This is a genomic window from Herbaspirillum sp. GW103, from assembly GCF_000261365.1.
Taxonomy (GTDB): domain Bacteria; phylum Pseudomonadota; class Gammaproteobacteria; order Burkholderiales; family Burkholderiaceae_D; genus Herbaspirillum.
In genome coordinates, this window is sequence record NZ_AJVC01000004.1 from 863731 (window position 1) to 1094416 (window position 230686).

General features: G+C 60.6%; 214 protein-coding genes, 2 tRNA genes and 3 pseudogenes (1 of these 219 cut by a window edge). 104 read left to right on the forward strand and 115 right to left on the reverse strand.

Going from position 1 to position 230686, the window contains the following annotated elements:
• Window positions 1–130: 130 nt before the first annotated feature.
• Window positions 131–1000 carry a LysR substrate-binding domain-containing protein gene (locus tag GWL_RS15985; RefSeq protein WP_008332067.1) on the reverse strand — a complete coding sequence of 290 codons (870 nt, stop codon included), beginning with the start codon at window positions 998–1000 and terminating at the stop codon, window positions 131–133.
• A gap of 132 nt (window positions 1001–1132) precedes the next feature.
• On the opposite strand from GWL_RS15985, the gene GWL_RS15990 reads away from it, so the two are divergent.
• Window positions 1133–2356, forward strand: a complete 1224-nt coding sequence (locus tag GWL_RS15990) for a YbfB/YjiJ family MFS transporter (RefSeq protein ID WP_034351005.1) — start codon at window positions 1133–1135, stop codon at window positions 2354–2356.
• A gap of 90 nt (window positions 2357–2446) precedes the next feature.
• Here the strand turns inward: GWL_RS15990 and GWL_RS15995 are convergent, their stop codons facing one another.
• Window positions 2447–3949: an AMP nucleosidase gene (locus tag GWL_RS15995; protein WP_034351263.1), complete on the reverse strand. Its 1503-nt coding sequence runs from the start codon at window positions 3947–3949 to the stop codon at window positions 2447–2449.
• Between the two features lie 173 nt (window positions 3950–4122).
• Between GWL_RS15995 and GWL_RS23440 the strand changes: the two genes are divergently transcribed.
• The 5 genes from GWL_RS23440 to GWL_RS16015 all read left to right on the forward strand — a co-directional run bounded on the left by GWL_RS23440 (window position 4123) and on the right by GWL_RS16015 (window position 8045).
• The gene (locus tag GWL_RS23440; protein ID WP_157174259.1) at window positions 4123–4458 is read left to right on the forward strand and encodes a hypothetical protein; all 336 of its coding nucleotides are present in this window, start codon (window positions 4123–4125) and stop codon (window positions 4456–4458) included.
• Between the two features lie 67 nt (window positions 4459–4525).
• Window positions 4526–5593: a type II asparaginase gene (locus tag GWL_RS16000; protein WP_008332076.1), complete on the forward strand. Its 1068-nt coding sequence runs from the start codon at window positions 4526–4528 to the stop codon at window positions 5591–5593.
• 178 nt (window positions 5594–5771) lie between these two features.
• Entirely contained in the window at window positions 5772–7400 is a 1629-nt protein-coding gene (locus tag GWL_RS16005; RefSeq protein WP_008332077.1) for a glucan biosynthesis protein, read from the forward strand.
• 82 nt (window positions 7401–7482) lie between these two features.
• A tRNA-Arg gene (locus tag GWL_RS16010) sits at window positions 7483–7559 on the forward strand.
• 228 nt (window positions 7560–7787) lie between these two features.
• On the forward strand, window positions 7788–8045 hold the full coding sequence (locus tag GWL_RS16015) for a hypothetical protein (protein WP_008332078.1): 258 nt from the start codon (window positions 7788–7790) through the stop codon (window positions 8043–8045).
• Here the strand turns inward: GWL_RS16015 and GWL_RS16020 are convergent.
• From GWL_RS16020 to GWL_RS23445, 18 genes are all read right to left on the reverse strand, one after another.
• The gene (locus GWL_RS16020; RefSeq protein ID WP_008332080.1) at window positions 8042–8686 is read right to left on the reverse strand and encodes a cytochrome b; all 645 of its coding nucleotides are present in this window, start codon (window positions 8684–8686) and stop codon (window positions 8042–8044) included. The genes GWL_RS16015 and GWL_RS16020 overlap by 4 nt on opposite strands.
• Before the next feature lie 36 nt (window positions 8687–8722).
• Window positions 8723–9331, reverse strand: a complete 609-nt coding sequence (locus GWL_RS16025) for an FMN-dependent NADH-azoreductase (RefSeq protein ID WP_008332082.1) — start codon at window positions 9329–9331, stop codon at window positions 8723–8725.
• A 69-nt stretch (window positions 9332–9400) separates the two neighbouring features.
• A complete protein-coding gene (locus GWL_RS16030) occupies window positions 9401–10405 on the reverse strand; it encodes a YCF48-related protein (protein ID WP_237713583.1) in 1005 nt (334 codons plus the stop codon).
• 31 nt (window positions 10406–10436) lie between these two features.
• Entirely contained in the window at window positions 10437–12806 is a 2370-nt protein-coding gene (locus tag GWL_RS16035; RefSeq protein ID WP_008332085.1) for an RND family transporter, read from the reverse strand.
• A 76-nt stretch (window positions 12807–12882) separates the two neighbouring features.
• The gene (locus tag GWL_RS16040) at window positions 12883–14622 is read right to left on the reverse strand and encodes a DUF1302 domain-containing protein (RefSeq protein ID WP_008332086.1); all 1740 of its coding nucleotides are present in this window, start codon (window positions 14620–14622) and stop codon (window positions 12883–12885) included.
• A 44-nt stretch (window positions 14623–14666) separates the two neighbouring features.
• On the reverse strand, window positions 14667–16031 hold the full coding sequence (locus GWL_RS16045) for a DUF1329 domain-containing protein (protein ID WP_034351011.1): 1365 nt from the start codon (window positions 16029–16031) through the stop codon (window positions 14667–14669).
• Window positions 16032–16122: 91 nt separating this feature from the next.
• On the reverse strand, window positions 16123–17493 hold the full coding sequence (locus tag GWL_RS16050; RefSeq protein WP_008332088.1) for an aspartate aminotransferase family protein: 1371 nt from the start codon (window positions 17491–17493) through the stop codon (window positions 16123–16125).
• Between the two features lie 372 nt (window positions 17494–17865).
• Window positions 17866–19473 (reverse strand): methyl-accepting chemotaxis protein, encoded by a 1608-nt coding sequence (locus GWL_RS16055; protein WP_008332089.1) that lies wholly within the window; start codon window positions 19471–19473, stop codon window positions 17866–17868.
• Between the two features lie 27 nt (window positions 19474–19500).
• Entirely contained in the window at window positions 19501–20943 is a 1443-nt protein-coding gene (locus GWL_RS16060) for an NAD-dependent succinate-semialdehyde dehydrogenase (protein WP_008332090.1), read from the reverse strand.
• A 73-nt stretch (window positions 20944–21016) separates the two neighbouring features.
• Window positions 21017–22627, reverse strand: a complete 1611-nt coding sequence (locus GWL_RS16065) for a bifunctional 3-(3-hydroxy-phenyl)propionate/3-hydroxycinnamic acid hydroxylase (RefSeq protein WP_008332091.1) — start codon at window positions 22625–22627, stop codon at window positions 21017–21019.
• A complete protein-coding gene (locus GWL_RS16070) occupies window positions 22624–22947 on the reverse strand; it encodes an NIPSNAP family protein (protein WP_008332092.1) in 324 nt (107 codons plus the stop codon). Before GWL_RS16070 ends, GWL_RS16065 begins: the two co-directional genes overlap by 4 nt.
• Window positions 22944–23813, reverse strand: a complete 870-nt coding sequence (locus GWL_RS16075; protein WP_008332094.1) for an alpha/beta fold hydrolase — start codon at window positions 23811–23813, stop codon at window positions 22944–22946. The genes GWL_RS16070 and GWL_RS16075 overlap by 4 nt, the downstream gene beginning before the upstream one ends.
• A gap of 32 nt (window positions 23814–23845) precedes the next feature.
• Window positions 23846–24448, reverse strand: coding sequence for an amino acid synthesis family protein (locus GWL_RS16080; RefSeq protein WP_008332095.1), 603 nt, complete (start codon window positions 24446–24448; stop codon window positions 23846–23848).
• A gap of 67 nt (window positions 24449–24515) precedes the next feature.
• A complete protein-coding gene (locus tag GWL_RS16085; protein WP_008332096.1) occupies window positions 24516–25019 on the reverse strand; it encodes a VOC family protein in 504 nt (167 codons plus the stop codon).
• Between the two features lie 15 nt (window positions 25020–25034).
• Window positions 25035–26072 (reverse strand): glycosyl hydrolase, encoded by a 1038-nt coding sequence (locus GWL_RS16090; protein ID WP_008332097.1) that lies wholly within the window; start codon window positions 26070–26072, stop codon window positions 25035–25037.
• A gap of 32 nt (window positions 26073–26104) precedes the next feature.
• A complete protein-coding gene (locus GWL_RS16095; RefSeq protein ID WP_008332098.1) occupies window positions 26105–26899 on the reverse strand; it encodes an SDR family NAD(P)-dependent oxidoreductase in 795 nt (264 codons plus the stop codon).
• A 53-nt stretch (window positions 26900–26952) separates the two neighbouring features.
• The gene (locus tag GWL_RS16100; RefSeq protein WP_008332099.1) at window positions 26953–28509 is read right to left on the reverse strand and encodes an acetolactate synthase large subunit; all 1557 of its coding nucleotides are present in this window, start codon (window positions 28507–28509) and stop codon (window positions 26953–26955) included.
• Window positions 28506–28796, reverse strand: a complete 291-nt coding sequence (locus GWL_RS23445) for a hypothetical protein (protein ID WP_157174260.1) — start codon at window positions 28794–28796, stop codon at window positions 28506–28508. The genes GWL_RS16100 and GWL_RS23445 overlap by 4 nt, the downstream gene beginning before the upstream one ends.
• A 31-nt stretch (window positions 28797–28827) precedes the next feature.
• Here GWL_RS23445 and GWL_RS16110 point away from each other — a divergent pair, with 31 nt between their 5' ends.
• Window positions 28828–29562 carry an IclR family transcriptional regulator gene (locus GWL_RS16110; protein ID WP_008332100.1) on the forward strand — a complete coding sequence of 245 codons (735 nt, stop codon included), beginning with the start codon at window positions 28828–28830 and terminating at the stop codon, window positions 29560–29562.
• Between the two features lie 196 nt (window positions 29563–29758).
• Here GWL_RS16110 and GWL_RS16115 read toward each other — a convergent pair whose 3' ends face one another.
• The gene (locus tag GWL_RS16115; RefSeq protein WP_008332102.1) at window positions 29759–30736 is read right to left on the reverse strand and encodes a helix-turn-helix domain-containing protein; all 978 of its coding nucleotides are present in this window, start codon (window positions 30734–30736) and stop codon (window positions 29759–29761) included.
• A gap of 535 nt (window positions 30737–31271) precedes the next feature.
• Here GWL_RS16115 and GWL_RS16125 point away from each other — a divergent pair.
• Window positions 31272–32726 (forward strand): aldehyde dehydrogenase, encoded by a 1455-nt coding sequence (locus GWL_RS16125; RefSeq protein WP_034351269.1) that lies wholly within the window; start codon window positions 31272–31274, stop codon window positions 32724–32726.
• A gap of 208 nt (window positions 32727–32934) precedes the next feature.
• Here the strand turns inward: GWL_RS16125 and GWL_RS16130 are convergent, their stop codons facing one another.
• Window positions 32935–34392 carry an APC family permease gene (locus tag GWL_RS16130; RefSeq protein ID WP_008332106.1) on the reverse strand — a complete coding sequence of 486 codons (1458 nt, stop codon included), beginning with the start codon at window positions 34390–34392 and terminating at the stop codon, window positions 32935–32937.
• Between the two features lie 382 nt (window positions 34393–34774).
• Window positions 34775–37885, reverse strand: a complete 3111-nt coding sequence (locus tag GWL_RS16135) for a multidrug efflux RND transporter permease subunit (RefSeq protein ID WP_008332108.1) — start codon at window positions 37883–37885, stop codon at window positions 34775–34777.
• 169 nt (window positions 37886–38054) lie between these two features.
• On the opposite strand from GWL_RS16135, the gene GWL_RS16140 reads away from it, so the two are divergent.
• Together GWL_RS16140 and GWL_RS16145 are read left to right on the forward strand one after the other, a co-directional pair.
• Window positions 38055–38795 (forward strand): response regulator, encoded by a 741-nt coding sequence (locus GWL_RS16140; protein WP_050978128.1) that lies wholly within the window; start codon window positions 38055–38057, stop codon window positions 38793–38795.
• A gap of 23 nt (window positions 38796–38818) precedes the next feature.
• Entirely contained in the window at window positions 38819–39907 is a 1089-nt protein-coding gene (locus GWL_RS16145) for an ATP-binding protein (RefSeq protein ID WP_008332111.1), read from the forward strand.
• A gap of 141 nt (window positions 39908–40048) precedes the next feature.
• Here the strand turns inward: GWL_RS16145 and GWL_RS16150 are convergent, their stop codons facing one another.
• Window positions 40049–41755, reverse strand: a complete 1707-nt coding sequence (locus GWL_RS16150; RefSeq protein ID WP_008332113.1) for a methyl-accepting chemotaxis protein — start codon at window positions 41753–41755, stop codon at window positions 40049–40051.
• Between the two features lie 457 nt (window positions 41756–42212).
• Between GWL_RS16150 and GWL_RS16155 the strand changes: the two genes are divergently transcribed.
• Entirely contained in the window at window positions 42213–43343 is a 1131-nt protein-coding gene (locus GWL_RS16155) for a branched-chain amino acid ABC transporter substrate-binding protein (RefSeq protein WP_008332117.1), read from the forward strand.
• A 79-nt stretch (window positions 43344–43422) separates the two neighbouring features.
• Here the strand turns inward: GWL_RS16155 and ssb are convergent, their stop codons facing one another.
• Both ssb and GWL_RS16165 read right to left on the reverse strand, forming a co-directional pair.
• Window positions 43423–43944 carry a single-stranded DNA-binding protein gene (gene ssb, locus GWL_RS16160; protein ID WP_008332119.1) on the reverse strand — a complete coding sequence of 174 codons (522 nt, stop codon included), beginning with the start codon at window positions 43942–43944 and terminating at the stop codon, window positions 43423–43425.
• Between the two features lie 18 nt (window positions 43945–43962).
• A complete protein-coding gene (locus GWL_RS16165) occupies window positions 43963–45204 on the reverse strand; it encodes an MFS transporter (protein WP_008332129.1) in 1242 nt (413 codons plus the stop codon).
• A 389-nt stretch (window positions 45205–45593) separates the two neighbouring features.
• Between GWL_RS16165 and uvrA the strand changes: the two genes are divergently transcribed.
• On the forward strand, window positions 45594–48452 hold the full coding sequence (gene uvrA / locus GWL_RS16170; RefSeq protein ID WP_008332131.1) for an excinuclease ABC subunit UvrA: 2859 nt from the start codon (window positions 45594–45596) through the stop codon (window positions 48450–48452).
• A 170-nt stretch (window positions 48453–48622) separates the two neighbouring features.
• A complete protein-coding gene (locus tag GWL_RS16175; protein WP_008332133.1) occupies window positions 48623–49390 on the forward strand; it encodes a phytanoyl-CoA dioxygenase family protein in 768 nt (255 codons plus the stop codon).
• A gap of 85 nt (window positions 49391–49475) precedes the next feature.
• Here GWL_RS16175 and GWL_RS16180 read toward each other — a convergent pair whose 3' ends face one another.
• Both GWL_RS16180 and GWL_RS16185 read right to left on the reverse strand, forming a co-directional pair.
• Window positions 49476–51131 carry a methyl-accepting chemotaxis protein gene (locus tag GWL_RS16180; RefSeq protein ID WP_008332134.1) on the reverse strand — a complete coding sequence of 552 codons (1656 nt, stop codon included), beginning with the start codon at window positions 51129–51131 and terminating at the stop codon, window positions 49476–49478.
• 216 nt (window positions 51132–51347) lie between these two features.
• Window positions 51348–53339 carry a cation:proton antiporter gene (locus GWL_RS16185; RefSeq protein WP_008332135.1) on the reverse strand — a complete coding sequence of 664 codons (1992 nt, stop codon included), beginning with the start codon at window positions 53337–53339 and terminating at the stop codon, window positions 51348–51350.
• Window positions 53340–53701: 362 nt separating this feature from the next.
• On the opposite strand from GWL_RS16185, the gene GWL_RS16190 reads away from it, so the two are divergent.
• The 9 genes from GWL_RS16190 (at window position 53702) to GWL_RS16230 (ending at window position 60715) form a co-directional block, all read left to right on the forward strand.
• Complete coding sequence (locus GWL_RS16190) at window positions 53702–54730, forward strand: SIS domain-containing protein (RefSeq protein WP_008332137.1); 1029 nt, start codon at window positions 53702–53704, stop codon at window positions 54728–54730.
• Window positions 54730–55284 carry an HAD family hydrolase gene (locus GWL_RS16195; protein WP_008332138.1) on the forward strand — a complete coding sequence of 185 codons (555 nt, stop codon included), beginning with the start codon at window positions 54730–54732 and terminating at the stop codon, window positions 55282–55284. Before GWL_RS16190 ends, GWL_RS16195 begins: the two co-directional genes overlap by 1 nt.
• The gene (gene lptC / locus GWL_RS16200) at window positions 55281–55889 is read left to right on the forward strand and encodes an LPS export ABC transporter periplasmic protein LptC (protein WP_008332140.1); all 609 of its coding nucleotides are present in this window, start codon (window positions 55281–55283) and stop codon (window positions 55887–55889) included. The genes GWL_RS16195 and lptC overlap by 4 nt, the downstream gene beginning before the upstream one ends.
• Window positions 55890–55940: 51 nt before the next feature.
• Window positions 55941–56549 carry a lipopolysaccharide transport periplasmic protein LptA gene (gene lptA / locus GWL_RS16205; protein ID WP_008332141.1) on the forward strand — a complete coding sequence of 203 codons (609 nt, stop codon included), beginning with the start codon at window positions 55941–55943 and terminating at the stop codon, window positions 56547–56549.
• Window positions 56550–56551: 2 nt separating this feature from the next.
• Window positions 56552–57295 (forward strand): LPS export ABC transporter ATP-binding protein, encoded by a 744-nt coding sequence (lptB, locus tag GWL_RS16210; RefSeq protein WP_008332143.1) that lies wholly within the window; start codon window positions 56552–56554, stop codon window positions 57293–57295.
• A gap of 99 nt (window positions 57296–57394) precedes the next feature.
• Window positions 57395–58885: an RNA polymerase factor sigma-54 gene (locus GWL_RS16215; RefSeq protein WP_008332145.1), complete on the forward strand. Its 1491-nt coding sequence runs from the start codon at window positions 57395–57397 to the stop codon at window positions 58883–58885.
• 153 nt (window positions 58886–59038) lie between these two features.
• Window positions 59039–59401, forward strand: coding sequence for a ribosome hibernation-promoting factor, HPF/YfiA family (hpf, locus tag GWL_RS16220; protein WP_008332148.1), 363 nt, complete (start codon window positions 59039–59041; stop codon window positions 59399–59401).
• Between the two features lie 374 nt (window positions 59402–59775).
• Window positions 59776–60087: a Grx4 family monothiol glutaredoxin gene (grxD, locus tag GWL_RS16225; RefSeq protein ID WP_008332149.1), complete on the forward strand. Its 312-nt coding sequence runs from the start codon at window positions 59776–59778 to the stop codon at window positions 60085–60087.
• Between the two features lie 25 nt (window positions 60088–60112).
• Window positions 60113–60715, forward strand: coding sequence for a UbiX family flavin prenyltransferase (locus GWL_RS16230; protein WP_008332151.1), 603 nt, complete (start codon window positions 60113–60115; stop codon window positions 60713–60715).
• Between the two features lie 170 nt (window positions 60716–60885).
• Here GWL_RS16230 and GWL_RS16235 read toward each other — a convergent pair whose 3' ends face one another.
• Together GWL_RS16235 and mdeB are read right to left on the reverse strand one after the other, a co-directional pair.
• Window positions 60886–61644 carry an SDR family oxidoreductase gene (locus tag GWL_RS16235; protein WP_008332152.1) on the reverse strand — a complete coding sequence of 253 codons (759 nt, stop codon included), beginning with the start codon at window positions 61642–61644 and terminating at the stop codon, window positions 60886–60888.
• A gap of 165 nt (window positions 61645–61809) precedes the next feature.
• Window positions 61810–64491, reverse strand: coding sequence for an alpha-ketoglutarate dehydrogenase (gene mdeB, locus GWL_RS16240; RefSeq protein WP_034351020.1), 2682 nt, complete (start codon window positions 64489–64491; stop codon window positions 61810–61812).
• A gap of 274 nt (window positions 64492–64765) precedes the next feature.
• On the opposite strand from mdeB, the gene GWL_RS16245 reads away from it, so the two are divergent.
• Window positions 64766–65245, forward strand: a complete 480-nt coding sequence (locus GWL_RS16245; protein ID WP_006461679.1) for an Lrp/AsnC family transcriptional regulator — start codon at window positions 64766–64768, stop codon at window positions 65243–65245.
• Between the two features lie 90 nt (window positions 65246–65335).
• On the opposite strand, the gene GWL_RS16250 is transcribed toward GWL_RS16245, so the two are convergent.
• Window positions 65336–65857, reverse strand: coding sequence for a response regulator (locus tag GWL_RS16250; protein WP_008332160.1), 522 nt, complete (start codon window positions 65855–65857; stop codon window positions 65336–65338).
• A gap of 232 nt (window positions 65858–66089) precedes the next feature.
• Here GWL_RS16250 and GWL_RS16255 point away from each other — a divergent pair, with 232 nt between their 5' ends.
• A complete protein-coding gene (locus GWL_RS16255) occupies window positions 66090–66521 on the forward strand; it encodes a hypothetical protein (RefSeq protein WP_008332162.1) in 432 nt (143 codons plus the stop codon).
• Window positions 66522–66555: 34 nt separating this feature from the next.
• Here GWL_RS16255 and GWL_RS16260 read toward each other — a convergent pair whose 3' ends face one another.
• Window positions 66556–67434 (reverse strand): GyrI-like domain-containing protein, encoded by an 879-nt coding sequence (locus GWL_RS16260; protein ID WP_008332164.1) that lies wholly within the window; start codon window positions 67432–67434, stop codon window positions 66556–66558.
• A gap of 149 nt (window positions 67435–67583) precedes the next feature.
• Here GWL_RS16260 and GWL_RS16265 point away from each other — a divergent pair, with 149 nt between their 5' ends.
• Entirely contained in the window at window positions 67584–68444 is an 861-nt protein-coding gene (locus GWL_RS16265) for a CPBP family intramembrane glutamic endopeptidase (protein ID WP_157174261.1), read from the forward strand.
• Between the two features lie 12 nt (window positions 68445–68456).
• Here the strand turns inward: GWL_RS16265 and GWL_RS16270 are convergent, their stop codons facing one another.
• A complete protein-coding gene (locus tag GWL_RS16270) occupies window positions 68457–69023 on the reverse strand; it encodes a pyridoxamine 5'-phosphate oxidase family protein (protein ID WP_008332166.1) in 567 nt (188 codons plus the stop codon).
• Between the two features lie 128 nt (window positions 69024–69151).
• Window positions 69152–70318 (reverse strand): 4-hydroxybenzoate 3-monooxygenase, encoded by a 1167-nt coding sequence (locus GWL_RS16275; RefSeq protein ID WP_008332167.1) that lies wholly within the window; start codon window positions 70316–70318, stop codon window positions 69152–69154.
• Window positions 70319–70538: 220 nt separating this feature from the next.
• On the opposite strand from GWL_RS16275, the gene GWL_RS16280 reads away from it, so the two are divergent.
• Complete coding sequence (locus tag GWL_RS16280) at window positions 70539–71450, forward strand: helix-turn-helix domain-containing protein (protein ID WP_008332168.1); 912 nt, start codon at window positions 70539–70541, stop codon at window positions 71448–71450.
• Between the two features lie 74 nt (window positions 71451–71524).
• Here the strand turns inward: GWL_RS16280 and GWL_RS16285 are convergent, their stop codons facing one another.
• A complete protein-coding gene (locus GWL_RS16285) occupies window positions 71525–72325 on the reverse strand; it encodes an IclR family transcriptional regulator C-terminal domain-containing protein (protein ID WP_008332169.1) in 801 nt (266 codons plus the stop codon).
• 253 nt (window positions 72326–72578) lie between these two features.
• Between GWL_RS16285 and pcaH the strand changes: the two genes are divergently transcribed.
• The 4 genes from pcaH to pcaD all read left to right on the forward strand — a co-directional run bounded on the left by pcaH (window position 72579) and on the right by pcaD (window position 76586).
• On the forward strand, window positions 72579–73271 hold the full coding sequence (pcaH, locus tag GWL_RS16290) for a protocatechuate 3,4-dioxygenase subunit beta (protein WP_008332170.1): 693 nt from the start codon (window positions 72579–72581) through the stop codon (window positions 73269–73271).
• A gap of 19 nt (window positions 73272–73290) precedes the next feature.
• Window positions 73291–73803 (forward strand): protocatechuate 3,4-dioxygenase, encoded by a 513-nt coding sequence (locus tag GWL_RS16295; RefSeq protein ID WP_008332171.1) that lies wholly within the window; start codon window positions 73291–73293, stop codon window positions 73801–73803.
• 100 nt (window positions 73804–73903) lie between these two features.
• Entirely contained in the window at window positions 73904–75271 is a 1368-nt protein-coding gene (gene pcaB / locus GWL_RS16300; RefSeq protein ID WP_008332173.1) for a 3-carboxy-cis,cis-muconate cycloisomerase, read from the forward strand.
• Between the two features lie 52 nt (window positions 75272–75323).
• Window positions 75324–76586, forward strand: coding sequence for a 3-oxoadipate enol-lactonase (pcaD, locus tag GWL_RS16305; protein ID WP_008332174.1), 1263 nt, complete (start codon window positions 75324–75326; stop codon window positions 76584–76586).
• A gap of 852 nt (window positions 76587–77438) precedes the next feature.
• Here the strand turns inward: pcaD and GWL_RS16310 are convergent.
• From GWL_RS16310 to GWL_RS16320, 3 genes are read right to left on the reverse strand one after another with little or no spacing between them, the layout of a single operon-like run.
• Window positions 77439–78626, reverse strand: a complete 1188-nt coding sequence (locus GWL_RS16310; RefSeq protein ID WP_034351023.1) for an ABC transporter substrate-binding protein — start codon at window positions 78624–78626, stop codon at window positions 77439–77441.
• Window positions 78627–78682: 56 nt separating this feature from the next.
• Window positions 78683–79639 carry a PDR/VanB family oxidoreductase gene (locus tag GWL_RS16315; protein ID WP_034351276.1) on the reverse strand — a complete coding sequence of 319 codons (957 nt, stop codon included), beginning with the start codon at window positions 79637–79639 and terminating at the stop codon, window positions 78683–78685.
• 9 nt (window positions 79640–79648) lie between these two features.
• Window positions 79649–80698: an aromatic ring-hydroxylating dioxygenase subunit alpha gene (locus GWL_RS16320; protein WP_008332177.1), complete on the reverse strand. Its 1050-nt coding sequence runs from the start codon at window positions 80696–80698 to the stop codon at window positions 79649–79651.
• Window positions 80699–81025: 327 nt separating this feature from the next.
• Here GWL_RS16320 and GWL_RS16325 point away from each other — a divergent pair, with 327 nt between their 5' ends.
• Window positions 81026–81535 carry a MarR family winged helix-turn-helix transcriptional regulator gene (locus tag GWL_RS16325; RefSeq protein ID WP_008332178.1) on the forward strand — a complete coding sequence of 170 codons (510 nt, stop codon included), beginning with the start codon at window positions 81026–81028 and terminating at the stop codon, window positions 81533–81535.
• Between the two features lie 3 nt (window positions 81536–81538).
• Here the strand turns inward: GWL_RS16325 and GWL_RS16330 are convergent, their stop codons facing one another.
• The 7 genes from GWL_RS16330 to GWL_RS16360 all read right to left on the reverse strand — a co-directional run bounded on the left by GWL_RS16330 (window position 81539) and on the right by GWL_RS16360 (window position 87637).
• Entirely contained in the window at window positions 81539–82240 is a 702-nt protein-coding gene (locus tag GWL_RS16330) for an ABC transporter ATP-binding protein (RefSeq protein WP_008332179.1), read from the reverse strand.
• The gene (locus tag GWL_RS16335) at window positions 82233–83000 is read right to left on the reverse strand and encodes an ABC transporter ATP-binding protein (protein WP_008332180.1); all 768 of its coding nucleotides are present in this window, start codon (window positions 82998–83000) and stop codon (window positions 82233–82235) included. Before GWL_RS16335 ends, GWL_RS16330 begins: the two co-directional genes overlap by 8 nt.
• Window positions 82997–84004, reverse strand: coding sequence for a branched-chain amino acid ABC transporter permease (locus GWL_RS16340; RefSeq protein ID WP_008332182.1), 1008 nt, complete (start codon window positions 84002–84004; stop codon window positions 82997–82999). Before GWL_RS16340 ends, GWL_RS16335 begins: the two co-directional genes overlap by 4 nt.
• On the reverse strand, window positions 84001–84867 hold the full coding sequence (locus GWL_RS16345; protein ID WP_008332196.1) for a branched-chain amino acid ABC transporter permease: 867 nt from the start codon (window positions 84865–84867) through the stop codon (window positions 84001–84003). The genes GWL_RS16340 and GWL_RS16345 overlap by 4 nt, the downstream gene beginning before the upstream one ends.
• Before the next feature lie 215 nt (window positions 84868–85082).
• The gene (gene pcaF / locus GWL_RS16350; RefSeq protein WP_008332198.1) at window positions 85083–86285 is read right to left on the reverse strand and encodes a 3-oxoadipyl-CoA thiolase; all 1203 of its coding nucleotides are present in this window, start codon (window positions 86283–86285) and stop codon (window positions 85083–85085) included.
• A gap of 39 nt (window positions 86286–86324) precedes the next feature.
• Entirely contained in the window at window positions 86325–86966 is a 642-nt protein-coding gene (locus GWL_RS16355; protein ID WP_008332199.1) for a CoA transferase subunit B, read from the reverse strand.
• Window positions 86963–87637 (reverse strand): 3-oxoacid CoA-transferase subunit A, encoded by a 675-nt coding sequence (locus GWL_RS16360; RefSeq protein WP_008332201.1) that lies wholly within the window; start codon window positions 87635–87637, stop codon window positions 86963–86965. The genes GWL_RS16355 and GWL_RS16360 overlap by 4 nt, the downstream gene beginning before the upstream one ends.
• A 360-nt stretch (window positions 87638–87997) precedes the next feature.
• Between GWL_RS16360 and GWL_RS16365 the strand changes: the two genes are divergently transcribed.
• Window positions 87998–88939, forward strand: coding sequence for an IclR family transcriptional regulator C-terminal domain-containing protein (locus GWL_RS16365; protein WP_008332205.1), 942 nt, complete (start codon window positions 87998–88000; stop codon window positions 88937–88939).
• Window positions 88940–89107: 168 nt separating this feature from the next.
• Here the strand turns inward: GWL_RS16365 and GWL_RS16370 are convergent, their stop codons facing one another.
• Window positions 89108–90223, reverse strand: coding sequence for a porin (locus GWL_RS16370; protein WP_034351027.1), 1116 nt, complete (start codon window positions 90221–90223; stop codon window positions 89108–89110).
• Between the two features lie 553 nt (window positions 90224–90776).
• Between GWL_RS16370 and GWL_RS16375 the strand changes: the two genes are divergently transcribed.
• From GWL_RS16375 to GWL_RS16430, 12 genes and pseudogenes are all read left to right on the forward strand, one after another.
• Window positions 90777–91952, forward strand: a complete 1176-nt coding sequence (locus GWL_RS16375; protein ID WP_008332209.1) for an ABC transporter substrate-binding protein — start codon at window positions 90777–90779, stop codon at window positions 91950–91952.
• 304 nt (window positions 91953–92256) lie between these two features.
• Window positions 92257–93036, forward strand: coding sequence for a crotonase/enoyl-CoA hydratase family protein (locus tag GWL_RS16380; RefSeq protein ID WP_008332210.1), 780 nt, complete (start codon window positions 92257–92259; stop codon window positions 93034–93036).
• Window positions 93037–93194: 158 nt separating this feature from the next.
• Window positions 93195–95057 (forward strand): feruloyl-CoA synthase, encoded by a 1863-nt coding sequence (locus tag GWL_RS16385; protein ID WP_008332212.1) that lies wholly within the window; start codon window positions 93195–93197, stop codon window positions 95055–95057.
• Between the two features lie 13 nt (window positions 95058–95070).
• Window positions 95071–96324: a thiolase family protein gene (locus GWL_RS16390; protein ID WP_008332213.1), complete on the forward strand. Its 1254-nt coding sequence runs from the start codon at window positions 95071–95073 to the stop codon at window positions 96322–96324.
• Window positions 96325–96351: 27 nt separating this feature from the next.
• On the forward strand, window positions 96352–97116 hold the full coding sequence (locus GWL_RS16395; RefSeq protein ID WP_008332214.1) for an SDR family NAD(P)-dependent oxidoreductase: 765 nt from the start codon (window positions 96352–96354) through the stop codon (window positions 97114–97116).
• Between the two features lie 16 nt (window positions 97117–97132).
• Entirely contained in the window at window positions 97133–97552 is a 420-nt protein-coding gene (locus GWL_RS16400) for a thioesterase family protein (RefSeq protein WP_008332216.1), read from the forward strand.
• Between the two features lie 84 nt (window positions 97553–97636).
• Window positions 97637–98781, forward strand: a pseudogene (locus GWL_RS16405) (ABC transporter substrate-binding protein).
• Window positions 98782–98870: 89 nt separating this feature from the next.
• The gene (locus GWL_RS16410) at window positions 98871–99911 is read left to right on the forward strand and encodes a branched-chain amino acid ABC transporter permease (RefSeq protein WP_008332223.1); all 1041 of its coding nucleotides are present in this window, start codon (window positions 98871–98873) and stop codon (window positions 99909–99911) included.
• Complete coding sequence (locus GWL_RS16415) at window positions 99908–101701, forward strand: ATP-binding cassette domain-containing protein (RefSeq protein ID WP_008332225.1); 1794 nt, start codon at window positions 99908–99910, stop codon at window positions 101699–101701. Before GWL_RS16410 ends, GWL_RS16415 begins: the two co-directional genes overlap by 4 nt.
• Window positions 101698–102453 (forward strand): ABC transporter ATP-binding protein, encoded by a 756-nt coding sequence (locus GWL_RS16420; protein ID WP_008332226.1) that lies wholly within the window; start codon window positions 101698–101700, stop codon window positions 102451–102453. Before GWL_RS16415 ends, GWL_RS16420 begins: the two co-directional genes overlap by 4 nt.
• 63 nt (window positions 102454–102516) lie before the next feature.
• Complete coding sequence (locus tag GWL_RS16425) at window positions 102517–104292, forward strand: acyl-CoA dehydrogenase (RefSeq protein WP_034351029.1); 1776 nt, start codon at window positions 102517–102519, stop codon at window positions 104290–104292.
• Window positions 104270–104755 (forward strand): MarR family winged helix-turn-helix transcriptional regulator, encoded by a 486-nt coding sequence (locus GWL_RS16430; RefSeq protein WP_008332229.1) that lies wholly within the window; start codon window positions 104270–104272, stop codon window positions 104753–104755. Before GWL_RS16425 ends, GWL_RS16430 begins: the two co-directional genes overlap by 23 nt.
• 21 nt (window positions 104756–104776) lie before the next feature.
• On the opposite strand, the gene GWL_RS16435 is transcribed toward GWL_RS16430, so the two are convergent.
• Complete coding sequence (locus tag GWL_RS16435) at window positions 104777–105037, reverse strand: hypothetical protein (protein WP_008332230.1); 261 nt, start codon at window positions 105035–105037, stop codon at window positions 104777–104779.
• Window positions 105038–105324: 287 nt separating this feature from the next.
• Between GWL_RS16435 and GWL_RS16440 the strand changes: the two genes are divergently transcribed.
• On the forward strand, window positions 105325–106848 hold the full coding sequence (locus GWL_RS16440; RefSeq protein WP_008332231.1) for a methyl-accepting chemotaxis protein: 1524 nt from the start codon (window positions 105325–105327) through the stop codon (window positions 106846–106848).
• Here the strand turns inward: GWL_RS16440 and GWL_RS23450 are convergent.
• From GWL_RS23450 to GWL_RS16490, 10 genes are all read right to left on the reverse strand, one after another.
• Complete coding sequence (locus GWL_RS23450) at window positions 106778–107497, reverse strand: DUF2235 domain-containing protein (protein ID WP_157174262.1); 720 nt, start codon at window positions 107495–107497, stop codon at window positions 106778–106780. The two genes, GWL_RS16440 and GWL_RS23450, sit on opposite strands and share 71 nt — an antisense overlap.
• Before the next feature lie 16 nt (window positions 107498–107513).
• A complete protein-coding gene (locus GWL_RS23075; protein ID WP_081486084.1) occupies window positions 107514–108005 on the reverse strand; it encodes a DUF3304 domain-containing protein in 492 nt (163 codons plus the stop codon).
• Between the two features lie 74 nt (window positions 108006–108079).
• Window positions 108080–108529, reverse strand: a complete 450-nt coding sequence (locus tag GWL_RS16455) for a hypothetical protein (RefSeq protein WP_008332233.1) — start codon at window positions 108527–108529, stop codon at window positions 108080–108082.
• A complete protein-coding gene (locus GWL_RS16460; RefSeq protein ID WP_008332235.1) occupies window positions 108519–109448 on the reverse strand; it encodes a DUF4123 domain-containing protein in 930 nt (309 codons plus the stop codon). The genes GWL_RS16455 and GWL_RS16460 overlap by 11 nt, the downstream gene beginning before the upstream one ends.
• 18 nt (window positions 109449–109466) lie before the next feature.
• On the reverse strand, window positions 109467–111707 hold the full coding sequence (locus GWL_RS16465; protein ID WP_034351033.1) for a DUF2235 domain-containing protein: 2241 nt from the start codon (window positions 111705–111707) through the stop codon (window positions 109467–109469).
• On the reverse strand, window positions 111704–112498 hold the full coding sequence (locus tag GWL_RS16470) for a DUF3304 domain-containing protein (RefSeq protein ID WP_050978130.1): 795 nt from the start codon (window positions 112496–112498) through the stop codon (window positions 111704–111706). Before GWL_RS16470 ends, GWL_RS16465 begins: the two co-directional genes overlap by 4 nt.
• A gap of 80 nt (window positions 112499–112578) precedes the next feature.
• Entirely contained in the window at window positions 112579–113346 is a 768-nt protein-coding gene (locus tag GWL_RS16475) for a DUF3304 domain-containing protein (RefSeq protein WP_034351036.1), read from the reverse strand.
• Window positions 113343–114293 (reverse strand): DUF4123 domain-containing protein, encoded by a 951-nt coding sequence (locus GWL_RS16480; protein WP_008332245.1) that lies wholly within the window; start codon window positions 114291–114293, stop codon window positions 113343–113345. Before GWL_RS16480 ends, GWL_RS16475 begins: the two co-directional genes overlap by 4 nt.
• Window positions 114290–117235, reverse strand: coding sequence for a type VI secretion system Vgr family protein (locus GWL_RS16485; RefSeq protein ID WP_008332246.1), 2946 nt, complete (start codon window positions 117233–117235; stop codon window positions 114290–114292). Before GWL_RS16485 ends, GWL_RS16480 begins: the two co-directional genes overlap by 4 nt.
• A 78-nt stretch (window positions 117236–117313) precedes the next feature.
• On the reverse strand, window positions 117314–118201 hold the full coding sequence (locus tag GWL_RS16490) for a hypothetical protein (protein ID WP_008332247.1): 888 nt from the start codon (window positions 118199–118201) through the stop codon (window positions 117314–117316).
• 223 nt (window positions 118202–118424) lie between these two features.
• On the opposite strand from GWL_RS16490, the gene GWL_RS16495 reads away from it, so the two are divergent.
• The 6 genes from GWL_RS16495 to GWL_RS16520 all read left to right on the forward strand — a co-directional run bounded on the left by GWL_RS16495 (window position 118425) and on the right by GWL_RS16520 (window position 126849).
• A complete protein-coding gene (locus GWL_RS16495; RefSeq protein ID WP_034351038.1) occupies window positions 118425–119264 on the forward strand; it encodes a M15 family metallopeptidase in 840 nt (279 codons plus the stop codon).
• A 68-nt stretch (window positions 119265–119332) separates the two neighbouring features.
• Window positions 119333–119590 (forward strand): PAAR domain-containing protein, encoded by a 258-nt coding sequence (locus tag GWL_RS16500; RefSeq protein ID WP_008332251.1) that lies wholly within the window; start codon window positions 119333–119335, stop codon window positions 119588–119590.
• A gap of 67 nt (window positions 119591–119657) precedes the next feature.
• Entirely contained in the window at window positions 119658–121205 is a 1548-nt protein-coding gene (locus GWL_RS16505) for a hypothetical protein (RefSeq protein WP_034351040.1), read from the forward strand.
• Window positions 121206–121234: 29 nt separating this feature from the next.
• Entirely contained in the window at window positions 121235–125056 is a 3822-nt protein-coding gene (gene tssM / locus GWL_RS16510; protein ID WP_008332254.1) for a type VI secretion system membrane subunit TssM, read from the forward strand.
• Entirely contained in the window at window positions 125053–126039 is a 987-nt protein-coding gene (gene tagF, locus GWL_RS16515) for a type VI secretion system-associated protein TagF (RefSeq protein WP_008332256.1), read from the forward strand. Before tssM ends, tagF begins: the two co-directional genes overlap by 4 nt.
• Before the next feature lie 3 nt (window positions 126040–126042).
• Window positions 126043–126849: an OmpA family protein gene (locus GWL_RS16520; RefSeq protein WP_034351042.1), complete on the forward strand. Its 807-nt coding sequence runs from the start codon at window positions 126043–126045 to the stop codon at window positions 126847–126849.
• An 82-nt stretch (window positions 126850–126931) separates the two neighbouring features.
• Here GWL_RS16520 and tssA read toward each other — a convergent pair whose 3' ends face one another.
• The 18 genes from tssA to GWL_RS16610 form a co-directional block, all read right to left on the reverse strand.
• Complete coding sequence (gene tssA / locus GWL_RS16525) at window positions 126932–128059, reverse strand: type VI secretion system protein TssA (RefSeq protein ID WP_008332258.1); 1128 nt, start codon at window positions 128057–128059, stop codon at window positions 126932–126934.
• A gap of 349 nt (window positions 128060–128408) precedes the next feature.
• Entirely contained in the window at window positions 128409–129143 is a 735-nt protein-coding gene (locus GWL_RS16530) for a hypothetical protein (RefSeq protein WP_034351043.1), read from the reverse strand.
• A gap of 59 nt (window positions 129144–129202) precedes the next feature.
• Window positions 129203–129928 (reverse strand): hypothetical protein, encoded by a 726-nt coding sequence (locus GWL_RS16535; RefSeq protein ID WP_034351045.1) that lies wholly within the window; start codon window positions 129926–129928, stop codon window positions 129203–129205.
• Window positions 129929–130001: 73 nt separating this feature from the next.
• Window positions 130002–130739 (reverse strand): hypothetical protein, encoded by a 738-nt coding sequence (locus GWL_RS16540; RefSeq protein WP_008332261.1) that lies wholly within the window; start codon window positions 130737–130739, stop codon window positions 130002–130004.
• A gap of 59 nt (window positions 130740–130798) precedes the next feature.
• Window positions 130799–131539, reverse strand: coding sequence for a hypothetical protein (locus GWL_RS16545; protein ID WP_008332262.1), 741 nt, complete (start codon window positions 131537–131539; stop codon window positions 130799–130801).
• 726 nt (window positions 131540–132265) lie between these two features.
• The gene (locus tag GWL_RS23935) at window positions 132266–133081 is read right to left on the reverse strand and encodes a DUF6708 domain-containing protein (RefSeq protein WP_237713585.1); all 816 of its coding nucleotides are present in this window, start codon (window positions 133079–133081) and stop codon (window positions 132266–132268) included.
• A gap of 87 nt (window positions 133082–133168) precedes the next feature.
• Window positions 133169–134116, reverse strand: coding sequence for a DUF6708 domain-containing protein (locus tag GWL_RS16555; protein ID WP_008332265.1), 948 nt, complete (start codon window positions 134114–134116; stop codon window positions 133169–133171).
• Window positions 134117–137341: a T6SS effector BTH_I2691 family protein gene (locus GWL_RS16560; protein ID WP_008332266.1), complete on the reverse strand. Its 3225-nt coding sequence runs from the start codon at window positions 137339–137341 to the stop codon at window positions 134117–134119.
• Window positions 137331–138296: a hypothetical protein gene (locus GWL_RS16565; protein ID WP_050978131.1), complete on the reverse strand. Its 966-nt coding sequence runs from the start codon at window positions 138294–138296 to the stop codon at window positions 137331–137333. Before GWL_RS16565 ends, GWL_RS16560 begins: the two co-directional genes overlap by 11 nt.
• Before the next feature lie 41 nt (window positions 138297–138337).
• On the reverse strand, window positions 138338–141205 hold the full coding sequence (locus GWL_RS16570; RefSeq protein WP_008332268.1) for a type VI secretion system Vgr family protein: 2868 nt from the start codon (window positions 141203–141205) through the stop codon (window positions 138338–138340).
• Window positions 141206–141300: 95 nt separating this feature from the next.
• Window positions 141301–143976, reverse strand: coding sequence for a type VI secretion system ATPase TssH (tssH, locus tag GWL_RS16575; protein ID WP_008332269.1), 2676 nt, complete (start codon window positions 143974–143976; stop codon window positions 141301–141303).
• A 72-nt stretch (window positions 143977–144048) separates the two neighbouring features.
• Window positions 144049–145137 (reverse strand): type VI secretion system baseplate subunit TssG, encoded by a 1089-nt coding sequence (gene tssG, locus GWL_RS16580; RefSeq protein WP_008332271.1) that lies wholly within the window; start codon window positions 145135–145137, stop codon window positions 144049–144051.
• Complete coding sequence (gene tssF / locus GWL_RS16585) at window positions 145101–146945, reverse strand: type VI secretion system baseplate subunit TssF (protein WP_008332272.1); 1845 nt, start codon at window positions 146943–146945, stop codon at window positions 145101–145103. The genes tssG and tssF overlap by 37 nt, the downstream gene beginning before the upstream one ends.
• Entirely contained in the window at window positions 146946–147434 is a 489-nt protein-coding gene (gene tssE, locus GWL_RS16590) for a type VI secretion system baseplate subunit TssE (protein WP_008332273.1), read from the reverse strand.
• A gap of 179 nt (window positions 147435–147613) precedes the next feature.
• Window positions 147614–148105: a type VI secretion system tube protein Hcp gene (locus tag GWL_RS16595; protein WP_008332274.1), complete on the reverse strand. Its 492-nt coding sequence runs from the start codon at window positions 148103–148105 to the stop codon at window positions 147614–147616.
• 35 nt (window positions 148106–148140) lie between these two features.
• Window positions 148141–149634, reverse strand: coding sequence for a type VI secretion system contractile sheath large subunit (gene tssC / locus GWL_RS16600; protein ID WP_008332275.1), 1494 nt, complete (start codon window positions 149632–149634; stop codon window positions 148141–148143).
• Window positions 149635–149645: 11 nt separating this feature from the next.
• Window positions 149646–150146 carry a type VI secretion system contractile sheath small subunit gene (gene tssB / locus GWL_RS16605; RefSeq protein WP_008332276.1) on the reverse strand — a complete coding sequence of 167 codons (501 nt, stop codon included), beginning with the start codon at window positions 150144–150146 and terminating at the stop codon, window positions 149646–149648.
• A gap of 88 nt (window positions 150147–150234) precedes the next feature.
• Window positions 150235–150849, reverse strand: coding sequence for a tetratricopeptide repeat protein (locus tag GWL_RS16610; protein WP_008332278.1), 615 nt, complete (start codon window positions 150847–150849; stop codon window positions 150235–150237).
• Between the two features lie 367 nt (window positions 150850–151216).
• On the opposite strand from GWL_RS16610, the gene tssJ reads away from it, so the two are divergent.
• From tssJ to GWL_RS16665, 12 genes are all read left to right on the forward strand, one after another.
• Window positions 151217–151846 (forward strand): type VI secretion system lipoprotein TssJ, encoded by a 630-nt coding sequence (tssJ, locus tag GWL_RS16615; RefSeq protein WP_034351050.1) that lies wholly within the window; start codon window positions 151217–151219, stop codon window positions 151844–151846.
• Window positions 151847–151907: 61 nt separating this feature from the next.
• Entirely contained in the window at window positions 151908–153260 is a 1353-nt protein-coding gene (gene tssK, locus GWL_RS16620) for a type VI secretion system baseplate subunit TssK (RefSeq protein ID WP_008332282.1), read from the forward strand.
• Entirely contained in the window at window positions 153257–154036 is a 780-nt protein-coding gene (icmH, locus tag GWL_RS16625; protein WP_008332283.1) for a type IVB secretion system protein IcmH/DotU, read from the forward strand. The genes tssK and icmH overlap by 4 nt, the downstream gene beginning before the upstream one ends.
• Before the next feature lie 39 nt (window positions 154037–154075).
• Window positions 154076–156586 (forward strand): type VI secretion system Vgr family protein, encoded by a 2511-nt coding sequence (locus tag GWL_RS16630; RefSeq protein WP_008332292.1) that lies wholly within the window; start codon window positions 154076–154078, stop codon window positions 156584–156586.
• Window positions 156538–157116, forward strand: a complete 579-nt coding sequence (locus tag GWL_RS24050; protein WP_081486086.1) for a DUF2345 domain-containing protein — start codon at window positions 156538–156540, stop codon at window positions 157114–157116. The genes GWL_RS16630 and GWL_RS24050 overlap by 49 nt, the downstream gene beginning before the upstream one ends.
• Before the next feature lie 37 nt (window positions 157117–157153).
• Window positions 157154–158695 carry a hypothetical protein gene (locus GWL_RS16635; protein WP_008332294.1) on the forward strand — a complete coding sequence of 514 codons (1542 nt, stop codon included), beginning with the start codon at window positions 157154–157156 and terminating at the stop codon, window positions 158693–158695.
• On the forward strand, window positions 158692–159777 hold the full coding sequence (locus GWL_RS16640; RefSeq protein ID WP_034351052.1) for an Imm71 family immunity protein: 1086 nt from the start codon (window positions 158692–158694) through the stop codon (window positions 159775–159777). Before GWL_RS16635 ends, GWL_RS16640 begins: the two co-directional genes overlap by 4 nt.
• A 295-nt stretch (window positions 159778–160072) precedes the next feature.
• Window positions 160073–161722 carry a type VI secretion system Vgr family protein gene (locus tag GWL_RS16645; protein WP_008332297.1) on the forward strand — a complete coding sequence of 550 codons (1650 nt, stop codon included), beginning with the start codon at window positions 160073–160075 and terminating at the stop codon, window positions 161720–161722.
• Between the two features lie 134 nt (window positions 161723–161856).
• A complete protein-coding gene (locus GWL_RS16650) occupies window positions 161857–162759 on the forward strand; it encodes a hypothetical protein (RefSeq protein ID WP_237713586.1) in 903 nt (300 codons plus the stop codon).
• 132 nt (window positions 162760–162891) lie between these two features.
• Complete coding sequence (locus GWL_RS16655) at window positions 162892–163659, forward strand: hypothetical protein (RefSeq protein ID WP_034351290.1); 768 nt, start codon at window positions 162892–162894, stop codon at window positions 163657–163659.
• 212 nt (window positions 163660–163871) lie between these two features.
• On the forward strand, window positions 163872–164639 hold the full coding sequence (locus GWL_RS16660; RefSeq protein ID WP_008332300.1) for a hypothetical protein: 768 nt from the start codon (window positions 163872–163874) through the stop codon (window positions 164637–164639).
• Window positions 164640–165023: 384 nt separating this feature from the next.
• Window positions 165024–165617, forward strand: a complete 594-nt coding sequence (locus GWL_RS16665) for a hypothetical protein (RefSeq protein WP_008332301.1) — start codon at window positions 165024–165026, stop codon at window positions 165615–165617.
• A 118-nt stretch (window positions 165618–165735) separates the two neighbouring features.
• Here GWL_RS16665 and GWL_RS24055 read toward each other — a convergent pair.
• Window positions 165736–165981: pseudogene (locus GWL_RS24055) on the reverse strand (OsmC domain/YcaO domain-containing protein); the annotation flags it as partial.
• Window positions 165982–166338: 357 nt separating this feature from the next.
• Between GWL_RS24055 and GWL_RS16675 the strand changes: the two are divergent.
• Window positions 166339–167439 carry an Imm71 family immunity protein gene (locus GWL_RS16675; RefSeq protein WP_034351058.1) on the forward strand — a complete coding sequence of 367 codons (1101 nt, stop codon included), beginning with the start codon at window positions 166339–166341 and terminating at the stop codon, window positions 167437–167439.
• Window positions 167440–167545: 106 nt separating this feature from the next.
• Window positions 167546–168490 carry a hypothetical protein gene (locus GWL_RS16680; protein WP_034351061.1) on the forward strand — a complete coding sequence of 315 codons (945 nt, stop codon included), beginning with the start codon at window positions 167546–167548 and terminating at the stop codon, window positions 168488–168490.
• Between the two features lie 196 nt (window positions 168491–168686).
• Here GWL_RS16680 and GWL_RS16685 read toward each other — a convergent pair whose 3' ends face one another.
• The 7 genes from GWL_RS16685 to GWL_RS16720 all read right to left on the reverse strand — a co-directional run bounded on the left by GWL_RS16685 (window position 168687) and on the right by GWL_RS16720 (window position 178316).
• Window positions 168687–170894 (reverse strand): OsmC domain/YcaO domain-containing protein, encoded by a 2208-nt coding sequence (locus GWL_RS16685; RefSeq protein ID WP_008332306.1) that lies wholly within the window; start codon window positions 170892–170894, stop codon window positions 168687–168689.
• A gap of 541 nt (window positions 170895–171435) precedes the next feature.
• On the reverse strand, window positions 171436–171711 hold the full coding sequence (locus GWL_RS16690; RefSeq protein WP_034351063.1) for a hypothetical protein: 276 nt from the start codon (window positions 171709–171711) through the stop codon (window positions 171436–171438).
• A 27-nt stretch (window positions 171712–171738) separates the two neighbouring features.
• On the reverse strand, window positions 171739–171951 hold the full coding sequence (locus tag GWL_RS16695) for a hypothetical protein (RefSeq protein ID WP_008332308.1): 213 nt from the start codon (window positions 171949–171951) through the stop codon (window positions 171739–171741).
• Between the two features lie 66 nt (window positions 171952–172017).
• Window positions 172018–173562: a methyl-accepting chemotaxis protein gene (locus GWL_RS16700; RefSeq protein ID WP_034351066.1), complete on the reverse strand. Its 1545-nt coding sequence runs from the start codon at window positions 173560–173562 to the stop codon at window positions 172018–172020.
• Window positions 173563–174264: 702 nt separating this feature from the next.
• The gene (locus GWL_RS16705) at window positions 174265–174612 is read right to left on the reverse strand and encodes a hypothetical protein (RefSeq protein ID WP_034351069.1); all 348 of its coding nucleotides are present in this window, start codon (window positions 174610–174612) and stop codon (window positions 174265–174267) included.
• Between the two features lie 873 nt (window positions 174613–175485).
• Window positions 175486–176535, reverse strand: coding sequence for a phage portal protein (locus GWL_RS16715; protein WP_008332321.1), 1050 nt, complete (start codon window positions 176533–176535; stop codon window positions 175486–175488).
• Window positions 176535–178316: a terminase ATPase subunit family protein gene (locus GWL_RS16720; RefSeq protein WP_008332323.1), complete on the reverse strand. Its 1782-nt coding sequence runs from the start codon at window positions 178314–178316 to the stop codon at window positions 176535–176537. The genes GWL_RS16715 and GWL_RS16720 overlap by 1 nt, the downstream gene beginning before the upstream one ends.
• Window positions 178317–178459: 143 nt before the next feature.
• On the opposite strand from GWL_RS16720, the gene GWL_RS16725 reads away from it, so the two are divergent.
• The 27 genes from GWL_RS16725 to GWL_RS16855 all read left to right on the forward strand — a co-directional run bounded on the left by GWL_RS16725 (window position 178460) and on the right by GWL_RS16855 (window position 199847).
• Window positions 178460–179302 (forward strand): GPO family capsid scaffolding protein, encoded by an 843-nt coding sequence (locus GWL_RS16725; RefSeq protein ID WP_008332325.1) that lies wholly within the window; start codon window positions 178460–178462, stop codon window positions 179300–179302.
• Between the two features lie 51 nt (window positions 179303–179353).
• Entirely contained in the window at window positions 179354–180397 is a 1044-nt protein-coding gene (locus GWL_RS16730) for a phage major capsid protein, P2 family (RefSeq protein ID WP_008332327.1), read from the forward strand.
• Window positions 180397–181116 carry a phage terminase small subunit gene (gene gpM / locus GWL_RS16735; protein WP_008332329.1) on the forward strand — a complete coding sequence of 240 codons (720 nt, stop codon included), beginning with the start codon at window positions 180397–180399 and terminating at the stop codon, window positions 181114–181116. Before GWL_RS16730 ends, gpM begins: the two co-directional genes overlap by 1 nt.
• 90 nt (window positions 181117–181206) lie before the next feature.
• Entirely contained in the window at window positions 181207–181698 is a 492-nt protein-coding gene (locus GWL_RS16740) for a head completion/stabilization protein (protein ID WP_008332332.1), read from the forward strand.
• The gene (locus GWL_RS16745) at window positions 181698–181907 is read left to right on the forward strand and encodes a tail protein X (protein ID WP_008332334.1); all 210 of its coding nucleotides are present in this window, start codon (window positions 181698–181700) and stop codon (window positions 181905–181907) included. Before GWL_RS16740 ends, GWL_RS16745 begins: the two co-directional genes overlap by 1 nt.
• 4 nt (window positions 181908–181911) lie before the next feature.
• Window positions 181912–182322 (forward strand): hypothetical protein, encoded by a 411-nt coding sequence (locus tag GWL_RS16750; protein ID WP_237713587.1) that lies wholly within the window; start codon window positions 181912–181914, stop codon window positions 182320–182322.
• Window positions 182319–182849, forward strand: coding sequence for a glycoside hydrolase family 104 protein (locus GWL_RS16755; protein WP_008332338.1), 531 nt, complete (start codon window positions 182319–182321; stop codon window positions 182847–182849). Before GWL_RS16750 ends, GWL_RS16755 begins: the two co-directional genes overlap by 4 nt.
• Window positions 182846–183415: a lysis system i-spanin subunit Rz gene (locus GWL_RS16760; RefSeq protein WP_008332340.1), complete on the forward strand. Its 570-nt coding sequence runs from the start codon at window positions 182846–182848 to the stop codon at window positions 183413–183415. The genes GWL_RS16755 and GWL_RS16760 overlap by 4 nt, the downstream gene beginning before the upstream one ends.
• On the forward strand, window positions 183369–183854 hold the full coding sequence (locus GWL_RS16765; RefSeq protein ID WP_008332343.1) for a phage tail protein: 486 nt from the start codon (window positions 183369–183371) through the stop codon (window positions 183852–183854). Before GWL_RS16760 ends, GWL_RS16765 begins: the two co-directional genes overlap by 47 nt.
• A complete protein-coding gene (locus GWL_RS16770) occupies window positions 183851–184318 on the forward strand; it encodes a phage virion morphogenesis protein (protein WP_034351074.1) in 468 nt (155 codons plus the stop codon). The genes GWL_RS16765 and GWL_RS16770 overlap by 4 nt, the downstream gene beginning before the upstream one ends.
• A gap of 149 nt (window positions 184319–184467) precedes the next feature.
• Window positions 184468–186180 (forward strand): methyl-accepting chemotaxis protein, encoded by a 1713-nt coding sequence (locus GWL_RS16775; protein WP_008332366.1) that lies wholly within the window; start codon window positions 184468–184470, stop codon window positions 186178–186180.
• A 107-nt stretch (window positions 186181–186287) separates the two neighbouring features.
• A complete protein-coding gene (locus GWL_RS16780; RefSeq protein WP_008332367.1) occupies window positions 186288–186932 on the forward strand; it encodes a phage baseplate assembly protein V in 645 nt (214 codons plus the stop codon).
• Window positions 186929–187273, forward strand: coding sequence for a GPW/gp25 family protein (locus tag GWL_RS16785; protein ID WP_034351076.1), 345 nt, complete (start codon window positions 186929–186931; stop codon window positions 187271–187273). The genes GWL_RS16780 and GWL_RS16785 overlap by 4 nt, the downstream gene beginning before the upstream one ends.
• Window positions 187270–188193, forward strand: a complete 924-nt coding sequence (locus GWL_RS16790; RefSeq protein ID WP_008332369.1) for a baseplate J/gp47 family protein — start codon at window positions 187270–187272, stop codon at window positions 188191–188193. The genes GWL_RS16785 and GWL_RS16790 overlap by 4 nt, the downstream gene beginning before the upstream one ends.
• Window positions 188186–188815 carry a phage tail protein I gene (locus GWL_RS16795; RefSeq protein ID WP_008332370.1) on the forward strand — a complete coding sequence of 210 codons (630 nt, stop codon included), beginning with the start codon at window positions 188186–188188 and terminating at the stop codon, window positions 188813–188815. The genes GWL_RS16790 and GWL_RS16795 overlap by 8 nt, the downstream gene beginning before the upstream one ends.
• Window positions 188816–188822: 7 nt before the next feature.
• On the forward strand, window positions 188823–190601 hold the full coding sequence (locus GWL_RS16800) for a phage tail protein (protein ID WP_008332372.1): 1779 nt from the start codon (window positions 188823–188825) through the stop codon (window positions 190599–190601).
• Between the two features lie 5 nt (window positions 190602–190606).
• Window positions 190607–191137: a hypothetical protein gene (locus tag GWL_RS16805; protein WP_008332375.1), complete on the forward strand. Its 531-nt coding sequence runs from the start codon at window positions 190607–190609 to the stop codon at window positions 191135–191137.
• 5 nt (window positions 191138–191142) lie between these two features.
• The gene (locus GWL_RS16810) at window positions 191143–191742 is read left to right on the forward strand and encodes a hypothetical protein (protein ID WP_008332378.1); all 600 of its coding nucleotides are present in this window, start codon (window positions 191143–191145) and stop codon (window positions 191740–191742) included.
• Window positions 191743–191837: 95 nt separating this feature from the next.
• Window positions 191838–192023, forward strand: a complete 186-nt coding sequence (locus GWL_RS16815; protein ID WP_008332381.1) for a hypothetical protein — start codon at window positions 191838–191840, stop codon at window positions 192021–192023.
• Between the two features lie 25 nt (window positions 192024–192048).
• Entirely contained in the window at window positions 192049–193224 is a 1176-nt protein-coding gene (locus GWL_RS16820) for a phage tail sheath protein (protein WP_008332383.1), read from the forward strand.
• A gap of 56 nt (window positions 193225–193280) precedes the next feature.
• Window positions 193281–193790: a phage major tail tube protein gene (locus GWL_RS16825; RefSeq protein ID WP_008332385.1), complete on the forward strand. Its 510-nt coding sequence runs from the start codon at window positions 193281–193283 to the stop codon at window positions 193788–193790.
• A 59-nt stretch (window positions 193791–193849) separates the two neighbouring features.
• Window positions 193850–194167, forward strand: coding sequence for a phage tail assembly protein (locus tag GWL_RS16830; protein WP_008332386.1), 318 nt, complete (start codon window positions 193850–193852; stop codon window positions 194165–194167).
• Between the two features lie 8 nt (window positions 194168–194175).
• Window positions 194176–194289, forward strand: coding sequence for a GpE family phage tail protein (locus GWL_RS23095; RefSeq protein ID WP_008332387.1), 114 nt, complete (start codon window positions 194176–194178; stop codon window positions 194287–194289).
• Window positions 194290–196914, forward strand: a complete 2625-nt coding sequence (locus GWL_RS16840) for a phage tail tape measure protein (RefSeq protein WP_034351078.1) — start codon at window positions 194290–194292, stop codon at window positions 196912–196914.
• 11 nt (window positions 196915–196925) lie between these two features.
• A complete protein-coding gene (locus tag GWL_RS16845) occupies window positions 196926–197477 on the forward strand; it encodes a phage tail protein (RefSeq protein ID WP_008332389.1) in 552 nt (183 codons plus the stop codon).
• The gene (locus GWL_RS16850; protein WP_008332392.1) at window positions 197474–198703 is read left to right on the forward strand and encodes a contractile injection system protein, VgrG/Pvc8 family; all 1230 of its coding nucleotides are present in this window, start codon (window positions 197474–197476) and stop codon (window positions 198701–198703) included. The genes GWL_RS16845 and GWL_RS16850 overlap by 4 nt, the downstream gene beginning before the upstream one ends.
• A 223-nt stretch (window positions 198704–198926) precedes the next feature.
• Window positions 198927–199847: a GGDEF domain-containing protein gene (locus tag GWL_RS16855; protein ID WP_034351079.1), complete on the forward strand. Its 921-nt coding sequence runs from the start codon at window positions 198927–198929 to the stop codon at window positions 199845–199847.
• Window positions 199848–199905: 58 nt separating this feature from the next.
• Here the strand turns inward: GWL_RS16855 and GWL_RS23455 are convergent, their stop codons facing one another.
• Together GWL_RS23455 and GWL_RS16860 are read right to left on the reverse strand one after the other, a co-directional pair.
• Window positions 199906–200691: a hypothetical protein gene (locus GWL_RS23455; RefSeq protein ID WP_157174265.1), complete on the reverse strand. Its 786-nt coding sequence runs from the start codon at window positions 200689–200691 to the stop codon at window positions 199906–199908.
• A gap of 3 nt (window positions 200692–200694) precedes the next feature.
• Window positions 200695–201153 (reverse strand): helix-turn-helix domain-containing protein, encoded by a 459-nt coding sequence (locus GWL_RS16860; protein ID WP_034351082.1) that lies wholly within the window; start codon window positions 201151–201153, stop codon window positions 200695–200697.
• Window positions 201154–201469: 316 nt separating this feature from the next.
• On the opposite strand from GWL_RS16860, the gene GWL_RS16865 reads away from it, so the two are divergent.
• The 9 genes from GWL_RS16865 to GWL_RS16905 all read left to right on the forward strand — a co-directional run bounded on the left by GWL_RS16865 (window position 201470) and on the right by GWL_RS16905 (window position 206771).
• The gene (locus GWL_RS16865) at window positions 201470–201712 is read left to right on the forward strand and encodes a hypothetical protein (protein WP_008332397.1); all 243 of its coding nucleotides are present in this window, start codon (window positions 201470–201472) and stop codon (window positions 201710–201712) included.
• Complete coding sequence (locus tag GWL_RS16870; protein ID WP_034351084.1) at window positions 201705–201902, forward strand: hypothetical protein; 198 nt, start codon at window positions 201705–201707, stop codon at window positions 201900–201902. The genes GWL_RS16865 and GWL_RS16870 overlap by 8 nt, the downstream gene beginning before the upstream one ends.
• The gene (locus GWL_RS16875; RefSeq protein ID WP_081486087.1) at window positions 201893–202153 is read left to right on the forward strand and encodes an ogr/Delta-like zinc finger family protein; all 261 of its coding nucleotides are present in this window, start codon (window positions 201893–201895) and stop codon (window positions 202151–202153) included. Before GWL_RS16870 ends, GWL_RS16875 begins: the two co-directional genes overlap by 10 nt.
• A gap of 79 nt (window positions 202154–202232) precedes the next feature.
• Window positions 202233–202460: a hypothetical protein gene (locus GWL_RS23460; protein WP_034351087.1), complete on the forward strand. Its 228-nt coding sequence runs from the start codon at window positions 202233–202235 to the stop codon at window positions 202458–202460.
• Between the two features lie 88 nt (window positions 202461–202548).
• Window positions 202549–202902, forward strand: coding sequence for a hypothetical protein (locus tag GWL_RS16885; RefSeq protein ID WP_034351089.1), 354 nt, complete (start codon window positions 202549–202551; stop codon window positions 202900–202902).
• Window positions 202892–204943 (forward strand): replication endonuclease, encoded by a 2052-nt coding sequence (locus tag GWL_RS16890; protein WP_008332408.1) that lies wholly within the window; start codon window positions 202892–202894, stop codon window positions 204941–204943. Before GWL_RS16885 ends, GWL_RS16890 begins: the two co-directional genes overlap by 11 nt.
• The gene (locus GWL_RS23700; RefSeq protein ID WP_008332410.1) at window positions 204940–205083 is read left to right on the forward strand and encodes a hypothetical protein; all 144 of its coding nucleotides are present in this window, start codon (window positions 204940–204942) and stop codon (window positions 205081–205083) included. Before GWL_RS16890 ends, GWL_RS23700 begins: the two co-directional genes overlap by 4 nt.
• Window positions 205083–205445, forward strand: a complete 363-nt coding sequence (locus tag GWL_RS16895; RefSeq protein WP_008332413.1) for a hypothetical protein — start codon at window positions 205083–205085, stop codon at window positions 205443–205445. The genes GWL_RS23700 and GWL_RS16895 overlap by 1 nt, the downstream gene beginning before the upstream one ends.
• A gap of 282 nt (window positions 205446–205727) precedes the next feature.
• Window positions 205728–206771 carry a tyrosine-type recombinase/integrase gene (locus GWL_RS16905; RefSeq protein WP_008332415.1) on the forward strand — a complete coding sequence of 348 codons (1044 nt, stop codon included), beginning with the start codon at window positions 205728–205730 and terminating at the stop codon, window positions 206769–206771.
• 26 nt (window positions 206772–206797) lie between these two features.
• Here GWL_RS16905 and GWL_RS23465 read toward each other — a convergent pair whose 3' ends face one another.
• The 7 genes from GWL_RS23465 to petA form a co-directional block, all read right to left on the reverse strand.
• Window positions 206798–207049, reverse strand: coding sequence for a hypothetical protein (locus GWL_RS23465; RefSeq protein ID WP_157174266.1), 252 nt, complete (start codon window positions 207047–207049; stop codon window positions 206798–206800).
• Window positions 207050–207184: 135 nt separating this feature from the next.
• A tRNA-Thr gene (locus tag GWL_RS16915) sits at window positions 207185–207260 on the reverse strand.
• Between the two features lie 24 nt (window positions 207261–207284).
• Window positions 207285–207773, reverse strand: coding sequence for a ClpXP protease specificity-enhancing factor (locus GWL_RS16920; protein WP_008332418.1), 489 nt, complete (start codon window positions 207771–207773; stop codon window positions 207285–207287).
• 120 nt (window positions 207774–207893) lie between these two features.
• Window positions 207894–208505 carry a glutathione S-transferase N-terminal domain-containing protein gene (locus GWL_RS16925; RefSeq protein WP_017453790.1) on the reverse strand — a complete coding sequence of 204 codons (612 nt, stop codon included), beginning with the start codon at window positions 208503–208505 and terminating at the stop codon, window positions 207894–207896.
• A gap of 97 nt (window positions 208506–208602) precedes the next feature.
• Complete coding sequence (locus GWL_RS16930) at window positions 208603–209367, reverse strand: cytochrome c1 (RefSeq protein ID WP_008332420.1); 765 nt, start codon at window positions 209365–209367, stop codon at window positions 208603–208605.
• A gap of 23 nt (window positions 209368–209390) precedes the next feature.
• On the reverse strand, window positions 209391–210797 hold the full coding sequence (locus GWL_RS16935; protein WP_008332421.1) for a cytochrome bc complex cytochrome b subunit: 1407 nt from the start codon (window positions 210795–210797) through the stop codon (window positions 209391–209393).
• 2 nt (window positions 210798–210799) lie between these two features.
• A complete protein-coding gene (petA, locus tag GWL_RS16940; RefSeq protein ID WP_034351097.1) occupies window positions 210800–211408 on the reverse strand; it encodes a ubiquinol-cytochrome c reductase iron-sulfur subunit in 609 nt (202 codons plus the stop codon).
• 292 nt (window positions 211409–211700) lie between these two features.
• Here petA and mscL point away from each other — a divergent pair, with 292 nt between their 5' ends.
• Complete coding sequence (gene mscL / locus GWL_RS16945; protein ID WP_008332423.1) at window positions 211701–212138, forward strand: large conductance mechanosensitive channel protein MscL; 438 nt, start codon at window positions 211701–211703, stop codon at window positions 212136–212138.
• 77 nt (window positions 212139–212215) lie between these two features.
• Here the strand turns inward: mscL and GWL_RS16950 are convergent, their stop codons facing one another.
• Window positions 212216–212980, reverse strand: a complete 765-nt coding sequence (locus GWL_RS16950; protein WP_034351099.1) for a Nif3-like dinuclear metal center hexameric protein — start codon at window positions 212978–212980, stop codon at window positions 212216–212218.
• A 43-nt stretch (window positions 212981–213023) separates the two neighbouring features.
• Here GWL_RS16950 and GWL_RS16955 point away from each other — a divergent pair, with 43 nt between their 5' ends.
• Window positions 213024–214205: a Do family serine endopeptidase gene (locus tag GWL_RS16955; RefSeq protein WP_034351100.1), complete on the forward strand. Its 1182-nt coding sequence runs from the start codon at window positions 213024–213026 to the stop codon at window positions 214203–214205.
• An 18-nt stretch (window positions 214206–214223) separates the two neighbouring features.
• The gene (locus GWL_RS16960; RefSeq protein WP_008332426.1) at window positions 214224–214913 is read left to right on the forward strand and encodes a DUF2461 domain-containing protein; all 690 of its coding nucleotides are present in this window, start codon (window positions 214224–214226) and stop codon (window positions 214911–214913) included.
• A 78-nt stretch (window positions 214914–214991) separates the two neighbouring features.
• Here the strand turns inward: GWL_RS16960 and tatC are convergent, their stop codons facing one another.
• The 22 genes and pseudogenes from tatC to mlaD all read right to left on the reverse strand — a co-directional run.
• Window positions 214992–215765 carry a twin-arginine translocase subunit TatC gene (gene tatC / locus GWL_RS16965; protein WP_008332428.1) on the reverse strand — a complete coding sequence of 258 codons (774 nt, stop codon included), beginning with the start codon at window positions 215763–215765 and terminating at the stop codon, window positions 214992–214994.
• Window positions 215766–215805: 40 nt separating this feature from the next.
• Window positions 215806–216330 (reverse strand): Sec-independent protein translocase protein TatB, encoded by a 525-nt coding sequence (tatB, locus tag GWL_RS16970; protein ID WP_008332430.1) that lies wholly within the window; start codon window positions 216328–216330, stop codon window positions 215806–215808.
• A 121-nt stretch (window positions 216331–216451) separates the two neighbouring features.
• The gene (tatA, locus tag GWL_RS16975) at window positions 216452–216655 is read right to left on the reverse strand and encodes a Sec-independent protein translocase subunit TatA (RefSeq protein WP_008332431.1); all 204 of its coding nucleotides are present in this window, start codon (window positions 216653–216655) and stop codon (window positions 216452–216454) included.
• A gap of 71 nt (window positions 216656–216726) precedes the next feature.
• The gene (locus tag GWL_RS16980; protein WP_008332434.1) at window positions 216727–217107 is read right to left on the reverse strand and encodes a histidine triad nucleotide-binding protein; all 381 of its coding nucleotides are present in this window, start codon (window positions 217105–217107) and stop codon (window positions 216727–216729) included.
• Between the two features lie 52 nt (window positions 217108–217159).
• Window positions 217160–217498, reverse strand: a complete 339-nt coding sequence (locus GWL_RS16985) for a phosphoribosyl-ATP diphosphatase (RefSeq protein WP_008332436.1) — start codon at window positions 217496–217498, stop codon at window positions 217160–217162.
• A 116-nt stretch (window positions 217499–217614) separates the two neighbouring features.
• Window positions 217615–217998: pseudogene (gene hisI, locus GWL_RS16990) on the reverse strand (phosphoribosyl-AMP cyclohydrolase); the annotation flags it as partial.
• Window positions 217995–218759 (reverse strand): imidazole glycerol phosphate synthase subunit HisF, encoded by a 765-nt coding sequence (gene hisF / locus GWL_RS16995; RefSeq protein ID WP_008332445.1) that lies wholly within the window; start codon window positions 218757–218759, stop codon window positions 217995–217997. The pseudogene hisI and the gene hisF, both read right to left, overlap by 4 nt.
• 1 nt (window position 218760) lies before the next feature.
• The gene (gene hisA, locus GWL_RS17000) at window positions 218761–219558 is read right to left on the reverse strand and encodes a 1-(5-phosphoribosyl)-5-[(5-phosphoribosylamino)methylideneamino]imidazole-4-carboxamide isomerase (RefSeq protein WP_008332447.1); all 798 of its coding nucleotides are present in this window, start codon (window positions 219556–219558) and stop codon (window positions 218761–218763) included.
• 78 nt (window positions 219559–219636) lie between these two features.
• The gene (gene hisH, locus GWL_RS17005; protein ID WP_008332450.1) at window positions 219637–220275 is read right to left on the reverse strand and encodes an imidazole glycerol phosphate synthase subunit HisH; all 639 of its coding nucleotides are present in this window, start codon (window positions 220273–220275) and stop codon (window positions 219637–219639) included.
• A 63-nt stretch (window positions 220276–220338) separates the two neighbouring features.
• A complete protein-coding gene (hisB, locus tag GWL_RS17010; protein ID WP_008332457.1) occupies window positions 220339–220935 on the reverse strand; it encodes an imidazoleglycerol-phosphate dehydratase HisB in 597 nt (198 codons plus the stop codon).
• Window positions 220936–221008: 73 nt separating this feature from the next.
• Window positions 221009–222115 (reverse strand): histidinol-phosphate transaminase, encoded by a 1107-nt coding sequence (hisC, locus tag GWL_RS17015; RefSeq protein WP_034351295.1) that lies wholly within the window; start codon window positions 222113–222115, stop codon window positions 221009–221011.
• Entirely contained in the window at window positions 222096–222932 is an 837-nt protein-coding gene (locus tag GWL_RS17020) for a site-specific DNA-methyltransferase (RefSeq protein WP_008332466.1), read from the reverse strand. Before GWL_RS17020 ends, hisC begins: the two co-directional genes overlap by 20 nt.
• A 1-nt stretch (window position 222933) precedes the next feature.
• Entirely contained in the window at window positions 222934–224250 is a 1317-nt protein-coding gene (hisD, locus tag GWL_RS17025; protein ID WP_008332467.1) for a histidinol dehydrogenase, read from the reverse strand.
• A gap of 40 nt (window positions 224251–224290) precedes the next feature.
• Window positions 224291–224941 carry an ATP phosphoribosyltransferase gene (gene hisG, locus GWL_RS17030; RefSeq protein WP_008332468.1) on the reverse strand — a complete coding sequence of 217 codons (651 nt, stop codon included), beginning with the start codon at window positions 224939–224941 and terminating at the stop codon, window positions 224291–224293.
• Between the two features lie 25 nt (window positions 224942–224966).
• Window positions 224967–226223: a UDP-N-acetylglucosamine 1-carboxyvinyltransferase gene (murA, locus tag GWL_RS17035; RefSeq protein WP_008332469.1), complete on the reverse strand. Its 1257-nt coding sequence runs from the start codon at window positions 226221–226223 to the stop codon at window positions 224967–224969.
• A gap of 9 nt (window positions 226224–226232) precedes the next feature.
• Complete coding sequence (locus GWL_RS17040) at window positions 226233–226469, reverse strand: BolA family protein (RefSeq protein ID WP_008332475.1); 237 nt, start codon at window positions 226467–226469, stop codon at window positions 226233–226235.
• 47 nt (window positions 226470–226516) lie between these two features.
• Window positions 226517–227281, reverse strand: coding sequence for an ABC transporter permease (locus tag GWL_RS17045; protein WP_008332476.1), 765 nt, complete (start codon window positions 227279–227281; stop codon window positions 226517–226519).
• Window positions 227278–228189: an ABC transporter ATP-binding protein gene (locus tag GWL_RS17050; protein ID WP_008332478.1), complete on the reverse strand. Its 912-nt coding sequence runs from the start codon at window positions 228187–228189 to the stop codon at window positions 227278–227280. The genes GWL_RS17045 and GWL_RS17050 overlap by 4 nt, the downstream gene beginning before the upstream one ends.
• A 341-nt stretch (window positions 228190–228530) precedes the next feature.
• Entirely contained in the window at window positions 228531–228824 is a 294-nt protein-coding gene (locus tag GWL_RS17055; RefSeq protein ID WP_008332479.1) for an STAS domain-containing protein, read from the reverse strand.
• Between the two features lie 57 nt (window positions 228825–228881).
• Window positions 228882–229517 carry a phospholipid-binding protein MlaC gene (locus GWL_RS17060; RefSeq protein ID WP_008332480.1) on the reverse strand — a complete coding sequence of 212 codons (636 nt, stop codon included), beginning with the start codon at window positions 229515–229517 and terminating at the stop codon, window positions 228882–228884.
• Between the two features lie 267 nt (window positions 229518–229784).
• The gene (locus GWL_RS17065; RefSeq protein WP_034351103.1) at window positions 229785–230522 is read right to left on the reverse strand and encodes a VacJ family lipoprotein; all 738 of its coding nucleotides are present in this window, start codon (window positions 230520–230522) and stop codon (window positions 229785–229787) included.
• A gap of 5 nt (window positions 230523–230527) precedes the next feature.
• Window positions 230528–230686: the 3' end of an outer membrane lipid asymmetry maintenance protein MlaD gene (gene mlaD / locus GWL_RS17070; RefSeq protein ID WP_034351105.1), read on the reverse strand. The gene runs 318 nt beyond the window's last position; only the last 159 of its 477 coding nucleotides appear in the window; its start codon lies off the right edge, out of view — the gene reads right to left on this strand; its stop codon occupies window positions 230528–230530.

Genomic DNA, 230686 nt, shown 5'->3' on the forward strand with positions numbered 1-230686 from the left:
AATATAGGGAAATAGCCCAGCCGTCGCAGCCGTTTTTACAAATCGTTACACCCTCTTCATATGCTGCATCAGCGAACATATTTGGTGCTAGGAACTACATGTTAGATCAATGCGGCATGAATCCAATATATCAAACACTTGCCGCAAGTAAAGCCCGCAAGGCCAGAAAGGCGGCAGAGCCGCGTTCCCGCCGACTGACCAGGTAAGTGGTGACGCGACCATCGCGGCCCAGCGAATGCGTGGCAAAACCGTGCGGCTCCATCTGCATGGCGATCACCGAGCGCGGCACCACGGCCACCCCGGCGCCTGCCGCCACGCAGGCCAGAATGGCGTGATAGGACGCCAGTTCCAGCGTGCGCACCGGTGCCAGATCACGGCTGCGGCCATGGCTGGCGAACCAGGTTTCGGCATGGCGGCGGTAGGCGCAGCCTTGCTCGAAGACGATGAGGGTATCGAGCATCACATCCTCTGGCGAGCGCACCCGCCGATGGCTGCGCGGCGTCACCAGCAGCAGTTCTTCCTTGTAGAGCGGGGTGGCCGAGAAGGCCGGATCATCGATGGGCCCGGCCACCAGCGCGGCATCGAGCTTGCAGGCGCGCACCCCGGCGATGAGCACGTCGGTCGGACCGGTGGAGAGCTCCAGCCGCACCTCCGGCCAGCGCTGGTGGAACTCGGCCAGGGGTGCCGGCAGGCGGCTGGCCGCCGTGCTTTCCATGGAACCGATGCGCAGGCGTCCGCGCGGATTCTGGGGCGCTACCACCTCGCGCGCCTCCTGCACCAGGTCCAGGATGCGTTCGGCGTAGTCCAGCAATGCTTCCCCGGCCGCCGTGAGCACCAGGCGGCGGCGGTCCCGCACGAACAGCGGCACCCCGACGGACTCTTCCAGCTGCTTGATGCGCGTGGTGACATTGGATTGCACGCGATTGAGCCGCTCGGCGGCACGGGTCACGCCGCCCTCGGCGACGACGGTGCGAAAGATTTCCAGTTCGGCCAGTTCCATGGGATGCTCCGGGCGAGGTTCTCGATGGATGTTCTTGAATCAAGATGAAGTCATCCCGATTATTCATTTTTTGGAATGACCGAAAGACGATAGCATAGACCCCTGTTCACCTCCATGTCTTTGCACCTGCCCATGACCCAGCCCGCCGCCACCCGCCCCTCCACCTCCCTCCATGCGCTGGCCTGGAAAGTCTGCCTGTCCGGCATGGTGGCGCTATCGGTGGCGATGGGCATCGGCCGCTTCGCCTTCACGCCCCTGCTGCCGATGATGCTGCATGAGGGCAGTCTTTCGCTGCAGATGGGCGGCTGGCTGGCCACGGCCAACTATCTGGGCTACTTCGCCGGTGCCATGCTATGCGCCTTCCATCGCAGCAAGCGCGGCGTGGCCATGCTGCGTGCCGGTCTGGTGGTGACCATCCTGCTCACGCTGGGCATGGGTGTGCTGCATCAGGACTGGGCCTGGCTGTGGATGCGTTTTCTCTCGGGCGTGGCCAGCGCCTATGTGTTCGTCTACACCGCCGGCTGGTGCCTGCAACAGCTCACGCAACTGGGCCGCCCCGAACTGGGCGGCGTGATCTTCTGCGGCCCCGGCCTGGGCATTGCACTGACCGGCCTGCTCTCGGGCCCGATGATCGCTGCCGGCTGGCTGGCCGCCGGTGGCTGGATCGCCTTCGGCGTAATCGCGCTGGGTCTCACGGCACTGGTGTGGAAGTCCTTCAGCTTCGATGCCGGGCATGGTCTCAATGTGCATCCTCATGACGGCCCTGCGGCCCATGCGTCGGCGCCCGAATCGCCCAGCCAGAAGCGTGAAGTGCTGATCCAGGTGATTGCCTACGGCATCGCCGGATTCGGCTACATCATCACCGCGACCTTCCTGCCGGTGATCGCGCGCCACGCGCTGCCGGGCTCGGTGTGGCCGGATTACTTCTGGCCCATCTTCGGGCTGTCGGTCGCCGCCGGGGCCTTCAGCGCCACCCGGCTATCGGTGCAGGGTGACCAGCGCCTGCTGCTGACCGGAGCCTACCTGATGCAGGCCGCAGGGGTACTGGTCTCCATCCTCTTCCCCAGCGCACCCGGCTTTGCGCTGAGCTGCCTGCTGCTGGGCCTGCCCTTCACGGCCATCACGCTGTTCGGCATGCGCGAGGCACGCCGCCTGCGCCGCGAGCAGGCCAGCAGCCTGATGGCCCTGATGACCGCCGCCTATGGCATCGGCCAGATCGCAGGTCCGCCGCTGGCTACGGCCCTGGTGCACGGCAGCGGCTCCTTCACGCCCTCGCTGTGCGTGGCGGCGCTGACCCTGCTGATCGGCGCCGGACTCTACTATCGCCTGACGATCACGCATCGGCTGCCGCGCTGATCGTCCTGTACCGCCAGGCAAAAACGCCCGCGACATCTTCTGTCGCGGGCGTTGTCGCTGGTAACGCAAGCGCTGGCGACGGCGTGGCGATCAGCGGAACGCCGGCTCCGCAAAACTGCGCAGCTTGCGGCTATGCAGCTGTTCGATGCCGTTGTTGCGCAAGAGCTCCAGTGCCCGTATGCCGATCTGCAAGTGCTGCGCCACCCGCTGCTCGTAGAAGGTATTGGCCATGCCGGGCAACTTGATTTCGCCATGCAGCGGCTTGTCGGAGACGCACAGCAGCGTGCCATAGGGCACCCGGAAGCGGAAGCCGTTGGCCGCCACCGTGGCGCTTTCCATGTCCAGCGCGATGGCGCGGCTCTGCGAGAAGCGCAGCAGCGGCATGCGATGGTCGCGCAGCTCCCAGTTGCGGTCATCGACCGAAGCCACCGTCCCGGTGCGCATGATGCGCTTCAACTCATAGCCATCCAGCCGCGTGATGCTGGCTACCGCATCCTGCAAGGCCAGCTGCACTTCGGCCAGGGCGGGGATGGGCACCCACAGCGGCAGGTCATCATCGAGCACGTGATCATCGCGCACATAGGCATGGGCCAGCACGTAATCGCCCATGCGCTGCGAAGCCGACAGCCCGGCGCAGTGACCCAGCATCAGCCAGCCATGCGGACGCAGCACCGCCACGTGGTCGGTAACCGTCTTGGCATTGGACGGACCCACGCCGATGTTGACCAGGGTGATGCCGCTGCCATCGGCGCGCTGCAGGTGATAGGCCGGCATCTGCGGCTGCCGTGCCGGTGCCACCCCGGAAACTGGCCTGGTCACTGTACCGGTCTGGTTGGCACTCCAGGTGGTGACATTACCGGGCTCGACGAAGGCAGTGTACTGGCGGCGATAGGCCAGCTCGTCCGGATCGTCGGTCGGCTCCATCAGGCGCCGGCCCAGGCGCACGAATTCATCGACATAGAAGGCATAGTTGGTGAAGAGCACGTAGCGCTGGAACTGATCCGGCGAGGTCGCCGTATAGTGGCGCAGGCGATGCAGCGAGTAATCGATGCGCGGACCGGTGAACAGCGCCAGCGGATGCGGTCCTTCGCGCCAGGCGCCGTTGTCCACTTCATAGGTGCCATTGGCGATGCGGTCATCCATGGTTGCCAGATCGGGCAGATCGAACCAGTCGGGCAGCGTGCGCAGATGTTCCGGATCGAGACTGCCCTCCACGTGGATCCCCTCGGGGAAGGCAAAGTGCACCGGGATCGGCAGCTCGCTTACGCCCACTTCCAGCGGTACGTCATGGTTCTGCAGCACCAGCTTGAACTGCGCGAGCAGGTACTGATGAAACAGCTGGGGGCGCGTGAGCGTGGTCTCGTAACAGCCGGGGCCGGCCACGAAACCGAAGGACTGGCGGGTATCGGTGTGGGTGGATTTCTCGGTGGTGATGCGCACGAAGGGATAACAGGCACGGACCCGCTGCGGCATTGCCTGGCCGCTGGAAAACTGGCGGAAGGCATCGCGCAGGATGGCCGTGTTGTGCTCGTAGATTGCCAGCACGCGCGCATAGGCGGCTTCGGGGTTGGTGAATTTTTCTGTGGCAAACATCATGATTCTCCATCATTGCCGCGCGCCGCAACGGTCTGAAAGCCAATGCGCGGCAGCGGCGCGGCCGGTTGGGCCGGTCATTCATCGAAATGGGTTCTGCTTGTGCGCAGCACCATCTTACCTGAGAGCGCAGGGTTCCATGCGGTCTTCCCATCCCGGGATCAGGCAGGACAATGTCGCGCTTGTCCGGCTTTGCCGCTCGCGGATTCGGTGATATCGTCCAGCTTCTTCCGCGCGATTTACTTATTTTTTCCTCTGCACTGGCCGCCCCTCGCGCCTGCTTCCCGCGCCGCCCCGGCGGGGGTGTCAGCGCGCCGTCAGTTGCGAGTCGATTTTCTTCTTTCGCTTGCTGTCAAGTCATAAAAACGCACCAAATGTGCGTAAAACACTGCCGCAAAGCCGCTAGCCATGCGGCTTTCTCATCCGATAAAAAAACCTTTGATTGCCACGCGAGCTGGTGCTATCGTGTCGGCGCTTTTGCGGGGATGACATCGCGCGGCAAGACGTGAGACATCTTTTCAGGGCATCCCATAAAACTAATAAAAAAATAATTCAACTACTCGTTCAGAGGCACACATGTTCATCAAAAAAATCTTCCAGCAAATGCTGGTCCTGCTCTGCCTGGCCGCAGCCGCTGCCGCGCAAGCACAACAACTCCCCAACGTCGTCATCCTGGCCACCGGCGGCACCATCGCCGGCACTGGCGCCACCAGCACCACTACCGTCGGCTACACCGCGGCCAAGGTCGGCGTGGATGCGCTCATCGCCGCCGTTCCCGAACTGAAGAAGGTCGCCAATGTGCGCGGCGAGCAGGTCATGCAGATCGCCAGCGAGAACATGAACAACGACGCCTGGCTCAAGCTGGCCAAGCGCGTCAACACCCTGCTGGCGCAGAGTGACGTGGACGGCATCGTCATCACCCACGGCACCGACACCATCGAAGAGACCGCCTACTTCCTGGACCTGGTGGTCAAGAGCCGTAAGCCGGTGGTGATCGTGGGCGCGATGCGTCCCTCCACCGCCATCAGCGCTGACGGCCCGATCAACCTGTACAACGCCGTGCTGCTGGCCGGCTCCAAGGAAGCCGTCGGCAAGGGCGTGCTGGTGACCCTGAACGACCAGATCAACGCTGGCCGTGAAGTGACCAAGACCAACACCTCCACCACGGACACCTTCAAGACGCCGGAACTGGGCTTCCTGGGCTACATCCAGGGCAGCAAGCCTTACTTCTATCGCCAGTCCACCCGCAAGAACACGGTCGACACGCCCTTCGACATCATGAACCTGGACAAGCTGCCGCAAGTGGACATCGTCTACGGCTACGCCAACATGAATCCGATCGCGCTCAACGCCTTCGTGGCCGCTGGCGCACAGGGCATCATCCACGCCGGCGTGGGTGACGGCAGCCTGAACAACACCGTGGTGCCGTCGCTGACCGAAGCCCGCAAGAAGGGCGTGGTGATCGTACGTTCCAGCCGCGTCGGCCAGGGCATCGTGGCGCGCAACGGCGAAGCCGACGACGACAAGCTGGACTTCGTGGTCTCCGACACGCTCAACCCGCAGAAGGCGCGCATCCTGCTGATGCTGGCCCTGACCAAGACCACCGACACCAAGGAAATCCAGAAGATGTTCTGGGAATACTGATCGGCGCGGACGGGCAGATCCTGCCCGCCGCAATTCGTATCCCTGTATTCCTGTATCCCTGTATCCCTTCAAGCCCGCTGCACCTGCAGCGGGCTTTTTCATGGGCGGAACCAAGCCGGTTCGCACCGACTCTGTAGAGTTCGCCCCACCCCGCGAGCGCCTCACAGGAGAACACCGCATGCCCAGCCGCCGTCATTTCCTCGCCGCCGCCAGTGCCGCCTCGGCGCTGGCCGCCCTCGGCCTCTCACCGCGCGCGCTGGCGGCGCAGGGCTTGCGCCTGGGTCGCGCGCAGCCGTTTTCCTTCGACACGCTCATCGCCCGCGCACGCGACATGGCCCGCACCCCCTATCAGGCCCCGCCCGCCGCACCGGCTGCGGTGCTGGACCGCATTGACTACGAGGCGCATGGCCAGATCCGTTTCAAGACCGCAGATGCGCTCTTCGCCCAGGGGCCCGGCGCGTTTCCGGTGACCTTCTTCCATCTCGGCAAGTTCTTCCGTGTACCGGTACGGATGTTCATCCTTGCTGGTCAGGGCGATGGCACTGTACCGGTCCAGTCCCGTGAAGTGTCTTACCGCGATGACTACTTCGACATGCCCGCCGACAGCCCCGCCCACCAGTTGCCGCCCGACAGCGGCTTTGCCGGTTTCCGTTTCCAGGAGAGTCGCCTGGCCGACCAGCAGCTCAAGGACTGGCGCAGCAATGACTGGGTGGCCTTCCTCGGCGCCTCTTATTTCCGTGCCATCGGGGATCTGTACCAGTACGGTCTGTCGGCGCGCGGCATCGCCATCGATGTGGCCCAGGCTGACCGGCCCGAGCAATTTCCCGACTTCACGCAATTCTTCTTTGAGCCCGGCACCGCCGGCAGTGATACGGTGGTGGTGTACGCCCTGCTCGATGGCCCCAGCATCACCGGCGCCTATCGCTTCGCCATGCAGCGCAAGCAGGGCGGCGGCGTGAACATGGAGATCGACAAGTCCCTGTTCCTGCGCCGCGACGTAGCGCGACTGGGCCTGGCACCGGCCACCTCGATGTACTGGTTTTCGGAGACCGTGAAGGGTACCGGCGCGGACTGGCGGCCGGAGGTGCATGACTCGGACGGACTGGCGATCTGGAATGGCGCGGGCGAACACCTGTGGCGACCGCTCAACAATCCGCCGCGCACGGTGTCATCGGCCTTCAGCGACCGGCACCTGCGCGGCTTCGGCCTGCTGCAGCGGGACCGCGACTTTGATCATTACCTCGACGGCGTGCACTACGAACGCCGCCCCAGCCTGTGGGTGGAACCCCTGGGCGACTGGGGCGAGGGCGAAGTCCAGTTGATCGAGCTGCGCACCGATGACGAAATCCACGACAACATCGTCGCCATGTGGGTGCCCAAGGCACCGGCGCGGGCGGGGGACGCGTATCGCCTGCGCTATCGTCTCTACTGGCAGCACGACGAACCCTTCCCGACCCCGCTGGCGCGCTGCGTAGCCACGCGCCTGGGGCGCGGCGGCCAGCCGGGCCAACCGCGCCCGCCGCAGGTACGCAAGTTCATGGTCGAGTTCAAGGGCCCGCCGCTGGCTGCCCTGCCCTTTGGGGTGAAGCCGGAAGCGGTCATCACGGCCTCGCGCGGCAGCATTTCCTATGTCTATACCGAAGCCCTGCCCAATGGCGTGCCCGGCCACTGGCGCGCGCAGTTCGATCTTGCGGCCAGCGGCGAGGAGCCGGTCGAACTGCGCCTGTTCCTGCGCCATCAGGGCCAGGCGCTGAGTGAAACCTGGTTGTTCCAATACCATCCGTTTGCCGCACGGGAAGTCTATTGAAGTGCGGCGGAAAAGATTTTTTGCAGGGCGAGGAAAAAATGTTTGTACTTTTTTGAAAAGCTCCTTATAATCTCGTTCTTTCGCGGCTGTAGCTCAGCTGGATAGAGTACTTGGCTACGAACCAAGGGGTCGTGGGTTCGATTCCTGCCAGCCGCACCATATGTAGTAAAAAAGGGTCCATCGCAAGATGGGCCCTTTTTTGTTTTCTGCTGTCGGAAACGGAGCGAGCAACGCGGACCGGCTCCGCAGCTCATCCAAAAAAATCCACCTCTGGCCGACGCACGCTTGCGCCATCGTCTGACAGGCCCCTGCTGTGCGCACGGGGATAATCAAGGTTCGCAGGACTCGATGCCCTCCGAGTCTCTCTCCCCACCCACAGGAGCCGCAATGAAAAAGATATCCTTGCTCATGCTGGCTGCCGGTTCGCTGGCCATGCTGGCTGCTGCCAAACCGGTATTGCGCCGCTACGATGATCTGACCCGCCGCAACGCCGACAGTACGCGCAGTGCCGACACCGACACCTCCTCCGGGCATCCTGCCGTGATCGCGGCGGAAGACATGCAGCCGGTCGCCCAGGAAAGCAGCGCGGCAGCCGATGACGCGCAACATCACGAGCCAGCCGCCGCCGCTCGGCGCCTGACCTAGCGACGCTCATTCTCCTGCTTACGGCTCCAGGAGGTCGGCAGCATGCGGGTAAGCGTGGCGTCCTTGCGCACATGGTGATGGAAGAAGGCCGCCGCCGCATGCAGCAGGACCACCACCCACACCACCCAGTCACCCAGGAACTTGTGAACGGCAAAGATGGGCGTTTCCACCTGCTCGGCGGTGATCTGCCAGGTGGAAGCGATCCACTGGAACAAGGTGGTCTCGCGGAAGGCCGGTATCACGAAGAGACCAAAGTGAGTCGGATCATAGGTATTGAGATAGCCCGTGAGCGGCATCAAGATCATGAACAGATACAGCGCCCAGTGCGCCAGCCTGGCCAGGACATGCTCCAGCGCACTGCCCGGCACCTGGGTCGGTTCCTCATTGACCAGACGCCACACCAGGCGCGGGATCACCAAGATACCGATACTGACGCCAAGCACCCAATGGATGTTGAGGATGGGAACGACCAGCGCGCCATTGGGTTCGATGCCGAACAGGGCCGGCTTGATGCTGGTCTCGGGATCGATGAACCAAATCACGTAATACACCACGATGTAAGCCAGGATGAAGGCCGCCGCCATGGTCCAGTGGAAGCATTTGGCGACCGCACCGAAGCGCTCCGCAGTATTTTTCAGCATGGAGTCCCCTGCACAAGAAAATGGTGCGACAGTGTATTACACGCGCAAAAAACCGATACGCGCCGTCGCGTCGGCCAGTGCCTGTGCCTTCTCGGCCTCCCCCATGGCAACACCCTCGGCGCGGATCACGGTGACATCAACGATCCCCAGGAAGCCCAACAGATCCTGCAGATAGCGCTCCTGATGGTCCAGCGCCGCCTCGGGCGTCCCTTCCGCATACTGGCCGCCGCGCACGGAGGCGATATATGCCTTGCGTCCCTTGAGTAGCCCTTCCGGCCCCGTATTGCCATAGGTGAAGGTCGTGCCTGCCACCGCCACGCGGTCTATCCACGCTTTCAGAGAGGAAGGCAGCGAAAAGTTGTACATCGGTGCGCCAATCACCAGCAGATCGGCTTGCAGCAATTCATCCAGGCAGGTCTGACCCAGGGCGATATCGGCATGCAGCGCCGGGTCGGTGACCTCGGCACCATTGAAGGCCGCCAAATGTTGCGGAGACAGGTGCGCGGGGGCAACGCTGGCCAGGTCGCGACGGAATATCTCCAGCGCAGGATACAGCTGACGCAGACGCGCGACGATATCGGCCGAGAGCTGGCGGCTCACGGAATGCTCGCCCAAGATGCTGGCATCGAGATGCAGGAGTTTCATTGTCATTTCTCAATACAAATAATTTATATAATTAAATCCGAAAAGAACACAAGGGAGCGCTGCCTCGGATCAGGGCTTTCCCTTGCCGGGTTCCACCGCCTTGAGCACCCCTTCCTTGGAAAACATCAGCACCTGCCCGAGCCGGTTCACCAGCAAGGCGGTCAGGGCTTGCGGCGCGGCGGCCACCACCTTCCAGGTCATGCCCTCATCGCGGCTTTGCAGCAGCTTGCCCTCCAGCGAAGAGGCCGTCAGCAGCCCAGGCGTGGCCTGCAGGGCCGTGATGGAACCGGTGGTGGGAATGGCCATAGCCTGCCAGCTTGCGCCCTCATCGGTGCTGCGCAAGAGCTTGCCGCCAAGTCCCGCCACGATGAGCACACCCGAAGGCTGAGCCACGGTTCCGCTCCACAGGGAGGCCTTGCTGCCGGTACTCTTCAGGTCCCAGTGCTGGCCGCCGTCGTGTGAACGGAACACCATGCCCTGCTCTGCCGCCAGGTAGAGTGCATCACCCTGGCCCGCAAAGAGATGCAGCAGGTTCAGGTCGCTGCGCTTGCTGCCGGGCGCCACCGGCAGGCGCAACGACGTCCAGGTCTTGCCGCCGTCCTCGGTCTGCACCAGCAGCGACCACAATCCGGCGGCCCAGCCGTGCAAACGGTCACGGAAGTAGACCGTAAACAGAGGCTGATCGACATCGGTAGCACTGCGTTGCAGTTGCCAGGTCTGGCCGCCATCAACGGTGTGGATCACCACGCCGCCATGGCCGACCGCCCATCCCTCCTTGTCATCCACGAAACTCACTGCCGTGAGCGTGAAATCTACCGGCACCTCGCGCGCTTGGCGCCAGTGCTGCCCGCCGTCATCGGAGAGAATGACGTTGCCGCGTGCGCCCACCGCAACCACACGCTCACCGGCCAGGGCGGCCGCCAGTATCATGGAACGCTCGGCGTGGGCGTCCGGCAAGGCGGCCTGCACCGGCACCGGTGTCATGCCCTGGGCGTCGGCATGGTTGGTGGACAGCGCACAGAGCACCATCATCATCGAGGACAGCCACCACTTGACTGGCTTGCTCACATCCATTCTCCCTTGCATCACATTCTCTCCCGCGCGCTCAATGGTTCATCATGCCGTTGACCCGAATCTTGCCCTTGCGCGGGAACAGCCGTTCCAGCACCACCGCAAAGGCCGGCAAGGCGGTCATGGCCATGATCAGGTTGACGATGAACATGAAGGCCAGCAGCTTGCCCATGTCGGCCTGGAACTTGAGTTGCGAGAAGGACCAGGTGGCCACGCCGATGGCCAGCGTGATGGCGGTGAAGATGGTCGCCACGCCGATTTCCTGTATCGATTTCTCCAGCGCCACGTCAATCGCTTCGCCTGCGGCCAGGTGCATCTGCAGGCGGCTGTAGATGTAGAACGCATAGTCCACGCCAATGCCCACGGCCAGCACCATTACCGGCAAGGTCGCCACCGTCAGGCCGATCTGCAACTGCTTCATGAAGGCATAGCCGATGAAAGTAGCCACCGTCAGCGGCAGGCAGCACGCCACCACTGCGCGCAGGTCACGATAGACAGCAAACACCAGCACCACGATGGCGGCATAGACGTAGAGCATCATCGGCAGCTCCGACTTCTCCACCTCCTCGTTGACGGCGGCGATCACCCCGGCGTTGCCGGCGGCCAGGCGGATGGTCAGCCCCGCCAGGTGATGCACGTTGCGGTACCGCTTCACGGCAGCGATCACGCCATTGATGGTGGATGCCTTGTGATCGGTCAGGTAGAGATGGGTGGCCAGCATGCTGCAATCCTTGGAAAGGAAGCCGCGCACCCGTCCAATCTCCACCGCCAGCGCGGCGTAGTTGGCCGGGTCCAGGGGTACCGAATACATGGCAGGGTTGCCCTCGTTGTAGCCTTCGTTGTAGGTCTTCATCTGCTGCGCGAAGGAACTCACCGACATCACGCCCGGCACCTCTGCCATGGCAGCATCGAACTGGTCCTGGTAGCGCCCGAAGGCCACCTGATCACAGGAATTGGGGGGCGTGGCCAGAATCACGGAGAGCCAGTCCAGACCGGTGTCATAGTTTTCCGAGATCGACCTGGCATCCAGGTTGTAACGCGAATCTGCACGCAGCTCGGGCGCCCCGGCCTGGAGCGTTCCGACCAGTCGATCGCTGCTGTACCACACCGAGGCGGCGAACAGCGCCAGCGTCACCAGCACGATCACCCTGGCGTTGCGCGGGTGGGCTGCCCTCGCGAAGACCTGCAGCCAGCGCGCGCGCTTCTGCTGGGCGCGCATGGCCGTATCCGCATAGGCCTTGTTGACCTTGAGCAGAGATGCGGCCAGCGGCAGCATGACCAGATTGGTGATGATCTTGTAGCCCACACCGATGGAGGCGGTAATGGCAAGCTCCTTGACCATGGGAATCGGAATGAGGGTCAGCGTGATGAAGGAGACGAAGGCCGTCACCAGCGCCAGTACGCCCGGCACCAGCAGGCCACGGAAGCTGGCGCGCGCCGCTTCGTCACAGCCCATGCCGGATGCGACGCCACGCACGATGTAGTTGATCTGCTGCACCCCGTGCGAAACACCGATGGCAAACACCAGAAAGGGTACCAGCACTGCCAGCGGGTCCAGTCCATAGCCCAGCAGATGTAGGGTGCCGAACTGCCACACCAGCGACACCAGGGAACAAACGATGGGCAGAATCGTAAACGGCAAAGAACGGCAATACCAGTACACCGCCAGTGCCGTCAGCAGCAAGGCCATGGCACAGAACTTGAGCACCCCTTGCGCACCATCGGCAACGTCACCTATCTGCTTGGCAAAGCCGATGATCTGCACCTCGAAATCGGCGTTCTCATACTTGGCGCGCAAGTCGTTCAAAAGCTTGTTGTAAGCCAGGTAGTCGACCTTCTTGCCATTGGCGTCGAATTCATTGATCTCGGCGATGATCATCGCGCTATCCTGGTTCCGCGAAACCAGGGTACCGACGAAGCCACCATTGTTGGCGCTGTCGCGGATACTGGCGATGATCTCTGGGGTCAGATTGTCGGGCGTGACGGTACCGGCAATGACGGGATCGGCGCGGAAGCCTTCTTCGGTGATTTCGTTGACGAAGGTGTTGGGAGTCCACAGCGACTGTACACCCAGCCGGTTGATGTTGGGCAGGAACATGACGGCCTGGGTCATGGCGTTCAGGCGCGTGAGACCCTCCTTGGTCCAGATGCTGCCGTGGCGTGCACGCAGAACGATATTGAGACGATTGGCCCCGAACAGATCATCACGATACTGATGCAGGGTGGCCACGTATTCATGGTCGGTCGGAATCTGTTTCTCGAAGCCGGCATCCATGCGCAGCTGCAGCGAGAACACGGCCATCAGCGCCGTGAAGCCCAACAGCGCCAACAGAATGGGCAGCCGCACACGAAACGCCAGCGCCTCCAGGCGCGCCAGGCTGAGAAAGCCGTTGAGAAAACGCATAGTGATCTGAGTCCAGCATGAAAGGCACAGCATGACCGGAACGGACTACGCCCGCCAGGGCGCAGTCCGACCGGGATCAGAAGTTGTAGGTCGCGGTGGCGCCGACGAAATTGCGACCCCGCAGCGGCTGGTCGAAGATCGTGTCGCCGCCCCAGAACATGGCGTAGTTGAGCGAGAACTGCCACTTGGCCGGATTCTGGATGAAGCTGACGATGAAGTTGGCCGACTTGGCCCCCTGCATGAAGGTCCCCGCGAAGTTGGGGGTACGTCCGTGCAAGGCCTGGAAGTAGAACACCTCCGGCACCACCTGCCAGCCCGGGATCAGAGAACCGTCATACACCCAGCTGAAGTCGAGGTTGTAGCCATACGAGAGCGCCGTGCCCACGCTGGGCGGTGTACCCGACCCGGTGGCGATGGCATTGGCGGTAGTGTCGTAACCCCAGCCCCAGTTGCCGGCCGCCACCGGGATACCCTGGTAGGAGCGCTTCATGTTGGGATAGTAGATGCCCACGGCCTCGGCCATCAACGTCGCCGTATCGGCGCCGCCCAGCATCTTGAGGATGGTGGGATTGTCGCTCGGCGTCATGCTCAAGAGACCGGTTACAGCCAACTGGTACTTGGCAGTCTCGACGTAGCAGTTACCGTTGGCCAGGCAACCGCTGCCATTGGTGGTGGGGCTATTGCCGGCAGTGGAGGTGTTGAGCGTGATCGGATCCTTGGGGCGATACGACAGCTCGGTGCCCACCGCCCAGTTGCCCAGCGGGAAGTTCATGCTGGCGCCGATCATCTTGCGGTCTTGCAGATAGGAATAGCCGAAGCCCGAAACGGAACTGGTGGAGGTCGACATCACCGGGGACTTGTCGTGGTAGTTCATCACGTACAAGCCGAAGTTCATCTCGGTGTCCTTCGGGCTGTAGCGCAAGGCCACTCCATACTGCCCGCTGGAACGCGGTGTGCTGGTGGTGGGCACGCCCAGTTCGGGCGCACCGTTGCCGATGGTGCCGATAGACCAGTAGCTGCCCACCGGCGGGAAGTAGTTACGCTGCCAGCCCTGCTGCACATAGGTCTCGATGCTCAGGCCATGACCCAGTCCGGTGGCGAGGTTGACCATCGGCGCCGGCAGTACGGCTTCCTTCATCTGCGTGCCCGGTTGCGACAGGCGCATCAGATCCAGTGCATTGGTCTGGTTGATGCCGCCGGGAATGAACAGGCTCTCGCCCCAGTTGACCACCTGGTTACCCACGCGCAGACGGGCACGCTGGTCACCAATGGAAAACTCCTTGCTCACCCACAGATCCAGCAGCCGCGTCTTGTTGCGCAGCTGGCTGGCCGCATTGCCGGGGAAGGAACTGCCGCCGCCAGCGCTGACATAGCCGGTGGCACTGTCGGCCGAAAAGTCGCGCAGCCAGCTCACGCGCCCGAAGAATTTCAGGTCCGAGGGCAGCTTGAGCATCAGCTCGTGCGTGCCTTTGATGTAGGTCGTGAAGGCGCTGCCCCGGTCATAGTTCAGATTGCCCTGGTCATTGTATTGCGAGAGCGAATCGGCACAGCCAGCCGGCGCGCCCGCCCCGGTCGGCCCCGCGGGTTGTCCGCCGTTGAGCGAACCGATGATGCCGGCACAGGCCGGCTTGCTGGCGCGGATACCGACCCCCACCGTGACAGTTGAATCAAAGTTGCCCGAGACCGATTCACCCTCGAAGGTGAAGGCATGGGCGTTCCCCGTGTACAAGCAGGCGCCCACCAGCGGTACGACAATGGGCAACATCCGTGGCAGCACCGATCCGGCACGCCGTGTCTTGCGCGTTTGCATCTTCATGGTTTTCCCTTCCCCGTCAAAGTCTTGTCAGAGTGCCACCGGTGTCAGCGATCGCTGATGGCGCGCAGGTTGTCGGCGCTGTAGAAACTGTCGCGCAGGCGTGGGTTGTCCTTGACATCGGTCTCCCAGCGGATGTCCTTGCCCGTGCCGGCCGAGTGCGAATCCATCAGGTAGCGCCCCTCGGCCAGGTTGTACTGAGCAAAGCCGGAGAGATCGCAGGCACCGGTTTCATAGACCGGGATGATGTAGCCCTCGCGGTGTTTCCACAGCTTGTTCTGGGCGTCGTAGTCATCGGCCAGCACCAGATTCCAGCTGTCCTCATCCACGTAGTAGGTACGCTTGGGCGCGAGGTGGCGTACCCCCGGCTTGACCGTGGCTTCCACCACCCAGACCCGGTGCAGCTCATAGCGGCGCGCATTCTCGGCCACGAAGTCAGGCTTGGCGATATCTTCGAAATTGGCCTTGAAGTTGTTGGCCCCGAAACTGTTGTAGGCGATGTAGATTTCCTTCTTGCCGACCAGCTTCCAGTCGAAGCGATCCAGAGTACCGTTGAAGACGGTCGGCTCATCCATGGTGTACTGGTTTTCCATACCGATCTGCGGCGCATCGTAGGCGTAGGACGGCATGCGGCGCACGCGGCGCTGGCCGGGGAAGTAGTAGAAGGTCTCCGCACCCGGACGATTCAGATAGGTCGTCACCGTCAACGCTTGCCCGGCCAGTGCGGTGGGCGAGGAATAGGCGACGTAGGTGTAGAACTCGACTCCGCCCAGCGTGGAGAGCTTGGTACTGCCCTTGACGCTGGAGGGATAGAACAACGTGAGCTGCTGGCTGGCCTTGATCCACTCATTGCTGCCCTTGCGCGGAGAGACAGCGGTGATGGTATTGGGGAAATCCACCCCCACTCCGCGATAGCGCATCTTGCTGTTGTACATCACCTCCAGGCCGGTCTTGGGCAGCGGAAAGGGGATGCCGGGCACGTCGGCTTCGGCCAGGCTCCAGCCATCAGCGCCGATCTTGCCATCGGCCACGTTCTTCCTGGTATTCTCGACTACGAAGTCTGGCGCGGAACAATAGCGATGGGTGGGATAGATATCCATCTTGTAGCCCTTGACCTGCTTGATCAGGGCCACCTGTCCCGGCGTCAGATGATCGGCGTACTTGTCCACGTTGGAGGCGTCGATGACCTCGGTGGGCTTTTCATCCTTGTACTTGAAATAGTCCTTGCGCAGCTTGCCGTAGGACCAGCCGGGCAACTCCACATTTTCCGCCTTCCATTCCGGCACGCCCTGACCGGCGGCCTTGTCGCCGCCAAGCGGTGTGAGGGTGGTGCCCAGATCCTGCACCGAGGCCGCGTGTACCAGCGTCGCGCCCATTGCCAGCAGGGACAAACCGAGGATCGTTCTCTTCATGACCACTTTCTCCAATTGACTCAAGCCTGTTGCGATTGATGAGGAATAAGGCAGGGTGCCGGGATGTGCCCCGGCACCCTGGCTGTCCTGTTCAGAGGGAGGCCAGACCGGCGCCGAAGATGTCCAGTCCCTTGAACATCAGCGAGCGCGGGATGGTCAGCGAGGGCATCACGCGCATGACGTTGGTGTAACGACCGCAAGGAATCATCAGCACACCGTGACCGACTACGTAATCCATCAGCTTGCCCAGCTTCTCGCGCGAAAGTGGCTCGCGGGTTTCGCGGTTCTCGACCAGCTCGATGCCGATCATCAGGCCACGTCCACGCACCTCGCCCACCCACGGGCTGTTGAAGCTGCGGATGCGTTCCTGTGCTTCCAGGCCCAGCGTGTGGGCACGGTTGACCAGGTCCAGACGCGGATCCTGCAGGATGCTGATGTTGGTCAGCGCCACTGCAGCCGAGATCGAGTTGGCCGCGAAGGTATTGGGCTGCGAACCATCGGGAATCTTGGCGGCCAGGTCCGAGCGCATGACCAGGCCGGCCATGGGCATGTCGCCGCCGATACCCTTGCCGAAGGTCAGCATGTCGGGCTTGACGCCCGAGTGCTCCACCGCCCACATCTTGCCGGTGCGACCGGCCCCGGCCTGCACTTCATCAACGATGAGCAGCGCGCCGCTGCGGTCGCAGGCTTTGCGCAGAAGTTGCAGGAACTCCGGCGAGGGCGGCACATAGCCGCCCTCACCCTGCACCGGTTCGACGATTACGGCGGCCACGTCATCGGCTGCGGTATAGGGGGTGTTGAGCAGGTAGTCGACGTACTCACCGGCAATCTGCTCGGCGCTCTTGTGGCTGGTATCGAAGGGGAAGCGATAAGCGTAGGGATACGGCGCATGGATCACGCCGCCCATGAAGGGACCAAAGCCCTTGCGGTACGCTGTGCCGGTGGTGAGCGCGTTGGAAGCATTCCAGATACCGTGATAGCCACCGTGGAAGGCGATGATCTGGTGCCGGCCAGTGACGCGCCTGGCGAACTTGACGGCCGCTTCCAGTGCATCGCTGCCGCCCTGGGTGAAGAAGGTGATGCAATCACCGCGCAATCCCTCGGGCATGATCTCCGACATCTTGGCGGCCAGCTCGGTGCGCCTGGAGCTGTTGACTTCCATGGAGTGCATCAGCGATTCGGACTGCTTGCGGATGGCCTCGACTACTCGCGGATTGCAGCGTCCCACGCTGCTCACGCCCACGCCGGCGGAAAGATCGATGAAGGTATTGCCGTCCGGGTCCTTGAAGGTCACGCCGAATGCTTGGTCCATCGCAATGGGCATGCGGCCACCGCCACGCGCCATCGATTCGGTCCGCGCCGAGAGTTCCAGTGCGGCCGCCGTCTTGGGGCCAGGATAGGTGGAAGACACCATCTTGGGAGCGTCAGCAAAGTTGAGCGACTCCAGTTCTGCTTCAATCATAAACTTACCTTTCTAGACCGTTTTCAAGAGAGTGTTCGCCTGCGCCAGCGGCAGGCGAGAAACCAGGAACAGCGCCGCCCGACACGCCGCTGTGGCGCCCTTTCGGCATGACACGATTAAAACCCTTGCAGCGGGCAAGCCATTAGCCCAAATGAGCAAGTCATTGCGCGGTGCGCAGCGGGGAAGGAAATAATTTGCACAGACGCACCCCCGCCTTGCGGGAGGCTGACGAGCGACTAAAAAAATGGCGGCCGAAGCCGCCATCAAGGGTGCTGCCAGGCACCGGAACACACAACGATGTGCAGGAAGACGTAACGAATCGCGCACCGGAAAACGTACAGAGACTACGCCCGAAAAAAGAAAGAGAAATCGCTACCTCAGCGGCAAGGCCAGCGACGGAGGTGATTGCGATGGCAGATGCAGCTGTGCGCCCTCCGCAATCCTGAACGTCGACACCGTCTCCAGCAGGTTGCCCGCCTGCTGGCGCAGACTCTCGCTGGCTGCGGCGCTCTGCTCGACCAGGGCCGCATTCTGTTGCAGGGCATCGTCCAGTTGCCGGATGGCGCCCTCGACTTCGGCGATGTCGCCACTCTGGGCCAGGCTGGCCTGGCTGATCTGGACCACGATGTCCGAGACGCTGCGCACCGCCTGCACGATCTCTTCCATGGTCTGACCGGCGCGGTCCACCAGACGGGCGCCGGTCTGGATGCGCGCTACCGATTCATGGATCAGGGCATTGGTCTCACGCGCGGCTAGTGAACTGCGCTGGGCCAGCGCGCGCACCTCGGTAGCCACCACCGCAAAGCCCCGGCCCTGTTCACCGGCGCGCGCCGCCTCCACCGCCGCATTGAGGGCCAGAATATTGGTCTGGAAGGCGATGCCGTCGATCGTGCCGACGATCTCCGAAATACGCTGCGAGCTGTCCTCGATGCCACGCATGGTCTGCACCACCTCCCGCACCGCCTGCCCGCCCTGCATCGCCACCGTACTGGCCTGCTGCGCGGTGCTGCTGGCCTGGCTTGCGTCTTCGGCATTCTTCTGCACCGTGGCACTGAGCTCATTCATGGTGGCCGCCGTCTCCTCCAGCGCCGCGGCCTGGGCCTCTGTACGAGTCGAGAGATCGGCATTGCCGGCAGCGATCTGCACGCTGGCCGTGGCCACATGCTCGGCCTCGCGCCGCACCCCGGCCACGATGTTCACCAGGGCCTGCTGCATACGCTGCATCGCCAGCAGCAACTGGCTGATCTCGTCACGGCCACTGACGGTGATCGCCTGATCAAGCGCTCCCTCGGCAATGCGGTGCGCCGCCTCTACTGCATGCCGCAGCGGTCCGGCGATGCCCCCGATCAACAGCCGTGCCAGCAGGAGGGTACCCAGCAGAGCTGCCACGCTCACCGTCAGCAACGCGTGGCGGGCAGAGATGAAGGCATGCTGGCCATCGATGACCGAGACTGCCGATTCCTGCGCCACCGAATCGCTGATGAACTTGAGGATGCCAGCCATCTTCTCATAGGGGGCCGCACTGTCTGCGGCCAGCATCAAGGCCTCGGCTGACTGGCCGGCGGCGGCCAGCGCCACCGCCTTCTCGGCCAGGGCACGATAGGCTTGCCAGTTGGTCAGCAGCTGGCGGCTGGTAGCACGCTCGTCGTCATTGCTGGAAAAATCGACCAGTATCTTCAGGTACTTCTCGGCATAGGCCAGTCCTTCGCGGCGTGCCCGGGCGGCCGCCTTACCGCCGCTGCCGTCATCGGCCAGCAGCGACAGTGTCACGCCCATGCGGTACTGCGCCATCCCGATGCGGATGCCCGAGACCGATTCCATGGCCGGCACGTTGATGTTGCCCAACTGCTCGACCTGGCGGTTGATCTGACTCATGCGACCGTACGCAAACAGGGCCATGCCAACCAGCATCAGCAACAACAGCATGAAGGCCAGCCGCAGCCGGGCCGCGATGCTCAATCCAGCGAGCGCCTGCCTCATCGTTACTCCCCCTTTGGTGGTGGATCTTCAGCCGGGTACGTGGCTGATCTGGCTGATCATCTTGGTGACCAGGAAGCTGTCGAAACCCTCGGTGCCGCCTTCGCTGCCGAAGCCGCTTTCGCCGACGCCACCGAAGGGCAGTTCAGGGTGCGCCATGCCGGAATGGTTGATGTTGACCATGCCTGCCTGCAGTGCACTGGCCACCTCGTGCGCCGTGGCCAGCGACTGCGTGAACACATAGGAGGCCAGGCCCAGCGGCAGGGCATTGGCCATGGCAATGGCTTGCGCGGTCTGCTCGAAGGGTGTGACGGCTGCCACCGGACCAAACGGCTCCTCCTGCATCACCCTGGCTGTCGGCGACACGTCAGCGATCAGCGTGGGGGCATAGAAATGGCCGCGCTGGCCGATGCGTGCGCCGCCCGTCACAAGTTGCGCGCCCCGGACCATGGCGTCCTCTATCAGGTCATGCACCGCCTCGAAGCGGCGACCATGAATCAACGGGCCCATTTGTACGCCGACCTCCAGCCCGGAACCGACCTTGACCTGCTGCAAGGCATCAGCCAGCGCCACCACGAAGCGGTCGTAGATGCGCTTGTGAACGAAAAAGCGCGACGGCGAGACGCACACCTGACCGGCGTTACGAATCTTCATTCGCGCCAGCAGACGCGCCGCCGCATCCACCTCGGCATCGTCGAACACCAGTACCGGCGCATGCCCGCCCAGCTCCATGCTCATGCGCTTCATATGCAGTGCCGCCTGGGCGGCCAACTGGCTGCCCACGGGAATGGAGCCTGTGAAGGAGATGGTACGCACCAGAGGCGAGGCAATGAGCTGCTCCGAGATCTCCGAGGACACGCCCCAGACGATATTGAAGACGCCCGCCGGCAACCCGGCATCATGGAACAGCCGGGCCATCAGTACGATGGCCGCCGGTGACTCCGACGGTCCCTTCAGGACCACAGTGCAACCTGCCGCCATGGCCGCCGCCACCTTCTTCATAGCCTGGCCGAACGGGAAATTCCACGGGCTGATGGCAGCACACACGCCCACCGGCTCTCGCACCACCATCTGCCGCACCTCCGGATGGCGTGCGCCGACCACGCGGCCATACAGGCGGCGGCCTTCCTCGGCGTGCCAGTCCAGGTGTTCGGCGGCATTGAGGATCTCGGCCACGGCGTCGGCCAGGGGCTTGCCATTATCCATGGTAATGGCCGGTGCCATCGCCTGGGCGCGTTCACGCGCCAGCGTGGCGGCGCGGCGCAAAATGTCGGAACGTTCCAGCGGCGACACCTGGCGCCATTGGCCGAAGGCCGCGTGGGCCGCTTGAATGGCGTCCTCGATATCAACTGCCTCGGCCCAGGGCAATCGCCCCAGCACCTCGCCGGTGGCAGGGTCGCGCACCTCCTGGTAGCGGCGGCCGTCGAGGCCATGGAAACGTCCGTTGATGTAGAGCTGCAGATCGGGATACATGGATCACCTTGAAGAGGAAAAGACCGATACGCACAGGACGTACCGGCAAATACACAGGCAGGAAGCAATGGCGTCAGCTGGCCACGCGATCGAGGAAAAGGCGCATCACCGCAGGCGCATCGTCGGCCCGGCCGGCAGCGGCGATGAAGCGGTCGGGACGCAGCAGGACCCAGTCCACGCCCTTTTCCTTGAACCAGGCGTTGAGTTTGTTTTCATGGTCCTGGATCACCACGCCGGAACTGCACGGCGGTGCACCGCGTGCCCCGCTGCGCGAGCGTACGCCCTGCAGGTAATTGCAGCCGAACGCTTCCATGCGGCGACGCAGACCGGCATCCAAGGTCGGCCCGGCCAGCACATCGCAGCGCCAGCTCAAGAGCGTGAAGCGACTACCGCAGATGTCATCCAGACGCAGCACTTCGCCGCTGCCGGTTTCCACCAGCGACTGCAGGAACATGCGTCCAACCAGGTCCTCACGATTGCGGGCGTCGCCCTGCATCACGGCCTGACTGCTGAAGCTGGGCATGGGCTTGAATTTCATCTGCAGCACGTAGTCGCGTACGCGCGGGATATCCTTGATAGCGAGGAAGAAGCGGTCACGGCACCAGGCTAGCAGACGATTCTTCTGCGACAGCACGGCACCGAACAAGTCGGCCAGATCGATCATGGCCTTGACGTGGGCATGGCGCTCGTCGTGGTAGCTGGCCAGCAGTTCCGGCTTCATCCGCCCCTCCAGTACCCAGGCCAGTTTCCAGGCCAGGTTGAAGGCGTCGCGCAGTCCTGCATTCAAGCCCTGCCCGATCCAGGGCGGCGTGATATGGGCGGCGTCACCGGCCAGGCAGATCCGGCCGCAGACCAGCGAAGCGGCTACCCGCGAGTTATGCGTGTAAACACGCGCGCGAATGATATTGAGCGCATCGACATCGGCCACGTGCTCGCGCAACAGTTCGCGCACCTTGGTCGGCGCCAGCATCTGCTCGCCATCCTCGCCGGGAAACAGCATGAACTCCCAGCGCCGCACGCCGTAGGGCAGCGCCAGGCATACGTAGGGACGCTGCGGCTCGCAATGCAGGGCAGTATAGGGCGCATCCAGAGGATCGCTGTCGCACTCGATCACCACCCATTTGGCGGGATGAGTCTTGCCCTCGTAGGGCAGCTTGAGAATCTTTTCACGCACCGTGCTGCGCCCGCCATCGCAACCCACTGCGTACTGCGCGAGCAGCTGGCTCTGCACACCCTGGGCATCGAGGAGAGTGGCCAGCACGCCCTGCTCGTGCTGCACCAGATCCAGCAGTTCCACCCCGGAGCGCAGCGCCACATGCGGGAACCGCAGCAAGCCCTGGCGCAGCGTGGCCTCGCCCAGTGGTTGCGAGAACAGGTTGCGGCGATACCAGCCGAATTCCCGCGTACTAGGCTGGATCTCGGCGAAGCAGCGGCGCCGGGCGGTGTACATGCGCATGGGGACGTTCTGGATCACGTCGCGCACGATGGCGTCGGCCATGCCAGCGGACTGGAAGGTGCGCAGCGCTTCATCATCGATGCCCACCGCACGCGGATAGTCGAGCACGTCAAGGTTGCGTTCGATGACGAGCGTGGAGATGCCATAGGTGCCCAGCAGATTGGCCAGCGTCACACCGACCGGCCCGGCGCCGATGATGAGCACCTGGGTCTGTGGCGCAGCGCTCATGCGGCACTCCCGACAGCCGGTTCCGGCGCACTGATGAGCAGGCGGCTCTCCTGCTGCACCAGCAGGCCGCGCACCTGCTTGCGGAATTCGGCAAAGGCAGGATCGGCCAACAGTGCCGTGCGGCGACGGGCGCGCTCCTCCAGGCTGTCGAAGGCCCAGTGGTACACCAGTTGGTTGAGGTCGCCGCTCTCGGGAATCATCATCGCCACCAGATGCCCCAAGAGGCGCACCTGATGGACGCGGCCACATTCGTTGTAGATGCGCACGTACTCGCGCACGCCGCCCGGCACCATGGTGTAGGTGCGCAGTTCATGGATCATGGTGTCCTCTCCGCCCTGGTCGTTCTTTCTTCCAGCAGGAAGGGCCGTACCGCGTCGGCGAAGGCTTCCGGCTGGTCGTCGTGGATGTAGTGGCCGGCATCGGCAATGGTGCAGGTGCGGATGCGCGGATTGAGCTGGCGCATCTCGGCGGCGATCTCGGCGGACAGGTAGTCCGAGCGTTCGCCGCGCACCACCAGCGTGGGGCAGCTCAGCGCCATAATGTGCGGACGCAGGTCGACCACGCGGGCGATGTCGGGCATCAGGCGCGTGGCGCTGATGCCGACATGGTCGTAGCGCCACGTATAGCCGCCCTCTGCTGTGGGCTTGAGCATGTTGTCCAGGCGCTGCTGGCGCGCTTCTTCGGTCACGCTGGGACGCAGCGCGCGCATGAAATCGCTAGCCTCCTCCCAGTTGGCGAAATGGCTGGGCGTGGTGGCCAGTTCACGGCGGATGCGGGTGGCACCGGCGCTGCTCTCGAAGGCGCCGGGACCGGCATCCTCGATGATGAGACGACGTACACGTCCCCGGTGCCGCGCGGCATAGACGATGGCATTGATGCCGCCCATGGAGTGCCCGAGCAGGTCGAAGCGGTGCAGTCCCAGCCGCGCCACCAGCGCTTCAATATCGGCCACGTAGGCATCGGTGTAGTAGTTGCAGCCCGGGTCCCAGTCGCTCTGGCCGCGCCCGCGCTGGTCCAATGCGATGCAGCGGTAGCCGACCGGCAGACGCTGCACCAGGTCGGCAAATGTCTCTCCATAGCCGCGGATGCCGTGCAGGAGCAGTAGAGGGAAATCCTGTGCATCGCCCCATTCGGTCACGTGGAACTGCAAACCCGAGAGGGTCAGCCAATAGTCTCTGTGCTGCATGATGGTCTCCGTGATCTCTGCGTGGCACAACCTCAGACCAGGCCGTCGAGCCCCTTGACCTCGGATGCCTTGAGGCCACCCAGGCGGGCATTGAGGCGGCCACGCGTAGCGAAGGCCCAGATCAGCACCACTTCATCGCGGTTGGGACCATCGTTGAACTGGGCGCTGACGGTGTCGTAATGGGACCGCACATACAGTGCATCCTTGTGCGCCAGCGGTATATCGATGATGGTGCCGGGTCCGCCGCGCTTGCCGGTCGAAGGGACCCAGGACTTGCCACCGCCGATACCGTCGCGTACGGGATTGGCAGCCGGGTTGGTCAGCAACGCATTACCGTGTTCGTATTCACCATCCACCCCCACCAGGCAAGCCTTGCCATAGCTCTCGATGGGCTGGCCCTGGGCCGCATCGCGGATGCGGCGCGCGAATTCCTGGCCCAGCAGCGGCGAAGGTTCGATCCAAGCGGACAGGTCCTCGACATACTTGCCAGCGAAAGGATTGTGGAGGCAGGCGGCAATGACGATCTTGCGCAGCGGTGCGCCATCGGCCTCCTGGCCGGTCTCACCGGCCAGGATGTCTTCGATTTGGAGGAACCACTTGCGGATATGGAAGTTGGCGAAATTGGGAGTCTTCATGGAACGTCCTTGGAAGGAGGCAATACGGTGCAAGGGAATAAAGGAAATAAAGGAGACTCGCGCCGCCTTACAGCGGATCGAGATGGAAGCTGTCGCTGGGGGCGTTGTACTGGCCCAGCAGGCGCTTGCCTTCCTCGTCATCGTGCGCGGTCTCGAAGAAGAATTCGAAGCGGTGACCGTCGGGGTCATGGAAATAGATGCCATAGCCGACTTTGTGATCGGTGATCTTGAAGATCTCGATGCCCTTGGCCAGCAACATGCCGTAGAGGCGACGGAATTCCTCCATGTCGCCCTCCACCTCCAGGCCGTAGTGCTGCATGTTGACCTCGCCACGTACGGCCTGACCGGGTTCGTCCACGCGGATGAGCGCGATGTCGTGGTGCTTCTTGCCGAAGGACAGGAAGACCCAGCGCTCGGCGCGGGCCGTGACCGTCATGCCCAGCACGTCTTCATACCAGGGTGCCGAAGCGTGCGGGTCCCTGACGAACAGGGCCAGGTGAGTGCGGCGGATGCGCGGCCTGATCGCCGCAGCGGTGTGCGCAGCAGCGGCGGTGGTGGCGGTTGCGGACATGAGACCCTCCTGTGTCTAGTCGATCGATTGCGGATGGGCATGCACCGGGGCCACGAAGGGCGTCCACGCCACCGAGGTGATTTCGCTGAAGTCGCGCCATTCCTTGTACCAACTGCGTCCGCCATCGGTGGAGCGCAAGAGATAACCATACTTGGTGCCGGCAAAGAGCAGTTGCGGGTCCGATGGATGGCCACCGAACGCCCACACCGTGGAATTGGGTGCGGTGTGCAGCACACTGAGTTGCCAGCTCTGGCCGCGATCCTCGGAGCGATAGATGCGGGTGCGTGTACCGGGCGTACCATCGCCGATGGCCAGCAGCAGTTGATTGCCCTGCGGATCCAGCGCCTGGATGGTGCGGGTGTAGTACATGCCGTCGAAGCGCTCCTTGGAGGCCTTGGCAGTGAAGCTGGCGGCATCATCACTGCTCTCGCAGACCGAATTGACGGTCACCACCACATGCTTGACCGGTGCATCGGCGGTGGCCGGCAGCACGGTGATGGCATGGATGTCGGAATTGTTGATGCCACGGCCCGGTGTGTCGATGCGGGTCCAACTATCGCCTTCGTCATTGCTGCGCCAGGCACCGCCCTCTTCCACACCGAACCAGACTTCCTGCGGTGCATCGGCGCGCACGAAGATGGTCAGGATGCGCGGCTTGTGCACGCCCGAGCAGAATTCCGGCAGCTCCACATCCAGTTGTTGCCACGACAGGCCACCGTCGCGTGAACGGAACATGCAAGCGCGCGACGGTGCGCCGGTACCGGCAAAGACCAGTTTGGGGTTGCTGGGGCTGAAGGCGATTGACCAGACGGTCTGATCATCGGCGGGCGAGGCAATGCGCTTGAAGTGCGCACCGCCATCGGTGCTCAGGCAGATGCCGACATCGGCACCGGCCAGTACCCGTGCGGGGTCCGACGGATCGACAGCCAGGCTACGTACCACGCCGTCGAATTCGATGGCTTCCTTCAGGCCCAGGCGGTGCCAGGTCGCACCATTGTCGACACTGCGCACGATGCCTTGGCCGGCGGTGCCGACCAGGATGGTTCCTTGCATGATGAGTTCCTCTTCAGTCTCTCGGGTTCGAGTCAGATGTAGATGCCACGGGTGATGCCGCCATCCACCGCAATGGATTCGCCGGTGATGGCCGCCGCACGCGGGGAAGCCAGGAACAGTACGACGTCGGCGATCTCCTCCACCTGCAGCACGCGCCGGATCGGCGTGGCCTTGGCATAGTTCTGCTCGACCTGCTCGGGAGTCAGGCCCTGCAGCTTGGCTTCCTTCTCGTACAGCTCGTGGATGTGCGGGGTCTCCACCACGCCGGGATGGATCACGTTGACAGTGATGCCGTCCGGTCCGAGCTGATCCGACAGGGTCTTCGTCAGATGGCAGATAGCCACGTTGCGCATGCCGGACAACTGCTTGCTGCCACGGCCGGTAAGCCCGCCGATATTGATGATGCGACCGTACCCACCGCTGCGCATGTGTGCACAAGCGGCTTTGGCAAAGCGCATGTAGCCGACCACCTTGATGTTGATGTCTTCCAGCAGTCCCTCGGCACTGGCGTGCTGGATTTCCGAACGCACCAGGCCACCCGGATGGGCCGCGCCATTGACCAGGATATCGATACGGCCGAAGTGCCGGGCAGCGTGCGCCACGGCAGCCTCCACCTGGACGGTATTGCTCACGTCGGCGGCCACGGCGATGACTTCGGCGCCGGTGCTCTGGCTCAGCTCGCTGGCCACTTCTTCCAGCTTGTCCTTGCTGCGCGCCACGATGGCCACGCGCACCCCTTCGCGCGCCAGCGCTTCGGCTACCGCCCGTCCGATGCCCAGGCTGCCGCCGGTGACGATGGCGGCCTTGCCTTGCAGATTCAGTTCCATGCTTGCTCCTTGTTCAGTGCCGTGTATGACATTACGTCGCTAGGGAAAATGATTTACAGCGCCATCTCGATGAGGGTCGGTCCATTAGCAGCGAAGGCAGTCTGCAACTGCTGCTGCAATTGCTGCGCAGTTTCGGCACGTACGGCCGGCACGCCATAGGACTGCGCCAACCCGACCCAGTCGATGCGCGGGTGATCCAGCGCGGTCATCTGCGCGGCGCGCTCGCCCAGGGAAGCGCCATCGCGGCGCAGTTCGTTGCGCAGGATGGCGTACTGGTGATTGGCGGCGATCAGCACCACCACCCTGGCGTTCTCATGGGCCAGCGACCACAGGGTCTGGATGGTGTACTGCGTGCTGCCGTCCGAGAGCAGGCCGACCACGGTGCGCTCGGGGCAGGCCACCGCCGCGCCCAGCGCCACCGGCAGGCCCTGGCCGATGGCGCCGCCGGTATTGGTGAGCACCGTATGCGCACGGGCCGCATCGGAGACCGCATAGAAGGGATAGCCGCAGGTACCGCCCTCGACTGAGACAATGGCTTGCTCCGGCAGCTCGCGCGCCAGGACGGAGGCAATCTTCTGCGGCGTCAACTCGCCCTCCGGCAGCGGCGGCAAGACATGCTGCGGCATCACGTAGGCGGGCGCACCGAGCGCATCGGCCAGTTTCTCCACGCGCACAGCCGCAGGACGGCCAGGCAGGCTGATGGTCAGCAGGCGCTCCGGTGTCACCAGCGCGCTGGGATGGCCGACATAGCCAAAGTAGGTGATCGGTGGGAGCGCGCCTACCAGCACTACCAGGTCTGCCTCGTCGAGGATCTTGCGGGCCGGTTCGGGGAAATACGGCAAGCGATCAAAGGAGGGCAAACCCTGGCCGCGCTCGGCGCGGGCCGGGAAGGTTTCAGCGTAGACGCCGCATCCAATGTGCGCCGCGATGCGCGCCACGGCACGCTGGGCGCGAGATCCCAGGCCGCTGTCCTCACCTCCCCCGCCCAGCAGGAACACCACGCGCTGCGCACGTTGGAGAAGCGCCAGCGCCTGGGCGGGCTGGTAGTCATCGGCGGGTCCGGTGTCGTCTTCGGTGGCAGCAGCCGGAGGGGCCGCCTCCATGGCGGCGAACTGGAAATCCGCCGGGAAGATCAGCGTGCTGCCCTGCCCGCCCGCCGCCAGGCTCTGACGTACGGAGGCGGCGGCGGCGGGGGCGATGTCCTCGGTGCCGGTGATGCGGTGGACCCAGCCCGAGACCGGATGTGCCAGCGATTCGATATCCGAGGTCAGCGGTGCGTCATAAGGCAGGTGCCAGCTGGTGTGGTCACCGATGATGTTGACAATGGGCGTGCGGGCGCGGCGGGCATTGTGCAGGTTGGCGATGCCATTGGCAAAGCCCGGTCCCAGGTGCAGCAGCGTGCTGGCCGGACGACCCAGCATGCGACCATAGCCATCTGCGGCGCCGGTGCAGACGTTTTCCTGCAGCGCTACCACACAACGCAGCTTGGGGAAACTTTCCAGTCCTCGGACCAGGTCCAGTTCGGTGGTACCGGGATTGGCGAAACAGGTGTCCACGCCTTGGTCCAGCAGACCGGCCCATAAGGCCTGCGCTCCAGTGTATCGGGTCATTTCTTTTCCTTTGCCGCCAGCGGCCAGCGCCGCGCTCGGGCGCTTCTAAAGAATCGGGCAGACCAGCCGGGCCACGGCAGCAGGCTGGTTTGCGGCATCGCAATCAAGTCAAAGAAAATCGTGTATTCTCGTATAGACGAAATATGTACATAATTATTCTCACCAGATCGATTATTTATTGCTTGATTTTGAATATAAGAGATTTGTGCAATATATTTGAGCCCAAATCGGCAATTGATGACCGCGGCGCGTTCCCGGCGCGCGAGTGGACGTACAATGCCTGCCACCGGGCCGCCATTGCCCTTACTGCCCTAGACCATGAATAGCCTGAGCCGCATGCTGGACGTCCTGACCCTGTTCAAGCCCAGTCAACCCGTGATCGACATCGACATCATCTGTGCCCAGTTGGGCTATACCCCGGCCAGCGCCTATCGGTATGTGCGCGAGCTGGGCCATGCCGGCCTGCTGGTAAAGATGCCGCGAGGTTATGCCGTAGGACCGAAGGTGATCGAACTGGATCGCCACATGACGCAGTTCGATCCCCTGCTCTCAGCCAGCCGCGACATCGTCGGTGACCTGGTGACGCAGACCGGGCTGGAACTGTTGATCAGTGAGCTGGTTGGATCGACCGTGATCAACATCCTGCAGGAGTCGGGCAACAATGATGCGCGTCTGAACTATGGGCGCGGGACCCCCATGGATCTGTTCCATAGCGCTACGGCGCGGGTGATCCTGGCTTATCTGCTGCCGCGCCAGTTGCGCAAGCATTTCGATGGAGCCAGTGCCGAGGAACTGCAGCTGGTGGGGAGCAACTGGAAGGAATTCTCGAAGGTGATGCTGAAGATTCGCAAGGACGGCTATTGCATCAGCGAAGGTGAATTGGACCCCGGCAAGACTGGCATCGCAGCACCCATCTTCGACGAGAGGCAGCGCATCCTGGGCAGCATCACGCTGGCCGGCAATACCGAGCGGGTCAATGCCTTCAACCGTGACTTCCTCTCGGGACTGATCACCGATGCGGCGCGCAAGATCACGGCGCGGATTGCGGGCTGAACAGTTTGCCCCAAAAGCGAGCTGCGAATCGAAAAATTTCGCTCTACGACAATTGGGAACGATGGATAGGTGAATGGAGTTCAGACCGCGCGTGGATATTGCAGGAAGGCCTGAGTGTAGACGATCTCCCACAGCCCCCTCACCGCAAAGGCGCCAAATCAGGGCTGACGGACCACATCCATCAACCCCGCATCAATTACTGAAACACCTTCTGCCCCACCCTGCGCGCCGTCTGCGACGGCAACTCCCCAAAAAGCTCCTGGTAATCCTCTGCAAAGTGGCTCAGATGGAAGAAGCCCCAGCGCGACGCGATGTCGCCGATCGAGGATTCCTGGTTGGTGGTGGACAAAAGTTCGCGCCGCACGCCGTTCAGCCGCACGCACCGCAGGTAATTCAAGGGCGTGGTCTCGGCCACCGTCTGGAAACTGTTCTGCACCGTGCGGCGGCTCACCTGCAGGCGCTGGCACACCTCGAAGATGCTCGGCACATTGGCCGCATCCACGATGGCCTGGCGATGCAGCTTCTCCACAATGTAACTGCGAGTGGTACTCATCTGGCGGACGGGATCGCAATCCGGTGCCGACAACAAACCCAGCAACTCACCCAGCAATGAGGACTCCAGCGCCTGCTCACGTTGCTGCGCGTGTGCATCGGCCTGCCATTGTCCGTCATCAATCTGCAGCATCGAATGCGAGAAGATGTTGAGCAGCCGTTCGCGGCAAGCGCGCAATCCCTTGGGAGGTACCTTGATGACCGGCTGCCGGAGCAAGGCACTGATGCGATCGGGATCTGGCATCTGGTGCAGGTGCTCCTCAAACAGGTCACGATCAAAGGTCAGCGACAAGAGATCGGTGTCCATCGGCATGTGGAACATGAATTCCTCGCCGCCCTGCAAAAACAAGATGCTCTTGTCATCCGCTTCACGCCCCTGCACGTGCGCCGCGCCCGGTGCAGCAATCGGGAAGGCAAAGCAGATCTGGTCCCGCGGCGCCTCGCCATGCTGAACCACACGCTTGTTGATGCGCTCGCGAAAAGCGTGGCAGCGCCGCGTCGATAACTGCATCAGCGAGCTCTCCAGCTTGCCGGCGGAAATCTGTGCATACGTCTGCTTCCACGCGCCAATGGCGGCAGCGTGCACATGCACATCCTGAAAACGGTGAATGCTTTGCAACATGGTCTCTCTCCAAGTGAGCCGCGATTGCTCCCGCGAACGTGGCTCTGTCTCCATGCATTTAACGTGCCTGCATTTTTGATTTTTTGATTTTTTTGATCAAAGTCTGCAACGGTAACGAGGACTGCTCCGAAAGCGGGTCCAGGGGCCGTGCGGCATCGGGCTTATTTACTTCTTTTTTTGCAAATTTATCTTAATGCGAGAAATTAGCAAATACTTTTACAAATTTCAAAGATTTGATGATGCTCTTTTCAAAATAGTGCAACTTTAGTTTTTCATGCACAACATCAATGCAAGCCGGGCGACAACGGGGCAGTCAAATTTCCTATGCGGCAACGCTACCTTGCGCAAGGCGCCTGGCCCTACCGCGCGCAAAGCCTTCCGAAGCGGTCCCGACTTGCTCATTTGGGCTAACTGCGGCGCCCTGCTCTCTATACATTCTGGCTCCATGCGGGCCCGTTTGCGTAACTTCCAGCCAGCGCATGGTGCAAGTGGCCGCATCCCGTATCCCTCGACAACCATCACAACGAGAATGAGCATGTCTCTCCATCTTCAGCACTTTATTGCAGGCCAGGCCGCCGAGGCCTCCGATGGCCAGCGCATGAATCTGGTCAATCCCATCAACGAGGAAATCTATGCCAGTGCCGCGCAAGGCACTGCCGAGGACGTGGCACGCGCCGTGGCGGCAGCCAAGGCACAGCTAGAAGGCGGCGCCTGGAGCAAGCTGTCGGGCCTGCAACGCGGTCAGTTGCTGCACAAGCTGGCCGCGCTGGTGGAGCGCGATACCGATCTGCTGGCCGACATGGATGCGCGCGCCATCGGCCGCTCGCCCATGGAACCACGCATGATGGACCTGCCCAATGCCATCAGCCATCTGCGCGCCGCCGCAGGCTGGGCCAACCAGATGGAAGGTCGCACCATCCCCACCGCCGGTTACATGGGCAAGCCCACGCTGTCCTATACGGTGCGCGAACCGATCGGCGTGGTCGGCGCCATCCTGCCGTGGAATGCGCCCCTGATGATCACCAGCTGGAAGGTCGCAGCCTTGCTGGCAGCCGGCTGCACGGTGGTGATCAAGCCGGCCGAGGAGACCCCGCAATCGGCACTGCACCTGGCACGCCTGGCACAGGAAGCAGGCTTCCCGGATGGCGTCGTCAACGTCGTGACCGGTGATGGCAATCGCGTCGGCAAGGCCTTGTGCGAACACCCCGACGTGGCCAAGATCAGCTTCACCGGCAGCCCCGAAGCCGGCCGCGCCATCCTGCGCATCGCCGGTGAACAGTTCAAGCGCGTGACACTGGAACTGGGCGGCAAGAGCCCGCAGATCGTGTTCGACGATGCGCCCTTCGAGGATGCGCTGTTCGGTTGCACCCTGGGCCTGTTCGTCAACCAGGGCCAGGTGTGCGCAGCCGGTTCGCGCATCCTGGTTCAGCGCAGTCTCGCGCAGCGTTTTGCCAAGGCGCTGGCCGAGGCGGCCGCCGGCATCACCGTGGGTGACCCCAGCCAGCCCGGCGTGCGCATGGGCCCGGTGGCCAAGAAGACGCAGTTCGAACGCGTGAACCGCTACATCCAGCAAGGCCTGGAGGAGGGCGCCACGCTGCTGGCCGGTGGCGTTTCGCGCCCTGAGCGCGGCTGGTTCGTGCAGCCCACCATCTTTGCCGATGCCAACAACGGCATGAGCATCGCCCGCGAAGAAATCTTCGGGCCGGTGGGCACCATCATCAGCTTCGATACCGAAGAAGAGGCCATCGCCCTGGCCAACGATTCGCGCTATGGCCTTGCTGCAACCGTCTGGACCGGCAACCTGGCACGCGCCCATCGGGTCGCCGCCGGGGTCAAGGTCGGCGCCATCGGCGTGAACTGCTGGAGCCCGCTGGATGCGAATCTGCCCTGGGGCGGCATCAAGGACAGCGGAATGGGTCGCGAAGGCGGCCTGGCCGGTGCGCTGGCCTATACCGAAGAGAAGACCGTGACAGTGCTACTGGCCTCCTGAGGCCGCGGCAACAAGGCAGCTTTCCGCAGAAGAAATACGCGGCGCAGCGCTCGCTGTGTCGCGTTTTTTACGTCTGAATTAACGTCTGAATTGCGATACGGTAAATTGAGACGTGTTTTTCCGTATCGACAAGCGCGAGCGAAAATGAAACCGGACCTCGCAAAGCGAGGCCCGTTGAGCATCGAGCCCTTGCCGGCGACCCAGTACGCTACAGCTTGTGACTGCCCAGTGCAGCAAAACGCAACGGTGCACAGCGGCGCAGGCGGGTCGCCAGCATCATGCCGATGACGATGGCCAGAGGAATCATTGAACACAGCGCATAGGACATGGACTTGCTGGCCCCGGTAAGTACATCGAAATGGAGGATGGCCGTACACAGGATATAGAGCAAGGCCACCAGGGAAAACGCCGGCAGGATGCGAACGCGCCAGGCGCTGGCACAGGCATCAGGATGCCGACGGAAGTAGCAGATCACCGCCGCCGAGGTCATGATCATCAGCAGCATCAAGCACAGTGCTGCGAGGCTGGAAAACCAGGCGAACAGATGCAGGATGGGATTGGCGTCCAAGACCGCAAAGAGCGTCACCACCAGCGCCGCAATGGCACTCTGCAGGGCCGATCCCATGTGCGGGCTCTGGTGGGTCTTGTGAGTGGTCCCCAACAGCCGGTGCAGCAGGCCATCACGGCCAACAGCATAGAAGTAGCGCGCCGCCGAACTGTGGAAGGCCAGCAGGCCGGCATAGATGCTGATGACGAAGAGGATGCGGATGATTGCCGTGAGACCGGCTCCGGCATAGTGGTCCGACATGACGTAGATGAAGGCGGTCGGGTCCTGCATATGCTCCAGCAGCTTGACCACCTTGTCGCTGCCAGCGCCGATGATTAGCGCCCACAGCGAGATGCCATAGAAGGCACCGATCAGCAGTACCGAGGTATAAGTGGCGATGGGGATGGCACGCTTGGGATTCCTGGCTTCCTCACCGTAGATGGTCGTGGCTTCGAAACCAATGAAGGCGGCAAAGGCGAACAACAGGCCGATGGAAGGCGTGCCGCTCATGACATTGCCAGGCGCGAAGGAGTCGAGGTTGACGCCGTGGTCACCTCCTGCACGCAGGATACAGAAGTCCAGTACCAGCACCGCCAGGTACTCGGCCACCACCACTACCGCCAGCAGGCGTGCCGACAAGTCGATGTTGCGATAACCAAGCACGGCCACGCTCAGCATGGCCATGGCAGCATAAACCCACCATGCCAGTTGCAGACCGAAGACGTCGAACACGGTCGCCGACATCACCCCGCCGAACATGCCGTACAGGCCGATCTGCAGGATGTTGTAGGCGAACATGGCCAGCACCCCGGCCACGCCACCGGCCATGCCGCCCAGGCCGGCGCTGGAAAAGGCATAGAAGCCGCCGGCATTGGTGACATGGCGCGCCATGGTGGTATAACCCACCGAAAATGCCAGCAGCAGCAACAGGATCAGAAGCAGCAAGGCAGGCGTACCGGGGCCGTTGCCGAGCATGATGCCGATGGGAAATCCACCTGCGATCACGCTCAGTGGACTAGCGGCGGACACCACGAAGAAGATGATGAAACCGACGCCCAGGGCGTTTTTCCTCAAGGTGTTTTCTTCCTTGTCTTGCTTGCTGCAATCGAGCTGGCTCATCGTACCCTTACCTTTTCTGAAAACACGTGTGTCTCGTCATCGCCGGGGCGGCGGACACGTTCCGGTCCTTGCGCAGCGGCATCTTCCGTGCCCGGTGGGCAGCGTGAGGGGTGATGGCATTCTAGAGAAGTGCGGCGTTTTTCTTTAACCCAAATTGGCAGTCAGGCTGGCGCCGGACGGTACGATGACCTTGCCCTCTCCTGATGGATTGTAGGGGCCAGGAATGTGGGAAGGCTTGCAAAGGTGGGAGGAAATACGGCGACGCGACCTGCACTGTGGCAAGCCGGCCGCATTTGCTGACGAAGCGCTGACGGTGCGCTCCCGGGGGCAGAGAATCAGCCTGCCAGGCGGCGTTCGATGATCTCGTAGGCGCGCGCGTACATCATGCCTCCCCTGCGTGCAGATCGCTACGGCGGCGCCCCGCCCCCGCCACCAGCACGAACAGCAAGGGCACGAACAGCACCGCCAGCAGCGTGGCGCTGATCATGCCGCCGAAGACGCCCGTGCCGATGGCACGCTGCGTCTCGGCGCTGGCGCCGGAGGCCAACATCAGCGGTACCACGCCCAGGGCAAAAGCCAGCGAGGTCATGAGGATGGGACGCAGCCGCAGCACCGCAGCCTTGACCGCCGCCTCCACCAGGCCGGCGCCTTCGACATGCAGCTGGCGCGCGAACTCGACGATCAGGATGGCATTCTTCGCCGAGAGCCCGATGACGGTAATCATGCCGACCTTGAAGAAGACGTCATCGGGCATCTCCCGCAACATCACGGCCGCCACCGCGCCGACCAGGCCCAGCGGCACCGCCAGCATGACCGACAGGGGAATGCGCCAGCTCTCATACAAGGCCGCCAGCACCAGAAACACCACCAGCATCGACAAGGCCATGAGCATCGGCGCCTGCGCCGCCGACAGGCGTTCCTGCAGCGACTGCCCGGTCCATGCCACGGCAAAGCCGGGCGGCAACTGGCGGGCCAGATGCTCCATCTCGGCCATGGCATCGCCACTGGCCACGCCCGCTGCGGCACTGCCGGAAATGCGCACCGCCGGGAAGCCCTGGTAGCGCTGCAATTGCGTAGGCACCACCTGCCAGGACGCCTGCACCAGCTCGGACAGCGGCACCATGCCGCCGCTCTGGTTGCGCACATGCAGCTTCATCACGTCCTCGATCTGCATACGGGAACGGGCCTGGGCCTGGATGATGACCTGCTGCATGCGACCGTCATTGGGGAAATCATTTACATAAAGAGAACCCACCGCCGCCGAGAGCGTGTCGCTGATGCTGGCGAACGACACCCCGAGTGCGGCCGCCTTCTGGCGATCCACCTCAAGATGCAGGCTGGCGCCCGAAGGCAGGCCATCCGAATAGACGCCGGTGAGCTTGTCGCTGTTTGCAGCCAGCGCCAGCAGTTGCGCCTCGGCCGCCTTGAGCGCGACATATCCCTGATTGGCACGATCCTGCAGACGCATGGCAAAGCCGGAAGAATTGCCCAGTTCCTCGATGGCCGGTGGCAGCAGGCTCATCACCATGCCGTCCACGCCCTGCTCCATGGCCGCCTGCGCATGCTGGGCCTCGATCGCTGCGGTGGAACCCTTGCGCGCCTTCCAGTCCTTCAGTTCGGTGAAGGCCATCGCCGCATTGGGACCGGAACCGGAGAAACCGAAACCCAGCACTGACAGGTTGGCACCGATATCCTGGCGCGTTTTCAGATAGCGCTCGAACTGATCCACTGCGCGCGCGGTGCGCTCGGTGGTGGCATCGGCCGGCAGTTGGAAGCTGGTCATGAAATAGCCCTGATCTTCCTCCGGCAGGAAAGCCGAGGGCAGCGCCCGCAAACCCAGCACCAGCAACAGCGACAGCGCCCCATAGAGCAGCATCATGCGCAGCCCGCGCGCGATCACGCGGCCCAGCAGCGATTCATAGCGGCGCGTCAGGCGTGCAAAGGCACGGTTGAAGGCTCCGAAGAAGCCGCGCTTGTCGTGATGGCCGGGGGCGACCGGTTTCAACAGCGTGGCGCAAAGGGCCGGTGTCAGGCTCAGCGCCAGGAAAGCCGAGAACAGGATCGATACCGCCATGGCCAGCGAGAACTGCCGGTAGATCACGCCCACCGATCCCCCGGCCAGCGCCATGGGAATGAAGACGGCGGTCAGCACCAGCGTGATGCCGATGATGGCACCGGTGATCTCCCCCATCGCCTTGATGGTGGCCTCGCGCGGACCCAGGCCCTCCTCGACCATGATGCGCTCGACGTTTTCCACCACCACGATGGCGTCATCGACGATGATGCCGATGGCCAGCACCATTCCGAACATGGTCAGCACGTTGACCGAGTAGCCGGCCACCAGCATCACGGCCAGCGTGCCCAATAGCGCGATGGGCGCGACGATGGCCGGGATGACGGTATAGCGCACGTTCTGCAGGAACAGGTACATCACCAGGAACACCAGCACCATGGCCTCGATCAGGGTCTGCACCACTTTCTGGATCGAGATCTTGACGAAGGGGGCCGTGTTGTAAGGCAACGAGAACTGCATGCCCTGCGGCAGGCTGGGGCGCAGTTCTTCCATGCGTGCCTGGATCGCCGCGGCCGTTCGTACCGCGTTGGCACCGGGCGAGAGCTGTACGGCGGCCACGCCCGCAGGCTTGCCGTCTTCACGGTTGGCGAAGGCATAGGATTGCGCCCCAAGTTCGACCCGGGCCACATCGCCCAGCAGCACGCGCGAACCATCGGGCTTGGCCTTGAGCACGATGGCAGCGAACTGGTCCGGTGACTGCAACTGTCCTTGTACTGTCAGGGGAACGGAGATCTGCTGGCCCGGTACAGTTGGTGTATCGCCCAGGCGTCCGGGAGCGATCTGTGCGTTCTGCTGGCTGATCGCTGTACTGATATCTGTTACGGACAGTCCGTAGGCATTGAGCTTGAAGGGATCGATCCAGATGCGCATGGCCTGCTCGGCACCGAACAGTTGCACACGCCCCACGCCATCCACGCGGCGCAGTTCTTCGACGATGTTGCGGGCCAGATAATCGTTGAGACGAATTTCATCATAGCGGCCATCCGTCGAGGTCAGGCTGACCATGAGCAGAAAGCCCGAGGCCGCCGACTCCACGCTCACGCCGTTCTGCCGCACCGCCTGTGGCAGGCGGGCTTCGATGGCCTTGAGCTTGTTCTGTACGTCGACCTGGGCCAGTTCCGGATCGGTACCCGGCTTGAAGGTCACGGTGATCTGGGCACTGCCCGAGGTGTCGGCCGAGGATTCGAAATAGAGCAGGTTCTTCACGCCCGAGAGCTCGCGCTCGATCAGGCTGATGACGCCGTCGTTCATGGTCTGCGGCGTGGCGCCCGGATAGGTGGCATTGATTGTCACGCTGGGCGGGGCCACGGAGGGATAGCGGGCAATGGGCAACTGGCTCATGGCGATGACGCCGAAGAGCACGATGAACAGCGCGACCACCCAGGCAAAGACGGGGCGGTCGATAAAGAAGCGAGGCATGCAGGAACTCCATCGGGGGAAACACGCGAAGGACAGCACCTGTCGGTCACCCCTGGCATTTTTGCCGCGCGGGCTGCCCGACAGTACAATCGCGAGCGAAGGCGGAGTCTGGGCCATGCGCGTGAGGTTTGCGCGGTACAACGATGGAGTTTTGATGGAGAAGGCAAGAATGGCGGCAATCCAACCGAAAGCCAGCGAGGCCGCACCGGCCACGGGCGCGCTGATCCTCATCGCCGAGGACGCACCCGAGATCGCCGACATCCTCGCCGCCTACCTGGCCCGCAGCGGCATGCGCAGCGTGCATGCCGCCGATGGCACGCGGGCGCTGGAACTGCATCTTTCGCTCAAGCCGGACCTGGTGCTGCTGGATATCCAGATGCCGCAGGTCAACGGCTGGCAGGTGCTGGCGCAGATCCGGCAGCGCGACAACACGCCGGTCATCCTGCTCACCGCGCTCGACCAGGACGTGGACAAGCTCACCGGCCTGCGCATCGGCGCCGATGATTACGTGGTCAAGCCCTTCAATCCGGCCGAGGTGGTGGCGCGCGTGGAAGCGGTGCTGCGACGCAGCCTGCCGCGCGAGGAAAGGGAAGACCGGCGCATCCTGCGGGTGCCGCCGTTCGTGATCGACTTCGAACAGCACGAGGTGGTGGCCGAGATCGATGGTGTGCGCCACACGCTGGTGCTGACGCTGACCGAATTCAAGCTGCTGGCGCAACTGGCGCGCGCCCCGCGCCGCGTGTTCAGCCGCGCTGAACTGCTGGCCACCTGCCTGCCCGAGGGCGATACCCTGGAACGCACCGTGGACAGCCATGTCAGCAAGTTGCGCAAGAAACTGGAAGACCTGAACATTGGCGGCATTCCGGTGAGCATTCGCGGGGTCGGCTACCGCTTCCAGCAGGGCAGTTGAGTGACATCGCAACGAGGCCAGCCATGAAACCCGGCATCGATCTCCTGACGCTCTGGCGCGGCAAGGGCCTGGCGCGCCAGATCATCAGCTCCATCGCCATCCTGGCGCTGAGCATCATGCTCATGGTGCTGCTGGGCTCCTACGCCTTCTATTCGACTCTGTTCATCTTCCTGCCCACGGCGGCTTCGGCGCCGGATAGCTGGCTGCCCTCGCCGGTCGAATGGGGCTGGATCGTGGTGACCACGCTCATCGGCGTGGCCATCGCAGTGTGGGTAGCGATGCGCCTGTCGCGCCGTATCCTCACGCCCCTGAACTCGGTGGCCACCAGTCTGCGCCGGGTGGCGCAGGGCGACCTGGCCGCGCGCGCGGCGGCGGACCGGCAACCGCTGGATGAAGCCTCGCAACTCATCAGCGACTTCAATGCCATGGCCGAACGCCTGGAGCGGGTACAGCAGGAACGCATCTTCTGGAACGCCGCCATCGCGCACGAGCTGCGCACCCCGGTGACGATTCTGCGCGGTCGTCTGCAGGGCCTGGCCGATGGCGTGTTCCAGCCCGATCCGGCACTCTTTGCCAGCCTGCTGGTGCAGGTGGAAGGACTGGGCCGGCTCATCGAGGACCTGCGCATCGTCGGTCTGGCCGAGAGCGGTCACCTGCGCATCCAGTTGCAGCAGACCGATCTGCGCCAGGAAATCATGACGGTACTCAAGGCCTGCGAGTCGGCACTGCAAGAAAAGGGCTTCACCCTCACCCTCGACCTCCGTGCGCACGCCTCGCTCTGCGACCCGGTGCGCATTCGCCAGGCGCTGCTGGCGTTGCTGGAAAACGCCCTGCAACATGCCACCCCTGGCCCCCTGCGCATCACCACCTCGGATCTGGATGGCCAGCACTGCCTGCAGGTGGAAGACAGCGGGCCGGGGCTGGCAGCCGCCGATGCCCAGCGCATCTTCGATGCCTTCCAGCGCGGGCCGCGCGAGGACCAGGTCGCCGCCAAAGGCAGCGGGCTGGGACTGGCGGTGGTCCGCGCCATTGCCAGCGCACATGGCGGCACGGCCGATTGCCTGGCCTCCTCCCTGGGCGGTGCCTGCTTCCGGTTGCGCTGGCCGAGATGAAACGAGCGGTCGCGGAAAATCGCCAGAAGCTTCATCCTCGCGCAGACCGGGCGCCTGACCTGCCCGCATTGTCGGCACCTGCCTGAACGCTGCTTCATATCGCCCTCCAGCCCCCTCCCGGTGGGCACGGGCGCGGCCCCGCTAGTACGTCGCCAGCGCGCCTGGGACCGCCCTGGTCTTGAACGCCCCGACCAGTTCGCTGAGCTTGTGCGCCTGCCCCTGCATCGACTCGGCGGCGGCCGAGGCCTGCTCCACCAGGGCGGCATTCTGCTGGGTCACGTCATCCATCTGGCTGATCGCCTGCTGCACCTGCTCCACGCCGGCAGACTGCTCCTGGCTGGCCGAACTGATGTCGGCAATGATCTCGTTGACCCGCTGCACGCTGCTGACCACTTCGTCCATGGTGCTGCCGGCCTGGTTGACCAGGGTGCTGCCGGCATCGACCTTGCTGACCGAGTTGTCGATGAGTTCCTTGATTTCCTTGGCGGCCGCCGCCGAGCGTTGCGCCAGGCTGCGCACCTCGCTGGCCACCACCGCAAAGCCGCGCCCCTGCTCGCCGGCACGGGCCGCTTCGACGGCCGCGTTCAGGGCCAGGATGTTGGTCTGGAAGGCGATGCCATCGATCACGCCGATGATGTCGACGATCTTCCTCGACGAGGCATTGATGGCCCCCATCGTCTCCACCACCTGGGAAACCACGACCCCGCCGCGCTGTGCCACCGCTGAGGCGGCGCTGGCCAGTTCACTGGCCAGCCGGGCATTGCCGGCGTTTTGCTTGACGGTGGAGGTGATCTCTTCCATCGAGGAGGCGGTCTCTTCCAGCGAACTGGCTTGCTGCTCGGTGCGGGTGGACAGGTCCAGCGTGCCGGCAGCGATCTCGGTGGCCGAATTGTCGATGCGGTAGGCGCCGTCGCGCACATCGGTGACGATGGTCTGCAGGCCGGCCTGCATGCTGCGCAGCGCGTCCAGCAATTCGCCGGTCTCGCCCCGGATGTTGTCCTGGATCTCGGCGGTCAGGTCGCCCTGCGCCACCTGACGCGCCACCATGGCGGCATGCGCCAGCGGATCCCGGATGGCCTTGTAGACCAGCATGAGCGTACAGGCCAGCACCACCAGCGCCACGCCGATGAGGGTGTAGAAGATCATGGCCATCTTTGCCGAATGGGCTTGGGCCTGCTCGACCTGCGCCAGGGTGCGTGCATCGAGCATGGCAAAGAACTGGTCGACCGGGCGCATGATCCTGGCCTTGTTGACGTGATAGGCATGGTCGTGCATGAGCTGGCGCGCCTGTGCCAGGTCGGGTTCAGCGCGCCTGGTGAAGTTGCCCTGCGCATCTTCGTAGAGGCCCTTGACCATGTTCATGGCCACGGTCTCGGTCTTGACCAGGGCGTCCGAATTGGCCTTGGCCTCGGCCAGCTTTGCCAGCTCGGCCTCGGAGAAGCCGGCCTGGCGCATCAGGTCCAGCAAGGCCACGCTACGGCTACTGTCGGGGCGCGGCGGCTTGCCGTCGGCTGCCACAAAATCCCAATAGATGCGGCCATAGTGTTCGGGACGGGGCCGGGTGCCGTTGCGAATGGCCAGGATCGCTTCGTATTGCTTTTCATAGGACGGATCGCCAGTGACGACATAGGTCCGCGCCAGGCGGGTCAGGTCGTCCGAACTCTGGCGCAGTTCGGTGGCCAGCTGGAAGGATGCGTAGCGGCTTTCATTGGCCGCATTGAGCTTGGCGTCACTGCGCTCCAGCGCCATGGCCACGAGCGCGATGGCCAGCATGAGGGCGCTGATGACGGCGGTGAGCAGGATGAAGATCTGGCGGATGGTGAAGCGGCCTATGAGAGAAATGTTCATGAAAGCTCCGTAGAAAAGTGTGAGCGCAATCGGAACGGGACAGCCACCAGCGTTCCGAATTGATCTTGCCGAGATTTATTGCATATTTACCTAAATCAATTAATTTGATTAAAAATGACAATAAAATGACTAAATCGGTTTTTTAAATATATTTAGCGACTCAGAAAAATTCAATGATGAGCTCGGCGTTTTTTGCTTGAAAAGAACAAGGATTTTCCTGATTGACGCCGCTGTGACGGGACGCCACAAAGCCGGGCGGCCGGCCTGCCAGAGAAGGCGCGGAGGGGAATAGTGGAAGGAAGCTGTGCTGGCGCATGGTTCAAGTGCACAGGGATGTGTATATTTTTGATCTCGTACCTGCGCAGGCAGGCAAGAACACCACAAGAACACGGGGCGCTACCGGTCCAGCCGGACCAAGGGGGATGAGATGTGGAGAAACATCGTGAGGAGGGCGGCCTTGCTCGTCTTCCTGCTGCCGCGGACGATTGCGCCCGCTGGCGCCGAAGAGCTCAGGCCGGTGACGCTGGGATTGAGTGCCTGGCTGACGCAACCCATTGTGCAGAGTGCCTGGCATGGGGCTGAGCTGGCCATCGAGGATGCCAATGCCCTGGCGGCCAGGAAGAAATCTTCCTATCGTTTCCGCCTGCTGGCCCAGGATGATCAGGGGACCGCCAATTTCGGAGTCAACGTCGCCCGTTACTTCATCAAGGAAAAAGTCGCCGGCGTCATCGGCCCATGGAGCAGCGATGCGGCCATGGCTGCGGCCGAACTCTACGAGGCGGCCCGCGTCCCGCAGATCGGCTTTACGGCCGGCACCAGCCAGTGGACCAGCCAGGGCCACCGCATGCCGTTCCGGGTGGTCGGCGGTACCGCCGACGTGGGCGCGACGATGGCCGAGGTGGTGGTCAACACGCTGAAAGGGAAACGGATCTTCGTGATCCACAACGATTCGGCCTACAGCAATGCACTTACCGATGAACTGACGACCCGCCTGGTCAACCAGCCTGCACTGACGACCACCCGCTATCTGGTCGGGCGCCGCAGCACCGACTTCAACGCCGCCATCAAGGCGGCCAGCCAGTTTCAGGCCGATGTGATCGTGTTCCTGGCACTGTTTCCGCAGGCGTCGGCTTTTGTGGAGGAGGTCCGGCGCGCCGGGCTGCAGGCCCGGATGCTGCTGGTGGGCGGCGCATCCACGCTGTCATTCGGCCAGGCCGCCCTGCCACAGGCGTATGTATTGGAATATGAACTGGCGCCCGAACATTGCCCGCGCTGGAAACGCTTTACCCAGGCGTATGTGAATCGGTTCAGGGAGGCGCCCAGTCCCTACTCCTACTATGCCTATGACGCCGCCAGCATGCTGGCCGCAGCCATCCTGCAGAACAACTCGACCGATGGCGAACGGATCGCCGCCAGCTTGCGCGGCATGCGCCATGCGGGCCTGAGCGGGCCGATCAGTTTTACGGCCAGCGGCGCCAAGGCGGCGCCGCGCTTCCGGCTGTATCGGTATGAGTATCAGAACAAGGGACAGTGGCACCAGGTGAGCGTATTTCCACACCGGGCGGGGCTCAACGAGAAATGTCAGTGAGCGGGACCTGCAAAGTAAAAGGCCCGCTCCCAAGGGGAGCGAGCCTGTCGACTGTCGGGTGCCAGAAAACGAGGTCCGTTCAGAACGGGATATCGTCATCCATATCCGAGAAGTTCGCTGCCGGGCGCTGGGCCGGCTGCTGGCGCGGTGCGCCGCCAGCTGCTGCACCACCGCCGGCGCTCTGGCGCGGCGCAGCGCCGCCGTAGCTGCCGCCACCGCCGCCATAACCACCTTCATCCATGCCGCCACCGCCGCCGCCGGCACCCTGACGGCCGCCCAGCATCTGCATGGTGTCCGCGATGATTTCGGTGGTATAGCGCTCCACGCCTTCCTTGTCCTGCCACTTGCGGGTCTGCAGGCGGCCTTCGACGTAGATCTGCGAACCTTTCTTCAGGTACTGGCCGGCGATTTCAGCCAGCTTGCGGTAGAAGGTGATGCGGTGCCATTCGGTGAGCTCCTTCTTTTCGCCGGTGTTCTTGTCCTTCCAGCTTTCGGTCGTGGCGACGGCGATGTTGGTGACGGCTTCGCCGTTGGGCATGTAGCGCGTTTCCGGATCGCGCCCGAGATTGCCGACGATGATGACTTTGTTGACCGATGCCATTGTTTCTCCTGAATACGTTTAGGCTGTTGCACCCGCCGCCTGCGCAGCGCGGCGCGGCAGGTTTTTCATGTTAGCCGCGATTATAAGCCAGGTCAGCGTGAGGGCGGCTGAGAGAAGGAATACGGCGGAATTCCCCACATTTTGTTTGAGCCAGCCGCCCAGCGCCCCGCCACAGGACAGCCCCAGCGCCTGCAAGGTGTTGTAGACGCCCAGCGCCGCGCCCTTGGCTGCCGGCGGCGCAATGCGCGACACCAGCGAAGGCTGGGCCGCCTCCAGAATATTGAAGGCCACGAAGAACAGGAACAGCAGCGCCACCAGCATCCACACCCGCGCCAGGGGATGCGAGAGCACCGCCCAGAAGCCCAGCTGCACCAGCAGCATCAGGCTGATGGCGCCGACGAAAACTGGCTTCATGCGGCCATATTTCTCGGCCACGATGATGGGGGGCAGCATCAGCACGAAGGAGGCCAGGACCACCGGCAGATAGATCTTCCAGTGTTCCCCCAGCGGTATGCCGGCCAGTTGCACCAGGGCCGCCGGCACCACCATGAACATGGCGACCTGGGTCAGGTGCAGCGTGAAGACGCCGAAATTGAGCCGCAGCAGTTCGGCATGGCGCAAGACCTCGGCAAGGGGAACGCGGCGCGCCTGCACCATCGGCGCGGCCGGGACCACCCAGATCACCACGGCAATGGCGATGAGCGAAAGCACGCCCGTCAGGCCGAAGATGCCGCCCATGCCGATGGACTTGTAGAGCAGCGGCGAGGCCACCATCGAGACGGCAAAGGTCACCCCGATGGAAGCGCCCACCATGGCCATGGCCTTGGTGCGATGTTCCTCCCGGGTGGAATCGGCGATGAAGGCAGTGATGGCCGCCGAAATCGCCCCCGAGCCCTGCAACGCACGGCCAATCAGCAACCACAGCACATTGTGCGCACCAGCGGCCACGAAGGACCCCAGGGCGAACAGCAGCAGGCCGATGACGATGATGCGCTTGCGTCCGTAGCGGTCGGAGGCGATGCCGTAGGGAATCTGCCCGCAGGCCTGGGCCAGGCCATAGATGCCCAGGGCGATGCCGACCAGGGTGTCGCTGTCGCCGCCGGGCAGGCTGTGTGCGTGCACCGCAAACACCGGAAGGACCAGGAACAGGCCAAGCATGCGCAAGGAAAAAATGGAGGCAAGAGAAACGCTGGCGCGCACCTCGGCGCGCGACATGCCGGATTTTTCGGGCTGTGCGGTGGAACGGGTGTGGTGGGACATACGGTTCGTGGCTGGCGTTGGCGGCGCCCGGCTCGACATGGGAGCCGGACTGCGAGGCAAAAGCATTATGGTAACAGGATAGTCCCGCCCACCGGCAGCAGCGCAAGGCCGATTCATTCCCGTCTGGCGGGATTGATGTGCTTTCATGTCCTGCATCCATCGCCGAAAACCTGCCGCTTGCGATTTCCTGCGGCATTGGCGCTACACGTCCGGGCTTGTTGCACTGTCGCGCTTTGAATCTGCCGATCCATGCCCACATGCGTTTTCTGCCGCTGCAGCCCTGCCTGCCGGCCCTTCGCAGTCCTGTTATAGTTACATGTTGTCCCATCGCTGCTCCGCACAAGGCGTCATCGCATGCGGGGGCAGGCAACCCCTAGCTGAAGGCATCCATGGAAGAAATTCGCATTCGCGGCGCGCGCACGCACAATCTCAAGAATATCAACCTAGACCTCCCCCGCAACAAGCTCATCGTCATCACCGGTCTGTCCGGTTCGGGCAAGTCCTCGCTGGCCTTCGATACGCTGTATGCCGAGGGGCAACGCCGCTACGTGGAGTCGCTGTCAGCCTATGCGCGCCAGTTCCTGCAGCTGATGGAAAAACCCGATGTGGACATGATCGAAGGTCTGTCCCCGGCCATCTCCATCGAACAGAAGGCGACCTCGCACAACCCGCGCTCCACCGTGGGCACCGTCACCGAGATCCACGATTACCTGCGCCTGCTGTACGCCCGCGTCGGTACGCCCTACTGCCCCGACCACCCCGAGCATCCCCTGGAGGCGCAGTCGGTCTCGCAGATGGTCGATGCCGTGCTGGCCCTGCCGGAAGACACCAAGCTGATGATCATGGCCCCCGTGGTGGCCAACCGCAAGGGCGAGCATGCCGACCTGTTCGAGGAGATGCAGGCCCAGGGCTTCGTGCGCTTCCGCATCCAGAGCGGCACCGGCACGGCCAAGGTCTATGAAGTCGACGAGCTGCCCAAGCTGAAGAAGACCGAGAAGCACACCATCGACGTCGTCATCGACCGCGTCAAGGTCAAGGCGGAGATCAAGCAGCGCCTGGCCGAAAGCTTCGAAACCGCGCTGCGCCTGGCCGATGGCCGGGCCATTGCGCTGGAAATGGACAGCGGCAAGGAACACCTGTATTCCAACAAGTTCGCCTGCCCCATCTGCGGCTATTCGCTGCAGGAGCTGGAGCCGCGCCTGTTCTCCTTCAACAACCCGATGGGCGCCTGCCCCGAATGCGATGGCCTGGGCCATATCGAGTTCTTCGATCCCAAGCGCATCGTCGCCTTCCCCAACCTGTCGCTGGCCTCGGGCGCCATCAAGGGCTGGGACCGCCGCAACCAGTTCTACTTCCAGATGCTCACCAGCATCGCCGCCTTCTATGATTTCGACCTCGATGTGCCCTTCGAGCAGCTCGACGACAAGGCACAGCAAGTGGTGCTGTACGGCTCGGGCCGCCAGACCATTCCGTTCGCCTACGTCAACGAGCGTGGTCGCACCGTGGTCAAGGAGCATACCTTCGAAGGCGTGGTCAACAACCTGCAGCGTCGCTATCGCGAAACCGATTCGATGGCGGTCAAGGAAGAGCTGGCCAAGTTCATCAACGAGAAGCAGTGCCCGTCCTGCCACGGCGCGCGCCTGCGGGTGGAAGCGCGCTATGTGAAGGTGGGCAGCGGCAAGCAGCAGCGCGCCATCTATGAAGTCGCCGCCACGCCGCTGCGCGAGACCCTGTCCTTCTTCGAGACCCTGAAGCTGACCGGCGCCAAGAAGGAAATCGCCGATCGCATCATCAAGGAAATCGTCTCGCGCCTGACCTTCCTCAACAACGTCGGTCTCGATTACCTCTCGCTGGAACGCAGCGCCGACACGCTCTCGGGCGGCGAAGCCCAGCGTATCCGCCTGGCCTCGCAGATCGGCTCGGGCCTGACCGGCGTGATGTATGTGCTCGATGAACCCTCCATCGGCCTGCACCAGCGCGACAATGATCGCTTGATCGAAACCCTCAAGCACCTGCGCGACATCGGCAATACCGTGCTGGTGGTGGAGCATGACGAAGACGCCATCCGCACCGCCGACTACGTGGTCGACATGGGCATCGGCGCGGGCGTGCACGGCGGCGACGTGATCGCCCATGGTTCACTGCCGGACATCCTCAAGAACAAGAAGTCGCTGACCGCCAAGTACCTCAACGGCTCGCTGGAAATCGCCGTGCCCAAGAAGCGCACGCCCTGCGATGAATCGCGTATGCTGACCATCACCGGTGCCACCGGCAACAACCTCAAGAATGTCGATCTGGAACTGCCGGTGGGTCTCTTGACCTGCGTGACCGGGGTATCCGGTTCAGGCAAGTCGACGCTGGTCAATGACACGCTGTACCTGTCGGCAGCACGCCACCTGTACGGTTCGCAGACCGAACCGGCCGAGCACGAAGCCATCGGCGGACTGGAACACTTCGACAAGGTGATCGCGGTGGACCAGGCACCCATCGGTCGCACCCCGCGCTCCAACCCGGCCACCTACACGGGCCTGTTCACGCCGATCCGCGACCTGTTCGCCACCGTGCCGATGGCCAAGGAACGCGGCTACAGCGCCGGGCGCTTCTCCTTCAACGTCAAGGGTGGCCGCTGCGAAGCCTGCCAGGGCGATGGCGTGATCAAGGTGGAAATGCACTTCCTGCCGGACGTGTACGTGCCCTGCGATGTCTGCCACGGCAAGCGCTACAACCGCGAAACACTGGAAGTGCAATACAAGGGCAAGAACATCACCGAGATCCTCGACATGACGGTGGAAGACGCGCACGAATTCTTCAAACCCGTGCCGCTGATCGCCCGCAAACTGCAGACCCTGCTCGATGTGGGCCTGGGCTACATCAAGCTGGGCCAGAGCGCGACCACCCTCTCGGGGGGCGAGGCGCAGCGCGTGAAGCTGTCGCTGGAACTGTCCAAGCGTGATACCGGCCGCACGCTCTACATCCTGGATGAACCGACCACCGGCCTGCACTTCCACGATATCGACCTGCTGCTCAAGGTGATCCATCGCCTGCGCGACCAGGGCAATACGGTGACCATCATCGAGCACAATCTGGACGTCATCAAGACCGCCGACTGGATCATCGACCTCGGTCCCGAAGGGGGGGCCGGCGGTGGCCGCATCGTCGCCGCAGGCACGCCTGAGGACGTGGCCAAGAATCCTGCCAGCGTCACCGGCAAGTACCTGGGCCCGCTGCTGAAGAAGAAGTCGAAGTAAAAAAGAAGTCCGGAATTGCGCCCGCGCAAACGATACAGAAATGGCGCGCATCTGTATCTTGCGCTGCGCCGGCCATGGCATACAGTCATGCACCTGGTCGCCATCCGGCGCACAATGAAGGCTGGCCCGTCCGTCATGGACGGGCGGCCGTGCAACCCCGAAAGTCCATCATGTCGAACCCGCTGTCACCCGCCCAGGTCGCCTTCTTCCGCGAACAGGGCTATCTCCTGCTCAAGGGCATGGTCCCTGACGCCCTGCGCGAGCGCCTGCTCGCCGTCACCCAGGATCATCTGCAACGTGCCGTCGCCCCGCTGGAGTATGAGGCCGAGGTCGGCTACGAAGGCGCTCCCGTTTCGCTGGAAGCCGAAGGAGGCCGTACCGCCCGCCGTCTGCGCGCAGCCTGGCAGCGGGATCCGGTGTACCGCGAATGGGCTGCCGATGCGCAACTGGTGGCCATGCTGCATCAACTGTTCGAGGAACCGGTGTGCCTCACCCTGGCGCATCACAACTGCATCATGACCAAGCATCCGGCCTTCGGCACCGCCACCGGCTGGCATCGCGACATCCGCTACTGGTCCTTCCCGCGCAATGACCTGATTTCGGTGTGGCTGGCGCTAGGCGCGGAAACACCGGAAAACGGCGCACTCAAGTTCATCCCCGGTTCACACAAGCTCAAGCTGCAGCCGCAACAGATGGACGAACTCGATTTCCTGCGCCCGGACGTGCCGGCCAACCAGGCCCTGTTTGCACAAGGGATCGCGCTGTCACTGGAGCCCGGTGACGTCGTGCTGTTCCATAGCGGCCTGTTCCATGCCGCCGGGCGCAACGATAGCGAACAGGTCAAGTGTTCGGCCGTGTTCGCCTATCACGGCAAGAGCAACCCGCCCTTGCCGGGCACCCGTTCGGCGGCGTCCGAGGATGTGGCCCTGGACAGTTGATACGACTGTACTGGTTGGAAATTGATCACTGTACCGGCAAGGTCGGAAAACCTTGCCGGTACGGTAAGACGCTGTAACAGGTCTGTCAGCGAAGCAGCAAGCCACCCGTACCCGGCAAGGCGACCGCTGCCGGTGCCGCCCCCGTGACAGCCGTGCGTGATGCCAGCGCCGGCGATGCCGCTGCGCCGGTCACCACCGCACCTCCCAAGCGGAACACGCTGACCGCCTCGGTCAGCCGTGCCGCCTGTTCCTGCATCGACTGGGCCGCCGCTGCGGCCTGCTCCACCAAGGCGGCGTTCTGCTGCGTGGTCTCATCCATCTGGGTGATGGCGTTGTTGACTTCCTCGATGCCCTGGCTCTGCTCCTGTCCGGCCGCACTGATGTCGGTGACCACTTCGCTCACGCGCTGCACGCTCCTGACGACCTCATCGATGGTCTGGCCGGCCTGCGCCACCAGCGCGCTGCCACTGCCCACGCGGGTCACCGAATCATCGATCAAGACCTTGATCTCCTTGGCGGCCGCTGCCGAACGCTGGGCCAGCGAGCGCACTTCCGAGGCCACTACCGCAAACCCGCGCCCCTGCTCACCGGCGCGCGCCGCTTCCACGGCGGCATTCAAGGCCAGGATGTTGGTCTGGAAGGCGATGCCATCGATCACGCTGATGATGTCGACGATCTTGCTGGACGAGTGGTTGATGGAACTCATGGTATCGACCACCTGACGCACCACTTCCCCGCCGCGCACCGCCACTGCGGAGGCGGACTGCGCCAGTTCCTTGGCCTGTTGGGCGTTGTCGGCGTTGTGGCGCACGGTGGAGGTCAGCTGCTCCATGGCGGAGGCGGTTTCTTCCAGCGCACCAGCCTGCTGCTCGGTGCGCGAGGAGAGGTCGAGGTTGCCCTGTGCGATCTCGCTGGAGGCCGTGGCGATGGTGTCCGTACTCAGACGCACCTGGCCCACGATGCCCTGCAGGTTTTCGTTCATCTGCCGCAGCGCCTGCATCAGCTGGCCTGTTTCATCCTGGCTGTGTACCTCGATCTGCTGGGTGAGATCGCCCGCTGCCACCGCCTGCGCCACCTTCACAGCCCGCTGCAGGGGACGTGAAATGGCCCGTACCAGCAGTACGCCCATGAGCAGTGCCACGATCAGACCGGCGCCCATGGTCACGCCCATCACGACCAGCAAGGTCTGGTAGCGCTGCTGTGCCTGTTCATGCAGCTCGCGGCCCACGGTGCGCTGCAAGTCCATCAGTTGTGCCAGTGTGGCGTGCGCATCGGTATAGAGCTTGAGCATGGCGCCACCAGACAGTTCGATGGCCCCCTGGAAATCGCGGTTGCGCAAGGCATCGGCGGCAGCCTTGACGCCATCGGTGGCGAACTTCCGACGTTGGGGTATGAGCTTCTCCAGCAGTGCGCGCTCATCACTGTTGAGCTGGGTGTCTTGATATTGCTTGAGGACGGCGTCGTTGGCCTTGAGGGCTTTCTCGATCTTGTCCATGTTGGCGTCAATGTCGCCGGAGTCGCCCGCGATGGAGGTGGAGATGCCGTTGCGCGCCGCATCCAGTGCGGCCGACATGCGCTCCAGTTGAGAGAAGGCGACCAGTCGGTCTTCATAGAGCGAGCGCATCTGGGCATTGGTCGAGCGCAGACCGACCAGGCCCACTACGCCCGAGGCGACCAGCAGCAGCGCCAGAAAACCGATGACGAAAATCAGGCGTGCCCTGATGGTGAGTTTGCTGAACATGTTCCTCCCGGACTTCACTTTTGTTTTCTCTACAACGGATTCATTGTGTGGACCCGTAGTCCTGATGCGTGCAGGGAAGCGATATGGTCGCTTCCCTGCCGCCCGGAAACACTAGCATTTCCCGTACCAGGGGAACAGGTGTGCGAAGGCGCAAGTGAATATTTATTTTTGGCAGGCTGGAATGATGAGCTGACCTGCTGAAGTCCGCCGGATCGGCTATTTGCTGAGCAGGCGCTTTTCGGCCCGCAGGATGCTTTCGGAACTGCCGCGCAGCACCACGATGTCGCCCGCCATCAGAACGGTATTCTCGGCGGATTCCAGGCGTTGCTTTCCGCGCCGCAACATGGCGACTTCGGCACCGCATTGGGTGGGCAGGTCGATCTCGGCCAGGGTATGACCGACTGCACTGGCACCGCCGATCAGCGTCACCGATTGCAGACGCACGTTCATGCCCACGCCATCGGCCTCGGCGTCCGACATGCCGTGGAAATAACCACGCAGCGAGGCGTAACGTTCATCGCGCGCATCCTGCACCCGGTGCACCACCCGGCGCAGCGGAACACCCAGCATCACCAGTGCGTGCGAGGCCAGCATGAGGCTGCCTTCCAGTGCTTCCGGCACGACTTCGGTGGCCCCCGCGGCCAGCAGTTTTTCCAGGTCGGCATCGTCGTGGCTGCGCACGATGACGGGCAACTCGGGTTCCAGTTCGTGGGCGTGATGCAGGACCTTCAGCGCCGAGGGCGTGCTGGCATAGGTCACCACCAGCGCCGCCGCGCGGTGGATGCCGGCGGCGACCAGGCTCTCGCGCCGTGCCGCATCGCCGTAGGAGACATTGGCCCCCCCGTTGCGGGCGTCCTGCACCAGTTCCGGGTCCATCTCCAGCGCATGATAGGCGATACCCTCCTCTTCCAGCAGGCGCGCCAGGCTCTGGCCACTGCGGCCGAAGCCGGCGATGATCACGTGCTTCTGCACGCCCATGGTGCGGGTCGCCAGTTGCGTCAGGGCCAGCGATTGCAACATCCATTCATTGGCGGAGAACTTCATGACGATGGCATCGGACTTGGCCAGGATGAAGGGCGTGGCCAGCATCGACAGCACCATCGCCGCCAGGATCACCTGAATGAGCATGGGATCGACCAGCTTGAGACCACCGGCCTGGCTCAACAGCACGAAGCCGAATTCCCCCGCCTGCGCCAGGCCCAGGCCTACGCGCAGCGCCACGCCGGTGGTCGAACCGAACAGGCGCGCCAGTCCGGCGATGAGGGCGAACTTGAGCAGCACCGGTCCGGTCAGCAGGAGCAGCACCAGGAACCAGTGATCGACCAGCGTACGCACATTGAGCAGCATGCCGATGGTGATGAAGAACAAGCCCAGCAGCACATCGCGGAAGGACTTGATGTCTTCTTCCACCTGGTGCTTGAACTCGGTCTCGGAAATGAGCATGCCGGCGATGAAGGCGCCCAGGGCCAGCGACAGGCCGGCCTTCTCGGTGATCCATGCCGCACCCAGCGTAATCAACAGCAGGTTGAGCATGAACAATTCCTGCGAGCGCCGCTTGACCACGATGCGGAACCAGCCGCGCATGAGCTTGCTGCCGAAGAACAGCAGCAGCGCCAGCACCACCAGCGCCTTGCCCACCGCCCAGCCCAGCGTGACCATGATGTTGCCGGAATTGTTGGCCAGCGCCGGGACCACGATGAGCAACGGCACCAGCGCCAGGTCCTGGAACAGCAGCACGCCGAGGATGCGGCGACCGTGTTCGGTTTCCAGTTCCAGCCGTTCGGTCAGCAGCTTGGAGACGATGGCCGTGGAGGACATGGTCAGCGCCCCGCCCAGCGCGAAGGCCGCCTGCCAGCTCACGTTGGCGAACTGCGGCAACACCATCGCCGCCCCCCAGGCCAGCAGCATGGTGGCGGCGATGGTCGCAGCCACCTGCGCCACGCCCAGGCCGAAGACGATGTGGCGCATGGCCGAGAGCTTGGAGAGCGAAAACTCCAGCCCGATGGAAAACATCAGAAATACCACGCCGAATTCGGCCAGGGCATGGGTGGTTTCATTGTCCTCGGCAAAGGCCAGACCGTGCGGGCCGATGATGATGCCCACGACCAGGTAGCCCAGCATGGGCGGCAGCTGCATCATGCGGAAGGCGACCACGCCGAGCACCGCCGCAGCCAGAAGGAAAAGGGTCAGTTCCAGTCCGGAAAACATTGCTGTTGGGTTTCTTGTCAAAAGCCGCCGCAGACGGCGGGTTCGATGTGAATAAATTGGCAACGCACCAGCAAATTGCAGTTCATCCAGCCAGCGTGCAGAGTGAAGGAAAATACCGGGCGGCGACCAGAAGAAACGCCGTAGAATTCATACGTGTAGCACCACAACAGCAGAGTTATTCACCACCGCAGAGTACCCTCAGCCCCTGTTGCGATGCCATTCGCCATCCCCGTCCTGGCCGGGAATCCCCCGTGGCAGCGGTGCTGCGGTGCGACGCAACGCGGCGCTTGGCATCCAATGCCGGCAGCATTCCCTTACATCTGGCAAGTTTTTTGCTTTGCTAATTCGTTTATACTTCGGTTATGAGTGTAACCGATGACAAAACCACGCCTGCATCTTTTTCGGCCGGGGCTGCCCGTCGCGCCATCGACCTGGCACGCCAGACCCTGCAGATCGAAGCCGATGCCATCCTGGCACTGAAAGACCGCCTGCGCGACGACAGCGCCGAGCCATTGGCGCGGGCCGTGCAGGCCGTGCTGCAATGCGAAGGCCGCGCCGTCGTCTCGGGGATCGGCAAATCCGGCCACATCGGCCGCAAGATGGCCGCCACGCTGGCCTCTACCGGTACCCCCGCGCTCTTCATGCACCCGGCCGAGGCCGCGCATGGTGACCTGGGCATGGTGACGGCCCGTGATGTCTTCATCGCCATTTCCAATTCCGGCGAAACGGCCGAGCTGCTGGCCATCGTTCCCATCATCAAGCGCATGGGCACGGTGATCATCGCCATGACCGGCAACGACGACTCCTCCCTGGCCAGGCTGGCCGCCGTGCACCTCAACGTCGGCGTGGCCAAGGAAGCCTGTACCCTCAACCTGGCCCCGACGGCCAGCACCACGGCTACCCTGGCCATGGGCGATGCGCTGGCGGTGTCGCTGCTGGACGCACGCGGTTTCGTCGAGGAGGATTTTGCCCGCTCCCACCCCGGTGGTGCACTGGGCCGGCGCCTGCTGACCCACGTGCGCGACGTCATGCGCAGCGGCGAAGCGATTCCCGCCGTGCGTCCGGATGTGTCGCTCTCGGCCGCGCTGATGGAAATCACGCGCAAGGGCATGGCCATGACCGCCGTGGTCGATGAGCAATTCCGGCCTATCGGCGTGTTCACCGATGGCGACCTGCGCCGTCTGCTGGAGCGCGGTACGGACTTCACCAGGTTCCGTATCGCCGATGTCATGCACGCCCATCCGCAGACCGTCCAGCAGGACCAACTGGCGGTGGACGCGGTGCAGCTCATGGAACAGTTCCGCATCAACCAGCTGCTGGTCACCGATGCGGACGGCGTGCTCACGGGCGCGCTGCACATCCACGACCTGACTCGCGCCAAGGTGATCTGATGAACGCGCCAGCCTTCGCCAGCACCCTGCCCGCTGCAGCACTCGCCAAGGCGGCCGCGATCCGCCTGATGATCTTCGACGTCGACGGGGTACTGACCGATGCCGGTCTGTACTACGGCGACGAGGGGGAAGTCTTCAAGCGCTTCAACGCCCTCGACGGCCACGGCATCAAGATGATGCAGCAGTACGGTACTGCCGCCGCCATCATCACCGCGCGCCAGTCTCCCTACGTGTTGCGCCGCGCGCGCGACCTGGGCATTGCCCATGTGTTCCAGGGCATCCATGACAAGCGCCAGGCCTTCGAACAATTGCTGCAGCAAGTACAGCTCACCCCGCAGGAGTGCGGCTACCTGGGTGACGACATCATCGACCTGCCGGTGCTGACCCGCGTGGGTTTCAAGGCCTGCGTGGCCAACGGTCATCGTGAGGTGAAATCGCGCAGCGACTATGTCACGCAGGCCGCCGGCGGCCATGGCGCGGTGCGCGAGATCTGCGACCTGGTGCTGGCCGCACAAGGCAACTACGAGGCGGCGCTGGCGCCGTACCTGACATGAGCGGGCGCAGCGGCGAACGCCAGGCCGAACGCATCCGCCTGGCGGTGATCCTGGTGATCCTGATCGCGGCGGCCCTGGGCAGCTTCTGGGTCATGCAGGTCATGCGCGCCTCCGGCGACCAGCAGCCGGCGCAGCGTCCGCGCGGCAAACCCGACTACTATCTGGAAAACTTCAGCTACGTGAAGATGGGTCCGACCGGCCTGCCGCGCTATGACGTTTCCGGCGTCAAGATGGTGCACTTCCCCAGCGATGACTCCTTCGAGATCACCAAGCCGGTGGTGCACAACCTGGACCAGAATCAGGCGCCCATGCAGCTCTATTCGGATACCGCACGGGTCACCGACGACCAGACCCAGATCCACATGTACGGCAATGCCAATGCAATCCGCGCGCCCTACAAGGGCCGCGAAGAAATGCACCTGGTCTCGCAATACCTGCTGCTGTTACCCGATGATGAAATCGTCAAGACCGACAAGCCGGTCGCCATGACCATGGGGACCACGCGCCTCAATGGGGTGGGCATGGTGGCCAACAATGCGACGCAGGTGGTGCAGCTGCTCGGCAATGTACGCGGCTATTACGAGCCCGCACCGAAGAAACGCTAAGCCGGTTCAGTCCCGGACAAGAACGCCAAGAATCGAACAGACAGGAAACCAATGAAACGCTCACTCTTACTGCCGATGCTGATGCTGGCTGCCGTGTGCGGTGTGGCCAACGCCGAGAAGGCGGACTCCACCAAGCCCACCAACATCGAGGCAGACCAGATGGTCTATGACGACGTGCGCCAGGTGAAAACCTTCACCGGCAACGTCGTGATGACACGTGGCACCCTGATCATCAAGGCCGGCCGCGTGGTATTGACGACCGATCAGTACGGTTATGAAAATGCGGTGCTGTATGCCGCGCCTGGTGCGCTGGCAACCTTCCGCCAGAAGCGTGACGGCGGCCCCAATCTGTGGATCGAAGGCCAGGCCGAGCGCATCGAGTATTCGGAGCAGACGGAAGTGTCCAAGCTGTTCCAGCGCGCCCACATCCAGCGCATGGACGGCGACCGCATCACCGATGAAGTCAACGGCGAATTCATTTCCTATGACAGCCGCGCCGAATTCTATTCGGTCAACAACACTGCCAGCGGCCAGAGCAAGCCGGGTGCGGGCCGCATCACGGCCGTGATCCAGCCCAAGAACCCGCCGCCGGCCACGGACGCCCAGCCCGCAGCACCGGCCCAGCCGGCAGCGCGTCGTCAGAACGGAAAGGACCAGTAAGGATGGTAGCCAGTTCGCTGGTCGTTCGCGGCCTGAAGAAAAGTTACGGCGCGCGCCAGGTGGTGCGCGATGTCTCGATGGAAGTGCGCAGCGGCGAAGTGGTCGGCCTGCTCGGCCCCAATGGCGCCGGCAAGACCACCTCGTTCTACATGATCGTGGGGCTGGTACCCTCCGATGGCGGCGAGATCGACCTGGATGGCGCGCCCATTTCGCGCATGCCCATTCACAAGCGCGCCACCATGGGCCTGTCCTACCTGCCGCAGGAAGCCTCGGTGTTTCGCAAGCTGACGGTGGAAGACAACATCCGCGCCGTGCTGGAGCTGCGCCAGGAAGACGGCAAGCCGCTCTCGCGCGATGAAATCGAGGGCCGCCTCAACAACCTGCTGCACGAACTGCAGATCGAAAAGCTGCGCGAAAGCCAGGCCCTGTCACTGTCGGGCGGTGAGCGCCGACGCGTCGAGATCGCTCGCGCGCTGGCCACCGATCCGCGCTTCGTGCTGCTCGATGAACCGTTTGCCGGTATCGACCCGATTGCGGTGATCGAGATCCAGCGTATCGTGCGCTTCCTCAAGGAGCGCGGCATCGGCGTGCTCATCACCGACCACAACGTGCGCGAGACGCTGGGCATCTGCGATCGCGCCTACATCATCAACCAGGGCACGGTGCTGGCCAGCGGCAATCCGGAAGAGATCATTGCCAACGAGTCGGTACGCCGCGTCTATCTGGGCGAGCACTTCCGCATGTAAGCAGCACAGTCGCCCTACGTATCGAGCATCACCGACACCCAGGCATCACGCAACGACAGGCACAGCAACCCGCGGGCCACGCCGCTTTCAGAAAGACAGATGAAACAGTCGCTCCAGTTACGTACCTCGCAGCACCTCGCATTGACGCCGCAACTGCAGCAGTCGATCAGGCTGCTGCAACTGTCGACGCTGGAACTGCACCAGGAACTGGAACAGATCCTCTCCGACAATCCCCTGCTGGAGCGTCTCGATGACGCTCTCGACAATTCGGTGCGTCTGCTGGCCGACGGTGCCGTCTCCAGTTCGCCTTCCAGTGGCGTGGCCGACACCCCTCATGAAAACAGCGGCGAAGCGACGCCCGCTGCCAGCGATGGCGATTCCAGCTTCGAGTACCAGGACAACAATCCGGACACCGGTGTCACCGGTGATGCCGACTGGAGCTTCGATGACGTCGCCCGCAGCGGCAAGTCACCCGATGACGACGATGCCCGCCCGCAGCTGGAAGCCCATGAACTGACCCTGCGCGAACACCTGCTGGAACAGATCCGCGTGACTGCGCGCACCCTGCGCGATCGTGCGCTGCTGGAACTGCTCACCGATGCGCTCGACGAGAGCGGCTATCTGGAAGAACCGCTGGAAGACATCCTCGCGCGCCTGCCTGAAGAGCTGGGTATCGACATGGAAGAGCTGTCGATTTCGCTCAAGCTGCTGCAGAGCCTGGACCCGGCCGGCGTGGGCGCGCGCAGTGCCGGCGAATGCCTGGCCTTGCAGATCCGCCGCCTGCCCAAGATCCCCTTTGTCACGCGCAAGCTGGCGCTGAGGATCGTTGAGGATTACCTGCCGCTGTTCGCCCAGCGCGACTTCAACAAGATCAAGAAGGCTCTCGATTGTGATGACGAAGACCTGCGTGAAGCCCAGGCCGTGATCCGCCAGTGCCGTCCGCATCCGGGTGCCGAATTCGCGCGTGACGCCTCGGACTACGTGGTGCCGGACGTGATTGTCAAGCAGACAAAGAACGGCTGGCAGGTCATGCTCAACCATGAGGTCATGCCCAAGCTGCGCGTCAATGCGATGTACGCCAGTGCCTTGAAGCAGGCCAAGGGCGAAGGTTCGCTGTCCTCGCAGTTGCAGGAAGCCAAGTGGCTCATCAAGAACATGCGGCAACGTTTCGATACGATTTTGCGCGTCGCGCAGGCTATTGTGGAACGTCAAAGAAACTTCTTTTCCCATGGTGCAGTGGCCATGCGCCCCCTTGTGCTGCGTGAAATTGCTGATACACTGGGTCTACACGAGAGCACCATCTCTCGCGTGACGACTCAGAAATACATGCTCACTCCGCATGGAATGTTTGAGTTGAAATACTTCTTCGGTAGCCACGTCGCGACTGAAACCGGAGGCGAAGCTTCCTCCACCGCGATACGGGCGCTGATCAAACAGTTGATAGGAGCCGAAAACCCGCAGACCCCATTATCCGATAGCAAGATTGCGGATATGCTGGCAGAACAAGGCATGGTGGTCGCGCGACGCACAGTCGCCAAATACCGCGAAGTGTTGAAGATTCCGCCAGTCAATCTCCGCAAGTCCCTCTGAGTTTTTCCTCAGTTTTTCTGCAGTACCGTTGCTGTGTTCAGGCAAGCATCCTGACTGATGCCCACGCCATCCGACACGAAGACCGTGCCCGTGGTACAGCTGCAGCAGGATCGATTGCACGAACCTCCAGTGACTTCACGATAGGAGTCTTGTATGAATCTGACCATCAGTGGACACCACCTCGAACTGACCCCCGCCATCCGGGAATACGTGCAAAGCAAGCTCTCGCGTATCAAGCGCCATTTCGACAACGTGATCGACGTCAGCGTGATCCTGAGCGTAGATAAACTCACAGAAAAGGAAAAGCGCCAAAAAGCGGAAATCAACGTCCACATCAAGGGGAAGGATCTACATGCGGAAAGCATCGCACACGACCTCTACGCTGCCATTGACACCCTGATCGACAAGCTCGATCGCCAGGTCATCAAGCACAAGGACAAGTTGCAGGAGCATCACTCCATTGCCAAGCGCCTGCCGGACGACACGCCCGAGGATGCGGTAGCCGGAGCGGCATAAGCCAGGACACCAACGGCAAGCCACCTCGCAGCCTGCAGGGCTGCTGAGAAAGCCAGCCGGATTTCACGAGGAAGGGGCGCGCAAGCGCCCTTTTTCATTGGGGCCACAGCATCGGCGATGCCTGTGAAAAACATATAAATCATTACGCCGGGCAACTTCCCGGCAAAACCGCAGTGAACATTGTTCATCGCTCTGCTTGAATGTCTTGCGCAGCACCCTCATCTGCTGCCCAGAAGAAACTGCATACGATATAAATCATTTCCCTGATGCAATTTCCCGCCGGCTCAGACGGACGAATGGCGTGCTGCCGATTTCAACGCGCCTGCCGGCTTTTCCCTATAATGTCGGGCAATCCCATTTTTAAAGGCACAGCCATGAGCGACGTCCAATCCTGGATCAAAGAAACCGTGACCCAAAACCCTGTGGTGCTGTTCATGAAGGGCACCGCGCAGTTCCCGCAATGCGGCTTTTCCGGCAAGGCCATCCAGCTGCTCAAGGCCAGCGGCGCCGAGAACATCGTCACTGTCAACGTGCTGGAAAGCCCCGACGTGCGCCAGGGCATCAAGGAATACTCGAACTGGCCGACCATTCCCCAGCTGTACGTGAAGGGCGAATTCGTCGGTGGCTCCGACATCATGAGCGAGATGTACGCCTCGGGCGAGCTGCAGACCCTGATCAAGGGCTGAGTCTGCCCTGCCCCGTAGAGCGCGCATGAGTGCTTCTTCCAGTCAGCCCCGCCAGCGCCTGATCGTTGCGATCACCGGGGCCACCGGGGCCATCTATGGTGTCCGGCTGCTGGAACACCTGCGCAAGCATGGTCAGGTGGAGACGCATCTGATGGTCTCCGAAGCCGGCGTGCTCAATCTGCACCAGGAACTGGACATGCGGCGCAAGGATGTGGAAGCGCTGGCCGATGTGGTGCACAACGTGCGCGATGTCGGCGCGTGCATCGCCAGTGGCTCGTTCGCCTCTGCCGGCATGGTGGTGGCGCCCTGTTCGATGAAGACCCTGGCCGCCGTGGCGCATGGCCTCTCCGACAATCTCATCACCCGTGCAGCCGATGTGGTGCTCAAGGAACGCCGCCGACTGGTGCTGATGGTGCGCGAGACCCCGTTCAATCTGGCCCATCTGCGCAACATGACCTCAGTCACGGAAATGGGCGGCGTGATCTTCCCGCCCCTGCCGGGCTTCTACCAGCGCCCTGCGTCCATGGAAGAAATGGTGGATCACACGCTGGGGCGCGTGCTGGACATGTTCGGGATTGCCATGCAGTTGACGCCGGAGTGGCAGGGCATGAAGGGTAATCCGGGCTGACGTTCTTCGTGTCCCGCAACATCTCTTCCGACGCCGGATTGCAAATATCTCAGATTGGCGTGGGTCCTGCGCTGATCATCGGCTAGAGGATCAAGCCTTTCAGCGCTTCAGAAAAATGGCCGCAGCTCATCACTGCGGCCATTTCTTCATTTCGGAACAAACAAGCGCCATCAACCCCGCCCGATATAGGGCATCTTGGTCGCCATCACGGTCATGAACTGCACATTGGCCTCCAGCGGCAGGCTGTCCATGTAGAGGATGGCCCGGGCCACGTGTTCGGCATCCATGGTCGGCTCGACCTTGGTGGAGCCGTCGGCCTGCAGCGTTCCCTTCTTCATCAGGGTGGTCATGTCGGTGGAGGCATTGCCGATATCGATCTGGCCGCAGGCGATGTCATAGGCGCGGCCATCCAGCGAGGTGGCCTTGGTCAGACCCGTGATGGCGTGCTTGGTCGCGGTATAGGATGCCGAGAACGGACGCGGCGCATGCGCCGAAATCGAACCGTTGTTGATGATGCGGCCACCGCGCGGCGACTGCTCCTTCATGATGCGGAAGGCTTCCTGGGTGCAGAGGAAAACCCCGGTCAGGTTGATGTCCACCGCCGCCTTCCACTGCTCCACGCTCAGTTCTTCCAGCGACACCGGCGGGGCGAAGATGCCGGCATTGTTGAACAGCATGTCCAGCCGCCCGAAGCGTTCGCGCGTCCTGGCGAAGAGCTGCTTCACCGACGCCGGATCAGTCACGTCGGCCGCCACCACCAGCGCATGGGCAGCGTGTTCAGCGGCCAGCCTGACCGTCTCTTCCAGCACCTCCTGGCGACGTCCGGCCAGCGTCACGCCATAGCCTTCGCGCAGCAGCGCCAGGGTGATCTGCCGGCCGATGCCGGAACCTGCGCCGGTCACCAGCGCAATACGTTTGGGTGCAGCCATCGTGTGTACTCCTCACTCACGGTATGTCATGGACGATGCGCATCACGGCGCAATAAAAAACCGCCCGTGATGCACGGGCGGTTTTCACTATAGCAAACACGGGGTCGCGCCAGATGAGAGATTTTCAATCCGGCGGCCCGGCATTCATCTGTTGCCTCTCACGCTTCATACCGTGGAAGACAGGGGCTTGCCGGTATCGATACCCAAGGTCCGCGCCGCGTCTTCCAAGCGCGCACGATCCTCCCCCCACACTTCACACAAGGCCGTATACGCAATCCAGCGCGCATCGATCTCGAAGAAGTCACGCAGATTCACCCGCGTATCGCTGCGACCAAACCCGTCCGTACCCAAGGTCACATACGGCGCCGGCACGAACGCGCGGATGCTCTCGGGCAAGCTGCGGATGTAATCGCTCACCGCGATCACCGGCGCTGCGCTGCCTTGCAATTGCGCCGTTACATAGGGCTGGGCCGGGCTGGCCGACAGGCGCTGTGCACGTTGCGCCGCCACGCCATCACGTGCCAGCTCGGTATAGCTGGTCACGCTCCACACCTCGGCCTCGATCTGCCAGTGCTGCTGCAGCAGCGCCGCTGCGGCCACGGCCTCCTTGAGAATGGGGCCCGAGCCCAGCAAGCGCACCTGCGCACCCGCCTTGCTACCCAGGCAGTAAAAACCGCGCAGGATCCCCTCCTGCACGCCGTCCGGCAGACTGGGCTGAGCCTCGTTCTCGTTGGTGACAGTGATGTAGTAGAACACGTCATCACCGCGTTCCATCATGCGGCGCATGCCCTCATCCAGGATCACCGCCAGCTCATACGCATAGGCCGGGTCGTACGAAACACAGTTGGGAATCGACGCTGCCGTCACCAGGCTGTTGCCATCCTGATGCTGCAGGCCCTCGCCGCCCAGTGTGGTGCGCCCCGAGGTAGCCCCGATCAGGAAGCCGCGCGCCCGCTGGTCTGCAGCGGCCCAGATCAGATCGCCGATGCGCTGGAAACCGAACATCGAGTAGTAGATGTAGAAGGGCAGCATCGGCGTGCCATGCACCGAGTAGGCAGTGGCCGCTGCGGTCCAGGAAGAAATCGCGCCGGCCTCGGTGATGCCCTCCTCCAGAATCTGTCCATCTTTCGCTTCGCGATAGTAGAGGATGGACCCGATATCCTCCGGCTCATACAACTGCCCTTGCGACGAATAGATGCCGACCTGACGGAACAGGTTGGCCATGCCGAAGGTGCGCGCCTCATCGGCCACGATGGGCACGACATACTGGCCGAAATCCTTGTCCTTCAACAGATTGCCGAGCTGACGCACCAGCGCCATGGTGGAGGACATCTCCTTGCCGTCGGCCTCCAGCGCGAACCGGGCGTGCGCCTCCAGCGGCGGCACCGCGCGCCCTGCCTGCCCGGCCTGGCGGCGCGGCAGATACCCGCCGAGCGCGGCGCGACGGGCATGCAGGTGCTTCATCTCCGGACTGTCATCGGCCGGCTTGTAGAAGGCCAGCTCACGGCATTGATCATCAGTGAGCGGCAGCTTGAAGCGGTCGCGGAACTGCAGCAGGCTTTCTTCATCCAGCTTCTTCTGCTGGTGTGTGGTCATCTTGCCTTCGCCCGCCGCGCCCATGCCGTAGCCCTTCTTGGTCTGCGCCAGAATCACCGTGGGCTGGCCACGATGGCTGGCCGCCGCCTGGTAGGCCGAGAAGATCTTCTTCATGTCATGGCCACCGCGACGCAGGCGATTGATTTCCTCATCGGTGAGCGTGGCGCCGATGGCGCGCGTGCCCGGCGTCTGGCCGAAGAAATGCTGGCGATTGAAAGCACCATCATTGGCGGCGAAGGTCTGCAACTGCCCGTCCACCGTACGATTCAAGGCATCGACCAGTTCGCCGTCCCGGTCACGCGCAAACAACCCATCCCAGTCCGAGCCCCACAAGAGCTTGATGACGTTCCAGCCGGCACCGGCAAAGAGCGTCTCCAGTTCATCGACGATATGACCATTGCCGCGCACCGGCCCATCGAGCCGCTGCAGGTTGCAGTTGACCACGAAGATCAGATTGTCCAGCTTCTCGCGCGAGGCCAGCGAGAGCGCGGCCAGCGATTCGGGCTCGTCCATCTCGCCATCGCCGAAGACGCCCCACACCTTGCGCCCCTGGTCCTGCAACAGGCCGCGATGCTCCATGTAGCGCAAGAAGCGCGCCTGGTAGATGGCATTGATGGGACCGATGCCCATGGAACCGGTCGGGAACTGCCAGAACTGCGGCATCAGCCAGGGATGCGGATAGGACGACAAACCCTGGCGCCCCACCCGCTTGGCCTCGATCTCGCGCCGGTAGTAGGCCAGATCCTCTTCGGCGAGGGCGCCTTCGAGGAAGGCCCGCGCATAGATGCCGGGCGCGGAGTGCGGCTGGAAGTAGACGACATCGCCCGCGAATTGCGCATCGCGGGCGCGGAAGAAGTGGTTGAAGCCGACCTCGAAGAGGTCCGCCGCCGAGGCATAGCTGGCGATATGCCCGCCCAGTTCGCCATAGGCGCGGTTGGCGCGCACCACCATGGCCAGCGCGTTCCAGCGCATGATGCTGGCAATGCGCTCCTCAATGGCCTGGGCATCGGAGCCACCAGGGAAGGGCGGCTCCTGTTCCGGGCGGATCGTGTTGACGTAAGGGGTATTGCGCGCATCGCGCCAGTTCACGCCCCATTGCTGAGCCGCTGCCGACAGCCGCGAAAGCAGGAAGCGCGCGCGTTCCGGACCGGCCTCGGCCAGCACGCTGTGCAGCGCTTGCAGCCACTCCTGGGTTTCCTGGGTATCGAGGTCGATATCGCGGGCAATATCGCTGTCGCTGGGGCGGGACATGTCCACTTCCTGTTCTCCTGTCTGGGTGCGCCGGGCCGGGTGCATCACTGCTCTATGCAAAGAGACGAAAAGCCGGTAAAACACAGGCCGCGCCATCCGTCTCCGAGCACCCGACGCCTTTTTGGCCTTGTTGTCGTTGAGGGCTACTGTGATCGAAGCACCGGACTACGATACGCCCTATGCCCCGGCATGAGTCACTTAAGATGGGAAGTTGCCGTACAATATTCAGCATCCAGTGCTGCGAAACTGAAACTGACAGAATTAAATTTCGATAATGGAACTCGACACCACCGATTTGCGCATCCTGAACATCCTGCAGGAGAACAGTTCGATCAGCAATCTGGAGCTGGCCAGCCGCATCAACCTCTCCCCCTCGCCGACTTTGGCCCGTGTGAAGCGTCTGGAGACCGAAGGCATCATCTCCCGCTATGTAGCGCTGGCCGATCCGCACCTGCTGGGCCTGAAGGTGAACGTTTTTGTCAAAGTCATCCTGGAGCGCCAGGGTGCCGAAGCGCTGGCCCAGTTCGAGACGGCGGTGAGTGCCTTCGATGAGGTCATGGAAGTCTATCTGATGACCGGCGACGAGGATTACCTGCTGCGCATCGTGGTGCCCGACCTGCTGACGCTGGAGCATTTCATCGTCGATCACCTGACCAAGATCCCCGGCATCAAGAACATCCGCTCCAGCTTCGCCCTCAAGCAGATCAAGTACAAGACCGCCCTGCCCACGCCCAAGATCAAGACGCGGCGATAGGCGCTACGGCGCACATGAAAAAAGGGCCTTGCGGCCCTTTGCTGTTTGATGTTTGCTGTTTGCTGTTTGCTGCGCCCCACCTTGCCTCACTCAGTGCGACCGTCCGCCGCGCGGCAAGCCATCCTCCTGGCGCCGCTGCGGATGCGCGGGCTCACCCGCCAGCGCATCCTGCACCACGGCCTCGGCCAGCGGTGCGGCTGCCTCGCTGACATCGCACCAGCGCTCCACCATCGCTACCACGCAACGCGCATAGTGTTCTCCATCGACCGGCTTGGGCAGGTATTCGGTCGCACCGGCCTCCAGTGCCGCACGCTCGCCCTCGGTCTCGTGGGAAGGAAAGACCACCACCGGGGCAGCAGCCAGATGCTTGCTCGCGCGCAACTCGCGCAAAAGCTGCAGGCCGTCGCCGCACTCCATCTCGGACTCCAGCAGAATCAGGCTGGGCGCGCCGCCATCGCTCTGGCGGCGCCCCTGCAGCAGGCAGCGACGCGCCGTCGCCAGGTCCGGGCAGGACCGGAAGAGGCAATGCAGTCCCGCACGCCACAAGGCGAAGCGCGCCAGCTCGGCGGCCTCCTGGCTGGGGTCGATCATGATGATGCTGGGGAAATTCATGCTGCGAGAGAACATCCTGTCAGAGTACACAAGCCGACAATGGCTACAGCACACGTTTTACAGGACTGGCGCGGCGCCCGGCATCGGGAAATTCCTGACTGCGCCAGACAAGAGGGAGACAGACGGTCAGGATTTCCCCGATCGCCGACAGTAGCAAGAATGACTACAGTGACAAGCTCGATGATCCGCTCCAGCAGGATCTGCCCATCTGTACAGCCAGGAAGCCCCGCCGATGTTGCCGTTTGCCAAAGTCCGAGTCCCCGTCCCCACCGCCTTGCTGGGCATGGTCGAGCTGTATGTCAGCGCATGCACCCGCAGCACCGGCCAGCGCGCCGATGCCCTGCACGACTGGGCCAGCCTGCAGGCCACGCCGCGCAAGGTGCTGGAATGGTTTGCCAGCTCCGGCTTTGCGCCCGGTGGAGAAAAGAGCGCGCTGGCCCGCTTCCAGCCCTGTCCCGAGCGCCTGGTCTGCCTCGACCAGCTCAAGCACCGGGTACCGCCGCCGCTGGCGATACCACGCTTCTGGCAGCTCGACGACAGCAACTACGGCTTCGATACCAGCCCGCACCTGCCCTATTGGCTCGCCATGAACAATGCTTCCTTCGTGCCGCTGCTGGTGCCCGCGCACCAGATGGCGCACTTCTCGCGCGCCCTGGTGGCGTGAAGTCTTCTTCCCGTTTTCCCCCTCGCCACAGCGCTTACTTCAAGGGCAGGTAGATATCCGTGAGCAACTCGCCCGGTGGTGTATCGGGCAAGAGATTGAGATAGTGGAAGTACAGCGGGAAATCGCGCAACTCCTCACCACTCTCCGGCAGCCACTGGCGATACAGCGGATAGATGCTCTCTCCCAGGCGTTCATGCGCGCCCGCATGACGCACGCGCGCGCAGCGCCCGCCCGGGATCAGGGAACTCACCACGGCTTGCGCATTGCCCGGCACCTGTGCGTCCACTTCACCGCAGATGCCGAAGCGGAATTGCTCCGGGGGCGTGGTGTCGGGATTATCCCAGGCCAGACCGAAGGTACGGCAGCGCTCCACCGGCGACAGGCCGGACGCCTTGCGCCATTCGATGAAGCGCGCCACGGTGGCGTTGAGCTGGTTGACGGGGCCGCGATGCGCCAGCAGGGCGATACGGATGGGTTCGACGTCGACGATTTCTACTTGCACTTGCACTTTCCTTTCAGGGATGCGGAAGACGAAACGCTCGTTCCATGAAGGCCAGTCCGGTGCGCGCCGAAACTGCGAAGGCGACTGGCCGAAGGCACTTCTGAAAGCGCGCGTGAAGGATTCCGGATTTTCGAAACCGGCTTCGAGGGCGATGTCGATGATGCGCCGCTTTGGCTGAAAGGCCAGTTGATGGCTGGCATGCTTCAGACGCATCAGCAGGATGTAGCGCGCCACCCCGACGCCGGTAAAGTCAGCAAACTGCCGCTGGAAATGGAACCGTGAAAAATGGGCGACAGCCGCCAGCTGCTCCATCTCCAGCGGGCCATGGAGATGCGCCTCGATATGATCGAGCACACGTTCGAAGCGGGCTTGATAGCGGGCCTGGCTGGTCTTTTGGCGGTCGTCGTTCATCGGGTCCTCGGTTCACGGGACATACTGTGCAAGAAAGAGCGGAACAAATCCTGACCGAAATTGCGCATCGTGAACAGACCTCAAGCTCTGGCCCTCTGACGGGTCGCCATGTTAAAACACTGGCTTCGTCGCACTCTGCCTTTTTCTCCATGCCTTCCGCTGTTCTCTTGATGCTCGCCATCTGCAGCGTCTGGCTGCCCTCCCTGAGGCTGCCGGGCCGCTGGACCCTTGCACCCTGGCTGCCGCTGCTGACACTGGCCGTGGCCATGGGCCTGCAGGATGGCCGACTCGATGCCGGCGCCGCCACAGGCATCGTCCTGCTGGGCGTCACCGCCCTGGGAACGACCCATGCGTCCAACGCATGGCAACGCCGCAGTCTGCTGGCGCTGAGTTTGCTGCTGGCCCTGCTGCTGGCACTGCATCGCTGGCCGGGTTTCCACAATGTGCTGGTGCTCCCGTCAGCGGCCATGACTGCCGATGCGCGGCCCTTCATGCTCTTTGCCAATCTCGACAAAGGAAGCGCCGGACTGCTGTTGCTGGCACTGCTGGCGCCACGCTGCCATGCGTGGCGGGAATGGCGGGAGATGCTCTGCAAGACGCTGCTGCCGGGTGCCGTGACGATCGCGCTCGTGATGGGCGCGGCTTGTGTGGCGGGCCTGGTCAGGCCCGCACTGAAGTGGCCGGACTTTACCGTGGAGTTCCTGGCCATCAATCTGCTGTTGACGGTGGTGGCAGAGGAAGCCTTCTTCCGCGGCGTCATCCAGCATCGGCTGCAAAGCGTCTTGCAGCACATCCGCGGCGGGACAGGGCTGGCAATGACGGCCTCCGCGCTGCTCTTCGGTGCAGCCCATGTTGGCGGCGGCCTGAGCTATGCGGTCATGGCCGGGATGGCCGGCCTCGGTTATGCGTGGGTCTTCCGGCGCACCGGACGTCTGGAGGCGCCGATCCTGCTGCACTTCATGCTCAATGCCGTGCATTTCCTCGGATTCACCTATCCCACACTGGCCTGATGCGCGCCACCCTCAGGGCGCAATCCACTGCCCTTGCCATGGCACCTGCCCACGTTCAAAACGCGCGCGGCGATGCTGGTTCGGTGTGAGGTCCAGCCATTCGATGCGCTCCAGCCGCACTTCCACCAGGGCAAAATTTTCGAAGCCATCGCCCCTGTCCTGCTCCCGCACATGCCCCTCTTCGGGCTGAGCAATCGGTGTGCCGGGTGCATGCGGGGTCTTGTACAGGATCAGCGTATGCGGCCTGGACCCGGTCCACATGCCACGAATGCGCGTGGCATCCTGCACTACCTGCGCCACGCCGTTCAGGCGCAGTTGCAGATGACGATCCAGGTCAACCGCCAGCATCGCCACGCGACCATCGGCACGGATCTCGGCCAGCTTCGGTGAACGCAGATCGGTGTGAAAGCACAGCGTCCCGGCGGAGATATTGGCCTCGCGCAAGACGATGGAACGCAACTGGGGCGCACCGTCCAGGCCCACAGTGGCCAGTTGCCAGATGGTAAACGGGGAACGTGCGGGACTGGCACCGCGGCACAATTCGTCCCAGATCAGGGTGTGGAGTTCGGGCAGGTTCATGCCGCCATTGTAGAACCCCGCGCGCAGGCGGGTGCATGCTGCGGATGCCGTCGGGACCATGCTCCGGCAATGACGACGCCCGCTTGCGCGGGCGTTCCGGATTGTGGCTGCAACGGGGCGCCAACGCTTCAGAATGCGCCGACGTAATTCTCCGCCAGTGCCGTCGACAGTGCGCGCGAATTGACCACGTTCTCCAGCTCGGCGCGCTGGATCTGGCGCTGGAAGGGCGAGGCATCCTCGAAGGTATGCAGCATGCTGGTCATCCACCAGGAGAAATACTCGGCGCGCCAGATGCGTTTCAAGGCCTGCTCGGTATAGGACGAGAGCCCGTGCTCGCTGTTGGTGCGATAGAACTCCTCGATGCCCTGGGCCAGGCGCCTGACGTCGCCCACGGCCAGATTCAGCCCCTTGGCTCCGGTGGGCGGCACGATGTGGGCCGCATCACCAGCCAGGAACAAGCGGCCATGCTGCATCGGCGTGGAGACGAAACTGCGCATGCCGATGATGCCCTTCTGGAAGATCTTGCCCTCCTTGACACGCCAGCCATCGCCGTTTTCCAGGCGGGTATGGAATTCATTCCAGATGCGGTCATCGCTCCAGTTGTCTACGCTGTCCTTGGGATCGCACTGAAAATACAGACGCTGTACCGTCGGCGAGCGTGTGCTGACGAGCACGAAACCACGATCGTGCTGCGCATAGATCAGCTCATCCGAAGAGGGTGGTGCTTCCACCAGCACACCGAACCAGCCGAAGGGATAGATGCGCTGGTAGTCCTGGCGTTTGCCCTCGGGAATGGCCGGGCGCGAGACACCATGGAAGCCGTCGCAACCGGCCACGAAATCGGCCTCCAGCGTATGCTGCTCACCCGCGTGCATGAAGCGTACGCGCGGCTTGCTGGTCTCGATGCCTTCGATGCTGGTGCCGCTCACACCGAACAGCAACTGCCCCTGCGCAGCCAGGCGGGCGGCCACCAGGTCCTTGATGACTTCATGCTGGGCATAGACGGTAATGGCCTGGCCGGTCAGCTCGGTAAGGTCAATGCGGTGGCGACGCCCTCCAAAGGCCAGCTCGATACCGTGATGCAGCGCGCCTTCGCGCTTCATGCGCTCGCCCACGCCGGTCTCGGTGAGGATATCCATCGTGCCTTGTTCCAGCACGCCGGCACGGATGGTGGATTCGATGTCTTCGCGGCTGCGCGTTTCCAGCACGACTGATTCGATGCCCTTCAGATGCAGCAGATGGGACAGCAACAAACCGGCCGGGCCGGCGCCGATGATGGCGACTTGGGTACGCATGGTGGAGGTCTCCGTGTAAAGGTCAGGCACCGTTTTCGTTGCAGGCGCACCGTGGCGCGCGCCCGAAGCGGGTGGCATGTCATCTGTTCTTGTTCTTGATGTGAGAGCGATCTTAGACGGCGGTGGACGAATAAAAAATGGATGATCCCGCCAATTACTTGTACTATTTTTACAGAGCACAATCACAACGCTTGATCGCGACGTAGAAGATGGAGACCCTATGCCCTTGCCCCGAAGCAAACCCCGCACCGCCGACGTACCGCAATTTTCCTTGTATGGCGAGGCTTCCCGGCAGGAGGACGCAGAGTCTGTCCATATCGAACTGATCGAGACACGCAGCCGTGTGCATGACTGGCATATTGCACCGCACACGCATGCCGGGCTTTTTCAGGTACTTTTTTTAATGTCCGGTCATGTCAGCGCGCTGATGGAAGAGGAAGTCTGGGAGGCCGACGGACCGGTGGTCATTACCATTCATCCCTCGCTGGTACACGGTTTCGATTTTTCGGAACAGGCGATCGGCTTCGTACTCACGGTCGATCCGCACGTCGTGTTTTCGGCCGGCGGCAGCGAGGCGCATGGAGAATTGTTCTCGCCCTTGTTCCTGCGACCGATGGCCATCGAACTGGCGCGTGTGCCGGAGCTGCGAGAACGCATGGAAACCCTGCTGCGCCTGCTCATCGCCGAGTCCGCTGCGCCCCGCACCGGTCACACGCTGATGCTGGAATGGCTGGCGCGCAGCGTCATGCTGCTGCTGGTGCGACTGGAAGCGGATCATCGCTCGGCGGAGTTGTCCGGACGCGGCGACTTTGAATTGTTCACGCGCTTTCGTGCGTTGGTGGAGCAGCATTTCAAGCAGCAGTGGCAGGTGGCGGTGTATGCCGACAAGTTGCGCATCACCCCCAGCCGGCTCAATCGCCTGTGCCTGAAGCTGGCCGGGCATTCAGCCTTCGACCTGGCGCAGCAGCGCTTGATTCTGGAGGCTTGTCGCAAGCTGACCTATGTGCCTTCGGGGATTTCGACGATTGCCTATGAACTGGGCTTTCAGGATCCGGCGTATTTCAGCCGGCTCTTCAAACGGCACATGGGCGTGACGCCCAAGCAATATCGGCGTACGCACGTGGAGCAATGAGTATTTCGCATGCCGTTTCCGGCAATGGCGCAAAAACAAAAACCGGTGCGCCATCTTTGAAATTCAGCCACGCCTCACAGCAGCGCCCCCAGCTCCACCTGTATCTTCAACATGGCCGGCAAGCAGCGCTCCACCATGTCTTCCAGCTTCATGCGAGCCGCATGCACGCTGATATTCATCGCCGCCACCACCTCACCGCGGAAGTTGCGCACCGGTACGGCCATGGTGCGCAGACCCAGTTCCAGTTCCTGGTCCACCAGCGCATAACCCTGCGCGCGGGCGCGGGCGATTTCCAGTCCCAATCGTTCGACATCGGTGATGGTATGGGCGGTGATGGCCTCCGGCTGGGCACGCGCGAGGATGGCATCGAGCTGCGCCGGGGCCAGGTTGGCCAGCAGGATGCGGCCATTGGCGGTGCAGTAGGCCGGCACCCGCGTACCGGGCTGCAGGGTGGTCGAGACCAGTTGCCCGGCGCTGACCGCGGCCACGCACACCAGCTGGTCATGATCGAGCACCCCGCAGGAAGCCGCCTCGCCCAGCGAATAGGCCAGCCGGTACAGCAGCGGCTGCACGATGCGCGGCAGCCGCGCCGAATGCAGATAGGACTGTCCCAGCCGCAGCACCATCGGCGTGAGCGAGAACGTCTTGTTGTCGTGCCGCATGTAGCCCAGGTGCGTAAGCGTGATCAGATAGCGACGGGAGGCGGCGCGGGTCAGGCCGGTCAGTTGCGCCACCTCGGCGATGGTCAGGCGCGAACGCTCCTGGTCGAAGGCTTCGATGACCTGCAAGCCTTTTTCCAGCCCTGCCACCAGGTCACGCTTGAGGGGGCCGTCTTCGCTCGCCTCCGGCTCGTCATCGATTGGCTGTTGCTGCATGGGTTCCCCGCCCTGTGGATAAAACAAGCTGATCTCTACCGTTTTCCCGTGGATGCAGAAAATCGGCCATTTGTGCGATTCTCGCACAAAGCGGGCGCATGGCGAATATGCTGCGCTGCGTTGGCCTTGAGAGCGGTGTCGGGCTTGCCTACTATCTGTCCACACCCAAGCACGGCGCGCCAATCGCCCATTCCGGCAGGCAAGGAATCCGAGGACGACGCCGCATTCATCCCCGTCGACCTGAGGAGACCTCATGCAATTCGATGCCATCGAACCCGGAGTCTATCCGGAACTGATCTATCCCCCCTACAAGTCCACCGTCAAGCGCGGCCCTACGCAAGCACCGCTGCGCGTGCGCGACGAGACCGCCACCGGCACCAATCTGTTCGCCTCGCCCCGGCTGATCCTGCCGCACGACATGGACCTGACCGCGCAGGGCAAGGGCGAGCCGCTGGGCGAGAAGATCGTCGTCACCGGTCGCGTGCTGGACGAAGATGGCAAGCCGGTGCGCAACTCCCTGCTGGAAGTCTGGCAATGCAATGCAGCCGGGCGCTACTTCCACAAGAAGGACCAGCACGATGCGCCGCTGGATCCCAACTTCACCGGTTTTGGAAAGATGCTCACCGATGACAATGGCCGCTATCGTTTCGTCACCATCAAGCCCGGTCCGTATCCCTGGGGCAATCACCACAAGGCCTGGCGTCCGGCGCACATCCACTTCTCGCTGTTCGGCAACATCTATGCGCAGCGTCTGGTGACGCAGATGTATTTTCCCAGCGATCCGCTGTTCGCCTACGATCCGATCTTCCAGAGCATCCCTGATGAGGCTGCCCGCCAGCGCCTGATCTCGCGCTTCTCGCTGGAGGAGACGGTCGATGACAAGATGCTGGGCTATGAATTCGACATCGTCCTGCGCGGCCGCAACGCCACGCCCATGGGCATCTGAACACAAGGCAGGAGACCACATGAGCAACATCACCACTTCGCAAACCATCGGCCCCTTCCCGCACGAAGCCTGGGCCTGGGCCGTGGAACTGACCTCCCGCGTGGAGAGCAGTGCACCGCAGGTCAAGATCAGCGGCGCCATTCTCGATGGCGATGGCGTTCCCATCAATGACGCCTGGGCCGAAGCCTGGCTGCCGGGCAGCGCTGCGTCAGAAACTTCACACGCCATTCCCGGATATCGCCGCGTGCCCACCAATGAGGAGGGCGGGTTCACATTTTCGATTTCGCAGCCCCAGGCGCCGGCCGGTAAGCCGGTCGCTTACGTGACCGTGTTTGCGCGCGGCCTGGTCAAGCACCAGTTCACGGCCGTCTTCCTGGAGGACGACCCGGCGCTGGCGCAATCGGCCCTGCTGGAGCAGGTCCCGGCCGACCGTCGTGACACCCTGATTGCCCGCAAGCAGCCTGACGGCAGCTACCTGTGGAATATCCACATGCAGGGTGCGCGCGAGACGGTATTCTTCGACTACATCTGAACGCCCTCTTCGGCGTGACGAGCTTGGGGATCCGCAAGCATTTGCTTGCCGGATCCCGCTTGCGTTGGATCGCGCCGCAAGGGCAAGCACTGGAGACTTCATGAGCGTTTCGATCTTCGACAGCTTCCTCACCACTTCGGACATGATTGCGGTGTTCGACGACCAGGCGGTGGTACAAGCCATGCTGCGCTTCGAACAGGTTCTGGCCGAGGCCGAAGCCGCCGAGGGCATCATCCCCGAGGCCGCCGCGCGTGCCATTGCCAGCGTCTGCCGCGCACCGCTCTACGACATCAACGCCCTCATCGTGGCCGGTCGGCGCGCCGGTGCGCTGGCCATTCCGCTGGTCAAGGAATTGCAACGCACGGTCGCCCTCTACAGCGAAGAAGCCGCCACCCACGTGCACTGGGGCAGCACCAGCCAGGATGTGCTGGATACGGCCATGGTGCTGGTCACGCGTGAAGCCTTGCGGCTGGTCGATGGCGAACTGGATCAGCTGGCGCGCCGCCTGCTGGACTTGTCGCAATCCCATCTGGATACACCGGTGCTGGCGCGCACGCTGATGCAGCCGGCGCAGGTGACCAGTCTGGGCTTCAAGTTCTGCAACTGGGCCGCGCCCCTGTTGCGTTCGCGCGCGCAATTGCAGGCGCTGGCCGGGCGCGCCTTGCAACTGCAACTGGGCGGTGCGGTCGGTACGCTGGCGGTGCTGGGTGACAAAGGGCCAGCGGTGGCGGCACGCATGGCTGCGGCCCTCGATTTGAAGACCCCCGAGGCGGCCTGGCATACCCAGCGTGACGAGTGGATACGCCTGGGTACCGAGATGGCGGTGCTGGCGGGCAGCCTGGGCAAGATCGCCACCGACCTGTCACTGATGGCACAGGGCGAGATTGCCGAACTGGCCGAGCCCTCCGGCAATGGTCGTGGCGGGTCGTCGGCGATGCCGCACAAGCGCAATCCGGTGTCGTCCATGATCGCCCTGGCCGCGGCTACCCGAGCGCCACAGCAAGCCGCTGCGCTGCTGGGTGCGATGTCGCAGCAGCATGAACGCGGGCTGGGCAACTGGCAGGCCGAACTGGCCGAATGGCCGGGGCTTTTCCTTGGTGTGCACGGTGCACTGCGCGCGCTCAATGATGCCTTTGCCGGGCTGGTCATTGATGAGGCGCGCATGCTGCGCAACATCGATGCCTTGCAGGGTCTGGTGTTTGCCGAGTCGGCCTCGATTGCGCTGGCTGGCGTCATCGGTCGCCCACGGGCACATAGTCTGCTGGAACAACTCACGCGCAAGGCTGTAGCCGATGGCGCGCAGCTGGTTGACGTGCTGGTCGATGCCGTAGAGGGCGATGCGCAGTTGCGCCAGGAAATCGACCTGGGCATGTTGCGTGGCCTGTTCGATCCGGTGCAAGCCACCCGCCCTGCGCGCCGCATTGCCGAAGGGCGGCTTGAACACTTGCGCGCCCAGCTGGCGCACTGACCTGCTGAATTCTCCACCTCCACCCATCACACCGAGACAAAGAGAGCACCACATGAGCTACGATCCGCTGGACCATGATTTCGAGCGCGGCATGCGCAATCGCCGCAGTGTATTGGGCGACCAATGGGTTGACCGTTCGGTGGCCAATGCCACCAATTTCAACGCCGACTTTCAGAACCTGATCACGCGTTTTGCGTGGAACGAGATCTGGGGTCGTCCCGGGCTGGACCACAAGACACGCCGCATCATCGTGCTGGCCATCACCATTGCGCTGGGGCGCTGGGAAGAATTCGAACTGCACGTACGCGCCGGGCTGACCGGTGATGCGACCACGCGGCTCAGCCCGGACGAGATGAAGGAAGTCATGATCCAGGCGGCGGTCTATGCGGGTGTGCCGGCGGGCAATACGGCTTTCACGCATGCGCAGAAAATCCTGCGTGAAGTGGGTGAGCAGATCGGTTATGCCGTGGTACCGCAGGCGCCTGCTGGCAGCGTGCATCCGGGTGTGGGGCACGAGGGCCGCACCGTTTCGTCACCGGCCTTGCATTACACCTTGCGCGAACCCCGCAATGGCAAGGCGCCGCGTCATACGGTGGTGCTCTCGCATGCGCTGGGTACCGACCTGATGATGTGGGACGGGCTGGCCAATCTGCTGGCGGCCGATTGTCGGGTGATTGCTTACGATCATCGTGGGCATGGCAGTTCGGAGAAGATCGATGGGCTCTACAGCATGGCGGATCTGGCCGATGATGCGGCCCGTTTGTTGCGCGAGCTGGATACAGGGCCGGTGGTGTGGGTCGGTTTGTCCATGGGCGGCATGGTCGGGCAGGAGCTGGCCTTGCGGCATCCGGGGCTGGTGCGATCGCTGGTGTTGGCCAATACCACGTCTGCCTATCCTGAGGCGGCACGCGAGGTTTGGCAGCAGCGGATTGCTACCGTGCGGGCTCAAGGGATCGAAGTGATTGCCGATGCGGTCATGGGGCGGTATTTCCACGAGGGCTTCCGTGCTGCACAAGCGGCCACTGTTGCGCGCTATCGGCATCGACTGGTCACGACCGATGCGGTGGGGTATGTGGGGTGCTGTCATGCTGTCGGGACTGTCGATACTTCTTCCCGCTTGGGGGCCATTCACGTGCCTGCCCTCGTGATTGCGGGGGAACTGGATCAGGGGACACCGGTGGCCATGGCGCAGGCGCTGGTGGATGGGATTGCTGGTGCACGGCTGGAGGTCATTACAGAAGCCTCGCATGTCAGTGCTGTTGAGCAGCCGGCTGTGTTCGCTGAATTGGTTTGTGGGTTTATTGATGGGCTTTGATGCTGTTTTGCTGTTTTTCTGTTTTGCTGTTTTGATGATTTACGGTTTTGGGTAGTCTGCACGGGCTGCTTTCCTGCGCTCTAGCTTAATGCTTATCTTTCTCCGGTCGGGAGAACGCGCCGGGGGCGGCCCGGCAGCCGCTCACTTTTCTTGTCTCGCCAAGAAAAGTAAGCAAAAGAAGGCGACCGCAACTGCACCGCCCTCCTTCGGAGGGTCCCCGCTTCAGAAGCCAACAAAACGGGAAAAATAGAGTCGCTTCGCTCCGACTATTTTTCTGATCCGTTTTGTTGGCTTCTGAACCGGCGGCGCAGATGCGGACGACCTAAACGCCTCGCCTTCGGCATCGTGAGGCATCCCACTCGCCGTCGGCTTTGCGTTGGCGTTCTTGCGCCTTCGATACGTCGCTGCGCGACTACTCAGGACGAAAGAACATAAATAATTTAAACAATAAAAACCAAAACAGGAAATTGATCGAAGAAAAAATCGATGCCACAGGCGAGCCAACACAAAGCCGAAGGCGAGTCGGAGACCCGGCGAGGCCGCAGGCGAGCCCGAGTGGACTCTCCCCATAGAGCCAGCCGCCGCAGCGGAGCGAAAAGTGGATCAGAAGGATAGTCGGAGCGAAGCGACTCTATCCTTCCCACTTTTCGCTCCGCTGCGGCGGGGACCCTCCGCAGGAGGGCTGGCTCTTTGGGGTCGCCTTCTTTTGCTTACTTTTCTTGGCGAGACAAGAAAAGTGAGCGGCTGCCGGGCCGCTCCCGGCGCGTTCTCCCGACCGGAGAAAGATAAGCATTAAGCTAGAGCGCAGGAAAGCAGCCCGTGCAGACTACCCTCCCCCCAAAAATACAAAAATCAAACCCCAGGATCCCGCACCTTCTCCACCTGATCAAACTCCACGTTATAAAACTCAGACCCGAGCAACTCAGCCTTGCGCATATAAACCGTCTGCACGATATCGCGAGTAGCAGGATCGATAGAAACAGGCCCGCGCACGCTCTCCCAGCTCATCCCCTTCATGGCAGCCAGCAGTTTTTCACCATTCGCATCGCCGGAGGTTTTCTTGAGGGATTCATAGAGCAGGTGCATACCATCGTAGGCACCGACAGAATGGAAGTTGGCCCGCATCCCCTTGTTAGCCTTGGCCATCGCGTCCACATATTCCTTGTTGGCCGCCGAAGGATGCGCAGCAGAATAATGATGACTGCTCACCACATCCTTGGCGGCCGCACCGATACCCGCCATCAGGTCATCATCGAGCACATCGCCGGTACAGATCAGGCGAATTCCCGCCGCCGCCAATCCCCGCTCGGTGAACTGCTTCAACACGGCAGCTCCTTCACCGGAAGGTACAAAAACGAACAAAGCCTGCGGCCTGGCATCCTTGACCCGCTGCAAGAACGGCGCATAGTCCGGATTGCGCAAAGGCACCCGCACACTCTCCATCACCTTGCCACCGGCTTCAGAGAAAGTCTTCACAAACACCTTCTCTGCATCCAGCCCCGGCCCGTAATCGGAAACAAAGGTCACCACACTCTTGATGCCATTCTTCGCCGCCCAGGACGCCAGTGGCGAGGTCACCTGCGCCAGCGTAAACCCGGTACGCACGATATAGGGTGAACGCTGGACAATGATGGAAGTCGCCGCCGCCGTCACGATCATCGGCACCCTGGCCTGCGTGGCAATGGGTGCAGCCGCCAGCGCCAAGGGCGTCAGCCCGAAGCCCATCAGCACCTGCGCCTTCTCACGCGCCACCAGCTCCTGCGCCAGACGCTTGGTCACATCGGGCGAGACCCCGCCGTCATCCTTCAACAAGATCTCCACCTTGCGTCCGGCCACACTGTCACCGAACTTCTGCTGATACAACTTGACCGCCGCCTCGATCTGCCGCCCGGTCGAGGCAAACGGCCCCGACATCGGCACGATCAGCCCCACCTTCAACGTCTCTGCCGCTTGCGCCACCAGCGGCGCACCAACGGCGGCCAATGCCGTCCCGGCCAACATCAGGTGGCGGCGTCGGGTATTGATCATCTCGCTCATCATGTCTCCTCACGTTTTAATTGGTATAAATGATTTACGGCCAGTTGCTTCGTATTACGCTACAAATCCAGCACCAGCAAGGGACTCCGTGCCCGTGAACAACACGGCGTGAACTGGTCATTGGCCGCGCGTTCCTCATCGGTCAGATATTGATCACGATGATCCGGTTCACCCTCCAGCACGCGCGTAAGACAGGTGCCGCAGATCCCCTGCTCGCAGGACACCGGCACATCCACACCGTGCTCGCACAAGACCTGGATCACCGTGCGGTCCTCCGGAATGCGGTAGACCTGCCCGCTGCTGGCCAGCCTGACCTCAAAGCTGCCATTGCCGTCAGCCTGCACCGGCGCCGCACCAAAGTATTCGAAATGGACTTGCGCCCCCGGCCAGCCACGCGCACGGGCAGTCTCCACCACATGCGTGATGAAACCGGCAGGGCCGCAGACGTAAAGATGGGTGGCCGGATCGGCCTGTGACAGCAAGGCATCGAGGTCGAGCTTCTGTGCAACATCACCATCGTCATAGTGATGCACCACGCGCCGAGCGAATCCCGACGCCGCGATGCGCTCGCGAAACGCCTGGCGGGCGGGCGAACGGGCGCAATAGTGCATCTCGAAAGAAGCCCCGCAAGCCGCCAGCGCCTCGGCCATGCACAGAATGGGCGTCACCCCGATACCACCCGCCAGCAGCAGACTGTGCGGCGCCGACACCAACGCGAACTGGTTGCGCGGCACCCCGATGGTGAGCAGGTCGCCCACCTTCAACACCTCATGCACCGCCACGGAACCGCCCCGCGAATGGGCATCACGCAATACACCGATCTGATAGCGATGCTGCTCATGCGGCGCGTTGCACAGCGAATACTGACGCAGCAAGCCGCCCGGCAGATGCACATCGATGTGTGCCCCCGCAGTAAAGGCCGGCAAGGCACTGCCATCCGGCGACACCAGTTCCAGCCCGATGATGCCGTCGGCTTCCTCGCGGCGCGCCGCGATCCTGACCTGCAATGTCGTCATCATCCCCCCTCAGGCTGCAGCAGCCTTGCCGGCATCGGCTTCGCGCGCCAGCCACTTGTCCAGCACCTTGCGCGACTGCACGCCACCGGCATCGATGTTCAGCGCCAGCAGGCGACGCTCCGGATACTTGAGCAGATTGGCCTGCTGCAGCTCCAGCATCGCACGGTCCTCACCGAAGATCTTGCCCTGGCCCTCGCGGATGGTGTCGGTGAGCTCCTTGTCCTCGGGACGGAAGTGGCGCGCCATGCCCCAGAAATACCAGTGCGAAGTCTCGGTCTCGGGCGTGATGAAATCCACCACGATGGACGACGCCTTGTGCTCCGGCGCAGCGTCGTAACCACCCTGCCCGGCATGCGCCACGCCCACTTCGATCATCACGTGACTGGGCGGCGAAAAGCGGCAGATCTGCCAGCGGTCCACCGGGACGTCGTCGGCCAGACCGTTGCCTCGCAGGGCCATGCGCCAGAACGGCGGCGGCATGATGTTTTCCATGAAGCGACTGGTGATGACCCGCTCACCCTCAACGCGCGTGTTGACCGGGGCTTCATCAATCTCCTTCTGGCCGATGCTGGAGGCGTGCACGTAGGTCTCGTGGGTGAGGTCCATCAGATTGTCGATCATCAGACGGTAGTCGCAGTTGATGTGATACAAGCCGCCACCATAGGCCCATTCAGGGTTCTCGGCCCACTCCAGGTGATGGATCTGCGCCGGATCGGCCTGCTCCTTCTCACCCGGCCAGACCCAGATGAAACCGTAGCGCTCCACCACCGGGAAGCTGCGGATACAAGGGAAGCCACGCACGCGCTGACCGGGCATGCTGCGGGTGTGGCCGTCACAGCCCATCTCCAGACCGTGATACCCGCAAACCAGCTGTCCATCGCGCACGAAACCCAGAGACAGGGGCGCACCACGATGCGGACAGAAATCCTCGACGGCGGCCACCTTGCCCTCGGCACCACGATAGAACACGATCTTCTCGCCACAGATCTGACGGCCCAGGGGCTTGCTTTCGATTTCGTCGGGGGTACAGGCAACGTACCAGGCATTCTTGGGGAACATGACTGTCTCCTTGGGTAAATTCCTCAACCGGCACCGGCCTCGCGCGGCCAGTGCCCTCCTTGATGGACTGCACCAACTTGTTCTTTTCCGCAGGTGGCTTGATCCAGATCCTGTCGGGTCTCGCATTTTTCTGATTTAATATTCAGTACACTGAATGTTAGGAAAAGTATCCGCCAATCCGCTGCGCAAGTAAACGCGCCGGCGGACTTTTTTCATTGCGCATCGCATCAATTGATTGAGGGAAAACGTCGCGGACCTTACACTGCCGCATCGCTGCATACTGATTGCAGCTCATCCATTGCCTGACCGAACCTGAGCGAATCCGCCATGCCAGAGACCACAACGCCCAAGGACGAAAGCCAGCTCATCGATCTCTACGAGCACCCCGGCCACCTGTTGCGGCGCGCGCAGCAGATTTCGGTATCGATCTTCCATGACGAAACCGGCGGCATCATTACCCCGGTGCAATACGCCATCCTGCGCATGCTGTCGAATCATCCCGGCATCGACCAGGTGAGCTTGTCGGGGCTGGTCGCCATCGACACCTCCACCGGCGCCACGGTCTGCGCCCGCCTCGAAGAAAAGGGCTTGCTGGTGCGGGAAGTCATTCCGCACAACCGCCGCCAGCGCGCATTGCGCATCACGCAAGCGGGCGAAGCCCTGCTGGAAGAACTGATCCCCGGCCTGCAGCGCCTGCGCAAGCGCATCCTGGCGCCCCTTGATGACGCCGAGCAGGAGCAGTTCATGCGGCTGCTGGACAAGCTGGTGCACGAGAACAATCCACAAAGCCGCGCACCGCTGGCACGCTTGCGCGACCAGGATTGCCAGGAGGACTGAGCCTCAGGCGACCGCTACCAGTCGATCCAATTTTTCGCCATCGTCCAGCAGGCTTTGGCTATCCGAGGCATGCACGATGCGGCCACGATCAAGCACGATGGCCCGTTGCGTCAGCGACAGCGCCATGCGTGCATGCTGCTCCACCACGATCACCGACATCCCTTCGTCGCTGACCAGGCGGCGGATCACCTTCAACAGTTCCTGCACGATGATGGGCGCCAGCCCTTCCATCGGTTCATCCAGCAAGAGGATGCTGGGACTGACCATCAGGGCGCGCGCAATGGCCAGCATCTGCTGCTCGCCACCGGAGAGCTGATTGCCCATGTTGTGGCGGCGCTCATGCAGGCGGGGAAAAATCGAATAAATCTTCTGCAAGTTCCATTTTCCGCCACGCTCCACCACCGTCAGGTGTTCCTCCACCGACAGCGAAGGAAACATGAAACGCTCCTGCGGTACCCAGCCCAGCCCGGCATGCGCGCGCTTGTGGGTCGGCACGCGGGCGATGTTGCTGCCGCGCCAGTGGATGCTGCCGCCATGCAGGCGAGTCAGTCCCATCAGGGTAATCAACAGACTGGTCTTGCCCACGCCATTGCGCCCCAGCAGGGCCAGGCTCTCACCTTCCTGCATGGAGAAGGACACCTCCTCCAGGACGATGGAATCGCCATAACCGGCGCTCACCTTGTCCAGTGCCAGCAGTTCAGGCATGTTCGGCCTCCCCCAGATAGACTTCCTTGACGCGCTGATCCGCCGCAATCTCGGCCGGTGTGCCTTCCACCAGCACCTTGCCGCCGACCAGTACGGTGATGCGTTCGGCAAAGCGGAACACCAGTCCCATATCGTGTTCGATGAAGACGATCGTCACCTCGCGGGGCAGTTGCGCAATCACTTCAAACAATTCGCGGCTTTCCGCCGACGGAATGCCTGCGGCAGGTTCATCCAGCAACAGCACCTTGGGTTGCGTGGCCAGCGCCAGCGCAATTTCCACCAGCCGCTGCTTGCCGTAGGCCAGGCTGCGCGTGATGCTGTTGGCCTCCTGCGCCAGCTTGAGCGAGGCCAGCAGCGCCATGGCTTCGTCCACCACGTCGGTCTGACGGGCCACGGTCTGGTACCACTTGTATTGCAGGCCGCGCCTCTCCTGGATCGCCAGCACCACCGACTCCAGTACGGTCAGTCCGGCAAAGAGCGTATTGATCTGGAAGGTACGCGTCATGCCGCGCTTGACGCGCTCGTGCTGGGCCAGCGCGGTAATGTCCTCGCCACCGAACCATACCTTGCCACTGCTGGGTGCAAAGCCACCCGTGAGCAAGTTGATGAAGGTGGTCTTGCCTGCGCCATTGGGGCCGATCAAGGCGTGGCGCGCGCCGGGCGTGAAGGTCAGCGAGATGTCGCTGTTGGCCACGAAGCTGCCCCAGCGCTTGCTCAGCGCTTCGGTGCGCAAGGTGGTATCGGCCGGATGCGAGCTCATGCGCGCCCTCCCTTGAAGAACTTGTCACGCAGCACGGCCAGTCCACCCAACAGACCACCGCGTGCGAAGAGAACGATGACGATCAGCAGCAGGCCGATCCAGAACTGCCAGTAGGCCGGATCGAGTCCGGAGAGGGTGTCCTGCGCCAGCATGTAGACCAGCGCGCCCACCAGTGCACCATAGAGCCGACCGGTGCCGCCCAGCACCAGGATGATGAGCAACTCGGCCGAACGCGGGAAGCCCAGCACATCGAGCCCGACAAACTGCGTGGTCTGGGCCAGCAAGGCACCGGCCACCCCGGCAACCGCAGCGGCGATGGTGAAGATCACCACCAGCCGGCGATTGACGTCGGCCCCGATGGCCGGCATGCGGCGACCTCCTTCGCGGATACCCCGCAAGCCCAGGCCGAAGGGCGAACTCACCAAGCGTCGCAAGACCACGAACAGCAACAACAGCACCGCGAAGCTGTAGCAAAAGGCGACGCGGCCGTTGAGATCGAATTCGAAGACCCCGAAGATCTTGCCCATCACCATGCCGGACAGACCATCCACGCCGCCCGTGATGAAGGCTGCCTTGTTGGCCGCCTCGAAGAGCATCAGTCCGATGCCCAGCGTCACCATGAGGCGGGTGAGGTCCGTCCCGCGCACGACCAGGAAACTCACCAGGAATCCGGCAACGGCTGCCACGATGGCGGCCAGCAGCAGTCCGGTGATAGGCTCGCCCCAGCCATGCACGGCCAGCAGGCCGGCAGTGTAGGCACCGAGGCCGAAGAAAGCCGCATGCCCCAGCGAGACGATGCCGGCATAGCCCAGGATCAGGTCCAGCGAGACGGCGAACAGACCCACAATCATGATCTGGCTGATCAGCACCAGATAATCCGGGAAGAGGAAATAGGCCGCCACCGGCAAGAGCCAGAAGATCAGCTCCAAGGGCGTCCAGCGGTCATTGGGCAGATGCAGTACAGGTTTCGTCGTGGACCGGCTTGTCGTATTCAGGCTGCTCATCCGCGCCTCCGCATCAGGCCGGCCGGGAACAGGATCAGCAACACCACCATCAGGCCGTAGATGACGAAGGCGCCGGTCTCCGGCACGTAGTATTTGCCGGCGACGTCGAACACGCCCAGGAGCAGCGCGGCCAGCAACGGGCCCTTGATGGTGCCGGCACCACCGACGGCCACCACCAGCAGGAAATAGACCATGTACTTGACCGGGAAAGTCGGATCCAGTCCCAGCACGTCGATGCCCAACCCGCCACCGAGTCCGGCCAGGCCCGAACCGAGCGCGAAGGTCAGGCTGAAGACACGGCTGACGTTGATGCCCAGTCCGGCTGCTGCAACCTGGTTATCGACCGCGGCACGAATCTGCGCACCGAAGCGGGTACGCTCGATCAACAGGCCCAGCGCAATGGTCACCAGCACCACCACACCGATGAGGAAGACACGATAGGCACCGACGTCCAGTCCCAGCAGCGAGACCTGACCGCGCAGCCAGTCCGGCAGCACGACTGGTTGCTGGGTCGGCCCCCACTGCCAGGTGGCAGCGGCCACGGCCATGAAGGTCAGGCCGATGGAAAACAGCACCTGATCCAGATGGCTGGCCTTGTAGAGACGACGATAGAGAGAGCGCTCAAGGACCAGTCCCACCGCCGCCGCAGCGATGAAGGCCAGCGGCAGGGTCGCGAGGAAGGGAACGCCGATGCCGTTGAGCAGCGTCACGCAGACATAGCCACCCAGCATGGCAAAGGCACCGTGTGCCAGGTTGATGAAGTTCATCATGCCCATCGTCACCGACAGGCCCACGCTGATGAGAAACAGAAGGCTGCCGTAGGCAATGCCGTCAAAGAGTACGCCGAGGAAGTTGCCTAGCATGGCATACCTCCCTGGCCGGAACGGGCGCGCGCAGCAGGACGCGGCGCACAGTCATGATGCAGATACATGATGCGATTTGTCTCCTTCTGTCCTGCGGCTCTTTTTTATGGGTGACCGCTCGGAAATCAATATGAATTTTTTTCTATTGTGCTGCGCCTGCCTCAACTCATGCTTGATCAATTTTCACGAAGACCCTTGCGATCTTCATGAACTCATCACACGCGCTCGATCACCATCGCGATGCCCTGCCCCACGCCGATGCACATGGTGCACAGCGCATAGCGACCGCCGGTGCGCTCCAGCTGGTACATCGCCGTGGTCACCAGGCGCGCACCGCTCATGCCCAGCGGATGGCCCAGCGCAATGGCGCCGCCGTTCGGATTGACGCGCGCATCGTCATCGGCCACGCCCAGCTCGCGCAACACGGCCAGCCCCTGCGAGGCGAAGGCTTCGTTGAGTTCGATCACGTCCATCTGATCGATACTCATGCCCAGTTGCGCCAGCACTTTCTTGCTGGCCGGCGCCGGGCCCATGCCCATGATGCGCGGCGCCACCCCGGCCGTGGCCATGCCGAGGATGCGTGCGCGCGGCTTGAGCTGGTATTTCTCGACAGCGTCAGCACTGGCCAGCAAGAGCGCGCAGGCACCATCGTTGACGCCCGAGGCATTGCCGGCGGTAACGCTACCATCGGGCCTGACCACGCCCTTCAGTCGAGCCAGCGCTTCCATGCTGGTGGCACGGGGATGTTCATCCTGGCTCACGGTGATGGGGTCGCCCTTCTTCTGCGGGATCACCACCGGCACGATTTCCTGAGCCAGGTTGCCATTGGCCTGGGCCGCAGCAGCCTTGGCCTGGCTGCGCACGGCAAACCGGTCCTGGTCTTCGCGGCTGACCTTGAAGTCGACGGCCACGTTCTCGGCCGTCTCGGGCATGGCATCGACTCCGTATTTCTGCTTCATCAGCGCATTGACGAAACGCCAGCCGATGGTGGTGTCCTGGATGGCAGCCTGACGCGAGAAGGCGCTGTCGGCCTTGCCCATCACGAAGGGAGCACGGGTCATCGACTCGACGCCACCGGCGATCATCAGCTGCGTCTCGCCAGACTTGATGGCGCGCGCGGCCGTGCCCAGCGCATCCATGCCGGAGCCGCACAGGCGGTTGATGGTGCTGCCCGGCACTTCCTGCGGCAGACCCGCCAGCAGCAGCGACATGCGCGCCACGTTGCGGTTGTCTTCACCAGCCTGGTTGGCGCAGCCATAGATGACGTCATCGACAGCCTTCCAGTCCACCTGCGGGTTGCGCTCCATCAGTGCGCGCAGCGGCACGGCCCCGAGGTCGTCGGCACGCACGTCCTTGAGCGCGCCACCGTAGCGGCCGATGGGGGTGCGAATGGCGTCACAGATCAATACGTCTTTCATGTCTTCCTCACAGCGATATCAACGATGGATTGGGCCGGATCAGGCCGCCGGATGCAGCGGTGCGCCTGTCATCTCTTGCAATTGCGCGAACGAAAGACCTTCGACGATCTCGCGCACCTGCAGTCCTTGCGGGGTCACGTCGATGACGGCCAGGTCGGTGTAGATGCGGTTGACGCAAGCGATGCCGGTCAGCGGATAGGAGCAGGCCTCCACCAGCTTGCTCTCGCCGGTCTTGGTCTGGTGGTCCATCATCACGAACACCTGCTTGGCACCGATGGCCAGGTCCATCGCACCGCCCACGGCGGGGATGGCATCGGGCGCGCCGGTGTGCCAGTTGGCCAGGTCACCCTTGGCCGAGACCTGGAAGGCGCCCAGCACACAGATGTCGAGATGACCGCCGCGCATCATCGAGAACGAATCGGCGTGATGAAAATAGGAACCGCCGGTCAGCAGCGTCACCGGCTGCTTGCCGGCATTGATGAGGTCTTCGTCTTCCTCACCGGGGGCCGGGGCCGGGCCCATGCCCAGCACGCCGTTTTCGCTGTGCAGGAAAATTTCCTTGTCAGCCGGCAGATAGTTGGCCACCTTGGTGGGCAGGCCGATGCCCAGGTTCACGTAGGCGCCCTCGGGGATGTCCTGCGCCACGCGGGCGGCGATCTCTTCACGGGTAAAGCGCTTCATTGCTGTGCCTCCTTGGTTTGCACGATCCGTTGCACGAAGATGCCGGGCGTGATGATGTTTTCCGGATCGAGCTGGCCCAGTTCCACCACCTCGGTGACTTGCGCGATGGTGACCTTGGCGGCCATGGCCATGATGGGACCGAAGTTGCGCGCCGTCTTGCGATACACCAGGTTGCCCCAGCGGTCGCCGCGCAGCGCCTTGATGAGCGCGAAGTCGGCGTGAATGGGCGACTCCAGCACGTAGTGCTTGCCATCGATGAGACGGGTTTCCTTGCCTTCGGCCAGCATGGTGCCGTAGCCGGTCGGGCTGAAGAAACCGCCGATGCCGGCACCTGCGGCACGAATGCGCTCGGCCAGGTTGCCTTGCGGGGTCAGTTCCAGCTCGATTTCACCGGCGCGATAGAGCGCATCGAAGACGTGGGAATCGGTCTGGCGCGGGAAGGAACAGATGATCTTCCTGACGCGCTTGGTCTTGAGCAATGCGGCCAGGCCCGTATCGCCATTGCCGGCATTGTTGTTGACGATGGTCAGGTCGCGCGCGCCCTGGGCGATGAGCGCATCGATCAGGGCCGAGGGCATGCCGGCATTGCCGAAGCCGCCGATCATGATGGTGGCGCCATCATGGATGTCGGCCACCGCCTGCTCCAGGGAGTCAGAAATTTTATTGATCACGTTGCTCTCACTATAGATGCGGCGCCTGCAACTGCGCCGGCTGGATGCCTTGCCACACGTTTGCTTGCGGTGCGACCAGGCGGGTTGGGACTCGTCTCTGCCGGTGTGGACGGGCATTGCGGCGCGGTCAGCTGCGTGACGTTTTTTGCACCGCAATGTTCGATCACCGAACTAATGTTTGATTTTCGCACAAAAAGAGTTTAGCGATCCGGCTTGACGGACGTCAAGAAAAACCAGCAGGATGTGTTCGCTTGCCGCACAAAACGTTAAAATTCCGACGCACTCCTGCACGGCGGCAACGCCGGGCGGCCACACCGACGATCCGTCCTGACCATCCGACCAGAGAGCCCATTCGCGCCCATGTCCACCGCACCCGCTGCCAAGACCCGCAAAACCGTTGCCAAGAGCGTCCCTGCCGCCAAGGACAGCAAGGCACCGAAGTCCGCCCCCGTCGCCAAAGGCCGCGGCAAGGCCAGGCAAGCCGAGGCCTCCGGCGGCGCTGCCGAGACCGAACGCGAGCTGACCATCGCCGAGGAAATCGACGCGCTCACCGACCCCAGCTTCATGACCTCGCTGGCGCGCGGCCTGGCGGTCATCCGCGCCTTCAGTGATTCGCGCCGCAGCCTGACCATCGCCCAGATCAGCCAGAAGACCGGTATCCCCCGTGCTGCCGTACGGCGCTGCCTGCATACCCTGAAGCAACTCGGCTATGCCGATTCGGACGTCAACAACTTCTCGCTGCGTCCCAAGATCCTGACGTTGGGATACTCCTATCTGTCTTCCACTCCGTTGACCGTTTCTGCACAGCCCTACCTGAACAACATCAGCCGTACCCTGGGCGAATCCTGCTCGCTGGCGGTGCTCGATGACAATGAAGTGCTCTACGTCGCGCGCTCGGCGACATCGCGCGTGATGTCGGTGGCGCTCAATACCGGCAGCCGCCTGCCGGCCTATTGCACCTCGCTGGGCCGGGCCATGCTGGCACACCTGCCCGATGAGCAGTTGAAAGCCTACTTCGAGAAGGTCAAGCTGCGCGCCCTGACCGACAAGACGGTGGTGTCGCAGAAGCGTCTGCGCGACATCCTGGCCGGCGTGCGCGAACAGGGTTACGCGGTCATCGATGAAGAACTCGAGGTTGGCCTGCGTTCGATTGCCGTCCCGGTGCGCGGGGCCTCCGGCAACGTACTGGCGGCACTGAACGTGGGGGCACAGGCCGCGCGCGTCTCGGTCGCACAGATGGAAGAGGAAATCCTGCCGGTGCTGCTGCGTGGCGCACAGGAATTGTCGGTGCTGCTGCCATAAAAAACAGGTCCGCACTCCCCGATTCGGGGAGGCGGACCGAAGACAAAAACAGACCCTGCCTTTGCCATGCTGCGGATGTCGGCGCACCCTTCGCAACTGCGGGTGCGCCATCCTCCTCAAGACTGCTTGCCGCTATTTGCCGCTATTAGCCACTGTTTGCCGCCACCATCAGAAGGTGTGACGGATGCCTGTCATCACGCCCAACTGGTTCTTGCCCGCGCCCACCGAGCCACCGGCATCGACGGCCACGGCAGCGGTACCGCCGTTCTTGATGTAACCCAGCGAGGTATAGAGGGCGGTGCGCTTGGACAGGTTGTAGGTCAGGCGCGCCACCGACAGGGTGACATCGTTGGGGCTGTTCTTGACGGCCAGGCGCGAGAGCTGCGCATCCAGCACCAGGGTGGTGGTCAGCGGATAGCTCACGCCCAGGTAGTAGAGATCGGAATCGGTATTGGTATTGGCCGCTGCACGGGTGCGGCGATCCACCACACCGCCGCCGACCTTGACGTCACCGAGCATGAAGTATCCGTTCAGGGTGATGCGCTGATCGCTGTTGCTGCTGCTGGTCAGGCCGCCGGAGGCGCCGGTGTTGCCATAGAGGATGTCGTAGGATGAGGTCATCCCCCAGCCCTTGCCGTCATAGCCCAGCAGACCCGTGACCTGGCGGCAGGCCTTGCTGTTGCCGGCCACCTCGCCCGGACAGTTGGTAGCGGCAGGACCGCCGGTGGCCGATGCGTCGCGACCGAAGCTGTAGGTCGCACCGACGGTAAAGCCGCTGAAGCTGCCGAGGTAACCGATGGCGTTGTCGCTGCGGGCATTGGGCAGATAGGAATCAATGCTGCCGATGGCGAAGATGTTGGGACCCATCACGTCCGTCTTGAGCTGCGAAATATAGGTCATGTTGATCTGCCGACCCAGCATGACCTGACCCCAGCCCCCCTTGAGCCCCACATACGACTGGCGACCGAAGATGCGGTTGCCCTGGCCCATGGCACCGGTATCGGGTGCGAAGCCGCTTTCCAGCACGAACATCGCCTGCAGTCCGCCGCCCAGGTCTTCGGTACCGCGGAAACCGATGCGCGAAGGGAAGCTGCCCGTCAGCGATGGCATCTTGAAGACCGAATTGCCATTGGCGTTGGCATTGGTGGTATAGACCACGCCGGTATCGATGATCCCGTAAATCGTTACCGAACTCTGTGCCATGGCCGAGCCGGATACACCTGCAGTCATCGCACATGCGGCAGCGGCCAGAGCCACTGCACGCAGGGTGATTTTTCTTGTCATTGCCATCTCCTCCTGATTTCATTGAATGGTGAATGGCCGGTCCGCTGCCGGCGCGCACCCTCCTCCAGGCACACGCCAACGATTCGCTGCTCGCCGGCCAGGTGACTTCCAGTGATGTCAGTCCCTGGTGTTTACTGCGACTACCTGTTGCGAATTGCTGCTGCCGCCCGGCAATGATCCGGAGCGCGGACGCAAAACCGCCCCCTGCCCCATGGTCAGTGCCATCGGCATGCTTGCTGCAAGGACGCCTGCGGCGTCCATTCAAGAATGCGAGTTGTTCGATGCCGCCAGGCGGGCATCGCAGAAAGAAGCGTCTCTTTGCTTATTTTTTATAACTTTTATTCTCCGTTCGGTAGCCGCACATCAGTTTGTTTACCGAACGGATGGTGCGATACTATTGTCGGCACCTCCGCTTTGTCAACAAGGCGAGCCAAGGAAGGGAAAGCGATACGTCGTCCGTCTGCAACAGTCGGACCGGCGATGCGACAATGAGGACGGCAGCAGAACCGCCCGCACATCGCCACTCATCACAATCACAAAGGAGACTGAAAAAATGAGGTTCAAGAAACTTGCAATGCTGGCCGTCATGGCCGCCGCCAGCACCGCGCTGGCATCGCTGGCGCAGGCCCAGGAAACCATCAAGGTCGGACTGATCGCCGCCTTCTCCGGTCCCTTCGCCGACTACGGCAAGCAGATGGAAGGCGGCATCAGAGCCTACATGGCGCAGCATGGCGACCAGGTCGCAGGCAAGAAGATCCAGATCATCATCAAGGACACCACCGGCCCTTCGCCCGAGATCGCCAAGCGCCTGGCGCAGGAACTGGTGGTGCGCGACAAGGTGGACTTCCTGGCCGGATTCGGACTCACGCCGGAGGCCCTGGCGGTGGCGCCCATTGCCGAGCAGGCCAAGAAACCGATGATCATCATGAACGCGGCCACCTCCATCATCACCACCAAATCCAACTACATCACACGCTTTTCGATGACCCTGCCGCAGGTCTCGGGCCCCATGGCCACCTGGGCGTTGAAGAACGGCATCAAGCGCGTGGTCACGCTGGTGGCCGATTACGGGCCGGGCATCGATGCCGAGACCGCGTTCAAGACGAATCTGCTGGGCGGCGGTGGCCAGGTGGTCGAATCGATTCGCGTGCCGCTGCGCAATCCGGAATTCGCGCCCTACATCCAGCGCATCAAGGATGCCAAACCGGAGGCAGTCTTCATCTTCGTCCCGGCCGGGGAACAGGGCATCGCCTTCATGAAGGGCTATCGTGAACGCGGCCTGGCCGAAGCCGGCATCAAGGTCATCGCCACCGGCGACCTGACCGACGACCACGTACTGCCCGCCATGGGCGATAGCACCCTGGGCGTGATCACCACCTTCCATTATTCGGCCGCACATGATTCACCCGAGAACAAGGCTTTCCTCAAGAGCTTTGCGGCGGCCAACCCCGGAGCGGGCCGCCCCAACTTCATGGCCGTGGCCGCCTATGACGGCATGAACGCCATCTACGAGGTCAGCAGGAAACTCAACGGCAAGATCGACGGCGACCGTGCCATGGCCATCCTCAAGACCATGAAGTTCACCAGCCCGCGCGGCCCCATCGCCATCGATCCGGCCACGCGCGATATCGTGCAGACCGTCTACGTGCGCAAGGTCGAGAAAGTCGGCAACGAACTCTACAACGTCGAATTCGACAAGTTCGAGAACATGAAGGACACCGGCAAATAAACGCCTGTCCGTGCTTCGAGGAAACGCCGGTGATGCAGTGCACACCGGCGTTTTTCTTTGCCCCTCCAGCAAGCACGCTGCCTGGCGGCATCCCGGTCATGAGCACCTCATGATTGCGACGCGGCGCAGCAATTCCATGCCGCATGATGCCTTCATTTTTCGTTCGTTAATCGCCCGCTTTTACGTTGTTCGCACAAGGCGACACGCTGATGGGACTTGCGTTTACCTCCACTTTACTTATACTGAATAAACGTTATAACTTATAACTAATTCAAACGCCGACCACGGCATGACCAGAGACAGCATGAACCAGCACAGCGACCTCCTCGACATCCAAGTTCACGGCGCCATCGCCGAGATCGCGCTCAACCGCGCCGCCAAACGCAACGCCCTCAACGATCCGCTGGTGCGTGCCATCCGCGACTGTTTCCAGGATCTGCCGGAGGGCGTGAAGGTGGCCATCATCCACGGCATCGGTGAACACTTCTGCGCCGGCCTGGACCTGTCCGAACTGCGCGAACGCGACACCACCGAATCCCTGCATCACTCGCGCATGTGGCATGCGGCCTTCGAGCAGATCGCCTTTGGCCGGGTCCCCGTGATCGCGGTGCTGCATGGCGCGGTCATTGGTGGCGGACTGGAACTGGCATCGGCGGCGCACATCCGCGTGGCCGAACCGAGCGCCTTCTACGGTCTGCCGGAAGGACAGCGTGGTCTGTTCGTCGGTGGTGGCGGCTCGGTGCGCATCTCGCGCCTGATCGGCGTGGCGCGCATGGCCGACATGATGCTCACCGGCCGCGTGCTGACCGCCGAGGAGGGCCACCAGGCCGGTATCTCGCAATACAGCGTGGCCGCCGGCGCCGGACTGGACAAGGCGCGTGAGCTGGCCGAACGCATCGCCCGCAATGCACCGATGACCAACTACGGGATCATGCACGTGCTGCCGCGCATCCATGATCAGTCCATCCAGGACGGCCTGATGACGGAGTCGCTCATGGCCGCCGTCGCTGGCAGCGATCCCGATACCAAGGGACGTCTGGCGGCCTTTCTCGATCACAAGCAGAACAAGGTCAAGCCGACCTGATACCCGCAGCACGATCCGCAGCACGACCGGCGGTAACAACGGCAAACCAGTGCCCGCATAGAGCCACACCAGCGGCCAGCAAGTCAGTAATACAGCGCACGACCACAACAACACACCCGCCCGGCCATGACCGCACGGGTGACACAACAGAGACATGTATGAACACTCCACCTCGCTATCGCAGCTTCAGGTTCGGCATCGGCGGCGTTGACGTCGTGCCGGGCGCCAACGGCATCGCCCTGGTCAAGACCCGTCAGCCGCTGGAAGCCTATCCGGCGCGTCTGACCGACAGACTGATCCACTGGGCCACGGTCGATCCGGACCGCACCTACATGGCACGCCGCGACAAAGATGGCCAATGGCGCCGCATCAGTTACGGGCAGGCGCTGCAAAGCGCACGACGTATCGGCCAGGCACTGCTGCAACGCGGCCTGTCGGCCGAACGGCCGCTGCTGATCCTGTCCGAAAACGACCTCGAACACGCCATGCTGGTGCTGGGTTGCCACTATGCGGGCGTCCCCTATGCGCCGGTGTCTTCGGCCTATTCGCTGCTGTCCAGGGATTACGCCAAGCTGCGCCATGCGGTGCAGTTGCTCACCCCCGGCCTGATCTTCGCATCACATGGCGAGAAGTTCGCCGCCGCCGTCAATGCGGTGGCCCCCGATATCGAATTCGTGGTGACCGAGGCGCCGCCTGCCGGTCGCCAATGCACGCTGTATGCGGAACTGGAAGCCACCCGTGCCGGTGATGAGGTCGAGCGCGCCTATGCCGCCACCGGTCCGGACACCATCGTCAAGTTCCTCTTCACCTCGGGCTCGACCAAGATGCCCAAGGCGGTCATCAATACCCAGCGCATGATGTGCAGCAACCTGCAGATGATCGTACAGACCTTCCCCTTCCTGGCCGAAGAGCCGCCCATCCTGATCGACTGGCTGCCCTGGAACCACACCTTCGGCGCCAATCACAACGTAGGCATCGTGCTCTACAACGGCGGCACCATGTACATCGACGAAGGCAAGCCTACGCCGCAGGGCCTGGCCACCACCCTGGCCAACCTGCATGAAATCTCTCCGACCGTGTATTTCAACGTGCCGGTCGGTTGGGAAGGCATCGCCCACGCGCTGGAGAAGGACCAGGTCCTGCGCGAAAAATTCTACAGTCGCCTGCGCATGCAGTTCTACGCCGGTGCCGCGCTGGCACAACCCGTGTGGGACAAGCTGCACGCCACGGCAGAAGCCACCTGCGGCGAACGCATCGTGATGTGCTGCGGCCTGGGCATGACCGAGACCTCCCCGTCCGCACTCTTCGTGGCGGACCTGGAAGTGCAGGCCGGACAGATCGGCATCCCCACTCCGGGCATGGAAATCAAGCTGGTCCCCAATGGCGACAAGATCGAGATCCGCTATCGCGGCCCCAACGTGACGCCCGGTTACTGGCGCGCCCCGGAGCAAACCGCCGAAGCCTTCGATGAAGAGGCTTACTTCCGCTCGGGCGATGCGGTGCGCTGGCTGGACCCGGCCCATCCGGATCGCGGCTTCATGTTCGATGGCCGGGTGGCCGAAGACTTCAAGCTCTATACCGGCACCTGGGTCAGCGTGGGCCCGCTGCGCGCTCTGATCGCACATGAAGGCGCCCCCTACCTGCAGGATGCCGTCATCACCGGTCAGGACCGCAGCGAAGTGGGCATGCTCATCGTCCCCAACATCGAACGCTGCCGCCAGCTGGCGCATCTGCCGGCAGAGGCCTCGCGCGCTGAGGTGCTCAATGCGGCGCCGGTACGCGCCTTCTTCCAGGGCATGCTGGATCGCTTGCAAACCCATGCGACCGGCAGCTCCAACCGGGTCACCCGGGCGCTGGTGCTGATCGATCCGCCCTCGTTTGATCGTGGCGAAATCACCGACAAGGGTTCCATCAACCAACGCGCGGTACTGACCCATCGCGCCGCGCTGGTGGAGGCACTCTACGCCGGCACCGATCCGGCCGTGCTGAGCGCACAGGCCGCGCTCTCCCCCGCTCACTGAGAAAGCAACAGACATGGCACAAGCAGCGTTCTATTCCAGCTTCAAGGACATCTGGCTCGTCGGCGGCGTGCGTACGCCCATGGTGGATTACTGCACCAGTTTCAGCCAGCTCTCGCCCACCGACATGGGCATCAAGGTGGCGCGCGAGGTACTGGCCCGCACCGGCATCGCCGCCACCGACATCGGCTCGGTCGTAGCCGGCAACATGGCGCCCGGTGACGCCTACCAGTACATGCTGCCACGTCACATCGGCCTGTATGCAGGGGTGCCGGTGACGACGCCGGCCATCATGGTCCAGCGCATCTGCGGCACCGGTTTTGAACTGATCCGCCAGGCCGGGGACCAGATCGAACGCGGCTATACCGAGACTGCGCTGATCGTGGGCAGCGAATCGATGACGCGCAATCCCATTGCGGCCTTCGGCCATCGCAGCGGCTTCAGGTTGGGCGCGCCGGTGGAATTCCAGGACTACATGTGGGAAGCGCTGGTGGATCCGGCCCCCGGCATCACCATGCCCCAGACCGCCGAAAACCTGGCGAAGATGTATGGCATCACCCGCGCCGAGGTCGATGAATACGCCGCGTATTCCTTCGAACGCGCCCTCAAGGCGCAGGCCGCCGGTTTCCACGCGGGCGAGATCGTGCCGGTGGTCAACGAGACCTTCCGCCTGGATGGCTACAACGACCGTCACATCAAGCTGCAGGGCAAAGTCAGCGAAGCAGCGGCCGATACGCATCCACGCCCCTCGCCGGTGGAAGTGCTGGCCAAGCTGCGCACGCTCTATCCGGATGGCGTACAGACCGGCGGCAACAGCTCGGCACTGGTCGATGCGGCAGCGGCCACCATCGTGGCCTCGGGCGATTACGTCCGGCGCCACGACAAGGCGCCGCTGGCGCGCGTGCTCGCTGCCGCTGTCGCGGGCGTGCCACCGGAGATCATGGGCATCGGCCCGGTGCCGGCCATCCGCACCCTGCTGGAACGCAACGGGCTGACGGTGGCCGACATCGGCTGCTTCGAGATCAACGAGGCGCAAGGCGCGCAGATCGTGGCGGTGGAACGTGAGCTGGGGATCGACCGCGAGCGCCTCAACGTCAACGGCGGCGCCATCGCCCTGGGCCATCCTCTGGCGGCGACCGGGGTACGCCTGTCGATCACGGCGGCACGCGAGATGAATCGCCGCGGCGCGCGCTACTGCGTGGCCTCGGCCTGCATCGGCGGCGGCCAGGGTATTGCCCTGCTGCTGGAAAACCCGTCGGCCTCCCACTGAACCATTCATTCGAGAAGGACATTCTTCATGCAGCTGCAAGGACAAGCCGCCCTGGTGACGGGCGGAGCTTCAGGACTCGGTGCCGAGACCGTGCGCCAACTGGTGCAGGCCGGCGCCCGCGTCTGCATCCTGGACGTCAACATGGATGCGGCCCGGGCCCTGGCCGATGAACTGCGTTGCCACGCGGTACGCTGCGACATCACCGACAGCGCCTCGGTGGAAGCGGCCCTCGATGCCGCGCAAGAGGCCAACGGGGCAGCGCGCATCCTCATCAACTGCGCCGGCATCGGTGGCGCCAAACGCATGGTCGGCAAGGATGGCAGCCCGATGCCGCTGGAAGACTTCAGCCGCATCGTCAACGTCAACCTGATCGGCACCTTCAACGTGATCCGTCTGGCCGCTGCCCGCATGGCGGCGGCTGAAGCACTGGCCGAGGGCGAGCGCGGCGTGATCGTTGCGACCGCCTCGGTAGCCGCCTTCGACGGTCAGGTTGGACAAGCGGGTTACGCCGCCTCCAAGGGCGGCATCACCGCCATGACCCTGCCACTGGCGCGTGATCTGGCGCAACACGGCATCCGCGTGGTGACCATCGCGCCCGGCCTGTTCCTCACGCCCCTGCTCTACAAGCTGCCGGAAGAGGTACAGCAGTCGCTGGCCTCGTCCATCCCCTTCCCCAAGCGTCTGGGCAAGGCGGAGGAATATGCGCAGCTGGCCCTGCATATCGTCACCAATCTTTCGCTCAACGGCGAAGTGATCCGGCTCGATGGCGCGCTGCGCCTGGCGCCGCGTTGAGCATCGAGGAGCATCCATGAGCAAGACCATCATTCATCCGGTGCGCGTGGAATTCGGTGACTGCGATCCGGCCGGCATCGTCTATTTCCCCAACTTCTTCCGCTGGTATGACGCGGCTTCGCGCAACTTCTTTCACGAATGCGGCCTGCCCCCCTGGCGTGATACCGAGAAGACGCGCGGCATCATCGGTACGCCCGTGGTGGACATCAGTTCGCGCTTCGTGCGCCCGGCCACCTATGGCGACCGCATCGAAGTGCATTCCACCATCGTCGAATGGAATGACAAGACCTTCGTGATGAAGCACGAGATCAGACGCGATGGCGAACTGCTGTGCGAAGGACGCGACGTGCGCGTCTTCGCCACTCGCCATCCGGACGATCCGACGCGCATCAAGGCCATTCCCATTCCGGCAGATATCAGGGAGATGTGCAGTTAGGCAATACGGCAGCAAGCGAGACGCGGTAACAAGCCGCATCCGCCCACATCGAGCATTCGAACCAAAAATACAAAGGAGACGGAAATGAACACGAAACTGGCAATCAAGACAGGCGTACTGGCAGCAATGCTGGCCTGTGCAGGGCTGGCCCATGCCGAACTGACCATTGGCGTGGTGATGTCGCTGACCGGTCCCGGCTCGGGTCTGGGCATCCCGGCCAAGAACGGCTTTGCGCTGTGGCCAGAGACCATCGGCGGCGAGAAGGTCAAGATGATCATCCTCGACGACGCCACCGATCCGACCCAAGCCAGCAAGAATGCGCGCCGCCTGGTGGCCGAGGACAAGGTCGACCTGCTGATCGGCTCGGCGGCCGTGCCGCCCACGCTGGCGGTAGCCGACGTGGCGCTGGAATCGCAGACGGTGCAGCTGGCCATCTCGCCTATCGAGACTGCTGAAGGAAAAGACGCCTGGACCTTCCGCCTGCCGCAATCCACGGCTGTCATGGCCGGGGCGTGGTGGAGCAGATGAAGAAAATGGGCGTCAAGACCATCGGCTTCCTGGGCTACTCGGATTCCTATGGTGAAAACTGGCTCAAGGAAATGCAGCGTCTGGCCACTGCCGCCGGCATGAAGATGGGCACGGTGGAGCGCTTCTCGCGCGCCGACACCAGCGTGACCGCACAAGCCCTGCGGGTGGTCAGCTCCCATCCGGATGCGGTGCTGGTGGTAGCCTCCGGCAGCGGCGCGGCCATGCCGCACAAGGCCCTGATCGAGCGCGGCTACAAGGGCAAGATCTTCCAGACCCATAGCGCCGCCTCGCGCGACCTGATCCGACTGGGCGGCAAGGATGTCGAAGGTTCCTACGTCATCTCCGGGCCGGCCGTGGTGCCCGAGGCGCTGCCGGACAGCAATCCCTCCAAGAAGCTGGCGATGGATTTCGTCACGCGCTACGAGAAGCAGTTCGGCGCCGGTACCCGCAACCTCTTCGCGGCCCATACCTATGATGCGCAGCTGGTGTTGCAGAAGGTCGTGCCGATGGCGTTGAAGAAGGCCAAACCCGGCACCCCTGCCTTCCGCGCCGCCTTGAAGGAAGCGCTGGAGACGGCCGGGCCGATTCAGATCTCGCAGGGTACGCTGAACTATTCGCCCAAGGATCACTTCGGCCTGGGGGATGATGCGCGCATCATGCTGACCATCCAGAACGGCAACTGGAAGGCGGTCAATCCGTAATCCGCACTGCCCTGCCGTCGCGGCGGCGCAAGGACTCCAGCTTGCGCCGTCACCTTCCTGCCTGATGTCTTTCGCTCCACATCCGATACATGGACTCCTCCATTGCCGCCATCCTCACCCTGGATGGCCTGACCAACGGCATCGTCTATGGCTTGATCGCCATTGCACTGGTGCTGGTCTTCACGGTCACCCGCATCCTCTTCATTCCGCAGGGGGAATTCGTCGCCTATGGCGCGCTCACCCTGGCCATGCTGCAACAGGGCCAGCGTCCCGGCCCGCTGTGGCTGCTGCTGGTGCTGGCCGTCTGCGCGGCCGCCATGCAGAGCGCGGCATTGCTGCGTGCCGGCCAGCTTGCCCTGTTGCCGCGCGCCTTGCTCGGCACCCTGGGTGTGCCGCTGGCCGTTGCCGCCCTGGTGTGGTGGGCAGCGCCCCATCAGTTCTCACTACCGGTGCAGGTCCTGCTGACATTGCTGCTCATTACCGCACTCGGACCGCTGATGTACCAGGTGGTCTATGAATCGATGGCCGATGCCAGCGTGCTGCAACTGCTGATCGTCTCGGTCGGCATCCACCTGGCCATGACCGGGCTGGGGCTGGTGTTCTTCGGCGCCGAGGGCTTCCGCACCCCGGCCTTCTGGGATGAACGCTGGGACCTCGCTGCGCTCACCCTCAACGCCCAGACCGTGGTGGTCGTGGCGGCTGCGGCGGCCTTGCTGGTGGCGCTGTGGCTGTTCTCCGGATACACGCTGTATGGCAAGGCCCTGCGTGCCACGGCGGTGAACCGCCTGGGCGCGCGGCTCATGGGAATCTCCACGACGCTGGCCGGCAAATTGTCCTTTGCCGTGGCAGCGTTTATCGGTGCGCTGTCGGGTGTGCTGATCGGTCCGATGAGCACCATTTTTTACGACTCGGGTTTCCTGATCGGCCTGAAGGGCTTCGTCGCCGCCACCATCGGTGCACTGGCGAGTTTCCCGGCGGCGGCAGGCGGCGCGCTGCTGGTGGGCTTGCTGGAATCCTTCAGTTCCTTCTGGGCCAGTGATTTCAAGGAGGTCATCGTGTTCCTGGCGCTGCTACCCATCCTGCTGTGGCGCTCGCTGGTCACGCCCGCGCATGACGAGGACGAGGAATGAGCATGAACAAACGACTCCCTCTCTACGCCCTGCTGGTGGCACTGGCGCTGTTCCCCATCCTGCCCACGCCGCAGTTCTGGGTGATCCAGGCCAACTACATCGGACTGTACGCGCTGGTGGCCATCGGCCTGGTACTGCTGACCGGTATCGGCGGCATGACTTCCTTCGGCCAGGCAGCCTTCGTCGGCATGGGTGCCTACACCACGTCCTATCTGACCACGGCGCACGGGATCTCACCCTGGCTGACACTGCCGGTGGGTCTGTTCATCACCGGCGTATCGGCCTATGTGCTGGGGCGCATCACGCTGCGCATGTCCGGTCACTACCTGCCGCTGGCCACCATCGCCTGGGGGATCAGCCTGTACTTCCTGTTCGGCAAGGTGGATTTTCTGGGCAAGTATGACGGCATCTCCGGCATCCCCCCGCTGCAACTGGCGGGGCTGGACCTGTCCAAGGATCGGCACATGTACTACCTGATCTGGGCCATCGTGCTGGCGGCGGCCTGGGTCTCGCTGAACCTGCTGGATTCACGCGCGGGCCGCGCCATCCGCGCCCTCAAGGGGGGCCGCTCGATGGCCGAGGCCATGGGGGTGGATACGGGACGCTACAAGATCCTCATCTTCGTCTTTGCCGCGCTGCTGGCTGCTGTGTCGGGGTGGCTGTTCGCGCACATGCAGCGTACCGTCAATCCGTCTCCCTTCAGCCTGGCCATGGGTATCGAGTATCTGTTCATCGTGGTGGTCGGCGGCATCGCCCATATCTGGGGAGCGCTGCTGGGTGCCGGGGTACTCAAGCTGCTGTCGGACCAGTTGCAGGTGCTGCTGCCGGCACTGCTGGGTGATGGTGGCAGTTACGAGAGCATCGTCTTCGGCCTGATCCTGATCCTTTTGCTGAAGTATGCACGCGGCGGCCTGTGGCCCTGGGTGCGCGCGCTGTGGCTGCGCGCCTTCCCGCCCGCCCCCCTGGCGCTGCGCGTGGCCGCCGCCGCCCCGCTGGACAAGCGCAACGGTCCGGCGCGCGGAGCGCCGCTGCTGGAGGTAGACCAGATCAACAAGCGCTTTGGCGGACTGGTGGCGGTCAATGATGTGTCCTTCAAGGTCAAGGCGGGCGAAATCGTCGGCCTGATCGGTCCCAACGGTGCAGGCAAGTCCACGACCTTCAATCTGGTCACGGGTCTGCTGCATGCCAGCGGTGGTCGTGTCAGCTTCAATGGCCGCGACATCGCCGGACAGCCCGCGCGCGCCATCGCCAGGCTCGGCATCGCCCGTACCTTCCAGCACGTACGACTGTTGCCGGGCATGACGGTACTGGAGAACGTTGCCCTGGGCGCACACATGCGCAGCCAGCAAGGCTTCCTGCGCAATACGATCAACGCCATGCTGCATCTGGAACGCGCCGAGGAAAAGGCCCTGCTGGACGAAGCCGCACGCGCCCTGCATCGCGTCGGCCTGCAGCATCTGATGCACGAGCAGGCCGGCAATCTGGCGCTGGGGCAGCAACGCATCCTGGAGATCGCGCGCGCCCTGTGCTGCGATCCGCTGCTGCTATTGCTCGATGAACCGGCGGCGGGCCTGCGCCATCTGGAAAAGCAGGCGCTTTCCCGGGTGTTGCAGGAACTGCGCGCCGACGGCATGAGCATCCTGCTGGTGGAACATGACATGGAGTTCGTCATGGAACTGACCGACCACATCGTGGTGATGGAATTCGGCGCCAAGATCGCCGAAGGCACACCGCAAGAGATACAAAGGCATCCCGCCGTGATCGAAGCCTACCTGGGTGGAATCGAATGAGCGAACTGGTCCTCGACGTCGCGCAATTGCGCGCAAGCTATGGCAAGGTGCAGGCCCTGCATGACATCAACCTCAGGCTGGAGCGCGGCAGCATTGCCACCGTGATCGGGCCCAATGGTGCGGGCAAGTCCACCTTGCTCAACGCCATCATGGGCGTGATGCCCGCGCAAGGCGCGGTGCATTACCAGGGCCAGGCCGTGCAACGCTGGAGCCTGGAGCAACGCGTGATGGCCGGTATCGCCCTGGTGCCGGAGCGACGTGAACTGTTTTCCACCATGAGCGTGGAAGACAACCTGCTGCTGGGCGGCTTTCGCCGCGTACGCTTGCGACAGGCTCAACCGCTGGATCAGCTGGCCACTGTCTTCGACCTGTTCCCGCGACTGAAGGAACGCCGCACCCAGCAGGCCGGTACGCTCTCGGGCGGTGAGCGCCAGATGCTGGCCATCGGACGCGCCATGATGGCCAAGCCGGCACTGCTGATGCTGGATGAACCCAGCCTCGGCCTGGCACCGCGCATCGTCAAGGAGATTCTGCATATCGTTTCCGAACTGCGCACGGCCGGCATCTCGGTACTGCTGGTGGAACAGAATGCGCGCGCGGCCTTGCAGACGGCCGACTATGGCTATGTGCTGGAACTGGGCAAGGTCACCATGCAGGGCGAGTCCGCGAAACTGGCGGGAGATCCGCAAGTGATCCAGGCCTACCTGGGATTTGGCAAGAAGGCGGAAACCGAGGTGGCGACAGCCTCCTGAGACCTGGCGTTTTCTGCACCACAGTATGCAAAAACAACATAAGAAAGAAGCGCGACGAAAGGAATGACGATGAGCTATGCCCCACCCCTGCGCGACTTCGCCTTCGTCCTTGATGAAGTGCTGCAGGCTCCGCAGCTCTTGCGCGCCCTGCCGGCCCACGCCGAATTCGATGGCGAACTGATGATGCAGGTACTGGAAGAAGCCGGACGCTTTGCCGCCAATGTGGTGGCTCCCTTGAACGGTATTGGCGATCGGGAGGGTTGCCGTTTCGAGAATGGAGCGGTGACCACACCGCCCGGATTCGAGCGCGCCTATGCGCAATTCTGCGCGGGTGGCTGGCCGGCCCTGGCCTGTGCTCCGGAACATGGCGGCCAGGGCTTGCCGCATGTGCTGGATTGCGCCCTCCATGAAATGCTGAGCGCAGCCAATCATGGCTGGACCATGTATCCCGGCTTGCTGCATGGGGCCTATGCCTGCCTGGCGGCGCATGGCTCGCCTGCGTTGCAGGCACGCTATCTGGAGAAGATCGCCAGCGGCGAATGGCTGGCCACCATGTGCCTGACCGAAGCCCAGGCTGGCAGCGACCTGGGCCAATTGCGCACACGTGCCGTGCCGCAAGAAGATGGCAGCTATCGCCTCACCGGCGACAAGATTTTCATCTCGGGAGGCGAACACGACCTGACGCCCAACATCTTGCATCTGGTACTGGCCCGATTGCCGGATGCGCTGCCAGGCAGCAAGGGCCTGTCGCTGTTGCTGGCACCGCGTGTGCTGGACGATGGCCGGCGCAACGGCGTGCACTGTACCGGCATCGAACACAAGATGGGTATTCACGGTAGCGCCACCTGCAGCCTGCGCTTCGAGCAGGCGCAGGCATGGCTGGTCGGTGAGCCCGGACGCGGGCTGGCTGCGATGTTCGTGATGATGAATGCGGCGCGCCTGCATGTGGGCGCACAAGGGCTGGGTCTGGCCGAGGCAGCCTGGCAGCGCGCCAGCGCCTATGCGCGCGAGCGTCGCCAGTCGCGTACGCCGGGTTCTTCCGGCAATGATCTGATCGTGCGCCATCCCGCCGTGCAGAAGCTGCTGATGGAGCAGCGCTGCCGCATCGAAGGCGCGCGCATGCTGACCTGCTGGGCCGGGCTGCTGCTGGATCTGGCCGCACATGACTCCGATGCGGTGCAGCGTCGTCGTCATCACGAGCGACTGGAATTCATCACGCCGGTCATCAAGGCTTTTCTCACCGATCAGGGATTCCAGTGCACCAGTCGCGCGCTGCAGGTCTTCGGGGGACATGGTTATGTGGTGGAGACCGGCATCGAACAGTTCATGCGCGATGCCCGCATCACCATGATCTATGAGGGGACCAACGAGATCCAGGCGATCGATTTCCTGATGCGCAAGGTGCTGGGTGATGAGGGCCGACGGCTGGATGATTTCCTCACGCTGGTGCGCGCGGACATCGACGATGGCAAGGTGCTGGGTGATCAGGCCGGATTGCTCGCAAGCGCTGTGGATAAATTAACAGGATTCGCTACCCGTATCGCCTCGGCGGCAGTGCAATCGCCTTCCCTGCCCTATTACGTGGCCGATGAAATGCTGCGCCTGACCGGCCATGTGGCACTGGGCTGGATGTGGCTGCGCGCCGGGCGACGGGCGATATCGGCCATGGCGTCGGACCCGGCCTGGTACGGCGGCAAGCGGGATGCCGCGTGCTATCATTTCGCCTTTGTGTTTGCGGAAGTCCACCAGTTGTCCAGCGTGATCGAAGGCTGCCTGGCGACCGGGCTGCCGCCTCTTCCCACCGACCTGGACCACCATGCTGCCCAAGAAGCCGGCTGATTTCGATTCCGACGAAGATGCAGCGCCAAGCGCGCCGCTGGACCAGCAACTGCTGTTGAGCCTGGTCGGCTACAACTGCCGCCGTGCCTACATCACCATCATGCCGTTATTCGAAAAACGGATGGCCAAGTTCGCATTGCGGCCAGTGGATTTCACGGTGCTCAGCCTCTTGAAGGCCAATCCCGACATCAACCAGAAGCGCCTCTCCAAGGCCATCAACGTCTCCCCGCCCAATCTGGCGACCTTGCTGGACAAGCTGGAGCAGCGCGGGCTGGTGCTGCGCCAGCGCAATCCTCAGGATCGCCGTTCACAGGTACTGGCATTGACGCCGGCGGGCATGCGCATGTGTAGCAAGGCCGAGCAGACCGCCATCGAACTGGAACTCAAGGCCACCGAGATGTTGTCCGATGCCGAGCGCGCCCAGCTCATCGGCTTGCTGCAGAAGATGTTCCTGCCGCAATAAGCGGCCTTTTTCATCCCATTCTCAACGCAGGAAGACCAGCTCGGCATAGCTGGGGTTGGCGTGCGCGCGCTGGTATTGCTTGAAGTCTTCGATGACCTGTGCGCGGGTCAGTCCTTGCTGTGGTTGCTGATCGGCAGCCGCAGTACGCGTTTGTTGCGCCGGGATGCTGGTGGTCGAGGTGGGCCCGGCCTTGACCGGTTCGGCTGCATAGGCTGCCTGCACTGCGATGCTGGCCACCGAAAGCGTGGCGGCGAGGACGAGTTGGCGTGTGATCTTGTTCATGTTCTGCTCCCTGGAATGCAAGCGGATGCTGCACGGTGCGTATCGCTTATGAGTGCTTCATTCCCATGGAAGAATCTTATTATTTCCTTTCTTCAGGAAAAACCTGTGATCCGGTAATGCTCTGTTGCGGCTCCAGAAAGAATGCCGCCAGGCATCTTCTCCCTTTGCTGGCAGCTGGTATGACAAATGATGAGTTGCAAGGCTTTTACCTGCCTTCATTGGCTTTGCGTCAGGGTCAGCAGGCGTCAGAATCGCTAAATCTTATAAATAATTTTCAGGGAACAGGCATGAAAATCGGTACCCGTCTTGGCGGCTCCTTCCTGCTCGTCACGCTGCTGGCGTGCGTGCTCATTGCAGCGTCCATCGTGACACTGACCCGGATCGGGCGTCAGTGGACCGGTTTTTACAGCACCGTACTCGGCAAGCAGGCTTACGCTACCCAAGGCTACATCAAGGTGGGTGATGGCGTGCACAACTTCAAGGACTATGTAATACGCGGCAAGGACTATGACAAGCGCTTCCTGGCCGATATGGATGACATTGCGCGTCTGACCGGGGAGTATCGCAAGCTGGGGATTGCGCAGCCCAAGGAAGAGGAGCTGCTGGAGAAGATTGGCGCCGGAGAACGCCAGTACCGCGAAGCACTGGCCAAGGCCCAGGCCATGAAAGCGTCCGGCGCGTCGGTAGCCGAAGTCGATGCCGCCATCAGTGGCGCGGACAAGGCACTGGGGGCGGGCTTTGCAGGCTTGTTGGCAATTGCGCGGGAAAACGCCAACAATACCGGCGAAGAAATCTCCGGTGCCATCCACGACGGTCAATCCATCGAGCTGGGGGTAGGTGCAATGGTGGTGGTGCTGGCGGCGCTGCTGGCCACCTTGGCCACGCGTTCCATCACACGGCCCATTGGCGAGGCGGTGACCATCGCCAAGACGGTTGCCGCAGGCGACCTGGGCAGCCGCATCGAGGTTACGCGCAAGGATGAGACCGGTGAACTGTTGCAGGCCCTCAAGGACATGAACGGCAGCCTGCAACGAGTAGTGGGTGGCGTGCGCATCGGCAGCGATACCATCGTCACGGCCTCTACCCAGATCGCCGGGGGCAATCTGGATCTGTCGGCCCGCACGGAACAGCAGGCCAGCTCGCTGGAAGAAACAGCTGCGGCCATGGAACAGATCACCTCCACCGTGCGCCGCAATGCCGATCATGCGCGCCAGGCCAATGCGATGGCGGGATCGGTGTCTGAAGTCGCTTCGCGCAGCGGGCTGGTGGTGTCGGATGTGGTGAGCACCATGGACGAGATCCAGGGCTCGGCCCGTGAGATTGCCGAGATCATCAGCGTGATCGATGGTATCGCGTTCCAGACCAATATCCTTGCCCTCAATGCGGCGGTGGAGGCGGCCCGGGCGGGCGAGCAGGGGCGCGGCTTTGCGGTGGTTGCCTCGGAAGTACGCAGCCTGGCACAGCGTTCGGCGACCGCGGCCAAGGAGATCAAGGACCTGATCGGCAACTCGGTGCAGAAGGTGGAAGCGGGCAGTCAACTGGTCAGGAATGCGGGTGCGACCATCGAGGAACTGGTGGTGAGCGTGCGCAGTGTGACGCAGATCATGAGCGAGATTTCCGCCGCCAGCGGCGAACAGGAAGCCGGCATCGAACAGGTCAATCAGGCCATTGCACAGATGGATACGGTGACGCAGCAGAATGCGGCGCTGGTGGAAGAAGCAGCGGCAGCCACGGAGGCGCTCAAGGAACAGGCGCGCAGGCTGGCGGAGTCGGTGAGCGTGTTTCGGCTGGGGGTGGGGAAGATGGCTTGAAGAGAGAACGATGCGCCGTGCAACTAACGCTGGGCAATCTGGCGCGGCGCATCTGCTCCGGCGCGTTCAGCAGATAGCCGGGCACATTCCACTGTCCGACTTTCATGTCCGCCGTTGCTGCATAGGCGTTGCCACCCGCCAGCATGGAAGAACTCATGAAGTTGACGAGTTGGCGTCGTTGCAGGAGGTCACCAAAAAGACCCGCTCCTGTCAGATAAGTGTAGACGGCATCGAGCAAAAAGGTGATGCCCCAGTTGATGCGATCCGCTCCCATGAAGCCAAACGCATTTCCGCCGATGTCGGTTCCCAATTTGCTGTTGTCACCAATCTCTGCAAAGGGTGTTCCCACACCCTGCATGTAGGATTTAAAGAATCCGTTTTTTGGCTCATCGAGATAGGCATCGTATAGTCGCGCGACATTGCTATGCTTGTTCCGCTGCCGCTGTGTCGCCGTCTGTTTTTCCTCTACCCACTTGTCATTGTTGCCGGTTCCATCAAAGAACATGCCGACGAAGATCTGCCCCTTGCATTCAGTACTTCCCCGAGACCGCAGACAAGCCAGCGCCTTGGCACGCTGCGCGGCCTCCTTGGCAGAAAATTTTCGATGCCCATTGCTTGGTACCGGACGCCCCGTGTAAAGCATACTCATGCTCATACTCCCGCAACTAGTTTGATCCTGGCTTCAATTCAGCCTCTGGTCCTTTCAACGGATAGTCAGGGTGCCAGAGCGCGAGGTTCGTAGCGAATACTTTCACCTGCCCATCCCGCAAGAAATGTACCGAGAGGTGACCCGCCTGTTCCGATGTATATTGCGGCACAGGCACTGACCAGGAACGCTCAACCGGCTCCCCCGCACCATTCACGGTGCGGACATTGACGTTCGCCATCAGTCCCGCACGCCAGTTCTTTGGGACACTGATACAGCAGATATAGCCTCCGCCACCCTGTCCGGCTGCGATGTAGCCACCCGCAGCGCGCTTTCCCGGTATGACGGTGACATCAAAGTCCGATATACCAAAGGCAGTATGGTTATAGCCGACCAGTTCCATCCCCAGCTCGGGCGCTTCCTTCTCTTCACATCCGCCCAACATGATGAGTAGAGACAGCAGCAACATGTGGAGCAGGGACTTTCCGGACATCTTGATGATGTATTCCATGGATATATTTCAAAGTAACGAAAACTCTATCGGACGATACGAGGCTCTATGCTCTGGCAGCGTTCATCGAAGGGCTAACGACTGCTGCCATTGACCGCGTTCTCCCACAACGGCTGCCCGCTATCGTACACACGTTGCGGAAGGCCGATGAGGGCATCACTGAATTGGTCCGAAGAAGCCGGCGGATGCGCCATCACCTGCTTGAACTCGGGCTGCTCGAGACCCTTGCCCGAGGTGTACAAGGCCAGCAGCACGTAGGCGGTCTGACGATCGATATCCTTCAGGCCTGCGGAAACCGCCCGCTTCTGGTACTGCGCGACGAAGCGCTCCAGTTTTTGTGGTTCAACCAGGGCCGTTTCGTCGGGAATCACGAACTTGAGATGCGCCACCAGGGCCTTCAGATCATCATTCGTCTGGGCATGCGCGCGTGGACAAGACATGGCCAGCAGCACCACCATTCCCAGTACCAATACCAGTACCCATTGCGGAAAAATAATTTTTTTCTGCCAGTGTTCATGCGACATGCTCGTTCTCCCAAAGAGGTGGCCCTGCTTCCCAGACTTCACCAGGCATTTCCTGCAGGGCATCGAAATAGGCTGCCAGTGAATCAGGCGGATCCTGCATCAAGGCCTTGACCGCAAGATGCTCAACACCAATGCCGCTGGTGTAGAGTGCCAGCAACACGTACTGCGTCTGCCGATCGATATCATCCACGCCAGCGTCGCGCGCACGCTGCTGATAGGTGGCGACGAATTCCACCAACGTGCGTGTGGGCAAGGCATTCGTCTCATCAGGGATCACGAAGCGCAAATGCGTGAGCAGGGCATCGAGATCCCCGGCGTCCACCAGAAGACCGAACTGACGGTCATCCAGCCTCACCAACGGTACATCCAACGGCAAAGCTTGGCTGGGCGGATGGATCTGCGCGCTTTGGTAGAGCGTCCGTGCTTCGCCGAAACGGTCCACGAAAGCCAGGCTGAGCATGCCGCCCGTGAATAGCGCCAGTTGATCCTTGGACAAAGCCTGTATCCAGATCGGCAGGATGCGCGTGTCATACCAGCGCATCATCATGACTTGCCCATCGCTGAGACTCACGTGGTGGAAGTTGCGCAGATGTGCTGCAAAGTCATGCAGGCCGAGCGAGCTCTCATACCAGCTCAGGCAAGGCGCGCCAAAGCCGAGCTGAGAGATCCAGCGCACGAGCCTCAATGCACGCTGCTCATCCAGTCCCGAGAGGGGAAGCAGAAGAGGCGCAATTTCAGGCAAGGCTTCTTCGCGCTTTCCCTCGAACAGCGAGGTATAAGGAACGTGCATGGACTGCAGCTTGAGATGGCTCGCCTCGGCCTGCGCCGTATCGAGCAGAAGGAAGGCTTGGTGGCCGCGTTCACGACATGCCTGCGCCCAATGCAACAGCGCCAACGGATCGTCATGCACATCACTCATGGCATCAGTCCCGGTGTTCTAGTTCGGGAGAACAAGCGCATTGCCCTGCAACCGCCGCACCGCTGCGGCATTCATGTCGTCGCTCTTCCTGGTCTCCTCTTCCTTCTTGGCATCGGTCTTGCCGAAGGTATCGATGGCGCGTGTCTGGAAATACAAGGTGGCAGAGAGAACATGGTCGTGCCAGCTGGTGAGCATGGTGTCATGCACCAGCAGATCGAACAGGGCCATCACTTTGTCCGGCAGCGGGTTCTTGCCATTGGTGGCATTGATCCAGGCATCGGCCAGCGTGAGCTCCCCGGGCGACATCAAAGGACGTGCCGGTTTGTAGGTCGGTTTCTGGCCCGAGGGGTCCACGAAAATGGCCGCATGCTCGTCAACGTACTTCTGCCATTTCATCTTGCGTCGGGGTTCGTCGTCCTGCTGTTTCTGATAGCGGGCCCGCTGCGCAATGACCTCCTGAGCTTCCTTGTCCAGGCGCTCCCATACGCTGACAAAGGGACGGTGCACTTCCAGGATGGTGTCTGGCATGTTGCGGGTTTCATCATCCTGAGCCGCGAACAACTCGGCCATCGCCCGGCCATAGCCTTCGCGGTCGGTCGATGCCGTGCGGCGCGCCTCTGCGAACGCCTTCTCCGCACGCTCACGCCGTTCGCGCCGTTGATCCTGGGCGGCGCGCACCGCGTCTGCATGGGTGGTCACGGATTCGCGAAATTCCTTTGACTGGTAGCGTACGGCCAGCCAGGAAATGAAGACGCTCATGTGCTTGAGAAAATCCAGGCCTGGCGCGCGCGGGACGACGGCGCGATAGGCGTTGACCAGTTCCATCATGCGGTAGCTGGATTTGTCGTCGACGATGGGGGCCGCCAGGGAGAACTTTTGAAATGTCTCAGTCTTGTAAATCGCAAGATCCTCCATGCGGTCCATCATGACGCCCGAAATCAGCGCCTCATGGAGCATGTCCCGCAGAGGAACTCGTTGCAATTCCCCACGGAAGTTGAGCGTTCCATCCGGGGAACCACCTGTGACGTCTTCGCTGGTACCCGGATAAAGATATTGTTCTCCGCGAGTTTTTTCCAAGCTGTCGAGGCGTTGATAGAAACGTAGTTCATGAGCCGCCGCGAAATGTACGCAACGCTGTACAGCCGGCGGTATTGCCAAAGCACGATCGCCGTAGTTTTGCTTGATCACACCGACCAGAGGCAGAAAACCGATGAGCTTGTTTTCCTCCATGATCGAAGCGACACTATCCAGCAACCCGACGAACTTGATTTCGATCAGGCTACCGTCGATGGCCAAGTCCTGCTCATTGGCGCGCTTGTAGATACGAGCGAGTTCATTGACGAATGTTCGCGCGATGACACATCCCCGGTCGGCACCAAAGACACTGACCTGCATGCGCTGAACCTTGGGAATCTTGCCCTTGGCATCCGCGTAGGCGGCCTTGAACTGGTCCAAGGCCGCACTGAGCCTCACGTCAACGCCGGTTCCAAAGAGACTGGCACTGGCGGCACTGTCGCGGACCATGGGAATGGAATCGGCCACCACATCGGCCATCAATACCTTGGCGGCAGACCAACTGGCTTTCAAGGGATTTTTCTTGAGGTCATACAGGAAACCTCGCAATGATGCCTTGCCACGCATGACCCAACGATCACCGCTGGCCATGGTCAGCATTCGCCGCGCATTACCGGGCAAGGCCTTGGTTTCCTTGATTACGTCCTTGTAAGCCTTGACCACTGGACGGAAAGACATCTCAGTCAACGAGTCCTTCAATACCTTGCCGCCCAGCTTCATCGGATCAGTAACACCAGTTACTGTCTTTACGGACTTTTCCACACGATCGTAGCCTGCAATCTTGCTCGCCGCAGACAGGGCGACGCCCCCGGCATTCTTCGCAATCTTGGTAGCGGCGCGGACAAGATCACGATTAGCTGCGTCCTTATTGAGAGGCGTCCCTAATCCTGAGTAATAGAAGCTATACCAGAACTGATTGTCTGGCCGACGAACATCTTCGTTATCTCTGTGCGCTTCCCACAGACGGCAGATATTCGAATAACGGGATGTCTGTGGATCATCCATATCTCGATTTCTGCCGAAGCCATCAAAAAAGAATCCGACGTGTATATCAGCTTGGCAAGCAAGTTTCTCTGCCTCTTTCTGCTTGGCCCTCGCGCCTGCCATCTTTATAGCAAGGTCCGGCGGGGAACGATCTTCCTGAGCTATTCTGGAAGGATCTCTTTCTCCGGTAGTACGAGTCATGGTTGCTGCTCCTTGCCACTGACAGAAAAAGTCTTGATTTGATCTACAGCGGCCTCTGGCAGGTTCTTCATTTCTCTGCCGAAATCACCCGATTTTCCCTTTGTGTCTTTTAGAATCTCCTGCACCTGCGGAAATCGGTCAAATCCGGGGTTAACCAATAAATAGAACCTAACAAACTGCACCAAATCCTCGGAGTCCGTAAGACGATATTTTTTCCATGCTTCACTGGCAATCCGTGCCGTCCGCCTGAACAATTCTGCTTCATTCAGTTTTCCTGCCGGATCAATTTTTTCCCCATATTGCTCCAGAAGCGTTCGATGGACGGTTCGATAACTGATCCGCGAAGCTCCCAAGTCACTCCTGAATTCAGGCTCGACATGAGCATCTGGGTAAAAATGTAATCCTAATATTCTGGTACCGGCGTTTCCTTCCAACTTGGTCGGAGGAAGATGGATATCTTCTTTAAAGCTAATATATTGAATTGGCTTGTAAAGGTCCTTGGAGGCGACGTCTGCGTCATACATCTTCCACTCAACACTAAATTCCGTGCCTTGCAATTGATAGCAACAGCTAAGTCTGCCCGCACCAGAACCCGGCATCAAATCTCCGCCGCCGCTGGCCTGATTTCCATACTTGTCGGTAATAACAAATCTGGACAGGTTATAAGGCGTGTAATTGAAGGCCTCAATACTCAAGCCGCTATAAGTCGGTTCGGAGGAAAGTCCATCACATCCTACCAACGCCACTACCATCGCAACCGCACTGAACAGGGCGCCGCCAATTTTTTTCATCCCATCTCCTGTTATCTCAATTTCGTGTTCACGCGGTTTCAGCGAAAACCTTCATGATCAATCCGGCCTCCAATTTCCCGCTAGGGGATCTGGCGTATCTCGGCAATAGTCGAAGCGGGCAATTGTTTCATCGCCGCCGCAAAAGCGCCCGGCTTTCCCTGTGTTTCTTGCAAGATCTTCTTCACTTGCGGATGTTCATCAAAGTTCTTGTTTACCAACAGATTGAAATACACATACTGCTCCAGGTCCGCATCATCAATCAGGCGAAGCTTGATCCAGCCCTGCCCTGCGATACGGGCCGTGCGCCTGAAAACTTCAAAGAGGTTCAGCTGACCATCGGGATTCATCTGATTGCCGTACTTCGTCACCAAGCGTTGATCAATTGCGCCAAAGTTGAAGCGAGATCCGCCGAGGTCATTCCTGAATTCAGGCTCGATGTGACCGTCCGGATAAAAATGCAAACCCAGAATCCTGGCACCTGATCCTCGGCTGATATTGGTCGGAGAAATATGTACCTTTGCAGTCGACTTGATCATCTTGATCGGTGCGTAAATATCACGTGAGGCGATATCAGCATCATACGCATCCCACTCCACTTCGAACTCGGTCCCCTTTAGTTCATGGCAGCAGGACAAGCTCCCTTCCCCCGAACCAGGTGGCAAATCACCACCACCTGAACCTTTGTTTCCGTATTTGTCTTTGATCACAAAGCGGTCAAGGTTGTAAGGCGTGTAGTTGAACGCCTCAAGACTCAAGCCACTATAGGTCGGTTCGGAAGAGAATCGATCACATCCCGCCAGCACTACCAGCAGCGCTCCAACAGCAATTTTCATTATTACTACGCTCATGCAGCCGCATCCTCTCTGCCGACAAGCTCTTCCTTATCCCACAAGGGAAGATCAACCGCATAGATCTCATCGGGAAGCGCCTGAATCGCCGCAGCGAAGGCCTCGAACCCGGCAGGCGGAGCTTGCAGCAAGGAGGCGAAGGCAGGATGCAGCCAGGCGGCACCCGAGGTGTACAAGGCCGGCAAGAGACACTGAAGCTGACGCTCGGCATCGTCTATCCCCGCAGCACAGAGCTGGTCGACATGTGCCTGCAAAAACGCAGCCAAGCGTCCGCGCGCCACACGAGCGAGCTCCGGGGCAATCAGCGACTGCAGACGATTGATCAGGATATCGACTTGGGAGGACTGCATCAGCTGCGCCAACTGCCGGTCATCGAGTTGCACCAATGATCTGCCCAACGCAGGTTCGGACAGGGGCGCAATATGCTCTGCCTGGTGGTCCTGGAAAAATGTCTGCACACGCGCCGTTCGGTCCAGGCAGGACAGGCTGACCAGCGGTGCGCAGAACTGCGCATGTTGCTGTGGCGTCAGGCAACCCAGCCATTGCGGAAGAATGCGGGTATCGTACCAACGCAACAGCATGGTTTGTCCCTCACTCAGATCCACCGTGTGGAACAGCCGCAGATGGGCTGCCAGCGCATCAAGCGGCAACGGTGATGCCATCCAGGACAGGCAAGGATGCTCAAGACCCATCGACCATAGCCATTCACACAGACGCTGCAAGCTGCTGTCCTGCGCGCTGTCCAGATCGATCAGCAAGGGGGCGATCTCGGGCAGGACGGCTTCCTGTCGTCCTTCAAACAATGAGGAAAAACGCTGGCCCTGCAGGGGCCGCTGTCGGAACGCGCCTTCCACCGGTGCACTGTCGAGCAGAGCAAAGCGATGAAGCCGAGCTTGCGCAGGCGCTCTGCACCAGTCCAGCAGAGGCTGACAAGGGTTATCGGTCATACCAGTACTCCCGGCGCACCCTGCTTCATCGCGGCCAGAATGCAGTCCTTGCAAACGCTGTTGGGCAAGACAGGCATCGGAACCTCCTGCCGCACCGGCCCCTGGAACAGCTTCTGTGCAGCATGAATGGTGAGCTTCCCCGGACACTGCACCGTAATATTGCCACCCTCGATGGTGATGTTGGCCCCGCCCGCCGTGGATAGCGTGATCTTCTTGGCCGCCGCCCAATCCACACTGGTCTTGGCACTCACCACGCTCACCTGATCGCGCGCCTGTACCGCCAGCGTATCGGCTTGCGCCTGCACATCGATATTCTGCTGTGCGGCGATCATCTGCAAACCCTGTCCGCCCTCGCCCGCTGCAACGGCCCCGGCCAGCACGCCCAGGGCCTGCCCGCTGCGCATGCGCAGCTGGTTGCCGCTCACATGCTGGCTGTCGTGGCCGGACATCAGGCTCACCGTCTCGCCATTGGCCAGTTGCAGATGCTGGCCCGCGACCACGCCCAGGCCTTCCCTGGCAGCGATGCCGATCAGGGCTGCGGTGCTCTGCGGGAGCTTGCCCTCACCCGTCTGCGTGTTGGCGGCCGCCACGTCCTCGCCGCTCTTGTCGGGCACGCCATCGACCATGCCGGCTGCTGCCGTGCGAATGGCTTCGAGCGGCGCGGCACTGTCGTTGATGACGCTGGCATTGGCCTGCGCCGGGCCGACATGGCCGGCCAGCGCGACGGTCTTGTGGGTCACCGCCGCTTCATTGAAGGTCTTGCCCAGCAGCGTGGCCTGCTTCAACAGGGCCATGCCGCCGGCATTGTCACCGGCCGGGTCGCGGCTGGAGGCGCCATGTTGGATCTGGTAGCTGGAGAACAGAATACCGCTGCCCGCGCGGATCGCCCCATAGGCATCGGTGCGCAGTTCCGCACCGGTACCGCGGAAACTGCCGCGATAGTTGTCCGCCGTGTGGACAAGATGACCGAGGTTGAGTTCGGACGCCGCCTGCGAAGTCTTGAGCTGGATGCGGCTCTGGGCATCGGTATCGTCGAACAGCAACTGGTTGTAGCCGGCCCCGCCAAATTCCTTGGAACGAATGCCCCACTGCGCAGCAGCGTTGCGATGCCCGTCGCCATCCTGACTGCCGCCGTGCCATGTCGGCGCATTGCCGCCGGCCAGATTGCCCTGGCCACTGGGAGAAAGATCGCTGGCACTCGTGAAGACCTTGTTGCGCTCCTGCTCGCCACCCTGCGCTGCTTCGCCTCCCGGCGTGGGTGAGGCGGAACCTTCACCCTGGCCGTTGTAGAGCGCGCCCAGGATGACCGGGCGATCGATGTCGTCTTCCAGAAACTGCACCAGGACCTCCTGTCCGATACGCGGCAGGAACTGCATGCCATTACCGCCACCGGCCGCGCGCTGCGCCACGCGGACCCAGCAAGTGGCTGTCGCATCGTTGTTGCGGCCCTGCCAGTGGAAACGGATGCGGACCCGACCCAGGCGGTCGCAATGAATCTCATCGCCGCCGTTGGCCGTACTCTGTCCATCGGGACCCACTACGATGGCACTCTGGCTGCCCCGGGCGGTGGCCCCCGCGTGGCGATACAGGCCAGTGCCATCTGCCAGCACCGGACGCCATACGACGTCCGCGCGTATCGCCTCGAAAGCGTTGGCGTAACCGAGCTTGCGCGCCTGGGAGATGACTGCGTCGAAATCGGCGCGCTCGCTCATGGCGGCAGCATCAGGATGCTGGCTGCCTTGCGCAATCTGGTGCTGCGACTGGCATGCGACCAGGCATTCTTCCAGCAGTGGGGGCAGTGGACCGAACAGTTCGGCCAAGCCTTCCTGCGCATCTTTGGGTAAATTATTTATACCCACACTCGCGACCGACAATACCGCGTATTCGGGGGACTTTCCGGTTGCTGCGGAAAGGCCCAGCGGGCCTTGGGCCAGCGTGAAGCGAGTGCCCGGACGCAGGGTACGCACGGTGCTGCGCGCCTGCCACAGCTTGTTGCGCGCCTCGCTGGCTTCCAGGTGCAGCCGCGCGTAGCGGTCGGCCTCGGCAGCACTGCGATAGGCGTAGAGTCCGGGGCTATCGTAGCTTTCCAGGCGCGGCGCATCCTGGTGGCCGAACTCATGGCAGGTCGGCATGCTGGTGGCGACCGCCTGCTTGCTCTTGTAGTCATAGGAAAGCAAGGTGAAGGATGCCGGCTGCAAGGTCCGGCGCGCAGCCAGGGCCTGGATGCTGTCCTGTTCCTCGCGGGCAGTACCGGCATGGAAGCGGATGCCCTGCCCGCCCAGCTCGGCAGCACTGCTGGCATCCTCGGGGAAGACGGTGGCCCGGGAAGAATCGGCAAACAATACCAGCCGGTGCCCGGCACTGGCCTCGGCGAATTCCTCGACACGCCAGGACAAGCCCTCGGCCGCCAACAGGCGGCTGACGAAATCGAGATCGCACTCACGGTATTGCACCGTATAGCTACGCGGCGCCAGGTCCTGCAGAAAGGACATCACTTCGTCCGACCACTGCCAGGCCGCATGCGGGGCATAGCCGCCGAACACGTCCTCGACGATCTCGACGACGCTTTTGTCCTGCCACACGCGGCTGTTGCGTGATTGGCTCAGCAACCAGATCCAGTGGACCAGGCGCAGCCGGTAACGGGCCAGCCCTCCCTCACTGGCGAGCTTGGCGGCTTCGTTGACCAGCCCCGAGAAGCTGGCACTGGAACCGTCGGCAAGGCTCACCTGCAAGCTGGCCCGTTGGCCGATCAGCGTGTTGAGCGACAAGCCGGCGTCCAGGCTGAGGGCGATCACCTCGCGCACGCCGACGGCATGCAGACCTTCGGAGGCGGCGAAGGCTTCCACCAGCAGATCGCCGGTAGCGACACGCTCTCCCAGGGAGAGCCGATAGAGACGGGTCGCGCTGGTGAATTGCACCAGCTGGTTGAGCAGCTCAGACATCGGTCACCGATTGTGCAGAAGAAGAAACAAGATTGAGCTCAGAATTCTCTGCAGACTGCCCGGGTCGGGCAATCTGCATCAATTGTTCGTATTGGCCACCTTGCAGGCGGGATCGCTGTCCCAGCGTCCCGAGCAGATGCGCCAACGGCAGAATTCACCTTCAACGAAACCCAGCGCATGACAGCGTTGCAGCAGTGAGGCGGTACTCTCGCCGTTCTTGCGCTCCACCACATCGACATTGCGGGCATCCTTCTGCCGGGAGGGCCCAGGATGCGCCTGCGAAGACTTCGCAGGGGCGCCTTGCCCGCTCGCAGCATCGCCACCGTTTGCATTGCTGGCGCCCTCGGGGCTGCGTTTCTTCTCGACCTCGCCGGAGCGGGCGACCAGGGCCTTGATCAGATCGACATCGCTGTCGTTGCGATTCTCGGCCTTGGCTGCCTTCCTCTTTTTTTCCTCATGCTGGGCTGTCGACCTGGGGGGCTTCACGGTTTTTTCCGGCTTGGCTTCGAGGGCGTTCTTCAGCGTCGCCGGCGGTGGCTTGACGCCTTCCTCCAGCGCCGAAGTCAACTGGTCCGGGCCACGGGCGGGGTTGGAGTCCGCCGCCGGGTCTGGTGCCGGGGCACTGGTATCGTTGATGACCGCTGTATCGGTCGCGGCCGAAGCGACGCCTGAAGCTGGCCCGGTGTCGGTGGTCGATGCAGGTGCAGCGGCTGCCGGTGGCGGCCTGGATGGGGTTGCAGAGGCTTGCACGGAAGTGCTTCCACCATCATGACCGTGCAGACGCAAGGCTGCCAGCGTGATGCCGCCGGCGACCAGCAACAGCAGCAGCACGATGAACAGCACACGACGCGGCTTGTGTGTTCCTGCGCCATTGCCACTGCCATTGCTGCGGGCTTTTTTCTTTCCGTCCGAAATCGAATTGAGGATGCGAACTTCATCCGCAGACGAAGTGTCCGATGCAGGCATCAAGCTTGGTCTTCTGGATCCAGGTTTTTCTTGGTTCGGAGGCTGCAAGGCCGTACTCCTGAGTTATCCAACTTGAAACAAGTTGTTTGATTTTTATTAATTTTCCGTTGACTGCCAGTCCGGCTCGATCACTTGCCAATGAGCCGGATCAATTCCAGAAACGTGTCGGCGTCCGCACCTTCAGTGCCACCCAGCGTCGACCAGAATAAAAAGGGGATTCGTCGTGCTGTTCCTTCTCATTGCCACCTATCTGCTGGTCACCGGCTTCGCGATGTGGCTGCTGCTGTTTCCGTCCGGCAGAGGACTGACGTTACGCTTCCTGCACGCCCGGCTTGCAGGTCTGCGCTCACGATGGGAACGCTGGAACAGAAGAAGCGACGAGGTGATTGCAGGGACCACATCCAGCGTACGGAGTTCCCTGACAGCGAGTGTCGACTACGTGCGCAATAATTACGTAATTGTGTCAACGATCGCAGTATTGCTGATAGGTCCAGCCATCGTTGCATTTCTGTTAAGCGGCAAGTCGATGCTGCAGGGTTTTGACGACACCCAGCGCGTAACCAATTCTCAAATTGCGGAACTTTTAAAAGGCGAGCAACTCGTACCACCGCCGCCCTTGCCGCCGGACATGTTTACCACTGCGGAAGTGGTCCAGGTCCGTCCGATGCTGGTCAACGCCAGCCGCAACTGGCAACTGCTCAATCCAGAATACGCCCAACGCCTGCTGCTGGTCTTCAAGATCATGAAGGAAAAGCATGGTTACGAGATGGCGCTCATCGAGGGTTACCGCAGTCCGGAGCGCCAGAACATGCTGGCCGGGATGGGGGGCAACGTCACCAATGCAGCCGCGTTCCAGAGCTACCACCAGTACGGCCTTGCGGGCGACTGCGCCTTTGTCCGGAACGGCAAGCTGGTCATCAGCGAAAAGGATCCATGGGCCATGGAAGGCTATCGTCTCTATGGCGAGGTCGCCGAGTCGGTGGGACTGACCTGGGGCGGCCGCTGGAAACTGATGGATTTCGGTCACACGGAATACCGCATGCCGGGCGTGATGAAGAAATGAAGCTGGAGGCGGCCCCTTGCCCGGCCGCCCGCATAAAGACAGACCATAGAAATACAAGGGGATACACCATGAGCAAGCCGATCATCGTCCTCGGCGACAAGACTTCGCACGGTGGCAGCGTCATCGAAGGTTCCGGTCAGACTCTGGTCGGCAACAAGCCGGTGGCGCGCATCGGCGACAAGGTCAGTTGCCCGCACCACGGCACCACCACCATCGTCAGCGGCGACCCCACCATGGTGGTGGATGGCGCGCCGGTAGCGCGCGATGGCGACAAGACCGCCTGCGGCGCGGTACTCATTGCCGGTCAGGCGACCACGACGCTCTGAGCGAACCCAACCATCATGACAGGGGCAGGGCCGACTACAACAATAAGAATCCAGAAAGCGAACGCTGATGAGCACATGGATAAAGCGGGGTCTGTTGACCGTCGCAGTTTTCTTGGTGACCTGGGTGATGTTCATCACCTACTGGTCAGGCGCCAACCACATGCCCGATGGCGGCGATGTCATCGTCTATCTGCTGGTGTTGCCGGCCGCCTTTCTGCTGCTGGTGTGGGGCGTGAGCAAGGCCAGGAGCGCGCTGGTCGCGGCAGCCGCCGCCAAGGCCGCCGCCGCGGCTGCCGCACCTGCCCCGACGGCTGCACCCAGCGAACCGGGACATCCTCCCGAGCGCAGGTGGACGCTGGCCATCGTGGCCACTGCATTGCGCTCACCCTTCGGTGCCGACGCCAGCAGCCTGCTGGAACAGATCAAGTCGCAATCCCTGCGCCTGCCCCTGGATGGCGAATTGGTGAACGATCAGGACATGCCCATCCTCGCCGGGCGCATCGGCGACCTCCAAAGTGAAGAAACACGCGAAATCTACCAGACCTGGCATCAGCAACATTTCCCCGGGCAGGATCCGATGCTGATGGGCGATGCTCACTGGCGCAGCCTGACGCTGGCCGCCGATATCGCGCGGGAGCTGGGAGGGCGGCTGCAGTGGCATCCCCTGCTGGAGGAGTATCGCGAGGCTGCGCGTCACCGTCAGGAGGAAGTCGGTTTGCCGCATCTGCATCTGCTGGTCCTGCTGCCCACCCACTGGGGAAGCGAAACCCGCATGCAGGCTGCACGCTGGCTGGGTGAGCAGGTATGCCTGGCCGGCTGGCCGGCCGAGAAGCTCAACGTGCTTCCCGCCGCGGCCGGCGAAAACGCACACCCGCTGCAGCACCTGGACCGATTGGTCGCCACCAGTCGCGATGCGCGCACGCAGCAGCCCTCCCCTTATCTGGCCTCGTCCTACCTGGCCATGGTCATTGCAGCCGAGTGCAACCTGGATCCGGAGATCGTAAAGGCCTGGCAGCAGGACAAGCAATTGCTGCAAGGGTCGCAGAACATCGGCAAAGCGCCGGCAGAAGCTGCCGCCGGTCTGATCCTGGCTGACGCCACCCAGGCGCTGGCCATGGGGACGGCCGATCCGGTCCTGCTGCACCGGGCCAGCGTGGGCCGTCATGAGCAATCGGTCGACCAGGCTCGCCGCGTATCGGGCGAACTGCTGATCCAGCTGGCGCAGGCTGCGCTGCGCGATGCCGCGATTGCCCCCGATCAGTTGGCCCTGCTGGTAAGCGATGGTGACTACCGCGCCAGCCGTACCGATGAAATCATGAAACTGGGCTACGCCGCCCTGCCCGAACTGGACCTGGGGAGCCAATGCGTCAAGCTCGGCGCCACCTGCGGCTCGGCCGGCCAGGCCACGGCGCTGTCGGCGCTGGTACTGGCACACACTGCCACCTCCGAGAGCGGCGAACCGACCCTGTGCGTCTGCAACGAAGACGCACACCGGCGCGCCGTGGTGGCCCTCAGCCTCGCTCCCGTCATTGCGGCAGGAGCCGCGCCGGATTCCGATCCCGCAGCATCCTCGACATCCACGGCATCTCACGCCCCTGCTTCAGCGACCGTATAACAAGAACTCCACACCAAAGCGCTCACATCATGCAACGACTCTGGCATATCCTCAGCGACACGCGTGTCCTCATCCTCCTGGGCTTCGCCGCCTTGGCGGCCTTTCTCTTCATCGGCGCCGATCAGCTCGAAGTGGCGCTGATCTGGGCCGTTGCCCTGCTCGGCCTGCTGTTGCTGGTCTGGCTGGGGTTCTGGCTCTACAAGCGCTGGAAAGCCCGGCGTGCCGCCGGCAAGCTGGAAAACGTGCTGGAGCAGCAAGCCGCCCAGGCTGCCCCCACCAGCAGCGACGGCGCGCGCCGCGACGACGTGAACGCCCTGCGCCAGCGCATGCTGGAAGCCATCAATACCATCAAGACCTCCAAGCTGGGGCAGAAGTCGGGCGCTGCCGCGCTGTACGAATTGCCCTGGTACATGGTCATCGGCAACCCGGCAGCGGGCAAGAGTACTGCCATCGCCAATTCGGGCCTGCAATTCCCGTTCGCCGACAAGGGGGGCAAGATCGTCCATGGGGTGGGGGGTACACGCAATTGTGACTGGTTCTTCACCACCGAGGGTATCCTGCTCGATACCGCCGGGCGCTATTCGGTGTACGAAGATGACCGAAATGAATGGTTCAGCTTTCTGGGCCTGCTCAAGCGCTATCGCAAGCAGGCGCCGATCAACGGCATCATCATTGCGGTGAGCATCGCCGAGCTGACCGGCAATCGTCCCGAATTCGCCATCAATCTGGCCAAGAATCTGCGCCAGCGCGTACAGGAACTGACCGAAAAGCTGGAAGTCTTTGCGCCCGTCTATGTGGTCTTCACCAAGGCTGACCTGATCACCGGTTTCAACGAATTCTTCCTCGACACCGAACGCAGTGAACGCGACCGCGTCTGGGGCGCCACCCTCGCCTACGACCGCAAGCGCAGCGGACAGGAGGTCAGCAGCTTCTTTGATGAGCGCTTCGACGAACTGTACGCTGGCCTCAAGGAAATGAGCCTGGTCAACATGTCGGTCAAGCGCGGCGAAAACCTGGCGCCGGGCGTACTGACCTTCCCGCTGGAGTTTTCCTCCATCAAGGGCGTGCTGCGTTCCTTCGTGACCACCTTGTTCGAGGAGAATCCCTTCCAGTTCAAGCCGGTCTTCCGAGGCTTCTACTTCACCAGTGCCTTGCAGGAAGGCGCGACCGTGAGCGCCTCCTCGCAGCGCATCGCCGACCGCTTCGGCCTGACGCTGGAACACAAGCCGCAGCGCGATATCTCCTCCCAGCACGGCTTCTTCCTGCACAACCTGTTCAAGCAGGTGATCTTTGCGGACAAGCAGCTGGTGGCGCAGTACACCAGCCGCCACAAGCTCCGCATGCGCTACATCACCTTCTTCGCGGCGGTGACCGTACTGGGGGCGCTGCTGGGTGGATGGAGCTGGTCCTACATGGGCAACCGCCAGTTGGTGGCCAACGTCCAGGCCGACATGGACAAGGCCGTCAAACTGCAGGAAAAGCGCCTGGACCTGCAATCGCGCTTCGAAGCACTGGAGATCCTGCAGGACCGTATCGAACAACTGGACCGCTATCGCTCCAGCCGCCCGATTTCGGTCGGACTCGGGCTCTATCAGGGCGACCTGCTGGAACGCAAGCTGCGCGAGGAATACTTCGCCGGCATCAAGGAAATCATGTTGAAACCGGTGGCCTCCAACATCGAGACCTACCTGATGGAAGTCAACGCCAATTCCGGCAAGCTGGAACCGATGTCCAAGCCGCCCCAAGCCGGCGGCATCACGCCGGTGGCCGACAATGGCGCGCAGGCCGGCAACGCCCTGCGCACCTACAAGGACAGCTCGGCCACCAGTGTGGAAGATGCCTACAACGCCTTGAAGACCTATCTGATGCTGGCCGACAAGTCACGTGCCGAATCGAGTCACCTGAGCGACCAGATCACCCGCTTCTGGCGCGGCTGGCTGGAGACCAACCGGGGCACCATGCCGCGCGAACAGATGATCCGCAGTGCCGAGCGACTCATCAGCTTCTCGCTGGAACAGATCAATGATCCCTCCTGGCCGACCGTGGAAAACAAGCTGACCCTGGTCGACCAGACCCGCGAAAACCTGCGTCGTGTGGTTCGTGGCATGCCGGCGCGCGAGCGCGTATATGCCGACGTGAAGGCACGTGCCGCGACCCGCTTCGCGTCCATGACGGTCGCCCGCATCGTCGGCGACAAGGACAAGGAACTGGTGATGGGCAGCTACGCCATCCCCGGCACCTTCACTCGCGATGCCTGGGAGAAGTTCGTGGAGGATGCCTTCAAGGAGGCCGCCAACAAGGAACTGCAAAGCGCCGACTGGGTGCTCAAGACCTCCACCAAGGACGACCTGACACTGGAGGGTAGCCCCGAGCAGATCCAGAAGGCCCTGGTATCGCAGTACAAGACCGAATATGCGCGTGAGTGGCAGAAATTCCTGCAGGGCGTGAGCATCGTCGAACTGCACAACCTGGACGAGGCCACCAATGCCATGAACCGTCTGGGCGACCCGCTGACCTCACCGCTGAACAAGGTGATCAATACGGTCTACGACGAAACCTCGTGGGACAACCCCTCGCTGGTCGATGCCGGCCTGGCCAACGCCAGCAAGGGCTTCATGGGCTGGTTCAAGGAAACCATCCTGCGTCGCTCGCCGGCCCCGGTACCGGCGCCGACCCAGCTCAATACCGATGGCAGCACCGCTATCCCGATGGGTCCGGTCGGCCGCGAATTCGCCGGCGTGGCGCGCCTGGTGGTGAGCAAAGACAAGGGCAATTCGCTCATGCGCGGCTACATGGAAAATCTCTCCAAGCTGCGTACCCGCTTGAACACCATCAAGAACCAGGGAGACACCGGCCCCGGTGCCAAGCAGCTGATGCAGCAGACGCTGGAAGGCAGCGGCTCGGAACTGTCGGATTCGCTCAAGTTCGTCGATGAGGAGATGCTGCCCGGCCTGAACGACCAGCAGAAGACCACCCTGCGGCCGCTACTGGTGCGGCCGCTGGTACAGGGCTTCAATGCGCTGGTGCGTCCGACCGAAGGCGAGGTCAACAAGATCTGGCGTGCCCAGGTATACGAGCCGTTCCAGAACAATCTGGCGGCCAAGTATCCGTTCTCGCCCAACTCGAAGATCGAGGCCAATAGTGGCGAGATTGGTACCGTGTTTGGCGAGAATGGCGCGATCTCCAAGTTCGTGACCGCGGCCATGGGTCCGCTGGTGGTACGCCGGGGCGATACGCTGTCGCCACGCAAGTGGGCCGACATGGGCATCACCCTGTCGCCGACCATCACCACCAGCTTCGCCGACTGGATCAGCACCCCGGGCGGTGCTGGTGCAGGCGGCGGTGGCGGTGCTGCAGATGCGCAGACGGTGTTCCAGATCCAGCCCCAGCCAGCGCCGGGTGCGCTGGAATACACCATCGAGATCGATGGTCAGCAGCTACGCTACCGCAATACCCAAGCCCAGTGGAGCAACTTCGTCTGGCCCAATCCGCAGGGTGCGCCGGGTGCCCGGGTGACTGCCGTCACCTATGACGGTCGTACGGTGGAAGTGGCCAACCAGCCCGGACGCTTCGGTCTGGAACGCCTGATCAACACGGCCCAGCGCAAGCGCAAGGACAACGGGGTCTTCGAGCTGTCGTGGACCAATGACGGGGTGACGGTGGTGGTGAACCTGAAGATCATCAGCAGCGCCGAAGTCTCCGGCAACAGCAATGGTGCCGCACGCGGCACGGCGGCTCTGCGTGGCCTGAAGCTGCCGGAAACCATCGCTGGCGGCGCGCCGCCAGCGCCTGCACCGGCGTCGCCGGTGCAATCGCAAACTCAATCCATGACTACAGGGGCCAAGCAATGAGTGCATCCGGCACCCCCATCAGAATCGGCTATTTCGGCAAGATTCCGGCACGCGGGGATTTCATCAAGGCCACCGACAACGCCGCGCTGATCACGCTGCTGGACAACTGGCTGGCGCAGACCATGGAGCTGCTCTCGCGCGATGCGCGCTGGAAGATCATCTATGACGGCGTCAAGCCCCTGCATTTCGTGGTCATGGGTCCGCGCAGCCGGCGTGCCGTGGCGGGCCACCTGCGTGCCAGCGGCGACCAGTCGCAGCGCCGCTTCCCGTTCATCTCGATGAGTGCCTTCGATATCGAAGATCCGGTGGCCTTCGTCAGCAACAGTCCTCTGATCCTCTCGCGACTGTGGACGCGCCTGGAGTCGCTCACACAGGGGGTACTGAGCGCGCCCGATCCTGGCCAGCCACTGCAGACACTGGCTTCGACCACGCTGGAACTGGACATCAACAGCGCCGGCTACCGCGCCGCCTTCGCTGACTTCCTTGATCTGCAGACGACCGGTTCGCTGCAACAGATGCTGACCGAGGCAGGCTTCGCCGGCAATCTGCGTCAGCTGCTGCTGGCACTGGGCCTGCTGCTGCAACCTGTCATGGCCAGCACCTCCAGCCGTCTCGACAAGAACCTGATCCTGCCACTACCGCGCGACCCGATGTATCGCAGCCTGGTAGCCAGCTTCTGGATGCACCTGATTACGCCCTTCCTCACGCGGGCCGATTTCGAGCTGGTGCTGTTGCTGACCAGAATGGATGAACAACCGGTCATGTTCCTTGGCTTCTCCGGAGCTTCACCGCGCACCCTGCATTCGGTGATGGATGTCCAGGCCGGTGCCGAGCACAACATTCCCTTCGACGATGCCGACTGGGTGGAAGAACACGTGAGCGGTGACTACGGCATCCAGAAACTGTCCAGCTACCTGGCCCATCCAGACCTCTCGCTGACCTCGGCCCTGGCCTCGTTCCGCGAAGCTTTCATCGGAGCCTGAATCTTGAAGACGAACCTTCTTTCCCAAACCCGTCGGCTGGCGCTGTTGAGCATCGCCTCGCTTGCCTGCTCAATCGGCCTGGCGCAGAACGTTGCGCCGCCTGTTGCCACTCCCGCGCCGGGCCAGGTCCTGGTCACCGGAACGGTACCGGACGAAGCCAGCAAGGCCGCGGCCCTGGCGCGTCTGCGTGAAGTCTACGGCGCCGATCGTGTAGTCGACCAGATTGCGGTGGGCCAGGTGGTATTACCGGCCAACTGGAACAGTCACGTGCAGAAACTGATTTCGCCCAATCTCAAGGCGGTCAGCCGAGGTCAGCTGAAGATCGACGGCACCAGCGTCAGCATTTCCGGCGAAGTGGCCAATGAAGCACAGCGACAACAAATCGCCAGCGACATGGCCAGCAGCCTGAATTCTTCCTATACCGTCAACAATGGCTTGCGGGTTTCCACCTCGGAACAGGGCTTGCTGGACAATGTACTGGCCAACCGCGTGGTGTCCTTCGAGAGCGGGCAGGCCACCTTGACGCCTGAAGGCAAGCGCATCCTCGATGAGATCGCTGCCACCATGTTGAGACTCAAAGGACGGCATGTGGAGATCATCGGCAATACCGACAATGAAGGTCTGCGCGCCAGCAACATTTCGCTATCGCTGGCGCGGGCCGATGCGGTCAAAGCCTACCTGAGTGCAAAGGGCGTCGATGAGAGCCTGCTGACTACCTCTGGTCAGGGCCCTGACCGACCGGTCGCCTCCAACAGCACGGCGGAAGGACGCGCCAAGAATCGCCGCATCGAATTCCGCATCGCCAAGTAAGGGCTGGGCGAATCTCGTAAAAGAAAAAAGGAACCGTTTTTTGGCGGTTCCTTTTTGCATTTGAGCTGAGGCCGCTACGGGCTCAATCCTGCGGAGGCGGTTGCAATCCCAGCAGTTCCTCGACATGGGACAGCGCGGCATTGTCCTTGATGACAGTCTTGAGCCAGGCATGCAAGGGCATTTCGCCCCACTGCGCTGCCTTGTCCGCCAGGTGGGCGACCGGGCTGTGCGGCTCGGTGCGTCGGAAGAATTCCGCCACCGCACGCAATTGGGCGATGGCTTCGGCACGGGTACGGATGGGCCCTTGATGCTGGACCTGCGCCGCAACTGCGCTTCCGGGCTCGGTAAATTGGGCGGCCAGGGCGGCGGTGTTCTCGTCTGCGACGACGATTTCCGCGGGTGCCACTGAACGCAGGCCGGTGTCGGCAGCGAAACGCGCGATGGTGTCATGCACCAGCGTGATCGCCTCACGTGCGGCAGAGAAGCCGGGGCCGTCGACGCCCAAACGCTGGTCCACCGACTTTTCGAATTGTTCCAGGCATTGCAGGCAGTATTGGGTATCGGCGAGCATGGCTTCGTAGAAGGCATGTGAGCTGCGTTTGCGTGCCGATTCCATCACTGCCAGCTTGACGCCCTCCTCTGGCTGCCCGCCCTCGTTGGCGATGCGCTCGGCATTGGCGGCGCGCGTGCGTGCACCATCGAAGTCGAGCAGCGAGAAAGCACTGCCACGTCCTTCGGTCAGCGGGATCTCGCGTGACATCTGCACCGAGCGCGACAGCAGCCAGGTGAGGTTGCCGACGCGGCGGTCGTGGTCGCCCTCTTCAGACAGGGGGTAGAGGTGATCCCAGAACTGGTCGAACAGGCCGGCCACCAACAGGAAGCCATCACCCAGCCCGCGCAGCCCGCGCGTCTTGCAGGCGGCTTCGCTGTACCAGACGGCCAGGCGCAGGTCCTTGCTGCGGGTTTCGATGAGCTGGGCACAGCGTTGCTCGACGAAGATCCAGTCGGCTTCCTTGATGTCGGTGACCCATTCGCCCTGGTCCAGGGTCGGATCGTCGAAGCGACGGGCCTCGGCGATGGCGTCCAGATCGGCGGTGAAGGAGAGGTCTTCGCCGCCGGGGTGATTGTCATTGATGGGCTTGAGCAGCGGGTCCACGGCGGAGGTGGGTGGCTTGACGCCGAGCAAGGATTTCAGGGTAGGCAGTTTCATGGTCGATGCGATCCCGATCAGTTATTTTCTTGTCATGATGATCCCCGCTGGTCCTGCGTTTGCTTGCTGGAACTGGCGGGCCTTGGAGCGGGTTGGACAAGGGTTAGGGGCGGGTGTTCGCGGTGGCAGATGAATAAGCGGGAAATTATGAGCCGATTCTCGACCTCGTATGTGGCTCGTACTCTCCAAGCTGATCAGTGTGAGTGGTGCCGTGTGATATCTGTGCAGCGGCAATAATTGAGAATTTGCGAATGCTGCCGCCACGGGAGGCAGACTTCATATGATTGCGGTACTAATTTCAAGGACATGATCGCTGTAATCTCGTTGGGGAAAGCGATCATTCCATCGACTATTGATCTTCTGGGAATAGCTCATGTGGAATGATGTCTTCAGATAACCACTCCCAAGTCACTTCCCTATCGAATGAGCGTGGCATGGGCGCCCCTGCTTCAACATATTCTTTATCGTCGACCAAATCCGCAATTAACCAATAACCAGTTTGCGGACACGTCACTCCTGACTTGATGCGAATCCGACTGGTATCAACATCAGCTATTTTTTCTGCGGATATACACATCCCAGATATCTTTTCAATTCCGTTCTTCAGGCTGACAAAAAAATCCCACGAGGCTAGATTTCTATCGGTGAACGGAGTGAAGTCGGCGAGATAGAGCTGCAGATAATAATTTGAATTGTAGGTAATCGCATGAAGCAAGCCCCCATCCTCGTCTCGCAAAAACATGGTTGAGTATCCGGGCACAAGACTGCCGTCATTCTTTTGCGCCGGGACCAGATCCAATTGCAGGCCGTCTCGCAAATCCTCAAACAGGGCTCCAGCCAGATGGCGGAAAAGTGCAAATTTCTTGTTGTCCGGCGTGACAAACATCAATACACGATCTGCTGTCCAATAGGCGTAGAAGCGCTTTCCTTCTACTTCAATGTACGAACCCCTTATGGGTAGTGCGAAGTGAGCAATGAGATCCGTGTCACTGCCTCTCCATGCAGTATCAACGTACCGCCACAGTCCGGTAGTCGGTTCAAAATCAATGACGTCGCTGCTGGTGTGGTGCTGGCAAATCAACATAAGTATGAACTTGGGTCACTGCGCTCGATCCTGTCGCGGCTACAATCAGACGTGACAGGTTATAAGAAGAATTCTGGAGGAACAATATCAACCGATAGCCATTCCCACACCACATCCCGCCCGAGCGAGCTCGGCATCGGCTTTCCTTCTTCAATTCTTTTCTTGTCGTCGAATAAGTCCGCGACAAGCCAAAATCCTGTCTTGGGGCAGGTTGCTCCTGTGGGTACACGGATACGATCCAGGTCCGGACCGATCAGCTCAGGATTTTCTACGCACTTGCTGGCGATTTCTTCTACGCCACGCATCAATCCCACGAAGAAGTCCCATGTTCCGAGATCGCGATCAACTGATGCAGTGAAATCTCCGAGATAGAGATCAACGAAGAACTGAGCGTGATAGGAGACCTCATGCAATATCTCGTCACGGCTGTTGAGCAGGCGAAAGGTCGAATAGCCTGGAACTGCAGATCCATCCTTCTTTTCGGTGGGGACCAACTCCATATGCAGTCCATCCCTTAGATCTTCAAAAAGAGCCTTTTTCAAGTAACGAAAGAGCTTGTATTCCTTATTCTCGGGTGTGACAAATTTCAAAATTCGATCTGCTGACCAATAAAGGTAATAGCGTTTTCCATCCACCTCGGTGTAGCTACCACGGATTGGCTCGACCACGAATCCCATAATCGACGTATCTGTACCGCCTCGAGATGTCTCTGCGTAATGCCATAGGTAGGTGCCGGGAGCCAGCTCAATCACATCGCCAGCGGTATGGTGGAGGTACAGCAGCATGATTCAGTTCTCTTTGCCTTCCGGACGTGTTTGACCATGAAACAGGATCTCACGATCCGATGGATGTTTGCGGCTATCCTTCGTCCTCGTCCAGGAAAAGTTCTCGAGGAACGATATCCTGAGATATCCATTCCCATGCCACATCACGTCCCATCGATAGAGGCATGATGTCTCCTTGCTCGCACTCGATTTTGTCATCGACAAGATCTGCGACAAGCCAGAAGCCGCTTTTCGGGCAAATTTGGCCAGACTTTGACCTGATGCGTACGACATCCGTTATTGTCTCTGGACACGGTACGCACTTCTTCCTGATTTTTTCCACGCCGTCCTTGAGCGCCACAAAAAAATCCCAAGTCGATAGAGTCCGGTCGGTGAATGGGGTCAGGTCGCTCATGTATAGCTCCAGATAGTACCGTGAGTTATACGATACTTCGTGGAGGATACGGCCATCCTTGTCTGATAGACGAACCGTAGAGTAACCTTGCTTCTCGCTCCCATCATTGTTCTGCGTAGGTGCGATGGCGATCTGCAAGCCATTGCTCAAATCTTCGAAGAGCGCTTCTTTGAGATGTCGAAACAATGGATATGTCTTGTTGTCAGGCGTTATCAAATTCAATATGCGATCTGCCGTCCAATAGAGGTAGTAGCGTTTTTCATTTACCTCGGTGTAGCTTCCTCGAACGGGCAGCGAAAATCGGCCCAGAATTTCCAGGTCGGACGTTCGTTGCTCTTCTTCCAGGTATCGCCAGTGCCCATTTTCCGGATCAAAGTCGATAATTTCGCTACCTGTGTAGTGCTGATAAACAAGCATTGCTATTTTCCTCAACGATCCGCAGGTGCGCTGTGCCGTGGGAGATATCTCGATTTGTTCTAGTCGGTGAAAAGAGCCGCAGGAATCAGTTCACGAGAAATCCATTCCCAATTCACATTGCGACCCTGACTGGAGGGCATCAGCTCGCCTTGTTTGGCCTCTATCCGATAATCCACGGAATCGGCTACCAACCAAAAACCATCTAGGGGACAGCGCTCTCCAGTTCTCGCCCGGATTCTGGATGCAAGCGGACTTTCGTTCTGCTCGCTTGAGCATTTCTTACTTATTTTTTCGACAGCATCTTTGAGCGCAACAAAGAAATCCCATGTTCCAAGATCTCTATCGGTAAAGGGTGTGATATCCATCATGTAGAGCTGAAGATACCGTTGCGAAAAATAAGAAACTTCGTGCAATAACGTACCGGTTTTGTCGTGCATTCGCACTGTTGAATATCCGGGAATAGCACTGCCATCTCTTCTCTCCGCCGGGACAATCTCGAATTTCAGCCCGTCGCGCAGATCTTCAAAACGTGCATCTGAAAGGTGGCGGAACAACGTATATTCGGTCCCATCCGGAAGTCTGAAGAGCAAGATCCGGTCCGCTGTCCAATAAAGGTAATAACGCTTGCCATCGACTTCAGTAAAGCTTCCTCTCACCGGGAGGGTAAACCTTGCCATGATCTCAAGCTCAGGCGTCACTCTCGGCTTTTCTGGATAACGCCATAGCCCGGTCGCTGGGTCGAAATCGATAATGTCGTCTCCGGTCACATGATCAAAGATCAGCATCTTCATTTCCTTCATCTGCTCATCCGGGTTTGCGGTGCCCTTCGCAGTTTTTGAGAGAGCGTACCTCGTTGAGGAAAGCGATCATTCCATCGACTCGCGGCCTACCCGGCCAAACTTGCTGCTGCCGAGGCGACCGCGATTGCCCCTGCTCACGCACCGAGCGCACGGCACGCTCTCGCACCTCAGAGGAAAACTTACTTGATTTCTTGTTCATGGCTCTATTCTCTCAAGAGTTAGAGGAAGCGTAGCGCGACATAATTGCCGCCTGCCCCGTCAGACTGGTCGCCGAATACGCGACGGCAAGCACCCCCATTCTTGTTTGATCTGACTCCGCAAATACAAAGCTCGCACTTAATCTCTCCTTCTGATACGAACTTATCTTCCCGGTCAGTTTTAGTAGTGAACTTTTCGTTTGAATTGATCTACGTAATCTGTCACGGGTAATCCCATAGCAGCTAGCTGTCGCTGATCGCATGGATGTCGGCAAGCGTAGGAAAATCAAAATCGCGACTGACGTCTGCCTGATGGTCGGGTAAATCCTCGTACCAATGTTGATTGGACGGATTAAAACGGGACCGGGTGCTGCTCAGCTATAACTCCTCATGGACAACTGTTCCTGTTAGCCATGACGTTTCTTCGCCATCGAGCCGGTCAATCAGGACTCTTCAGATTCAAAAACGGGCATCTACTGAACCTCAGTTGTCCAAAGAGCGATGTCTCAATTTTTCTCCAACGGCTCCATCAATCCAAGCCTTCAGGCCAGCTTGGCTGTGGAGCACATTTCATTGCAACGTAGTAGCACAGCCCTAACGGCAGCCAGATCCAGAAGAACCAGATCATCAGAAACGCAAGAATCAACTCTACCGCGCCCATATGGCGACGATAGCTCCGCCCTTCTTCTCCCGGAGCGAGATAGGGCATGTAGAAGAACAGGCTATTCAACAAGGAAATCCGTGGCTCACGTACATGTAGGGTCGGCAGATTGGATGGGCCTTGCTCCATGTACCTTCGCACATAGGACCAGATAGTCTGCAAGCCTTGGGTTGCAATGTCGTTGCCTCTGAGGGTGATCCGCTCAAGCACCTCCGTGGTTCCTGGTCGGCAAACTACCAACACCAAGGCGTATCTCACCATATAGACCTTGCCATTGAATCCGGCATGCTTGGTCAACTCGGCCTCGATGTCCGTCCAGTCGAAAGTCTTCAGCAGAAGCTTTCGGCGTGCGAAAGGATTGAGACTGAGGCTGAAATCCTGTACATGAATCTTTCCAGCACGACGGTCAAAACGTACAGGAAGATCACGTGGAATTCGACAGTCCAGCCAGATCAGGAACAGGCTGTAACCGGCCAGTGCAAGATTCTGAATCGTCAAGATCGTTATCACCAATACAGATCTCGGGGGTGTAAAGATAGACGTGAAGACATGTGGCGCGAACCAGCACAGTATCAGCAAGACCACCAGTCCGATAAAAATGAAACCGCCTCGCAGAATGGAGGATGTGTGAGAAATATCCAGTTTATCTTGATCGACACCGATCACATCCTCTTGCAAAGCCATGACAGAAACTTCTTCCTCCGCCATCGCCGCTCGGGGCCGGGAGGTCCTCATACCAGAGGGAATTCGGTGGATTAAACCGCGATGTACTCATGAAAGAATTTTCTTTTTCCCCCGCCGACTCTCTTCATCCACTTCTGCAGGCCAACGCGGCTCTGGAGCACACTTCATTGCAACGTAATGGCAAAGCCCAAGAGGCAGCCAGATCCAGAAAAACCACATCATGACCAGCGCCAGCAGCCAGTCGACTGCACCCATGCGGTTGCGAAACTGGGCGCCTTCCGTCGACGGGTCGAAATAGGGCATATAGGAAAACAAGCTGCGACGCAGAGTTACACCTTGGTGCCGCGGCTGCACTTTCGGTAAATTGACGGTCCCCTCGGCCATATAGCGACGAATGTAACTCCAAAGCACCTCCAAGCCGCGCACGGTCATGTCGTTCCCTTTTAGCGTGAGGCGATCAACCACTTGATCGGTGCCGGGTTGACAGATCACAAGAACCAGCGCATAGCGGACGACATAGGCTTTTCCGTTGTAACCGGACTGCTTGGTAATCTCGGCCTGCACGTCTTGCCAGGAAAATATCTTTAGTTTCGACCGACGGGGTGGAAACGGCATCAGACGAATTGGATAATCATAGGCATAGACCTTGCATTTATCGCGGTCGAAACGCACTGGCATATCACGCGGAATGCTGCAGTCCAGAATCATACCGAAAATGGCGCATATCATCCCCAAAGCAAGCAAACTCCAACTAATGATAGGAAAGATCAGCGCGTCATCTGGCCCGATGCTCGCCGCTACCAGGTGCATCACTACCCAAGAGAAGAACACAAGCATTACGGTGCCCACCATCAGCAAACCGCCCCGGATCACATTGCCCGCGCGCGACACTTCCAGATAGCTTTCGCTGATTGCATTGATATCGTCAGCGAGCGTAGGGGACTCTATATCGCGACCGAAGTCTGCCTGATGGTCGGGTAAATCCTCGTACCAATGTTGATTGGGCGGATTAAAACGGGACCGGGTGCGGCTCATCTACAATTCCTCGTTGACAACTGTTCCTGTTAGGCATGACGGTTCTCCACTGTCCGGCCAGTAATTAACCTGTAGGCTGGTTTCCTCAAATTCCGCCGTATCAATGTTAGCGTAGCCCAGTTGCACTGCCGCCGCGACACTCCCTTTATCATCGAAGGTCAGTGTTGGCTGGTAAAGATCTACGCTCTGCAAAGTTTTAAGATTGCTCTTGTTGAGATTCCCAGCCGCCACGCTGGCAAGCTTCCACGGCGTAGATCCATATTTCCCGCTTGCGATAAGTACTGTGCCGTACTTTTTGTGCCTGGCGTACCAGGCCCATTCATAGGCCGACTTTTCTATGTCAAACATTCCAAAGCTAATCTTCAGTTTGACATTATCATCCGAGTGCCCGTCAAAATCGACCATGCCACCCCATGTGCGTGTAATGAAACTGCGAGAGCCTAGCTCTACACGTAGGCCAATGACAATGGAGTTTAGTTCAGCCACCTCGATGGAGAATTCGGCGTCGCTCCATTTTCCCCTTTTGTTCCGATTGATTCCAAAGTAACAGCGGTCGGCCCACATTTCCGCCTGTGTTGATTCCGCGTTCATCGCATACCAGATCGATCCTATACCCAGACCAACTAGCAGTAGCGCAAGACCGATCGGACCCAGTAGCGCGCTGGAACCGATTGCTACTGCATAGCTGCTGACAAAAGCACTCACACCGAACAAGACGGCCGCAGCATAGTATGCGTTGCGGGCGTTCGAGTCACCGCGCGATCCAGCCCGATTTCCCGCAAATACCGACTGAATGGCATCAACAAGGCAAGAAGCGGCCCCGATGAATCCAGCGAGCTTAGCGAGCGCCTTGCCCACCAATTCCTTTCCCACCGTCTTGAACAATACACCTACCGTTTCAATGGTTGCCGCCACGAGGCCCAAACCCGCCGACAACAACGCCAGTTGCGCCTCCTGACCATCCGCGCCAAGTTTTTCCTTCACATCCTTGACGGAGGACTTGAAGGCCCAAGCTTGGAAGAACATCGCCCCTACTCCTAGCAGAGGCTCTCCAATCTCAGCGATCTTCAAGTTCTTGCTCAGCATGTCGCGCACAAGATTCTTTGCCTGCATTGCATTGAGCTCCAGCTTCTGACCCAGGCTGCGCAGTTCCTGATTGGCGGTGTTGCTGATGATGATGCTGGAGATCGACAAGGCCCGTGCCGCACCTAGTGTGCCCTCCTTACCTTCGAGCATTGCCTTAGCCAATGTCGACTTGACGGTCGCTGCCCTGTCAAAAGACCAGATGATGATATCGATGGTCTTGTCCCTGACCGCCGGATTACTAATGTTGAGCAGCCCGCCGAATACCAGCGAACCAACGTCCTTACGTAACTTGTTACCTAGTTTAAAAGCAACTTCTGATATCAAACGCTGATACTCGCCGACGGTAAGGGAAACTTTGATGAAGATGGGTTCAACATCTTCATATAAGGTCATGGCGGCTTGTATGGCACGATGGGCGATGAGCGCGGCCTGTGCGGTAATCTGGACCTCCAACCGGCTGATCGATGCTGACAGAGCGAGAGCCACCTGGGCCAGATCATCCTTGGCGGAAAGCGTGAGCTCCTTCACCCGTTTTTTAACTTCACCACTCTCTTCCGAGGCGACGATATTCTTGGCAAAGTCGTACAACTTGTCGCCTTTGTTCAGTTCCCCGTCAGCTGGTACAAGATAAGCAAGGATATCCTTACGATTGCCGAACAGAACCGGATATACAGGCAAGCTAGGATCGTCCACCCTTCCCACCAGCCAGGTCTTCCAAACCGCCTGCGTGTACTGTTCTTCGCCACAACCGCCCGCCAGGCACGGCGCATAGTTCTGCACCAAAGCACGGTAGTCACTACCAAAGCTCGTGCGATAGTCCCTAAGATGATTGGTCCAGGCACTGTCCTGTGCCCATGCGGCCCAATCCGCTGATTGCAGTTCAATCTGCTCATTGAACAGCTTCATGCCAGCTTCGTACCGCTTATCGAAGTCGGCGCGATTCGGTTCACTGTAGCGCTCGGCGATACGTCGCCAAGCGACCTGAGCATCTTGGCTCGCCCTTTCCTTTCGAGTGGTGGTAATGGTAGATGTGCCGCCCAAACCCAGCATAGGATCGGAATAGCCTATCGTTTCGGTCTGCTGGTCAGGCAGGTTCTTTTTCTTCTCATCCATAGTCCTCACGACTAGTGCGGTCCTCTCGAAGTAGTCCTTCAAGCCGAGAATAGATTTCGAAATGAGCAACGGACGCATCACTTTATCGGTGAAATTCTGGCGGGCCTTGATGAAATACAGACGTGTCGTATTGAGCTCTTGTACCATCCCTACAGGATCGGCCAAGGCGACGGCTGCGATCTTGCGTGTTGCGCCAAACTGCTTTGACGTCTTCTGCGAATAGGCTTTAACGTGGCTGCCGAGTGCAGTCAGGTGCCCGGCACGCGAAAAGTTCCCATGTAGGCTTTCCCACAGAAACTGTTGTTTCACCGTTTTCTCTGCTGACAACACCTCAGCGAAATAGGTACGCCGTAGTTTGTATTCCTTGTCATCCAGTGCATACTCTTCCGTAAAGTTATGTAGTTCGATCGCCGTTTCACTGAGCTCCAAAGCATGCTCGTGCTGCCCCGGATTAGCCGCCAAAGCGCTGCAGTCTACCCGCTGCATACGTGCGTCTGGCTTGGCCTCGAAAGCCTCACGCACCTCTTTCCGCCACACAATGTCGGCAAACCCGATCCATACTTTTTTATAACGTTCTGGGATATTGATGAAACTCGCGGGGATATTGTGGCCGTCCCGCTTGCACGCCTCAGTCAAGGGACGATCGGCCTTTGCGTCCGGATCATCCGGATTCTTCATCAAACGCAGATAGCCGTCCTCAGTCACCGCATACGTTTGCCAGTGGCCTTTCACTCCTAGGTAAACATGAACATACCCTTTGCGTAGCACCCGCAGGGTGTATCGGTTTCCTTTGAGCGGTTGCGCAGAGAACTTTTCCATCTGCGGCAATGAAAGCAGATTCGTGTTCAATGTAGTGACATAGGCCGGCTTGACCGCATAGCGTAATGGGAGAATCGGATAGCCAGTGCGCTGGCAGAAACTGCACTGACCGTTGCTGCCGAGAGCGCATTTCTGGGCGCTATCGGCATTGGCGCGCATCTTAGCTGCGCCGGTGGCTGATTTAACTTGCGTGACATCAGTGTCCATCAGAATCTCCAAATAGCGTTGGCCCGGCCTCGCGTGTGGCAGCGATCTCTTCCAGTGTGTCGTCAGTCAGCCTGCACATCAGTTCACTCAAGGTCTGTTCTCCTTGCAGCGCCTGCCTGATAGCAGTCGCTGCGGCGGGATGGCTTGACCAAGCGCGTGAAAATGAAAAATCATTGAGCGCGAAGAACACCAGATCTTCTGTGCGCTGCAATCCCAGCGCAGCGGCCCGCTGCAGGGATGAGTCGATGGTAGTTTCGGGGTAGACAGGCAACATGTGACCAGCATCCGCCATCGCCACGGCGACCACTCGTGCATTCGCTACCCGCTGCTGCGCCTGCCAGTGGCGCTGGCTGAGGTGATCCTTGCCTGGGACACCATCGGCCAAATCACTGGCAGCGAGACTCCGGAGGTCTCCTTTCATATCGAGCCACATCCAGTGACTGACCGGCCCGATCCAGTGCCGCAGGAAACTTTCACGTCCTGCATCAGCAATCAGCGAAAGACGATGAGGCTCAAACAACGGCAGCACGCGACGACATCCACGCGTCACGTCGAATAACTCGCACGCGGGAGCCAGATGTTTGGCGACTTGATGAGCAGGACTTTCCGACACCAGCCATCCACAGACATAACTGCCGTTGATACTATCGCGCCGGTACCAAGCATGAGCGATGCTCAAATCCAGCAGCGCCTCGTCGGGGTACCCCCGATCACCAGGGGAATACAAGGTCACCAAGGCGGGGCAAATCGCTGGGTCGTGAGCAAAGTCGGCACGCGGCACCAGAACGGCCTCTGCAGGGATATCGCGTTTTTTCAGTCGCGTGATATGCAATTCATCGTCGTCAGCGCAAGGGTGATTCCCATCAAGGAGCAAGTGGACATAGCTCCCCGGATTGACTTCGCGCAATTGAAACAAGACGGCACGCAGTTGTTCATTGATTTGTAATTGGCCCATGATGAGATTCTTCTTCCACCATTCATCGGATTCGAGTTCCGTCAGACACCAGTCTTGTACTCACAGTCTGCTAACGGTCCAGGTACAGGCAAACTAGCACTGGAGCCAGAGCTTGCCGGCCCCGTCAACTCCTTTGCACTCGCCTTGAACTCCATCGCCCCCGGCCCATGCACCTCGATATTGCCGCCCTCCAGTTTCAGCCACGCACCCTGCGCACTGAACTGCACATGCTGCTTTCCCGTGATCTGCACATCCTGCCCCACGCTGGCCACCGTCACCTGCTTCGCCGCCGTCATGAGCGTCTTGCCAGCCTGGCTCTGCACGATGACCTTGCCCGACGCCGCATGCAGGGCCATGCCGACATCCTGAACCGGCTTGCTGGCATCACTGGCCTTGCCATAGGTGAAGAGACTGATGCCCGATTTGGCCAGATGATGCAGATTGCCTTGCGCAATCTGGTTGATGTCCTTGCCGGCCGTGACGCTGCTGGTCACACCCGCAGCCAGGATAGCGCTGGCCGGAGTGGCCGCAGCGATACCGGCCGGACTGGAGAGCTGCAACTGCGGTGCGCTGAAAGCCGTCGCGGCACTTGAGCCTGCTTCACCGCCATCGTCACCACCACTGCTGCCTGCCGAAGCCGTGGCACTCGCCTTGAGCACCTCGACGGACTCCGCCAAGGACTCCACGGCGGGCAATTTTCCCGCTTCGGTCTCGCCCTCGAATTTGGCATTGTGTTTCTGCGCGGTCTCGGCCAGTTGCTTCTGCTTCTCGACACTGTCGGACAGCTGCGAGAGCGCCCCCCGTACATCCAGCTGCGCCCCCGAACCCTTCTCCGTAGAGAGCAACAATCCCTGCCCTCCACGTACGGCTACACTGTAGCGAGTCTTCAGCTCGAAGCCCTGACCGGTGGTGGCCAGCCGCTGATTGTCGGTCTGCTGGCGCAGCAAGCCCAGGTTCAGTTCGCTGGCCCCGTCATGGCTATCCGCGTGCTGTTGCAGCGAGGCGCGCGACTGACCGGGAGTATCGTCAAACACCAACTGGTTGTACGCGCCACCTCCACTCTGGCTGGTACCCAATGCCTGGGTCTTGATACCGGAGAGCACCGCCGCATGCTGATGTCCTTCGGCGTCACCTGGGAACCATGCGGGCGCATTGCCGGTGGCTGCTCCCGCACCCTGCCCGGCCTGGTTGCCCTGGGCATTGTCCTGGCCACGGCCGTTGTACAAGGTACCAATGACCACGGGGCGGTCGATGTCACCTTCGATAAAGTCGATCAGCACTTCCTGCCCCACACGCGGTACTGCCTGACCGCCCCAATTGGCACCCGCCGTGGGAGCAATGCCCGCCAGCACGCGTACCCAGGTGCCGGATTGTTCATTGGCAGGCGCGCCGACGTGACCATCCGGCGCCGGCGAGCTCAGGCCGCTATGGCTACGTTCGCCGCGCTGCCAGTGGAATTGCACGCGGATGCGGTTGTCGCGATCAGTGTGCACCGCTTGTCCCTGGGCCCCGACGACCACCGCTGTCTGCTGGCCGCTGGCCACCGGCTTTGGATGGAGGAGCTTGCCATCGGCATCGGTTACCAAGGGGCGATACGGTACCTTGCTGCGGATCGCCTCGAAACGGTTGCGGTAGACCGGCCGAGCTTCCCCGCGAGCAGGCTGCAAGGCCGCATCCAGCAGGGAACTCGTGACTGCGTCCTGGTCGAGCGTGGCTTCGCCCAGCAAGCGCATGGCCTCTGCCTTGAGATCGGCGTTCAGGTTGTTGTGCGCCTGATGGACCACACGCAGGAGCACGAAGTGATCCTCCGCGCCGCCAACATGGTCGTAATGACCGGTGAGCGTGAACGTTGTCGCAGGAGTCAGGCTGCGCACGGTGCCCGTACCGGTGAAGATTTCATTGCGCGCTTCGATGGCCTGTAGCTGGTTGCGTGCCTGGCGCTCAGCCTGCGCGCGATTCTCGTTGGCGTAGACGCCGGGCGCATCGCGCAGGGTCAGTAACAGCCCGCCCGGCGTTTCGCCCTGGCTGCCGTTGGCGTGGTCGCCGCCACTGCTCGTGCTGCTGGCCTCCCTGACTGCGGCCTGGCGATAATCCCAGGTGAGGATTTCAACTGCATTGCTCTGCCAGCGGCGCACGCTGCGCCAGCGATCGATGCTGTCCTGCGGCATCACCGCGCCCGGCTGGCTGAAGGCGATCCGTTCGCGTGCATTGGGCTTGAAGCTGCCGTTGTGGTCGGCAATCACCACGGTATGCGTACCCAGGCTGGCGCTGCTTGCATCGCCCTTGTGCTCGATGGTGTAGAACAGGCCTTCCTCGGCCAGCAGCCGGTTGACGAAGGCCAAGTCGGTTTCCTGGTACTGCGTCGCCAGACTGCGCCTGGCGTAGACCGAGGCATCCTGCAAGTCCAGTCGCCAGGCCGGTTGCAGCCTGCCTTGGCCCTGATAGTCGCGAAAGACGGAGTCAATGATCTCCGGCACCGTCATGTCCTGGAATACCGCACTGTCGCGGCGATGCCGCAGGAAGGCCAGCCAGGGTTCGATGGTGAGCACGTATCGGGCCATGCCGCCGTTGGCGCCCTCCATCCTGCAATCGGTGACATGGCCATGGAAGGCGCGCGGTGCGCCATCGGTGTCCAGTTCGACAAGCACCGCCTGCCCCAGCAGCTTGCGCAGGGAAATTCCGGCGTTCAGGCTGAGGCAAGACAACTGCAGGCGATAACCGGCAATGGCCCGGTCAACCTCGGGGATGTCATTTCCGTCGTGGAAGGCACTGATTTCTTCGACGGCCTGCAGCTTCTCGGCCATCAGCGTATCTGCGCCCAGGTCCGCACCCGCTGGCAGGTGCAGCCGCATCACACGCGTGGATTGATTCCACGCACCGGCCAGGGCGGCGCTAGCTGAGGCGATCATGGCTGCCTCACGTCTGGCCGGATTGCGTCACTGGCGGAACTGGCTGCATGAAGGAATGGAGATGAACACGGCATGGTCTTGGTCACTTCGCGAGCTTACTGGATGGTGTACTTGAAATCGCCCTTCTTGCTGGCCGATACCTTGATGCGGGCGATGCCCTGGCCTTCGGCCATGCGCGCCAGCACGCTTTCGGCGATCTCCGGCAACAGGCTGCCGTTGAGGATGTTGTCCACATTGCGAGCGCCGGAGTCGACCTCGGTACAGCGTGCCAGTACGGCCTCGACCAGGGCCTTGTCGTAGCTGAACTCGGCCTTGTGGTTCTCGGCGATCCGCTTGGCAATGCGGGCCAGTTTGAGCTTGATGATTTCCACCAGCACTTCGTCGGCGATCGGGTAATAGGGAATCACCTTGAGGCGTCCCAGGAAAGCGGGCTTGAAGGCCTTCACCAATTGTGGACGGATCAGCGCGTCGAGTTCATCGGGGGTCGGCAATTCTTCAACCGTCTTGTTCAGGCAAGCCTGCATCATCTGGGAGGAGGCGACATTGCTGGTGAGGATGATGATGGTGTTCTTGAAGTCGATCTCGCGCCCTTCGCCATCATCCATGACTCCCTTGTCGAAGACCTGGAAGAACAGCTCCAGTACATCCGGGTGAGCCTTCTCGACCTCGTCGAGCAAGACCACGCTATACGGATTGCGCCGCACCGCCTCGGTCAGCACGCCCCCTTCACCATAGCCGACATAGCCCGGCGGCGAGCCCTTGAGGCCGGAGACAGTGTGGGCCTCCTGGTACTCGCTCATGTTGATGGTGATGAGCTTGCGCTCGCCACCGTAGAGCACGTCGGCCAGGGCGAGCGCCGTCTCGGTCTTGCCGACACCGGACGGCCCCACGAACAGGAACACCCCCTTGGGCTTGCCGGGATCATCCAGGTTGGCCCGCGAGGTGCGCACGCGCTGCGCCACGGCGGAAGTTGCCTGCGGCTGCCCCAGCACGCGTTCGCGCAGCAGGGCATCCAGGCCCAGCACGGTCTTGATCTCGTCCTTGACCATCTTGCCCAGCGGGATGCCGGTCCAGCCGGCCACGATCTCGGCGACCACATGGCCATCCACCTGGACAGGGACCATCGGCGTTTCGCCCTGATGCTGCTTCAACTCTTCCAGCAACTGCTTCAGTTCGGCATGTGCAGCGTCGGCCTTGCCGGCGGCACTGCCTTCCTTGTTGGCATCTTCGAGTGCGGCGCGCACCTGCTGGATGCTTTCATTCAAGCCGCGCTCGTGCTCCCAGCGTGTTTGTAGTTCGCCCTGTTCAGCCAGGGCACTGGCGTGCTGCGCCTGCAGGTCGACCAGCCGCGCCTGGTGTTCCGAGCCGCTGGCAGTTTCGCGCTGGAGCGCGGCAATCTCCGCATCCAGCCGCTCAAGCCGCCGCGTGACGCCCTCCAGCAGCGCGGGCGTGGCGTTCTGTCCCAACGCCACTTTGGCACAAGCCGTATCCAGCACGCTGATGGCCTTGTCCGGCAGCTGGCGGCCGCTGATGTAGCGGTGCGAGAGCCGGACAGCCTCGGTGATGGCTTCGTCATAGACGCGTACGCCAAAATGCTTTTCCATGAGCGGTGCCATGGCGCGCAGCATGGCGCACGCCACTTCCTCAGTCGGTTCCTCGACCTTGATCACCTGGAATCGCCGGGCCAGCGCAGCATCTTTCTCGAAATACTTCTTGTATTCACTCCATGTGGTAGCGGCGATGGTACGCAACTCACCACGCGCCAGGGCGGGCTTGAGCAGATTGGCGGCATCGTTCTGTCCGGCCTGGCCACCGGCACCGATCATGGTGTGCGCCTCATCGATGAAGAGGATGATGGGGTGCGGACTTTTCTTGACTTCGTCGATCACGTTCTTGAGGCGACTCTCGAACTCGCCCTTGACGCTGGCGCCGGCCTGTAGCAAGCCCATGTCCAGCGTATGAATCTCCACGCCCTGCAAGGGTTGCGGCACATCCCCCTGGACAATGCGCAGGGCCAGGCCCTCGACCACGGCAGTCTTGCCGACGCCGGCCTCGCCGGTCAGGATGGGATTGTTCTGGCGACGGCGTAGCAGGATATCGACGGCCTGGCGGATTTCCGCATCGCGCCCGATGACCGGATCGATCTTGCCGTCGCGGGCGCGTTGGGTCAACTGGGTGGTGTACTGGTCCAGCGCCGGCGTTTTGCTGGCGCCGCGCTGCTTGAGTTCTCCCACGGGGTCGCCGCCAGTCATCTCGTCATCGCCAACCTCACCACCGGTGTCTGCCGTCGCCGGGGCCTCCACCGATCCTTCGGTGAGCCTGTGCAAATCATGCTTGAGTTCATCGACCTTGAATCTGGCAAAGAGCTTGGAGCCGCGATAGGCCAGTTGCGACAACTCGCTCTGGGTCAGCAACGCCAGCAGCAGATGGCCACTGCGGATGGCGGAATTGCCGCCGTCCAGCGAAGCGATCAGCCAGCCATGCTCGAACAGCGTCTGCAGATGGGGAGACAGCACAGGTGTGCGCGTGTTGCCATTCTTGAAGGTGCCGATCTCGCGTTCCAGATCGGCTTGCAGGCTGTCGACGCTGATGCCGCTGTGACGTGCAAGAAGGCTGAAGTCGGATTGTGGCTGTTCCAGCAGGGCCAGGAACAGGTGTTCCAGATCCACTTCATACTGGCCGCGGGACATGCACAGCGTGGCCGCACGCTCGGTGGCCAGGCGCGCGGTGTCGTTGAGCTTGCTGATCAGGGATTTGAGGTTGATGCCCATGCTGCGTTTCCTTCCTGCTGGTAGTGGCGACGGTCGTGGCGGCCGTCTCGGTTTTTGTGGTTTTTCTTCACATCACTGAACTGCAATTTCGTAACGGATATCGGCACGGTCCCGTGTTTCGGGCACGGTAGCGATGAAGGTGTCCCAGCCCAGGCGTCCTCCTTCACTTGTGCCTGCAAGCGCCATCCCATGGACGTCCTGCGCACGCAGCACCAGCTGCACTTCATATTCCAGGGTGGCTCCGGTGAACATGCCCAACATGCGCGCCAGTGCCAGAGAGGCCTTCTTGCCAGGCAAAAACTGTTCGAAGTCCTTCATCGCCAGCGGGCCGATACGCAGCCGCATGCGCAGGTCGCGCTGCCAGACACGTTCACCAGCCATGGCCGTGCCCAGAGCGGAATTGGTCGAGCCCAACATGGTCTGGTGTTCGCGCGGCACCTTGTACCAGTAGCCGACGAACTGCTCGATCTGCAGCGGTACCGAAAAATATTCGCCCAACACCTTCTGCATGTAGGGTGCCGAGGCCGGACGGTGGCGGAAGGCACCGGCGAAATGCGCCAGCGACTCGTCACGTACGCCGTTGCCATGACGATCCTGCAGGCGCTCGCGCAAGGAACGGAAGCCAAGCCCCGAGAGGGCCAACAGCAAAGGCAGGAAGGCGTCACGCCGACCCGCCTCATATTGAAAGGCCAGGCGATACTTGGTCCACGCCTGGTAGAACAAGGCCAGCGACCTGGTGGAGAAGGCATCCAGAAAGGCCCTCGGGCCTTCATCGCGCTGCTCGATCTGATGACGCGCGATGCGCTCGGTGTAATGGGCCGGAAGAGAACCACTGCCGCCCAGAAAGCCCATGAAGGTAGGCGTCAGCCGGACATACTTCATCTGGCCGCTGCGTAGCGCCTGCTCCATGTCGCTGACCGAGACCGATGCCTCCTGGCGCGGTGGGTAGGTGTCGATGCCCTCGATTTCGCTGGCAGGAAATCCTAGTACCGTGCGATTGGCAAAGCGAAGGAAATCGCTGACCGCACGTTCATGCGGAACGCCGTTGCGCTTGAACCAGAGTTCAATCATGCGCACGGCCTGGAAAAACTGGAAGCGGTGAGGAGCGGCAAACAGCCGCTCGATCACGCTAGGTTCAAATCTCCGCTGCGTGGCCTGCATTTGAGCAGTTCCTCCCCGGTTCTTTTGGATATCACGATCAACTGCGAGAAGCTGTTGGCGTGGACGTACAAGCCCATGAAGCGATCGATCACGCTGGCGAAGGCGTGCAGTCCGCTGCCCACAAAGCCCTCCTCGTCAACGGTCAATCTGACCTCGATGCCCCGCACCAGGCTGGCGAAGGGATTACCCGGCAACCACGCCGTAGTGGCTTTGTGCTCGATGGCGGCGATAGCACTGATCTGGCGTTGAGAAATGGGTGAATTGGATTGGTCGTAGAGCGTCAGCATCTCCTGGAAGGCTTCCAGCCCGCCGCGCATGAGGGACAGATGGTTCAGCGAAAGATGCGAGATCAAACGCCATTGCGCTCCGCGCCCTCGCTCGAAGCGCGAAGGCAGGGTCGGCTTGCGCAACAGAGCGGCCGTGCGGGTGACGCCACCACCCTCCATGCTGAGGTCGCCACCGGGCAGCCCGTAGGTGAGCAGCGCCGGAAGATCGCGGTTGGTGCAGGTCAGGTCAATGCTCAGGGTATCGGTTTCGACCTTGGCCGGATTGAAATCGATATCGACGATGGAGATTTCGGTTTCATAGCCCGGACTCTTCAGGGCGACCAGTTCATCGCGACGCATTGCCCAGTAATGGCCATCCGTTTCGGGGGCCTGTCCATGGCGCAGCGAATAGAAGGGACGGAACTGCGTGACTGACTCCCCCTGGGGCGTCTGCCGCACCAGCTGTACCGAATCGATCGAATAGACTTCGTATCCGAAGGCGCGCCGCCCGTCAGGGAGTACCGGATAGGTGGCACCCGCGTGCGTGAGGCGGATCGGATCACCGCGCTGACTGAACAAGTTGATGACCGGTGTGCAGCCCAAGAGCAGATTGGCCGCACTGACACCACCGAGCTGGCGGGCGATGTGCGAATCGGCACGCAGGCCGGACAGGCCCAGGTGCAAGGTGAAGCTTTTGGCCCCCGCAGGCAGGATGGCGAGGATGGCCGACAGATCGATATCGAAGAAATTGAATTTCTCCGGGAAGGCAAAATACTCCGTCAGCAAGCGATAGGCTGGATGCGACTGCGAGGGGAAATCGATCAGTGCATCCTCTTCGGCAAACCCGACCTCGGCCAGAGGCAGCTTGCGCAGGGCAGTCCAACGGCCACTGCGCGGCAATTCGACCCAGGCCGCCGTGCTGCGGATGAAGAGACTGTCACGCAGGGCCGCGCAGAATGAAGCCTCGCCATCGATGAAGACCCGCAGTGAAGCAAGACCCAGCTTGGCCAGCGCCAGCGACTCCGCCGTCGTCTCGATGGTGATGGACAGCGATGAGCTCACCGAAGTCGGCAATACCACGGCCTCGGGCGCATCGATGATGGGCGAGAAGACTGCCTGCGACAGACGGATCGGAGCGACCGGAATATCGTAGGCCGTCTGGAAGCGGCAGACCACGCCCTTGACGGGGCGGGTGGCCAGCGACGTGCCACGCGGGATCACGGTGGCATTGGTCAGCTGCGCGGCCGACGCCGCGTAATCCATGTGCGCGATCGAGCAGGAGGGAAAAGGACGCAGGTAATGCGGATAAAGGACCTCGAACAAGGCCTCGGTGAATTCGGGATAGTCATCATCGAGCCGCTTGGACACGCGCGCATTGAGCAACGCATAGGACTGGATCATGCGCTCGATGTGCGGATCCTCGCAGATCTCGCCGGCCATCAGCAGGCTGCCCGCGATCTTGGGATAGCGCTCGGAGAACTCGCGGGAATAGCGCCGCAGGAAGCTCAGCTCGCGCTCGTAATAAGGTAGCAGCTCTTGCACTTAAACTCCTATGCGGGTCGTTCGCGACTTGCTGATGGAATATTGCAGGGTCGACGGCTGCAGTACGGCATCGAAATTGACAGTCTCGCGCGCAGCGTTGACCACCAGCAATGCGCTGATGGCAAAGTTGAGACGGTTGATCGAACCCTCCTGGATTTCCAGCGTGGCTTTCACATTGCGCAGCCGCGGCTCGTGCCGAGAGATCGCTTCTTCCAGGGAGTGACAGATCGCGGTACGGTCATCGAGACTGGCCAGACTCATCCCGGCGAAATCATTGAGGCCGTAGGCGATGATGGAGTTGCTGCACTCCGGATATTGCTGGAGCAATTCCTCAGACACCACCGAGCGCGTGTTGAGCATCGCCTCCAGGTCCCGTGCCACCACATCCTTGAGCTCTTCTATCGACAGACGGCTGACGACAGGACTGACGGCGGAACGGGGTCCGTCATTCATCAGCTTGTCAAACAGGCTGGGCGCGAAGCCTTTCATCTGCGTTTCCCCCGTCTGGTGATCGGATGATCGAATGGTTATTGCTTGGATCGCACGACATTGAAGTCGGCATAACAGGCGTTGAAAGCGGAAGTCCGCCGGAAGACCGGCGGACGTCGTACAGCTTCATGAATGTCTGTTCTTTTGACGACAGCTCATCCGTTCAGTACAAGGTTCCCTTAGATGACTTTGTTGGTGGACAGATCCCAGCCGCCCGAGGTATTGCCGGCGGTACCGCCATCCTTCTTCTGCTGGGTGTACTTCCACTTCACGGTGGAGTACTTCAGGCCGACCGTTTCGTTCAGGATCTCGCCCGACTCGATGGTCGGCTTGACGCTGCTGATCATGACGTTGGTCAGTTCGATCTCGAAGTAGCGGACGCGCTCGCCCTTGCCATCGGCGCGCATGAATTCGAACTTGGCCTTCGGAATGGTCTTGCCCGAGGAGGAGTTTTGCAGCAGCAGGGGCGAGGCCAGGTCGGCCACCTTGGTGAACACGATGTCCTTGTGCTCGCAGCGCTCGGCGGTGTGACCACCACCGGTCGATGCGGTTGCCGACTTCGGCTGCAGGACTTCCCAGTCAACGGTCTTGCACTCGATCCAATCCTTGTGCAGGTCATCAGTGGATTCACCCTTGATGCCGTCGATTTGCAGATAGACGTCAATTGCCATAACTTATCCTGTAAACATGAGGGAGGAAAAAATAGTTAGGATTTACCTGCCTGCGGCAGCTCCGCAACCAGCCGGAGCGACACCGACAGTTCATCCAACTGAAAATGCGGACGCAAGAACGACACGGCGCGATAAACGCCTGGCCGTCCCGGCACTTCCGACACCTGTACCGAAGCTTCGCGCAGCGGGAATTGCGCTTTTGCTTCCTGCGTGGCGTTGTCGTCCAGCAGCACGTATTGCGCGATCCAGCGATTGAGGAAGTCTTCGACGTTCGAAGCGGCAGCAAAGCTGCCGATCTTGTCCCGCATCATCGACTTCATGTAGTGAGCGATGCGCGAGACGGCAAAGATGTATTGCAACTGCGAGGACAGGACCGCATTGGCATTGGCGGCGTCCGTGTTGTACTTCTTGGGTTTCTGGGCAGACTGTGCGCCGAAGAAGGCGGCATAGTCGGTATTCTTGCAGTGGACCAGGGAAATGAAGCCCAGATCCGACAGCTCCTTCTCGCGGCGATCGGTGATGGCAATCTCGGTGGGGCACTTGAGGGCAACTTCGCCTTCATCCGTCTTGAAGGTGTGGGTGGGCAGGTCCTCGACCAGCCCGCCGCCCTCCACACCACGGATGGCCGCGCACCAGCCGAAGTCCTCGAAGGCCTTGGTCAGCTTGCTGCCAAAGGCATAGGCGGCGTTGCACCACAGGTATCTGGAATGATCGGTGCCATCGACATCCTCGACGAAGTTGAAGCCTTCGACCGTCGTCCCGTCTTTGGGATTGAAGGGCAGACGACCCAGGAAGCGTGGCAGGGTCAGGCCGACATAACGTGAATCTTCGGATTCACGGAAAGACTTCCACTTGGCGTATTCAACCGTATCGAAGACCTTGGACAGGTCACGCGGCTTGCCCAGGTCGGAGAAGCTCTCCAGGCCGAACAGCTCGGGCGAGGCCGCCGTGATGAAGGGCGCATGGGAGGCTGCGGCGATACGCGACATCTGCTCGATGAAGTACATATCTTCAGGCTGGCGCGTGATCTCGAAATCGCCCAGCAAGGCACCGAAAGGCGCGCCACCGAAGGTACCGAATTCTTCTTCATATACCTTCTTGAACATGGCACTCTGGTCGAATTCCAGTGCCGAGTTGAAGTCCTTGACCAGTTCCTTCTTGGTGGCGTTGAGGATCTTGATCTTCTGGTTCTCGCCAACGGTGGTGTTGCGGACCAGGTAGTTCAAGCCGGTCCAGCTGCCTTCCAGCTTCTGGAACTCGGGCGCGTGCATGATCGCACTGACCTGGCTGGAGATCAGATGATCCAGTTCCGCGATGCGCGCATCCAGGGTGGCCGACAGGTTTTCCGAGACGACTACCGTGCCTTCCATTACCTGGCTGACCAGTTCGGAAATCAGATCCTTGGCACGATCATGTTCGGAAGAGGACTTGGCGACCTTGCTTTGTTCGACGATGTCATCCAGAAGAGTGCTGCCGACAGCAGCGGGCGCGGCACTTGCGGCAGCTTCGGTATTGGCTTGAGCGGACATGGGGATCTCTTTTACTTGTTGGTTTGCTTGCTGAGTTCGGCCAGCTTCTCGGTGCTGTTGAGCACGTCGCTGAGAATGTCTTCCAGCTTGTCGTTGCCGGCGATCTTGTTACGCAGATCTGCCAGCTTGGTGCGCGCTTCCAGCAGCTTGCGCAGGGGCTCGACCTGCTGCACCACGGACTCGGGCCGAAAATCTTCCATCGAACGGAACTTCAGTTCCACCGCGAATTCGCCCCCCTTGTCAGAGAGCTCGTTGGGCACGCGATAGACGGCCCGCGGTTCGATACCCTTCATGACTTCATCGAAATTATCGGGATCGATATTGATGAATTTCCGATCCTTCAGACGCGGCTGCGGCACCTCCGAGTTCCCGCCGAAATCGCCGACCACGCCGGTCACGAAGGCCAGTTCCTTCTTTTCGATGGCGTCACCGATCTCGACGTCATAGGTCATCTGCACGCGCGGGGGACGCACTTTCTGCAGTTTCTTCTGGATGCTTTCTCTTTTGGCCATGTTTGCTCCGCTGCTGTTTGAGTGACTCGCCCCATCGCCTGAGGCGGCTTGAAAAGCGGGAACACGCAAGGCGTCCCGCCGGCTCGCCTTACTTCAGATTGCCAAATGGATTGGGGCCGCTGCCGCCACCATTGCCTGCATCGGTATCAGCTGAGGGTGCGACCGCCTTGCGCACGACCTTGCCGCGCGCACGAGATGCAGCGACAGGCTTGCCCGGTGGCGGCACCAAGGTGTTTTCGCCCAGGCTTTCACGCAGGATCTTGGTCAGGTCCTGGGCTTCGGTCTTGACCGAGCCGTTCAGCGCATTCTGCGAGCGCAGATCCGCCAGCGACTTCGTCGCCAGACGCAGGCCGGACACAGTCACGATGCTGTTGGCGACCTTGTCGGACGGGTCGCGCTTGAGTGCTTCCTGGGCATTGACGATCGCATCGCTGTAATCGCCGGCGTCGAAGCGGATCTGGGCAATGCGCACCCAGGGAGTCTTGTCGGCAGGGAAGCGGCTGGCCACTATCTTCAGCACTGACACGGCTTCATCGGTCTTGCCTTCGGCCTGCGCGGTGTTGGCCTGGGCCACCCCGTTTTCCAGCGTGTTCTTGGCGTCGTCCTCCGGATTGGGCTTGTTCTGAATATTGGCACAACCGGCCAACATCACCGCCAGCAGTGCCGGAACGATCACACCAGCCTTCAATTTGCTCGCACGCATTGGAATTCACTCCTTGTATTTTTGACATTAAGAAAACCTTGCGCGAAATCGCACAAGCAAATTAGTCGGGACCGAAAAATTCCGGAGATTCCTGATTTTTAGGCTGCAAATGAGATGCGACGGCAGTTTTCCGGCGAAATTGATGCTCTTGGAAACCGCACTTTTCAACTACGCCACGTTCTAATTACGACTATCAGGTTGTTGCCCGACTTAATAGTTTTGAGTAATTTGAACTTAAGCTCGTCCAAATGTATCGCATAGACCTTCACGGGAAAATGCAGTTCCACAATCTGTAAAGACTTCCTAAAATTTTTTCGGCACGCGAGAATTCGCGCATGAGAAATCCAATAGAACGAACGGGGCAGAGTTGAAAAAACGATTGATTAATCACTTGGCAACGGGAGTTGCCATCTTTTCCCTATCCGGCTGTGCCGCCGTGGGTGCAGCCTCCGGGGTCGCCCAGGCCGCCAAGTCCACGCTGGAGGCGCTGGGACTGAAGAAACCCGACACACCGGAAGTTCCCGATTCCATGAAGCAGCCGCGCACGGTACCCATCAAGCTGCACGCATCCAAGGCTCTCAACGTCGATTCGCAGCAGCGTCCTCTGGCCCTGGTCGTAAAAATTTATAAGCTCAAGCAGAACATTAGTTTCCAACAGGCGTCATACGACACGTTCCTGAGCGCACAGAAAGAAAAGGAAGCCTTGGGAGCTGACCTCCTGGAGGTCAAGGAAGTGACGCTGGTCCCGGGCCAGCGCTATGAGATTTCCGAGAAGGTCAGTTATGAAGCCGGCTATATCGGCGTGGCAGCGCTGTTCGTCAACCCGGCGCCGCAGCGCTGGCGTGCCGTCTTCAAGGCTGATGAGGCCGAGAAGAACGGTATCACCGTCGGCTTGCAGTCCTGCTCGCTGACCGTAGGTGCTGGTGCCGTGGCCATCGATACGCAGGGCAAGCCGCTGGAAAAGAATCTGATGCTGGCACCAGTTCAGTGTCAGTGAAATTCAAACAACAATTCGCAGGACATCGCGACATGACAATCATCACGACGGGGCAATCCAAGTGAATCACTCCAACAAAGTTCTCTGGGGCGAAGGTCTTTTCCTCCGGCCGCAACACTTCCAGCGGCAGGATCATTATCACGAAACGCGCCTGCACCAGACTGCGCTGGCGCTCAATCCCTATTGCTGGGGCATCTGTTCGCTTCAGGTCGATCGCGATGCGCTGAGCAACAATACACTGCGCATCCTGGAACTGTCGGCCATCTTCCAGGATGGCGAAATATACAAGGCTCCGGATGGCGATGACCTGCCCGACCCCATCGAACTGACCGAGATTGCGCTATCGCAGCAATCCGTGACCTTCTACGCGGCGCTGCCCGCACTGAAGAGCTTCGGCAGCAATTTCGCCGCCGGTACCGGAAGCGGCAATCATCAGTCCAGCCGCTACATCCAGCACAATATCGAGACGCCCGATCTCTTCACCGATGCCGCCAAGGCCGAAATGAGCTATCTGAAGAAGGCGGTGAGGCTGGTGTCGGAGAACGAACCGCGCGATTCGCTGGTGTGCATCCCTATCGTCCGACTGCGTCGGGCAAGCTCATCAGGATTCGAACTGGATCCTGATTTCGTGGCGCCCAGCCTGTCGGTACATGCAGCACCGCTGCTGTTCCTGCGGCTTCGCCGCCTGCTCGATGCCTTGCAGGCCAAGGTCAGCGCGCTGTACGGGCACCATCGCGAACCCAGCAAGAGCGTGGTGGAATTCCGTTCCGGCGACATCACCTCTTTCTGGCTGCTGCATACGGCCAGCACCGCCTATGCCAGTCTCTCGCACTACCTGAACAATCCCATGCTGCATCCTGAACGGCTCTACGAACAACTGCTCGCCCTGGCAGGGTCGCTGATGACGTTCTCGCGCAGCCTGGCGCTGGCCGACCTGCCGCCCTATGAGCATCGCGATCCCGGACCCGCGTTTGCGCGGCTTGACGGCATCATCCGCGAACTGCTCGACACCGTCATCTCGTCGCGCTATTTCGCCATTGCCCTGCACGAGAACAAGCCGTCTTATCACATGGGCATGCTGGACTCGGGCAAGATCGACGAGAAGACCAGTTTCTACCTGGCCGTCAATGCCGACCTCCCGGCCATCGAGCTGGTCGACGTGGTGCCGCTGCGCTTCAAGATCGGCGCGCCCGAGGACGTCGAGAAATTCGTGCTGGCCGCACTGCCGGGCGTAAAGCTGGTGCACTCGCCGCAGGTGCCGGCGGCGTTGCCCGTACGCCCTGATACCTACTACTTCACGCTGGAGAGCAAGGGCGCCATGTACGAACGCATGCTGCAGGCGCAATCGATCTGCATCTATGTACCCTCCGGCATCCGTGACCTCAAACTCGAACTCCTGGCGGTGACGCAATGAACATGACCTCGGCCCCCTCCCTGCTCGATCAAGATCACCTGCCGCCTACCCAGCTGGCCAGCGCCCCCGTGAATGCGAAGTCGCTGCTGGATCTGATGTATGACGGCTTCTATGCGCTCTTCATGCTCAAGAACGGCAGTGCGCCTGTGGATGAAGCATCCTTCTCGGTGAAGATGCAGAAATTCCTGGGCGACGTAGAGCGCAATGCAAAGAAGCTTGACGTCTCTCCGGAAGACGTCTACGCCGCCAAATATGCGTTCTGTGCCTCGGTCGATGAGATCATCCTGCGTTCCAGCTTCGGCATCCGCGATGCGTGGGAACGTCGCCCGTTGCAGCTGACCATGTTCGGCGATCAACTGGCAGGTGAAAATTTCTTCAAGCAGCTGGAAGACCTGCGGGTACGTGGCAACGCGCACATCCAGGCGCTGGAAGTGTTTCATATGTGCCTGCTGCTGGGCTTCCAGGGAAAGTACGCACTCGAGGGACCGGAAAAACTGAATTATCTGACCGCGCGGCTGGGTGACGAAATCGCTCATCTCAAGGGCAAGAGCGCGGGATTCGCGCCGCACTGGGCGCGGCCGGATGCCATCGTCAACAAGCTGCGCAATGACGTGCCGTTGTGGGTGGTGGCCTCGCTGTTTGCCTTTATCGGCATGTTTGCCTACCTGGGCCTGAACTGGATGCTCACCAGCGGCACCGAGAACGGACTGGCCGGCTATGCCGATATCGTCAAGCTGGCACCACGTACTGCCAACCTGACCATTACGCTGCCCTGAGCGTGATCTCTCCCCTGACTGTCATGGAAGACCACTCGGATGAATCTGCCTTTTTCCGATACTCTCAACAGTGTCATCAACCAGCTTTTCGGCCCCGGCCTGTCGCAACACGCGCGCCTGATCACTCTGAGCAGCGCCCAGACCGCAAACCTCCCTGAATCCTTGGTGGTGGAGCGCTTCCACGGCCAGGAGAGCGTCAATGACAACTTCAGGTTCGACATTGATGCGCTGTCCGTCTCCACCGATCTCGACCTCAAGCAATTCATCGGCAGCGAGCTGACGCTGCGCCTGCTGCAGGTCGATGGCAGCCGACGCGCCTGGCACGGCTACTGCACCCAGGCTTCCTGGCTGGGTGCTGATGGCGGTCTGGCACGCTACCGGTTGCGGCTGGAATCCTTCCTCGCCTTCCTCGACCGGCGCCGCGACAGCTTCCTGTTCCAGGGCATGAGCGTCACCGACATCGCCAGCGCGGTCCTCAAGGAGTATCCGCAAGCCAATTTCTCGCTGGATGTCACGCAGACGCTTGCCAGGCGCGAGATCTGCACGCAATACCGCGAGAGCGATTACGCCTTCCTGCGCCGCATCCTGGCCAGCGAAGGCCTCAACTTCCGTTTCGAACATCAGCAGGATGGTGACGATGGCCAGGCCTCCGGGCAGCAACAGGCACGGCACAAACTGATCATCTTCGACCGTAACGCCAAGGCCCCGGACCTGCCGGGTGGCGATGCGCGCATTCGCTTTCACCGTGTCGCAGCCACCGAGTCCAGTGATGCCATCACCGACTTCAGCGCCGTGCGCAGCGTGCGTTCCAACGCGGTGGCCCTGGCCAGCTGGCATCCTGAGAAGATTTCTTCAGCTTCGGCCGAAGAGAGCTCCAGCCTGGATGCTGGCGAGCTCCCTGCCCTACCGGTCTACGACGGCAGCGGCCAGCAGGACTTTGCCGACCAGAAGGCGGCATCGGACCATGCCCTGTTGATGCTGCAGGCCATGGAACTGCAGAACAAGTGCTTCGAAGGCGCAGGCGCGGTGCGCCAGCTCTGTGCCGGTGTTCAGTTCGCCCTGATCCAGCATGAGCGCTATCCGGAGGGAGAGAACCGCTTCAGGCTGCTTTCGGTCAGCCATAGTGCGCGCAACAATTTCGACAACAATATCGCCCATGTCCTTGATGAGGTATTGCCCGCTTCGCTCGGGCAAGGCTTGGTCAGCTCACTCTCTCCGGGCACCAGCTCAGACGACGATCTCAAAGCCGGCACCTACCGCAACAGCTTCGTGGCCGTGCGCGATGTGGTTCCTGTCGTGCCGACCGCGATCACGGAGCGTCTCAAGCCAACTGCACGCGGCACGCAGACCGCATTGGTCACCGGCCTGCCGGACGCCGCTGTCACCACGGACCGCAATCATCGCGTCAAGGTGCAATTCCACTGGCAGCGCGGCAAGTCGCCCAATCCTGGCGGGCTCAGGGAGACCGGCAATCTGGACGACAAGGACGGCAACGCCAACGGCAACGACAGTTCCGGCACCTGGATCCGCGTGGCCGAGGCGCAGTCCGGACCCAACTGGGGCAGCCAGTTCATCCCGCGCGTAGGCAGCGAGGTGCTGGTCGATTTCATCGAAGGCGATATCGATCGTCCGGTGGTCGTGGCCCAGCTCTACAATGGCAGCGATGCGCCGCCCTTCCCGGCCGGCGCTGATTCCGGCATCAACCATGCAGGCAGCATCTCTGGCTGGCACAGCACCGCCCATGACGGCAGCGGATTCAACCAGTGGGTAGTGGACGATACCCAGTCGCAGTTGCGCATGCGCCTTGCCTCCAGCACGGCCAAGTCACAGTTGAACCTGGGGCACCTGGTGGAACAGGCCGATACCGGCGCCCAGCGCGGCAGCTACCGGGGCCAGGGTTTCGAATTGCGCAGCGATGCCTGGGGCGTGGTGCGCGGCGGCGAAGGCCTGCTGCTCTCCACCACCGCGCGCCCACTCAACGGCGCCAGCGTAACTGGCACGCAGATGGATGCGGCTGGCGCCATTGCGCAGCTCAAGGGAGCGAAGTCGCTGGCCCAGACGATGAGCGACTCTGCCACGCAGCAGCAAGCCCTCAGCAGCACCCAGGCGCTGCAGGCCAAGACCGATTTCCTGGCGCTGATCGATCCCAGTGATCAGGGCAAGCATCCGGCCAGCGTGAATGGCCAGGACGCGCTCAAGTCCGACGGCAGCACACGCAATACCGACGCCGCGCAGCCGGTGGAAAAATTCGCCAAGGCTGCCGTGCTGATGGATTCCCCCTCCAGCATCAACTGGACCAGTAACGCCTCCACCTTGCTGTATGCCGCAGAGAACCTGCAATGGACCACCCAGGGCGACGTCCACTGGAGCGCCGCCGACACGGCCAGCGCCGCCGCCGGCAAAGCGGCCAGCTTCTACAGCCATGATGGCGGCATCCAGGCCTTCGCCGCCAATGGACCGGTTTCGCTACCCAGGCTTATGCGGGCAATGGACCGGTCTCGTTGCAGGCGCATACCGATGCGCTGGAGATCCTGGCCGACAAGGACGTGAGCGTAATCAGCGTCAATGAGGGCATCGAGATCAAGGCGCGCCAGAAGATCGTGCTGCAGGCGGGACAGGCTTCGGTGACGCTGGAGGGCGGGAATATTACGTTTGCTTGTCCGGGGACGTTTTCGGTGAAGGGGGGGACGCATGCATTTCCGGGGGGAGCGAGTAATCCTGCTTCGCTGGCGGAATTGCCAGAGAGCGAACTGCCGAAGGACACTCTGTATCTTGACCACAGGTATCACGACGACCAAGCCTTGGCCGGAGCTGAATATTTCGCCAAATTGGCCGACGGCAGCATCCGTACCGGCAAGCTGGATGGACAGGGGCGCGCGGTAATCAACGGTGTGCCTGCAGGTCCCGCACGGATTAGTTTCGGCCCCATGCCAGGCACCTTCGAGCGCGTGGACAAGACGCCCATGCCCAACCACGATCCGGCTCCCTCACAGCAGAAAATTGAAGCCCTATTTGCCAAATACTTCAAGGCAGACGAGACAAGCAGCGCACGAGGCATCGAAAAAGGCGGGGAAAAATAAGATACGGTCTGATCAACATATCGAACGAGAAATCAGAATGAGCCAAACACAAAACCCTCCAGCAGGATGGACTTGGAGTCATTTCAAGGCAGTATGTGCGGATGTAGGTAGCTGGACCTGGGGTACCGTACAAGGTGCCTTCAATGAGAAGGCCAGTTTGTCGCAGATTCTGGTCGATGCGGTGATCGGCATGATCCCCTTGGTTGGCGATGCCACTGCCGTCAGAGATCTGATTGCCGTGGTCATCGGCATGGCAGACAACGAAGAAAAGCGCAATTCGACTTGGGAATGGGTATTGCTCGTCGTGTTGCTGTTCGCGTTGATTCCGGTCATTGGCGGCGTCGTCAAGGGAGCTGGACGCATCATCATCAAGGTGGCACAGGAGAGCGCCCACTTGGCCACAGCCGCTCGTGTGGCCCACATGGCGGAGGGTGCTAGGGAGATCATCGAGTTCCTCAACCGCATAGGCGTCAAGAACGCTGAAAAGTGGCTGCTTCAATTGAGAATCGCAGACCATAGTGCTGAACTCATCGGCAAGTTCGCCAACCTGATGCACACCATTGATAACGTCCTCAAGACGGCACGCGGCAAGGTCAGCGGGCTCGCCCCCTCACTGGCCAGACGAATCGATGGCTTGCGGTCTGGCCTGGCAAAGGTCGTGGAAAAAGGCCAGGAAATGATCCCTACCGCCGTCAAGGAACTGGACCAGAAGCTCAGAGAGATCCAAGCCTATATTCGCTCAGGCGGTGAAACTACCAGTCGGGTCGCCATGCATGAAGTTGCTACGGGAGAACGAGTGACTACCCGGGCTCAAGAGCGACGCTTGATTGAGGACGGAACTCTGCCGAGACGCACGAGGCGCGGAGGACTCAAGCAAAATCCCGCATCTCGTGATGAGCCGCATAAAATCGCTCCAGTCTATCAATATGAGGACGGATACCCGAACATGATGCACGCGGCAGATCCAGAGACAGATCTCTACAATAACATCGCGGCCTATTCAGGGAAAATGATCAACCGTCAGCTTCGTGATGGCGAGGAACTCTTTCGCTTCTTTGGACCGGCTCGAACTACTCATGGCGTAGATGTCGCTGAGAGTTGGGCTAGCGGTGCTTACTGGGGATTGGGACGACCGCCAAGGACCGCCAAGGAATGGCGCGAAATGGCTGCTGTCCTCGACAGCTTTAACGGAGACGGTTTCTTTGTTTCGGCCCGAGTCGTCGGCAACAAAGGACCTAAAGCCGTGGTCGGAACCGTAGCGGAACAATTCGGCACCAAAATTCCAGGACAGTATCTGCCGGGTGGTGCAACCCAAGCGTTCTTTTTCCTGAGCGACAAAGCCAAGAGTGAACTTGGTCGTTTAGGGAAAGAATTTTCGAGTTCAAAACAGACAGCCAAAGTGACGTTCACTGATCCAGAGACTGGCATGGAATTCACTTTCCATGCAACCGGCTGGACAGATGCAAACGGAATCTGGGGCTACCTTCGCCCCCCTGGAACAGGCTCAGTGCAAACTGCACGTGTCGGCGCTCGTGAACAGGCGGAAAAAGATAACGAACAGGTTCTCATTCATCCATGACTCAATACGGCAACAGAAAGATCAACGACATTATGCTGCCCTCTCCGTCCGAGCGACAGCAGCTCTTCTATCTTCTAAAAAAACTAAGTTCGCTGACAGCGTGGCAACGAATACTAGGGTTTTATAACGCGTGGGCGGACGCCACCGAGAACAGTGTGCGCGAGGCTGATGATCGCGGCTGGACCAACGAGACCTCTTTATCGCATTCCGAGTACGCCTATATTCTTAAATGCCTTGCCCACTGCGAAGAAGGTGTTATGCGCCTGAAAAAGGGCGATAAACGCGTTTTCAAGTTTGACGCCAATGGAGAATTTGCTATGGCACGGCGTATCTTGTCTCACTATTCGCAGCTTCTGGAGCGTATCGACATTGGAGAAAATCGCATCGACGGAGAGCATACGCCACGATGGGCTGAATTCCGTGAAGCGCTTATCCAGTTGGCAAAAGCTTGGGGCGAATGCGCAAAATATATTCTTGAATCTCGCTTCACTGATGAAGCGGCCCCGGTTCGTTACAACGAATGGCTGAAGGAACTGCTTCACTCGCGGAAATATCCGCCCTTGCTCCATGAAGTACCTAATCCCAAAGACAATATATTTGTTCGAACTGGTGAGTTGACACCTTGCTCGGGAATCTGGGAGCCGATCGACGCTCCCAAGCCGTCACTGATAATGCTTCTGCTCGGAAAGGCAGAGAAACCTGAACCACCTTTCGCGATAATGGGCGCAATGAACTATCTGCATGGGGGCTCTCTCGCGCCTACAACGAGCGCGTTCATCATTGATGACAGCGTGGATATGGACACTACCTGGCGATTGTTATGGCGTGACGATCGCTATATCGACGGCTCCGTCCCCGAAGAGGAGAAGTATTACCGTTTCACTCAACCCGACGTAAAGCGTTCGACACAGCCAACTGTCGCGGTGAACGACCAGATCACCTGGGCTGAAAGCGGTGCAGCGGCACCTAAGGCAGGTAGATGGTTGGTGGAGTCCGATATGGCAACCAGCGTCGAACTGAAGGCAGGCGAGCTATTGCCCTTGCATCAGGGGCGCACGGTACGCTGGGTGCTGGCTGAATGAAGAATCAGCTTGACCGGATACTCCCTCTTCCCCCTCACGCGTGTCCGTACTCGTGAACATTCGCATGAAAATTGCGGACAGGCGCAGTGCATCAACTCTGTGCCGGTGCTCGGTTCGCTCTCACCCAGCATGAGCGCAATCCCGAGGGAGAGAACCGCTTCAAGCTGCTGTCGGTCAGCCATAGTGCTCGCAACAACTTCGACAGCAACATTGCCCAGATTCTTGATGAGGTATTGCCCGCGTCGCTCGGCCCTAGCTTCGTCAGCGCCCCATCCACACGCACCGCAACAGCTTCGTGGCCGTGCGCGATGGGGTTCCCATCGTTCCTGCCGCAATCACGGAGCGTCTCAAGCCGACTGCACGCGGCACCCAGACGGCATTGGTCACCGGCCTGCCGGATGCTGCCGTCACCACGGACCGCAATCATCGCGTCAAGGTACAGTTCCACTGGCAGCGCGGCCAGGCGCCGAACCCTGGCGGCCTGCGCGAGACCGGCAACCTCGCTGACAAAGACGGCAACGCGCCCGGCAACGACGCCTCCGGCACCTGGGTACGCGTGGCCGAAGCCCAGTCCGGCCCCAACTGGGGCAGCCAGTTCACCCCGCGCATTGGCAGCGAAGTGCTGATCGATTTCATCGAGGGCGATATCGACCGGCCTGTCGTAGTCGCGCAGCTCTACAACGGCAGCGATGTACCGCCTTTCCCGGCTGGTGCCGATTCCGGAGCCAACCATGCCGGCACGATCTCGGGCTGGCACAGCACGGCGCATGATGGCAGTGGATTCAATCAATGGGTGGTGGACGATACGCAGTCGCAACTGCGCATGCGGCTGGCCTCCAGCCAGGCCAGGTCCCAGCTCAATCTCGGCCACCTGATCGAACAGGCCGACTCCGGCGCACAGCGCGGCAGCTATCGCGGTCAGGGTTTTGAACTGCGTAGTGACGCTTGGGGCGTGGTACGCGGTGCGGAGGGCTTGCTGATTTCCTCGACGGCGCGCCCGGCTGCCGGGGCCAGCGTAACCAGCACGCAGATGGATGCCCAGGAGGCCGTCGCCCAACTGAAGGGGGCGCAGCAACTGGCCCAGACCATGGGGGATGCCGCCACGCAGCAGCAGGCGCTGCATAGTGCGGATGCCTTGCAGGCCAAGAGGGATTTCATCTCCATCATCGACCCTGCTGATCAAGGAAAGCATCCGGGCAGCGTCAATGGTCAGGACGCCTTCAAGAGCAAAGAGGGGTCTCGCGAGAGCGACACCGCGCAACCGGTCGAGAAGTTCGCCAAGGCGGCGGTGCTGATGGAATCTCCGGCCAACATCAACTGGGCCAGCGCTGCCTCCACGGTGCTCTATGCCGGTGAGAACCTGCACTGGACCAGCCAGGGCGATACCCACTGGACGGCTGCCGACACCGCCAGCCTGGCCGCTGGCAAGGCGGCTACCCTGTTTGCGCATGACGGAGGCATCCAGGCTTATGCGGGCAATGGACCGGTCTCGTTGCAGGCGCATACCGATGCGCTGGAGATCCTGGCCGACAAGGACGTGAGCGTAATCAGCGTCAATGAGGGCATCGAGATCAAGGCGCGCCAGAAGATCGTGCTGCAGGCGGGACAGGCTTCGGTGACGTTGGAGGGCGGGAATATTACGTTTGCCTGTCCGGGGACGTTTTCGGTGAAGGGGGGGACGCATGCGTTTCCGGGTGGGATGAGCGTTTCGCCGGATCTGATGGCACTGCCAGACAGCAAGTACAAGCTCTTTGACGAGGCCTTCGTGGTGAAGGATCCGAATGGTAATCCACTTTCCAATGTTCCTTACCGGATCAAGAGTTCAGCCGGTGATCAGCTGGCGGCCACCACCAAGGACGGCATGAGCGAGCGGGTCAGTACGGAGGCCAGCGAAAACGTGGAATTTGCCATGGAATGGTTCAAGGTCGTGCCGACCAAAACCTGAACAGATAAACCAAGGTGCAAAGGGGATGCTCGATGGGAGCCGCAGATAAAATCCAGTCACAGACAAATACGACTGGGAACTCGAAGAAGGAACTCAAGTGCGACTGCAATCTGATGTGGTCGATGATCCAGGAGATGAGCACCAAGCGCCTTTGCAAACTACACGGGCATAATGAAGGTTCCATCATTCCGGTCTACAGTGACCGCGCTCGCAGGATCGCAGCCACCTATGCGCGCTTCTATCTGGAGAAGGAAGATTATGGAGATCCGGCCAAAAAGGGCCGCTTCTACTGGATGGCCCTGGGTGCGTTTGCCAGCAAGACGGTCGCTTGTTCTCTGGACGACATCCGCGTCGCAACGATTGATACCGTCTTCAAAGGGCTGGCAAAAGGAAATCTCTGGCTCTTCTATGACATCAGTGGCTGGCATTGGTATTACACGAGATTCGGCACGAGCTTCGATCTGTGCATTAGCCAACGGGATGCTTCCGCCTATATCACTGCGGTCAAGGAACAGGTCACGAACTATCCATGGAAGGACGAGGCCCTCTCCAAGATCAATAACATGCGGACCTTTGACAAGATTCAGGCCGGTTTTGCCTTGGTCAAGCAGATTGAAGAAGAATCAGATCGCGTCGAGCGCCGCAAGCTGCAGTGGGATCACTTGATCAAGATTGCCGAGCATGAGCAATATGTCATCCTCCAGCCATTGATTTATGCTGACAAGGATTTCTCTGATTGGGTCGCAGTCCAACGCTGGCGCCTTGTCAACCTCGTATCGCCTGAACTGCGCCTGGCATTCACCAGCGCGTGCGACAGCAAACAGCCATTGAAGAAGTCAGTTGCGCCCAAGGGCACTATCCTAGAAGACTACAAGAGCCGCATGGACTGGATCACGCAAGCAGCCGGTCGTTTCCATCAACTGATGGGTCAAGAGCGCGCGTATATGGAACAGGAGCTCAGTACCATGGCGGGATGGGTCCATATGGACGAGTCGCTGGAACTCGAAAACCGCCCCATGATGCTGCCTCCGATCTGACATCAATTCCACGCCATGTTGAAACATATTCACCTCCCGATCCGGACACGCGTCCGGATCGCACTTTTGCCGCTGCTCCTGCTTGCTGGGCTAAGCGCCTGCCCCCCCCACGACTCTTCAGAAAAACCCAAGATGAGCCAACTTGTTCATATTTCGATCAACGAACCCGTCGATACGCTTAATAAAGCCAACCCCGGGCTTTTCACAGCGAGCGAACACCCGAGCGGCCTGCAATTCGTCACGGCCAAATGGGAATCTGACAAGCCAGGTACTGTCACCTTAGACCATGGTCCGCGATCGTTTTCAATGCCGTCCGTGCTCAGCGTCACGGGAACCGCCTCCACCAGGTTTGCTGCAGAGCATATTTCGCAGTGGTCCGTGAATGGTGGGGTCAGCGATGCAGAAACGATTTCCCATGACGACGCGCGCAAACAATTTACCGCATTGCTGCATGCACTAAGCGCAGCAGGTTGGTCGAAGGTAATCCCGATCAGCCGCCCGCGACTCAAAGGTGAACAAGCGCTGGCCTACGCGCTGAAGAACCCCGGCTATCCGCTCGACCCTTCGTATGACCTGTCGCTGGCGCAATGGATGACGCTGCCTGACGGCACTCCCTGGCTCTTTTACGCCGATCACGTGTTCCTCGAAATCAAACTGTACCGAGATCCCAACCGGCTCGATCCGCACAAGAGGGGAGCCTACTTCGTCACCTCTTCATTGACGGCGCAGGACGCCTATCTGCGCGGCTATGTAGATGATGAAAAACTCGACAACTGGAAGATGGAATTCAGGAAGGAACTGCCTGCCTTGAAGCAGGCCCGGGAAAAGAAGGAGGCGCAACTGAAGAATGACAACGTCACCATCGATCAGGCTTATCAGGATCCGGCGGTCTTCCAATAACGTCCCGTACGAATTGCTGGCATGGTGATCTCTGACCGCTGACGATCAAGCTGAGGAAATTCCCCGTGCACTCATCTTTTTACTCCCTTGAATACCAGCGGACTCGTGTGCGCTCCGCGTTCAAATCCGCAATAGGCAGAATGGTGATTTTCGTTTTGGCGACCGCAATGCTAGGCGGCTGCGGCAATAGCAGCGGAGCCGAGCACCACGCAATGAACGAGCGCATTCATATCCAACTCGGCCAGTCCGGCGACGATATCCTTGAGAACTATCCCGGACTATTTTCAATGAGCGATCATCCCTCAGGTGCGAAGTTCCATGCGGCCAGATGGACCAAGGACGCGCGCGGCACAGTTGAAATTGGGCCATCGGAGACACTGTTTGTCATTCACCATGCGTTGAGCGCAACAGGGAACTACTCGCCTTCATTTGCCAACGAAAACATCATCGAATGGAACATCAATGCTGGCCTGGCGGAAAGCAGTCCGATCATGCACGACGCTGCAAGGAAGCAATTTCAATCCATTCGTGCAAATCTGCGCAAGGGCTCCCGGCATCGCTATATCGATCCGGATGCCCCCCGGCTGTCGGGTGAAAACGTGCTACGCTATGCAGAGTCCACGCCCTCCGTTTATGGATTGGATACGGACTACGAGCCAACCTTGGACGAATGGATGCATCTTCCCGGCCGCACGCTTTGGAAACTCTGGAGCAAGGAGGGCTACCTGACGATTGCTTTGTCCCGCGATCTTTCTCTAAACGACGTCAACCAGCCGGGTGCCTACTTCATTGAATTCAACCTCCGGAGTGAAAAAGAGCAATTCCACCAACTGGTGGGCGCTGACAAGCGGACGGTTTGGCAGCAAGCATTGCGCGCTGAAATAAAACTGCTGAAAGAAAAGCGCCAGCAGGCCGAAAGCACCTTACGCAAACAGGGAGTCAACATTGACGAAGCCTATCAAGATCCGCCGGGCTTCTGATAATTGTCCACCCCACCCAAAGCGAGATGAGGACTCATGTACCCAAGCTGGGCAAGACCAAATAGACAATGAGACCGCACTGCAGCTTCACTTTATATTGCTCATGCCAGTGAAAGCATTCCGGCTATTCCGAATTGGCGCGATGAGTTCCATGTTCTGGATCATCGCGCTCCGGACCGCCTGTTCTCCCGACAAATCAGAGAAGTCGATCAATATGCTCCATCAGATCGAAATCAGCGCCAACCAATCCGGCAAAGAACTTCTCGCACGCTACCCAAATCAGATAGTTCTGATCATCAGGCCCCCAACGTCAACTTTTATTCAATGGACTGGCCTCGTGATGCCTCGGGTGCCGTGGAGATACGCAACGGCACACGCGCATTCATGCTCAATGATGTTCTTGGAATTTCTGGTAACGAGGATCCCCACTTCCCGGACGAAAATATCATTGAATGGAACATCTACGCTGGCTTGGGCGCTGAAGAGCATATCCCGCACGATGAGGCAAGGCAGAGAATGATGCGCATCCTGAACAACATAAGAGCCGCTGGCCGGCGTCACTACATAGAGCGCTCACTGCCGCGGCTGAATGGGGCGCAAGCCTTGCACTTTGCCATCACCTCACCGGTGCACTCGCTGGATCCCGCCTACGTGCCTGACCTGGATGAATGGATGAGTCTTCCCGCTGATGCGACATGGTGCCTCCAGCTTGAACATGCTTACCTGACCTTGACCCTGACCCGCGACATGGAACGACTTGACAGAAACAAGCCAGGCGCTTACTTCCTCAAGTTATCCCTGGTTGGCAGCAAGGAAGAGGCACGTCAGATAGTTGGGCCTGCAAAACGATCAGATTGGCAAAACGCACTCTCTTCGGAATTGCCGCTATTGAAGCAAGACCGGGATCAGGCTGAAGAGACGTTGCGACGACGCGGCGTTGTCATCGATAGCGCTTACCAGGACCCATCCATTCCTTGAAAGCCTGCTTCAGGCGAAAGTTGAGAGAATGGATGCAGCTGCCGGGGCTCTGCACCAAAAAAAACGGCCTGATCGCAGATCAGGCCGAGTGGTCATCCGCGCAGCAAGGACAACTGCATCAAGCCGCTGAAGCAGAATCCGCCTGCGCAAACCGGGCACGCGCCTTGTGCGGCTTGCGATAACTATCCTGCAAGTGCTGATGGCGATCCAGCCCTTCGAGCTTCATGCTGGTCGGCGTCAAGCCAAAGAAGCGTACGCTGTCGTTCACCGATCCGATGGACGCATCCATGCGCGCGTCGCCGAACATGCGGCAGAAGTTGGTCCCATAGTCCGATAGTTCCAGCTCATCATCCAGGTCAAGCTGATGCGGGAGACCGTACCTCCGCCGTCGTTGCTCAGCAAGGGAAAATATCAAGAATATCCGGGACCGGTTTCTTCTGAAATGAAGTTAGATGTTGATAAGAAATTTCAAAAGGATGGCCACCGATTTCCTCACGCAATATTGAATCGTTCAACACTTTGATAGCAGATGGAATAAAAGATCCTGCTCGACTCTACAGAATCCTGTCTCCAAATAGCCGAGCAATGAGTGATTGCTGGATTACCGAAGATGTCTTTAAACAATAAAAGGCGGCAGCCGATCCACCTGCGGCATGGTGCGCGAACAAGCTAGCAAGGATAATGAACAAGTCTTAGTCCAGCCGTAAGGCAAATCAACGATATGAATATCCAAGACATCATGCTCCCATCGGAGAAAGAGCGGCGCCAAATTTTCCATTATCTTAAAAAGATCAGCTCGCTAACTGCGTGGCAGCGGATTTTCGAGTTTTACCAAGCCTGGGTGAACGTGGCAGAAAGTAGCGTTCGGGAAGCAGATACCCGGGGCTGGGGGAAAATGACATCCTTACCTTATTCGGACTACACATTCCTTTTAAAAAGCCTGGCCCATTGCGAAGAAGGAGTACGCCGCCTGAGGCTAGGAGACAAGCGGGTATTCAAATTCGATGCCAACGGCGAATTCGCCATGGCTGCCAGGGCAACGGGCCACTATTCACAGTTACTCTATCGTTTAGAAATCGGGGAAAATCGGATCAACGAAGAGTACACACCACTTTGGTCTGAATTCTCCTCAGCGTTGTTAACGGTCAGTCAGGCATGGGGAGAATGCGGCGTCAATATTCTGGAACCTCGTTATCAAGATGAGCCGGCACTACTTCCGTACAACGATTGGTTAAGAACGTTGCTGAAAGCATCCCCTTTTCCGGACGTTCTAGAGCCTGTCCCAGATCCACAAGATAACTTGTTAGTCCGCACCGGCTCATTGGTACCGTGCTCGGGAATCTGGGAACCTATAGATGCACCTAAGCCTTCCATGATCATGACCCTGCTTGGAAAAACTGAAACACCACTGCCACCTTTTACGCTCATGGGGTGCATGAACTATCTGCACGGAGCTTCTCCAGCACCGACGATCTGCGCATGTACCAAGGATGACGAAATCGATCTTGCCACTACTTGGCGCCTGCTCTGGCGAGACGACCGCTATATCGACGGCTTAATTCCAGAAGAGGAGAGGTATTACCGTTTCAACCAGCCTGAAGTAAAACATTCTGCACCGCAAAATGTCTCGGAGAAGGATCAGATCACCTGGACTGAAAGCGGTACGGCGGCACCTAAGACGGGTAGATGGCTGGTGGAGTCCGATATGACAGCCAGCATCGAACTGAAGGCTGGTGAGTTATTGCCCTTACATCAGGGGCGGATGGTGCGCTGGGTGCTGGCTGGTGCCACCATCTGGCAATGGGATTCAGATCAGGATTGAACGCAAGATGCAAAGAAAAGCAGCTTGACCTGGATAAAGACCGAATTCTCTGGCATATCAGCTCATCTTGCTTGCCTCAAGAAGCGAAAAATCCAGGACAAATAGAATGAGCAAGTACCCCATTGAACTCAGCCTGCCCCAGAAAAAACACGTCTGTCTGCTTTACCATTTCGCCTCCCTCGAATATCTGAAAGGCCTTCAAGTACGCCTGCACGAGCTGATGCGATTCGTCGACCCGACGTTGGCCAAGGCCAAGCTTCAAGGCCGCGACGCACTGCTGAGCAATAGCCGCTGGGGAACACGTGATACCTCGGAGGACTGGGCCAATAATGGCTTGCCATTTCTTGCCGACTTCGAACTATCTGTCGCTAGGCAAATCGCACAGCGTGCATTCGAAGTCTATTCATTTACCGATGCGTACAATTGTGGGCGCGGCCTGTCGGAGTACTCTCTGAACTGGATGACACCGGAGGAGGAAGATGAATTCCAATCCCGCTTCGATGATTTATACCTGTACGCGCACAATATCGACAGAACATTAAAGAAATCCGGTATCTCTGGAGGATGGGATGATTTTGATTTGACAGTATGCCTCGCGAAACATCCCGAAGCACTTGGAGACGCGACGGCATTGAGACTTCGAAGCGACATCAACGCCCACAGCGGCACAACACCGCCGCGTACCGGCGTCTATTTGCCTCTCGACGACCCTCATGGCACTCCTCAATTTTGCTGGACCGGAAAGCCTTCAGGAACACTCAAGGAGTGCGCCACATTTAACGATCTTGGACTTGAAGCACTCGCGAGCGTCGGTCGTCAAGCGCTGTGGCTAGATGATTACCGTATGAATCAATTCGTGCAAAGTCACCTTCAAAATCCTCGCTTGATGGCAGATCCGTACTTCAATGAAAGTACAAATGATCCAGAGCTCGCTGCAAGTCTTATAGCGCGCCAAGCTTTTACTTCACGTCCCTGCGATTGGATTTACGTAGAACAACTTCACGGACAGCCTATCGACTTGTTCGAACATCCGTCCAATGCAGGAGCTTAAACGCTCCCCAGTCCGCAACGTAACGTCGCCACGAGAACGAATACCGATCAGGACTGAATGCTGCAGGACAGGCCCGGTCCCCATTTGGCCCTGCCTCAACCCGCCGATATGAACATCAAAGACCTGATGATCAATCCCAACGCGGATGCTGGGCTCAGCTATTGCGACTGCCCCCTCATAAAGCGAATAAACTTCCTCAAGCGGCATCCGCCTGCGCAAACCTCGCCCGCGCCTTGTGCAACTTGCGATAGCTATCAAGCAGGCGCTGATGACGCTCCAGTCCTTCGAGCTTCATGCTGGTCGGCGTCAAGCCAAAGAAGCGCACGCTTCCCGTCACCGATCCGATGGCCGCGTCCATGCGCGCGTTGCCGAACATGCGGCGGAAATTGGTCTCGTAGTCAGCCAGTTCCAACTCATCATCCAGTTTCACTTCCAGCACGACATTCAAGGCTTGGTAGAACAGACCGCGTTCGACCGAATTGTCGTTGTACTGCAAGAAGGCGCCGACCAGGTCATGTGCCTCTTCGAATTGCTGCAAGGCCAGATTGATCAGCAACTTTAGTTCGAGCACCGTCAACTGGCCCCATTCGGTGTTCTCGTCGAAGTCGATACCGATCAGGGTCGCGATATCCGAGTAATCATCCAGCTCGTTGTTCTCCAGACGATCAAGCAAGGCAGCCAGCGCCTTGTCGTCCAGGCGATGAAGATTTAGGATGTCCTCGCGGAACAGCAGCGCCTTGTTGGTGTTGTCCCAGATCAGGTCCTCCACCGGATAGACCTCGGAATAGCCCGGCACCAGAATGCGGCAAGACGTAGCGCCCAGCTGGTCATACACCGCAACGTAGGCCTCCTTGCCCATCTGCTCCAGAATGCCGAACAAGGTAGCCGCCTCGTCGGCATTGGAATCTTCCCCCTGACTGGAGAAATCCCATTCCACGAATTCATAATCCGACCTGGCACTGAAGAAGCGCCACGACACGATGCCGGAGGAGTCGATGAAATGCTCGACGAAATTGTTGGGCTCGGTCACGGCATTGCTCTCGAAGGTCGGCTGCGGCAAATCGTTGAGGCCCTCGAAGCTGCGGCCTTGCAGCAGCTCCGTCAGGCTGCGCTCAAGCGCCACCTCGAAGCTCGGATGTGCGCCGAAGGAAGCAAACACGCCGCCGGTGCGCGGGTTCATCAAGGTCACGCACATCACCGGATAGACTCCGCCCAGCGAAGCATCCTTGACCAGCACCGGGAAGCCCTGCTCTTCCAGCCCCTGGATACCAGCCACGATGCCAGGGTATCTGGCCAGGACTTCTTGCGGCACGTCGGGCAGGCAGATCTCGCCTTCCAGGATTTCGCGCTTGACCGCGCGCTCGAAGATCTCCGAAAGGCATTGCACCTGAGCTTCAGGCAAGGTATTGCCGGCACTCATGCCGTTGCTCACGAAGAGGTTCTCGACCAGATTGGAAGGGAAATACACGACCTCGCCATCCGACTGTCTTACGTAAGGCAGCGAACAGATACCGCGCTGGGCGTTGCCCGAATTGGTGTCGATCAGATGCGACGCGCGCAGCTCGCCGTCCGGGTTGTATATTTCCAGGCAATACGCGTCCAGGATTTCCTTGGGCAGCTTGTCTGCGCGAGCGGGCTTGAACCAGCGCTCGTTGGGGTAATGCACGAAGTCGGCATTGGCAATCTCCTCACCCCAGTAGGAACCGGCGTAGAAATGGTTGTTGCTGATGCGTTCGATGTACTCACCCAGCGCCGAGGCCAGCGCGCTTTCCTTGGTGGCGCCCTTGCCGTTGGTGAAGCACATCGGCGAATGCGCATCGCGGATATGCAGCGACCACACATTGGGAATGATATTGCGCCAGGAAGCGATCTCGATCTTGATGCCCAGTTCGGCCAGCAAGCCCGACATGTTGGCGATGGTCTGCTCCAGAGGCAAATCCTTGCCAAGGATATGCGTGCTCACGCCGGCTTCGGGCTTGAGTGTGAGCAAGGATTGCGCATCGGCGTCCAGGCTTTCCACTTCCTCGATGACGAATTCCGGCCCCTGCTGCACCACCTTCTTGACCGTACAGCGCTCGATCGAACGCAGGATGCCGCGACGGTCTGCCTCTTCGATATCGGCCGGCAGTTCGACCTGGATCTTGAAGGTCTGCTGGTAGCGGTTTTCCGGGTCGACGATGTTGTTCTGGGATAGACGGATGTTCTCGGTCGAGATATTGCGCGTATTGCAGTACAGCTTCACGAAGTACGCCGCGCACAGGGCCGATGACGCCAGGAAGTAATCAAAGGGACCAGGTGCCGAGCCGTCTCCTTTGTAGCGGATGGGCTGATCTGCGATGACGGTAAAGTCGTCGAACTTGGCTTCAAGACGCAGCTTGTCGAGGAAGTTGACTTTGATTTCCATGGCGAAATTCCGAGAATGAACCGAAGAGGTGGCTGAAACTGACGTGTTCAGGAGTCCGGCCGCTACAGCGGCCCGGAGAATTGTCGTGACGAACGCGATATCATTGGCGATGCCGTTGATCGGCGCTATCGGCCGTCCGGCAAAGAGCCTTGATGATAGCTCAGGTGACCTTGCGCCGGCAGCGTGACCGTGTTGAGCGCTTCACAAAGGCCGCAGCTCAGGCTGGGGAGACGACGTCTCAATGGGCAAAAATGCTGAGCAAAAGAAAAACGGCTCACATCGCTGTGAGCCGCTTCGGTATTGGTGCTGGCTGCAGGACTTGAACCCGCCACCCCCTGATTACAAGTCCGGCGCGAATTTCAATTATATCAAAGACTTAGCTCAATTTCCGCTTCGCAATTGGAAAATCTAGCGCCTCGCAAGTCTGCATTGGGCCTCGGACGCTTAAAAATTGCGAAGCGGAATTCCCGTTACCAGATGCGAATGGTTAAAGAGCTAGCGACACAGTCTGCGATGTCCACAATCCGCCAGGTGCAGCCGATCAGCCTAGAAACCGGTTCACTTCACAAAGGGCTTCCTCTAACACCTGGCAATATAGCGTTTGATGCGGGCCGGCAAGATTCAGTTCGCTTTCAAGCTTTTCACGCAGTATTTGCTTTATCTCCAGAGGTTGCGCACCGGCTTCCTCCATCGCAGATATACAGTCTTTTACGGCATTGGAGGAGAGGTCGCCAACGGCCTCGCCGTGTTGAGTCATTAACGCTATCGAGGTGAGAATCTGTAGATATCTTGCTGCGATACTATTCACGTATTGCATTTCATATTTCTCCGTTTTGGCAGGCCGCTAAGGACTCTCTTGGATCTTCTTTTTAATTTTAGTGATGGTGTCAGCCACTACCCACTTAAATTGCTGCGCTGCTTCCTCTTCTTCCATCTCGGATGCTGCATCGTTCAATGCTTCCACTAATTGGTGCAGGTCGTCTCGTAGCTTTTCCATCGCCTTCACAAGTAAGGCCATATCGTGGGAGGACATCCCATTGCCCAGTCCGTTATCCATGTTGATCTCCTCTATTAGTCAACTGCGAAGCGCTTCAGAAAACTGTCTCACGGTACGCTGTGACGATTAGACTTTGAACGTTGCAACTATTTTCGACAGTTCCGCTGATTCTCCTTGAAGAGATTTTGCAGCTGCGGCGGCCTGTTCCACTAATGCAGCATTTTGCTGAGTGACATTATCCATCTGAGTGATGGCAAGGTTCACCTGAGTGATACCTTCACTTTGCTCACGGCTTGCGGCGGAGATTTCAGTTACCACGGCGCTGACCCGTTTGACACTCTCCACTACATCGCCGATCGTATGCCCTGCTTGAGCGACTAACTGGCTGCCAGTCTCTACCTTCTCAACGGAATCACTGATCAGAACCTTAATTTCCTTTGCTGCAGCTGCGCTACGTTGAGCTAAACTGCGCACCTCTGTGGCTACTACTGCGAACCCACGTCCCTGTTCGCCAGCTCGTGCAGCTTCCACTGCTGCATTGAGTGCCAAAATGTTGGTTTGAAAAGCGATGCCGTCGATGACGCTGATAATGTCAACAATCTTCTTAGACGAGTCATTTATTTGACTCATCGTCTCTATCACCTGGTTCACTACTGCCCCACCTTGGCCTGCAACACCTGAGGCCGATACTGCAAGCTCGCTAGCTTGACGCGCATTCTCCGCATTTTGCTTCACGGTTGACGTCAACTCCTCCATCGCCGATGCCGTTTCCTCCAAAGATCCGGCCTGCTCTTCTGTGCGGTTCGAAAGGTCAAGATTTCCTGCCGCTATCTCGGTTGCAGCCGTTTCAATGTTGTTAGTGCCGGAGCGTACTCGCGTAACGATAGAAGCTAAGCTTTCTCTCATTGTCCGGATAGCGAACAACAAGCTTGTGCTATCCCCCTGCTTTGTCTCTACTTGGATGGAAAGATCTCCGCCAGCAATTTTTGATGCGATCTCCGCGGCATAGCTCGGTTCGCCACCCAACTGGTTGAGGAGCCCTCGAGTGATGAGTAAGGCGATAATGGTGCTTGCAACGAGTGCTATAGCGGCTAAGGACATAATTACCAAACGCGACGTGTCTGCCGTTTTGCTGGCGTCCATTCTTGCCAGATCAGCTTCTTGTTTCACTGATGCTAGGAGCAGGTCGATATCCGCGACAATTTGCCGACGCAGCGGACTGCATTCGTGAACCAGAAAGTCGCCATATTCCTGCATTTTTCCCGCTTCACGATATGCCCGTGGTCGACGAAGTTCGTCGGCCATTTTAAGCAGCCCCGCGCTGACGGCGCCGAATTCTTTTGTAGTTCCTAAAGCTGGCTGAAGCTTCTTGAGAGCCGCCAGATAAACGTTCTTTTGTTCATCGACGATATTGAGTTCTTTTTGCGCGTCGCCGTCGGATTTGAAGATGTACGCATTACGAGCTGCAAGGCCCGTCTGTCCGAGCGCCTCGCGCATCACATAAATAGGTCCCAGTTTGTCCACTTGGAGATCATTACCGTGCTCCATTGCATTTGTGACCGAATTCAAGCTCATCCATGCGATGCCCGAGAGGGCCATCATTAGAACCAGCAAAGCGCCGAAACCGGCCCCCAGTTTTGCTCCGATTTTCATATTTGCGAACGCCTTCATGGCCACCCCTTTGGTATTTAATAAATAATGATTAAATTAATATAATCAATATTTAATCATTGAAATCATTTTATTTGGTTTTCATGCGCTTTCAAGTAAAAGCCGGGATGAGTCAGCCATATTTCGCGCTAAAACGACTTCTATTTTCCTGATTGACAGTTTCCGATTAGCGCGGTACGGATGCTGGATGGATGCTGGATGGATGCGTCAATTTGCGTCAGCGTGGCAATCCCCCGCTTAGTCCGTAACACCTGTGTTGGTAGTGCTCAGCGGCGATTGCAAATTTGAGTCAAAACAGACCTATATAGCGGGCAGGCGCGGGGTGGGGGCAACCGCGCGCGCCGGGTTGAAAACGACAAAATAAATACATATTTGCAACTACTGCAATTTCCCTCCTCCCCCACGAGCAGCCTTTGAACGTAAGCGGAGCCATCAGAGCGATTTTCCCCGCACACTGGGAACAAATTCTGTTGCCCTTCGTAAAAGTGAGCGCAACAGTGCACCACTTGTGCACCATGTGCCCACAGCGACGGCGTACCCGGTCGCTGCGCTGGTAGTGGTTCTGGTATCGAGCCTCAAAATGAAAATAGCCCGCGCGGGGCGGGCAAAAAAAGAGCCGCGTACGCGGCTCCAGATACACCCCAGCAAGACCCTTCTTCGAGAAAAACTCATTGTCGCGGATCATATTGAGTGGAGTGCAGACTAATGAAACCCAAAGTCGTCGTTTCTTTTTCTCGAGGAAGAAGTATCCAGCTTGCGGTGTTCCTCCAAGAAGAGCAAAAATTCCACATGCAATTTCATTGCAGTGAGGACCCGGAAGAAGTTAGGATCAACTGAAGCATTGTCTTGAAGGCTGCATTTCTCAAGATCGCCAAAGGCTGCGCGGATATCATCTGGTGTAGCACCAACCATATACATTTCGGTTAAGCACTTTCTCACCTGTGAGCGCATTAAATCACCAGATACCTTTTCCCGTGCCCCTGTCTTTTCAAAATCACGCAATGCGAGCGTATATCGCTCTACTATCGCCTTCAGCAAAATGTCGCTCATATCTTCCCCATTTTATTCTTTCCGTTTCTCACCAAAGTGAGCAGAGGTCATCCGCCGCAGATTAGCGAAACATGGCTCTATTTTTTTGCAAGCGTACAGAAGTAAGTTCACAGATCCGGTGTCTGACCTCTCATAGAAGCAGAATTCAAGAGCACTACATGTACTCATAAAATCCTATGCAGAAGAGGCTGAATATGAAGATGATCAACCCTGACCAACCTATCAACACTGCACGCGCTTTCTTGTCATTCACCATGCAAATCTTGGTCATATAGCACTGCAGGACAAAGAACATGGGATAGGCTGCACTCACCACAAATAGGCGTAGCGGAAGATAACTCTTAAAATGAGATGAGAGCTCAGTGACATTTGCGGCGAAGCTCAACGATGTCGCAGTAGGACCCAAGACAAAAGCGCAAAAAATCACAGGCAATGCTGACGCTACGAGTCCTCCTTTGGTACATCTTTCGAAAATCTTCGTACTGTTCAAATCCGTTCCAAGCCAAGAAAATAGAGGTGCTGGCTAGGCGTGGAAAGAACGGGTTGGCTCAACGTACGAGCGCCCCCTCCAAGGCTCAGCCTATGATTCTGCATAATGCAAGCACAGCAGTTCGGAGGGTATCGGGAATTTCCTTAGTCTTAGGCAACCATCATCTCAATTCCTATTTCCCAGAATCTTCCGTGTTCTTTCCTGCCGTTCAAAGTCGTCACGACAGTCGTGGTTGCAAAAAAATAGCTCAGTCGCTACCTTCTCCTCGCAAAAGTGACATCGGCAATCCGGCTGTAGCACTGGCGCGCGCCGTGCGGCAGCCAAGCCGGCCTCAATAGCTTGGTAAATCTTATGGTCTGCATTATCTGCGTAATCGCTCATAGTTATTTTCCCTCATTGGTAGGAAGTTGATAGGGACAGAAGCGGACTACCTCTTGGCCGGCCCACTCGTTCAAGGATAGAAATTGCGCCTGCAGCGGCTCAATCTCGTTGCAGCCGAAGACGGCGGCGGCTTTCGTCACATCGCCGAATCCGCCTGTGTTGTTGGGCATAGTCCCGAGTAATTGCGGCGGTACGCGATGTGCAGCCAGCACGTCATCGCGCGTGCAGTTCTTGATGTTGAAAAATTCGTCCTTGGCCGCGATCTCGGAGACCGGCAGGATCTGCAGGCCATCTTTCTTTCCGCCTGGCGCATACACAAACAGGTTGCGGAAGTTGCCCGGCCCTTTGCTGTTGCGCATCGCCTCGCGCAGCTTGTCCACGTCGTTGACGTTGCTGGCCGTGTCGGTCATGTAGAGGATGAAGCCGGCATGCGAGCCGTTGAGGTAGTAGCGGCGACGGAAAAGCGTGGCCGACTCATTGAGCCAGGCCGATTGCAGCGCACTCACGTACTGCGGCACGCCATACACCTCTTGGTTGATGTCGGGGGCCTGCAGGTGCCAGATGCCGTTCTGCTCGAATTCGTAGGTGTCCCGCCAGCCATTGACGAAGAAATATCGCCCTGACTCCACGCCCACGCGCGTGTATTTGGCCAATGCCGGCTTGAGGCTCAAGAGCTTGCCCGTCATGCTCTCGCGCCGCTCGGCGTAGCAGTTACCGAACAGCAGGAAGTCCAGCGCCAGGCGAGTGAAGTCGCCGCGCGACAAGACGGCGGACGGCTGGAAAGTCGAGGCCAGAATATTGACCTTGCACCAGATCGCACTAGCGTGATGGACGCTGGCATTCAAGGACTTGGCCAGGCCGACCATGCTCAAGGGTGGCTCGTACCAATCGCCATTGCGGTAGCACTCGACATCGGCCAGCATGTCGCGGCCCTCCAGCACGGGCGAAGGATCGCCAAAAGAAAATGCCTCAACCGCTGGCCGCGGCGCCTCGACCTTGGCCGGTAACGTGTTGTCGGATGCAGCCGCGCGGCGGCGTGCTCTGTGTTTCATCAGAAGAACTCCATGGAAGAGGTGTTGTTAGCGGTGGTGCCTTCGAAGGGCTCATAGTCGAGGGCGTGCATGACGGACCAGGCCAAGTCAGCGTGGCCGGTTTCTTCCGAGCGGCCGGCGTCATAGGTGACGGCACGGCCGCTGGGCGTGAGGATCTTGCGAATGGCCATGAAGGACTGTGCGATGTCCGTCCAGCCGGCATCGAATTGCAGGCGGCCACTGCGGATGATGTTTTGGGCCTTGAGCACCATCCGCGTTTTGACTTCGGGCGAATAGCTGATGGCGGTGGTGCCGGGGAAGAACTGTTTCACCAGCGGATAGACCCCCACGCCCATGCCGGTGGTGTCGATGCCGATGTACTGCACGTTGTAGCGGCCGCACATTTCCTTGATGAGTGCGGCTTGCTCGGCGAAGTCCTTGCCACGCCACTGGTGCCGCTCAAGGATGCGGAAATTGCCGCCAGGGACCAGCGGCGGGGCAATCACCGAACAGCCGGCACTGTCGCCGGTCAGTGATGGGTCATAGCCGATCCACACAGGACGGTGGCCAAAGGGGCGTGCCGTGAATGGCTTGTAGTCGTCCCAATCCACCCACGAATCGACCATGCCGCGCTGCAGGTCGGCCAGGGGGAATACCGATGCGGCATCGTCGATGAAGTTACACATCAAGAGGTTGTCGAACTGATCCGGCGAATATTCGAAGTCGCGCAGTTCGTCGATATCGAACAGATCACAGCCACCGGCCGCCGCGTCCATGATCGTGACGATCTGGCGCCAGATTTTGTCCTCGCCGGTGAAGCCCGATGACAGCCGCTTGTGGCTGACATCGATGTTGACCTTCTCTCCCTTGGCCCGACGCTTGTTGAACGCCTCGCCAGTCCAGAAGGGGTAAGCCTGGTGCGTCGTGGCCGAAGGCGTGGAGAAATAGGTCTTTCTCCACTTCTTGTGCAGGGCCATGCCGGACGCGACCTTGTTCAGCTCAGTGAAATTGTGCGTCCAGAAGAACTCATCGAAATAGAAATTGCCGTGGTAGCCCTGGGCTGTTCTCGCGTTCGTGCCAAGGAAATACAGGTGCGCACCATTGGGCAGTACGATAGGATCGCCAGACAGTTCCACTCCACACGCATCCTTTGCAAACTGGATGATGTACTGCTTGAAGACGTGCGCCTGCGATTTCGAGGCCGACAGAAAAATCTGATTGCGCCCGGTCTGGATCGCATCAATCAGCGCCTCGCGCGCGAAGTACCACGTTGCGCCGATCTGGCGCGATTTCAGGATGATGCGCGTACGCTCGCTGCCGTTTCGGTACCAGACCTTTTGATAGTCGAAGAGCGAATCATTGAATGCCTCGATAATGCGCTGCTGCGCCTCTTCGCTGAACTCGTTGCGCACCGGCTTTTTCTTCGAACCAGCATTGCGATTGGCGATCTTGGGATTGAGATCGGTTTCGTTTCCGCCCGGCTGTTCATAGCGACGCACGCGCGCGGCCTGCACAAGCTGGCGCATCAGTGCATCGAGTTCCTTGTACTCGCCATTGCCCTTTACTTCCTTGGCGATCAGTTGCACTATGCGCGCTTCAAGGGCAATCTCTACGCGCTCAAGGCGCGAGACCTTTTCCCATTCATCGCGGTGCTTCCAGCTATTGACGGTAGAACGCTTGATCTTCAGGTGACGGGCAATCGACGAGATGCGCCAGCCCTCGAAGTAGAGCCGGCGCGCAACGTGCCGAGGCTCGGTCGCCTGGTCGATGTTGTCCTTGATGTCTTCTGGAATTTCAAACATGCCGCAAGCGTAGGCGGCGCGCGCGCGTAGCGGGGACTTTGCGGAGTCGCTATCCCCGATAACAACCCTCAGTTCATTGAAGCATTTCGCCCATCGGCAGAAGATGACGTTATCCGATCAACCGATAACGAGCGCGAAAACTCATGGCAACCAAGAGCAAATTCTTCCGCGTCGCGACCGAAGGCGCGACCACCGACGGCCGTAGCATCAGCCGCGAGCAAATCCAACAAATGGCCGACAGCTACAACGTCAAAACCTACGGCGCTCGCGTGTGGGTCGAACACCTGCGCAGTCTGCTGCCCGATGGTCCGTTCAAGGCTTACGGTGATGTGCTGGCACTGAAGGCCGAAGAGGTCAACACCGAGAACGGTAAACGCCTGGCCCTGTTCGCACAGATCGAGCCGACGCCTGCGCTGATCGCCATGAACAAGGACCGTCAAAAGATTTTCACTAGCATCGAGCTGGCCGACAAGTTCGCAGATACCGGCAGCTCCTATCTGGTCGGCCTGGCCGTCACCGACAGCCCCGCCAGCCTGGGCACCGAGATTCTGCAGTTCTCGGCCACCAATCCGAAGGTCTCGCCTTTCACTCCCCGCAAGCTGAAGCCGGAGAACCTGTTCTCCGAAGCCATTGAGGCCAAGCTCGAATTCGAGGAAGACGGCCCGAGCGTGGCCGAGACCATCAAGCAACTGTTCAGCCGCATCGGTGGTGGTGAGAAGAAGGCCGATGCGCAGCACGCTGACGTGGTTGCCGCCATGACCGCCGTGGCCGAGAAGGTCGGCGAGTTCGCGCAATCCGCAGCACAGGCGGGCAAGGATGTGGCTGAAGCCGTTGCACGCCTGGAGAAGCTGGAAAAGCGCGTGGGCGACGAATCGACCGCTGCCGAGCAATTCCGCCAGACCATCAACCTGACCGACAAGAGCAACCTGCAGCGCCCGCCGGCCACCGGTGGCAGCAACAGCGGCACCGTGCAGACCGAGTTCTAAGCCGTCTGCCGACGAAGCAACCTATTTCCGTATTTCACTGGAGCAGAACACATGAAGAATCAGACCCGCGCCGCCTACAACGCCTACACTTCGCGCCTGGCGACGCTCAACGATGTCGCCGGCGGCGCCGTCCACTCTACCTTCTCGGTGGACCCGAGCGTGCAGCAGAAGCTCGAAGACAAGATGCAGGAATCTTCCGAATTCCTGGGCAGCATCAACATCATCGGCGTCGATGAGCTGGAAGGCGAGAAAATCGGCTTGGGCGTGTCCGGCCCCATCGCCAGCCGCACCGATACGCGTGGCGACAAGCGCCGCAGCACACGCGACGCGTCGGCCATGACGAACACCCGCTATCGCTGCGAGAAGACCAATTTCGACACCCATATCACCTATGCCAAGCTGGATGCCTGGGCCAAGTTCCAGGACTTCCAGACCCGCGTGGCCAATGCGATCCTGAAGCGCCAGGCGCTGGACCGCATCATGATCGGTTTCAACGGCGTGAAGGTCGCGGCCGATACCAACCTGACGCAGTATCCGCTACTGCAGGACGTGAACAAGGGCTGGCTGCAACAGATCCGCGAGAACTCGCCGCAGCGCGTTATGGGCCTGGTCGGCCAGGATCTGCCGGGCAAGGTGGTCATCGGCAGTGGTGCCGGTGCGGACTATGCGAACCTCGATGCTGCCGTGTATGACGCGGTGACCAATCTGGACCCGTGGTATCAGGACGATACCGGCCTGGTTGTCATCGTCGGCCGTGAACTGCTGCACGACAAGTATTTCCCGCTGATCAACAAGGACAAGGCGCCGACCGAGACTCTGGCCGCTGACATCATCATCAGCCAGAAACGTATCGGCGGCTTGCCGGCGGTGCGCGTGCCGTCCTTCCCGGCCAATGCCATGCTGATTACCCGCCTGGATAACCTGTCGATCTACTTCCAGAACGGCGGCCGCCGCCGTCGCGTGGTCGATGAGCCCAAGGCCGACCGCATCGAGAACTATGAATCGTCCAACGACGCCTATGTGATCGAGGACGAGGGCCTGGCCGCCCTGGTGGAAAACGTGGTGCTGCAGGATGCGGCAGCGGGCGGTGCCTGATGTCGCGCCTGTCTCCCGCTGCGCGCCACCGGGAGCGCATGCTCGGCAAGCTGGCGGCATCCGCCGGCGAGCCGGGCGGCGTGACCACCGGCAGCGCCTATGAGCTGATGCTCATGAAGTTACATGAAGACCGCCGCACGCTGTCCAATATCCAATCCATCGAACGCAAGATCGAGATGAAGGCCACCCTGCTGCCAGCCTATCGGGACTGGATTGATGGTGTGCTGTCTGGCGGCCGTGGCGCCCACGACGAAGTGCTGGTCAACGTGCTGGTATGGCACATCGATGTCGGCGACTACGAACGCGCCCTGCAGCTCTCGGCCTATGCGCTGGAACACCAGTTCACTTTGCCGGACCGCTACAACCGGACCTTGCCCACGCTACTGCAGGACGATTTCGCGGGCGCCAGCCTGGGCGGCAAGCTGAAGGACGACCCGGCCCGCGCGGCCGAGATCCTGCAACAGGTACTGGCCATGACCGGCAATGCCGATACGCCCGACCAAGCGCGTGCCAAGGTGCATAAGGCGCTGGGCCTGGCTCTGCTGGAGCTGGTCAATCAGGTGGATGCCGAGAACATCACGGCGGCCACGGCTGACCGCGCCACGGCTTCGCTGCAGCACCTCACCCGTGCGAGCGAGCTGCACCAGGCGGCCGGCGTCAAGAAGGAAATCGAGCGGCTGGAACGGCGACTGAAGAAGTTCGCCGAACCGGCCAAGTAAAGAGCACCCCACGGCGCAGGGGCGGCCCGAGACGGAAGGAACTTTGTTCGTCGGATGTCTCGGCCACCGCCCCCCACTAATTTCAAAACCATGAGCTATATCGACGAGGTGCCGGTGACGGCGGGGCCGACCATGCCGGCCGATGTGAAGGCCATCACCAATGACGGTTTTTTCCCCGACATCAGCATGCCGGCCATGCGGGACGCCATGCGGCTGGATTCGACCGTGACTGACGCGCGCCTGCGTCCGGCCCTGGTAGACGCAATCCTGACCACCAATCGGCTGCTGCGGGATTGGCAGGCGGGCCACCTGGCCGGCGGTATTCAGAAGCTGGAAGAGGTACCCGCGCTCAAGGTGGACGGCGAAAGCCAATACGTCGCGCACTATCGCCGTGCCGTCTACAGCTTTGCCAAGGCAGACATCTTCGAGAGCTATCGGGACTATGACACCACCGCGAGCGCGCTGACCGACAAGAAAAACATGGAATGGATGGACACGGCGCCGGACGTGCAGCGCCGTAACGGCCATTGGGCCATCAATGACATTCTCGGCCGCACGCATGCGACCGTGGAACTGATCTGATGCAGGTGCGCAGCCAGCAAGGCGACACCCTCGATGCCCTGGTGTTTCGCTACCTGGGCGCCAGTAGCGGCTATGTGGAGCAGGCGCTAGCGCTCAATCCTGCTTTGGCCGCATTAGGAGCCGTTCTCCCGGGGGGAACGATGGTGACGCTGCCTGCAGCGGTAGAAGCACCGAGCACCGCACAAGACAGCATCAGCCTGTGGGATTGACAACATGAATACCAAATCACTGACAAGGGGAAACCAAGTTATGGCAGCAGAATCCGCCGGTGGCATCGCTGCCATCCTGAAAATCTACGGCATCAAGGCCGTACTCGGCATGGTGGGCGCCGCGCTGCTGTATATCGTCCTTCCGCCGCGTAATGCCGATGGCTCGTTCAACGAAAAGGAATTCGTCGTGCGCCTGGCCTGCGCGGGCGCCTTCTCCATCATGTTTGGCGACCTGGCGTTTTCGGTGCTGCTGCAGCACGTGCCAACAATCGCCGCCGTGCTGGGGCCGAAGCCGGTCGATTTGATGGTGGGCGCACCGGCCTGGTGGATTACGCGGGCCGTCGCGCTGTGGTTCCAGCGGCGCCAGGGCAAGGACATTGCCGAGCTGGCGCGTGACGTGAAGGAAACGCTGTGAACGCCACCGACAATCGCCGCGCCTTCCTTGGCATGCTGCGCTTCTCCGAAGGCACATCCAATTCGCCGACCACGCGCGACCGCGGATATGACCAGATCGTGGGACGTACGCGGTTCACCAGCTACGCCGACCATCCACGCGTACGGGTCTGGATTCCGCGCATCAAGAATTGGTCTACCGCCGCCGGCGGTTACCAGTTGCTGATGCGCTACTACGATATCTATCGCCGGCGACTCGGCCTGATCGGCTTCGGGCCGGAGGTACAAGACGCCATCGCCCTGCAGCAGATCAAGGAATGTCGGGCGTTACCTGATATCGACGCTGGGCGCCTGGCTGAGGCCATCGCCAAGTGCAAAAACATCTGGGCGTCCTTGCCGGGCGCCGGCTATGGCCAGTTCGAGCATCGCTATGTGGATCTCGAAAAGGCATTTACGCGGGAAGGCGGCGAAGCCATCGTGCTGCCGACCATGAAAACCAGTGAGGAATTGCACTTGGCGTTTCTGGATGCCGGCGGGGTGTTGGCATGACGCTGACCGACACCTGGCGCACCCGGCTGCGTACCGGGTTCGGCGTCGGCTTGCTGGCGGTGGCCTTTGCATCCGCCTGGGCAATCCAGGGATGGCGCAAGGACGCCGACATTGACCAGCTAAAGGCTGGCATTGCCGTGGCCAATCAGGCAGCGGCAGACGCCAGGGCAGAACGCACGCAACAGGTGCTGCAGGCCGAGCGCAACGCGCGCGACGCTATTCAGGCCATTACCGACAAGCTCACCAATGAAAGGGATGCCGCCCGCCATGAGAAAGACACTTACATTGCTGGCGTGCGCAGCGGCGCTATCCGGCTGTCAGTCCCCGTCGTCGCTGCAGTGCCCGCCGGGGCAAGTTGCACAGATACCAGCACTGCCGGCAGCGCTAGCCAAGAAGCGCGAGCCGAACTTACGCCAGCGGCAGCAGAGTTTCTTGACGACATCGCCAGCGAAGGTGATGACGCCATCCGACAAAGCAATGCCCTGATCGACGCCTACAACGCCTTGCGCGAGAAACTGAATGTACAAGCCCAAGAACCTGCGGGATTACCTGCGCAAGGCCATTAAGGATCTGGCGCAGAATCCGGACAAGCTGCACATCTTCATCGACGAGGGCGGCTCGCGCGCCACCGGCACGGCCGGACTCTCCTTCGAGTATGACTATGTACTGAACCTGATCTTGACCGACATCGGCCTGGACCTCGATCTGATCTTTGTACCGCTGCTGGCCTGGATGCGGGTTCACCAGCGGGAAGCCTTCGCCAATCCAGAGAACGCAAAAAAAGCCATCCGCTTCGAAGTGGACATGAACAGCGCCGACTCCCTCGATCTGTCGATCAAGCTGGCGCTCACGGAACGCACCATCGTGAAACGCCAGGACGGTGGCCGCCTGGAGATCGTGCACGCCGCCGAGCCCCACATCACCCCGCCATTCGCTGATGACTTCTGGCAGCTCTACCAGGGCGATAGCTTGCTGACCGAATGGGACGTGCCGAAGGTGCCATGAGCGACGATCTGCAACGTCTGGAAGAATGGGCCGCTGCCTTGATTGCCAAGGTACAGCCAGCGCAACGGCGCCAGCTTGTGCGCCAGGTCGCCAACGATCTGCGAAGGGAGCATGCCAGGCAGATTGCCCAGCAGGTTGCGCCTGACGGGACGCCCTATCCGGTACGCAAGAATCGTAAAGAACTGCGTGGCAAGTCTGGTCGGATCAAGCGGCAGAAGGCGGCCATGTTCAACAAACTGCGTACGAATACATACTTGCAGATCCAGGCAGATGCCAACCAGGCATCGGTCGGGTTCTTCGGCAAGGTGGCGCGTATTGCTCGTGTGCATCACGAGGGACTGCAGGACAGGGTTGCACCACGCGGGCCGAACTATAAATATCCAAAGCGAACACTACTGGGGTTCTCACCTCATGATACTGAGAGAATTCGCGAGATTATTGCGACGGCCTTTGACGCGCGCTGAACTTGAGCTCAAGCAAGACACTTCGCGAGTAAGGGTTGCTGGCTTATATGAACTGAGTATTTAATAGCGCTATAAAACCATAAGATTTCGCCAAATCATCGGCCACTGTTCCTTGGGACAATGGCCTCTGACTTCATTTCGGGGGAATCATGAGCTTTAAAAATCTCAACATTGGTAAGCGTTTGGGGATCGCCTTTGCATTTCTTGTGTTGGTCATCGTGGGAGTAGTGGCGCTGGCCCTTTCCCGTCTCTCTGAAATAAATCAGGCGCTAGATCACGTTGTTAATGACCGCTACAAAAAGGTAGCGATGATTAATACCATTGCTGGCAATACAGACGACATCGCGCGTTCGATCTTGACAAGATTCGTATCGACCAGTCAGGAAGAGATCGCAAGCGAAATAGCAGAAGCAAATAAGCTTGTTGCTGAAAACAATGAGCTCTATCAAAAGCTCACTTCACTCATCATCCGACCAAAAGCGAAGAGCCAGCTTGACAAAGTAATTCAGTCGCGCAATGAATACACCTCGGTGATGAACGAGGTTGTTCGGCTACAGGAGCTCGGTCAGCGTGAGAATGCTTCAGAATTGCTTAGAACAAAAATGAAGCCACTCCAAAGAAAATACATTCAGGAACTGGATCGACTGTCCGACACGCAGCAGGAATTAATGAATGAGTCGGTAGCGGAGGCGAACCAAGATTATGAGAGTACGCGCCTCATCATGGTCTTCAGTGGGCTAGCAGCAGCTACCCTGGCTGCACTTATCGCTTTTTATATTTCCCGTGGCATAACAGTCCCATTGAATCGAGCAGTGTCTGTCGCCGAACAAGTGGCAGCGGGGGATCTCACTGCAGAGATAAAACAGTCTCAGAAAGATGAGACAGGCCGTCTACTCCAGGCGTTGGCTATGATGAATCAGAAGCTAAAGGACATCGTTAAAGAAGTCCGACACGGAACAGATGCGATGGTCACGGCTTCAAGTCAGATTGCTACCGGTAATCTGGATCTATCCTCCCGCACTGAAGAGCAAGCTAGCTCACTCGAAGAAACCGCTTCTTCAATGGAGGAATTAACGTCGACGGTAAAGCAAAACGCAGAGCATTCACGGAATGCCAGCACACTTGCATCGCGCTCATCGCAGATAGCTCAACAAGGCGGAGATGTGGTCGCCAAGGTGGTTCAGACCATGAGCTCCATCAATGAGTCGTCAAACAAGATCGTCGATATAATTTCTGTGATCGATAGCATCGCATTCCAAACAAATATTCTTGCCCTGAATGCCGCGGTGGAAGCTGCGAGAGCTGGAGAGCAAGGCCGTGGTTTTGCCGTTGTTGCATCCGAGGTCCGTGTATTGGCGCAGCGCTCCGCTACTGCTGCAAAGGAGATTAAAGAACTGATTCAGAACTCAGTAGACAAGGTCAATTCGGGTACTCAATTGGTTGCGGAAGCGGGGCAGACAATGACCGAAGTGGTGGCAAGCATCCAGCAGGTCACCAATATCGTTACCGAGATTTCAGATGCAACGCGGGAGCAGAGCGACGGCATTGAACAGGTCAATCAGGCCGTCATGCAGATGGATCAGGTAACTCAACAAAATGCGGCCCTCGTAGAGGAAGCCGCCGCAGCTGCACAGTCTATGCAAGATCAGGCCCAACGCTTATCGAAGGTGGTCAGTGTGTTCCGTATTGATCAGTCGGATCGTTCTCACGCGCAGACATCCCCGAGCGCAGTGGCCGCTCCCATCGCTCGTGGTGCCATGGCGCAGCAAGAGCCGATGAAAGAGGTGGTAAAGAGCACGCAGATACTTCCAGCTCCGATAGCAAAGAAGAAGGAGCATGAAGAGGATTGGGAGACCTTCTAATTCGTGAAGGTCATTTACCCCCTTCGATTCTTCTATGATAGTTAAATAGGGCGTTATCAACCCGCCGGACCGTGCCTTCCCACGCGCGATCCGGCAACATGGGTTGCATGACGCCCGACCTCTCCGAACTCGTTCGCACCATCCCCAATTTGATCCGCACCGGCAAGATTGCCGAGATCAATGCGGACAAGGTGCGCGTGCGCTTATCCCCTTCGCTGCTGACCACCTGGCTGCAGTGGATCGCGCTGCGCGCTGGTGATGTCATCGACTGGTGTCCGCCGTCCATCGGAGAGCAGGTCATCGTCTTTTCGCCCAATGGCGACCTGACCCAAGGCAAAGTGCTGGCCGGCCTGTTCTCGGCCGATTCCCCAGCGCCGCAAACCTCCCTCAACATCCGTTCCATCCACTACCCAGACGGCGCCGTAGTGCTCTACGACTTCGGCAAGCACTCGCTGTCAGCGATCCTGCCGGCTGGTAGCTCGGCCCTAGTAAAAGCCGATGCGGTGACCGCCGACGCGCCGCAGACAACCTGCACCGGTGACGTGACCATCAAGGGAAATCTGCTTGTGGAAGGCTTCAGCGCGCTGAACAACGGCGCCAAGGTCCTGGGCGGCGACGGCGGCGCAGCGATGGTCATCGAAGGTGACGTGACGGCCACCGGCGACATCAAGGCGGGCGATATCAGCTTGCGCAATCACCCGCACGGCGAGGTCATGCGCGGCGATGAGAAGTCGGGAGCGCCGCTGCCATGATCGCTATGAACGCCTCCACCGGAAGCAGTATGTCGCTGCTGGACCACATTCGCCAGTCCGTGCGCGACATCCTCTTAACGCCGCTGGGCACCCGTATCTACCGCCGCGCGTATGGATCGGAAATCCCGGAGCTGATCGATCAGCCCCTGAATGGCGTGACTGTGCTGCGCATCTATGCCGCCGTGGCTTACCGCCTGGCCCTGTGGGAACCGCGCATCTCGTTGTCGTCGGTGACTCTAAATCGTGACGCAAGCGGCGCAGTCTCTGTTGTCCTGCAGGGAGTCACGAACGGGACGGCTGTCGAATTTTCCGTGCAGGTACGTGAAGGGGCAGCGCAATGAGTTCGCCTATCGACCTTTCTCTACTGCCAGCACCGCAAGTGCTGGAAACCCTGGACTTCGAGACCATCTTTGCCAATCGGAAGGCGGCCGTCTTGGCGCTGCTACCCGAGGATGAGCGCGAAGCTGCAGCCAATGTGCTGTCTCTGGAATCCGAGCCGGCGACCAAGCTCCTCCAGGAAAACGCCTATCAGGAGCTGTTGCTGCGCAACCGCGTCAACGATGCCGCCAAGGCAGTCATGTTGTCGTTTGCCATCGGATCAGACCTCGACCAGATCGGCGCCAATACCAACGTCAAGCGCCTGGTATTGATCGAGGCTGGTCCGGACGCCTCGCCACCGGTGGCTGAGGTATTGGAAGGCGACGATGCGTACCGCCTGCGCATTCAGGAAGCGCCTGACGCGCTTTCGACGGCTGGCCCGCGCAATGCCTATGAATTTCATGCGCGCAGTGCCGATGGTCGCGTACTGGATGCACGCGCCGTCAGCCCTGCCCCATGTGAAGTCGTGGTGGCGGTCCTGGCGAACTCGGATGACTGGCAGGCGCCGGCCGATCTGCTGCAGACCGTCGATGCCGCGCTGTCGGCCGAGGACATCCGCCCGCTTGGCGATCTGGTCTCGGTGGTGCAAGGCCAAGTCACAGACTACGAGTTGGAAGCCGTGGTGTATGTCGAGAAAGGCCCCGAGGCGCCTATCGCCCTCAATGCCGCTCGGGCAAATGCTGCCGCTATCTCCAAGCCGCTGCGCCCGCTCGGCTACAGCGTCTACCGCAATGCCTACGTGGCCGCGCTGAAGGTCGAGGGCGTGCGCAATGTCTTCGTGAAGTCACCAGCCACCGATATTCTTTGCGGGCGTACGCAGGCGGCGCGCTGCACTGGCATCAACATCACCGCCGAGGTACTGGAAGAGGTGGACGATGTATAACCCGGTCCCGACCTTGCCACCGAACACCACGCCCCTGGAGCGGGCACTTGCGCGTGCCTGCGCCGCCCTGGCCGACACGCCGGTGCCTATTCGCGACCTGTGGAACCCGGACCGCTGCCCGGTAAATCTGCTGCCCTTTCTGGCCTGGTCCTTCTCGGTGGACCGCTGGGACGATTCCTGGCCCGAGTCTGTCAAGCGCGGCACCATCAAGGCCAGCCGCTACATTCACCAGCACAAGGGCACTATCGCTGCCGTGCGCGGCGTCGTCGAGTCGCTTGGCTACATCATCAAAATCACCGAGTGGTGGCAGACCGAACCGCGCGGCCCACGCGGCACCTTCGCGCTCGAAGTTGGCGTGCTGGATTCGGGCATCACCGATGAAATGTTTCTCGAAATGGAGCGGCTCATTGATGACGCCAAGCCTCTTTCCCGGCACCTCATCGGCTTGTCTCTTCATCTGGAGGTCAGGGGTAGCGCTGCTATTGCCGTCGCTGCATTCCTGGGCGACGAAACCACCGTCTACCCGTATTCCCCTGGTCCCATTGAGATACCCCTTACGCGCGGCTTCTACGCCTGCGCGCACATCATCGACACGATGACTGTCACCGCACGCACTAACTGAGGAAGAAATGGCACAGAATTTCTATTGCATCCTGACCGCCGTGGGCGAGGCCAAGGACGCTAACGCTAAGGCCCTGGGCATTGCGCTGCGATTCACGCACATGGCCGTTGGAGATGGCGGGGGCGTAGTTCCTACGCCTGACCGAACGCGCACGAAACTCATCGGTCAGCAGTACAAAGCCCAGTTGAATCAACTCTCCCTCGACCCCATCAACAGCAATCAGGTGATCGCTGAACTCGTCATTCCCGAGAAGGAAGGTGGCTGGTGGATGCGTGAACTGGGTCTGTATGACGAAGACGGCGACCTGATCGCCTATGGCAACTGTCCGCCGACCTACAAGCCCCAACTCGCCGAAGGATCCGGCCGCACTCAGGTTGTGCGTATGGTCATCATCATGACCAGCGCGGGCACTGTCGAGCTGAAAATTGATCCTAGCGTGGTACTGGCTACCCGCAGCTATCTTGAAAGCTACGCAGCGCAGAAACTGCATACGCACAGTCCTGCCGACGTCATCCCCGGCGGCCTGGTCGGGCAAGTCCTGCGCAAGAAGACGAATGCAAGTGGCGATATCGAATGGGTAGACCTGACCGCCGGTGTAAAGATCAACGTCAACACGGTGGAAGAATCACAGACCCTGGTGGCCGGCCAAACCGTGGTAGATGTCACGAAGGTCACCACCAACGGGATGGTCGCCTTCATCGGCGGCGCGCGCCTCGACAAGGATGTTGATTTCACCGTCAACAGCATCAGTCGCTTTACGCTGGCGAAAGCCTGGCCGAAGGGAACGCGCATCACCATCGCGCAGAACGAAACAGCCGGTACCGTTATTAATCCGCTGGACGCCAGTAAGAACCTACAAGACGTCGCCGATGCCTCCACCGCTCGCAAGAACATTGGGGCGGCGGCGGCCCTCACGGGAGTTCCCCTCATGTGGCCGACCTTGGATTGCCCAGCCTGGGCGCTGGTGCGTGATGGCAGTGCCTACCCGCGCACCACTTATCCCGGCCTGTTCAATATCCTCGCGCCAGTTCGAATCGGGACCATTACACAGGATGCAGGCGGCGCCATCGTCAGCGGCCTTTCTCGCACAGCTGACCTGTGGGTAGGGATGCCCTTCGAGCACGATACCGTGCCGACGGGGACCACCGTCAAGAGCATTGATTCTGCAAATCAGGTCACTTTGTCTGCGAACGCGACCGCTACCACCGCGAACGCTGCAGGCCGCTTCTTCCTTCACGGTTACGGCAATGGCGGCGGCGCGACTACGTTCGGAATCATGGATGATCGCGGGCTGTTTGAGCGCGCACTAGATCAGGGTGTCCGTGGCTACGAAAAGACCACCGTAACGGCGACCCACGCAGCAGGTTCCAACGTACTGACTGGCATGAGCACCACGCGAGGCATGTATATCGGGCAGACGGTTTGGTCTACCGCTCTGGGCGGCGCGGGGGCTACCGTAACGGCCATCCTTTCCGCAACCTCCGTCCGAGTATCGGCCAATGCGTCTTCAGCCGGTGCGATGGACCTCGTTCTGACGGGCGGGCAGATTGGCAATGAACGCGCCGATACCCTCCAGGGCCACTTTCACCAGAACACTACCAATTCCGGTAAGGGCTACACGCCTGGCAGCACGATAAACGACTACCTCAACCCAGCGCTGGCAGTGGCAACCGCGTCAGCAAACGGTATCGGCCAAGCAATTTCCGACGGAGTGAACGGCACCGCACGCATCGGCTCGGAAACGCGCGGCCGCTTCCGCAATTACCTCCCCATCATTGCCTACTGATCGCCATGAAAATCTTTCACTACAGCAACGATACCGGTGAACTGATCGAGGCGGATATCGCCCGTGAAGACCCGTTGCTTCCAGGCCAGTACCGCTTACCGGCATTCGCCACCATCGATACCCCTCCGGGCTTTGTGAATCCCGGCTATGTACTGGCTTACCTGGACGAAGGCGGCACCGCACCGCCCGACTACCGCGCCGGTGCGTGGCGTGAGGTTCCCGATTATCGGGGGGCCTACTGGCGGACCGATACGGGCCAGCCAGAGGTATTAACCCGGCTGGGCATGACGCCTCAGGAGGCTGGCTTGACTGATCAGGCACCGCCGAAATTCAGCAAGTGGAATGGGCAGGCATGGGAGGTGGATCAATCTGCCGCGAAGGCCGCCCACAACTCGGCCATCGCTGCGCAGATTGCAGCCATCGAGCAACAGGAACAGCCGGCCGCGCAGCGCACATTCGCCCTTGACGGTGATCCCTCTGCGCTGCGGGCCATCCAGCAAAAGATTGACGCGCTTCAAGCGCAGATCCTGGAGTAACGCACATGAGCCAATTGGCAGACAACATCATCACCGGCCCCCTGGTATGCCAGGCCATTCCAACCGAGAAGGCAGCAGCACTTATCTTCGTTTCCGGCCTGGGGTGGATGGAGTGGGTGGAAATCACCGGCACAGGCGCTTTCCAGGGATACCGCACCTTGCGCTGTGGCGCCCTGGAATGGGGGACAACTACCGCGCCTCGCTCCTATGAAGCCGATCTGGTCGGCGGGCTGGGGTCCAAGACCAGCCAGGCGTCGATATGGGCGTGGGCGCAGCAGAACGGCCATGCCGTGGCCTCGGCCACATGGACGACAAGGGTCTTCAAGTTCGCCGATGTGGACGCGAACACATTCCGATTTCCGGACCTGCGCGGCATATTCGCCCGCTTTACGGGGACGGATGCCGATACCGGCGCCGCTGTACCTATCGGTTCCTATAAGGAAGACACCATCAAGTCGCACCAGCACGGTAGTGGTGCGGGTGGCTTCGTCGGCGGCCAGTACGCAAGTGGCGGCGCGCCCACTGGCTATTCAGCAACTGGCGCAACAGGGACTGCAGAAACCGCACCGAAACACACTTCATTTGCCCCACGAATTCACATCTGACCATGCCACCCATTACTTGCTACCAGACTGACGATAGCGGCCTCTTTCTCCACGTAGTAGCCGCTTATCCATTCCCTACGGAAGAGCGGATCAACGTGCCATTCCAGGCAGTACAGATCGCGCTGCCGGAAATCCCGGAAGGCCACCGCGCCCGCTGGGTCTCCCCGCTCAAGCCCGTGGAACCCAACTACGACACCGTGGGCGAATGGGTCATCGAAGAAATTCCGGTGCCGCCTGAACCGACAGAAGAGCCGGCCACCGAATCCCCGGCGCAAGCCTAATCTGTATTCACTAGGAGCTATCAATATGGCAGCCGATTACCACCATGGCGTGCGCGTCATCGAAATCAACGAAGGCACGCGCCCCATCCGTACCATTTCCACGGCCGTCATTGGCGTCATCGTCACGGCCGACGATGCAGACGCGACCGCCTTTCCCCTGGACACCGCCGTCCTGATTACCAATGTCGAGGCCGCGCAGGCCAAGGCTGGCCAGAGCGGCACCATGCGCCGCGTGCTGGAAGCTATTGCGGCACAGGCCAAGCCCTTGGTGGTGCTGGTGCGCGTGGCAGAGGGCGCCGACGAGGCCGAGCAAACCAGCCTGGTTATCGGCGGTGTCTCGCCCGAGGGCCGCTATACCGGTTCCAAGGCGCTCTTGGCGGCGCAAGCCAAGCTCGGCATCAAGCCGCGCATCCTGGGCGCGCCCGGCCTGGACACCAAGGCGGTGAGCAATGCAATGGCGTCCCTGGCGCAGACCCTACGCGCCTTCGTCTACGCGTCCTGCTGGAACTGCGCCACGGTGGTAGCCGCCACAGCGTACCGCGCGGAGTTCGGCCAACGTGAAATCATGCTGATCTGGCCCGAATTCGTATCGTGGGACACCACCTCGAACGCGGATGTCAGTATCTCGGCCGTGGCCTATGCGCTGGGCCTGCGCGCCAAGATCGACGAGCAGACCGGCTGGCACAAGACCCTCTCCAATGTGGTGGTGAACGGCCCGACCGGTATCAGCCGGGACGTGTTCTGGGACCTGCAGGACCCGGCCACCGACGCCGGTGTGCTCAACGCCAAGGAAGTCACCACTCTCATCAACATGAGCGGCTATCGCTTCTGGGGCTCGCGCACCTGCGAAATCCAGGGCGGTTTCTTCCCGTTCGAGAACTACACCCGCACCGCGCAGGTGCTGGCCGACACCATCGCCGAGGCGCACATGGTCTATGTCGACCTGCCGATGACGCCTTCTCTCGTCAAAGATCTGGTGGCTAGCATCAATGCCAAGTTCCGTTCTCTGAAGGCCAGCGGCTACATCATCGACGGTGAAGCCTGGTTCGATGAGCAGTTCAATGACAAGGACACCTTGAAGGCCGGCAAGCTGACCATCGACTACGGCTACACGCCAGTGCCGCCAGTGGAAAACCTGCTGTTCCAGCAACGCATTACCGACCAATACCTGGCCGACTTCGCCACGCGCGTCGCGGCCTGATCGAGGGGCGGCCGCCCTGCCGGCCGTCTCACCTCCCCCACTCATAGGAGCAAAACATGGGCATGCCCCACAAACTGAAGGATTTCAATCTGTTCGAGAACGGCATCAGCTTTGCCGGCATGGCGACTGAGGTCACCTTGCCGAAGCTGTCGCGCAAGATGGAGGAATACCGCGCCGGCGGCATGTCCGGCCCGGTCTCGGTGGATCTCGGCCAGGAAGCCATGCAATTGGAATGGACCGCCGGCGGCCTGGTCAAGGAATCGCTCAAACAATATGCCGCCACCTCGCACGGCGCCGTGCAACTGCGCTTCGCAGGCGCCTACCAGAGCGATGACGATGCGTCTGTGCAGGCGGTTGAAATCACCGTGCGTGGTCGCTACAAAGAAGTGGATATGGGCAATGCCAAGGTGGGCGATGACACCTCGCACAAGTTCAGCATGCCCCTGAGCGCCTACAAGCTCACCATCGACAACGAAGTGATCTTCGATTTCGACTTCATGAACGGCATCGAAATTGTCGGCGGCGAAGATCGCCGGGCCGACATCCGCAAGGCCATCGGCCTGTAATGGCCAGGCGGCATCCCGCCGCCTGCCTTTCCCAATTCCCAATCTGAGAAGGAACCACCATGACCACCGCAACCGCGCCCAAAATCGAAACCGTCGTCATCGAGCTGGACGAACCGCTGACGCGTGGCAATACCCAAATCAGCGAACTGACCCTGCGCCGTCCGAAATCCGGCGCCCTGCGTGGCGTCAGCCTGATGGATCTCATGAACATGAACGTGAGCGCGCTGCAAGTGGTGCTGCCGCGCATCAGCGAACCCGCCCTGACGCAGTTCGATGTCGCAGCCATGGACCCGGCCGATCTGATCAAGTGCGGCATGGAGGTCTCTGTTTTTTTGGCACCGAAGGCGGACCGCGCCTTGGTCTCCCAATCGAAGTAGAAGACGCCATGGCCGACATCGCGACGGTGTTCCACTGGCCGCCGACCGCGATGGAGGAATTGGAGTTGGCAGACCTCATGAAGTGGCGCGAGCGCGCCCGAGTAAGAAGCGGGGCGGAGTAAATGGCAAATGAATTGAAAATGCAGGTGGTGTTCTCCATGATGGAGAAAATCACCGCCCCGCTGAAGAAGATCGCCGGCGGCGCCCTTGACACCGGCCGTGCACTGAAAGACACCAGCGACCGCCTGCGCGAGCTGAACAAACAACAAAAGGACCTTGACGGCCTGCGCGACCTGCACCAAGGCATACGCAAGACGAATGCCGAGCTGTCCACCGCGCGGCAACGCGTGGCCGAGCTGGCGGCCCGGATGAAGGCCACCGAGAACCCGACCCGCGCCATGACGCGCGAATTCAATGCGGCCGTGCGCAGCGTCAAATCCCTGCAGGACGCCAGCGAGCGGCAAAGCACGCAGTATCGTGCTCTGCGCGAACGCTTAACCGATGCTGGCATCGGCTCGCGCCAGCTCGCCAATGCGCAGACCTGGCTCAAGAACAGCATCGCCGCCACCAATGCAGAATTGGCCGACCAGCAAAAGAAGCTGGCCGCCAGCAATCGTCAGCAGCAGGTTATGGCGAACGCGCGCCAGCGTGCCGACAAGCTGCGTAGTACGGCGGGCGGCCTGGCGGCGGCCGGCGTAGGTGCCACGGCCAGCGGCGCCGCCATGGGTGCGCCGATGCTGGCCGGCCTGAAAGAGGCCAGGCACTACGAAACCGAGAACGGCCGCGTGCGCGCGCTCGGCCTGGGACCCGCCGCGACCGCCGAGGCGATCAAGTTCGCGCGCGACATGAAAACCTACGGCACCAGCCAGCTCGACAATCTGCAACTGCTGCGCGATGGCATCACGGCCTTTGGTGATACGCACCACGCTGAAATGGTCGCGCCCATGATGGCCAAGATGAAATTCGGTAATCACGCCTTCTATGGGGAAGCCGAGGGCGCGGAGAACGAGCGCAAGTTCATGGACATGCTGAAGGTCATCGAAATGCGCAATGGCACCAAGGACATCGGCACCTTCTCCAAGCAGGCCAACATGGTGCAGCAAGTGCTGACCGCCACCGGTGGCCGTGTGGGGCCCAGCGAGTGGCTGAACCTGATTAAGACCGGCGGTATCGCGGCCAAGGGGCTCAAGGACGAATCCTTTTACTATCAGATGGAGTCCCTGGTGCAAGAAATGGGCGGCAACCGGGTCGGCACCTCGATGATGAGCGCTTACCAGAACCTGTACCAGGGCCGCACCACCAAGCGCTCCATCGGCATGCTGGCGGACTTGGGCTTGATCGGCGACCAGTCCAAGGTCAAGCATGACAAGGCCGGCCAGGTCTCGTTCCTGAATCCTGGCGCTATCAAGGGCGCGGATCTGTTCCGCGAGAACCAATTCGAATGGATGGAGAAAGTGCTATTGCCGCAGTTGGCCAGCAAGGGCATCACCGATGAAAAGGGCATCCTCGATGCCATCGGGGGCATTTTCTCGAACCGCACGGCCGCACAGCTCTTCTCGACAATGTACCAGCAGCGCGCGCAGATCCACAAGAACGAGAAATTGAACCGGGGCGCCGCCAACATCGACGAGCTCGACAAGCTCGGGCGGGACACGGCCAGCGGCAAGGAACTGGAAACCCTGTCCAAAGTAGCGGACTTGAAACTGGAGCTGGGCACCAAGATTCTGCCGCTCTACGCCTCTGGCCTGCAGATGGCAGCCAATGCCGTCCAAGCACTGACCGGCTTCATGGAGCGCAACCCGGCCACCGCCAGGGCCATGATTGTGGCTTTCAGTGCCATCGCCGCCATCATGGTGGTGATGGGGCCGCTGATGCTCGCCCTTGCCTCGATCATCGGCCCCTATGCCATGTTGCACGTTCTGTTCGCCAAGATCGGGCTGCAGGGCGGCTTGCTCATGCCCATCCTGCGAGGCGTCGGCACGGTCTTCATGTGGCTGGGGCGGATCTTCCTGATGAACCCCATTGGCTTGGCGGTGACTGCCATCGCTGCCGCTGCCTATCTGCTGTACCGGAATTGGGAACCCATTGCCGGCTTCTTCGGCAATCTGTGGCAGCAGGTACGCGGTGCCTTCGCGGGCGGCCTGGCTGACATTGGTGCGCTGATCTTGAATTGGTCACCGGCAGGGCTGTTCTATCAGGCGTTCGCCGGCGTGCTGAGCTGGTTCGGCATCGAGCTTCCGGCCAAATTTACCGAGTTCGGCGCCATGATTCTGCGCGGCCTGGTCAACGGCATCACCAGCGGCATTGGTGCCGTGAAGGATGCGGTGCTGGGTGCCGGTGCCAGTGTCATTGGCTGGTTCAAGGAAAAGCTCGACATCCATAGCCCGAGCCGCGTCTTTGCCGAGCTGGGCGACTACACCATGCAGGGCCTGGCCGTGGGCTTGAATCGTGGCCAGGACGGGCCGCTGTCTACGGTCAGCAGCCTTGCCGGCAAGCTGGCCAGCGCCGGCGCGGCCGTGGCCATTGGCGCCGGCAGCATGCCGGCGATGGCCTTTGACAGCCGACCGCCGATCAGCGCCGGCAGCGCGCAGCCCGCCGTCTATCAGGGCGACACTGTGCAAATCATCATCCAGCCGACGCCCGGCATGGATGAGCAAGCCATCGCCCGTGCGGTGGCCGCCGAGCTAGACCGTCGCGACCGCATGAAGGCATCGCGCCAGCGCTCTAACCTCGCCGATTGGGATTAAGGAAAAAAATCATGATGATGATCTTGGGAATGTTCGTCTTCAGCTTACCAACGCTGGCTTATCAAGAGCTGCAGCGGCAGACGCAATGGAAGTTCGCCAGCAATGCGCGCGTGGGTCGGCGAGATGCCCTGCAGTTCACCGGTAAGGGGGACGACGCCATCACTTTGTCGGGCTGGATCGCGCCGGAGCTGACCGGTAGCGCCTTCTCGCTAGACGCCTTGCGCCTAATGGCCGATACCGGCAAAAGCTGGTTCCTGATCCAGGGTACGGGCCGCATCTATGGTTCTTATGTGATCGAGAGTATGGACGAAGGACGCACAGTGCTGGACGGCTATGGGGACGCGAAGCGTATCGAATTCACCATTAAGTTGAAGCGCACCGACGATAGCGTGCTGTCGTCACTCGGCCTGGGCGATATCTCGGATCTGCGCAACATGGTGGACATCGACGGCGTCACGAACAGCATCGCCGACAAGGCGCGCGACGTGGTCGGCAGTGCCATCGATGGCGTTAAAGCCACGGTTGGTGGCATCGTCGGTAAGTTCGGAGGGACTGGCCAATGACCACCACCGCGCCAGCCTTCCGCATTGTCATCGAGGAAAAGGACATCAGCCGCCCTGTCTCCGACAGGCTCATGAGCATCACCTTGCGCGAGTGCCGGGGTGATGAAGCCGATCAACTGGATATTGAGCTGGACGACGCCGACGGCAAGCTCAAAATTCCATCCAAGGGCGCAAAGCTGAATTTTGCACTCGGCTGGATGGGCTCGCCCTTGGTGGATAAAGGTACGTTCGTGGTCTCCGAGGTGGAGCACAGCGGCGCGCCGGATCGGCTCACCATCCGCGCCAGGTCGGCCAGTATGATCGATGCGTTTCGGCAGCAAAGAGACCGTAGTTTCCATGAGACTACGCTCGGCGCCGTAGTGGACGCTATCGCAGCCGGCAATGGCCTAGCGTCCGGGATCTCGCACGGGTTGCGCGGTATCGCCATCAAGCACCTGGACCAGACGCATGAGAGCGATTCCGCGCTGCTGCGCCGCTTGGGCAAGAAATATGATGCGGTGGCCACGGTCAAGAGTGACACGTTGTTGTTCATGCCGATCAATGAGAGCCGCACGGCCAGCGGCAAGTCGTTGCCGCTGGTGAAGGTGGTGCGTGCGCTGGGGGACCAGCACCGATATCACAGCTCCGAATCAGACGCCTATAGCGGTGTGCGCGCGTTCTGGATGGATGAGAAATATGGCCTGCGCCGCAGCGTTGTCGCGGGCCAGGCCGGGAACAGTAAGCGACTGCGCACCACCTTTGCGAATGAGGCCGATGCGCGCACTGCGGCTGTCGCCGAGTGGCAGCGCATTGAACGTGGCCTGGCCACCTTCGAAATGCAGCTTGCTCTCGGTGATGCCAGCATCATGCCGCAATCGCCTGTGGTGGTATCCGGGTTCAAGGCCGATATCGATGCCACGGAATGGCTATCGAAGACCGTCACTCATTCCATCACCGGAAGCGGTTTTACTACGCGCATTGAGTTCGAGACAAAATCCGAGGCAGCCGATACAGAGCGCGAGGTCGATCATGATCCAGAAGAAGGCATCACCGGCGTGAAAGCGGAGTGGCACGACAGAGCAAAGAAGAAAAATAACAAGGGTACCGAGTTGGCAGGCAAGTCAGACAATGCCAAGACACTGAAACGGACTTATGCAACAAGGCAAAGTGCCACCCGTGCGGCAGCCCTGGAATGGGCCAAGATCAAGGAGATCCGTGAGATTATTAGGGAGAACAGTACAGAATAGAAAGATCTCATTGTCACTGATATATCATAACTGCCCCGTACTTAAGACGCGCCTTTGCCCCCCCCTTTATTCCGAATTCAAATAAAGGCAAACAGCGCAACTGAGCCACTAAAGCCATTTATGCCGCTGTTTGGAGTAAGGGATGTATCAAAGAAATTAAATAGAATGTCGACTACCAATATTTTCTCGACAGCATTGCAGAAGCATCAAGGCGTATAAGCAAATGAGATCGACATTACCGGAACTTGGGGCCGAGCTAGCGTTATATTCAATTGACGCAGTGAGCGACATGATTATTTGGCTCGACAAAGACGGATATTACGTATTCGTTAATAAGGCTGCCACAGAGTTTTTAGGCTATACAGCTCAAGAGCTAGGACAATTGAGAGTCTGTGATATTGATCCAGACTTTGACGAGGTACGTTGGAAAAATCATTGGAAGGAGCTTGAAATAAAGCAGTCCGTTTGCTTAGAAACAACCAACAGGAACAAATCTGGACAGATTATTCCAATTGAAGTGAACGCAAGCCTAGTTCAATTTGAAGGAAAAAAATTTAATTGTTCTATCGTTCGAAATATCTCTGAGAGGAAGCGCACTGAAGCCTCACTGCTCGCACTGAACAAGCAAATCTATTTGCTGAGTATTACCGACGACCTAACCCAACTAGCGAATCGACGTCATTTTGACGAGGTGTTCAAAAGTGAGCTTCACCGTGCTATCGAGCAGAAAATTCCTTTTTCTTTGGTTCTTATCGACGTTGATTATTTCAAGGCATTTAATGATCTATATGGGCATATACAAGGCGATCAGTGCCTGAAACGCGTAGCGGCCACAATAAGCGCATCAATTCAATCTACGAATGAATTAGCTGCGAGATACGGAGGAGAAGAATTTGTATGCCTTCTTCCGGGCATGTCCAAAAAAAATGTTGCGGGATTTGGTGAAAGACTAAGACAAGCAATCCAAGATCTAGCAATTCCACACAGTGGATCGTCTTTTGGCACTGTCACAGCCAGTATCGGCGTGTCTACCTTAGAGATTACCGACAACATCTCGCCTGAGAGCCTGTTCTTCGAGGCGGATCAACATCTCTATCGAGCCAAAGCGAATGGTCGAAATCGGGTTGAAGGAAAATCCAGTTAGTCTGTAACTTCATCAAGAAACCGGAGTCACGGTCATTTTGGAAAACAATTTCGACTGCCTATTTTGGTTTCGACCAAAGCGATTTACCGCTCGTGGCATCGAAGACGCATTCTTGGATCAAGTTACCTTCTGATCTGATAGTGAATCCTGTCGTGTACGCCTTGCCTTCTGAATAGCATGTGTTTTCAGAAACCTGCTGAGGCTCAACCGGGGCTGGCATTCTATAGAGCAAAAAACCGCATACAAGTGTAAGCACTGCAGACAACACCCATTGACCACGCGCACTTCTTTGTAATCGTGCATAGCCAACGTCTTTCTCAATGCAGGCAGGACAGACCTGAGGAGCGACGATCGGCGGTACAACATCTTCTAGCTGAGTGATATTAGACTCTTCACCGCCAGGTGGCTCAGGCTCAGTTTCCGGAGTTTCTCGGCCGTGCTTAGCTTCGGATATCCATTGATTAATCTGAGCTTTCACTTGCGGGTACTTTTCGCGCAGCATTAGCCTCATCTTGGTAGCACCGAAGTCCGTCAAGATAATGCGGTACACCGCTAGGGGCTCTTCGCCCGATATTGAGCAAAGTTCATCGATGAGATCAGCAATGGTACGGCGTTGGAGCTGGGTCAGTGTTTCTACCTTCTTTTCTTCAGCCAATACGTTGAAATTTACCACGCTGCTTAATTGCGGTGCCTCATTAACATTGCCATTAACCAGATGAGTGACACCCCCGGCAATATCTAATTTATGGTCCATCACTTTCTTACCAATAACGCTTAAACATCCACTACTTGTTACGCAAAAAAACAAATAAAAGCGCAACTCAACCGATGCCGAACTACGCACCTTCTATTTTTTCTTTTCGGACGTCTCGCGAGGGGCTTTCACCTTGCCGGGAATATCCCCATTATTGACTGTGCCGTAGACATCACCGTTGACCTGATGGCCAACACTGCCGCCGATTGAAACCATATGTCGAGACTTAGGTTTTTCATGAGGGACTGCGCCTTCGATGACACCTAGCACTCGTACCTTCCCCATAAGATCAAGTTTTCGAAAACCGCTCAATAACTGATCCTCCTCAGCCGACAAAGCTCCAGGAGTGGGCACTCCAAACATAACGTAAGTCACATCAACACCGATCTTTGACACCGCCACCATAAAACCGATGTCAGGAAGTGTTTTCCCTTGTTCGTAAGAAATTTGGGCCAACTTTTTGACGCCCCCGACTGCAGCGAATGCTTCTTGCGAAAGGCCAAGCCTATTGCGCTCGCTCTTCAATCGCTCGCCAAATGTATTTAATTCCATATTATAAAACTCTTGACGGGTATGTTTTTAAATACTATATTTCCGTCATTGCTAAGTGACGTATACAAATTTTACTCTATGTCTACATCCGCCATTTCGTTTCCTCAAGGAAATACGGCTGACATTCCAGCTACCAGAGACATAACTTCGGTGGTTATGACCACCCGCCTGGATTCGCGCGAGGCGGAAAAAGTCTCTGCCTATGCGGTCCAAGACCATCGAACTCGCTCGTCCTTTCTCCGCCTCATGGTGCTAAAAGGTATTCAGGCGTACGAAAAAGAACACCAATCCGCAACCGCCTGACCAGGGGGCATCTATGTACGACGATCCGCGCCACATCCGCGATCACCGAATTGTGATCCGCTGCAACGCCGACAACTACGCTTTCATGAAGTCGCTCGCCCAACTGCAGGGTGAAAACTTGGCGACCTTGGCCCACGACATGATGCTGCATATGGCCGTTGAGTTCGTTGCTGCTCGGGATATGCCCATAGTAATCAATCAAAACATGCAAACCAAGGCGCTCAAGAGCCACTTTTCAGTGCCTCAAAATGCCTGATATCGAACTGACGCTGATAAGCCCTGCACTCATTGAGGCACTGAAAAGACTGATGGAGTGCGAGGGATTCGAGACAATCGAAGACGCCGCCGAGTTCGTTTTTTCCGCAGCGGTTCGTGAAGGCGCAAAGCGTGTTACCGGCAAGGCAAGAGTGCTCTATGCCGTTGAGGGGAAGAAACCATGCGCGTAATCAGCATTCCATGCCCACACTGCCAAAGCCCAGTGCGCGCGGCAAAGAGCCGCACCATGTCATCGATGATGAAAGAAATCACCTACCAGTGCCAGAACGTCGAATGCGGCCATACCTTCGTGGCCACGCTTGAGGTCTCGCGCACGGTGTCGATGTCGGCCATGCCAAATCCAGAGGTACGCATTCCGATTTCCTCGCGCGCATTTCTGGCTGCCAAGAACCAGATGACGCTAGACCTCGCGACCGTCTAAGCGCCCGCCCTACTCCCGATAACTCAATTCCTGCCGTGCGCCGTATGGCGCACGCGGGATTCGCTCACCCTAAAAAATCATGGCCACGATTACCGATCAGCAAAAAGCCATCAACGCACTCACCTTGACCCGGCTTCGAATGGATGAGGATCTGAAGGAATTCCGCTGCGCGCAGCGCATGCTGATGCACAAGGCCGCGCTCATCGACGAGGTGCGCTGGAATGTCATCTGGGAAGGCAAGAATGTTATTTCGAACCGGCTCGCTTCGCGTCTGCAGCGCATTGATGGCCTGCTCGGGGAATGGTGATGCGTAGCGTGCTGAGTTACTTCGTTGCCGGCTTGCTGCTGCTGGCGCCAGCCGTGCTATCGGCTCTGGGCTGGGTGAAAGGCTGATCATGCGCTGCGCCCGTATTAAGGATCACGCGTCCTTCCGTCCCGTCACGGATCTGCTGCGCGAGCGTGCAGCACAGGTGCCAACACCACGCGGCGATGAGGCAGCAATGGCCGAGCTGGAAAAGGCAATGACTCTGTTGCGCTCCCGTAAGCGCCCGAATAACCAGATCGGCATCGCCTATTCCTGGGCGGCCACCGCCAAGCCGGTGCGCCGGCACATCCTGGCCCTGGCGGGCCTCTCTCCGGACCGCTGGGAATCCCCCATTCACTCCTTTACCGAAGCCGAGCGCCTGGCAATGCGCCATGCCGTGCTGCGTGCAATCTCGACCTACGAAAGAGCTCTCAATGCAGTATAGAAAAGTCGATGCGAAGACGCGACGCCAGCACAAAGCCTTTCTCGATTCGCCTCAGTTTGCCAGCGAACTGGAACGCATCCCGCTGAAGTGGCGCGGCCGTGTTGTTAGCCAGGCGCTTGAGCTCATGTCGGTATGGCACTGGCGCCGGATCTTCGAGCCGGTCGCCCTCGATTTTGTGCGTGACTTCGCTGACCAGTATGTGCCGGCTGGCATTGATCTGTCGCAGGATGACGCCGAAATTTGCACCACTGCCGAGAAGGCGGCGGAGAACGTCAAGAAGATGCTATGGAAGGCGATTTCCGACACACACGCTCGCGACATCATCGAGCAGGAATGTAGCGACTACGGCATTGACGTTCCCGAAGTGGACGACGATGACCTACGCGCCATCATCGCGCGGGTAGTGGACCCACGCTGGTGGCGCCGTCAACTACGCAAGGTGGTCGGTCGTGCGTTCGAGGGCGGCAATATTCGTCTTGGCTATGTTCACTATCACGGCGAGCCCTATGCCAGCAATGATGCTGTGCTGTCGCGCCTGGCGCAGAACAAGCGTAATGCGGCTGCCCTGGAAGCGACGATGGTGCGCAACGAGGCCGGCCAGGAATTCAGCATTGCTGAACTGGCCGAGAAAACGACCGCAAACAAGACCATTCGTCGCGGTGAGCTCATGCTGCGCATCAACGGTTTCGAGACGATTGCGAAGGAGTGCAACGATCAGGGTCTTTTCCTCACCTGGTCTTGCCCATCGCGCTTCCATGCGACGCTGCATACGGGCAAGCCCAATCCGAAGTATGACGGCTCCGATCCGCGCACGGCCAATAAATACCTGGGCAAGATGACTGCACTGGCGCGCTCGGCGCTGGCACGGCGTGGCATCGGCCTGTACGGCTTCCGCATTGCTGAACCGCATCACGATGGTTGCCCGCACTGGCACATGCTGGTGTTCGTGCGCGCTTTGCCGGGCTATACCACCCCGCACGTCAAGGACGTGGCCGGCCGTGCTATCCGCGTCATGAAGCGCTACGCCTGGCGCGCAGACCGTGGCGAGCCGGGTGCATTCAAGCGCCGCCTTGATGTGAAGCGCATTGACTGGTCGAAGGGCAGCGCCGCCGGCTACATCGCCAAGTATGTGGCCAAGAACATTGACGGTGTAGCCGACCACAAGACCAAAGAAGGCTATGTAGTGACCACTGACACGGCCGGCGATTATGAGCTGACGCCATCGGCACGCGTAGAAGCCTGGGCCGCCCGCTGGGGCATTCGGCAGTTCCAGCAGTGGGGAGGCGCACCTGTGAGCATCTGGCGCGAGCTGCGCCGCGTTCCGGCAGATATGGTGCAAGAGGCGCCGCCAGCGATGGCCGCCGCCTGGGATGCCGTACAAAAAATCGAGGGCGAGAAGCGTGCATGCTGGGCCAGCTATTTGCGTGCCCAAGGCGGTGCCATCGTGAAGCGCGACGATCTGATGGTCACCCTGGCCAAAGAGACCAAGACTGTCAGCGGCCGCTATGAAGAGTGTGAACGCGTGATGCCCTATGGCGTCCAGTGCCGCCAAATGGCCGGGGTGGTCTTTAAATCCGTTCGACACACATGGACACCAGTTCAAGGGCACGACGCCCGCGCAACGGCGGGTTCGGGGTTCCCTTGGACTCGTGTAAATAACTGTACGCAGCCCGCCGCGCCTGCCTTTGCGGCCGATGCGTCCTTTGAGCCGAAGACCGCGCCGGCGCCGGTTATGTTCAAGCCCGACCAGGCCGCGCAGATCGATCATGCCTGGCTCGCCCTGGGCGCATGTCCCTGGCCTCGACCGGTGGTGGACGACATGCCGACATGGCCAGGGCCAGCCATGACCGCCGATGAACAGCGCCGAGCCCTGGCCGCCTGGGATGCCATCAAGGCGTGCCCCTGGCCACGCGTGGTGCCTGTGCCGGACAAGTCCCCGCGCCACGGCACGCCGCGCCAGGTCGCCGACTGGCGCGCCGGCCGGCTCGATGTGACCGAACTTCCGATTGATACCAACCCAACGAAAGGGAACGCCCCATGACCGCGTTTCGTGTCGTCGTGCGCACTGCCAGCGCACGCCATTCCTACACCGCCATCGCAGCACATAGCTGCGACGTGATCGCCGCCGCCGTCGATCGCTTTGGCGTGTGTTCTGTAACGGCCACCAAGGAGAAGAAATAATGAATGCACCCGTGAAATTCGATGTGATCGCTACCACCAGCAACAAGCCGCGTGACTTCGTGATGCAGCCCCCGCAGTCCCTGGACCGCATCACCTTCAATACGCCCGACGATGGCGTGTTGGCCGGTTATGTGTCGGTCATTCGTCAACACCTGGGCAATGGTGAGCGATTCGCCTGGGTCGAGCTCGACAACGAGCCGGCCGGGCTGTTCCGCGGCGTGCCCTTGGCAGACATCCTCACTTGCGACGATGCCGGAGACCTGCGCCGAAATACCCCGAACGGCGAAGACATACGTCTTTGCCTGAGCGACTACAGCAGCAGCCTGCGCCGTGAAACTGGAACCAGGGAACCGCAGTCATGAGTAATCTGTTTCTCGACGATGAGAGTCTGGACCGCCTCACTGGAATTCGGCGGGGCTCCACGCGCGCAGGCGTGAAGAGGTCCAAACATCAGCTTCAAGCCGCCTTCCTGCGCGAGGCCGGCATACCGTTCATCTCGAATGCGAGGGGCCAACCGGTGGTATTGGTGTCAGCCGTAGAATCCCGCCGTTCAACTGAGGCGCCTAAGCAGGCGTGGCAACCAGCGGCAATAAGGGCATGACATGGGACGCAGACCTTCCAAGAACTCGAACCTACCAAAGGGTATGCGCGCACGCATACAGCGCAGCGGAACGATCTACTACTATTACGAAATCGGTGGCGAAACACGCAAAGAAATCTCTCTCGGTTCGAACTACGTTGAAGCTATTCGCAAGTGGGCCGAGCTGGAAGTTGCCCCGCCTATTACTGTGGCAAAGGTGGTGACGTTTCGCTATGCCTGCGAGGTCTACCAGAAAAAATATCTGCTAGAAAATGCAGCAAAGACTAGAGAAGAGAAACTTCGGCAGATTGAAACTCTGCTCGAATTCTTCAACAATCCACCTGCACCGCTGGCCGAGATAAAGCCCATCCACATCAGACAATTCATGTCCTGGCGCGTACAGCGAACACAAGAGGCCATGCGGAAAAAAGAGCTGCAGGTCGAAGGCCATGAGGGACGCGTCGCGGCCAATCGAGAGAAGTCATTGATCTCTCATATCTGGAACACGGCACGTGCCGAAGGACTGACCGATCTACCTAACCCATGTGCAGGCATCAGGTCTTTCCGCGAGTTCGGGCGGGAGACCTACGTCTACAACGAAGCATTCCAGGCGGTATGGGAGAAGGCGGATGTACCAACCCGTGAGGCAATGGATCTTGCTTACCTCACAGGCGGCCGACCGGCCGATTTATTGAAGATTGACGAAACGCACCTGCGTGAAGGTAGTATCGAGGTACGGCAGAACAAAACCGGCCACAAATTGCGCATCGCTATCGAGGGGAAATTGGCTATCTTGATTGAACGCATCAAGGCCAGGAAGCGGGCAATCTCGGGTGCCGTAGTCTCGACTAGGCTAATCGTCAACGAAGAAGGGCAGCCTCTCGGGAAGTATGCGTTGCGCTTCCGATTCGATGCGGCCCGCACGGCGGCCGGCATTGAAGGAGACGACTTTCAGTTCCGCGACTTGCGCGCTAAGGCGGCCACTGATAAGACGGACAAGACCAAGGATATCCGAGAAGCCCAGCAGCAGCTCGGCCACACTAGCGTAGTGATGACAGAAAACTACGTTCGTAAGCGACGTGGTCAAAAGGTCATGCCTACAGAATAAAAGTGGCCGCGCTAGGGCGGCCACTTTTATCGCAGAACGTTCGTTAGCGTCGTAAGTTCGGCCTGGACAACAATCCCATGGCCAGCGGCGCCGTTCTTTTGCTTTCCAATAATGTGAAGGACAGTTTTAACTCTGTAGAAACCTTTCTCGACAGCGGGATCAGTTGGGAATGCAACAATGTCACCAATATTGGGAATTGTATGCACATCATGTTCTACATCGACCAAAGGCAAATTTGTGGGCTCTGGATGCCCCAGGCTGAATTGCACTTTAAACATGTTCACCTCAACTCTGGATTCTTGTGAAAAAGCGAGTGATTTTTGGAAAACTCGCTAAGTGAAAGAATTGCGAAGCAAAGCTGGGATTGCGAAGCAAACTAAAAAGGCTCTCCGGTCGGAGAGCCTTTTAAATACTGGTGCTGGCTGCAGGACTTGAACCCGCCACCCCCTGATTACAAGTCAGGTGCTCTACCAGATGAGCTAAGCCAGCAAAACTTCAGCCGGCGATTATATCTTACTTGATGCGGGTCAGTACAGGGCGACCACCCTTTTTCGGCGGTTCCGGATCATCATCGCCTTTATCGCCGCCTTCGGCGGGTTTCTTTTCTGGCTCGGATACTGGCACCGACGACAAGACCGGTGTGACGCTTTCCTGTTCAGCTGCCTGCTGCGCCTCCTCTGCCTTGGCCGGCGCCGGGGCTTCGAACGCCATGCCCTGGCCATTCTCTCGGGCATAGATGGCGATCACGTTTTCGACGGGAACCAGAATATCGCGTGAAACGCCACCAAAACGGGCGCTGAAGTGAATGTTGTCGTTCTCCATCTTCAGACCGCTGGTGGCCTCGAAGCTGATGTTGAGGACGATTTCGCCATTCTTGACGAACTGCATCGGCACGCGCGTGCGGCCGTCGACGACCACGGCGATGTGCGGCGTGTAGCCATTGTCGGTGCACCACTCGTAGATGGCGCGCAGCAGATAAGGCTTGGTGGAGACTTCTGGCATGACTGGTGTGGTGTGCGATGCGCCTGTAAAAACCGCATCTGCCGGCTAGGCCGGGGTGGAAAGCAATCTGAACAACTGGCAGCTGCACCACCGCTCAGGCGGTAGTGCAGCCGGTACGGCTTAACGGCGCATGACCTTTTCGGACGGGGTCAGGGCTTCAATGTAAGCAGGACGCGAGAAAATGCGCTCGGCATACTTCATCAGCGGGGCTGCCGTCTTCGACAGCTCGATGCCATAGTGATCCAGGCGCCACAGCAACGGGGCCAGGGCCACGTCCAGCATGGAGAACTCGTCACCGAGCATGTACTTGTTCTTCAGGAACAACGGTGCCAGCTGGGTCAGGCGGTCACGAATCTCGTGACGGGCCTTTTCCTGATTCTTCTCGGCAGCCTTGGACTTTTCATTTTCCAGGGTGTGCACGTGAACGAACAGTTCCTTCTCGAAGTTGAACAGCATCAGCCGCGCGCGGGCACGCATGAGCGGATCAGCCGGCATCAGCTGCGGATGCGGGAAGCGCTCATCGATGTACTCGTTGATGATGTTCGATTCGTACAGCACCAGATCACGCTCGACCAGGATAGGCACCTGGCCATAGGGATTCATGACCGAAATGTCTTCCGGCTTGTTGAACAGGTCGACGTCGCGGATCTCGAAATCCATGCCCTTTTCGAACAAGACGAGGCGGCAACGTTGCGAAAATGGGCAGGTCGTGCCCGAGTAGAGAACCATCATTTTTTCAGAGCCCTAAAACAAAAGGGGGGCGAGACGCATAACGCTCACCCCGATACGCAATTCCGCAAAAACTGCGCGGATACGTGATTGTACGTTTTTACTTGATGTTCTTCCAATAGGACGCGTTCAAACGCCACGCCAATACCGAGAAGATTCCCAGGAACAACAGCACCCAGACACCCAGACGCTTGCGCGTATTCTGCGCCGGCTCACCCATCCATTGCAAATAGGCAACGAGATCGGCGACATTGTTGTCATACTCCGCCGCGCTCATCTTGCCAGGCTTGACTTGTTCGAAGCCGGCAAACTTGTGGATGGTCTTGTTCGCGTCGTGAGGATCCTTCTCTTCCACGAACTTGGCCTTGCGGATACCTTGCAATTCCCACAACACATGCGGCATGCCAACGTTGGGGAAGAGCATGTTGTTCCAGCCGGTGGGGCGGCTGTCGTCCGTATAATAACTGCGCAGGTAGGTATAAATCCAGTCCGGACCGCTGCCGGCCTCCGATGCCTTGGCCCGGGCGATCACCGACAGGTCCGGCGGCGCCGCGCCAAACCAGGCCTTGGCATCCTGCGGCGTCATCGCGATCTTCATCAGGTCGCCGACCTTTTCCCCACTGAACATGAGGTTGTTCTTGATCTGGTCTTCGGTCAGGCCGATGTCGCGCAGACGGTTGTAGCGCATGGCCGAGGCCGAATGGCAGTTCAGGCAATAGTTGACGAACAGCTTGGCACCGTTTTGCAGTGAAGAAACATCCTTGGTACGGTCCGGGGCGTGATCCAGCGGGAAGCCCCCTTCGTTGGCGCAGGCCAGCGCCGGCAGCAAGGCCAGCGCGGCAATCACTTTCTTGAGCAATGTCATGTTCTTGTCCTTTGGCAGCTGGCTTAGTGCGGATGGTAGACGACGCGCTCGGGCACCGGCTTGAAGGTACCGGCAGCACTCCACCAGGGCATCAGCAGGAAGAAGCCAAGGTAGATGAAGCTGCATACCTGAGAGACGGTGGTGCCGATGGCCGTCGGCGGTTGCACGCCGAGGTAGCCAAGGATGACGAAGGCAATACCAAAGACCAGATACACGTACTTGTGCCAGCTCGGGCGATAGCGGATGGACTTGACCTGCGAGTGATCCAGCCACGGCAGTCCGCCCAGAATCACCACCGACAGGCCCATCAGGACCACGCCCCAGAACTTGGCATCAAAAATCAGCATGCCGGCGATGATGGCCAGACCGACGACGATGGCGACGATCTTCAGCTTGGCTGTCAGCCGCGACTTGAACACCAGCAGCGCAACGTAGCCGGCCACGCCGGCAATGAGCCAGCCCATGAAATCGGCCGTCGTGGCACGCAGGATCGAGTAGAACGGCGTGAAGTACCAGACCGGAGCGATGTGTGGCGGCGTCTTCAGGGAATCGGCCGGAATGAAGTTGTTGTACTCCAGGAGGTAGCCGCCCATCTCCGGCGCGAAGAATACCACCGCCGAGAACACCAGCAGGAAGATCGAGACCCCAAAGATGTCATGCACCGTGTAGTACGGGTGGAAGGGCACGCCATCCAATGGCACACCGTTCTCATCGGTCTTTTCCTTGATTTCCACGCCGTCCGGGTTGTTGGATCCGACTTCGTGCAAGGCGATGATGTGCGCGGCCACCAGGCCGATCAACACCAGCGGAATGGCGATCACGTGGAAGGAGAAGAAGCGGTTCAGCGTGGCGTCCGAAACGACATAGTCGCCGCGAATGAGCAGCGACAGATCCGGACCGATGAAGGGAATGGCGCCAAAAAGGTTCACGATCACCTGTGCGCCCCAGTAGGACATCTGCCCCCAGGGCAACAGGTAACCGAAGAAGGCTTCACCCATCAGGCACAGGAAGATCCCCACTCCGAACAGCCACACCAGTTCGCGCGGCTTGCGGTAGGAGCCATAAAGCAGGCCCCGCACCATGTGAAGATAAACGACGATGAAGAAGGCCGAGGCGCCAGTGGAGTGCATATAGCGCACCAGCCAACCCCAGGGCACATCACGCATGATGTATTCGACCGAGGCGAAGGCCAGGTTGGCGTCCGGCTTGTAGTGCATCACCAGGAAGATGCCGGTGACGATCTGGATCACCAGCACCAGCAGTGCCAGGGAGCCGAAGATGTACCAGAAGTTGAAGTTCTTCGGGGCGTAGTATTCGGAGAGGTGGGCTTTCCAGGTGGCCGTCAGCGGAAAGCGCGAATCGACCCAGTTCAGGGCCTTGGCGGCCACCGGTGCATCATCCGGCAGCTTCTTTTCGTGAAATGCTCCCATGATCAGGCCTCCCCTTTCTCGTCCTTGCCGATGACGAGCTTGTTATCGCCTTCAAACATGTAGCGCGGGACTTGCAGGTTGTCCGGCGCCGGCTTGTTCTTGTACACGCGACCGGCCAGGTCGAAGGTCGAGCCGTGGCAGGGGCACAGGAAACCGCCGTGCCAGTCGTCGGGCAGCGAAGGCTGCGGGCCGGTGTCAAAGCGGGAACTGGGGGAGCAGCCGAGGTGCGGACAGATGCCGACCACGACCAGGATGTCCTTGCGCAGCGAGCGCCACTCATTGAGGGCGTAATCGGGCGTCTCGGAGAAATCGGTACGCTTGGAGTTCGGGTCGGCCACCTCGCTATCGGTCTTCTTGAGGGACTCGATCATTTCGGGGGTGCGCTTGAGAATCCAGACCGGCTTGCCGCGCCATTCAACCGTGCGCATTTCACCGGGAACCAGTGAAGAAATATCCACTTCCACCGGTGCGCCCGCTGCCTTGGCGCGTTCGGAAGGTTGCAGGGTGGAGACGAATGCTCCAGCGGTGGCCAAACCCGCTACACCTCCGGCCGCACAAGTCGCAACAAGCAAACCTCGTCGACTCGCGTCGACCTGATTCTCGTCAGTCATAAAGACCCCAATCTCCAAATGTAAGTTAGCGTGGACCTTCTAAGTGACCCTCATGCAACTTTTTGATTATATATAAGCTGAATAGGGTTTTGTAGCTAACGGCGGGTATCGTACAGGCTTGTGAAAATGAACATTTGACGCAGCGCAACCCCTTGTCAATCTGCTCTCGTTCTCGGTTCTTTTGCAGTGCGGCGTCAGCGCTTGTCCGATTTACTTTTCCTGGCGGGCAGGATATAACCCGTTGTAAGCCCGCCTCATGTTTAAACAGCAACTTTCAAAGGAGAAACCAGGGATGAGCATGCTCAAGGATTTTCGCGCCTTCGCGATCAAGGGAAACGTGGTCGACCTGGCCGTCGGTGTCATCATCGGCGGGGCCTTCGGCAAGATCGTCGGCTCGCTGGTCGAGGATATCATCATGCCCATCGTCGGCAAGATTTTCGGCGGTCTGGATTTCGCCAACTACTACCTGCCGCTCAACGGTCAAGCCTACGGGCTGCCGCTGGCCGAAGCCAAGAAGGCCGGCGCGGTCTTCGCCTACGGCAACTTCCTGACCATCTTCATCAACTTCCTGATCCTGGCCTTCATCATCTTCCAGATGGTGCGCGCCATCAACAAGGCGCGTGACCTGGCCTCCAAGCGCGAGGAAGCCGCCCCCGTCGCACCGGCCCCCACTCCGGAAGACGTGCTTCTGCTGCGTGAAATCCGCGATGCGCTCAAAAAGCAGGACTGACGCGCTTCCTCACTTTTTATGCTTCATCTTTTTGGTTTTTAAACTGAAGCTTGTAGTCAAAACATCGCCATCCGGTCTCAGACCGGATTGTCGATGTCGATGAAGCGATGCTCGATGCCGAAGTGCTTGGCCACATGTTGGCCGAGCGCCTCAATGCCGTAGCGCTCGGTGGCGTGATGGCCGGCGGCGAGATAGACGGTGCCGCTCTCGCGCGCCAGGTGCACGGTCGGTTCCGAAATCTCGCCGCTGATGTAGGCCGTGGCGCCGGCGTCGATGGCCTCGCCCAGCATGCCTTGTGCAGCGCCCGTGCACCAGGCGACCTGAGCGATGGACTGATGCGGGTCACCGATGAGCAGCGGCGTGCGTCCCAGGCGTTTCTCGATGAGCTGCGCCAGGTCGGCGGCAGTCTTGACCGAAGGGGCAAGGCAGCGCCCGATCCAGCCGATGTCGTTTTCCCCGAAGCGACCGGTGGCGTCAAAGTCGAGTCGCTTGGCCAGTTGGGCATTGTTGCCCAGCTCGGGATGACAATCCAGCGGCAGGTGATAGCCGAACAGATTGATGTCATGCGCCAGCAGCAGCTTCAGGCGCCGCTGCTTCTGGCCGATCACGCGCATGTCTTCGCCGCGCCAGAAGTAGCCATGATGGACCAGGATGGCATCGGCCTGCCATTGTACGGCCGCCTCGATCAGGGCCAGGCTGGCCGTCACGCCGCTGACCACGCGGCCGATGGTGGCGCGCCCTTCCACCTGCAAGCCGTTTGGGCAATAATCGCGATATTGCGCCGCGTTGAGCGTCTGCCCCAGATAGACTGCGAATTCATTTCGACTAATGTGGCGGGTCATCTCTTCCTCATCCGATTTCAAATCCAAAACCAAAAATTCTTTTATGCGACGTTTATGGCTGTTGTTTGCCCAGACCGTGACAGTGGGTCTGGCGCTGTGGTTCATTGTAGCGACCCTGAAGCCGGACTGGCTGTCCGGATCCTTCACTTCGCGTGCGCGCCCTGCCCAGTCCACGATCCAGATGCAGGAAGCCACGCCCGCCGCGCCCGCCCTGGACTCCTATCGTCATGCCGCGCGCCAGGCCATGCCCTCGGTGGTCAATATCTTCACAACGACCGAAGCCCGCCCGCAGAAGAGCCCCTTCCAGAACGACCCGTTCTTCCGCAAGTTCTTCGGCGACCAGTTCGACGAGCAGCAGCAGGATGACAAGCAATCCAGTCTGGGCTCGGGCGTCATCGTCAGCCCGCAAGGCTACATCCTCACCAACAACCACGTGGTGGAAGCGGCCGACAAGATCGAAGTGGCCCTGGCCGATGGCCGCAAGGCCAGTGCCAAAGTGGTCGGCATCGATCCCGAGACCGATCTGGCCGTCATCAAGATTGACCTGCCCAACCTGCCCGCCATCACTCTGGGTCATCCGGAAAACAGTTCGGTGGGCGATGTCGTGCTGGCCATCGGCAATCCGTTTGGCGTGGGCCAGACCGTCACCATGGGCATCATCTCGGCGCTGGGCCGCAATCACCTGGGCATCAACACCTTCGAAAACTTCATCCAGACCGATGCCGCCATCAACCCCGGCAATTCGGGCGGCGCACTGGTCGATACCAACGGCAACCTGCTGGGGATCAACACGGCCATCTATTCTCGTACCGGCGGCAACCTGGGCATCGGCTTTGCGATTCCGATGTCGACGGCCAAGACGGTGATGGAAGCCATCATCAGCCACGGCCAGGTGGTGCGCGGCTGGATCGGTGTCGAGCCGCAGGACATCACCCCTGAACTGGCCGAGAGCTTTGGCCTGGGCAAGAAGACCGGTGCCATCATCGCCGGCGTGCTCAAGGGTGGTCCGGCCGATCGTGCAGGCATGCGTCCGGGTGACATCCTGGTGAGCATCGCCGACAAGCCGGTGGCCGATACGACCGAGATGCTCAACGTCATCGCGCAACTCACGCCCGGCCAGCAGATCGCCATGACGGTGCTGCGCAAGTCGCAGGAGACCAAGCTGAACATCACCGTGGGCAAGCGTCCGCCGCCGCCCAAGAACGATGATGCCGAAGAAGAATAATCCAGGAGCAAGCCATCCATGCACGTGCGAGACCTGATCCAGTTCCTCGGAGAGCTCTCCGAGAACAACAACCGCGCCTGGTTCGTCATGAACAAGCCGCGCTACGACATCCTGCGCGAGGAATTCCTGGCGCTGACCATCAAGCTCATCGCCGAGATCAGCAAGTTCGATCCGGCCATCGCGGGCTGCAATCCGAAGAAGGCGCTGTTTCGCATCAACCGCGACATGCGCTTCTCGCATGACAAGCGGCCCTACAAAACGCACTTCTCCGCCGCCATCACCGCCAGTGGGCTGAAGAAGCCCAGCCAGGGCGGCGGTCCGGCCTACTACTTCCACATCAACGAAGCCGGGCAGCTGCTCATCGCCGGTGGTGAATACCTGCCACCGACGCCGCGCCTGCGCGCCATCCGCAACCGGGTGGTGGAAGATGCAGCAGGCTTCACCAAGATGCGCAAGAACAAGAAGCTTGTGGCGACTTATGGGGATCTGCAGGAGGAAGGCAAGCTGCAACGTCCGCCCAAGGGCTTCGATCCGGACACGCCCAATATCGAATACGTGAAGCTCAAGAGTTTCATCGTCTGGACCGAAGAAGATATCCGCAAGAAGATTCCTGCTGACCTCGGCAAGCAGGTACTGGAAGGATTCAAGGATGCCTATCCGCTGGTGCAATGGCTGCGCGAGATCCCTCTGGTGAGCCTCGAGGAGTGAGGATTCATCCAAGGCGCCTGCACAACGACAAAGCCCGCTCATCATCGAGCGGGCTTTGTTTTGCGGGGACAGCCGGGCTTATTCCGAGGATACCGAACTGCTGGGCTCGGCATCCGGCGCGCGTGTGGCACGCTCGAAGATCGGCGCCACCAACAGGCCCACTTCGTAGAGCAGGATCAGCGGCACGGCCAGCATCAGCTGGCTCATCACGTCCGGCGGGGTGACCACGGCGGCGACGATGAAGGCGGCAACGATCACGTAGGGACGGATCTGCTTGAGCTTGGACAATTGCACCAGGCCCATGCGCACCAGCACGATCACGATCACTGGTACCTCGAAGGTCACGCCGAAGGCGACGAACATGGTCAGGACGAAGTCGACGTAGCTGTCGATATCCGGTGCCACCGAGACCGACTTGGGGGCGAAGTTGTTGATGAACGGGAAGACCACGCCAAAGACGAAGAAGTAGCAGAACGCCACCCCCATGACGAACAGCAGCGAAGACGAGATCACCAGCGGCGCGATCAGACGCTTCTCGTGCGCGTACAGGCCCGGTGCGACGAAGGCCCACAGCTGGTACAGCACCCAGGGCAGCGAGATCAGCACCGCCACCAGCATGGTGACCTTGATGGGAATCAGGAAAGGCGTGATCACGCCGGTGGCGATCATGCGGCTGCCGGCGGGCAACGCATGGATCATCGGCGCGGCAAGCACGTCGAAGATGTGGGCCGCGAAGGGCATCAGGCACAGGAACACCACCAGCACCACGGCAGCCGCCTTGACGATACGGCTGCGCAATTCGATCAGGTGCGAGATGAAGGTATCTTCGGCCTGGGTGTTTTCTTCAGCCATGGGGTCGGAATTCCGATGAGGTGAGACGCGCTGCGCCAAATTAGAAGAAACCTGCCGACTTGCCCACCCCGACCGGACGGCGATACTTGGCCACCCGGGCCGAGGCCGAGATCACGCGGGTCTTGTGACCGCTCTGGTGCTTGTACCAGGCCGGCACGCCGGTAGTGCGCGAGAGCTTCTTGCGGCGGAAGGCCTTGGCCTTGATCGCATGCAGGGAGGGATCGGGCGTACGGGTCCAGCTATTGCCCGCACTGGCGCTGTCGGAACTGGAAGAATCGTCACCGCCGTTCCAGGCGTCATTGATCGATGCTTCCGTCTCCGACATGCTCTTGTGGATGCTGTTGCTGACGTCGCTGGCGGCGTCCTGCACATCCTTCTGCATCTTGCGCAGCTCGTCGAGTTCCATCTCGCGGCTGACCTCCGACTTGACGTCGTTGATGTAGCGCTGGGCGCGACCGAACAGGGTGCCGGCCATGCGCGCTACCTTGGGCAGGCGCTCGGGACCGATCACGACCAGCGCGACCACGCCGATCAAGGCCAGCTTGGTAAGGCCGATATCAATCATGAGTCTGTGTGGGCATTAAGAGGACAACGAGGGCGCGCATGCGCTGGAAGACGGGATACCCGCTTCGAACCGCGACGCGGGCCCATGCGAACCCGCCAGACAGGGCTGGCGGGCGGCCTGTTCAGCTGCCGGACTTGTCCTTTTCCTTGGCCTGCACGTCGATGGCCGCATCCTTCTTCTCTTCCTCGGCGCCCTTGACGCCATCCTTGAAGCCCTTGACTGCCTTGCCCAGGTCGGAACCCATGTTGCCGAGCTTCTTGGTGCCGAAGACCAGCATCACGATCACCAGAACAATCAGCCAATGCCAAATACTGAACGAACCCATTCTCTTCTCCTAAGCGGACATCCCTGCCCTGTGTACAAGTGAAACCTGCCAGCCCCCGGGCCGGCGAATCCTTATTGTTGCACGAACCGTACCCGCCAGGGATGCGGACCACCGATCACGTGCATGTGCAGATGGTACACCTCCTGGCCGCCATCCGGTCCGGTGTTGATGATGGTCTTGAAACCGCCGCTGGGCTTGCCTTCGGCGTCCAGACCATAAGCACAGCCCTGCTCGGCCGCCAGGCGTGGCGCCAGCGCCAGCATCTTGCCCAGCAGGGCGGCATGCTGTTCACCGCAATCGGCCAGGGTCGCCACATGCTGGCGCGGCACGATCAGGAAATGCACCGGTGCAGCCGGATTGATATCGTGGAAGGCGATCAGGTCCGCGTCCTCGTAGATCTTCTTCGAGGGGATCTGGCCCGCCGCAATCTTGCAGAAAATACAATTATCCAACGCCGTACTCCTGGGAAACAAGGGGAATGGAAAAGAACGCCAACCGGTCAGGTCAGTCCTTGCGGGCCGCCTTTTCTTCCAGGCCGGAGAGGCCTTCGCGCCGCGCCAGTTCGTTGAGCACATCCTGCGGGCTCAGCTCGAACTGCGCCAGCAGGACCATGGAATGGAACCACAGGTCGGCACACTCGTAGAGCACCTTGGACTTGTCGCCAGAGACGCGAGCATCCTTGGCGGCCATCACGGTTTCGGTGGCTTCCTCGCCGATCTTCTTGAGGATGGCGTCATCGCCCTTGGAGAACAGCTTGGCGACGTAGGATTTCTCGGGATTGCCGCCGTTGGCCAGCTTGCGCGACTCGATGACGTCGGCCAGTCGCTTCAGGGTTTCACTCATGATGGGGTCTTGTCGCTGTCCACGGGCTTGGGGATGGTCTTGCGCACGCGCTTGGGCTTGGCCGCCGGCTCAGCGGCCGCTGCGGTCACTGGGCCGCCACCGGCGCCGGGCGGCAGGTCCTTCAGGACCGGCTCCACCGTGACCCATTCGCCGCTGTCGGCGCTGCCTTCGAATTTCTGGAAGAAGCAGGAATGACGGCCGGTATGGCAGGCAATCCCGGCCACCTGCTCGACCTTGAGCAGCACCACGTCTTCGTCGCAGTCCAGGCGGATTTCGTGCACTTTCTGGAAGTGACCCGATTCTTCACCTTTGTGCCAGAGCTTCTTGCGCGAGCGGCTCCAGTAGACCGCCTGGCCGATCTCCACGGTGCGCGCCAGCGCCTCGCGGTTCATCCAGGCGAACATCAGTACATCATTGGATCCGACTTCCTGGGCGATCACCGGCACCAGGCCGACTTCGTCCCATTTGACCTTGTTGAGCCATTTGGCGCTGATGCTCATGCCAGCCTCATGGAAATGTTCTGATCGGCCATGAAGCGCTTGGCTTCCTGCACGGTGTGCTGGCCATAGTGGAAGATGCTGGCGGCCAGCACCGCATCGGCCTTGCCCTTGGTGATGCCGTCGGCCAGGTCCTGCAGGCCACCCACGCCACCCGAAGCAATCACGGGAATGCTGACCGCTTCCGAGACCGCACGGGTCAGGTCGAGGTCGAAGCCGCTCTTGGTGCCGTCACGGTCCATGCTGGTCAGCAGGATCTCGCCCGCACCCAACTGCGCCATCTTGCGCGCCCATTCGACCGCATCCAGGCCAGTGGCCTTGCGGCCGCCGTGGGTGTAGACCTCCCACTTGCCGTCGCCGGCGCGCTTGGCGTCGATGGCCACCACGATACATTGCGAGCCGTACTTGTTGGCCGCATCGGCCACCAGTTGCGGATTGGTCACTGCCGAGGTGTTGATGCCCACCTTGTCGGCACCGGCATTGAGCAGGCGGCGCACATCTTCCACCGCGCGCACGCCACCGCCCACCGTCAGGGGGATGAAGACCTGCGAGGCCACGGCTTCGATGATGTCCAGGATCAGGTCGCGGCCATCGGAGGAGGCGGTGATGTCGAGGAAGGTCAGCTCATCGGCGCCCTGCTCGTCATAACGACGGGCAATCTCGACCGGATCGCCGGCATCGCGCAGCTCCAGGAAGTTGACACCCTTGACCACGCGACCTGCGGTCACGTCCAGGCAAGGGATGATGCGTTTAGCAAGGGCCATGTTATTTGCTGCCGGACAGGCGGTTGGCTTCCAGTTCGCGCGTCAGCTCATCCGCACGATCCTGGCCGCTGCGCAGGTCCAGCGTCCCTTCATAGATGGAACGGCCGCAGATGACGGCTTCGATGCCTTCATCCTCGACCCGGCACAGCGCCTCGACGTCGCCCACGTTGTGGACGCCGCCCGAAGCGATGATGGGAATGGTCACGGCCTGCGCCAGGCGCACCGTAGCCTCGATGTTGACGCCGCCCATCATGCCGTCGCGGCCGATGTCGGTGTAGACGATGGCTTCGCAGCCATAGCCTTCGAACTTCTGCGCCAGGTCCACCACTTCGTGGCCGGACAGCTTGCTCCAGCCATCGGTGGCAACCTTGCCGTCCTTGGCATCCAGGCCCACGATGATCTGGCCGGGGAAGGCGCTGCAGGCGTCATGCAGGAAACCGGGATTCTTCACCGCGGCGGTGCCGATGATGATGTAGGAGAGGCCATCGTCCAGATAGCGCTCGATGGTGTCCAGGTCGCGGATGCCGCCACCCAGTTGCACCGGGATTTCCTCGACCTCGTTTTCCTCGGCGAAGCGGGCGACCACCTGCAGAATGGACTTCACGGCTGCCTCGTTCTTGGGCTTGCCGGCGAAGGCGCCGTTCAGGTCCACCAGGTGCAGGCGGCGCGCGCCCTGCTTGAGCCAGTGCAGGGCCATTTCCGCCGGATCTTCGGAGAAAACGGTGGCTTGTTCCATATCACCTTGTTTGAGGCGTACGCAATGACCGTCTTTCAGGTCGATGGCGGGTATGAGCAGCATGGCTAGGGGATGACTAGTCAGTAAAAAAGAAGGGTTGGCGACGCTCTGCGGCGAAGTTCTTGCCGGAAAGGCAAAAAATCAAGGTTTCCAGTGTACGAAATTCCGATACAGCTGCAAACCCGCCGAAGCACTTTTTTCCGGATGGAACTGGGTTGCAAAGATATTATCGCGGGCCACGGCACAAGCGAAGTCACGGCCATAGGGAGTTTGGCCAACGATCTGCGACGTTTCGGCCGGGACGGCGTAATAGCTGTGGACAAAATAGAAGAAGGCGTTATCGGCGATGCCTTCCCACAAGGGGTGGGCGCTGGTCTGGTGCACATGGTTCCAGCCCATCTGCGGCACCTTGAACAGCGATCCATCGTCCTGGCGCACGCCTTCGAGCTCGAAGCGCACCACCTTGCCGGGCAGCAGGCCCAGGCCTGGGGTGTCGCCTTCTTCACTCCAGTCGAACAGCATCTGCTCGCCCACGCACACGCCGAACAGCGGCTTGGTGCGGGAGGCTTCGAGCACGGCATCCTGCACGCCGGATTCGCGCAGGCTGCGCATGCAATCGGGCATGGCACCCTGGCCGGGCAGGACCACGCGGTCGGCGGCGCGGATATCGGCGACCTCGCCGGAGATGCGCACGTCGGCTTCAGGCGCGACATGGCGCAGCGCCTGCGCCACCGAGCGCAGGTTGCCCATGCCGTAATCGACTACAACAATTTTATTCATGGCGACATTGAACGGTGCTCACGCACCGGGAAACCCAGATGATGTTTAGCGATACCCTGCGATTTACAGGCTGCCCTTGGTGGACGGAATCGTACCAGCAGCGCGCGCATCGAGTTCGACGGCCATGCGCAGCGCGCGGCCGAAGGCCTTGAACACGGTCTCGGCCTGGTGGTGGGCATTCACGCCACGCAGGTTGTCCACGTGCAGGGTCACCTGCGCATGGTTGACGAAACCATGGAAGAACTCGCTGGTCAGGTCCACATCGAAGGAACCGATCATCGAGCGGGTAAAGGGAATGTGGTATTCCAGGCCGGGACGGCCGGAGAAGTCGATCACCACGCGCGAGAGGGCTTCATCCAGCGGCACGTAGGCATGGCCGTAGCGGCGGATGCCCTTCTTGTCGCCGATGGCCTTGGCAAAGGCCATGCCCAGGGTGATGCCCACGTCTTCCACCGTATGGTGCGCGTCGATGTGCAGATCGCCCTTGGCGTGGATATCCAGGTCGATCAGGCCGTGGCGGGCGATCTGGTCCAGCATGTGATCCAGGAAGGGGACGCCGGTATCCAGCTTCTGCTGGCCGGTGCCATCCAGGTTGATCGCAACGCGGATCTGCGTCTCGTTGGTGTTGCGGACGACTTCCGCGGTTCTCGGTGTAGACATGGTTGGGGTCAGACGGTGTTCTATCGTTGGGTAATGCTTGATGCCGGCTTGCCTGGGCGGGAGCCTGAATCCTTCAGTGCTCTCGCAGTGCTTCTTTCAGGGCCGTCAGAAAAATGCGGTTTTCTTCATCTGAACTGACGGTAATACGCAAACAGTTTCGCAGCAATACGTGCATTCTACCGGCATTTTTGACAAGTACCCTGCGCGCCAGCAATGCAGCGCTGACTTTATCGGCATCCGGGACGCGGATCAGGATGAAATTGGCCGCCGAGGCAAACACCTCCACCCCTTCCAGCGCCGCCAGCCGCGCTGCCAGTGCGCCGCGCGCCTCACGCAGTTGTGCCGCCTGCGCCTCCAGCACCGGCAGGTGCTCCAGCACCAACAGCGCCGCCGCCTCGGTCAGCACGTTGACGTTGTAGGGCGGGCGCACCTTGTCCAATTCACGCAACAGGGCCGGGGCCGCCGACAGGTAGCCCAGGCGGATGCCTGCCAGGCCCAGCTTGGAGACGGTGCGCATGACGATCAGGTTGTTGTGCTGCGGCAATGCGGGCATCAGCGTCGAGACGGCAAAGGGTTGATAGGCTTCGTCCACCACCACCAGGCCGTAGGGCGCGGCGGCTTCGATGATGCGCAACACCTCGGCCATCGGATAGAGCGTGCCGGTCGGATTGTTGGGATAGCCCAGCCAGGTGATGACGGGCTTGTGTTGCTCGATGGCGGCCAGCATGGCCGGCAAGTCCAGTGTCAGGTCCGCGCGCAGCGGCACGCCTACGTAGTCCAGGCCAGCCATCTTGGCCGAGATGCCGTACATGACGAAACCCGGCTCCGGCGCCAAGACGGTACGCCCCGGCATGGCACAGGCCACGCAGAGCATGGTGATGAGCTCATCCGAACCATTGCCCAGCAGGACGTCATATCCCTCGGGCACACCCAGCTGTGCGCAGATCGCCGCCTTCAGGCGCGTATAGGACGGCACCGGATAACGGTTCAACGCCAGTGCCGCCAGTCGCTGCGCCAGTTCGTCACGCAAGGCCGGCGGCAGCAGGTAGGGATTTTCCATGGCATCGAGCTTGACCATCCCTTCGGCCGAGGGCACGTGATAGGACTGCCAACCGCGCACCAGCGGGCGGATCACGTTGGCCACCAGGTCGTCCACGGTCTCAGGCTTGGAGGGATTCATCATCTAGGCTCGCAGGCGCCGGCGCATCGAGAGCGTCGAGACGCTGGCGGATCAGTTCGCAATAATCGGGATTGAGTTCAAAGCCGGTGAAGTGGCGTCCGCAACGGCGTGCTGCCACGGCCGTGGTGCCGCTGCCCATGAAGGGATCGAGCACCACGCCGCCGGGCGGGCATGAGGCTTTGACCATGCGCTCCACCACTTCCAGGGGTTTTTGCGTGGGATGGTCGGCGCGCTCCTTGTGCTCGCGGTGCAATCGCGAGACGCTCCACACATCCTTGGGGTTGTAGCCCATTTCCAGCCACTTGGCCCCGACGAAGATGGAGCGTGAACGCGCCTTCTTGGTCTGGGCATCGTAGGGAATGCGGATGGCATCGAGATCAAAGAAATAATCCTTGGCCCGCGCGAAGAAACCGATGGTGTCATGCACCGACGAATAACGCCGGGTGCTGCCGCCCATGGAGGGCACGCGACGATCCCAGATGATCTCGTTGATCATGGTCATGCGCTGCTTCAACATCACGAAGATCTCCGGCGAATTGCGCCAGGTCAGGAAGATGTAGAGGCTGCCATTGGGCTTCAGCTTGGGCAGCGCGGCATCGACCCACTGCTCGGTCCAGGCCAGGTAGGCAGCGGTATCGAGCTTGTCGGAATCATTGCCGTAATCCTTGCCCAGTCCGTAGGGAGGATCGGCGATCATCAGATCGACGCTGCCATCGGGAACCCGCGCCAGGCCGGCAGCGACCGAGAGCGCATCCTCGCAAAATACGCGGTCCAGCCAGCCGGCGCCTGCAAGGGAGTCGGTGGCGGAGGTCATCATCTCACTTCTTGAGCCGCAATTCGGCCGAGCGGGCGTGGGCCTGCAGACCCTCGCCATAAGCCAGTTCAGCGGCAATCCTGCCCAGCGTCTGCGCGCCCTCTTCCGACACGCGGATGATGCTGGAACGCTTCTGGAAGTCATACACGCCCAGCGGCGAGGAGAAACGCGCCGTACGCGAAGTCGGCAGCACGTGATTGGGACCGGCGCAATAATCACCCAGCGATTCGGACGAGAAACGGCCCAGGAACATGGCCCCGGCGTGACGGATCTGGTCGGCCCACTGCTGCGGTTCCTGCGCGGAAATCTCCAGGTGCTCGGCGGCGATCATGTTGGCGATCTCGCAGGCTTCCTCCATGTCGCGCACCTTGACCAGGGCGCCACGGTCGGTCAGCGAAGTACGGATCACGTCCTTGCGCGGCATGTCTTCCAGCAGGCGATTGATCGAGGCTTCGACCTTGGCGATGTAGTCCGCATCCGGGCACAGCAGGATGGATTGCGCCAGTTCATCGTGCTCGGCTTGCGAAAACAGGTCCATGGCGATCCAGTCCGGATCGGTGGCACCGTCACAGATGACCAGAATCTCGGAGGGACCTGCGATCATGTCGATCCCCACCACGCCGAACACGCGGCGCTTGGCAGCAGCAACGTAGGCATTGCCCGGCCCGACGATCTTGTCCACCTGCGGAATGGTGGCGGTGCCATAGGCCAGCGCGCCCACGGCTTGCGCACCACCGATGGTGAAGACGCGGTCCACGCCGGCAATGGCAGCGGCGGCCAGCACCAGTTCATTCTTTACGCCATCGGGCGTGGGCACGACCATGATGACTTCCTGCACACCGGCCACCTTGGCCGGAATCGCATTCATCAGCACCGATGACGGATAAGCTGCCTTGCCGCCAGGCACGTAGATACCCACGCGATCCAGCGGCGTGACCTTCTGGCCCAGTTCGGTACCATCGGCTTCGCGATAGAGGAAACCATCGGAGCCGCATTCCTTCTTCTGGCGCTCATGATAGGCGCGCACGCGGTCGGCGGCGGTCTGCAGCGCATGGCGGCGTGCCTCGGGCAACCCGGCCAGTGCAGCTTGCAGCGCATCCTTGCCGATCTCCAGAGCGGCCACGGAAGTGGCCTGCAGGCGGTCGAAACGCTGGGTATATTCCAGCACGGCGGCGTCACCGCGCGCCTTCACGTCGGCCAGGATGGTGGCCGCAGCGCGGTCGATGGCTTCGTCCTCGCTGGCTTCGAAGGCCAGCACGGCCGACAGCTTGTCACGGAAGCCGGCATCGGCGGAATCGAGTTTTCGGATGGCAATGCTCATGGTCTCACCTGCTCTGCGAGGATGTCTGGGGTCGTGGGAATTACTTGGCCTTGGAAGCCTTCTCGAAGGCATCGAGAATCGGCTGCAGGCGCTCGCGCTTCAACTTCAGCGCGGCCTGGTTCACCACCAGGCGCGAGGAGATATCGATGATGTGCTCGACTTCCACCAGCTTGTTGGCACGCAGCGTACCGCCAGTGCTGACCAGGTCGACGATGGCATCCGACAGGCCCACCAGCGGGCCCAGTTCCATCGAGCCATACAGCTTGATCAGGTCGACGTGCACACCCTTGGCAGCGAAGTGCTCGCGCGCGGTATTGACGTACTTGGTCACCACGCGTAGGCGCGCACCCTGGCGCACTGCGTTGGCGTAGTCGAAACCTTCCTGCACCGCCACCGACAGGCGGCACTTGGCGATGTTCAGGTCGATGGGCTGGTACAGGCCTTCACCGCCGTGTTCCATCAGCACGTCCTTGCCGGCCACGCCGAAGTCGGCCGCGCCGTATTGCACGTAGGTCGGCACGTCCGAGGCGCGCACGATGATCACGCGCACGTCGGGGTCATTGGTCGGCAGGATCAGCTTGCGCGAGGATTCCGGATCCTCGGCCACGGTGATGCCGGCGGCTTTGAGCAGCGGCAGGGTCTCTTCGAAAATACGGCCCTTGGAGAGCGCCAGCGTCAGTTGTTGGGTCATGATGGTGTACTTTTTGTGGAATCCGTCAAACTTGCTTGATGCGCTCGATATCGGCGCCGATGGCCGACAGCTTGGCTTCCATGCGGTCATAGCCACGGTCGAGGTGATAAATGCGCTCCACCACCGTCTCGCCCTGCGCCGCCAGGCCGGCGATGACCAGCGAGGCCGAGGCGCGCAGGTCGGTCGCCATCACGGGGGCGCCGAGGAATTTCTCGACCCCGGTGACGATGGCGGTATTGCCTTCCACATCGATGGCCGCGCCCAGGCGATTCAATTCCTGCACGTGCATGAAACGGTTCTCGAAGATGGTCTCGGTAACGTGGCTGGTGCCTTCGGCCAGGCAGTTCAAGGCCATGAACTGCGCCTGCATGTCGGTCGGGAAGCCCGGATATTCAGTCGTACGGAAGCTCACCGCCTTGGGACGGCGCGCCATCTGGATACGGATCCAGTCCTCGCCCGAAGTGAGGATGGCGCCGGCTTCGCGCAGCTTGTCCAGCGCAGCATCGAGCAGGCCGGCACGGGTACGGTGCAGGGTAACGTCGCCACCGGTGGCCGCAACGGCGCACAGGAAGGTGCCGGTCTCGATGCGGTCGGCGATGACCTCATGCTCGGCACCGTGCAGCTTATCCACACCCTGGATCACCAGGCGATCCGTGCCGATGCCCTCGATCTTCGCGCCCATCTTCACCAACAGATTGGCCAGGTCACCCACTTCAGGTTCGCGCGCAGCGTTTTCCAGCACGGTCTCGCCATCGGCCAGGGCGGCAGCCATCAAGAGGTTCTCGGTACCGGTCACGGTGATCATGTCGGTGACGATGCGCGCCCCTTTCAGGCGCTTGGCCTTGGCATGGATGTATCCGGCCTCGATATGAATTTCCGCGCCCATCGCCTGCAGTCCTTTGATGTGCTGGTCGACCGGACGTGAACCAATGGCACAACCGCCGGGCAGCGACACCTTGGCCTGCCCGAAGCGCGCCAGCAAGGGGCCCAGCACCAGGATCGAGGCACGCATGGTCTTGACCAGCTCATAGGGCGCTTCGGGGCGGGTGATGTCATTGCCGTTCAAGACCAGCTGCTCGCCGTTCTCGCGTACGCGCAAGCCCATCTGCGTCATCAGCCTGGTGATGGTGGACACATCCTGCAGATGGGGCACATTGGAAAGCACCAGGTCGCCATCGGTCAGCAGGCCCGCGCACAGGATAGGCAGCGCGGCATTCTTGGCACCGGAAATGGTGAGATCACCGGAGAGGCGCTTGCCGCCACGGATCAAAAGCTTGTCCATCGTGTTGCCTTATTTCTGGAATTCTTCGGGAGTCAGGGTCTTCATCGACAGCGCGTGAATTTCTTCGCGCATGCGGTCACCCAGCGCGGCATAGACCAGCTGGTGACGCTGGATCAGGCGCTTGCCGGCAAACGCCTCGGCGACGATAACGGCGGTGAAGTGCTGGCCATCGCCCTCCACTTCGAGGTGCTGGCACTCCAGGCCGGCGGCGATGTAGCTTTTGACGAGTTCAGGTGTGGGTAGCATGTTGAGGCTCTTCACGGGAATGGGGGAGATGGCGGGGCGCAGGGTGTTCAATGCGAACCTGCCCGCAGCTTGTAGCCGCTCTTGAGCATGCGCACGGCCAGGGTAGACAGCGCCACGAAGAACACGGCGACGATACCGAGGCTGGTCATGGGGGGAATGTCGGACTGGCCGAAGAAGCCATAACGAAAGCCGTCGATCATATAAAAAAACGGGTTGAAATGCGATACCGCCTGCCAGAACGGAGGCAGCGAGTGTATCGAATAGAACACGCCGGCCAGGAAGGTCAGCGGCACGATCAGGAAATTCTGGAACGCCGCCAGCTGGTCGAACTTCTCGGCCCAGATGCCCGCGATCAGCCCCATGGTGCCCAGGATGCCTGCGCCCAGCAGGGCAAACACCAGGATCCACAGCGGCGCCACGAAGTCCAGGTGGCCGAACCACGCGGTCACCACGAACACGCCCGCGCCCACCATCAGGCCGCGCACCACGGCCGCCAGCACGTAGCCGCCGAACAGTTCCCAGTGCGACAAGGGCGTCAACAGCACGAACACCAGGTTGCCGGTGATCTTGGACTGGATCAGCGAAGAAGAACTGTTGGCAAAGGCATTCTGCAACACGCTCATCATCACCAGGCCCGGCACCAGGAAGCCGGTGTAGTTCACCCCCGGATAGACCTGCACGCGATCCTGCAGTACGTGGCCGAAGATCAGCAGGTACAGCAGGGCCGTGACGATGGGCGCGGTGATGGTCTGGGTGGCCACCTTCCAGAAACGCAGGATTTCCTTGTAGAACAGGGTACGGAAACCAATCATTTTTCATCTCCCATGATCTGGATGAAGACGTCTTCCAGGTCGGCCTGCTGCAACTGCAGATCGTCGATCTCCGCGCCCGAGGCGCGCAGCGTGGCCAGGATGGGTTCGACTTCCTTGTAGTCCGTCACGCGCAGCGTGAATTTATTGCCCGACAACAGCTCTTCCGGATGGGTGACCAGTGCCTTCAAGCCATCGGGCAGGCTGCCGCGCTTCAAGCGCAACAGCATCTGCGAACCGGAGATGCGGCGAATCAGGGCCTCGGTCGAATCCAGCGCCACCACACGGCCGAACTTCAACATGGCGATGCGATTGCACAAGGCCTGGGCTTCTTCCAGATAGTGCGTGGTCAGCACGATGGTATGCCCTTCGCGGTTCAGGCGTCCGATGAACTGCCACAGGGTCTGGCGCAATTCCACATCCACCCCGGCGGTCGGTTCGTCCAGCACGATCACGGGTGGCTTGTGTACCAGCGCCTGGGCCACCAGCACGCGCCGCTTCATGCCGCCGGACAGCGCGCGCATGTTGGTATCGGCCTTGTTGGTGAGGTCGAGGTTTTCCATGACCTCGTCGATCCACTTGTCGTTATTGGTCAGACCGAAATAGCCGGACTGCATGCGCAAGGTCTCGCGCACGGTGAAGAAGGGATCGAAGACCAGCTCCTGCGGCACCACGCCCAGGTTCATGCGGGCGCCGCGATAGTCGCTCACCACGTCATGCCCGTGAATGGTGACCGAGCCCGAATCGGCCCGGTTCAAGCCGGCAATGATGGAAATGAGCGTGGTCTTGCCGGCCCCGTTGGGACCGAGCAGACCGAAGAATTCACCTTCTTCGATCGCCAGGGATACGCCACCCAGCGCCTGCAGGGACTGGTAGCGCTTCTTGATGTCTGTGATTTGGAGAGCGGCCATTGCCTCGCCCGTTCAATACGTTACTTGCCAGAAAGAAATAAGGAGCCAGGAGTTCCACCGGGGAATCCGCTGTCCACCTCGCCCTGGCTGCGCCATGCTCTCCGCTGGGGAGGCAGGCTGTCGCAGCCATCTTGTCGTTGTGCCATGAAAAATAGCGCAGTGTTTCGGTGTTGCCGTCGGCATTGCCGACAGGCAGGAGATTGCCTGGACGGAAAGCTTATCCGCGGCCAAGGCTGCCGACGCGCCTGCAAAACCTTCGATTATAGGGGAATTCGATATTCGGGGCCGCCCCGGACGGGCTTCCCGGCGTCCGGGAGCCCGGACGACTGGGGAGAGCGCGATCAGTGATGTCGATCAGTCGCGGAAGTCGGCGCGCTGGCGCCTTGCAGCAAGGCGGTCACACCGTAGAGGTCGGCCAGGCTTTGCAAATTGGCGGGCAAGACCCCGAACTCCAGTGCCGCACCACGACCGGCTGCAGCGCGCCGCCAGGCCAGCAGGGTCGCCACCGCCGAGGAATCGACCACGACCACCTCGCTGACGTCGATGCTGGCCTGGCCGGCGGCGATGGCCGACAGGCCCTGGCGCAACACCGAGCTGGCATTGGTGAAGGTCAACGAGGCGCCGGGCTTGAACATGATGCGCTCTTTCGGATCAGGGGTCAGTGGTCGAGGGTCGGTCAGCAGTGACGGCGATTACTTCTTGCCGCGCGCGGCCAGTTGCTGGTTCTTGTCCGTCAGGGCCTTGATCAGACCGTCGATGCCGCCCTTGTTGATCTCGCTGGAGAAGGTACCGCGATAGGCTTCCACCAGCCAGGCGCCCAGCACGTTGACGTCATACAGCTTCCAGCCGTCGGCCTTCTTTTCCAGGCGATAGCTCAGCTGGATCGGCTCGCCACCGCGCGAGGAGATGACCTGCGAGTTCACTTCCACTTCGGTATCGGTCGGCGCAGCGCGCAGCGGCTTGAATTCGATCTTCTGGTCGCGCACCTGCGACAGCGCGCCGGCATAGGTGAACACCAGCAGGCTACGGAACTGGGTGATCAGCTGCTTTTGCTGCTCAGGCGTCGCCTGGCGCCAGTAGCGGCCGGCGGCCAGTTGGGTCATGCGCTCGAAATCCACGTAGGGCAGGATCTTCTGCTCCACCAGCTGCATGATGCGGGCGTTGTTGCCGGCCTGGATGTCCTTGTCGTTCCTGGCAGTATCCAGAACTTCGGAACTGATGCGCTTGACCAGCGCATCCGGGGCCTCCTGGGCCGATGCGGCGCCGGAGAAGGACAGCGCCGGAACGGCAAAGGCGGCGATGGCGAAAAGTTTGGTAAGCATCTTCATAAGTCGGTTTTCCATTCGAGTCGGCAGAAGGCGCCGGGGCTGCCCGGTGGCGTCGCGCTGTAAGGCGCGCCGACGGCAGCTGGCGTTGTCCTTCGAAACCCGCCCGGGAGCGGGGTTCCCGCGCCGTCACAGTTCGGCACGGATGTTACAGATTGCCCTGAGGGGAGACTGCACGAAAAGCGCAGATTGGGCAGTTCGGCCACATTTCAAGACCAAAGCGCCCCTGCGGGCGCCCCGGAGGTTACACCCGCGAGGCGATCCGGGCCATCAGGGCTTGATGGTTTCTTCCTTCTGCTCACTGCCACCGGAGGCACCGTTGATCTGGCTCTGGCGGCGTTGCAGGTAGGCATCGCGCACGAAGTCATACTTGTCCAGTGCGGCATCTTCCAGCAGGGTCGAGGCATCCAGCAGTTGGGCGCGACGGTCGACGATGCGGACCACCGCACCGACATTGCGCCAGCGGGTCGGACGCTTGTAGGTCCACAGGTCGCCGTACAGGTCCACCGGCATGCCGGCGGTGTCGCGCAGCGTGGAGGGACCGAAGAACGGCAGCACCACGTAGGGACCGGAGCCGACGCCCCACTTGCCCAGGGTCTGGCCGAAATCGGACTTCTCACGCGGCAGACGCGCTTCGGTCGCCACGTCCAGCACGCCACCCAGACCGAAGGTCGTGTTGATGGCCACACGCATGAAGGTCGAGACCCCCTGCTCGATGCGGCCCTGCAGCAGCTGGTTGATGGACGACCAGACATCGCCGATGTTGCCGAAGAAGTTGCCCACGCCGCGCTGGACCGGCGTCGGCACCACGGTGTCGTAGGCTTGCGCAGCCGGCTTCAGGGCCACCTTGTCGACCGTGTCGTTGAAGCTGAACATGGTGCGGTTGAAGCCTTCCAGCGGATCCTTGGGATTGTTGCTGGTGCTGGCACAGCCGGTCAGGGCGGCGGCAGCAAGGGCGAAGGCGCCGAGGCGGCCTGCATAAGCGGTGCTGATGGTTTTTTTATTCATTTGATTCATTTGGAATCATCCTTTCCCTCTGCCGCCTTGCTGTACAGGAACTGACCGATCAGGTTTTCCAGCACGATCGCGGATTGTGTCATCTTAATCGTATCGCCCGCAGCCAGGTTAGCAGTATCGCCGCCCGGCTCGATGCCGATGTATTGTTCACCCAA

Coding starts and splice junctions, on each gene's coding strand:
- GWL_RS15985 (WP_008332067.1), bottom strand. CDS start 1,000: ATGGAACTGGCCGAACTGGAAATCTTTCGCACCGTCGTCGCCGAGGGC.
- GWL_RS15990 (WP_034351005.1), top strand. CDS start 1,133: ATGACCCAGCCCGCCGCCACCCGCCCCTCCACCTCCCTCCATGCGCTG.
- GWL_RS15995 (WP_034351263.1), bottom strand. CDS start 3,949: ATGTTTGCCACAGAAAAATTCACCAACCCCGAAGCCGCCTATGCGCGC.
- GWL_RS23440 (WP_157174259.1), top strand. CDS start 4,123: ATGTCGCGCTTGTCCGGCTTTGCCGCTCGCGGATTCGGTGATATCGTC.
- GWL_RS16000 (WP_008332076.1), top strand. CDS start 4,526: ATGTTCATCAAAAAAATCTTCCAGCAAATGCTGGTCCTGCTCTGCCTG.
- GWL_RS16005 (WP_008332077.1), top strand. CDS start 5,772: ATGCCCAGCCGCCGTCATTTCCTCGCCGCCGCCAGTGCCGCCTCGGCG.
- GWL_RS16015 (WP_008332078.1), top strand. CDS start 7,788: ATGAAAAAGATATCCTTGCTCATGCTGGCTGCCGGTTCGCTGGCCATG.
- GWL_RS16020 (WP_008332080.1), bottom strand. CDS start 8,686: ATGCTGAAAAATACTGCGGAGCGCTTCGGTGCGGTCGCCAAATGCTTC.
- GWL_RS16025 (WP_008332082.1), bottom strand. CDS start 9,331: ATGAAACTCCTGCATCTCGATGCCAGCATCTTGGGCGAGCATTCCGTG.
- GWL_RS16030 (WP_237713583.1), bottom strand. CDS start 10,405: ATGGATGTGAGCAAGCCAGTCAAGTGGTGGCTGTCCTCGATGATGATG.
- GWL_RS16035 (WP_008332085.1), bottom strand. CDS start 12,806: ATGCGTTTTCTCAACGGCTTTCTCAGCCTGGCGCGCCTGGAGGCGCTG.
- GWL_RS16040 (WP_008332086.1), bottom strand. CDS start 14,622: ATGAAGATGCAAACGCGCAAGACACGGCGTGCCGGATCGGTGCTGCCA.
- GWL_RS16045 (WP_034351011.1), bottom strand. CDS start 16,031: ATGAAGAGAACGATCCTCGGTTTGTCCCTGCTGGCAATGGGCGCGACG.
- GWL_RS16050 (WP_008332088.1), bottom strand. CDS start 17,493: ATGATTGAAGCAGAACTGGAGTCGCTCAACTTTGCTGACGCTCCCAAG.
- GWL_RS16055 (WP_008332089.1), bottom strand. CDS start 19,473: ATGAGGCAGGCGCTCGCTGGATTGAGCATCGCGGCCCGGCTGCGGCTG.
- GWL_RS16060 (WP_008332090.1), bottom strand. CDS start 20,943: ATGTATCCCGATCTGCAGCTCTACATCAACGGACGTTTCCATGGCCTC.
- GWL_RS16065 (WP_008332091.1), bottom strand. CDS start 22,627: ATGAGCGCTGCGCCACAGACCCAGGTGCTCATCATCGGCGCCGGGCCG.
- GWL_RS16070 (WP_008332092.1), bottom strand. CDS start 22,947: ATGATCCATGAACTGCGCACCTACACCATGGTGCCGGGCGGCGTGCGC.
- GWL_RS16075 (WP_008332094.1), bottom strand. CDS start 23,813: ATGCAGCACAGAGACTATTGGCTGACCCTCTCGGGTTTGCAGTTCCAC.
- GWL_RS16080 (WP_008332095.1), bottom strand. CDS start 24,448: ATGAAGACTCCCAATTTCGCCAACTTCCATATCCGCAAGTGGTTCCTC.
- GWL_RS16085 (WP_008332096.1), bottom strand. CDS start 25,019: ATGTCCGCAACCGCCACCACCGCCGCTGCTGCGCACACCGCTGCGGCG.
- GWL_RS16090 (WP_008332097.1), bottom strand. CDS start 26,072: ATGCAAGGAACCATCCTGGTCGGCACCGCCGGCCAAGGCATCGTGCGC.
- GWL_RS16095 (WP_008332098.1), bottom strand. CDS start 26,899: ATGGAACTGAATCTGCAAGGCAAGGCCGCCATCGTCACCGGCGGCAGC.
- GWL_RS16100 (WP_008332099.1), bottom strand. CDS start 28,509: ATGACCCGATACACTGGAGCGCAGGCCTTATGGGCCGGTCTGCTGGAC.
- GWL_RS16110 (WP_008332100.1), top strand. CDS start 28,828: ATGAATAGCCTGAGCCGCATGCTGGACGTCCTGACCCTGTTCAAGCCC.
- GWL_RS16115 (WP_008332102.1), bottom strand. CDS start 30,736: ATGTTGCAAAGCATTCACCGTTTTCAGGATGTGCATGTGCACGCTGCC.
- GWL_RS16125 (WP_034351269.1), top strand. CDS start 31,272: ATGTCTCTCCATCTTCAGCACTTTATTGCAGGCCAGGCCGCCGAGGCC.
- GWL_RS16130 (WP_008332106.1), bottom strand. CDS start 34,392: ATGAGCCAGCTCGATTGCAGCAAGCAAGACAAGGAAGAAAACACCTTG.
- GWL_RS16135 (WP_008332108.1), bottom strand. CDS start 37,885: ATGCCTCGCTTCTTTATCGACCGCCCCGTCTTTGCCTGGGTGGTCGCG.
- GWL_RS16140 (WP_050978128.1), top strand. CDS start 38,055: ATGGCGGCAATCCAACCGAAAGCCAGCGAGGCCGCACCGGCCACGGGC.
- GWL_RS16145 (WP_008332111.1), top strand. CDS start 38,819: ATGAAACCCGGCATCGATCTCCTGACGCTCTGGCGCGGCAAGGGCCTG.
- GWL_RS16150 (WP_008332113.1), bottom strand. CDS start 41,755: ATGAACATTTCTCTCATAGGCCGCTTCACCATCCGCCAGATCTTCATC.
- ssb (WP_008332119.1), bottom strand. CDS start 43,944: ATGGCATCGGTCAACAAAGTCATCATCGTCGGCAATCTCGGGCGCGAT.
- GWL_RS16165 (WP_008332129.1), bottom strand. CDS start 45,204: ATGTCCCACCACACCCGTTCCACCGCACAGCCCGAAAAATCCGGCATG.
- uvrA (WP_008332131.1), top strand. CDS start 45,594: ATGGAAGAAATTCGCATTCGCGGCGCGCGCACGCACAATCTCAAGAAT.
- GWL_RS16175 (WP_008332133.1), top strand. CDS start 48,623: ATGTCGAACCCGCTGTCACCCGCCCAGGTCGCCTTCTTCCGCGAACAG.
- GWL_RS16180 (WP_008332134.1), bottom strand. CDS start 51,131: ATGTTCAGCAAACTCACCATCAGGGCACGCCTGATTTTCGTCATCGGT.
- GWL_RS16185 (WP_008332135.1), bottom strand. CDS start 53,339: ATGTTTTCCGGACTGGAACTGACCCTTTTCCTTCTGGCTGCGGCGGTG.
- GWL_RS16190 (WP_008332137.1), top strand. CDS start 53,702: ATGAGTGTAACCGATGACAAAACCACGCCTGCATCTTTTTCGGCCGGG.
- GWL_RS16195 (WP_008332138.1), top strand. CDS start 54,730: ATGAACGCGCCAGCCTTCGCCAGCACCCTGCCCGCTGCAGCACTCGCC.
- lptC (WP_008332140.1), top strand. CDS start 55,281: ATGAGCGGGCGCAGCGGCGAACGCCAGGCCGAACGCATCCGCCTGGCG.
- lptA (WP_008332141.1), top strand. CDS start 55,941: ATGAAACGCTCACTCTTACTGCCGATGCTGATGCTGGCTGCCGTGTGC.
- lptB (WP_008332143.1), top strand. CDS start 56,552: ATGGTAGCCAGTTCGCTGGTCGTTCGCGGCCTGAAGAAAAGTTACGGC.
- GWL_RS16215 (WP_008332145.1), top strand. CDS start 57,395: ATGAAACAGTCGCTCCAGTTACGTACCTCGCAGCACCTCGCATTGACG.
- hpf (WP_008332148.1), top strand. CDS start 59,039: ATGAATCTGACCATCAGTGGACACCACCTCGAACTGACCCCCGCCATC.
- grxD (WP_008332149.1), top strand. CDS start 59,776: ATGAGCGACGTCCAATCCTGGATCAAAGAAACCGTGACCCAAAACCCT.
- GWL_RS16230 (WP_008332151.1), top strand. CDS start 60,113: ATGAGTGCTTCTTCCAGTCAGCCCCGCCAGCGCCTGATCGTTGCGATC.
- GWL_RS16235 (WP_008332152.1), bottom strand. CDS start 61,644: ATGGCTGCACCCAAACGTATTGCGCTGGTGACCGGCGCAGGTTCCGGC.
- mdeB (WP_034351020.1), bottom strand. CDS start 64,491: ATGTCCCGCCCCAGCGACAGCGATATTGCCCGCGATATCGACCTCGAT.
- GWL_RS16245 (WP_006461679.1), top strand. CDS start 64,766: ATGGAACTCGACACCACCGATTTGCGCATCCTGAACATCCTGCAGGAG.
- GWL_RS16250 (WP_008332160.1), bottom strand. CDS start 65,857: ATGAATTTCCCCAGCATCATCATGATCGACCCCAGCCAGGAGGCCGCC.
- GWL_RS16255 (WP_008332162.1), top strand. CDS start 66,090: ATGTTGCCGTTTGCCAAAGTCCGAGTCCCCGTCCCCACCGCCTTGCTG.
- GWL_RS16260 (WP_008332164.1), bottom strand. CDS start 67,434: ATGAACGACGACCGCCAAAAGACCAGCCAGGCCCGCTATCAAGCCCGC.
- GWL_RS16265 (WP_157174261.1), top strand. CDS start 67,584: ATGCCTTCCGCTGTTCTCTTGATGCTCGCCATCTGCAGCGTCTGGCTG.
- GWL_RS16270 (WP_008332166.1), bottom strand. CDS start 69,023: ATGAACCTGCCCGAACTCCACACCCTGATCTGGGACGAATTGTGCCGC.
- GWL_RS16275 (WP_008332167.1), bottom strand. CDS start 70,318: ATGCGTACCCAAGTCGCCATCATCGGCGCCGGCCCGGCCGGTTTGTTG.
- GWL_RS16280 (WP_008332168.1), top strand. CDS start 70,539: ATGCCCTTGCCCCGAAGCAAACCCCGCACCGCCGACGTACCGCAATTT.
- GWL_RS16285 (WP_008332169.1), bottom strand. CDS start 72,325: ATGCAGCAACAGCCAATCGATGACGAGCCGGAGGCGAGCGAAGACGGC.
- pcaH (WP_008332170.1), top strand. CDS start 72,579: ATGCAATTCGATGCCATCGAACCCGGAGTCTATCCGGAACTGATCTAT.
- GWL_RS16295 (WP_008332171.1), top strand. CDS start 73,291: ATGAGCAACATCACCACTTCGCAAACCATCGGCCCCTTCCCGCACGAA.
- pcaB (WP_008332173.1), top strand. CDS start 73,904: ATGAGCGTTTCGATCTTCGACAGCTTCCTCACCACTTCGGACATGATT.
- pcaD (WP_008332174.1), top strand. CDS start 75,324: ATGAGCTACGATCCGCTGGACCATGATTTCGAGCGCGGCATGCGCAAT.
- GWL_RS16310 (WP_034351023.1), bottom strand. CDS start 78,626: ATGATGAGCGAGATGATCAATACCCGACGCCGCCACCTGATGTTGGCC.
- GWL_RS16315 (WP_034351276.1), bottom strand. CDS start 79,639: ATGACGACATTGCAGGTCAGGATCGCGGCGCGCCGCGAGGAAGCCGAC.
- GWL_RS16320 (WP_008332177.1), bottom strand. CDS start 80,698: ATGTTCCCCAAGAATGCCTGGTACGTTGCCTGTACCCCCGACGAAATC.
- GWL_RS16325 (WP_008332178.1), top strand. CDS start 81,026: ATGCCAGAGACCACAACGCCCAAGGACGAAAGCCAGCTCATCGATCTC.
- GWL_RS16330 (WP_008332179.1), bottom strand. CDS start 82,240: ATGCCTGAACTGCTGGCACTGGACAAGGTGAGCGCCGGTTATGGCGAT.
- GWL_RS16335 (WP_008332180.1), bottom strand. CDS start 83,000: ATGAGCTCGCATCCGGCCGATACCACCTTGCGCACCGAAGCGCTGAGC.
- GWL_RS16340 (WP_008332182.1), bottom strand. CDS start 84,004: ATGAGCAGCCTGAATACGACAAGCCGGTCCACGACGAAACCTGTACTG.
- GWL_RS16345 (WP_008332196.1), bottom strand. CDS start 84,867: ATGCTAGGCAACTTCCTCGGCGTACTCTTTGACGGCATTGCCTACGGC.
- pcaF (WP_008332198.1), bottom strand. CDS start 86,285: ATGAAAGACGTATTGATCTGTGACGCCATTCGCACCCCCATCGGCCGC.
- GWL_RS16355 (WP_008332199.1), bottom strand. CDS start 86,966: ATGAAGCGCTTTACCCGTGAAGAGATCGCCGCCCGCGTGGCGCAGGAC.
- GWL_RS16365 (WP_008332205.1), top strand. CDS start 87,998: ATGTCCACCGCACCCGCTGCCAAGACCCGCAAAACCGTTGCCAAGAGC.
- GWL_RS16370 (WP_034351027.1), bottom strand. CDS start 90,223: ATGACAAGAAAAATCACCCTGCGTGCAGTGGCTCTGGCCGCTGCCGCA.
- GWL_RS16375 (WP_008332209.1), top strand. CDS start 90,777: ATGAGGTTCAAGAAACTTGCAATGCTGGCCGTCATGGCCGCCGCCAGC.
- GWL_RS16380 (WP_008332210.1), top strand. CDS start 92,257: ATGAACCAGCACAGCGACCTCCTCGACATCCAAGTTCACGGCGCCATC.
- GWL_RS16385 (WP_008332212.1), top strand. CDS start 93,195: ATGAACACTCCACCTCGCTATCGCAGCTTCAGGTTCGGCATCGGCGGC.
- GWL_RS16390 (WP_008332213.1), top strand. CDS start 95,071: ATGGCACAAGCAGCGTTCTATTCCAGCTTCAAGGACATCTGGCTCGTC.
- GWL_RS16395 (WP_008332214.1), top strand. CDS start 96,352: ATGCAGCTGCAAGGACAAGCCGCCCTGGTGACGGGCGGAGCTTCAGGA.
- GWL_RS16400 (WP_008332216.1), top strand. CDS start 97,133: ATGAGCAAGACCATCATTCATCCGGTGCGCGTGGAATTCGGTGACTGC.
- GWL_RS16410 (WP_008332223.1), top strand. CDS start 98,871: ATGGACTCCTCCATTGCCGCCATCCTCACCCTGGATGGCCTGACCAAC.
- GWL_RS16415 (WP_008332225.1), top strand. CDS start 99,908: ATGAGCATGAACAAACGACTCCCTCTCTACGCCCTGCTGGTGGCACTG.
- GWL_RS16420 (WP_008332226.1), top strand. CDS start 101,698: ATGAGCGAACTGGTCCTCGACGTCGCGCAATTGCGCGCAAGCTATGGC.
- GWL_RS16425 (WP_034351029.1), top strand. CDS start 102,517: ATGACGATGAGCTATGCCCCACCCCTGCGCGACTTCGCCTTCGTCCTT.
- GWL_RS16430 (WP_008332229.1), top strand. CDS start 104,270: ATGCTGCCCAAGAAGCCGGCTGATTTCGATTCCGACGAAGATGCAGCG.
- GWL_RS16435 (WP_008332230.1), bottom strand. CDS start 105,037: ATGAACAAGATCACACGCCAACTCGTCCTCGCCGCCACGCTTTCGGTG.
- GWL_RS16440 (WP_008332231.1), top strand. CDS start 105,325: ATGAAAATCGGTACCCGTCTTGGCGGCTCCTTCCTGCTCGTCACGCTG.
- GWL_RS23450 (WP_157174262.1), bottom strand. CDS start 107,497: ATGAGTATGCTTTACACGGGGCGTCCGGTACCAAGCAATGGGCATCGA.
- GWL_RS23075 (WP_081486084.1), bottom strand. CDS start 108,005: ATGGAATACATCATCAAGATGTCCGGAAAGTCCCTGCTCCACATGTTG.
- GWL_RS16455 (WP_008332233.1), bottom strand. CDS start 108,529: ATGTCGCATGAACACTGGCAGAAAAAAATTATTTTTCCGCAATGGGTA.
- GWL_RS16460 (WP_008332235.1), bottom strand. CDS start 109,448: ATGAGTGATGTGCATGACGATCCGTTGGCGCTGTTGCATTGGGCGCAG.
- GWL_RS16465 (WP_034351033.1), bottom strand. CDS start 111,707: ATGACTCGTACTACCGGAGAAAGAGATCCTTCCAGAATAGCTCAGGAA.
- GWL_RS16470 (WP_050978130.1), bottom strand. CDS start 112,498: ATGAAAAAAATTGGCGGCGCCCTGTTCAGTGCGGTTGCGATGGTAGTG.
- GWL_RS16475 (WP_034351036.1), bottom strand. CDS start 113,346: ATGAGCGTAGTAATAATGAAAATTGCTGTTGGAGCGCTGCTGGTAGTG.
- GWL_RS16480 (WP_008332245.1), bottom strand. CDS start 114,293: ATGACCGATAACCCTTGTCAGCCTCTGCTGGACTGGTGCAGAGCGCCT.
- GWL_RS16485 (WP_008332246.1), bottom strand. CDS start 117,235: ATGTCTGAGCTGCTCAACCAGCTGGTGCAATTCACCAGCGCGACCCGT.
- GWL_RS16490 (WP_008332247.1), bottom strand. CDS start 118,201: ATGCCTGCATCGGACACTTCGTCTGCGGATGAAGTTCGCATCCTCAAT.
- GWL_RS16500 (WP_008332251.1), top strand. CDS start 119,333: ATGAGCAAGCCGATCATCGTCCTCGGCGACAAGACTTCGCACGGTGGC.
- GWL_RS16505 (WP_034351040.1), top strand. CDS start 119,658: ATGAGCACATGGATAAAGCGGGGTCTGTTGACCGTCGCAGTTTTCTTG.
- tssM (WP_008332254.1), top strand. CDS start 121,235: ATGCAACGACTCTGGCATATCCTCAGCGACACGCGTGTCCTCATCCTC.
- tagF (WP_008332256.1), top strand. CDS start 125,053: ATGAGTGCATCCGGCACCCCCATCAGAATCGGCTATTTCGGCAAGATT.
- tssA (WP_008332258.1), bottom strand. CDS start 128,059: ATGAAACTGCCTACCCTGAAATCCTTGCTCGGCGTCAAGCCACCCACC.
- GWL_RS16530 (WP_034351043.1), bottom strand. CDS start 129,143: ATGTTGATTTGCCAGCACCACACCAGCAGCGACGTCATTGATTTTGAA.
- GWL_RS16535 (WP_034351045.1), bottom strand. CDS start 129,928: ATGCTGCTGTACCTCCACCATACCGCTGGCGATGTGATTGAGCTGGCT.
- GWL_RS16540 (WP_008332261.1), bottom strand. CDS start 130,739: ATGCTTGTTTATCAGCACTACACAGGTAGCGAAATTATCGACTTTGAT.
- GWL_RS16545 (WP_008332262.1), bottom strand. CDS start 131,539: ATGAAGGAAATGAAGATGCTGATCTTTGATCATGTGACCGGAGACGAC.
- GWL_RS23935 (WP_237713585.1), bottom strand. CDS start 133,081: ATGGCTTTGCAAGAGGATGTGATCGGTGTCGATCAAGATAAACTGGAT.
- GWL_RS16555 (WP_008332265.1), bottom strand. CDS start 134,116: ATGAGCCGCACCCGGTCCCGTTTTAATCCGCCCAATCAACATTGGTAC.
- GWL_RS16560 (WP_008332266.1), bottom strand. CDS start 137,341: ATGGACACTGATGTCACGCAAGTTAAATCAGCCACCGGCGCAGCTAAG.
- GWL_RS16565 (WP_050978131.1), bottom strand. CDS start 138,296: ATGGGCCAATTACAAATCAATGAACAACTGCGTGCCGTCTTGTTTCAA.
- GWL_RS16570 (WP_008332268.1), bottom strand. CDS start 141,205: ATGATCGCCTCAGCTAGCGCCGCCCTGGCCGGTGCGTGGAATCAATCC.
- tssH (WP_008332269.1), bottom strand. CDS start 143,976: ATGGGCATCAACCTCAAATCCCTGATCAGCAAGCTCAACGACACCGCG.
- tssG (WP_008332271.1), bottom strand. CDS start 145,137: ATGCAGGCCACGCAGCGGAGATTTGAACCTAGCGTGATCGAGCGGCTG.
- tssE (WP_008332273.1), bottom strand. CDS start 147,434: ATGAAAGGCTTCGCGCCCAGCCTGTTTGACAAGCTGATGAATGACGGA.
- GWL_RS16595 (WP_008332274.1), bottom strand. CDS start 148,105: ATGGCAATTGACGTCTATCTGCAAATCGACGGCATCAAGGGTGAATCC.
- tssC (WP_008332275.1), bottom strand. CDS start 149,634: ATGTCCGCTCAAGCCAATACCGAAGCTGCCGCAAGTGCCGCGCCCGCT.
- tssB (WP_008332276.1), bottom strand. CDS start 150,146: ATGGCCAAAAGAGAAAGCATCCAGAAGAAACTGCAGAAAGTGCGTCCC.
- GWL_RS16610 (WP_008332278.1), bottom strand. CDS start 150,849: ATGCGTGCGAGCAAATTGAAGGCTGGTGTGATCGTTCCGGCACTGCTG.
- icmH (WP_008332283.1), top strand. CDS start 153,257: ATGAACATGACCTCGGCCCCCTCCCTGCTCGATCAAGATCACCTGCCG.
- GWL_RS16630 (WP_008332292.1), top strand. CDS start 154,076: ATGAATCTGCCTTTTTCCGATACTCTCAACAGTGTCATCAACCAGCTT.
- GWL_RS16635 (WP_008332294.1), top strand. CDS start 157,154: ATGAGCCAAACACAAAACCCTCCAGCAGGATGGACTTGGAGTCATTTC.
- GWL_RS16640 (WP_034351052.1), top strand. CDS start 158,692: ATGACTCAATACGGCAACAGAAAGATCAACGACATTATGCTGCCCTCT.
- GWL_RS16650 (WP_237713586.1), top strand. CDS start 161,857: ATGAGCACCAAGCGCCTTTGCAAACTACACGGGCATAATGAAGGTTCC.
- GWL_RS16655 (WP_034351290.1), top strand. CDS start 162,892: ATGAGCCAACTTGTTCATATTTCGATCAACGAACCCGTCGATACGCTT.
- GWL_RS16660 (WP_008332300.1), top strand. CDS start 163,872: ATGAACGAGCGCATTCATATCCAACTCGGCCAGTCCGGCGACGATATC.
- GWL_RS16665 (WP_008332301.1), top strand. CDS start 165,024: ATGCTCAATGATGTTCTTGGAATTTCTGGTAACGAGGATCCCCACTTC.
- GWL_RS16675 (WP_034351058.1), top strand. CDS start 166,339: ATGAATATCCAAGACATCATGCTCCCATCGGAGAAAGAGCGGCGCCAA.
- GWL_RS16680 (WP_034351061.1), top strand. CDS start 167,546: ATGAGCAAGTACCCCATTGAACTCAGCCTGCCCCAGAAAAAACACGTC.
- GWL_RS16685 (WP_008332306.1), bottom strand. CDS start 170,894: ATGGAAATCAAAGTCAACTTCCTCGACAAGCTGCGTCTTGAAGCCAAG.
- GWL_RS16690 (WP_034351063.1), bottom strand. CDS start 171,711: ATGCAATACGTGAATAGTATCGCAGCAAGATATCTACAGATTCTCACC.
- GWL_RS16695 (WP_008332308.1), bottom strand. CDS start 171,951: ATGGATAACGGACTGGGCAATGGGATGTCCTCCCACGATATGGCCTTA.
- GWL_RS16700 (WP_034351066.1), bottom strand. CDS start 173,562: ATGAAGGCGTTCGCAAATATGAAAATCGGAGCAAAACTGGGGGCCGGT.
- GWL_RS16705 (WP_034351069.1), bottom strand. CDS start 174,612: ATGAGCGACATTTTGCTGAAGGCGATAGTAGAGCGATATACGCTCGCA.
- GWL_RS16715 (WP_008332321.1), bottom strand. CDS start 176,535: ATGAAACACAGAGCACGCCGCCGCGCGGCTGCATCCGACAACACGTTA.
- GWL_RS16720 (WP_008332323.1), bottom strand. CDS start 178,316: ATGTTTGAAATTCCAGAAGACATCAAGGACAACATCGACCAGGCGACC.
- GWL_RS16725 (WP_008332325.1), top strand. CDS start 178,460: ATGGCAACCAAGAGCAAATTCTTCCGCGTCGCGACCGAAGGCGCGACC.
- GWL_RS16730 (WP_008332327.1), top strand. CDS start 179,354: ATGAAGAATCAGACCCGCGCCGCCTACAACGCCTACACTTCGCGCCTG.
- gpM (WP_008332329.1), top strand. CDS start 180,397: ATGTCGCGCCTGTCTCCCGCTGCGCGCCACCGGGAGCGCATGCTCGGC.
- GWL_RS16740 (WP_008332332.1), top strand. CDS start 181,207: ATGAGCTATATCGACGAGGTGCCGGTGACGGCGGGGCCGACCATGCCG.
- GWL_RS16745 (WP_008332334.1), top strand. CDS start 181,698: ATGCAGGTGCGCAGCCAGCAAGGCGACACCCTCGATGCCCTGGTGTTT.
- GWL_RS16750 (WP_237713587.1), top strand. CDS start 181,912: ATGAATACCAAATCACTGACAAGGGGAAACCAAGTTATGGCAGCAGAA.
- GWL_RS16760 (WP_008332340.1), top strand. CDS start 182,846: ATGACGCTGACCGACACCTGGCGCACCCGGCTGCGTACCGGGTTCGGC.
- GWL_RS16765 (WP_008332343.1), top strand. CDS start 183,369: ATGTACAAGCCCAAGAACCTGCGGGATTACCTGCGCAAGGCCATTAAG.
- GWL_RS16770 (WP_034351074.1), top strand. CDS start 183,851: ATGAGCGACGATCTGCAACGTCTGGAAGAATGGGCCGCTGCCTTGATT.
- GWL_RS16775 (WP_008332366.1), top strand. CDS start 184,468: ATGAGCTTTAAAAATCTCAACATTGGTAAGCGTTTGGGGATCGCCTTT.
- GWL_RS16780 (WP_008332367.1), top strand. CDS start 186,288: ATGACGCCCGACCTCTCCGAACTCGTTCGCACCATCCCCAATTTGATC.
- GWL_RS16785 (WP_034351076.1), top strand. CDS start 186,929: ATGATCGCTATGAACGCCTCCACCGGAAGCAGTATGTCGCTGCTGGAC.
- GWL_RS16790 (WP_008332369.1), top strand. CDS start 187,270: ATGAGTTCGCCTATCGACCTTTCTCTACTGCCAGCACCGCAAGTGCTG.
- GWL_RS16795 (WP_008332370.1), top strand. CDS start 188,186: ATGTATAACCCGGTCCCGACCTTGCCACCGAACACCACGCCCCTGGAG.
- GWL_RS16800 (WP_008332372.1), top strand. CDS start 188,823: ATGGCACAGAATTTCTATTGCATCCTGACCGCCGTGGGCGAGGCCAAG.
- GWL_RS16805 (WP_008332375.1), top strand. CDS start 190,607: ATGAAAATCTTTCACTACAGCAACGATACCGGTGAACTGATCGAGGCG.
- GWL_RS16810 (WP_008332378.1), top strand. CDS start 191,143: ATGAGCCAATTGGCAGACAACATCATCACCGGCCCCCTGGTATGCCAG.
- GWL_RS16820 (WP_008332383.1), top strand. CDS start 192,049: ATGGCAGCCGATTACCACCATGGCGTGCGCGTCATCGAAATCAACGAA.
- GWL_RS16825 (WP_008332385.1), top strand. CDS start 193,281: ATGGGCATGCCCCACAAACTGAAGGATTTCAATCTGTTCGAGAACGGC.
- GWL_RS16830 (WP_008332386.1), top strand. CDS start 193,850: ATGACCACCGCAACCGCGCCCAAAATCGAAACCGTCGTCATCGAGCTG.
- GWL_RS23095 (WP_008332387.1), top strand. CDS start 194,176: ATGGCCGACATCGCGACGGTGTTCCACTGGCCGCCGACCGCGATGGAG.
- GWL_RS16840 (WP_034351078.1), top strand. CDS start 194,290: ATGGCAAATGAATTGAAAATGCAGGTGGTGTTCTCCATGATGGAGAAA.
- GWL_RS16845 (WP_008332389.1), top strand. CDS start 196,926: ATGATGATGATCTTGGGAATGTTCGTCTTCAGCTTACCAACGCTGGCT.
- GWL_RS16850 (WP_008332392.1), top strand. CDS start 197,474: ATGACCACCACCGCGCCAGCCTTCCGCATTGTCATCGAGGAAAAGGAC.
- GWL_RS16855 (WP_034351079.1), top strand. CDS start 198,927: ATGAGATCGACATTACCGGAACTTGGGGCCGAGCTAGCGTTATATTCA.
- GWL_RS16860 (WP_034351082.1), bottom strand. CDS start 201,153: ATGGAATTAAATACATTTGGCGAGCGATTGAAGAGCGAGCGCAATAGG.
- GWL_RS16865 (WP_008332397.1), top strand. CDS start 201,470: ATGTACGACGATCCGCGCCACATCCGCGATCACCGAATTGTGATCCGC.
- GWL_RS16870 (WP_034351084.1), top strand. CDS start 201,705: ATGCCTGATATCGAACTGACGCTGATAAGCCCTGCACTCATTGAGGCA.
- GWL_RS16875 (WP_081486087.1), top strand. CDS start 201,893: ATGCGCGTAATCAGCATTCCATGCCCACACTGCCAAAGCCCAGTGCGC.
- GWL_RS23460 (WP_034351087.1), top strand. CDS start 202,233: ATGGCCACGATTACCGATCAGCAAAAAGCCATCAACGCACTCACCTTG.
- GWL_RS16885 (WP_034351089.1), top strand. CDS start 202,549: ATGCGCTGCGCCCGTATTAAGGATCACGCGTCCTTCCGTCCCGTCACG.
- GWL_RS16890 (WP_008332408.1), top strand. CDS start 202,892: ATGCAGTATAGAAAAGTCGATGCGAAGACGCGACGCCAGCACAAAGCC.
- GWL_RS23700 (WP_008332410.1), top strand. CDS start 204,940: ATGACCGCGTTTCGTGTCGTCGTGCGCACTGCCAGCGCACGCCATTCC.
- GWL_RS16895 (WP_008332413.1), top strand. CDS start 205,083: ATGAATGCACCCGTGAAATTCGATGTGATCGCTACCACCAGCAACAAG.
- GWL_RS16905 (WP_008332415.1), top strand. CDS start 205,728: ATGCGCGCACGCATACAGCGCAGCGGAACGATCTACTACTATTACGAA.
- GWL_RS23465 (WP_157174266.1), bottom strand. CDS start 207,049: ATGTTTAAAGTGCAATTCAGCCTGGGGCATCCAGAGCCCACAAATTTG.
- GWL_RS16920 (WP_008332418.1), bottom strand. CDS start 207,773: ATGCCAGAAGTCTCCACCAAGCCTTATCTGCTGCGCGCCATCTACGAG.
- GWL_RS16925 (WP_017453790.1), bottom strand. CDS start 208,505: ATGATGGTTCTCTACTCGGGCACGACCTGCCCATTTTCGCAACGTTGC.
- GWL_RS16930 (WP_008332420.1), bottom strand. CDS start 209,367: ATGACATTGCTCAAGAAAGTGATTGCCGCGCTGGCCTTGCTGCCGGCG.
- GWL_RS16935 (WP_008332421.1), bottom strand. CDS start 210,797: ATGGGAGCATTTCACGAAAAGAAGCTGCCGGATGATGCACCGGTGGCC.
- petA (WP_034351097.1), bottom strand. CDS start 211,408: ATGACTGACGAGAATCAGGTCGACGCGAGTCGACGAGGTTTGCTTGTT.
- mscL (WP_008332423.1), top strand. CDS start 211,701: ATGAGCATGCTCAAGGATTTTCGCGCCTTCGCGATCAAGGGAAACGTG.
- GWL_RS16950 (WP_034351099.1), bottom strand. CDS start 212,980: ATGACCCGCCACATTAGTCGAAATGAATTCGCAGTCTATCTGGGGCAG.
- GWL_RS16955 (WP_034351100.1), top strand. CDS start 213,024: ATGCGACGTTTATGGCTGTTGTTTGCCCAGACCGTGACAGTGGGTCTG.
- GWL_RS16960 (WP_008332426.1), top strand. CDS start 214,224: ATGCACGTGCGAGACCTGATCCAGTTCCTCGGAGAGCTCTCCGAGAAC.
- tatC (WP_008332428.1), bottom strand. CDS start 215,765: ATGGCTGAAGAAAACACCCAGGCCGAAGATACCTTCATCTCGCACCTG.
- tatB (WP_008332430.1), bottom strand. CDS start 216,330: ATGATTGATATCGGCCTTACCAAGCTGGCCTTGATCGGCGTGGTCGCG.
- tatA (WP_008332431.1), bottom strand. CDS start 216,655: ATGGGTTCGTTCAGTATTTGGCATTGGCTGATTGTTCTGGTGATCGTG.
- GWL_RS16985 (WP_008332436.1), bottom strand. CDS start 217,498: ATGAGTGAAACCCTGAAGCGACTGGCCGACGTCATCGAGTCGCGCAAG.
- hisF (WP_008332445.1), bottom strand. CDS start 218,759: ATGGCCCTTGCTAAACGCATCATCCCTTGCCTGGACGTGACCGCAGGT.
- hisA (WP_008332447.1), bottom strand. CDS start 219,558: ATGCTGCTCATACCCGCCATCGACCTGAAAGACGGTCATTGCGTACGC.
- hisH (WP_008332450.1), bottom strand. CDS start 220,275: ATGAATAAAATTGTTGTAGTCGATTACGGCATGGGCAACCTGCGCTCG.
- hisB (WP_008332457.1), bottom strand. CDS start 220,935: ATGTCTACACCGAGAACCGCGGAAGTCGTCCGCAACACCAACGAGACG.
- hisC (WP_034351295.1), bottom strand. CDS start 222,115: ATGAATCCCTCCAAGCCTGAGACCGTGGACGACCTGGTGGCCAACGTG.
- GWL_RS17020 (WP_008332466.1), bottom strand. CDS start 222,932: ATGATGACCTCCGCCACCGACTCCCTTGCAGGCGCCGGCTGGCTGGAC.
- hisD (WP_008332467.1), bottom strand. CDS start 224,250: ATGAGCATTGCCATCCGAAAACTCGATTCCGCCGATGCCGGCTTCCGT.
- hisG (WP_008332468.1), bottom strand. CDS start 224,941: ATGACCCAACAACTGACGCTGGCGCTCTCCAAGGGCCGTATTTTCGAA.
- murA (WP_008332469.1), bottom strand. CDS start 226,223: ATGGACAAGCTTTTGATCCGTGGCGGCAAGCGCCTCTCCGGTGATCTC.
- GWL_RS17040 (WP_008332475.1), bottom strand. CDS start 226,469: ATGCTACCCACACCTGAACTCGTCAAAAGCTACATCGCCGCCGGCCTG.
- GWL_RS17045 (WP_008332476.1), bottom strand. CDS start 227,281: ATGATTGGTTTCCGTACCCTGTTCTACAAGGAAATCCTGCGTTTCTGG.
- GWL_RS17050 (WP_008332478.1), bottom strand. CDS start 228,189: ATGGCCGCTCTCCAAATCACAGACATCAAGAAGCGCTACCAGTCCCTG.
- GWL_RS17055 (WP_008332479.1), bottom strand. CDS start 228,824: ATGTTCAAGCCCGGCGCCTCGTTGACCTTCACCAATGCCAGCTCGGTG.
- GWL_RS17060 (WP_008332480.1), bottom strand. CDS start 229,517: ATGAAGATGCTTACCAAACTTTTCGCCATCGCCGCCTTTGCCGTTCCG.
- GWL_RS17065 (WP_034351103.1), bottom strand. CDS start 230,522: ATGAATAAAAAAACCATCAGCACCGCTTATGCAGGCCGCCTCGGCGCC.